This window comes from Pirellulales bacterium, assembly GCA_033762255.1.
In the GTDB taxonomy this organism is placed as follows: domain Bacteria; phylum Planctomycetota; class Planctomycetia; order Pirellulales; family JALHPA01; genus JANRLT01.
Map to the genome: position 1 here is coordinate 1 of JANRLT010000029.1, position 194,850 is coordinate 194,850.

Sequence of the window (194,850 nt, forward strand, 5' to 3'; positions counted from 1 at the left end):
GACATTACGTTATACTTTGCCGATCCGGGTTGTCCGCACCAGCGTGGTACGAACGAAAACACCAACGGATTACTACGTCAATATTTTCCCAAAGGAATGGATTTTAGAAACGTCACTCCGCAAGAGGTCCGCCGGGTCCAAGATCTTATCAACCACAGACCCCGCGAATGCCTGGGCTTCCAAACCGCCCACGAAGTTTTTTACGCTAGCTCCTAAACCCGCGTTGCGTTTGAGTTTGATGTCCGCCATGATTTAGCAAATCCAACACGTATTAGTGTTCTTGGTGGTAACATGTTATTTGAGTCAATTATTTTTTCACGCATGCAGATTATGGACCATATTTTAAAACAACATCCTTCTCAGTTTGCGTTTCTTGATTCATTTTTATGCATTAACCGTGACGATTACCTCTATTCCATGATTAAGGACTCGCGTAACGTGGATATGCTATGGCATTTTATTAGATGCAAGTACATAAACGGTCTCTAGTAAGGCAATCGCATGAAATACATGTAATTTTATAGTGATTATGCGCTTTTCATTTAATCGGTGTGCTAGCTGAAAATGGTAACAATATAACAACTTTTTTACTTTAGCGGCAGTTTGCGAAACGGGACGACCTTTGTTAAAATTATATCGCTTAGTAGTAAAAACACATGATAGTTGTCAAATAGCCCGTATTTTACAGGAAATTATATTCGATTGCACCCCTATTCCCCATCGCCGCGCACCAATGCACAAAGTGCCATTCCCGTGGAATGGGCTTTGTTCCCGTGAGCAACTCCCGCAGTTCCGCCGGTGAGTCGCTATTACAAATGTCCGCTCTGATGTACCGTTCTAGGCCCAGGCGCGACACTTGCTCGTTGAGGATCCGAATCGGCAGATTCCACTCCCGATTCTGGGGCGTTACCGCTTCTATGGCAACCTCATAGCACCGCCACATCAGTTCCGACCCCCGTGAGCAGCGCATGCGCGTAAATTCAGAAGTATGAATGCAGAATGCGCGCCTCGCAGTGATCGGGGGCGGGAATCGTTGGCGCGGGTGGGCCGGTGACTTGCAGGGGTTCGCCGCCCAGGCTTCACGTCCCCCTTGGGGGCGCAAACTTTATGGCTCCAGCGGCCCTCACCCCGTCCCTCTCCCGATAAGACGTAGTCGCAAATGGAAAACCACTGTCGGGAGAGGGAGGTAATACAGAATGAATAAGTAAGAGTTCACGGCGTTGCGGTGATAGGTATTTTACCATAAACCAGCAAATAAAAGCTTAATCGGCGACGGGACGTCGCCGCTACGGGCAGTTCGGCGTGTGGAACTCGCCGCTACGACCGGAAGGGCGAGTGGAACTCGCCGGTACGGCCGGAAGGGCGAGTGGAACTCGCCGGTACGGGCAGTTCGGCGAGTAAAACTCGCCGCTACGGGTCGCGTACACAGGGTGCGCTGCGCGAGCCTGGGCTAAGGTACGTAACCGCTTCGCGGTAGAAAGGGAATTGCAGAAAAGCCAGCAAGTAAAAGCTTAATCGGCGACGGGACGTCGCCGCTACGACCGGAACGGCGAGTGGAACTTGCCGGTACGGCCAGTTCGGCGAGTAAAACTCGCCGCTACGGAGAGAACGGCGAGTGGAACTCGCCGCTACGGGAAGATCGGTGTCCGCGTGCATCGCCAAATGCCCTTGTACCGCCCATGACTCTCGACCTCTGGGGCATTTCTAATACAAAAATCCCGCATTCCCGGCCAAAAATTCTCCTGCCATATTGCTTCCAGCGGGCATAAATTGGTGTAAGACTGTGGTTTTAAGCCCTTTTTAACCCCAATCAGGTTCCGCATGTTCAACCGCTTAACCTTGCTTGCCATCTGTGCTTTTTTGTTATTTGTCGCATTTTTCGGTCCTATCGCTTCCGCTCAGGCTGTCGATCCGACTGCCCAATTTTCATTTCCACGGGATGCCAGCGTGTTGGACGCGCGGCGCGACTTTGGCGCGGTGGGAGATGGCAAAGCCGACGACACCGCCGCACTGCAGGCGGCCATCGACGCCAGTTGCGGCACTGACCCCAAATTTCGCGGGAAAAGCAACTTGCTCTTTGTGCCTAAGGGCACCTACCGCGTGACCAACACGCTGGTCGTCAAAAGCGCCCTAGGCCCCTGGGTGTGGGGGGAATCGCGCGACGGAGTCATTATCAAGCTGGATGATGGCGTAAAAAATGTGAATTCCGTCCTCCGCACCCATCCGAATGAAAAAGGCCCGACCTCCGCGGACTGGTTCATGCGAAATTTGCGAAACTTTACGATTGATGCCGGTAACAATCCGCAAACAGATGGCATCCGTTACTATGCGACCAACAGCGGCTGTTTGCAAAATGTGCGGGTCATTGGCCAGGGAAAAGTAGGGGTCAACGGCGGCTTTTTGGACCAAAGCGGGCCAAATCTAATTCAAGATGTCGAAATCGACGGGTTCGAAACGGGCATCCTCAGCCAATGGATCTGGAGCCAAACGCTCTCGCGCATAAAAATTTCAAATTGCCGCAAAGTCGGGGTGGAGGTTACGGCCAATGTCGTGGCGATCGAGGATTTGACCGTGGAAAATACCCCCTTGGCGATTGATAACAAGGTGCCCAATGATTGGGGGCATTGGGGGGGGATGATCGCGCTGGTGAATGGGAAATTTAGCGGCGGCGACCCCCACGGGCCAGCCATTCGGAACGAATCGGGCCTGTATGCCCGCAATGTCACGGCGACGGGCTTTGGCAAAATGGTGGCCAGCAAAACCGAACGGGGGGATGTCGCGGGGGATCGGATCGACCAGTACATCTCTTATGGAGGAAAGCGGCTGTTTGACGGCACGCCGGAACGCTCGGTCCAGTTGCCCATCCAACCCGAACCGGCCGTCCCGTGGGAGCATGACCACGCCAAATGGCTGTGCGCGGACGAGTATGGCATCAACGCGAACGATCACGAAGATGACACGGCGGCGATTCAGCGGGCGTTTGACGCGGCGGGCAAGGAAGGGAAAACTGTTGTCTATTTTCGCGGATGCGGGGGATCAGAGCCAAACTGGATTAAGCTGTCAAAGCCAATCCGTGTTCCCGCGCCGGTCCGGCTGGTGTTGGGCCTAGGTTGGGGGCGACTCTTGCGGGAGGGAGAAAATGGCGGATTTGTTGTGGATGACGCTTCCGCCCCGCAGGTAAAGTTTCAGAACTTGGACTCATTTGGCGGACCGCCGATTCAGATCACGAATGCTTCGGCCAAAAACACAATGGTTGTCGAGGGATGCGGCGTCACCGTGATTGGACAAGGGAGTGGAGACATCTTTGTGACGGACTGTCCCTCGCATATTCATTTGCGCAAAGCGGGTCAAAACTGCTGGGCGCGCCAGCTCAATCCCGAAGGGAACAGCGACACCGGCGTGGTCCAGAACGATGGCGGCAACCTGTGGTGCCTGGGGGTCAAGCATGAGGGGCGGGGGGTGCGGTTTGCCACGCGCAACGGGGGAAAGACCGAGATTCTGGGCTTGTTTTATTATGGTGGCTTTCCCGACGAAGATGACCAGCGGCCGGTGTTTGACATCGTGGATAGCTCGTTTAGCGTGGCGGGATTGCGCGAGATCGCGTTTGATTCGCACACGGCTACTGTGAAGGTGCGCGAACGCCGCGGCGCCGTAGAGAAAATCCTCGATAAGCAAACCGAAGGTGGCTGGATCGGCTGGACGCTGTTTAGCGGTATGGTGGAGTAGTGGGGGAGTGGGAAGTGGATAGTGGGAGGTGAAAAGAACGTAGGTTGGGACCAGCCGCGTGCGTGCATGGCTATATGAAAAATCGTAATGGGCGCAGTCCCAACAGGGGTAATTTCGATTATAGTGGTGGGACTGCGCAGGCAATGATTAAACAAAAGAGTTAAGCATCTTGGCTGCTGGTCGCTTTCCTACGGCTTCTCTTCCTCTGGCTGACGCAGCTTTTCCGTCGCCGCTTTTAATTCCGCCTGGGCGGCTTGGATTTTCGCCAGGGTCTCTTTCAACGCGTCCTTGTGCTGTGCATCGTTGGCTGTTTGTTGAACAACGGTTTCGGCATGTTTGAGCATCTGCTCCGCCATCCGCAGGCGGATTTCCAGCGCATTTGCGGCAGGAGCCGGAAAACCAGGGGGCACATTCCCCGGCGGGACATTCCCAAAAGGAACATTGCCAAACGGGGCATTCCCCGCCGCAATCGCCCCCCCCACGGCTCCCTGGCCATATTTTTCATACAGCTTGAAACCTTCGGGGTGATTCTTTTTTAATTCATCGAGATTCTTCGCTTTGTACTCGCTCGTTTTGCCATCCTCGATCAAGGCCACGCGGATTTCCTGGGGGTCCTGGTCGATCTCTACCTGGCGGCCGTTTTCGTTCACACGCACTTTGTGCTGGCCATTATTGGCGATCGCTTGGGCTTGAATGGCAATCCGCGCCCCGTTCAGGTTGGGCCGGAAACGGGGTTGCGGGATCAAGTTGCCATTCCGCAGGATTATTCCCCCGCCCGGAGCGATTTGATTTGGATTGGGTGTGCCAAAGGGATCATCGGCGGCGCTTGTGGTGTTCAAGGCCACCGGCGGCGCGGGATTAATAATATCTTTTGCCCGTTGGGCGGCGGTGGCGTCGGTCCCTTTGGCAATCTCGCCCAGGGCCGTGGTCGCCGCTGTTTTTAGTTCGGCATCGTTCCCTTCAAAGAATTTGCGGAGAATGCCTAACCCCTGGGCCATCACTTCGAGTTTTCCGGCTTGAACGGCGGGGACAAGCGCCGGGATGGCGGTCTTACCCGCCGCGGTCAGCCGTGTGGCGGCCAATTGCCGTACCTTAAAGTCATCGTGGTCGAGTTCAGCCACCCATTGGGCCACTTGTTCGGGAGTGGCAGCGATGGCAGGAGTGGGCGAATTTACGTCCGCACTTTTATCATCCACAGCGTTGGATTCCGCCCCCTGGGCAGCGGCACTGTCCGAGTTAGCCGCTGGAGGAGCAAAGCCCTGGGGAAATTCCTCGGCTGGGGTATGGTTTGGCAGTGTGCCCAGTGCCAGTGTAATTCCTACAAAACTGGTTAAGCAGATCGCCCGTCGCGTGTGCGCAATGGTGCTACTGATTGGCAAGCGAGTTTGCATTATTTTTATCCCCCGATTGTGAAAATCGACTTTACGGACGGGAAGTTGAGGCTCCGGCGCTGCTCCAGGCCTTTATGTTACCGCAGCGCGGACGATCTTGCCCGTCAGGTCGTAGGGAATTTCCGACATTTTTTGCAGGAAAAGGGGGGCACCTATCGACCCGGCAGATTTCCTAACCCGCCTAAATTCACCCCATAGGCAGCTAGGGATGATACCGGTAAAATGCAGTGTTCCGCGTGGGGCGACAATTGCCTAGCTTCTGGCTGGCCGTTGCTTGATCAAGTCCGCCAGTACATTCGGTACCTGATTAGGTCTGGCAAATCCCGGGCGGCACAGACGGATTTAATCGCGGGATTTGGTCGCGGGTCGATTCTCTTAAGCCTTTGCCTTTTATGGATTTACGGCATGCCTGCAGCAGAGATTATCATCAAAGGGGCACGCGAGCACAATTTGCGGGGGGTCGATTTGCGGTTGCCCCGCAATCAATTGATCTGCCTCACCGGCGTCAGCGGTTCCGGCAAAAGCTCGCTTGCCTTTGATACGGTCTATGCCGAGGGGCAACGCCGCTATGTGGAAAGCCTGAGCAGCTTTGCCAGACAATTTCTGGGACAAATGCCCAAGCCCGAGGTCGAGGCGATCAGCGGACTTAGCCCCACGATCTCGATTTCGCAAAAATCCAGCGGTCAAAACCCCCGCTCGACCGTCGGCACCATTACCGAGATTTACGATTATCTGCGCGTGTTATTTGCGCGTGTGGGCCAGGGGCATTGCCCGCAGTGCAGCCGACCGATTACCGCGCAAAGCCGCGAGCAAATTATTGAGCGGATTTTGCAGTTTCCCGCGGAGAGCCGGTTGCTTATCTTGGCCCCGGTCGTGCGACGACAAAAAGGGGAGCACCGCGATTTATTTATCGATTTACAAAAGCAGGGGTTTAATCGCGCGCGGGTGGATGGCAAACTGGTCCCCCTCAACGATGCGATCAGCCTGGATCGGCAGATGCGGCACGATATTGAGGTTGTCATCGACCGGATCACCATCGGACCCCAGGTTCGTGGTCGATTGGCGGAGGATGTGGAGCTAGCGCTTAAACTAGGAAGCGGGTCGCTAATCTTGGCCCCGGATGAGGCGACGGCGGGCGGGGGACAGATCACTCGTCCCGAGTATACAGATGAAGAGGAAGAATTTTCCGCCGAACGAGAAGCGGAAACGGGACTCGGGGAAAAGGACTCCCCCCGCAAGGCTAAAAAGAAATCCAAAAGCGTGGTCAAGGGGGGCCAGCCGGGGGATGTGGTCCTGTCCTGTGATTATGCCTGCACGCACTGCGGCATTTCGTTTGATCCTCCCACGCCGCAACTCTTTAGCTTTAATAGCCCGCAAGGGATGTGCCCTCAGTGCGATGGATTGGGAGAGGTCTTTACCTTTGATCCGCGATTGCTGGTGCCGGATGACAGTTTGTCGTTAAAGGATGGGGCGATCGAGCTAGTCGGCAAGTGGAAAGAAATGGGGCGCTGGCGGCGGCATATTTATCAGGGAGTGGCCGACACCCTGGAACGAATCCATAACTGGGACGAAGGAACGCTGCTGGAAAGCCCCTGGCGCGATTTAGATAAGGTCATGCGGGGAATTTGGCTCGCGGGGACCGGCGACACGCATATCACGTTTACCTGGCGGGGAGGGAACGCCCCCCAAAAGTACGGAGGCCACTGGGAAGGCTTTGTCGCGCAGTTCCTCGAACGTTACCGCGGCACCGAAAGCAAGCCCCACCGCGCCGCGCTCGAGAAATACATGACGGTCACGCCTTGCCTAGCCTGCGGCGGCACCCGCCTCAAACCACAGTCCCGTGCTGTCCGGCTGACCACCACCAATCCGCGGTTTCCCGGTTCGCCATCGCTTTCCCTCCCTGAGGTTTGCTCCCTGCCGGTCCAGGACGCCGCGGAATTTTTTCAAGAGTTGGAGCTTGACGCCACCGGACAACTTATTGCCACGGAACTGCAAAAGGAAATCCTTGGCCGGCTTGGCTTTTTGGTCAATGTCGGCCTGGAATATCTGACCCTCGACCGCACGGCCCCCACGCTGTCCGGGGGGGAATCACAGCGAATCCGCCTGGCGGGGCAGATTGGCTGCGGATTGGTCGGCGTGTTATACATCCTGGATGAGCCGTCAATCGGCCTGCATCCTCGCGATAATGACAAACTTATTAACACGCTCAAATCCTTGCGCGACAAGGGAAACACCGTGCTGGTCGTGGAACACGACGAAGACACCATGCGCGCGGCGGATCAGATCGTGGACTTTGGCCCCGGTCCCGGCGTCCGCGGGGGAGAGGTTGTCGCCCAAGGAAACCTGGAAAAGCTGGCCAAATCCAGCAAAAGCCTGACCGGCAAATTCTTGAGCGGACAGGACGGGATTGCCATTCCCGACGCGCGGCGCACGCCCACGGGGAACGTGCTGCGGATCGAAGGAGCGCGGCATAACAATCTGCGGGGTGTCGATGTGGAGATCCCCCTGGGGTGCTTTGTCTGTGTGACGGGGGTCAGCGGTTCGGGTAAAAGTTCGCTCGTGAATGACATTCTGGTGGAGGCCCTCCGTCGCGACTTGAACGGCGGCGAGGGGACCCCCGGCGGGTTCGACCGGATCACGGGCTTGCAGCATTTGGACAAGCTCATCGCCATCGACCAATCGCCGATTGGCCGGACGCCGCGGTCCAATCCCGCGACGTATATTAAGGTCTTTGACGATATTCGGGATCTGTATGTCAAACTGCCCGAGGCGAAGGCCCGCGGCTACAAGGCGGGCCGCTTTAGCTTTAATGTAAGTGGCGGACGGTGCGAGGCTTGCGAGGGGAACGGCAGCCAGCGGCAGGATATGGACTTTTTGGCTGATATTTGGGTCACTTGCACTGTCTGCGAAGGACGCCGTTTTAACCGCGAAACCCTACAGATCAAATTTAAGGGAAAATCCATCTCCGAAGTGCTGGAAATGGATGTCCAAGAAGCCCTCCGCCACTTTGAAAATGTTCCCGATGTCCGGCACAAACTGCAAACCTTGCACGATGTCGGCCTGGATTATCTGAAGCTAGGGCAACCCTCGCCCACACTCAGCGGGGGCGAGGCGCAGCGGATCAAGCTGGCCCGTGAACTGGTAAAGAAAAGCACGGGCCGGACGCTATATCTGCTGGACGAGCCGACCACGGGGCTGCATTTTGCCGATATTAAACTGCTGTTAAAAGTTTTGCACAACTTTGCCGCCGTGGGCAACACCGTGCTGGTCGTGGAGCATAACCTGGATGTTATCAAAACAGCGGATTGGCTGATTGATATGGGGCCGGAAGGAGGCCGCGGGGGGGGGCGGGTCATCGCCGCTGGCACGCCCGAGGCTATAGCCGCCGGGACCGCGTATCTGCCGCAAACCCAGGACGAAAAAGTGGCGGTGGACACTCCCAACGGCGAAGTTGGCGAAAGCCTGTTTTCCTACACCGGCGTGGCCCTGGCCAAGGTTCTAGGCGTGCGGCACCTTCGGGCGGATGGTTCTTATTACAAGGCCCCTCCCGCCACCACACTGGCGGGGGCGGCTCCGGTCAAAGTGGCCGAGTCGAAGGCGATCATTGTCCGCGGGGCACGGCAGCACAACCTGAAAGGGGTCGATGTTACGATCCCCCGCGATCAAATGACCGTCTGCTGCGGGCTGAGCGGATCGGGCAAAAGCTCCCTCGCCATGGATACCATCTATGCCGAGGGACAACGCCGCTATGTCGAAAGCCTCAGCTCCTACGCCCGACAGTTTGTCGGCCAAATGCAAAAACCCCGGCTGGAACATATCGAGGGACTCTCCCCCGCGATTGCCATCGAGCAAAAACACCTGGGCCACACACCCCGCAGTACCGTCGGGACCGTGACCGAAATTTACGATTACCTGCGGATCCTATTTGCCCGACTGGGGCAGCCGTATTGCCCCGGATGCAATCTGCCTATCGGCACGCAAACGTCCGACCAGATCATCGACCAAATCCTGCGCGACCTGCCGGGAGAACGGATCTTGATCTTGGCTCCGCAACTAATCGACGTGGGCGAGAATTACGGCGCATTGTGGGAGGAACTGCGCGGGTTTGGCTATCAACGAGTCCGCGTGGACGGAAAGACGCACCCCCTGGATGATCCGCCGGCCATCGACCGCCGCCGCAAACATAGCGTGCAGGTGGTGATCGACCGGGCCAATGTGCGCGCCGACGCCCGAAGTCGACTGGCCGACAGCGTGGAAAAAGGGCTGGACCTGGGCATGGGTGAAATCCACATCGCCGTGGTCAACGAGGATCAGCCGGAGCCAAAATGGCGGGTCGAAACCTTTAGCCAGCATCTAGCCTGCCACGCCTGCGGTCGCAGCTTTGAACGGCTGGGGCCACACCATTTTTCGTTTAATAGCGCGCTGGGCTGGTGTGGCACCTGCGAAGGGTTGGGGGTGCAGATAGGGGCCAATCCCGCAGCGCTGTTGCGCGATTCTAAATTGACCCTGCGGCAGGGGGCCGTGCTGGTTTGGCCGGATGTGGCACGCCCCTACTTTGGCGGCATGCTGGCGGCACTAGCTCGGCAAACCGGATTGCCGCTGGATACCCCGTTTGACAGCTTTAATAGCCGTCAACGACGACAGGTGATGTACGGCACGGGGGATGAGTGGCTGGCGGTTACCGCGGCCGATGTGGCGCAATATGGACCTAGCCCCGAGACCGCCGCGGCACCAACCAAAAAGCGTGGGAAAGCGACGAAGGAGCTAGCCGCGCGCGCGTTAACAGCGGAAACCACCAGTAAAACAAAAACAACGGACAGCGCCGCTGGCAATCATGTGCTCTTTCGCTTTCAGTATAAAGGGTTGTATCCCGCGCTCGAGGAATCGGCCCGCTTGTCCGTCACGCTGCGCACGCGACTGGATCACTTGGTAACCGAGGTCGAATGCGGTAGTTGCGGCGGCAGCCGTCTGCGCGAGGATGCCGCCGCGATGCAGTTTCAAGGGCGAACAATCCACGACCTGTGTGCGCTCCCCCTGGGACAACTCACCCAGGTGCTGCAGAGTTGGAATCTGACCGGCGAAGAGAAAAAAATCGCCGGCGAACTCCTGCGCGAAATTCGCAACCGCACGCAGTTCCTCGTCGATGTGGGCCTGGAATATTTGTCGCTGGCGCGCCCCGCCCCCACGCTTTCCGGCGGCGAGGCCCAGCGCATTCGCCTGGCGTCGCAGGTGGGCAGCGGCCTATGCGGCGTGCTGTATGTGTTGGACGAGCCGACGATCGGCCTGCATCCCCGCGATAACACGCGGCTGATCAAAGCCCTGCAAAAACTGCGCGACCTGGGGAATACGCTCTTGGTGGTGGAACACGATAAAGAAGTCGTGAGCGCGGCGGATCAGTTGCTGGATTTTGGCCCGGGCGCGGGGGAATTTGGCGGAAATATTGTCGCCCGGGGCACGCCCACGCAGGTGGCAAAAACCGCCGACAGCGTCACCGGGCCGTTTTTGTCTGGAAAAAAGAATATTCCCATTCCGGCCAATCGCCGTTCCGCCGATCCCGCTCAACTCAGTTTATCGACGGAAATCACGGTCTCGCGCAAATTGTCCAAAGCGGGGGGGAATCCGCGGAATGAGGTGGATGACGCCAAGCAAGCGGTAAAGAAAAATTCCCGTTTGGTGAATCCGTTTTCCCGGACGCCACCAACCCAGTTTGGTTATCTGGAGATCGTCGGCGCCCGACATAACAACCTGCGCAATGTCACAGTGCGAATTCCCCTGGGAACATTGACCGCGGTAACCGGTGTCAGCGGATCGGGCAAAAGCTCTTTGCTAGAGGACGTCCTGTATAACGCCCTGGCCAAGACCCTGCATCGGGCGGCGACCATCCCCGGCGCGTATGACGCCATTCGCGGCATCGACCATATCAATAAAGTCATCCGCGTCGATCAGCAGGCGCTGGGAAACACGCCCACGTCCAATCCGGCAACGTACACGGGCGTGTTTGAACTGATCCGGCAGCTCTTTTCGCAATTACCCGATGCCAAGGTTCGCGGCTATACCGCCCGGCGGTTTAGCTTTAACGCCCCCGGTGGACGCTGCGAGGCCTGCGAGGGGAACGGCCAAAAGAAAATCGAAATGCACTTTCTGCCCGATGTCTGGGTCACCTGCGAAACCTGCCAGGGCAAACGCTATAATCCCGAAACCTTGGGCGTCAAATTTCACGGCCACTCCATCGCCGATGTGCTGGAACTCTCGTGCGGGCGGGCACTGGCCTTGTTTAGCAATATCCCCAAAATCCGCCGCATTTTGCAAACCTTGTGCGATGTGGGGCTGGATTATTTGCGCCTGGGGCAGGCGGCCCCCACGCTTTCCGGCGGCGAGGCGCAGCGGGTGAAGCTGGCCGCGGAGCTAGCCCGCCCCGACACCGGACGCACGCTGTACCTACTGGATGAACCGACGACGGGGCTGCACTTTGAGGATATCCATAAACTACTCGAGGTGTTGCAACGATTGGTCGATCTGGGAAATTCCGTTGTGGTGATTGAGCATAATCTGGATGTGATTAAATGCGCGGACTGGTTGATCGAAATGGGGCCGGAGGCGGGGGATGGCGGGGGCCAGGTGATCTATGCCGGGACGCCAGAGGGGCTGGTCGCGGCGGCGGGGGGGACGCCCGGCGGGAAACCGACGAAGGCTAAAAAATCAAAATCCGTGGAAACAAAACCAGTGATCAGCAAGGGTCCCGGCGAATCCGCTAGCGCCGCGGCGGATGAGTCGCGCTACCCCCTGGCCAGCGCCTCCCACACGGCTCTCGCGCTGGCCCCGGTCCTGGCGGCGGGTCCGTATGTAACACGGGAAAAATATGACCCCGCCGCCGTCGAAAAACCACGTCAGGGAGATTTGGACATCGACGATGTCGGCCGCAACGTCCATATGCCCTGGGAGGCGGATGGCGAACGCTGGCACACGCAGGAACGCGTGGGCCGCAACGGCGAGCCCTGCCGCTGGGATGGACGCATTTTGGCCGAAGTCGTCCGCCGCATCGAGGCCGCGGGGGAATTTACCACCAATTGGAACGAACGAACCGTCGTCGAAATCACCGGCGAGAAAAAAAGCGACGGTTGGTTCTTTCACGCGCTGACCGGCGAACAATGGGTGCTCAAGCTCAAATTTCGCTGCGCGCGCTCCACCTTTCAGCGCGAGGAACTACAAGCCCGGCTCAAGCTGCGGCCGTTTAACGAGCTCCCCGAACTCCCCGTTTATGGTAATGAGCCCCGCGTCAAATGCGTCAACCTGGGAGGTCCCTGGCAAGAAGTCCAATTGCAATTGCATGCCTGGGAAGAAATCAACATTCCCGAATTTTGGCAATTTGTGGAAGAGGCGGTGGCGGGATTTGTCAAATTCACGAACAAGGCCGCAATCAATCCCGCCGATGTGATGCCCTGGAAAGTGCTGGGCCAAAAGTGGCATCTGGCCCGCAAGGGCTTTCCCCCCGGCAAAAAGATCGCCTGGGAGACCGAAACCCTGGTCGAATTGTGCGATATTTTGCAGCAAGCCGCCCCCGGCGCGCAGTTCCTGTGGAATAACCAGCAAATCGTCAATGTCATGCTCCCGGGCAAACGCGATCCCTGGGCACAAATTTATTCCAAAAAAACCTCCGCGATCGAATTGGTGCTACGCGGACCAAAAAACAAGTTTGCTTATGGTCAGGTCGTTACCCTCGGCCGCGAGCCGGAACTAGACACTCTCCGCGGCGAGTCCGATATCATCAAGCTCAAACTGATCGAAAGCGCGGATCTAAATAAGGGAGACCTGGCAAAATTCCTCAGCGACCACGCCGCTGCCACGGGGGAAAATGGCTAGCCGCGACACGGACTTTGGTTTTTGGTTGCTGGTTGCTGGTTTTTAGCTTTTGGTTGTTTCCTTCTGCCGCCACGCCGCAAAATCCACGTTCTCCCTACCTTCTGCCTTTACTAAACTTTTCCCATCGTCCCTCATCCGGCTCGCTCCTCGCCACCTTCTCCCAGGGGGAGAAGGGTTATGTTTTCCCCCCTCTCCCGATAGCGACGTTCCCTCATGTATAAGATCTCCATCCGGGAGAGAGCTGGGGTGAAGGAATCTACCGCAACGCGGTTGCGACATGCGGAAATAACCCATTAATACCAGGTGCCTTCACAAATTGTTAGCCGCGCTACGTTTAGCTAGAAAGCGTTAGATAGATTGACTAATTTTGCAATGGCTTTCTGACGCCATTCCCTCTTTAGTCCGCTTCGCGCAGCCAGCGATTGCTCAGCACTCCGGCGATAAAATGCTGCAATAGGATGTAGCAAATCAGCACCAGACTGACCAGCGGGTAGCTGGATAGCGACTGGCCCATGAGTGTCAGCGCGATGCCGTTGTTTTTCATTCCCAGGGCGTAGACCAGGGCGCTTTTTTCCGGTTGATTTAGGCGGTTAAGTCGTGCCAGGGCATAGGCCAGGCCAAAGCAGCCGCCGCACAGAGCCGCCGCCAATAGTAGCGTTGCCGCGACGACTTGCGCGTCGGCATGTCGTCCCAGCGCGGGTAGTGCATCCGACGCGTTGATATAATTAAGTAAGAGCAACAGGCAACAACTGGCCACGCTCAGCAGCGGTCGCAAACGGTCGATCCGTTCCGTCCCAGCGGCGCTGACCGTCAGCCAACCCGCCAGTGAGGGCAGGACCACCCAAATAACCAAAAATCGCGCGGAAAAGACATCATTAAGCGCCGCTTCGGCGGCCAGGGCGTCCACGCCCACGCTTCGCACCACCTGGGGCGTGAGTAGCGGGCTGATTAAGGTCGTGCATAACACGACAGTCAGGCATAACAGGACATTGCCCCGGGCGTTTTGCGTCCACGCGACCGACGACTGCGCTGACGGCACCGCCGCCACAATGACCAACCCCAACCAGACCTGGCTGAACGCCGACAAGGGCAAAAGCCAACTGGCGGGCCAGCGTAATAGCAACAACAGGGCCAAGGGGATCAGCCAGCAACCGGCAATCCCCAACCCCGCCAATAGAGGCTTGGCCGCTAGTACGCGCAAGTGCGCCCTGCGGACGCTCAGGCCCGCGATAAATAGCATCATTGCCAACAAGATCGAGGGGAAATTGATTGCCACCCCCACGGAGGGAAACTCTCCCCAACGATCGCGCAGTCCCTGGCCAGGACCTGGTAAAAAGGCGGCCAGCAAATCAACCGCCAATAATAGCCAGATAAACCAGGCGTGCATCCACCGCGAGATCCCCTGAAACAGGGGAAGAAGCCGGGGGGGAGATGCAAAGCTCATGGAGGCTGCGGAATCCAGCGAAACTCGGGAAGCGGGAGAAACTTCGATGATCGGAGATTGTACAGGCATGTCCTGGCCCTGGCGAGCGGAAAGAAACGCCAAGCGGCGTTCCTGGGCGAATTTCGCGCAAAAAACCGTTGTTTTGGCCAATATTTTGCCAAAAGCGCGCAAAACCAGCCCACGGTAGTTCCCCCTGCACAACAATAAGCGGAAATCGCCGACGGCAGCGGACAGCTTATTGTGTATATTTTAAGAAAATTAGGGAAAATGGGGGGCTTAAGAAAAGGGGCGATTGCAGTCGCAACCGCCCCGGGCCATTACCGTGGCAATCTTACCAGTTGTGAAATGACTTACTTAATAACTTCCACAGGGGGCAATTTCCAGGTACCGTCCAGAATCGAGGGGGCTTTTTCCCGGGGATAGTACAACCGCATCATCAGGCTGAATTCGTCTGCGGGAGCGGGAAGCCAATTTGCCTCTTTGTCCTTGCCCGGCGATTCATGCTGAATGTAAATGTCGAGCGATCCATCGGGATTGTATTTGAGCGCGTTGCGCGGGCTGACCGTGTATTTATTGAGCGGATTGTCCACAAAAAAGTAATTCTTGTCATACATTGTCAGTGACCAAAAGGCATTGACCGGCGGAGCTTGCCCCTTGGCAAACCGCAGCACGTATTTATTCGCTCCGCTATACTTTTTTCCATTCGCGGTTTCGACCGATGTGGGATAAACGGCGTCTTGGGGCCGGTTCGCCCCGAGGCCAATTGCCGTGATAAAAGCGCGTTGCAGATAATCCGTGCCATACAGGCCGGTTCTCGTGGTAAATGTCCAGCCATTCTCTAGGACTCCCGAGTCCTTCATGTGCCCCATGATTTTTTCCTGGGCTAGCTTGGGAACTTCCTGAAGGGCGGTTTGAGCGTCCTTGGAAAGCAGGCTGACATCAAACTTTTTACCCGGGACAATACCCAATTTGGCCAACTTGGCGATGATGGGGGCATCTTCCGCGGCGGGAGGATTGGCTGCCATCAGTTGAGCCAATCGCTGAAAATACTCGTCCGCGGAAAGCGCGTGAACTTGTTCGCGCACGGCTGTTTTTTCATCAACCTTAGGATTGACAGTTCCGTCCGGGGGGGTGTATTTCTTGCCATACGCGCTTAGCGGACGCAGGTCATACTTGTCCATGATCGTGTGGCACTCCTGGTAATCCTCGGGTGTGCCAGTGCAATAGGTCCGGCCCAGGATCCAGACCGAGTCGGTCGGGGATTTGAGCTCTTTGACGCCTGGCGGCAATGTCCCCTTCCAGGAGGGACCGGTGATGGCATACACCTGGGCTTTGTTACCCGTCGTGCGGGTCCCCGGAACGGCGAAGACATCCGTCCAGCCGCTTAGCATCGGCATGAGAAAGTATCGGTCGCCCATGTCCGGCAAACTCAGAATGTAAGGCTCTTGTGATAGATCAATCCATGCCGTGGAGTAAAGCGTGTCCGCGTTGGGAGCGGTAATATCGCGGAATTTGGCCGTGGGGTACTCTCTCATCCGCATGAATTGACCCATGGGAGCGTGGGATCCCTGGGGCTTGACCGTGTTGGTCATCACTTGGCGGGTCAAATCGGTGGTAATTAACGGATAGCCATAGATGTACGCTTCGATGCCTATTTGCCGCGCCTCGTCCGCGGCCAGATCGGCCCCCTTCGCGCTCATAGATTCCGCCATAAACATCGACGCCAGGGCTGCCAAAAATGTTAGTGTCCCCACTACTACCTTGCTCATAGGTTCCCTTTTTTAAAACACCTATAGGACAGAGTCTTACAACACTGGATATTTTTATACAATTTTTTAGCGAGTGTTGCTAGCAATCTCACGGTAATTTAACACGTGTCAGATAGTGTGAATATATGTTCACACTCACGGGGGGCAACTCGTTTTTAGATTCGATTCATCGCAATAACGAGGATTCCTCAAAATGCTCGATCCCCTCGGACTTGGCGATGACGGTAATCCCCCCTTCGCTAATGGTAAAGCCACGCAGCCGGTCCTCCTCCGCGTCATAGCCGATGGACGTTCCCGGCGGGATCTTTACCCCTTTGTCTATGATTGCGCGGCGGATTTGGCAATGCCGGCCAATTTCCACCCCTTCGAATAATATTGAATCCTCCACCAATGAATAGCTATTCACACGGGTGTTGGGGCCTAAAATCGAACGCTCGACCTGGCCGCCGCTGAGGATGCTTCCCTGGCAAACCGTGCTATCGAGCGCGGTGCCGCGACGGGCATTGTCCCCTTCCTCGGCGAACACAAATTTGGGCGGTGGCATATTGGGCTGCAACGTCCGGATCGGCCAGTGATTGTCGTACATATTGAGCAACGGATCCACCGAAATCAGATCCATGTTGGCCTCGTAATAGGCATCCAGCGTCCCCACGTCCCGCCAATACGCGTCCCGCTTGCGATTTTCATCCCGAAAGGGAAACGCAAACACGCGGTTGGTATTGATGATCGACGGGATGATATTATGCCCAAAGTCATGCGCGCTGCCGGGACGGGTGGCATCCAAGCATAATTGTTCAAACAGGAATCGAGCGGAAAAGACATAGATGCCCATGGACGCAAGGCAGTGGTCGGGATCGCCGGGAATGGTGCGGGCTTGCAGCGGTTTTTCATGAAAGCCGATCACCCGCTGGTCGGTGTCAACCTGCATCACGCCAAAATGCCGGCTCTGGCTGGCGGGGACGCGTAACGCGCCAATGGTCAAGTCCGCGTCGCACTGCTCGTGGTATTCGACCATCTTGCGGTAGTTCATCTTATAAATATGATCCCCAGCCAAAATCAGCACAAACTTGGGCCGAAATTTTTCTATCGCATAAATGTTTTGATAAACGGCGTCGGCGGTCCCCTGGTACCAATGCTCGTCAATTCGCTGCTGGGGGGGGAGCACGTCGATAAATTCCCCCAAATCATGAATAAACAGCCGCCGCCAACCCAGATTGATATGCCGGTCCAGGCTCATCGCCTTGTACTGGGTGAGGACCAGGATTTTTTTTAGGCCGCTATTGAGACAATTTGACAAGGCAAAGTCGATAATGCGATACGAACCGCCAAAGGGAACGGCGGGCTTGGCCCGGTCCCGGGTCAATGGCTCCAAACGCGAGCCTTTTCCGCCCGCCAAGACAACAGCCAAGACATTATTTAACAACGGTTCGCTGGCATCCCAGAAAAGCATAGGAGTGGATGGTGGAGAGTGGGTAGTGGATGGTAGTTAGTGATGGATGGGTAGTGATGGATGGTGCGCAATAACCCCCTAAGTTTACCCGCACTCGCAATTCCCCGCCTACATCGATCTGGTCGGCATTTTCGGCACTCTAGCCTAAGATGGGCAATAACTCATTCTGGCTGCCGCTACGAAATCCCGCCGCATCCACGGTCACGTATTTCCAGCCAAAAGCTCGCAGGGCGGCCTCTAGTTCGCCGCGCAGCGGATCAGCGCAAAGCCGCGCGATCTGGGGTGATTCCACCTCGATCCGGGCCAGGTCCCCCGCATGGTACCGAACCCGGGCCACCCGAAATCCCCGCTCCCGCAGCCACGCCTCTCCCTTGTCGATCATTTGCAACCGCTCCGGAGTCACCGCCTGGCCATACGCCACCCGACTAGACAGGCAGGGAGCCGCGGGTTTGTCCCAAATGGGGAGTTGCCAATACTCCGCTATCGCCCGCACACCGGATTTATCGATTTGACATTCGACCAGCGGGCTGCGCACGTGGTAATTTGCCGCGGCTTGCATTCCTGGCCGGTAATCGCCCAAATCATCCACGTTCGCCCCGTTGACGATCACGGCCAAACCCTGGGCCAGGCGAATATGTTCCAACCGCTGATAAAGTTCGGTTTTGCAGTGAAAGCAGCGGTCCGGGGCGTTTTGCACATACGCCGCCTCGTTAAATTCATCCGTGGCTATGATTTGGTGCCTTATGCCAATCCGCGCTGCCAATTCCCGGGCTTGGTCCAATTCGCCCGCGGGAAGGCTGGCACTGGTACCGGTCACGGCCAAAGCCCGTGAACCTAGCGCCCGCTGCGCGGCTGCGGCGACAACCGTGCTATCAACCCCGGCCGAAAACGCCACGACGCAAGATTGATAGCTAGCAAGTGTGGCCAGCAGGCGATTGGCCAGGTCGCTGGTCTTTTTGTAAGGGAGCGTTTCCGCTGGCACAGCGGGGGACGGCGATAAGCAGGGCTGTTGGGACATATCTATATTTTAAGGCACCGCCACAAGACAAGTCCAGAACCAGGGGGGAAGTGCTTTTCTCGCTCCCGCGAGAGGGGAACAAACGCGGGCGGACCGCAATACTCCCGCCTTTCCACGCTGGCTGGATGACAGGCCCGACCTGGCGCGCCTCACGCCGCGGTGGCCGACCAAGGCAGGGCGACATTTAACAAGACATAGCCGCTTCCTAATAGTGCAAACGAAATCCGGTCAAACCACCGCTGAAATGTTTCCGCTTCCAGCTTTTCCAAAATGTATAGGGAGATTGCCGATTGGATCAACGTCAACAGAATCATGAAGATCCCCAGCTCATTAATGAGATCCGCCAGGACCAAAATGCCGCTGTCGGGCAAAAGGGCCGAGGTGATGTAAGAATTTGCCACCGCCGCAAACAGCCCCCCCACGCCTAGGCCAAAGCGGGGATCGACATTGGTGGGTCGGATAAAGAACGCCAGCATGGCAATCGAAACCGAGATATACAGCGGCAAAAACATCTTCAAATAAAAACCCCAGCCGCTGCGGACAATCTCAAAGCCCAGGCGAAATTGCGAAAAGGTCACGTATTTTTGCCCGGCGAGGCGCGGATCGCCAAAGTTTGTTTTATACGTGTGCGCTTTTTCGATGGCCTGGTGGGGCCGCATGGCAAATCCGGTGACTTTGACACGGCTGCTAATATGGGTGTTGTCCTGATCCACCGCAAAAAGCAGTTCCGCGCGGGGACGGATGGGGCTTTCGATATTGATCGTGATCAGGTGCTCATCGCAGGGAAAACGGGCCACGTCAAAAAATTTGGTGATTTTGGCCAGTACTCGGTATTGCACATAATGCTCGTCGCCATTGTCAAATTTGTCGATCACTTCGCGGGAATCGATCGTCCCATTCACCACCTGAAAACTCTCCGCTGGGTCAAAGTCACCCCCCCGCCACCGAAACCAAATGTAAAAATCAACCACCAGCGTGACATCCCTTATCGAAATCTCGGAAATCCGGTCCAGGTAAATTCCCGTGGTGACGACCAGAGGCCGGGCGTTGGCGGGCAGTTCCCACTGAATGGGCGTCAGGCCCTCTTCGTTTTGGCGGGGATCCATGCGCATGCGATGATTTATCGCCGTTTGCTGCCGATTACGCCCTTGCACCCCCATGGCCAACCACCCGGTGAGAGCAAACAACAGGGCAATCCCCGCTCCCCAGAGCCATAAATAACGCCGTTGGGACGGGGTAAGAGGAACCGTGTTGGACAAAACGTCGGTCCCCGCTGCGGGGGCTGCTTTCACGGGGACGGTTGGCGGTGAAATGATCGCCGGTGGTGGGGCTGGATCGGGGCTAGGCGGCGGCTGCGAACCAGAATTGGGAGTTTCCATAGATCATAATTCGTTTGTGGGGCGTCAGTCTTTGGCGGAAGGGCGGGAATTCCCAGTCAGTCAGTGGCAAGATAACAGGAATATGCATATTTGCCCACAAATACCTGTAACTTGTGAGTTGGGAGTCAGCATTTTCTGCAATTTTCCAGGTAAATTGCTCTGGCCCACTCATTGACGCCAGCCACGGTATCCTTTACAAAGGAGGTTTCCCAAATTTTGGGACAGGCCTCCCGCCGGGAGGCGATATTTTTTGCTATATCAGCCCTTGTGTGCGACCATGGCCGTACCGAAACGACGTCAATCCAACTCCCGCACCGGCAACCGTCGGTCACATCATCACAAAAAGCCGCGCCAGTTGACTTTTTGCCCTCAGTGCAGCAAGTCCGTCCCGACGCACGTTGTTTGCCCCAACTGTGGTTATTATATGAATCGCACGGCGGTCGAAACGACCTAGGTGGGATTTATCGGCCCTCTGCGGCTTTTATTCCCCTCCGCTGGTTTTGGTCGGCGGGTGATTATTTTGCAGTGATTGTATCTGTGGCAGTATCATTTCTGAACTGCGTCATTTCTGAACTGCTACGAGTTGGGCACGAGGGGATTCTAAGGGTCCCCAGAATATCGGCTCTCTAAAATTTTTAGCACATCACGCTTCTCGTACTGCGACCATTGAGCACGGCGTTTCTCTTTCCTGGGCAAGGCGCACAAACAGTCGGCATGGGCCGGGCTGATTTTGATTCTTCCCTCGTCGCAAAGGATCTGTTTCAAAAGGCATCCCAAATCTTGGGGTATGACTTGGCGAACTTATGCTTTGAAGGTCCGGCGCAAAAGTTAGACACCACCAGTTTTAGCCAGCCCGCCTTGTATGTGACTAGTTTAGCGGCATTGGCGGTTCTACGTGAAAAACAACCAGATCTGGTGGAAAAAGTGTCGATTACCGCCGGCCTCAGTCTGGGTGAATATCCGGCGCTGGTCTTTGCGGGGGTGATGGATTTTGCCGATGGACTGCGAATCGTTGCCGAACGGGGGGCCGCCATGCAGGCCGCGGCCGACGCTGTTCCCAGCGGCATGGTGAGTATCTTGGGGCTAGATCGTCCCCAGGTGGAGACTATTTGTCACGATGCCGCCGCCGGGTCGGTACTTGCTGTCGCGAATTTGCTCTGCCCCGGAAATATCGTTATTTCCGGCGAAAAAGCCGCACTCGCGCGCGCTTCCGAATTAGCCGCCGAGCGGGGGGCCATGAAAGTGATCCCCCTGGCGGTGGCGGGGGCGTTTCATACCGAATTGATGCAAGGGGCGGTCACCCGTCTGCGGGGAGCCCTCGAAAGTGTGACCCTGCGTCCGCCGCGCATTCCCGTCGTTTCCAACGTCGACGCCCTTCCCCATAGCGACGTTGTTGAAATTCGCAACCTATTGGTAAGGCAGGTTTGCTCCCCCGTCCTCTGGGAAAATTCGCAGCGTTATATTCTTGGGACAGGCGTTACCACCTGCTGGGAAGTCGGTCCAGGCCGCGTCCTACGGGGTTTGCTTAAACGGATCGACCGCAAACTGGAATGCCTGGGAACCAGCGAGTAGGGCGGAATATTTTCGGCCATTTTTGAGTTTCTCCATCCTGGCGGATCACAATCCTCCCTACGCCTGACATCCATTAACGACTAATTTTTTTAGAGACAAAACCAATGGCGGATAATAAACGGATTCAAGTCGATTTAACCGGCCAAGTGGCCATTGTCACCGGGGCGTCTCGCGGTCTGGGCAAGGCCATCGCCCTACGACTGGGCGAGTGCGGGGCCAAGGTCGCCTGCCTGGCCCGTGATCAGGCCAAACTGGCCGAAACCGTGGCAGCCATCACCGCCGCCGGTGGCCAAGCCACGGCATTTGCCGTGGATGTCACCCAATCTGCCAGCGTGACCGAAGTTGTGGACCAGATCGCGACGGACTGGCAGCGTGTGGATATTTTAGTCAATAACGCCGGAATTACCCGCGATACGTTGCTGTTGGCCATGAAGGACGAGCAATGGGATGACGTGTTAAATACCAATCTGCGGGGACCGTTTTTGTTCACGCGGGCCGTCCTGCGCACGATGATGGGCCAGCGTTATGGGCGGATCATCAATATTTCCAGTGTTTCGGGGTTGATGGGAAATCCCGGGCAGGCGAATTACTCCGCGACCAAGGCGGGATTAATTGGCTTTACCGCGACGGTGGCCAAGGAAATGGCCAAGCGCAATATCACAGTCAACGCGGTCGCTCCCGGCTTTATCGAAAGCGAAATGACCGCCGCGCTCGGGCCAGCCCTGGCTGACGAGGTCAAGAAACGAGTTCCGGTACAGCGTCTGGGCCGGGCCGAAGAAGTGGCCGACACAGTCCTATTTTTGGCAGCGCCGGGTAGCGGTTACATTACCGGGATTTGCCTGACAATCGATGGTGGCCTGACCGCCTAAGCGTTTGTTGACGCCAAGCAATTCAGCCCGCAGCGTGAGCAAGGGAGAAACCATCTGAGCCCGCCACGTTAGCCAGGATATGGCATTTAACCCACCGTGCGTGCCAGGGAACAACGTTTGATCTGTGAACAGGGATTCCAGGTCCCCGATCGCGGACTTTATCTCCCTGATTTTTCTTGTTTGTCATGGACCAGAAAGCCGGGAACCTTCTCATTGAGCGTTTTTCCAGCGAGATAGCGCTGGTGATCTTGCTAGCATTGACTTTTTCCGGGTCATTCCCTTCCTCGCGATTTTTTACTTTGTGACACAAGATAAAAATGCGGCAACATACATAATACAAATTTGTCCAGAAAGCAGCTTACCGCATTTTTCAGCCGAATGGCGGGAATTGGGGGGGCAGTCATCTGGACAGGGGGGCTTAAAAGCGGTATACCTTGACCTGGATTGTGAAAATCCTCTATTTTAAAGCATGGTTGACCCAGACGGCCTAAGTTGTTGTCAGGGTTTTCCTGGTTTAACAAACTTGACGATTTTTTAAACATTCCGCGAAAGGGCCCCGTTACCCTGGAGGCAGCTTGGTGCGGCGGAATCGGCAAGTCATTTTGACGATCACCAATCCGTTAGTCATCACGACCGTCGGATGCCTTGGCGTTACTATGGTAGGCGGGCATCACTGTGGTTGACGGTTACGCTGGCTTTCGCGGGCGCGATACTGGCGGAAATGTGCTGCAATAACATTAATCCTACAAAATACAACTAGGAGGGACCCGAAGGTGGCTTCCGTACAAGATCGCGTGTTTGATATTGTGGCTGATCAATTGGGCGTGCAGCGGGATCAATTGACCCGTGAAACCTCATTTATTAATGACCTGGGCGCGGATTCCCTGGATACCGTGGAATTGGTGATGGAGTTGGAAGAAGAATTCGACATCAACATTCCCGAGGAAGAAGCTGAAAAAATTCAAACCGTCGGTCAAGCAATTGACTATATCGAAAAAACCCAGAAGTGAGCCGCGGGAGTTGGCCAACCTCTGATGAAACGCCGAGTGGTTGTCACCGGATTGGGAGCCGTTACCGCGCTCAGTACCAAAGTGGAAGAGCTTTGGGCGCGGATTCTGCGCGGTGAATGCGGCATCCATCCGCTAACCACGCTCGATACCGAAAAGTTTAAAGTTAAATTCGGCGGAGACATTCCCAACTGGGACCCGACCGGCTATATCTCCCCCAAGGATGAAAAGCGAATTGACCGCTTTACCCAGTTTGCGATCGTCGCGGGGATCGACGCTGTTCGCGATTCGGGCCTGGATTTTGCCAAAGAAGACCCCTGGCGCTGCGGTGTCATTGTGGGTTCGGGCATTGGCGGGCTGAACGAGATTCAGGAACAAATCACCCGGCTGACGCTGAAGGGACCTGATCGCGTTTCGGCGTTTTTGATTCCTAAAATGATGGCCAACGCCGCCAGCGGTCACCTGTCAATTCATTTTGGCCTGCGGGGCATTAATACCGCCGTGGCGACCGCTTGCGCCAGCGCGGCCAACGCCATTGGCGACGCGTATCATGCCATTCAACATGGCGTGGCGGATGTCATGCTAACAGGGGGGGCCGAGGCCGCCGTGACCGGCATCGGCATCGCCGGCTTTGCCAACATGCGGGCCTTGTCCGAACGCAACGACAATCCAGCCGCCGCCAGCCGCCCCTTTGACATCGACCGTGACGGCTTTGTCCTGAGCGAGGGGGCGGGCATCTTGGTTTTGGAATCACTAGAACACGCCCAGGCCCGCGGTGCCAGGATCTATGGCGAACTATTGGGCTATGGCACGACCGCCGACGGTAGCCACATCACCCAGCCGGACGAACAAGGTCGCGGCGCGGCCAAGGCGATGGAACTGGCCCTGGCCGACGCGGGCATGACCCCGACCGAGATCGACTACATTAACGCCCACGGTACCAGCACGCCGCTAGGGGACGCGGCGGAGACGCAGGCGATCAAGACGGTCTTTGGCGATCACGCGTATAAAGTCAGTGTGAGCAGCACGAAAAGCCAGTTGGGCCACATGCTGGGGGCCAGCGGCGGGGTGGAGGCGGTGTTTATCACCTTGGCCGTGCGGGATGGTCTGATCCCGCCGACAATCAATCTGGATAATCCCGATCCGGCATGCGATCTGGACTATACGCCCCATCGGGCCAAAGAACGCACCGTCCGCGCGGCGATGAGCAATAGCTTTGGCTTTGGGGGGCATAACGCGGCGGTGATTATCGGGGCGTTGCGCTAAAAATTGCTCCGGCAGGGGGAGCACGCCCACGATACGGGGATATGGCGAGTGGAATTCGTCGCAAAGGGATTAGGCAACGGAGATGCCTCCCCTAGTTCTCCTGTCTCCCGTCCCCCGCCTCCCCTCTCGTTACCGCGGATGTTCATGCACGGCGGGTGTTTTACCCCGGATGCGCAGCAGATGAAAATCCTTGAGATAATTCTGCATTTCCTCTTCGGTGGAAAGTCCCAACGCGACCAGGGTTTCGCTCAGACTGGGGACGCTTTCCGCTTGTAATTCCAAGAGCATCTCCAAATCCTGTTCGGTCATGTAGCCCCCCGCCAAGGCCGCCTGGCCAAACAGCTCGTTGGTTTGGGCTTGCCGCTGCAAGATTTCCAGCACCTGGCTGATCGTTAGCACCCGCGATTGCAACGCCAAATGCCCAATCTTCGGCGTTTGCGCCTTAAGCAGGGACATGGCATTTTGCAGATCAACCGCGGAGACAGCTCCCAGTTCTTCTAGAAATTCGCAAAAAACCTCGGCATCCCGTAGGGCCATTTCGCCGCTGGTTTCCGGCAGCAGCAGGTCGTCAAGATTATCACGATGGGGATCTGCGGATCGCGCAACAGCGGCCGAATTCGCCGACGCACCTGGGCCTGCATGATTGAGTGTGGAATTCGCGCGGGCGTTTTGCCGTTCGGTATGCAGCAGCGACTGAGAAAGATTTCGCCAGTGCTCGCGTTGTTGGATCGCGTCGCGAAGCGCGGCGATCAGGGGCGCAAAATCCATGATCGGCTTAAAAAAGCAGTATTCAGCCCCCAAATAACGGGCTTCCATCACCGTATTTAAGGAAACTTGGCTGGTTAAAATAATTACCGACAAGTATGGGTCAATTTTGCGCACTTTCGCCAAAACTTCTAATCCATTCTCCCCCGGTATATCCAAATCCAGCAGCAAAATATCGTAATGGCCATTGGCTAATTCATTTGGTAATTCATCCGCCTGATGCAACGCCCGGCAGTGAAAACCAGCCTTTTCCAAACACTTACCCACAATACGGGTCAATAAGGGATCATGATCTGCGTGTAAAATCGTGGCGGAGGCTTGCATAACGGGCTAACCACTAACAAGGGGGCTAACAATGATTAATGGAAGAGGACGCCGATGTTGTGCAACATGTTTCCGATCAACAAGTTAGCCCCTGTGATAAATCATACCAATATGTAGGTTAATTTTTGGGCAGAAGCCAAATGACACGGCAATACCAGGCTTTAGCTTGGCTTTTTGCGGAGTTTCCCAATCCGGGACAGGTCTTTTGTCCCCTTTCGTGGTCGATTAAACGATATTGTTGCGATAATCCCCACAATCCTGTTAAAATGACCCGGCTGTTAGGTCATCACCCACGTGTCTTTAGCTTAAAAAAGTAACACCCATGCGCGCTCAATTTCCCTTGTTAAACAGTTGCCTGGCAATCATTTGCGCTTTGACCGTGGCATGGCCCGCGACTGGAGCGGAATCCCCCGGGGTAAAATATGCCGGTAAAACCGGACCGGTAAAAGCGAAGCAGATTGTCCTGGTAAGCGGGGACGAGGAATACCGCAGCGAGGAAATGTTGCCCCAACTGGGTAAAATTTTGGCCGCACACCACGGCTTTGAGTGTACGGTGCTGTTTCCCATTGATACGGCGGACGGCACCATCCATCCCAATGTCAGCAATATTCCGGGTTTGGAAGCGCTCAAGACGGCCGATCTGCTGATTTTGATGACCCGCTTTCGCGATCTACCGGATGACCAAATGCAACACATTGCCGATTACTTGGAATCTGGCAAGCCAATCATCGGCATACGCACCGCCACCCACGCCTTTAATATTCCAGACAATAAAAAATTCGCCAAATTCTCCTTCAATAATAAAGATTGGGATGGCGGCTTTGGCCGACAAGTGCTGGGCGAGACCTGGATCAATCATCACGGCAATCATGGCTCGGAAAGCACGCGCGGAATCATTGCCCCGGATGCCAAGGAACACCCCATCACCCGCGGTTTGCAGGATGGCGATATTTGGGGGCCCACCGATGTCTATGGCGTGCGGTTGCCCCTGCCCAAGGGTTGCCAACCGGTCGTCTTAGGCCAAGTGGTGGACGGGATGTCCGCGAATGATCCGCCGGTCAAAGGGGAAAAGAACGAACCCATGATGCCGATTGCCTGGACGTACCATTACGCCGCCGAAAATGGCAAATTGGCGCGGATTTTTACCAGTACGATGGGTTCGGCCCAGGATTTTGAAAACGAAGGTTACCGACGGCTATTGGTCAACGCGGCGTATTGGGCGTTGAACATGGATGACCAGATCAAACCTGGTGCCAAGGTTGAGATCGTGGGGGAATACCGGCCCAGCAAATTTGCCTTTAATGGCTTTGTAAAAGGAAAAAAGCCGAGCGATCACGAGTGGGAGGGGAAGTGAGTTAAGAATTTCAAACGAGTGGCCGCATCCTAATACGATCATCAGTGATCACCACAAAATGACCTTCCCAATCTGATCGACTTTCGATTGCTGAAATCATTCTCTGGACATCAGCTTGGGGAGATTCTCCAGCAAGTCGAAATAAAATGATCCCTGCTCGAGCGTCGACTTTATTGCGGAATGCCAATTCTCCAAAATCCTTGTCTTGTGTAACGACAAGTCGCAATTCTTGTTGAGCGAGTTTTTAAATTTCCAAGTCGCTAGCACCAGACAATGACTCTTTCACTGATAAAACTTCATGTCCGCGATTTCGCAATTCTCGAATCATGGAGTTCGATAAATTTTCGATCACAATCATTCTTAGCATCATGATGCCTAAATTAGGGTGTCGCGTGATATACGCGCTCTGATTTTAATATCTCACTTGCGTAGTTTAAGCATGCAAGAATGTCCGCGTATTGTAAGTGATCGTACTCTTCCAAAATTTGCTCTTGAGTCCATCCCCGAGCAAGCAAATCGACTATAAATTCCACCGCGATTCTCGTCCCGCGAATGACGGGTTTACCAACTAATACTTGAGGATCAATTACAATTCGATCTCGCCAGTCTGTCATTGTCGCACCTGACTAATTTGAGAGCGTTTAGGATAAAATTGGCGTAAATGGCGTCGGCGAGTCAAGTTGGGCAAGGAGAACAAAGCAAACAAATCCGAAGATTCTTCGATGAACTTCGACGAAGCACAACACAGTCGTAGCCAGCCAGAACGCCACATATAAATACAACGCGCTCTAAATCGCATAACCGCAACCCCAAATTCAATTTATCTTTCCACCCGATCCGAATCCAATACAATTTCGTCCGCTTTTGTTTATTTGCCCCCCACCCATTGCGCTTGGGCGGGGGATTTTTCGGCGTCCAGCAACTCCAGGCTCAGGGGGTCGGAGCGGACATCGGCTTCGATGGCGCAAACCACCGTGTGCCGGCCGACCGGTAGGTCCAAGGTGGCTTCTCCCGCTCCGGCGGCATTCTTAGCCAAGGCTTCTTGCTGGCCGTTCACATAGAGCGCTACGCCGCGTGGATTGGCAATCCGCAGGACCACCAGTCCGGCGGAACTGACCTCTAGCCGCGTCCGCACAAAAGCCACCGCCTGCTGGTTGGCCCCAAATTTTTGCCGCGTCAGCCCATCCAGCGGCAATTCTCCGTTGACGGTGCTATAAACCGAACTCCACGTCAATGGCCCGGACTGGTCCAAGACCACTGGCACCCCAATCCGCCCCAACAGCGTGAATGTGTCCCCCACCGGCGCGGGCGTTTGCCAGGTGCGTGCCAGGCGGCGTTGACCAACGGCATAGGGCCCATCCTTGCCCAATTCCGATAAAAACCGGGTTAAATCCAGCAATTCCTGGCGAGTCAATTCCTCAATCAATCCCACCGGCATCAGCGAAGTCTGCGCTAGTTGGGGTGGATTCAGAGTGGCTTTTTGCAAAACGACTTCCTGATCTTCGCTATTGCGCAAGACCAGTTCCTGATCTGTTTCGCGAATTTTGATTCCACTGTGGGATTTGCCGTCGTGGTCCTCGACCAAGAGCGCGTTGTATCCTTCCTTGATCTTGCCACTGGGGTCGATGAGCGACTGCAAAATATAATCCGCGGGAGCGCTGGCCCCCAGGCTGCGCAGTTCCGGTCCGCCCACGCCGCCGGCGCCGCCGATCGCATGGCATTTTTGGCAATTGAGCTCCGCCCGGCGATAAATCGCTTCTCCCCGCGCGGCGTCTCCCGCTTTGGGCAGGTCAGCCAACATGGCCGAGATTTCCGCGGGAGTAAAGGTCCGCGACTCGCCCAGCCCCCCCGCCAGTTGCCACGCTTGTTCCAAATCTGGATCGCGTTTGGCCAGCCGCCGCGCGGCCCGCAGGCCCAAGCGCGCGGCATCCGCAGAGATATTAACCCCCTGAAGTTGCTTTTTCCACAGCTCCGCCGCGCCGGGGGCTTGCTGCAGTTCCGCGCAGACCCGCGCCAGTTCATCGCTGACGCGCAATTGGATAAGAAGTTGCTTGACGGTAAGTTCGATTGCGGTTGGCAATTCCAGTTGACCCATCGCTATTGCCGCCTCCGCCCGCAAAAAGGGATATTGCTCGGCCGAAGTAAGAAACTTGCGCAGTTCTTCTTTGGCGGTCGCTGTCCCCAGGCCACCCAACGCGCGTATGGCCGCCAGACGTACCGGAACGGGTTCCAGCGGTTCGCTGCTCCACTTGAGGATGGTTTCTTCCAACTGGGGCAATTTCCAGGCCCCGATCAATTGCGCCACGGCGATCCGCGTGGGGGGATCTTGCGCATCGCTCGCTTTCCGCAGGGCCGCTTCCGCCCCCGGCACAGGCTGCGCGTAGCGTGACAAATTTGCCGCCAAGCCAGAAAATACCGCCTGGCGGATGCTCAGGGGCGTGTCGGCCAGGACTCCCCGCGCGAGAGCCCAGCCAGCGTCGTCCGGGCTTCCCTGGGTTAGCACGACCTGGATCAACTGGGCCTGTTGTTCGGGATTGAGCTGGCCTTTTTCCAAGAGCGCCCGCAATGGAGCAGCGCTTTGTCCGCCACCCACCGCCTGCAGGGCAAAGACCAGCGCGTTGACATTCTCGCCAAAGGGGTTTTCCCCCCGTTCGATGCGTGGCAACCATAAGGAGCGCAAGTCGCGAAAGGTTTTCCACTGCGCAAATTCCAAAAAGCGGTCATTGGACGTGAGCGGCGCGGCGGCGACCAGGTTTAAAATTTCTGGTTGGGGAGCACGGATGGCGGCGCGATAGGCCTCTAACCGCACTCGGGGATGGGGGTCCGTCAGGGCGGCGGCAATGACGGGTAAGCCTCCCTGGGAATTCACAAATGTCGCGGAAATATCCTCCGCCCACTCCCCCCAAACCCGTGTCGCCGCCGCGCGCACACGGGGGTCGGTAGCGTGAATTAATTTTGCTATTAAGTGCCGGCGTGGAGACTGCCACGCGCGGTAGAGCCATAAATATTCCAAACCCAGCCGCTCTTGTGCGGCATTTTGGGGAGTAAAGTTTTCCACCAATTTAGCTAATTCAACACCGGAAAATTCCGGTCCCCGTTCTTGCAGCAATTGCCGGGCTTGTTCGCGTTCCCACAGTTCGGGACTATCGAGTTTGGCCAATAATTCCGCGGCCGAAAGCTCGGTCAATGGTTGATACTTGACGAGGGGACGAGCTTTATAAGTGACGCGCCAAATGCGGCCGTGGGTCTTATCGCGGCGCGGATCGCGAAAGTCAACCTCGCCATGTTGAATAATCGGGTTGTACCAATCGGCGATATAAAGCGCGCCGTCGGGGCCCATTTTGACATCGACGGGGCGGAACGCCTGATGTGATGATTTGATCAACTCCGGCATCTCCCGCGCGGCATAGCCCGCGCCATCCTCGCCGAGCACAAACCGGCAGACCCGCTGCGCCCGAAAGTCATTGGTGATCAAATTTCCCTGCCATTCCGGCGGAAAATTGCTAGATTCCACCACCTCCAGGCCACAATGCTTGGGGCTGCCGGGATTTAGCCCCTTGACGATTTTTTCGGACTCGTCGGCCCAGGTCATGATGGAACCAGGGAATACGTAATTAATCCCCTCGTTGCCGGCGCCGTCAGTGGCAAAGCTTTGTCCCCAGCGATCCCAGGCCATCCCCCAGGGATTAACCAGCCCCTTGGCATAAACGCGCAGGTCCTGCGTGCGGGGATGATACTGCCAAAATCCCCCGGCGTTCAACCGCCGGACACCGCGCGGCGTTTCAATATGGCTGTGAATGTACACGGACTGCGCAAAACACAGATCCCCGGCGGGGCTATTACGCAACGTATGAATAATATGATGCGTATCTTCGGTCCCAAAGCCGGATAACACCACCCGCGTATTATCCGCCCGGCCGTCGCCGTTAGTGTCTTTCAAATGCAGTAGCTCGGTGCTGTTGCCGACATACGCTCCGCCATCACCGGGAATAACCGCCGTGGGGATGAGTAGTCCGCCGGCAAACACGGTCGTCTGATCAGCCACGCCATCCCGGTCGAGATCCGCTAGGATAAGGATTTTATCATCGGCGGGGACCCCCGGTTGGATTTGCGGGTAGGTCTCGCTGGTGGCGACCCACAACCGCCCCTGGGCATCCCAGTTCATCTGGATGGGTTTGGCCAGGCGCGGATCGGCGGCAAACAAATTCACCTCAAACCCCGGCGGCAGTTGAAATGTCTTGCGCTCGTCCTCGGGATCGGTCGACGGAATCCCCAGGGCGTTAGGGTCACCAGGCCGCTGGGCGTGCAGATTTGGTAAATTGCTGTGCGCTGCGTTCAAGAGCAGGGTCAATATCAACGGCAAGCGAAAGAGCCGGGAAAGCATGTGAGTGGGAGCTGTGGAGTTTGGAGGTTTGGTTTTTGGTTTTTAGCGAACATAGCCGCTGATGGTATCGGCGGAGGAACAACAACGTCGCTGATGGTATCGGCGGAAAAGGATCGCAGTCGCAAAAAAACTTACAAATACGGCACCGGGACGGTGCTTACTACATTGACTCATACGGCACCGGGACGGTGCCTACTACTTTGACTCATACGGCACCGGGACGATGCTTACTACATTGACTCATACGGCACCGGGACGGTGCCTGCTACAATTCATAAACTACCGATTCAACGCCCAAATTTCCTCTTCCAGTTTGGCGACCAAGGGATCAAACTGGGCGATCTCTTTGGCGTTTTGACCTTGCTCATGCTTGCGAAAACCGAACAGATACGTTTGATTCTGCGGCCGCCAGCGATGAAAAAACAACTCGTTTTTGGCGATGATCTTTTGCCGCAATTCATCACTGGGCTGCGCATCGCGGCCATCCGGGGGGGTAAACAACAGCTTAGCGGCGGAGACGTAACCGGCATCATCAAGATGCAAGCCGTTGTAGGTGAGCGATGAGGCTTCCCCCCGCGCGGCGTCCGAGGGATAAGCCAAAAAGGTCAACTGTTCCATCTGGGCAATTTTTCGTAAAGCGGCGGTGTACGTGGCCAGCGCGGAGTTGTATTTCTCGGGGTTGTTCCCGCTGGCAGCGTGGTACGGCAGCGGTTCCAAGATTGCAATTCGATCCGTCTGCTTTTTTAGATCAGCAATTAACTGAAGGCATTGTTTCTCAAAATCCACCAACCCCGCCTGGCCGGCGTGGGCCTCGTTTCCGCCGTACGACAGGTAAATGACCGTGGGTTTTAATTCGGCCAACAGTTCCAGCGTGCGGCGGTAGCCGTCGGCTGGCTTATCAAAATAGGCCCGCGAGTCGCACCAAACGGTGTCTCCCGACCAGCCCAGGTTGCGAAAGATGATTTTCTTGCCGGGATGGAGGGCCGTCAGCCGCGCTTCCAGGTGGCCATAGCGTCCCTCGCGCTCCAAGAACGTATTCCCCAAAAACACCACCCGGTCACCATCACGCAGATCCAGCCACGTGGCGGGGGAGGAGCTAGCCGGTGGATCAGCCTCCGCGGCACGGACGAGGGATCCGCTACTACCGATCACAACAGAAATACACCAACACAACAGTAGCCCGAGCGCACAGCGGCACATAAGCGGGTTTGCTCCTTCCCAATAAACTGTCAATAAGCGCCAAACCTGCTGACAAGCAGAATGCCAGCGTACAGCTATAATATAAGCCACTTAGGGAGTTGACCGCAATAATTCGGCAATGAGTCGGGGATCAGCGCGAAAACTGGTGGTTTGCAAGGCGGAAATGGCTGTTGACAGGGAGATTAACTTTTGGGACGCAGCCAAATTTAAGACACCGAGGGTTCCTGTCGTCCGCAGTTGAAGTTGATTTGCGGCCTTTCTGCCAATACGTTCATCAATAATCAATAGATTGGCGGATAACTCCAGAGCGAGCGAGATCGCTTCTGATTCCCCCAGATGTAAATGGGGAATACGCAAGGTGTGCAGGGGTTGTTGAACACTTATCCAGTGAGGTAATGGATTTAGCCAGTCACGCACCTTGCTGGGAGTATTTGCATTTTGCAATTCCTGGAAAACGCCTTCAGTGATCAGTAAACTTCCAAAAAGTTTGGCTAATATCTCTGCACTGTCAATGAGTATTAAATAGTGCAGCGGGGATGTATCGGAAACGACGACCATCACAGTTAGCCATCGAGCAGCTTGTGCAATGCCTCGGATTCAGCCTTAAATTCCTCAACAGACTGCAAATCTTCGATCACATGATATTGCTTCAAGAGTGCATCGGTTGCAAACCGGTCCAACCGCAAGACAGTTGATAATTCAACATGCGATAATTTCCCCAGGCGATACAATTCAACCATAGCGGCTTCCTTTGCCAGTAAATCCAAATTCGCCAAATCTTGCCGCAATTGCAATTCCAGTTCCGGTGGTAGATCAAAGGTTACTGACATGGATTATCTCCTGTTAATCGATTTCCGATATTCTATTATATCATCATAAACAATAACAATCGCACTTGTTTTTTCCCCTTAGCATTTCCCTTCCCCGCGTAATTCCACGCCCAATTGATAAATCTCTTCCGCGTCCAGCGTTAAATCATTCGCCGTGAACAGCTTGGCAATCGCCGCTTTGTGGATTTTCATTTTGGTCCCTCCCACGCCTAACGCCCCGTAGGTCGCCACGCCGTCCCGCTCGGTTCCGGCATCCGTGGGCGAGACCCCCGTCAGTCCCACGGGGGGGACAGCATTCAGGTCGATCGCCACCCGCAGGTCAGGGCATTGACGGCGGACGGACTCGGCCAGCATTTCCGCGCCGGGCGCCCCCGCGGCAATGATCCCTTGCGCGCCCGCAAGCGCAGGAAGAAGGTCCTCATGTGCTAGCGTGGCGACTGGCTCAAACTTTCCCCCCGGGACCCGCAATCGCAAATCCGTGCAAGTGCTGCTGGCCCGATTTAGCTGGCGCGACCCAACCCGCACAGTCGCCCCCGCCCCGGCGAGTAATCGCGCGACCCGTTGCCCCACCGGTCCCGTCCCGCCTAATACCAAAAAAACCGCATCCGCCAAATTCATATGCTTTTTTGCCGCTAGGACGGCCGCCGCCGCCGTGGTGTTGGAGCCGTTGGCGTCCAGCATGACCGAGACCCGCATCGGCCCAAAAAACGTCCGCTGCACCTGTCGAAAAAGCTCTTCCGCCGGAGCAACCTGACTGCCGCCAACAAAGATCGCGGTGTGCCGCAGCTTATCACCCCCCCGGGTAAAAATGCAGCCATAGACTAGTTCTGTTACCTGTGCGGGCGTGACCCCGCCATGACGAAACAACTGGGCCACCCCCGCATCCACCGCCACCACCCCATCAAAGACGCTGGGCTGGGGATCAGGATCCAGTTGCAACAGAATTTGGGCAGGACTCATAGGTGATACTGAAAATTTGGCGGTGGCGGCACGCGGCGATGGAAGGCCCAGGTGCGTGACATGTTAATACAGCATGATAAGGCAACAGCCGACGAATTGCCTCGCCGGCTGTGCATAATAACCAGGATTCATGGGACCGCGCTAGTTCATGAGACACTAAAATCCGCGGAAGGGGTGTTTGACGCTGTCTTTGCCAGCAATCATTTCCGCCGCGGTCGGCTTGCCACCCATGGCATTGACGATCGCCATTTTGGTGGCTTCGTAGTTGTAATCGTAGATTTTCTTGTCATCGGCCGCTTGGGGATGGATAAACACGCCACAAACAATGACCAGATCCTCGGCTTTGCTGGCGGGAATCACGTTATCCGCCACCGAATCGGCCACGGCCTTGGCCACGGCGGCCTGTGCGGGGCCAAACATTTGCACGGCTTGCTTCATCCCCTTGATTGTGACCTTAGTAATCATGACCGTGGCGGGTTTGACGGCCAAATTGGGGGTTAAAACCGCCAAGAGGTTGTTGTGGCCTTCGCTTTGGCGGGCCAAAGCATTGGCAAAGGCATTTCCCACCGGGCCATCCTTGCTGCCAATCAATAAGTCGATATGCGCGATCTCGTTTCCGTCGCCAGCCAGGGCTTCGCCCACAAACATGGACATGTTTTGTTACTCCCAAGGGAAAAAAGTCCAAAATAAATTTCGCTCACCCGGCTTATTTTTAGTCGATCTGACGGCAGTCCGATACCCCCCAAAGTTTTAGAAAAATGCCGAAAAATCGCCACGGATATGAGATTCTTATTTTTAAGCCAACCCAAAATCGTAACAAGAAAAAATCCAATTTCAAGGGCAAATGTTTTTTTTATCCTTTTGCGGAATTTCCCGGGTTGCAATGGTCTTTTGACCGGGTAAGGTGATTTCAGAGCTTGACCGGTAAAGTTCCCCCAGGTTGCCCTGATTGTGATTTGTCTCGGACGCGTTGCAAATCACCCCTTACCAAATCGGTGGTCCCTGAGGGAGCGGTGCAATCCGCTCAACAGCCAGTCTTGGTGTTTGATTGACGACGGAAAAATCCACCTCAATCACCCTGGCGGCTGAATGCTGTTGCACGTGGGTTCAGGATTCTTGTTTGGGGATTACAGCCAGCGCGATGACCGGTGATGTGGCATATGTGCATTGCCGTCGCCGTCATTAAACAAATTGTCTGGCCACAAAACTCGGTTGTCGTGCCTCGTCCGCACCTAGATGGCAACTATTTCCAGCAGTTTGTGATCCTCAGGGAATCGCCCAATTTGCAACTCCCTTGCCTAAGGGTTTTGCAGTGATCAGTTTCCTTTTCACTCACGGAGGCTTGTTGAGTATGTTTATGAACAAAGTAAGGTTTTTTTTGGCCAGCTTGGTACTCACACTTACCGTATCGGATGTGATGGCCCAAAACCGCTCTTCGCGGTCCTTTGGCCAGCGGCGTTCGGGCGTTACCTATAATATGCCCAAGGTCACCCGCACCGTGCCGCAATCCCAGGCCACGCCGCGATATTCGATGCCGGTGTATTCGGCTCCGGCGGTCAATACCAACGGGCAACGGGTGGTTTATTCGCAACCACGTCCCGCGACCAGCGTCAGCCAAGTCGTGCCGCATACTGTGGCAAAACCGGTAACCAGCAACCAAGTGATTTACAGCACGCCAAACTATGCAACCGGCACTGTAACATCGCGTCCGGCGACTTATTCCACGCCAATTGTGCTCAATTCCGCTCCCGCGATCCCTAATTATGGCGGCGATTCGGCCTATCAGGTCGTCTCCCTGGTTAATTCCCAGCGGGCCCGCTATGGATTGGCTCCCTTGAATATCGATGCGGGACTTATGAGTACGGCCAACGCCCATGCTAGCTGGATGGCCCGGTCCAACAGCATGCAGCATGGGCGGTATCCTGTGGCGGAGAATATCGCCATGGGCCAGCGTAGCCCCGGCGAGGCGATGAATAGCTGGATGAATAGCAGCGGCCATCGGGCAAATATTTTGGGGCGGTATTCGTCGATTGGCGTGGGCGTGGCGTATTCATCCGGGGGGCAAATGTTTTGGTGCCAGCAGTTTAGATAAATCTGTACGGAGCCAATAGCATTTGGCCGACAGACACACACGATGCGACAGCAATGAGTTATGCCCTCCCCAGACAGACTGGGGAGGGCTTTTTTATATGATGGGAAAGCAAGCAAAATCCCTGGGCGATGATCCACCATATCGCCAAATAACCAAGCGATAGCGGTATCTCTCTTTCTCTGAAAGAGGGCCGGTTGATGGATTCCTAACGCAAAGCGGTTGCGTCAACCGGTAATAACCGATTCATGCTGGGTGACTTTACAAAGTGCCAGCCCCGCAAGAAAGCGGATTAGCCCCGCCTATGGCTGCGACTGCACAAAAAAGGGCTTGCCCGTTTCGTCCTGCAATTCCAACTTGGGCTTACCATTGACGGTATTGAGAAAAATGCGGTTGGTCCCTTTGTCGTCGTTCACGGTGATTCCACAAAAATTAAGCTTGGGTTGCATTCCCAACAGGACTTGCTTTTTATAGGTGTCGTCGGCAAATACTCCGATGCCGGTTCCACCTTCTTTGCCAGCAAAGATCGAGATGCGGTGTTTGCCGTCTTCGTTATTGATAAAAAAGCCGTCACGGGTGATTTCCACGCGGGGGACATTGTTGGCGTCCCGCATGATAAACCCCGCCGCCTCGATCACTGGGGGTTTGGTGTCCCGGGCCGCCCCTAAAAACAGCGCCATTCCGGCAAGAACGGCAATTGACGCACCTCCCAGCTTTAGCCAGCGATTTTGTTGTTCTAGGCGGGCAATCCGGGCTGATAAGAGTGCGAGGGAATCGGGGGAATTGGACATGACGTGCTCCTAAAGAATGAAACGTGTGAAAGAAGTTGAAACAAGACGCTTTCGCCGCTAGAAAGCGAATCTTGGGCTGGTTGCGAGATTTTTTTGCCGAAATTTGAACCGTATGGGGCTAGCCTTCGGTTGCGTAGTCCCATGGGTTAAAGCATTTGTGGAGTTTTGGCATAGCGACTACATGTTAACTCCGGCACATGCTCATCTTCGTATTTTTCTATCAGGATACCAATCACTTCCATGAGGGACGCCAACGGATGGTGTTCGTCATTTCCGACTTCGTCGATGAGTTCGTCAAGCCAGGCGACTAAGCGGTGATATTCCATTGCGGTAAGTGGATAATTAAGCTGCATTGCCATTATTATAGCTTGACAAGACTATACGCGCCGATACTCCCCGCTTCTTCCCCCCGCTTTTTCCAATAACCTGATTTGGCCGATCTCCAGTTCCTTATCCACCGCTTTGCACATGTCATAAATCGTGAGCGCGGCCACGCTAACCGCCGTGAGGGCCTCCATCTCCACGCCCGTCTTGCCCGTGACGGTGACCGTAGCCCGAATTTCGAGTTGAGCAAATTCAGCCCCTCCATTGGTATCCCGCGTGGAATCCACGGTGGCCCGCGTGTCGTCAGCGGCCGCCGCGGCAACGGTCGTTTCCGCGGGTCGCAGCAACGCAAACTCAACCGACACGCTCTCTAGCGGCAAAATATGGCATAACGGGATCAGCCCCGCTGTTTGCTTGGCACCCATGATCCCTGCCAACCGCGCCACGGCCAGCACGTCCCCCTTGGCATGTTCCCCCGTGGCGATCATCCGCCACGTCGTCTCCCGCATCGTCACCACCCCCCCAGCCACCGCCCGCCGAGCGGTGACGGGCTTCTCACCCACGTTCACCATATGGGCGGAGCCAGAACTGTCAAAATGGGTAAGATCGGACATAAGGGCCAAGCATCGTATGAGGGTAAAGGAGAGACGATCCAGGGCGAATTGCATTCGCGTCAATTCGCCGCAATGAATGGTGATTTTTCACTGAGACCGAGTTTTCATTTTATCATCCAGCCACAAGCAATATCAACGTATTTGCTAGCAACATCGACCTCGTCCCAACCGGGCGCAATTGCTATGCTTGGCCTTGTTTTATATGCAAAAGAGACCTGGATTTTTGGGGACAGCCGCTCCTTTAACCGCGCGGCAATCAACGCATGGCCAACAACCGTCCCTGGGCGTTAGTAACCGGCGCGAGCAGCGGATTGGGCGTGGAATTTGCCCGGTTGCTGGTGACAGAAGGATATAACATCATTCTCAGCGCCCGGCGGCGGGAACGATTGCTGCAATTATGCGGCGAATTACAACAACGAGGTCCCTGTGAAGTACGGGTTATACCCGCTGATTTGGCATACGAGGGAGGAAGCCGCCAATTATGCGGCGCTGTCGACGCTTTGCAATTACCCGTGGAATTGTTGATTAACAATGCGGGATTTGGGGTGTTTGGGCCGTTTTTGCAGCAGTCCGCGCAGCAAATAGCCGAGATGATCGCTGTCAATGTAACTAGCGCGACGCAACTAGCCCGACACTTTGCCGAAGGAATGGCTCAGCGTGGATCGGGAGGGATTTTGCAAGTCTGTTCCTACGCCGGAGTGCAGCCGATCCCGCGTTATAGCGTGTATTCCGCATGCAAGGCATACGGCATCGCGCTTACGCAAGGGTTGCGATACGAATTTCGCAAACAAGGAGTGCGGGCCAGCGCGCTAGCGCCCGGATTTATGGATACTGAGTTTCACGAGGTGGCCCAACATGCCAAAACCCGCTGGATGCGGATGTTGACCCTGGATGCAAAGCTGGTCGCGCGCGCGGGCTTAAAGGGGTTGGCCCATAATCAACTGCTGATCACGCCGGGCTGGGCGTATACGCTGAATAACTTTGCGGCGCGGCTGCTGCCGCGCAGTTGGGGGGCGGCCATCTCCGCCCGCGTGGTGAAAAACAGCTAGCCCGCCACGTCAGCAAGGGACAACAGCATCAGCACCAAGTTGAATTCAAATACGATCTGAGATTTCAAATTTGAGATTGGATTTAGCCAAGGATACCTACGGATGTAACACAGATGAAGGACTTCCGTGCAAATCCGTATTACTAACCTTTCAAATCTTTACAACGTGTAAAGATCATTCGTTGATCAAGCATTAGTGGACCAAAGGCGTTTAATTCCCGCGGGCTAAAGGCCCGACCTATCCCAGCCTAGGGCAAGCGCAGCGTCGCCCTAGGTCAATGGAAATAAATGAATGGAAGCGCCAAAGGCCCGATTCAACCGCTGCGACAAACGAATTAAGCTAAAAATATTTTGGGTTTCGGGCTGAAGCCCGCTCCACGTTCCTCCGGTTCACCCAGATTTCCGCATGACCCTTAGCATGGAAGCTCCAGCATGAAAACACTGCTCAATAAACGTTGTTTGTTGACCGGCGCGGCCAGTGGAATCGGCCGGGCCTTTGCCCTGCAATTAGCCGCCAAAGGGGTACGACTGATTTTAGTGGACAAAGACCGGCAGGCGCTGGCGGAAGTCGCCACCGCCTGTCAGGCTACCGGTACAGAGGCGCTGCCGCTGGTTTGCGATTTGACGGATCGCGCGGCAATTTCCCGGCTGGTGACGGATGTGCGGCAACAGTGGGAAACGGTGGACCTGCTGATAAATAATGCCGGCGTGGCCTTTTATGGTCCGACCGAGACGATGTCCCAGGCGCAATGGGATTGGCTTTTGCAAATCAATTTGCTGGCTCCTATTCAAATCACCACGGCCCTGTTGCCGGGGATGCTGACCCTGCCCGAGGCTCATATCCTGAACGTTTGTAGTATTTCAGGCTTGGTGGCGGCGGGACGCTTTGCCGCCTATCACGTCAGCAAATTTGGGCTGGTTGGATATAGCGAAGCCCTGCGGGCCGAATATGTCCGCCGCGGCATCGGCGTCACGGCCCTGTGCCCCGGCCCCGTCACCACCAATTTGTACAATGCCGCCGTCAGTGGCCGCCCCGACCGGGCCGTTCCCAATCCGCCCAACTGGCTGTGTGCTACGCCCGAGACGGTCGCGGCAACCGGCATTCGTGCGATAGAACGTAATCAAGGAATGGTTTTGGTGACGTTGATGGCGCACGCGCTCTGGCGTGCCAAACGCTGGTTTCCCGGCGTGCTGGATTTTCTAAACCGAATCACCCGCAAAAAACATCGCCCATCTCCAACCGCGACCATCCAGACGAGCGCTTCATCGGCAACATTAGCTGGGCCGCATGCGATACCACCGGTCGAGACCACCGCCACATCCTCCCGCGCCGCGTAACGGGCAAATGAACCGCAGAGTGGAATTTACCGCCTCAATCACGGATAAGTACAAGTAATCCACAGCACACGGATCATGGAGATTTAACGAGATGTTCACTGATCTTTAGATATTCCCCTCAAGATCAGTCGTTCGATATTTATCTATAATCCCCTAAGCCCGTCCTTGGCTAAAATTCGCTGCGCCAGGGATAGGCACGGTGAAATAAAAAAACGCAATCAATTAATCCTTCCGTATCTTCCCTGCAAACAACGCCGCGAATATCCTCGCGCACCGCGTCATCGATGTTCCATCGTATTATGTGTGCCCCGTATCGCGGTGAATTCTCTAGCCCTTTGAAAAAATTGGATTTCAAAGGGCCCAAAGCGCATTGGGCATTTTCTAGCCCCCCGGATTCATCTTGGTAAACATTTCGCGTACCATCTTGATGGCGGCGGGGCCGACCAGCACCACAAAAATGCCGGGGAAAATAAAGATCACCAGCGGAAAGATCAGTTTTACCGCTGTTTTTGCCGCTTTTTCTTCGGCCAGTTGGCGGCGGCGGGTCCGCATCGAGTCGCTTTGCACGCGCAGCGCCTGCGCGACGCTAGAACCAAACTTGTCCGCTTGAATCAAGATCGCTGATAGCGCCCGCAGATCATCCACGCCGGTCCGCATCCCCAATTCGTGCAGCACTTCGCTGCGGGCCCGGCCCATTTGCAATTGCAAATTGCACAGTTGCAACTCGCCGCAAATCACGGGGGCGACCTTTTTTAGTTCTTCACTGACGCGGCGCATCCCCTGATCCAGGCCCAACCCCGCTTCCACGCAAACCACCAGCAGGTCCAGCGCGTCCGGCAAGGTCAAAAAGATTTGTTGCTGGCGGCTCCGTTTAATGAACCAGATGCAAATATCGGGCAAATAAAACAGAAAGCCGATGGAAAGCACCGTCGCCGTCAATGCTGTCTGGTCAAACCCCCGGATCAACAGGATCGGCCCCCCGGCAAAAAAGAAACCCGCGATCAAACCGGCAAACTTGAGGCCCAAAAACGTATTGACCGCTCCTTCGTGGCGAAAACCGGCCATCGAGAGCCGCAGCCGCAATTTGCTGGTCTCGAGTTCAGTCTTGGGTTGGAGCGGCGCGGCCAGGGCGTTGGTTTTTTCCAGGACTTTACTGATCGCGTCATTTTTCTTGGTGCGAACTTCTTCGCGCTTGCGGCGCAGCATGGGGTCCTTAAATTCGTCCAGCCGTTCCCCCGCGCGTTTATTATCGCCCGAGAAATATTCGACCGCCCAAAACGCCCCGACGGCAAACAGTCCAAAGACCGCCCAAGGGAGGATGGTGGCAAAATCGATGGTAGAGGCAAAAAGTTCGGTCACGGGTTACACCTGGATATTGACGATTTTACGAATGACCAATGCGCCCAAGAGCTGCATAAAAATGCCGCCGGCCAGCATTTGCTTGCCCAAGGGATCGGTGAACAAGACGTTAAGGTAATCGGGGTTCAGGCGGTACACGGCGACAAATAGCGCCGGGGGGAGAGCCAAGAGGACGATCCCCGACAGGCGGCCTTCGCCGGTAAGGGCCTGGACCTGGCCCCAGATTTGAAAGCGTTCGCGGATTAAGTCGCCGATTTTGTCGAGAATTTCGGCCAAGTCGCCGCCGGTTTGGCGCTGTAAAATCACCGCCGTGGCAAAAAATTTCAGATCCAGGTTGGGGACGCGGGAGGTCATATTGTTGAGGGCCTCTTCCAGCGTGATACCCAGATTTTGTTCCTCAAACACCTTTTTAAATTCACCGGCGATTGGTTCGGACATTTCCTCGGCCACCAGGTTGCATCCCGCGCCGATGCTGTGTCCGGAACGCAGGGCCCGGCCGATCAGTTCGAGCGCGTCGGGAAGTTGCTTGCCAAAGGCGGCAAATCGGCGGCTGCGCATGAACAACACATATAGCAGCGGAAACGTGGCGGAGAGCAGCCCCACCAACAGGGCAATCCCCGCGTGCAGCCGCAGCGTGGTGATCGTCAGCATGCCGGCCCCCGCGCAACCGGCGGTGATCAGCATGAATTTGAGCGGCGTCAAATTTATGGCCGCTTGATCAAACAGCAATTGCAAATTGAGGTAACGGGCGATCGCGTCGGACAGCGAATTTGCTGAAATATCCAGCGGTTGCAGCAAGACGCTTTGCTTGGCCAACAGATCGCCGCGGGGGGCATTTTTGGAGAGGGTCAATTGGGCCAGGCGACTTTCCATGGCCTCTTCGGTCCCGCCGCGCAGCCACAAAGCCAGGCCCCCGACCAGGGCGGCGACGCCAAAAAAAGCGGCAATTGGAATTAAAATGGACATCATGGGCAATGGTATTTCTCTTTTGCGGGCCAAAGGCCCGACCGATCCCAGCCTAGGGCATACGCAGCGTTCCCCTAGGTAAAAAAACGTCACATTATTGGCAGGGCCAACGGCCCGTTCAATCATGTTGACCCTGTTCAACCTGCCTCAAAAAAATCCTGTATTTGTGGGCTCAAGCCCGCACTAGTTTGGGTGACGGAACTTGCTAAAAAGTTCCGGGTGTTTCTTGCGTCCTCGGAATTCTGGCGAATTCCGCTACGAAAGTTTAATCATCACGCAGCATGACGCGTTGGCGGAACGCGCTGGCGGGCAAGCGCACGCCGCTTTGTTCCAGTCGATCCATAAACGTCGGCCGCACGCCGGTGGCTTCGAACCGGCCGATCGCCCGGCCTTGCTCGTCCACGCCTTCCTGGTGGTAATGGTAAATGTCCTGCATGACCACCGTGTCCTGCTCCATCCCGACAATCTCGGTGATGTGGGTGATCCGGCGCTTTCCCCCCTGGATGCGGTTGGCCTGAATGATCAAGTCGACCGCGCTGGCAATTTGTGAACGCATGGCCTTTAACGGCAATTCAAATCCGGCCATGGTGATCATGGTTTCGATACGTGCCACCGCGTCGCGGGGGGTGTTGGCGTGAATCGTGGTCATGGAACCTTCGTGGCCGGTATTCATGGCCTGCAGCATGTCCAGGGTCTCGGCCCCGCGACACTCGCCAATGATGATCCGTTCGGGCCGCATCCGCAGTGCGTTCCGCACCAAGTCGGTGGCGGTGATCGCCCCTTTGCCTTCAATATTTGGCGGGCGGGTTTCCAGCCGAACCACGTGATCCTGTTGCAATTGCAACTCGGCCGCGTCCTCGATCGTAATCACGCGGTCGGTGTGTGGAATAAAGCTAGACAGGGTGTTCAGCAGCGTCGTTTTACCAGAGCCGGTCCCTCCCGCGATAATAATGTTCAGGCGGGCCTTGATCGCCCCTTCCAGCAACATCACCATTTCCGGGGTAAAGGCCTTAAAATTTAGCAAGTCCTCCAGCTTGAGGGGATTCGACCCAAAGCGCCGAATCGACACGCTGGCCCCATCCAACGCCAACGGAGGAATAATCGCGTTCACGCGCGAGCCGTCCGGCAACCGGGCGTCAACCATCGGGCAGACTTCGTCCACACGTCGGCCCACGCGCGAGACGATCCGATCGATAATTTGCAGCAAATGCTGGTTATCGCGGAACTGGACGGGGGATTTTTCCATTTTTCCCCGGCGTTCCACATAAATGTTTTTCGGCCCGTTGATCATAATATCGCTGATGGTGTTGTCCTTGAGGATCAACTCCAGCGGGCCCAGGCCAAATGTTTCGTCCAACACTTCGTCCACGAGCTTGTCGCGTTCGACGCGATTCAGCATGGTGTCTTCGGAATCGCACAAATGCTCCACCACCAGGCGGATCTCGCGCCGCAGGACATCTCCCTCTAAATCGCCAATCTTTGTCAGATCCAGCTTGTCCACCAACTTGGAATGGATTCGCCGTTTTAACAGGTCAAACTCGACAGCACCGCTCTTTTCACCAGGGCGCGTGGGCAGGGGAGATTGTTTAACAGGAGGCATAAGTTACTCGCATCCGGGATAAAAACTCAGCAATCAATCATCGGTGGCAAACTTTCGCCTGGGGCGGGTCGCTGACCCCACCCCCCCAGGCCACTCGCGCGCACATTCCGCGCGCAAGCCGGTTTTTTGCTAAGCAAGTCTAGGTCACGATTTTTGGCAAGTGTGGCAAAAAGCGTACGAATGCCGGGCAGGGAAGAGCTTTTTGAAAAATCGGTGGATTTTTTATTTATCAACCGTGAGAACTCCGGATACTCTTACCGGATCTTATTACCTGCAAAGAACTTAGAACGTTTACAGCATGATGAGTTGCTTAGGAATAACGATCATTTCCATGCAGCTTTCATGCTTAAATAGTCCATTAAGCGTCACGCCAAGTTGCTTCATCGAGGTGTGGTAACGGATTTATTACGTTTATAGGGGCAATAATATTGTCAAGCGACAGTAATGTTTTTAATGTTCACTTCCCCCCTACCCTCCCTTTTTGCCGGCAAACATGGGCAGCCACTTCCCCAGGGTGCTGGTTGGCTTGGCGGCATCGGTGGCGGGCTTTGGCTCTCCCCCTAGTTGCTCGCTCAATTTCACGATACTTTGCGAGAGCGCCGTCCGCGGCGCATGCTCGATGAGCGGCACGCCGTTGTTTCGCACTTCGACCATGGTGCGATAATCGTTGGGTATCTGCCAAAAGATTTCCCGGCCAATAGTTTCTTGGGCTTTTTTCAGGCTGATTTGGCCGTTATCCAACCCCGCGCGGTTGACCACCACGCGCAGTTTGTCCTTAAGTTTGGGATCCTCGTTAAAGGACATCATCAAGCGGACGACATTCCGCAGGCAGGGCAAATCCATTTGCGTGACCAACAGCACATGGTTGGCGGTCTCCATGGCCAGCATATCGATTTCGCTATAGCTCTTGCTCAGGTCCAAGATCATATGCGTAAAAGTGGCCTTGAGCAGGCCAAACACCCGCTGCATGTCATCCAGTCCGATATGCCGCGAATCCTCTAACTGGACGGGCCGGGGCAAAAGATACAAGCCCGATGAATGTTTGGTCAATGAGCGCTTGAGCAGCGCAAAATCCAGCCGAGCCACATTTTGCGAGACGTCGGCCAGGGTATAGTCGGGAATCGTATCTAAAAAGACGTCGGCATCCCCCAGGCACAGGTCCAAATCAACCAGCACCACGCTATTTCTTTGGTCGGAAGCGAGAATACAGCCCAGGTTAACGGCCAGGCTGGTGGTGCCGACTCCGCCGGTGGCACCGGCGACGGCGGTCACGACGCAGCCGGTTCGCTTGGCATCCCCTTTGCCGCCGCGGCGATCGCCGATGCGTTCCAGCGCGTTAATCAGGTCTTCCAGCTTGAGCGGTTTAGTCAGGTACTCTTTTGCTCCGGCCCGCATGGCCCGCAAAATGAGAGCCCCGTCCGAAGAGCTGCTGACCACCAGAATGCTGCATTCGGGAGAGTTCGCGGTGACTTGCTCTAGCAGCTTTAGCGATTTTTCTTGGTCGCTATCCAGTGCCACAATCCCGATGTCCGGGTGGGTTTGGGCGACCACGTCCGCAAAAAATTCATAGCGCGAGCATTCTGCTTCCAGCCAGACTTTATCCAAGCCGAGCAGTGTCGATTTTAGCGAATCGCGGGACGAGTCGCTGGGGTCAACAATCGCAATCCGCTGGACGTTGCTCATGGTTCTTTCGGGGAAACTTCAGGGGAAGCGCAGCGTGTGTTCAACTTTAGCTTGAAAACCGCCTACCCGCTCTGCCACGGTGGATTGCAGGTAACCGCAAACTTCCACTTTCTGCCCCGAAAATCGTTATATTCGCGCTCGCTAGAGATGGGTCGTGATGTGCTTTCGCGGCTTTAAAGCCCATTCCCGATCCTGCCTGCCATCCCTTCATCCTTATCTTCGCTGTTCCACCTGCGGGACTTGATGTGGAACGCAAATATGCCAATGTTTAACGGTTAATTCGCCATTCCCAGCGAATGAGCAGGGGGTCGCGCCCGCTGCGCCACCCCCGCCTCCATCCCGCAAGCCTTACTAGGTCCCCGACCGTGCTATTCGTCATAACCAATAGGACCGATCAAGCCGCCACTATTAGAACCAGGTCGAGTGGTAGGCGCGGCCGAACGACCAGGAACCGCCCGCGTACCGATCAGCTCTCCCCGCGCGGCTTCCGCCGGACGAACCGGACGACTGGCGGTTTGGGGCACTCCGTTGGCTGGTGTCGCGAGGTACGGGGATGATGGCACATTTCCCACGCCCCGGACGGCCGAGCTAGTCCCCGGCGGCAAATCCTCCGCTTTGGTGGAAGGCGCGACTGTCGGCCCGCTGGGCATGCCCGGCAAAATCACCTGATTGGTCGTCGGTTGCAAAAATTGCCCGTCATCACAATTCGAACCAGGAGCGCATGGCCCACAGTTGGGGACTTCCATGTAACCGCGGAAGTAAAAGTCGCAATCAGCCGGACTAGTGCTGCTCATACCGGGACCACAGGGGGGAACTTCGCTGGCGTCCACACCGTTGACAAATTGGGGCGTGACCAAAATCAACAACTCGACCTCGTTGATTTCCTCGGCATTGCGGCGGAACGGCACGCCCAAATAGGGCAGGTCGGCCAGCCAGGGGATCCCGCGACTGTCGGATTCGACGCGGCTTTGGACCAAACCGGCCAGGGCCAGGGTTTGACCCGCTTTCATTTCCACGCCGGTGTCGACTTCGCGGACCCGCAGGCCCGGGACGGTGGTGCCATTGATCGTGACGCTACGGGTGGAGTCGATTTCGCTGATTCGGGGGCGGACTTCCAGGCGGATCGTGCCGTTCCCCAGCACAATCGGGACAAAGTCCACCTGGGTGCCATATTTCTTATACTGGATCGACACCGTCCCCAAGCTTTGCGGTACTAACACGGGAAACTCGCCACCCGCGTTAAAAAATGCGGGGCGACCACTTACCGTGATCAATGTCGGTTCGGCCAGCACCTTGATCAGCTTGTATTGCCGCAAGGCCTGTAAGAAGGCGAAAAAGCTGTTATTTCCATCCACAAAGCCAAACCGGATCGTGTCCCCCGCGGCGGTGGCGGTGCCGGCCTGGGCGGCGGTGGCACTGATCAGCCCGCTCACGCCCGACACCACAAAGTCCGAACCATTGGAAAACGACCAATCCATGCCCAGGGTCCGCAGCTTGGTGCGGCTGACTTCCATAACTTTGACATGGAGGGCGATTTGCTGGACGCCGCCGACGGTGATATTGGGGATGACCTTGGGATAGTAATCCTCGGCGATGCGGATGATCCCGCTCACTTGTTCCTGGCTATCGACAAAGCCGGTCAGGATGACGCTATTGGCGATGGGACGGACGCGAATGCTGGAATTGGGGTACTGCTGGGCGAGAACTTGTTCCAACTCGCGGGCATCGCCGTAAATAATCACATCCAGCGTGGTGATGTTGTTGGATTCGTCCCACAGATTGACCTGGGTCACGCCCGGTTTTTTGGCAAAAATTTGCACTTCGTTCGGCGAGAGCGGGGTCAGATCCAGCAGGTCTTTATTATTGACCTGGGCGCGGGGGATTTTTTGATCCAGCTTGACAATGCGGCTGGTGTTGGCCGTCATTTCCAGCTTTTCGCTGGCGGCGCGAATCTTGTGGACGACATTCGCGGGGGCCGCTTCGCCAAACGAGGGGGGCAGGGCCGCGATTTGCTCTTGCGGGCCGACAGCGCCGGTCGCGCCGGTCAACTGTTGGGCCGGGGCCGATGGACCAACCATCCCGGCTAACGACCAAGCCGCCGCCTGGCAGAGTAAAAACTGAAATTTCCAGGCGCGCAACCGCGCAAAGATGCGAGTGACCATCCGTGGTTCCTTGCGTTAGCTGTTACGGGACAAGCAAACGGCACTATCACTGGCGGGCATCCTCCTGACGCACCGCGTTCCACCGCGTAGCGGAATTCGCTAGAATTCCGACACTACAGGCTCAACGTGCTCAAATCCAGGGTTTTATCCGCACCGTTCGTCGCGGGAGCCGCGGGCGTGTGCGTCGTGACCGGAGAATTCAAGCTGGCGGGCGCGGTCGGGAGGGAGCGCTGAGCTCCCGCTCCGAAACCAGTGCCCGTTTGATTATTTTGCCACTTGGCATTCGGTTCCTTGGCTTTGCTAAACTCCACCGCCCGCTCTTGGGATCCTTCGAGGATCGTCATGCGAAACGTGTCAAATGGCAAGGCCGGCGCGGGGGCGGACGGGTTGTCGTTGCCGTGGGCTTCCTTGGCGGAGTCGCGCAGGGCGCTCAAAAAGGAGCTTCCCACATCGGACAATTTGGACAACGTGTTGGTGGCCATATTTTTCTGCTCGGTCTGTTCGTCATTGGAACGATTGCCGGTTCCGCGCAAAATGTCCTGCAATTTGGCAATGTCAAAGTCCTGCCCGCTGACGGTCTCTTCATTTTCGGGACGGAGCGATAATTTCAACTTGCCCCGTTCCTGGGCAAAGCCCAAAATCGTGGCTTGTTCGGGAGTGACCAGCAAGGACACATTTTTGACGGCGGAGTTGGTTTCGTCGGTTTCATTGCCGTTGTTCCAGACGCCGTTCACCGCAAAGACTTTGACATTGTACAAAATGGTTTTGGCCACGGATTCCTGGTTGGGACCGGTGCTGGAATAATAAAACGTGACATCCACGCGGTTTTCCGCCTCGATCAGGCCCACGCCACTGACATTGTCCGCCATGATGGTAAAGACGCGAAATCCGGAGGGGATTTTGCGGGCGACCATGCGGTCCTCGGACTTAAAGCGATCGGCCAAGAGCACTTCCCCCGGATAGACATTGGACCGGAGGGGCAGGTTGGCCTTGACGATTTCGTCAATCGATTTGTAAGCCCCCTTGGGTATCGTTAACTTGGTGCGCGGTTCCAGTTTGATCTGGTCGGGCTTGATCTTATCGCCAATTTTGATTTCCTTGACCGCGACCACCACCTCCTCGGTCTCCAGGACGGGAACGTCCGGCAGGCGGTTGTTTTGGATGACCTGGCTGATGCCGATGGAGGCAATCAAGCCGCAACCCAAGGCCAAGAGCAAAAGTACGATTGATTTGGTACGCATGGGAAAATTGCCGTCTGAATACTAAGCGGAAAAAATCCGGCTCCATCCTACAAAGTAAAAATCCTAAAACAATTCCGCGGACTGCCCGTTACTGGACGGTCTCGCGGCGCATCACCGCCGACGATGAGAGGGTTTTCCCCCCCAAAAACAACGGCGACGGCAGCCAACTAACCTGGTTAAACGGGATCGACACGGTCACGGTCACGGGAGCACCATAAGCCGCGCTGCTGGGCGGGTTGGGGGTGACGGTGACGGTGGCGGTCGTGATCGAGCCGCTGGCCAGGTAATTGTTAACCGTGGTTTGCACGGCGGCGGTGGTGGCTCCATCCAACACGGCGCGGCGGGCTCCCTCGCGGGAGGCATTGGTGATGAGTTGTTGCACCATCACCATCCGTCCATATTCGATAATGCCAAACACCAACAAAAAGAAGACCGGCGCCACGACGGCGAATTCAACGACGGCGGCCCCCCGTCGATTTCTTCGGCACGAACGGCAGAGCTTCTCCACCTGTATCGGCCCGCGGGGGGCTAAGTCGGCGGAATTTTTTTCTTGCCCGTCCCGCGACACTGGTTGGTTTTTCATGCTAGCAAGCTGGTTCATACTAACATCCCCGCCCAAAAGAAGTACATGATCGAGCCAATAGCGATTGGAATGCCGTACGGCAGCAAAAACATTCGCGGTTTGCGTTCAGCCGCAATCGCGGCCAACTCCCCTGGTTTGCCAATGGTCATGATCTCGTGCAGGATCATAAAAAATTGATTCTTGTGCTTGCCCCAGGCGTGCCGCGATAGCACCATCAGCACGGCCAGCACCCCGCCAATGACCGCCGACCAGCAAAAGGCGTAAAACGTGTGCGTTCCCCCCACCCAGGCCCCGACGCCTGCCAGCAATTTTACATCTCCGGCCCCCATGCCGCCGATGGCATACGCCGGCAACAACAGCCCCAGTCCCACCGCCGTGCCGGTCAGGCTGAGCAATAGGCCCTGGTACCACAGTTGCTCCCCGGATCCCCAGAGCGGCTGCAGCGCGCAATACACCCAGCCGCTGATGATCATGGGAAACGTGATCCAATTTGGCACTCGCAGTTCCTTGCCATCAATCCAGGCAGCGACAATCAACGTGATCGTGACAAACCACACGGGCCAATTGGTAACCAGCGCTGTTCCCAGTGTCTGAAAATCCATGAGTCTCACCTGCTGTCGGATGTAATGCAAAAGGTAATTGTCCCCCGGGCAATCCCGGAGGTTCCCGGAAGGCCTGGCGGTCCGGGGAGGCAACCCCCGTCGGAAAAGCCAGTTTTCCGCCGCCACGCCGACCCGTGCCCGACAACCCTAGCTTACATCCGGCCACAAGAGTCCATTTTTTTGCGAAAATCTTTTTTCGTCGGCGGATCCGCCCGCCGGGCAAAAAAATTTTTCCCTGAGCGCATGGCAAACCTCGCCCGAACGTACGGCATCCTCCGCCTGTGCGGAGAAATCCGTGCGACCGCGCGAGGCAGCGCCGCCCCGAAAAAAACCCGCCCCACCCCAAGATCGCGTCGGGGGGGAACACCACCGACGCGATCTGGCGAGGGCACACCACAACTTAGGACTTAGCTAGCGATCGAGTTCGCCACGTTGGTAAACGTGGTATTCGCGTTCGTACCGATCGAGTTAATCGCCGTCAAGCAGACGATCACGATCAGGGCCAACATCACCGCGTATTCCACGGCGGTCGGGCCATCTTCACTCTTCAAAAATTTCTTCACGTTCAAAAACAGATTCTGCATGTGGTCCTCCCTCGGTGACAACACCGCGGCACACCCGCGACCCTGCCGCCGAAAAACAAAAAATTGCCAAGGTTCATCCGCGGACGCGAGGTCATGCCAGCATGCCTCGTCGGCCTGTGTCGCCGCGAAAAAACCAACATGATTGTGGAACCCCGGCACCATCGCTCGTTGGCCGGATTTTAACCAGTGGCGATTTGCCACCGCTCAAACCCGTTTAGCTCCGGATTAAAAATCCGTCGCCCACCCTTTCGGTAACCCAGCCGCCCGCAAAGGTTGTTCGCGGGCCTTGGGCTTTGCGTCTCCGCCTGACGGCGGATTTGCCTTTATCGAGGATGTCACCCGGCCCCCACAGGCCTAAGTACTTCTTGCGCGACCGGCGATTCGCTACGAAAGACAAGTTCTCGCGATCAACCGGACCCGCTTTACCACAACCCAAAGGTCGTGTTCGGAAGGGGATTTGCATCCGCCGCTCCGTCTCTACCAAACCCTAGGTCGAATTTGTCCGCTGTCAAATTCGGGCAATTAGAAAAACTTGAGGAATTCCCAAAAAAATTCCGAAAAGATAAACCTCCCGGGGAAAGCGGATCGCCATTCCCCATCCCTCCCCCGCATAATCCCTACAATGAGCGCGGGCTGATAAAGCTATGACCCCGGCGCGGGCCGCAGGGGGCTGTCATGTTCCGGTTGTTTTTCCACAAACCTCCCTCCGCCGCGCGTCAAATATCGCACCGGCCACTCCACCCACCACCGCTCTTCGCCGATTCGCAGCGCAAATTCCGTTCGCTGGCCTTGTTGAAACTCTTTGGCCATGCGCTCCTTGCGCAATTGTTCTGTCACGCGATACGTGGGATGGGCCAGTCCCCCCGTCAGCCAAAAACTTCCCACAAAGAATATTGAAAAGCTAACCAGTAACACCCCCGCCTGCGTCCACGCCCAGCCATACGCGCCCGTGCGCGATAAGATGAGCGCAAAGAGCACCGCGATCGGCGCCACCCCCCAGAGGCCGTAGCGTTCATAGCCTGGGGTAAGTGATTCCGGCCCCGCCACAAATAACAGCGACACCCAACCCGCCAGCGTGCCGTGGGCAATCTCTCGAATCCATGGGTCAACGCTATCGGCGGGAGGGATTGTAGGAATTGAATCGCTAGTGTGGCCATTCGCCGTTGCGGAGTTCCTAATTAACACCACATAGCGCCATACAATCACCACCGTAGGCAGCAAAGTTGTCGCCAGGACCGCGCTCAACCAGGGGTAATCCCGCTCATAACTCCACGAGATCGACTCATAAACACTGGCGCCGGAAAAGATTCCCACCACATCGCCCAGAAAAATACCTAGCGAGGGTAGCCCCAAGCGCGATTGGGCAAAAGCTCCCCAATCTGCCGGATAACCGGCCCGCGCCCAACCAAGTACCCAGGCGGCGCACAATCCGCCGCCAAACAGGCCGAATTTAAGCAATGTTTGGGTTTTGTCGGAGACACCCTGCCAGACTAGCGGCCAGCAAAGGCAGATAGCCACCGGCGCTAAAAACAGATTTGTGGGATGCACCCAGAGGGCACAAAAACCCGCGGTCGTCGTGAGCGCTAACGCGTATCTGGGATAAAGTTTTCCCCGCCGCGCGGCCAGCGGGATATATAACACGGGCAAACAAAACAGCACCGACTGGGAGCAATCCCACGCCAAGCGGCTATAAGCCAGCATCACCGGCAAAACCGCTAAAACCAGCGTGGTAATCTCGGCCAATGTTCTTCCTAACGCCCAACGAGCCAGCCAGTAATTGACAACTAGCGTTAATAAGCCACAGATCAGCCCCGGCGCGCGCAATTTGGCAAAGGATGGCTCTCCCCACAACTCCAACAGCACCCGCGGACCCATCCAAAACGGGTTCCACACATTTCCCGTGGGTGTGCGGTATTCCACATCCGGTTGGGGGCTATTTTTTGTAAGGTGCGTGGTGGGGGTGGTTTGGAGATTGTTCCCCGAGGCAATCAAAAGCTGCGCCTGCACGCCGTACCAGGCCTCGTCGGCGTTGATGCCCGGCCACGTATCAAATCGCCAAGTCCGCAGAATAATCGACAGTATCAGTACCACCAGCGCGGCCCAACTGAAATGCCGCGCAATCCGTCCCTGTGCCGGAGAATGCGGCGGCAAGTTCGCGTCATTCGCGCTGGTGGAGTCAACAAAAGTATTCACGGCAAAAGCCAAACGGCGAAAAAATGCGCTTTTCCAGGATCCGGCGGATTATTGACAAAATACGTCGCACACCCGCCACAGGACTTAGAAAAAGCTAGCTTTTTTTAACCCCGGGGTCGGGAGTCTGACGCGGTGAAAGCGCATTTGGCTAGTAGGCTTGCCCTCGGAAGTCTCCCATCCCCCTTGGACTGATAGCCACAAGTGTACTCTTCGTCACGAGCTAAAGTCCGTACTACATGGCTAAAGCCCGCATTATCATTAAATCGCAAGCGCCGTATGGATTGGATCAACACCAGTAGCGAATTTCTGGCTCAGCAAATCCCCTGCGGCTATGAACGAGATAGCCAGCCGCAAACCGAGCCTACCGCCGTCGCGGCGCTCGCGCTACTGGCCCTGGATCAATCAGCAAACCCGCGTCGGTTCACCACCCCCATCCAATCCGCCCGCGCCTGGCTGGCCCAAACGCAAAACACCGATGGCAGCCTAGGCCCAAACCGCGACCACGCTATCCCTGGTTGGCCCACCACCTGGGCGTTAATCGTCGAAGCCGCGGCGACGGAGCTACCCCCCGCCCCATCTTCTCTGGATGTTGGACAGGGGTTGGATTGGCTCTTGGGAACAAAGGGGATGACCATGCCGCGCAGCCAGGGGGGGCATGCGGAGCTTTCCGTATTGCACGATGTGGAGTTAGTCGGCTGGCCCTGGGTGACAGGGACCCATACATGGCTCGAGCCGACTTGCTTAGCCATTTTGGCTTTGAAAGCGCATGGCCTGGGGCGACATCCCCGCGTACGCGAAGGGGTGACGGTCCTCTTTGATCGGATCTTGCCGGCGGGGGGGTGCAATTACGGCAACACGGTCGTGCTGGGGCAGGAGCTGCGGGCGCATGTGCAACCGACGGGATTGTTGCTGTTGGCACTGGCGCATGAAGCGGATTGGCCCCTTGGTCCGTCGGCGATGGGTTCATTCTTATGCCCTGGATATCGTTGCGACGGGGGGGAGATAAAATTGCCCGCACCGGTCGCTGATTCCGCCGCCGCCTATAAACGGCAAACACAACTAAAAAAATCACTTGCCTGGCTCCTTAGCGAGTTGGGAACGGATTCGACCGCCGCCTCACTCAGCTATGGGCTATTGGGGCTTGCCGCGCAAGGCATTCGCCCGCGATATGCCGTGGACTGGTTGGAAAAATCGGCCCAGCGTGTCTGGCAAGGGGACCGATCTCCCTATCGATTGGCATTATTACTGTATGCCGCCGCGCGACTGCGGCAGTTGCCGGTGACGATCCCTCCCACAGCCGAGTCGCCCGCGAATCATGCGGCAAAATCCAATCCGCCCGAACGTGCTGCGCGCGGGTTGGCAATCGTGAATTGGCATGCGGGGAAGCTGGCAACCGTGGGGGGCGCGCCATGACAATCCCTGATTTGTCCAAGCCTCAGGCCATTTCTCCCACCAACGGCACGAATGCGCCAGCATCCGAAAATAATTCTTTTGACCGCCGCACGCTGTTGATGTCCAGTGGCGCGGTCCTGTTGGCCGGCGCTGCCTATTTTGGCGTGAAAGAGTATCTTTCGCCCACGGCACGGGTGTTTATCGCCCGGGGACAGCGGTACGATGGCCCGCTGGTCCAGACCATTGCCGACGGTCTGATCGCCACGGGAATCGATACCGCGTGGCTGCGCGGCAAGAATGTCCTGCTCAAGCCCAATCTGGTCGAACCGACGCGCCGCGCGCCGCATCTCACCACGCATCCCAGCGTGGTGGTCGCCACGGCCGAGGTCTTTACCCGCTGGGGGGCCGTTGTCACCGTGGGCGAGGCTCCTGGACATGTCCGCGATACCGAAATGGCCCTGGCGGAATCGCAACTTGGCCCCGCCTTGGCCTCCGCGAAAATTCCCTTCGCCGACCTGAATTATCAAACGACCGCTTGGCTTCCAAATCACGGTAAAACCTGCAAGCTGGATGGCTTTCACTTTCCCCAAGCCGTGGTCCAGGCCGATCTGATTGTTTCGCTGCCAAAGCTCAAAACGCATCATTGGGCGGGAATAACCGCCGCCATGAAAAACATGTATGGCACGATCCCCGGCATTCGCTATGGCTGGCCCAAGAATGTGCTGCATTACAACGGCATCCCCCAGACCGTGCATGATATCAATGCCAGCCTGCCAAATACCATCACCGTGGTGGATGCGATCACTTGCATGGAGGGGGACGGCCCGATCATGGGCACGCCCAAGCAACTGGGATTGATCCTGGTTGGCACCAATCCCACCGCCGTTGATGCCACCGCGGCGCGGATCATGGGCCTGCGTCCCGAAGGGGTCAGTTACCTGCAACTAGCGGCGGGAAAGTTGGGGCCTATCGCCCAGCGACATATCGAACAGCGCGGGGAATCCTGGCAAGAACTGGTTAGCCCGTTTGAAATCTTAGACGTGCCGCATTTGCGCAGCTTACGGGATAAGCCGGGCGTATTTGTGACGTGAGTGGGTTTTTGGTTGCTGGTTTTTTGTATTTAGGCGACGAAATCAGCCGCAGGGCGCTAGCCCACGGTTCATACGACAACCGGACGCTAGCGCGTCGCGGCTGTGGTTGGTGAACTGTAGGAGGCGACTCCGTCGCCGAAAGTGTGGCGGGGGCCGGATATTGGGAGGAAATGCAAGAGCAGGAGCCACTTTTCTCTGGCTCCTTGCCAAGCAGGGGTGCGAAGGTGCAAGGGTGCCGGGGCGAGGCATATTGCTTTATCCCTTCGCCATAAACAACTCGTAAGAATCCAATTCGTAATTCTTAATTTGTAATTCGTAATTGACATGCAACTCCTCCCCTCACCTTCTGCTCCTTCCCTTCCCGCTCCGGAATGGCACGGTGGCTTAGCGGAGATTCACCCTGCTGTTGAGCAACTGAATGCCACCAAATCACCGGTTCCCACAAGCGCGCCGCAAAAACCTTCCTGGTTCCGCCGCTGGTCGGGGGGAATAGTCCTATCGTGGTTGCTGTTAGTGGTACTAGGGGGTGCGCTGCGTCTGCTGCCATTGCATGATGACCTTTTGGCGTATCATTTTCCCCTCCGGCATTTTTATCAGCAATGTTTAATTAATAACGTTGATTGGCAGTGGTGCCCCGCCCTGTTTGCCGGCTACTATCTGCATGGCGAGGGGCAAATCGGCGGCGATCACCCGCTGCACCAGTTCCTCTATCGGCTGCTCCCCCTGCAATGGGCGTTTAGCGTCGAAATGTGGTGGCCGTATCTGGCCATCGTTTCTGGCACGTATGTTTGGTTGCGGCAACTGCGCTTGGGTGTGCGGGCATCCGCCTGGGGAGCGTTAACACTGGCGGGTTGTGGCTGCTTGACATTGCGCATTGTTCATATGAACGCCACGCAGGTCATCGCGCACTTTCCGTGGCTGTTGGCATGTCAGGCCGCGTGGCTACGGTCATTGCGCAATAGTGCGCGCCCCCTGGCCGCCCCGCCGCGCACTTGGTTATTGAGTCCGCAGGCCTTATTGGCAGCGATAGCTCTCTTGACCGGTTCGCAGTTGCTCTTGGGTTATCCCCAATATGTCATTTATTCGCTAATTGTCGAAGGAATTTCGCTCGTGTGGCTGGGACGGCGATTCGCCAGTGGTTCCAGAATAAAACTGTGGAAAATCTACAGTGCTTACGCCGCGGCCAAGCTGTTGGGCCTGCTGATCGGTGCCGCGCAGGTCCTGCCCACCTTGGATTATTTACTCGCTTCCGAGCGCGCCACCTGGACGGCGGCGGACGCGCTAAATGGTTCGTGGCATCCGCTGAATGTGGTGCAACTGATCGCCCCCTATCTGCTGACCACGCGCGTCGTGGGACAAAACACCCACGAGCTGACCAGTTATCTAGGCGTGATCCCGCTGTTTCTGGCTGTGACGGGAATCTGGTGCGGCGGGACAAATCGTGCGACGCGCGGATTGCGACTGTTGGGTTGGACGTTGGTCGTCACCGGCACCCTGATCGCACTGGGGGAACATGGCCCGCTCCGTTTGGTGCTCCCTTATGTGCCTCTAGTCAATTATCTGCGATTTCCCAGCCGGGCGATGGTGATTGCCATGCTGGGGTTGGTGATTTTTTCGGCCTTGGGCCTGCGCAGACTGTTGCAGGCGGCCTGTGCTGCGCAGCAAGGTTCCGCCAAACCACCAGCATCTGAAACGAGTGTGTCAAATAATGGCCAGTTAAACAATAAAGAGAACACTCCCGCGCAACAGCAGTTATCCTGGGCGGAGTTTTGCGCGGCGGCGGATGCCCCGCCGGTTGTCTCGCCCACCACCCTGCCCAACTCCCTCTGGTGGATCTATGCCGCGTTGGTTGCTGTCAGCTTGGGCTTGATTGTAATGGCCCAAACGGCGTGGTCCACCTGGGCCGCCCCGGTGGAGTATCAGGTCCTGGGGCCAGCCCTGGCGATCTTATCGGTTATTCTGATTGGTAACGCCGCGCAAGGAGCTCCGTTTGCCTTTCGCACGTTGGAACTGGTCATGCTGTGCGATGTGGGCCTGTATGCGGGGCTGCATTACTGGCAAAAATTTCCAGAATCGTCGGCCTTTCATCATCCCCGGCCATTACTATTAACCGACCAAAAAGCTCGCGATCAATGGCTTAGCTATCAGGACGCACACGCTATAGCAAGTGATGGTTTCTTGGTCAACTTGCCGGCAACATGGCATAAGCGAATTAATGTCAAATCCAATGATCCGCAATTGAGCGAATCCAATGTGCGCGGCTATGCGGGCGTGGCTCCGCGCCGCCAGTTGGATTATCAAACGAGCGAATTGGCGGCGCAACTGGCCGGGTATGATCCCCGGAGGTGGCAAATACTAGCAGATACCGTCCCCCCTGCCAATTTGATCGAGCAAGTTTATGTTAGCGATTCAGCGCCGGGGGAGTTGTTAAAGCGCGTGGACTTTGGCAAGGTGGCAATCGTCGATGCGAATGAGTTTGCAAGATTGCTATCAGTTGAGAAATTGAAGTTGTCTCTGGGAGAAATTTTCCCCGTGGATCGCGCGATTGATCGGCTGCGTTTTAAAAGGGAAGCGGTCCGACAGCCGCAAATCAAGCGATTTCTGCCAGCCTACAGGGAATTTATCATCCCTCCAGAGGCAGCCGCCGCGCGCGATCACGATTACTTGCTTGTCACGACTGAGTCCTATCACCCCGGCTGGAGAGGGACGTGCGATGGTCGGCCTGTGCCGGTTGTGCGGGCAAATGGGGACTATCTAGCCTGCGGCGTGCCAGCGGGGGGTCGCCAGGTCACGCTGGAATTTGCCCCCTGGTCCCACACACTCGGCCGCTGGTTGTCGCTTTTTGGCCTAGGCTTGTGTGCGGCACTATTGGTTCTAACCCTTTTTTGTCGCAATTCAGCTTTCCCCGCATTTGTAATTAGTAATTCGTAATTCGTAATTAACATGGCCCAATGCTTGCTCTCCGTCGTTCTGCCGGTCTTTAATGAGGCCGCGGTATTGCCCGAACTGGTCGCCCAGGTGACCGCCGCCCTGGAGCAAACCGGGATGAACTGGGAGGTACTATTTATCAACGACGGCTCGACGGATGACAGTCCGCGTATTTTGGACGAACTGGCCATTGCTCATGCAAATAATATTTCTTCTCTTAAGAAGCGGAATTTACCAAAACACAACACCAAAAGTCATAATTCAATTTCCGCTCCCGCCGATAGCACTGCTGGGCAAGCCAGCGGCGGCACGCAAACCGGCAGTGGCACGGGGGTCATACGCGTTTTGCACCTGAGCCGCAATTTTGGGCATCAGGCTGCGGTGCAGGCGGGACTGGCCCACGCGCGCGGCGACGCGGTAATCCTGATGGATAGCGACCTGCAGGACGAACCGCGGGCGATCGGGACGTTTGTGCAACAGTGGCGGGCGGGTTACGACGTGGTGTACGCCTTGCGGCGCGAGCGCAAAGAAGCCTGGTGGAAACGGGCGTTGTTTGACGGGTTTCATCGCTTATTGGCCCGGTTTGCCACAACCAAAATTCCCGCCGACGCAGGGAACTTTAGCCTGATGGACCGCCGGGTCGTGCGGCAAATCACACAATTGGGCGAGTCGGACCGTTATTTGCCGGGTCTGCGCGCGTGGGTGGGTTTTCGCCAAACCGGCGTGGAGGTCGAGCGCAACGCCCGGTACGACGACACGCCGCGGGTGTCGCTGCGGGGATTGGTGCGGCTGGCCAAGACGGCGATTTTTTCGTTTTCGTCGCTGCCACTCACATTGTTTGCGCGCATTGGTTATGGCGCGACGGTGTTATTTCTTTTGCTGGCGACTTACGCCCTGGGGGCCAAATTGTTTACCAGTAGCGCGCTGCCGGGTTGGACGTCGCATTTGCTGGTGGGGAGCTTTTTTGGGGCCCTCAACGCCCTGGGAATCAGCATGCTGGGGGAATACGCCGTGCGGATCTATGACCAGGTGCGCGGGCGGCCGCTGTTCCTGGTCGCGCGGGAAACCGGGGTGGAGGGGCAATCGGCGATAGAGAGTGCCGCCCAGGCTAAAGTCGATCAAAGCGGTGATAGCGCGCAATTACTTCGCCAGAGCAGAAAGTTGCTTAAATTAAGTATTCGAGGGAAACAATCCACCAAAAAACCAGCAGACAATAGGAAGAAAACAACCCGTACCTCAACGAAATAACAATGCTTGACAGTTCTTTGGAAAAGTCAACATCCTATTCCGGTGGTTCCCCGGAGTCGAGCCATATATGCCACTTCTCCACCGCCGCGCGGCGTTCCTCTAGAGGTGCTTCATGATTTAAGTTGCCCAATCTGTCCCAAAATTTCCGAAACTTAAGGCGGTTTTTGCGCTCATCACCTACCCAACCGTGGTCATCCCTTAAGCCCTGTAAATACGCAATGTTCCTTAATAGGGCCATATTCGCATGCAATCGAGAGAATTCATTATCGCTCAGCATCACTTCCAATAACGGTCTGATTGCGGGGCGACCTAACTTCGCTAGCTCATTCACGGCTGGCGTGTACTCGGGATGCAATCTATCATATTTCTCATCTAAAACCATAATTAACTGCTCCACCCGCCCCGCAGTCGTTTGATGGTAATAGGCAAAGGAAGCGAGCGACACTGTGGCGGAAAAAGTAGTGATGAACACCGCAAGTCCAAAAATTCGCATGGCTAGTTTCATGAAGCTCTACCTCAAATTCATGGCTGTATTATCAGCAGCTAAAAATAGATCGCATAGTGTAGTCAAGAAGGCTGAATCGGGCCGTTGGCCCTTCCTAGCATGCTAATATTGACCTAGGGCGACGCTGCGCTTGCCCTAAGCTGGAATAGGTTGGGCCGTTGGCCCACAAGAACTTTAAATCACGCATTACCATACCGATGGCGCAACTTGCGCTTCATCAGTGTTTCATCCGTGGCTAAACAAGCATTCTATTCAGGGGCAATAACAAGTTTTGCAATTTCTCCGGCTGCTCTGTGAATTCCCCAGCTTTCTCGGCGTCTGAGTGGTTTCATAATTCCGTAGCCTAACGTCTCACCGCGCCAGCTTGGTCTCTTCCATCAGCACGGTGTCCTCGTGTTCGTACGGCGGGGTGCAGCAGCAGAGAAACGTCAGGTCTTCGCTTCCCAGGCCGGTGATCTGGTGTAAGGCCCCGGGCGGGATCGCCACGGCGTCGCCGGGCTGGACCTCACGGTATTCGTGCCCCACGCGCACACGGCCCCGGCCCGAGGTAATGTAATAAATCTCCTCGCTTTTGACATGGTAATGCAGCGTGGTCGTCAACCCCGGGGCCACCCGGGCCGCGGCCAGGCTTTGCAGTTTTATTAGCGAATTGCGATAGGCCAACAGCTCGCGAATCTCCGAGCCATCCTTGGTCGTAAACGCCGGAACGTCATGTAAATTACGAATGTCCATGGGGGTCAATTACAAATGATGAATGACGAATTACAATTGGGCGAAAATTCATTATAGCAATTCGCAGATGGTTTATGGCCATCGGAAAGTGTGGAATCAATTAAGAAATGATGAAATAGGCCTTCTTGACTGGTAAAGTTCGTCGTTCGTTGGTTGAGACAAGCCGCCAAATAGTATTCAATCTGGACTGAAAATCATTGGCGATGTCCCAACAATGTCGGATGGGAGACAATTTTTTCGCGTGGAGAGCCGCGGAGTAGGTGGCGAATGCCAAAAATACAAAAACCCAGGGGACACGGCCCCTGGGTATGTTGTACTAAACGCACAGTGCTTTTTTACCGAGGACTCTCGTACCGCATACCGCCGATGCCAGCGACGGCGATTTTGGATTCGGCGACGGAGTCGCCTCCTACATTTCAATTTGCCCCCTACATAGAGCGACGGCGGAAACCCCACGCCCCCGCGACGGTAGCCAACGCGATCAGACTCCAGGTGCCTGGTTCGGGAACGACGTTGGTTTGAATCCATTCTTCCGCGGCTTCGTGAATTTCCTCGCTCAGTCCGTTGTTATACACGATGTAAATCGGGTCGGAGTTCAATAAGGTGCCATTGGAGTTCACGGTGGGAATCAGCTTTAATTGCATCCCAATGTAATAAATCCCATCGGGCGCGTTGGGGGCGGCGGGATTTGTCCCGTCGGTAAAATGCAACTCCGAATCGAGATGCTCATGCACGCGGCCTGCGGCACCAGTAGGCTGGATCGTGGGCCAGGTGCCGGTTTGATTTCCCGCGCCATCCACAAAGCCCGTGTTGCTGCCGCGGTTAAGACCCAATAGCACATTCGCCGGAGCGGGGCCAAAGTTAACCGAGCCGGTCCCATCCCAGTAAAACAACTGCGTCACCACGTCAAACGCCAATGTGCTAAACGTGGGCAACAGGCCATCATTGGGAAAGACGCCCACGGCAAATCCGCCGTTATTAAAGCCGGGATCGCCAATGATGTAGGGATCGGTGGGATCTTCGCCAAAATCATAGCCGTAGACCAGCTGTTCTAAAACATCGGTACCTAAAACATCATCATGGGAACCAGTGACGATTTTGCCATTCAGTCCATAAGGGATCACATCGGGATGTTGGGCGAAAGCATTTAGCGATCCGGCCAACCAACCGCTGGCTAGCAAACCCACTACCAACAACCATTTTAAACTCTTGCGCATGCTGCACCTCACAGAAAAAAACAGAGAAACCGGAATGAAACTCGTGATCTTTCACTCAGGCACTCCGCAAAATGCCGGCATGCGACTCCTAAAAAGAAACGTGCAAATGGAAGGGGGATTGGATGTGGCGACAGGGCCAAAATTTGGCGGTAGGGTCGCGATCTGGTTCTTCGGCGACATATCGGCCATCGGCGACGGAGTCGCCTCCTACAAATTCGGTCGCCTACTGCGGCAACGCAAAATTCCAAGGCTGATGCGCCCAGGTGTGAATCTGCTCTTCGTTGATTAAATCCACATGCCCGTCGGCATACAGGTAATGGGCGGCACCCAGGTGACGGTCAACCTGGACCTCCGCTTTGATAGCGTCAAACACGATCCCTTTTTTGATATTCGAGACGCGATACCAATTAAAACTGTGCAAGTGGTCGGCGAACAAATCGACCCCTTTTTGCTCGGCGGTCTCAAAAGCGACAATCGTCTTTGATGTCGCCTTTAACTTGCGCACATTCTCAAACTTGGGCTTGGCCTCTGTTGACAAATACCCATTCAGCGAGTAACTGGTCAACTTTTGCCGCAGGCGTTCCTCTCCCAGCAGGTCGCTAGGGCAGATCCGCACCTTGTCGACGCTTTCCATGTAGGGGGCCAGCGTATGAATCCACGCCCGGGTGTACAAACCGGTCACCGGATCGGGTTCGGTCGTGTGGGTGGACGCGGGCCAACGCCCTTTGTGCACATCCAGGTAATTCAACATCGAAATGCCAATCTGTCGCAGGTTGTTACCGCATTGGGTGCGTAAACTGGCCTGCCGCGCTTGTTGCACGGCGGGCAACAGCAGCGCTAATAAAATCCCAATAATTGCAATCACCACCAACAACTCGACCAGCGTAAAGCCAGCCCAGCCACGGCGGGAAATCCAGTTTGGACGGGAAAAGTTCATAATCAGCCTGTAGCGGAATTCGCTAGAATTCCAGACTTTATCTCGTAGCTGAATTCACTAGAATTCCAAACCATCTGCAGCGGAATTCTGCCGCATTCTTGCCAACGATAGCCACAAATTCCAGCCGATTGATCACGTAGCGAAAATTGCAAAATTCCGATGATTCAACGTATTTCACGAGGAACTTTGTGTGAGTTCCACTAAGTGAATACGGAACTTTGTGCAAGTTCCGCTATCTGCACAAGCTTAATCTTAGGAACTTTTCCGTTAGATGCAATAGTTATGCAGAAAGAATAATTGCCTAGCGGAGTGTTGTCAACACCTGCACAAGAAAATTGATTGCAATTATTGTGCATTAATGGCTAATCAGCCAGTTCTGTTTTAAAGCGAGTAGCAGTAAACTGGCCAAAATGAGCCTGTAAATGATAAAAATGGCCACGCTGTTCCGTTTCAGATATTCCAGCAAAAAAGCGATGGCCGCATAACCCACGATGCCGGAAACCACGGTTGCGATGGCGATTTCTGTTAATCCGATCAATCCCGTTGGACCGACGACCCCGGTCTGGCCCAATTCCCAGATGGGGGTCCCCGTTGCCAAGTGGGGCTTTAAAAAGTCTTTGTATCCAGAGTATACCGCCGCTGCAAAAATCGCCGGTAGCGACAGTAAAAAAGAAAAACGGGCCGCCGTTTCCCGCGATAAGCCCAAAAATAGCCCCCCGCTAATCGTCATGCCCGACCGCGACATCCCCGGCATCAGCGCAAGACATTGAAACAAACCCACGCCCAGCGTGTCGAGTAATCCAAGTTGCGGCAGTTCCTTAAATGGAGTCTCCCGCTGGCGGTACCACAGGTGGGCGATTTCCGACAGGCACATAATGATGGAGCCCGCAATTAGCTGAAGGCTAACGGCGGTCAGCGTGCGGAGCGGGGCGGTATGTCCTTGCTCGGGATCGTCGGAGATCAAACTTTTACCAAAATAGCCGCACAGGACGATGGGAATCGTGGCCAGAATGATAAACCAACCTTGCCGCGCAATGACAGTGCCAAACGGACGTAAGGTTACTAATCCCCGCAGCCAACCCACTGCCAATTCAGTAATGTCCCGCCAAAAGTACCACAATACAGCGGCCAGCGTCCCCAGTTGAATAATTGCGGTAAAACCCGCTCCCGGATCGGCAAAGCCGCAGACCGCGGGCGTGACGCGCAGGTGCGCGGTGCTGCTGACCGGCAAAAATTCGGTCAGGCCCTGAACAATGCCCATGATTACAGCTTGCCACCAGGTCATGTCGTGAAGGAATGGATTGAAGGGGAAAGCGGCCGATGCCGGGTGGTTGATGAAATTGGATTACTATTTACACGGGATGAATATTTATGTTTGCCTGAATACTATGCCAGCTAAACAATAGGTCATGGATAGCAAATCTCAACCCATCCGGGCCAAATTCCAGATCATGGGGGGATCAAAATCAAAAAATCATGTTACTCCAGAATCAAATCCAGTTCTATCCACAACTGGCGGATTAATTCCGCGCCTGGCAACCGACGGGGGAATATGTCTGCGGCTTGCGAAACCAACCTTATGACTGTCAGTCGTCGATAACCAGGGCGGATTCTTAAAACGACGGTGGCACATATTTATGGATGAAGGCGACAACGCCACGGTATGCTTGCTCGTGGATTGTCTTATGCATTGCAGTGCCTTTAAACCGACTAAACAAACTTCCCACGAAAGATGGCCGGACGTTTTGCTTGACATAGATAGGGCATGTCTGATTCCATTGTTTCCCAGGCATTCCCTTGTTTCCCACCATCGGGCCAGATAAGATAAGGCCTGCCGGGCTAGCTAGGGTCTTCTACTTTTTTTGGGGGGAGAGCGGAATGATGGATTGCCGTCTACAAATGCGCACCGTGGTTCTCGACAGCCAGACTAAAACAGCTCGTTCACAGCTCGCGGCACATTTCCCGCTGCTCCAACGGTCATTACGCTTCGGTCCGCCCCTGTCCCCTTGGTTGGCAAAGTTTTACCGCGGACTGGCCGTGGCCTGTTGCGGTCTCCTGGGCGTGATGATCCTTACCGCGACCGTGAGTGGGGAGGAGTCCGCAGCTGTTCAATCCGCGGATTCGGGGTATGCCCAGGATCTGTTCAATGGCCGGGATCTGACCGGTTGGCAGGTGACTGGCTGCACGGCCGTGGTCGAGGATGGAGCGATCCTACTCAAGGAAGGGAATGGTTTTGTTCGCTCCGACCTGCAATATGAAGATTTCGTTTTAGAGTTAGACTATAAACCGCTGGCCAAGGAATTTTACGATTCCGGCATTTATATTCGAGCGCCGTTCCCCGCCAAAAATCCCAAGCGCGCCTGGCCGGATCAGTATCAAATCAACCTCAAGACGGGGGATGAGGGGAATTTGCTGGGGATTGATGGCGCCACGACCAAGGGTTTGATCAAACCGGGGGAATGGAACCATTTAAAAATCATGGTAAAAGGGGAATCCGCCGCGCTCGAGGTCAACGGCCAACCCGCCTGGAAAGCGACGGGGTTGAAAATTCCCCGCGGTTACATCGGTCTGCAAGCCGAAGTCCCCAACGGCGGGCAGTTTTTATTCAAAAATATCAAGCTGACCGAACTGGGCTTTGAATCGATTTTTAACGGGCAGGACCTAAGCCAATGGGTGGGGGATACCACGGGTTACACGGTGCGGGATGGGAAAATCGTCTGCGACCCGGGCAAAGGGGGAAATCTTTACACCAAGGACGAGTATCAGGACTTTGTGTTGCGGTTTGATTTTTGGCTGTCACCAGGCGCAAATAACGGGTTGGGAATACGCGCCCCGTTGAGCGGGGATTCGGCGTATACCGGCATGGAACTGCAAATCCTGGATGATAGCCACCCCCAGTACCAGGGGATCAAGGATTGGCAGTCACATGGGTCGGTATATGGCGTGGCCGCGGCTAAACGAGGGGCGCTGCGCCCCGCCGGCGAATGGAACACCCAGGAAGTTCGCGTTCAGGGACGCGATATCACGGTGACCCTCAATGGGACGGTTATCAATCAAGTCAACCTGGACGAAGTCGCTCCGAATGGAAAAACAATCGACGGCAACGCGCATCCCGGCTTGCAAAATAAGCAAGGTCATATTGGCTTTTTAGGCCACGGCGCTCATGTGGAATTTCGCAATTTGCGGGTAAAGCCCCTGACGAATCCGGCAAAATCCATTCAGCCATAAGCCGGCCGTGGGTATCACCCGGTAGTTACGGGCCACGTGAATTGCTAAATGATGAAGAATATCAGTTAACCCTGGCCGACGCGGCGGGTGAAACAACAGTTCCGTTCTCTTGACGTTTTTGCTGTTAATAGCAGCCACCCCAGTTGGGATGGCGCTGGATTTGATTATATCTATTTGAAGGTACAAAGGTGGCAAGTCCCAAGCTGCTATTCTGAGCATCCCTGCACCTCCGCACCCCTGCACGAGAATCCCTGGCTCACACGGCGGGCTGAATGAGTGGTCCCTGGTTCATGCGGCGGGCTAAGTAGGCGGCGGGGTGAAACACTGTTGTTAGCAATTTCCCCCTAACGCCCAACTGGCCAGGACGATCGCCGCGGTTTCCACCCGCAACATCTGGGGACAGAGGTCCATCAGCCGCCAGCCGGAAAGCGCGGCTGGGCGGACTTCCGCCAACGTGAAGCCCCCTTCTGGTCCGACCAGGACGGTTCGCCGCGACCAAGCTTCCGCGACTTGAAAAACTGCCGCTGGCAACCAGATTTGCTCTAGCGGCGGCAGCGTCTGGCCCGTGGGTGTAGCGGCCCAGGCCGCCAGTTCCTCTGACTCGGGCGCGCTTTGTGGTTGGGCCATACAAAACAAGGCCCGGCTATCCACGGATTGCTCTTTTACCGCTAAAAATTCGCTGACGGTTTGGGGAGGAGCGATTTGCATCAGCCATGATCGCCCGCATTGTTTGGTCGCCTCTAGCACTTGGCGGCGAAGCCGTTCCACCGCGGAATCGACCGGCTGGGCGACTCCCCGTTCGGTGATCAGGGGAACGAACTCCCGCACGCCCAATTCGACTAGCTTTTCGATGAGCCATTTTTGGCGGTCCCCCTTGGGCAGGGCGACGGCGATAGTCAGGGGGACGCGCGGCTCGGGCAAGGGTGGGAGCGGCCGCAATAATTCGACCGTGGCCCGCTGTTTATGACAGTGGATCACACGGGCCTGCCAGTCATGCCCCTGGCCGTCAAAAACCACGACTTCATCCCCCACCCCTCCGCGCAGTACCTGCCCCAGGTGGTGCGCTTCTTCCGCGGGCAATTCAACTTCGCCGTGGTTCGTGGCAAGTGACACGGCGGAATAAAAACGCTCGGGCATGGGGAATGGGGCGGGTGGTGGAGTAGTGGAGTAGTGGAGTAGTGGAGAAGAAGATGTGTCAATTTGTAATTTGTAATTTGTAATTACCCGGGCGGTTTTCCTTTCCCGTCTTGGATGTATTGTGCCCGCAGGAGCGCGTGAGTGGCGGCATCGGGTTCAGCGAATAGGGTTGAACTTGCTTCCCCCGCGGCGGCGGTGATTTGATGGGTGGCGGCTTCCCACTCGTCCAGATTCAGGGGGGGTGGATTGACCTGAAAGTCTTCCCACATCTTTTGCAGCATGGTCCGGCACCAACCGCAGCCGGTCCCCGCGCCATGGCATTCGCTGAGTTGGCTGGGGACGCGGGGGCGCTCGACCCGCAGATAATGCAGCACTTTACGCTTGGTCACATGAAAGCACAAACAGAGTTCGTCATCCAGCCGCATCGCATGATCCTTATTCCTCGCTGACGGTGGCCAGCCGCAATGCCAGGCGGCAGGCGGTTTCAAAATCCTCCAGGTCCAGAGTTTCGCCCGTGGTGTGAATCTGCCGCTGGCCACAACCTAGGGTGACGGTGGGAATTCCCCGCGCTGAAAGCCAGTTGGCGTCCAACCCCCCGTTACCCACATGCCCGACGGGAGTCAGGCCCAATCCCGCGATCGCGTACGCCGCGGCCTGGACCGGGGGGGACTCTTCGACCAGTAAAAATGATTCATAATCCAACCGCGACTCCACCGCCACTCGGCCGCGCTGGCCAGTGGCGGAGGTTAGTTCGCGGGCCGCATTATTAAACGCGCGGGTAATTTCCCGGACCAGCCTTTCGCGAAAAACCGGGTCATGACTGCGGGCCTCGGCCCGAATCCGCACACAGTCGCAGACGACATTCGTTGCTTCCCCTCCGTGGATCACACCCACATTGGTGGTGCCGCGTTTGCGGCCCTTGACCACCAGTCCGTGCCAGCCGTTGCGTGTCAAGTCGGCGATCGCCAGAGAGGCAATGGCAATAGCGCTCACGCCCGCTTCGGGGGCGACGCCGGCGTGGCTGGCCAGTCCAGTCACGGTAATTTCCAACCGATACGCGCCCGTCGCCCCAATGGTCAGCCGCGCTGGCGGGCCGCCATCCCAGTTGAACGCCAGCTTGGGCTGGGACAGTAATTTGAGATCGGCAAAACGGGCCCCGTACAGGCCCACCTCTTCTTGGACCGTCCACAGAAATGTCAACGGCGGATGGGGGAGGCGGCGGGTCAGGATTTCCACCGCGGCGGTCAGCAAGACCGCCACGCCCGCGCGGTTGTCGGCCCCCAGGCCGGTGGCGGGATTGGCGGAGCGGATGATGTGTCCCTCGCGCGCGGGGCGCGTCCCGACACAAATAGGAACCGTGTCTAAATGGGCGACCAGCATCCGGCGGGGGCTTTTATGCGTGCCCGCCAGCTTAAAAATGAGGTTGCCGCAGGCACCCCCGTGCGGGCTATGTTGGTCTGTTTTATCAAAGTGGATCGCGGCTGGATCGGCTCCCGCCGCGAGCAGTTCCTGCTTGACCGCTGCGGCGATGGCGGACTCTTCACCGCTTTTGCCGGGAATCGCCAGCAGGCCCAACACGCGGGAGACCGCCGCGACCAAGTCGGGTTCATACCCCCCTTGTTCCACGGGAAAGTTCCCCGGCATCGGCACGAGTCCCGGAGCCAGGGGGGACCGCGCGGCCGAGGCTGGCGGCACAGAGGTTGCCCTAGCGGCGCGGGAAGGGCGCGCGGCCTTGGTCGTGTTAGCCGTGGTGGCGGCGCGGCGTGCCGCGCTCTTGGTTTTCCGGGCCGAGACGTGCATACTACAGATATGGGTAAAATAAGGATCATCACGGAGCCGCGCACCCGCGCGACTCTGCCATTCCATGTGCGATCTTAATCCGTTCCGGGGCGGGACGTCAAACTCCCGTCCGGTTTGACGCGGTTTTATCGGTCTGAACGCTCTCGCAACGACTTGTTTTTTAGATCAGCCGTAGGGCTTTTGCCCACGGTCGCAGCGACAAAAAACCGTAGGTTACCCCCGGCGGCTAATCGGTAACAACTCGAATTGATGGCTTTGACAAAACACTAGCCACACCCCGCATGCTCCATTTGCCGCAACTAACCGAGAAAGAACTCATAGACTGGTTGCGCGGTCAGGGGCAACCGGCGTTTCGCGCTGGCCAGATACGGAAGTGGCTGTTTGCCAGCCGTTGCCGTTCTTTTGAGGAAATGACCGACCTGCCCCGCGCGCTGCGCGACAGCTTGGCCGCGGAATTTGAACTGTGGACACTACGCCCCCTGCACGCGCACCAGGCAGCGGACGGAACCGAAAAACTCGTCCTGCAGACCCATGACCGCGAACGCATCGAATGCGTTTTATTGCGCGACGGGACGCGCCGCACCATCTGCATTAGCAGCCAGGTAGGCTGCGCCATGGGATGTGTGTTTTGCGCCAGTGGTCTGGATGGCGTCATTCGCAACCTGACCACCGGCGAAATTGTCGAACAAATGCTGCATCTGCAGCGCCTTTTGCCTCCGGAAGAACGGCTGAGCCACATTGTGGTCATGGGCATGGGGGAACCGTTGGCAAATCTGGCCAATTTACTCCCCGCGCTGGATGTGGCGGCTAGCCCCGCAGGTCTGGGAATTAGCCATCGGCGGATCACCATTAGCACGGTCGGCCTCCCCCCGGCGCTGCGTAAGTTGGCCGCGACCGAGCCGCGCTACCAATTGGCCGTGTCGTTGCACGCCCCCAATGACACCTTGCGCGATCAATTAGTGCCAGTGAATAAGAATATCGGGCTGGCCGAGATTTTATCCGCGGCGGATGAATACTTTGAAGCATCCGGTCGCCGGCTGACCTTTGAATATGTGCTGCTGGGGGGACTTAACGACCAGCCCGAACATGCGCGCGAACTGGCGGAACTGTTGTCGGGGCGGCTGGCGCTGTTAAATGTTATCCCTTATAACCGCGTCGCGGGATTGCCCTACTTGGAACCAACCGCGCGGGCCAAGCGGGACTTTATGGATATCCTGACCTCCGCCGGGATCAATGTGCAAATCCGCGAACGCAAAGGGGACGAAATCAACGCCGCCTGCGGGCAGTTGCGGCGCGTCGTGCCTTCTTCGGCGGAAGTACCGGGCTCACCCATGTTGCCGATTTTGGCGGATCGCTAGCTTTGCGGGACCAGCAACAATTCCAGATAACTGCGCCGCTCGGAATGCACTAATTCCAGGGTTTGGGCCAATTCCCCCAGGATGGCCTTGGCGGTGGAAAGCTCCCCATCGGTGGCCATCAGTTCGATTTCTAAAAAATTCCCCAGGCCCACGACTTCATCCCAGGCCAGGGTAATTTTTTTGTCTTGAAAGAGTAATTCGCCGGGTGTGCGTCGTTTGCGGACTTCTAGCACGGGACAAAAGCCAAGCGCTTCGAGCAATTCGTGGTAGCGATCAGGCAGGTGGACGCCGGGGGCCAGCGGCAGTTCGATTTCGCGGCGGGTTTTGGTGGTGGCGTCCAGCTTTGGTCCCTTATACGTCACCCAGTTTTCGGTATCGACGCTGCGGAGGCGGAGCGCCTCGTCTGTCACGGCAAAATCCCGTGCGGGATGATTAAAATAGCGGTCCACCTGCTCAAGGGAATGACCCCATTCCGCCCCTAGTCGTGACAGGCGATTGCGCAGGGCCAAAGGATCTTGGATTGGAAACTTTTGTTCGACTTCCCAGAGAATCATGAGGCACCCCTAGAAAACTGGTGGAAGCATAAAAAATCGCGAGTTAGACCCCGCTACTCCCCCCACGGCCTGGATTATACCGGATTTTACGGGGGAGAGCGCGTACCGCTTCACAAGAGTCCCGTGAGCAAGTCCCCGGGGTGGCGTGCCAACCGCCAAAGCTGGTCAGATTGCCGAAATTGCGCAAACCAAACAATCCGCTTAATCCAGAAAAATCGGACAAACCGCAAAGATTCTCGCAAACCTATCTTTTTTCTAACTGTTCTACTTTGCCAAATCGTTATTCCGATGCAAAAGTTTGTCGTGGCAATGCGCAATTGATGCCCCTCCCCCCGCCAAACCCCTGATTCTTTGCCCGAGGTTCTTACCGTGGCCAAAACCAAGAAAAGCTCCGCGAATTTGGTAACCCTGGACCGTCGCACCACCAAGACCCGCCGCCAGGATGCCGTCCCCGCGAAATCCAAAACCAGCACCAAACCGGCCGCCACGTCCAAGGAAGTCCCCCCGCCGCTGGAACGCCGGGCCAAGGTAAACCGCCGCCGCCAAATCGATCCCACCACCTGCGAACGCGAATACACCGATGACGAGGTGGAATTCATGCAGGCCCTGGACCTCTATAAACGTAAAAGCGGCCGGATGTTTCCCACGTGCAGCGAAGTGCTGGAAGTGATCCGGAACCTGGGTTATGTCAAATTGCCCCCCAGCGCAGCGGCCGTCCAGGAAACATGGGGAACTCCCGTCATTAGCCAGGCGGCCCTCGCCGCACCGTACATCTCGACGGGACTGGAAGGGGCCTTTGCCGTCACGGAAGATGACGACGAGTAACCCGCCTCGACACTCAGCCCGCAGCGTGAGCCAGGGATCTTAGCCCGCCGCGTCAGCCAGGGATTCTCGTGCAGGGGTGCTCAGAATAGCAGGTTGGGATTTGCCACCTTTGTATCTTTAAATAGATATAATCAAATCCAGCGCCATCCCAACTGGGGTGGCTGCTATTAACAGGAAAACGCGGAGGGAACTGTTGTTTCACCCCCCGCGTGAGCCAAGGAATAGACCTACTCGATGCGGTAGAGGGTAAATCATGGATGCTAATATTATCCCTTACGGCACATAAAGGTATTCCTTCATGTTGATCACGGCATGGCACAGGTCATTCCAGGCCTGGATTTGCGGTTTTTCCGTTTTTGCCTCTTGGTAAACCGCGACTTGTCGTGCGAGAAACTCTTGTGCCAGGGTCACCTCCGGGGCTGTCGCCGGGCGACCAAAAATTTCGGCAAACATTCGCTGGATGCGGGCCTCTTCATTTTCAGGCAGCCGCTGCGTCAGCCGCAACGCCCAGCGCTCGGCCTGCTGCTTGACAAAGGGATCATTCATCAGGATCAGGGCTTGCGCCGGAACATTTGAGATATTTCGCCGACCCACGGTGCTAAATGGGACCGGGGTGTCAAAGGCTAAATTGAGGGGTGATAAAAAGTTTCGCCGGATGGCGACGTAGATGGAACGCCGTCCCTTGGCATCCAGGGGGCCGGATTCTCCCGGGCGCCCCCGGCCTGTCATAAATTCCGTCAAATGCACCGGCATCGGGGGGCCATATTCGGCGGTCGATAAATACCCCGACAACTGCAAGAGCGTGTCATGGATGACTTCCCCCGCCAGGCGCCGTGGCCGCTGCGCGTGTAAATACGTGTTTTGGGGATCGGCGGCCTGGGCCGCGGCCACCGGGACGGAACCGCGCTGATACGCCTGGGTCAGCATGATGCGCCGTATCAGCCGCTTGCGCGAGTAGCCATCTTGGGCAAAATCACGGGCCAACACATCTAACAATTCCGGGTGCGTGGGGGGCTGGCCCAAGACCCCGGCATTATCCACCGTGGGAAAAATTCCGATCACAAAGAGCTGCTGCCATATGCGATTCACCGCCGTCCGGGAAAAGAGGGGATTGGCGGGGTCAATGGTCGCCTGGGCGAGTTCCAACCGGCCGCAATGGGCGGGAGACCAGTGGGGATCTGCTTCGCCAGCCAGGGCGGCCAAAAAGCGACGGGGGACGGTCTCGCCCGTTGTTTTGGGATTTCCCCGTAACAAGATTCGATCCGCGCGCCCTGGAGCGTCGATCGCCGCATGCACGGTGTACGTGGGAGGGACATCGCGCAGGACCTCTTCGACACGCAGGCGCTGGCGCTGGAACTGCTCGAGCAAATCTTTGTCGGTCAATAGTTCCCCAGGGAGCAACCGCGCGGATTGTAACGTAATAAAGAGTTCGGCCAACGCCGCCTGGCCAGAGAGGCGATTTTCCCGCGCGGCCGCAACCAGGCTGCGCAGGACACGCTGGTAACGCGTTTGCCAGCCAGCGATTGTTTTGAGTTCCGCCGGTTCCACATTGGCCGAAAAGAGCGAACGCAATTCCGCCCGCTTTGCCCAGTTCTCGGGCGTGACGCGGATCTCGTCCACCGCCAGCCAGCCATCTCCCGGATCGACCAGTTCCAGATAGCCCGTCATTCCGACATACTTGTTCAGGTCCCCCGCGATTGTCACGGTGTGCCAGTTTTCGTTATTGATATTTTGAATCAGTCCCCGAAAAAGCAATGACTGATGGGCATCCATGCGATAATTCTGCACAACCAGGCGTATCTGGGCGTTTTTTCCCGCGGCGCGCACAAAAATCTGACTGCCAGTAATGGGAAAACTGGCGGAGCGTAATATCCCCTGAAAGCGCGGATGCAATCGCCGCGAATCGGCCACTCCCGGAAGAAACGCCAGAAGCAATGATCCTTCGGTGGCGGAAGGAGGGGAAATTTTTTCCGTGGGGATAGGCTGTGTTAGCCAATGTTCTCCCAGATTTGTCGGCCCCTGGCCAAATGCCTGGCCCAGCACGCGCCACTGGCCAAAGTCCGCGTGGGAAAAATCTTCCCAAGGTTGTAACGGTGTCTCCGCGGGAGGAAGTTCTGGCGGGGGGGGAGCCTGTTTATGCAAATAAATCTGCCGCGCAAACCAAAGTGGATGCTCTGGATCCTCCGTCAAGGGAGATTTGAACGCCCCTACCCAAGCCGCGACCAGGGAAGGCTCAACCTTTGCCGCCAGGGCGGCTTGATCGATAGCCTCGGTCGTGGCATCGGGAGCCAGAGTCCAGGCCACGCCGAGCGCGTCGGCCAGTTTGGCGGCATGATTTTCCTCCAGGCGGGTCCAATGCTGTAGGGAAGTCTTGCGCGCCAATTGTTGGTGTTGTTCGATCATGGCGGCGGCGCGGGTGTTTGCGTTATGGGGGTCCTGAATGGCCAGCCCCTCTTGCGTGCTGCGCATAATTCCCGTCAGCGCGGTATAGTCCCGCGCGCTGATCGCGTCAAATTTGTGGTCATGGCACCGCGCGCAGGCCACGGTCAGGCCGAGGAATGTCTTGCTATACACATCCAACATATTGTCGATGCGGTCCGCCTCGTGCTGGCGGACATCGACCGGGGCGTGCGTTTGTTCGTGCAAAAACCAGAAAGCGGTGGCCAGAATTGACTCGTTTGTCCCTTCCGTCGGATGCAGTCGGGGCTGTTCCAGCAAATCCCCCGCGATGTGCTCGCGCGCAAATTGATCATAAGGCACATCGGCATTGATGGCCCGGATCAGATAATCGCGGTAGCGCCACGGCTGATGAATATCAAAGTCAAATTCGTGGCCGTACGTCTCGGCATAGCGGACCAAATCTTGCCAGTGCCGGGCCCACCGTTCGCCAAAGCGGGGGGAGTCCAGCAGCTCATCGAGCAGCTTGGGCCAGGCGGCGGGGTCGGTATCGGCCACAAACGCCTCCACCCGTTCGGGGGGCGGTAACAATCCATGCAAGTCATAATATGCCCGGCGAATCAGTGTCCGGCGATCCGCCAGTGCCGCGGGTGCGAGGCCCCGCTCTTGCAATTTGGCCATGATCCATAAATCAATTGGGTCGGTTTCTTCGCTAGCTCCGGGAATGGTCGGCGGGGGGGGCGTGGAGAGCGGCTGCCAGCACCAGTGCGCCTCTTTACGTGCCTGCAAGTCAAACACCGGGGCGTTGGGTACGGTCGGCGCGCTTTCTTCCGGCCAGGCCGCCCCGTCGGCAATCCATTTGGTCAAAATGGCGATCTCCTCCGCAGGCAGTTTGTTCTTGGGGGGCATCTGATAAATTTCGCCATAATTGATGACATCAATCAACAGGCTTTTGGCCGGGTCTCCCGGGACAATCGCCGGGCCGGTGTCCCCCCCCTTTAGTAATCCCGCCCGCGAATCAACCACCAAACCCGCCTCTGGCTCCGCCAGCTTGTGGCTGTGGCATTCGCCGCAATGCTTGATCAACAGGGGGCGGACCGATGTTTCAAAAAACTCCAGTTGTGCCTCGGTAAATCGCGGGGCTTCCGGCTGTGGGGCGGGGGAAGCAGGCGACGGCGATGTCATGCCAGGCTCCGCGGCTCGAATGACCGTTGCCAAGATGAACATCCAAATCAGGCAAGTCCCCCTCTCTAGTCGGCAATGTTGAAAAAAACCAGCGGCCCAGCGCGAATTTGGGGGGAGTAAACTTTTCATAAGGTTTGCTTTGGTAATAATTAACAGCAGGGGAAAGACGCCGACGCGGATGGTCGGTAATAATGGCGGGAATCGGCTCGCAAAGGGGCTATAGCTATTTTAAAGCAACTTTTGCCGCCAAGCACTAGAAAAATGCGCTAAATGCCAGTCAATTGGCGTTTGTTTCCTTTCCCCCGCCCCCGGATTGTATGTCGCGAATTTATTTGGATCACGCCGCCACCTCTTTTCCCAAACCACCACAGGTCTATGCCGCGGTGAACATGGCCCTGCGCGAATGGGGAGTCGCCGCCGGACGGGGCACCACCCGCGAAGCCGTGGAAATCAACCGTATGCTCAGCCAAACTAGGCAACGGCTGGCTGAACTGTTAAATGCGACGGATCCCTGTGGCGTGGTATTTACTCAAAATGGGACCGCCGCGCTTAATCAGGCCCTGCATGGTTGGCTGCGTCCCGGAGACCATGTCATTTGCACCGCCGCCGATCATAATTCGGTCTTGCGCCCCTTGGCTTGGATGGCGGAGCAGACGGGTGTCTCGGTCACTTGCCTGCCGTGCTCCAGGAGCGGCTGGGTCGATCCAGATGATTTTTCCCGGCATTGGCATTCAAATACCCGACTGGTCACGATTTCTCACGCCAGTAATGTTACCGGCGTGGTCCAAGATGCCGCGGCGATAGGAAAGCTGGCGCAGGCTCGAAACACGGTCTTTTTGCTGGATGCGGCGCAAACACTGGGTTGTGTGCCGATCGATGTGCACGGTTGGGGAGTGGACCTGTTGGCGGCTCCCGGACATAAGGGATTATTTGGCCCCCTGGGAACGGGAATATTGTATGCCAGCCCTCGCTGCCAGGCGGAGTTACGCCCACTGCTTCAGGGTGGGACGGGCACCGTCAGCGAAAGCGAACAACAACCCGCCGACTGGCCGGAACGAATGGAGTCCGGTAATTTGAACGTTCCGGGAATCGCGGGACTGCTGGCGGGGGTAAATTGGGTGTTGGAGACGGGAGTCGCACGAATTCACGCCGACCAGCAACAACGGCGGCGGGATTTTGTGGATTTATTGCGTTCAGCCATAGGAGAACGGGTCAGCCTGTTTGGCTGCCAGTCATTGTCAGAATCGGTGGGGATTGTTAGCCTGAACGCGACGGACTGGGAACCCCAGGATCTGGCCGTGGTCCTGGATCAGCAATCTCCCCGCGTACAAATTCGCGCTGGCTTGCACTGTGCCCCGCGGATGCATGCCACCCTGGGAACAATTTCCCGGGGAGGAACCGCCCGCTTTAGTTGGGGACCGCTGAACACCTGGGAAGAATTGTCGCTAACGGGCCACCTGCTGCAACGACTTTTGACTTCGTGATCAATTTAATTTGTTAATTGTGATGAGCAAACAACCCTGGTATGCCGAGACGGGATTGCGTTTTACCTGCACGCAATGCGGCGATTGCTGCACGGGGACGCCGGGTTTTGTTTGGCTTAACGCCGCCGAGAGTGCCGCTATGGCCCAGCGGCTCAATCTTTCCTTGGCCGAGTTTCACGAAACCTACACCAAAAAAGTAGGTGCTCGCCGCTCCCTGATCGAGCGGGAAAATGGCGACTGCATTCTGCTCGACCCGGTTACTCGTGGTTGCACTGTCTACGAGGACCGGCCCCGCCAGTGCAAAACCTGGCCCTTTTGGGATTCCAATATCGAGTCCCCCCAAGCCTGGGCCGAGACCTGTTCCGCCTGCCCCGGTTGCAACCACGGCCGGTTGTATACTGTTAGCGAAATTCAAACCCAAGCGGCGGTGATCAAGCTTTAGACCTCTTGCCAGCCGGGACTTTGCCATGGCCCTTTTTACATGACAATGCCTCTTCATGAATTAAAAATCCAACTAAACAACGCCAGTCACCCAAATTGCCCCTTCTCTCTGGTTTTCTAGTTTTTCCCTGTTTTATCGGTTGTTGGGTTGATGACCTGGAATTTATGAGTTTCCACGGATAAAACGCCTAAAAATTGCCTGCGGTTACCCGCAATGCGCTGTTTAACAGTGGCTATACCCCCGATTTTTGACGGGGTCGGCAAGTAAATTGCGTACAATCGGCAGATATGGTTACGTTCGCTGGGTCCCTAATTTGCTTGACACTAATGCTTATGCCACCTACACTTGTAGCATCCCGCTGATTTTGCAAATGACGTTAAGTTGCATAGTTAAGGGAGTTTTTGGGACATCTCAGGCCTATTGCAGGCTTGTCACAGCATGCCGGGAAAAGTGCTTTACCATGACCAAGAAAGACATTGTCAAAACGATTGCCGACCATAGCGAGCTAACACAACTCAAAACCAAAGAAGTTGTGCAAAAGACGTTTAACGAGATCGTCAATATCCTGGTGGCGGATCGGCGGATTGAATTGCGTAATTTTGGCGTTTTTGAGGTCAAAAAGCGGGCGGCACGCAAAGCCCGGAACCCCCGCACCGGCGATAAAGTCTTTGTGGATGAAAAGTTTGTGGTGACGTTTAAGCCCGGAAAAGAGATGGAAGAACGCGTGCGTGAACTAGAACGAATGGAAGCCGCCAAGAAAGCAGCCGCCAAGGTCGCCACCGAGCATAACCATGCGGAACCTCCCCCTTCCGTCCCCGAAACTCCCTAATTTATCATCTTTTATTCATCACTTGCCTGTCGGGGTGGTGCCTTCGAGTCCTTACTCTTTGGCTCTTCACCGCTTGGTATAAATTCTAAGTCGCTATCTGGTCATGATTTAGCACTGGGCCAGGGGCTGATCGCCACAGTTCAATGACATTTCTCGTAGCGCTTTCCTGCTAGCGCGCTTTGGCAATCTGACGCGCCATACCAAAAGAGTTTTTTGTCTCTTTTAAGATAAAAATACGCCTTGTTTTAAGTCTATAAATGCCAAGTGGTTATCGACACAGGCTAAAAATTCTGGGAAATCCGCAAAATCGATTTAATCCCTACGATCGGATCATCCGATAATTATTGCGACATCAGTTCCCCAACACATGGGGGACGGGTTGATTTGGAAGAGTGATCAGGCGTCATTTTTCACTGGATCAGCCCCGGGAAGCGAAATTCGGACGGGACGACCGAACAAAGCACAACGACGGCGGATTCGCCACTTTGTTGGGCAGCGTCAGAATTCATGAAGGACCACACCATGCATAAAATGATTTTAGCAGTGTTGTTGGGAGCCACCCTGGTTGCAAACACGGGTTGTATCATCCCAATTTACTCTGGCGATCCTATGCGTCGTGCGGGGCAATTGCTGAATACCTCTGAAGATCTGCGTCAAATTGAGGACGATTGGGAACGGATTTGGTTCCTGGATCAGCCGTCGCACATGTCGCTTATGCGGACGCATGGCGGTATTCTATAGGTTGACTCCGTTGGCAATAAATCATCCTCGGCTGGCGTAATTTGCGCTAGCCGGCCAGCAATCTCCAAACTTCCGTCCCGGCGATCTGCCGTGCGGCGACCATAGCCAGCCACACGCCCAAAAGCGCGCTCCCCAGTCGCCGCGCGCTGCGGACGGTCGCGTCATTGAGGGAATTCCCCCCAAAGGCCAACTCAAATAACCCCGGCAAAACCGCGAAACTTCCCAGCGCCCCCGCCACCAGCAGGCACGCCGCGAGCGGGGATTCTCCCAAGTAAAGGTTTTGCCAGTTTGTGGGCAGCAAGAGTAAATTAGTCAGCCCCGTCAATATTTGTAACAGAATCGCCGCCAGGGCCAGTTGACTTCCGCTGCGCAGCGCTCTCAAGGCGGCCATCTCGCCGGTTGGTCCAGCGGTCGCCAGCCTTTGCGGCATATGTAACAACGTTACCCCGACAGATAATAGCATCGCCCCCCAGTGATGAATCACACGGCCCCAGACATCGGCGCGGCCCAGCAATGTACGATAAAGATCGCGGGTGAGGGGATCGTTTGCCAGATTTGCCGTGGTGATCAACGTGGAAAACATGACAAACAGCAGGGGAAAGTGATAGGTGGTATTGGCCCCCGCCAATAGATTTAAGACGGCGGACCCCCAGCCGGGGAATGACATCTCTTCTTTATGGCGTCGCGCATCCAGCCACAATGCCAAAAGTTGACACGCTAGTGAGAATCCCAGCGTTCCCAGCATGGATGCCCAGCGCGTGCCCCAAAGTCGCGTCATCGCCGCGGAAACAGATAAGTCTGGATCGCTCGCGAATGCCGCATGCACACCCCACAGCAAAAATCCCAATCCCACGCCTAAACTCAGCGCTGCAAGGCTAACCCCAGCCAGACGCCGGATGACCAACAGCCGCGCGGTTGCCTCCGCCGGCGCTAATTTGCGAAAAAATGCCACAAGTTCCCAGATTCCCGCGACCAACGGTCCCACGCTTCCCACGCCCACCAGGACCAGGTGCAAAGTCAAAACAGGGATGATCAACCAGATCATGGGCGAGCAGAAATTGGTTAAAAAAGCGATTAAATGAACGCCGTAGGACGTAATTTTGAACGTTGTGTTATCCGGCTAGCAATTTGCCAAAAAGGGACGTAAACTAATTTTAGTTCAGCAAGGGCTGATTGTCATGCGGGCAGTGTGTGGCAGAGGCAAAATTGGCAGTAAGAGCAAAGATAGCAGTCGTGTGTAGATTGCAGGGAGCAAGTTGATTACAGAGGGCAAAAAGCTGAACTTTCATTCTGCATTCATACTTCTAAATTTGACTTCGGGCGGTTAGCTCAGTTGGTTAGAGCGACTGGTTTACACCCAGTAGGTCGCGGGTTCGAATCCCCCACCGCCCATTGGATATGTTTGCCGTTCCCGGGAATCTGCAAATTCCCCACGATTTTCGCATATCGGGTTTCTTGAATACCCCCCAGTTCCCCCTAGTTCCGCAACTGTTTGCCGTTCTATTGCCGTTTTTTTCGGGGCAGTCAATTTTTCTTTTGAGTATTCACCCCGCACCGCTTTAGCGTGCTCATCACCTTTGGCCCGCAAGTAGTGCTTGGCCATCACTTCCACGGAATGACCGAGCCATTCCGCCGCCTTGGGAATAGGCACCCCGGCTTCGATGAGGTCCGTTTCGAATGATCCCCGCATGGCGTGCCATGCCTTGGGCCATGCTGGCAATCCGGCTTTGGTCCGAATGTCCATCAAAGTTGACCGCAGGTTCGTATGACGCCAGTCGCCGTTGCAATCGGCTTGGCTTCGATGTTTGGAAATAACGAATACCGCCCCCTCTGGGGCCATATCCCAACATTCCTGCAAATATTGCCGTATCTCGGGGAATATGGGGATTGTCCGCGTTTGCTTGGTCTTGGGGCTGTGGAACATGATTTCTTCCCGTTCCCAGTTCACGCTTTGCCATTTCAAGGTTAGGGCTTCGCAGGGCACCCGGAATCCAGCAAACCGCGATAGTGCCACCAGCAACCGCCATTCGGCATTAGGGCAATGCTCGATGAGTCGCCGGGCCTGTTCCGCTTCTACGTACACATTGCGGGAGTCATCAACGGTGGCTTTAATTGAAACTTTGTGGAATGGATTTTTGCGAATCACTTTAGGGGTCAAATCGGCGAATATCGTCTTGATGAGTCGCAATCGCTTATGGGCCGTGCTCGGGGCGAGGGTCCGCTTCTGTCCCTTTTGTTTGACCAACTTTTCCGACAAGAGCCAATTCTTAAAAGCTTGGGCGTGCTCGTGGTGAATCTCATTCACTTTTTTATCCGCCCCAAAAAATTGGATGAGTGAATCGGTTGATTGTTTCCAAATGGCTTTGGTGGCCGCCGCTCCCGCGTGCGAATCGACATATCTTTGTGCCGCCTGGGCCACGGTGGGAATTACCTTGGCCTGGGGGCATAGTCCGCCATCGGCCAACTTTTTGTAAAACTTGGGTGTTAGACCCCGCAACCAGAGCTTGGCTTCCTGGGGCATCCCCGCGTTTTTATCGCGGGCGGATTCCAAGAGTTCGACAAAATATTCCACGCGTTTGGCTTCGGCTCGTTTCATCACCCCCAGGCTGACCGCTTTGCGTTTGCCATCGGCATCAAAGAATTGCACGTGCCACCGTCCGGCTTTGGTACTGTAAAGGTTGGCCATGTTATTTGTTTCCTGGGGGTTGTTCTGTCACAATTACCCGCAACCGCAGCACCCGGGCCACGCGGTCCAGGTTATCAAGGCTAAGCCCTGCTTGCTTGTGCACAAATCGATGTAAACACTCGGCGGGTACTTTGGACAACTGGGCCAAGCGATAGCGGCTCATGCCGCAATTCAAAATCGCTTGACGGATGCCATCGGTAAAGGTTTCTCTTTTTGCCATATACACAAGTATATCGGCATGTTGATTTACAGTCAATTAGGTTGATTCTCAAATTTGCCATTAGCGGGCCGGTTGGTCGGTTGGTATCCAAGGTCGCATTCATGGTCAAATCGCTTTGTAATGCAATCCTGTGCGGTCGGTTTTTCGCCACCGCTGCATCGGGAGTGCTTGGCTTGGCAAGTAGGTACAAAGTAGTAGGTTCAAAATTGGAATAATTACAATTTTGAAAACGCACAGCCACGTTTACAAACCGCGTAGCCGACAATCGCTTCCTCAACCGCTGCATCGGGGGTGGAGGGCGCGGCCAGGAGGTATAGGGTGGATTAGTCAAAAAACGACAATTTGTCGGATTTGAATCTGCCTGCCACCTGCATCATTCTCTGTGCGTTGCGCTCACTCCAGCCAAACTCTTTCTCCAGCCACTTGCCGAATTCGCCGTGAGGTAGGTTGGTCAAAATGGCAAATCAAGCGGATTAGGTTCCCGGTTGGCATACAACTTGGCCTCCGCCAAAAACGCCCTGATGCCTGCCCGCTCTTGGTCGGTCTCTGGCCCCCTGACCTGGGGTAGGTCAAACGTCACTTCCGCCACCTGCCGGACGTTCAATTCCACGGGCCATAACTCCCCTTGCCGGTCTACCGTTTGTCCCCGCCCCCGTCGTTTTTTGGTTTTTGCTGGCATCCGTGCCCCCTGTTAAATTGGGTAATCTGCAAACCGTTTCAAAGTGTGCCAAGTTTCAAAGAGTGCCATATACATTTTCTGTTGGCACACTTTAAATCCAGACGGGAAAATACGGGTCCAAATCAAAGTGTGCCAACTCATCGGGTACATGGCACACTTTAAAAGTGATACGCTTTAAAAATCCACATTGGGGAGTTTCCAGGTCCACTTGCCATGCCGCCCCCCCTGCCGCTCACTAAGGATATTTAGCTCCCCCTTGGCCCGCCATAACGTCCGCCTGGGGATGCCTTGGGCCTGGGCCATTCTCTCTAGCTCGCCGCTCTCTTTTGGTCCAAACTCCAGGGCCGATTGCAAAAACGCTATGGCACCGTCCAAGCTTTCCGCTTTCCGGTCGCCGCCGCCGGGCTTATGGTTCAAAGCTTCGTCGGCGGATATTTCCACGGGGTCCGCACCCCATGCCACTTGGGAATCCACAATTTGGAATGACAATCCAAACACGTCCGGGGCGATATTGCTTTTGGTTGGAAGTAGCAACCGCGTCGCTGGGTCATCGGGGCTTTTGCTAATTGTCCATGCCGTCCGCACCATGCCGACAATCGAGATAGACCCGCTTGTACGATAAATGGCATTGCCGCCGCCGCTCTTGTTTAAGTGGGCAATCAGTACAATCGCGGCCCCCGTACGCTGGGCGAGTCCTTTGAGTGGGTCCAATGCCTGCCTGATTTCGCCCGAGTCATTCTGTTTGACGCCGGCCAAGTAGCTGCTAATCGGGTCGATTATGATAAGCTTGCAATCTTCGATGCCGCTCGCCGCCTGTTCCAAAATGTCCAGGTCATGCCGCAAGCAAAATTGCCGCTCTTGGTCGCCTGTTCTTATGGCATCCAAAAGGTAAATATGGCCCACGTCGGCACCCATGCAGTCCAGGCGGGGCCGGATTGTGTCCGCCGCGTCATCCTCCGCATTTAAGATGAGCACACTTCCCCGAGGGGCCGAACAACTCGGGGCATCGGGCCACGGGCTGCCCAATGATACCCGCGTTGCCAAATCTAAGGATATGAAACTTTTGCCTAGTCCGGGGTCGCCCGATATGAGGGTCACTTTGCCGCAAGCGATACGCTGGGGCCAGAGCCAAGTTATTTCTTCGGGTTGAACGTCATTCATGCAAATGAGCCTTGGGGTTGTGGTGGTGGATATTTCGCCATCGGCTTTGCGGGCCGCGTCCTGGGCCAGGGCAATCAGCCATCTACCGTCCAGGGTTGTACCGTCCTGTTCATGGCATCTTGCATCTATGGCCAAACTGGCTAGGCAAGCTTGCTCCACAAATGCCATGCGTTCTTTGGCCGCGTCCAGGTCGATAACATCCGAAAATACGGACTGGCCATTCTCAATAATCTCAAATTTGCGTTTGCCAATTTTCGATAGCGGTCCCGCTTTGACTTCGATATTCATGCTCGCACCCGCCGCCGCGTTGCGGTCTGTTTGGGTACGCTTCCCAATTGAATAGCCTGGGGTTCCGCTGTCGTTTCCGGCTCTTTGATTGCGATAATGGCCCGGGCCAGACCCTGGGCGAATTGGGGCATCATCCGCCGCTCGGGCAGGGGGAATTCACTCAATAGCAACTCCACCGCCGCCAGTTCTTCCCGTGCGGTTCCCACGCAATAGCGGGGCCGGACTGGCCCACGCTGACCACGCTGGCGGGCCAAATCCTGGGCCACTTCCCGCAAAATAAATCGGGCATCAAACTCTGTAAAATCCGTGTCATGCATGATAAAATTTCCTTGTGCTATGCGGCCTGGGCTGCCACCCGTCGCCGCGTGATGTTGGGGGTTAAGCTATGGGGCCGGGCGGGTCAAACCGTCCGGCTCTTGTTTTTCATAATCCTCTGTGTTGCCAGGGTCTTGGCCGCTTTGCGTAATAGCTGCCGCACTGGAATAAGCAGTGTTTGCAGCTTGTCCTGCTCGGCACTTGGTGCACGTGTTTTTCTCAACCAAGCCCCGAGAGACTTCAGGCGATATTTAGCACTTCTAAAAATCTCGTCTGTCTTGGCTTTTAGGTCGCCCGGTTCGTCGCCATCAACGTCCGGGTCGGAATCGAGCAATTCAACTCGCTTGGGCTTTTGAGGAATTGCATCTTTGAGTTTCAATGCTCCCGATGCCACCTGCTGCAATGTTCCCTCTGGCACATGTCCAGCCGCTTCAGCCTTGGCTAGTGCCACCGCTTGACGGGCTTTGTGCATCGACGTTCCCGCCCGGGCCGCCACTTTGCCAACCGTGCTGTTTGCGTCTTTTGCTTTGGTATCGCGTTTATCAGGTGGAGACGATTTCGTCTCCGCCTGCTCCTTGGCCTTGCCTGTCGGATTACCGCTCTTACCCTTCTCAAATTGCGTTGCCTTTTGCTTCGCTTCGTTCTCCGCTTCGATAAGTGGAACAATACAAGCGGACGCCGCCACGCGTTGATCTTCGGTTAAATGACGCCGCGTTGCGTTCGTTTCGTATATCCACTGTGACAACGTGTTCTTACACTGTGGCTCCCATTCAGTACGCGGAATATCATCACGCCACTTACCAAGCGATTTCAAATGCTCGATTGCCCGTAGGCGGTTGCGTCCATCGACCAGCACGCCATCAAAAAAGACGATTGGTTCAAGCAAGCCAAATCGCTCAATTGAATAAACCAAGTTTTCAAATTCTTCCCCTTCCACAAGAGGAAAGATTGATGCCGCTGGATGCACCTTGTAACCGCAGATTGTTTCTTGTGGTTCGCTCATATGGCACCCCCATTAACTGGTTGGGCTTGCAAGCCATCGAGCCACGCGTTTAACTGCTTTGGGCGATAGAGCACCCGCCGCCCAAGTTTGACCGCTGGAATCTCCCCCTCTCGGGTCTTTTTGCGTAACGTCTTTAAGCAAATCGAGAGTAGCTTCGCCGCCTGTTTGGCGTTGACCAAAATAGGCTTGGTTGGCTTAGGTTGGGGTTGGCGGTAGATACTCATCGAGCACCCCCTTGGTCCGCCTGGGCGTGCTTTAAGAGTGCCCGGATTGTTCGCCACTGAAAGCGAATCTCCCCATCGGGCAAAATAACATGCGGGAGTTTCCCCCGCTTGGCCAATCGTTCGGCTTTGCCTAGCGGCCAGCCTAGTCGCCGGTCAATGTCGGCTGTGAGCAATAATCGCGGCATCATAGATAATGGCTCCTGAGTTAAGGGGCTTGCGATATGCTTCCCCTAAACTCAGTCCCACCAACACGCCGCCAAGAGCTTTAGTTACCTTTTGGCACCTTTTGGCACCTTTCGTTTTCTAATCGAGCCACCAATAACCGGGGCCACTTTTCCAGTCCGGCCATAACAATAGGTTTCCTCTCCAACTGCCTGTAGGCTCGCGGGCTTGTGTTCGCTTTTGGTAAACTCAACTTCGAGATTATCCCACCATTCCAAGAGCCGGGCCTTGTCACACTTCGGGGGCTGTCCCTTTTGGCCAAAAATAATAGGGCCGTTGTAGGAGGTGTTTAATTGCTTTATCCGCCGTTGATTCTCGGGGTTGGCTTTCATCCCCACCGCGTCCAAAATCTCGGCGAAATTAAAAAGCCATTGTTTAGGGGGCTTGTCGCTCGCCCGTCGATTGTCCGGGGCCGGTTCGCTATCGAGGGGCCGCATCGTCGCCGCCGCTGCCCGCAGTTTGCCCGCCGCGTCATCCGTTGGCTTTCCGGTCATCATCTGCCCCAGCACCACCAGGGCCGCATTTATAGCGTGCCTGAGCGATAGCGTGCTCTCGTCGCCCGCCCGCTGTAGCTCGGTGTAAATCACCTGGGCCGGTCGATGCCCATTAGAGATTGCATAACCGCTCGGGCGAGTATCGAGGTAACGTCCGATAAGTCGCCGCATCAATGGGCTGTTGCCAGCTTCGAGGGCCTGGGCAATTGTCTCTAGCTGTTCCGCGTGCCAATGTAGTTCCCCTGCCATGATCGCATCCTTGCCATAAGAGGTTGCGGGCGTTGACTGGCAAGAGCCTAGCTTTGTTGGCAAGGATAGACGGTCCCTTGCCAGCCAACTGATTACAATTCGCCGCGTTGCAACACGCCGAATCCACCGCTTCATAAAGTATATGCAAGTTCAGTGTGCAAAGTAACACCCCCCGCCAGTACCCCCCAACACCGCACCGCAAAGAATCTCAATTTGGAAGTGGAAAGTCGCGAAACAAAGAGCGATTTTTATCGACCGCATCGCTATAATGGCCAGAAAGTACCTTGATTAGGGGGGCACCCCCCCCCGTCATCGTAGGTTCTCCTTACCAAACGCCTTAAATGCGGTCGCCAAGCATCCTACCCCCCGAACCAAAATACTTTCTTTCCAAAAATACTTGACACGCCTGGGGGGCTTGGGGGGCGGTCTGTCCTAAACAAAAAACCCCGCCACTGAGAGAAACAGTAGCGGGGTCGCACTTGGCTTTACCCCATCACAAAGCTTCGAACAACCAAACGGGGCTTCGTGAATCGAAACCAAGCAAGCTTGCGGGGGATGTTCCCCGCCGTTTTATCGTCGGCTTGGCGGGGTCTTTAGCTCCCGCACCAATTTCTTAAGGGCGTCGATTCTGGACATGCCAGACTGTTCCAATTCCGCCACCTTGCGGGCCGTCACATTTTCAGCCGGTCGCCGCGAAAAGGGCGGCGGGTTCGGTCGATGCCATGTGGCCTGTGGCGTCGGCATGTGTCGGGGTTCTCGGTAGTCATTCACTTGTCACCCCCTGATCCACAAAACGGACGCTACCTAACGCGTTGTGTCCCGCTGGCAGTTGGTCGCCGATACGGGCCGAATCCGCATCACAAACGACGGCAAACCCACGATCACTTTCGGGGTCAATTTGCGGTTGAATAACCTGGGTCCGGCTCCGTGTGGGATCGCACAACAACCACACCCGTGCCGCCTGTTCCGTGACGTTGGCAATCGGCGGTATGGCGTGCTGTTGCATCGTTCGCAAGCTTGAAACAGTCGCGTAACACGCAATCAAAACCGCCGCACCGTTGGCCGCCAGACGCTGGGCCAACTCCAGGGTTTCATGGCCGCGGGTTGTGTTTGGCGGCAACCATAAAACGCAATACTGGAATTGGTCGGCGAAACATTCCAAATCATCGCTGGTGAGCGAGGAAACATGATACAGCCGCCGTAGGTCCAGTCCGTTCGCGGTCGCGGCATCCGCCAGTTTGGCGGGGTCCAATGGTCCCGCGAATAACAGGTTTTCATCGATGAGGTTGATTAGCTGCATCGTCACCGGGAGCAAGCTAGTTTGCTGCTTGTTCGGCACACAAACCAATGCGGAAACTTCACCAGGGGTGAATAACCGCCGCAGACTGGCTAACCGTTCCCGGCCAATGCTGGCCAAGCAAACGGCACGGGGTTTTTCTAAAAACGTTGTCATGGAAAATCTCCTAAATTGGGGGTTGATTCAAAAATTGTGGGGCCGCTGGCCAAAGTGGCGGGCAAGCCCCTGGGTTATCACTTGCTGTTCACGTATGCCATTGCTTTTGTGGCGTTGCCGCCATTACCCTCTGCCAGCATCAAGGCATGAAGCTTTGAATCGTTCTTAACTAGCCAACTGGTTGCCTTGGCACGGTCGCCGTTAAAACGGCTCTTGGCTAATTCGGTAACCTTGTCATTCCACTGGGCCAGATAACTGCTCATTGAAAAATCTCCTAAATCGGGGGGGTCAAAATAAAAATCCAGAAAACTGAAATCTCTATTGCTTGGTGTTCACCCCCTTGCCAGAAGTGGCACTTGTATCGCTGTCATGGCCCGCTTGGGCCAGTTTGAGAATCTTTTTTCGGATGCCTGGGGGCAGGGTCGGCCATACTTTAATGACCGCGTCCAGGTCGGAATCGAGAGATAGATTTTCGGGCTTTGCCGTTTCTGTGCCGTTATTTTCTGGCGATTGCAGAATTTCCCGGGTATTATGCGAATCTTCGAATCCCCCACCGCCCAGTTTCTTATGTTGCTATCCCGGGCTAGCGCGTCATTTTCGGGAAATTCACGGCGAGTAAAACTCGCCGGTACGGAAACGCGTCGCGGCGAAGTGCACTCCCCTCCTGAAAACTCCACTGCTCCATCCCCCCTCTTACTCCACGCGAATTTGGCGGCGAGTCAGGCGGCGGGTCAGGCGGGCGCGGGTCGTGTCCAGCAGCACCGCCGCAAAGATCAACCCCGCGCGGGCGACGGGGTAGGCGTAGGGGTCGGCCCGCAATTGCACCAGCCCGGTTTCGATCGTTTGAAATAAAATCGCCCCGCACAAGGTTCCCGGAAGCAGTTTCCCTCGACCGCCAAACAAGCTGGTTCCCCCCAACACGGCGGCGGCGATGGCGATGAATTCTTTTTCTTCGCCAAAGTTGGGGCTGACCGCGCCGGTTTGCATGAGCAACACACATCCTGAAAGGGCCGCGCACCCGCCGGACAGCACATAAACCAGCAGTTGCAATCGCGTGACCCGCACACCGGCCTTTTGTGCGGCGAGGGGATCGCTTCCCAGGGCGTAGATTTGTCGGCCCGCCGCCGTAAAAGAAAGCCACCATTGCCCCCCGCACGCCACCAATCCAAATAGCAATATCGGCAAAGGGACCCATCCCCACCGCGCCGCGGCCAACTCGGTCACGGCGGATGGCATGTTGAGCGCGCGGGTCTGGGTGAGCCACAAACCGAGCCCCCGCAGGATAAACAGCATGGCCAACGTGGCAATAAACGGCAGCACCCGTAACCGCGTGATCAGCAGGCCATTGATTGCCCCTCCCGCCAGGCCCACAACCACGCCGCAAGCCAGCGACAGCCAGATGGGTTGACCGGCGGCGATCATTTTTCCGCTGACGGCCATTGCCACAAACATCAAGCTGCCGATGCTTAGATCCACGCCACCCGTCAGTAGCACCAGCGTCATGCCGACGGCGGCGATACCGGTGCCGCTGGAATGTTCCAAGATATTCAGCAAATTTTGCCCCGCGAGCATTTGCGGCGCGAACGCGGCAAAAACCAAGAGCACCAACCCGCATAGTAACACGGGTGATTGATCCAATAGCCATACTAGCAGCGTGACGGGTTTCATGCGGTGTCGCCTGGCTGGATCCCGGGTTGCAAAGCTACCACTGATTTCGCGGGACTGGAATGTGCCGGCGTGTCGGCCCGCAAGGCCGCGGATAAAATCCGCTCCCGCTCAAACTCCGACCGATCAAATTCCGCCACGACCTCCCCCTGGCACAGAACCAGCAACCGATCACACAGGCCGAGGAGTTCTTCAATTTCCGAAGAGATTAGCAGAACGCTCGACCCGGCGGCGGCCAATTGCTGAATCAAGCAATAAATTTCATATTTGGCCCCGACATCGATCCCGCGGGTTGGTTCGTCCAGAATAAACACCCGCGGCTGATTGAGCAGCCATTTTCCCAGGACGACTTTTTGCTGATTGCCGCCACTGAGTGTCCCCACCGGTTGGAAAGATTGGGCCTGGGGAGTCAATTTAACCGCTTGCCGCATTGCCTGGCTGGCGGCGCGCAGCTTAGCTCCATGCAACATACCGGTAAAGCGGCCGGAGTACCGCTTGGCGGCGACCAGCTCTAGGTTTTCGGCGATCGATGCCGCCAGACACAGCCCATCGTCACGGCGGTTTTCCGTCAAAAACGCCATCCCCGCGGAAATCCGCGCCGGGGTGGACCAATGGGTGATGTCTTGTCCCGCCAGGGTCACGGCTCCAGACCGGAGCGCATCCAGCCCAAATAAGATCCTGGCCAGTTCGGTGCGCCCGCTTCCCATGAGACCGGCCACGCCCAGGATTTCGCCCGATTTCAGGGAAAAACTGATGTCGCGGATGCTACCGGGCAGTGTCAGGCGGTTAGCGCGGAGTAGTTCCGTCCCCAGGGGATTGGAGTGGCGGGGGGGAAACAACTGATCGGTGGTACGCCCCACCATGCAGGAAACGATTTTTGGAGTGTCAAATTCCGCGACCGGTCCGGCGGCCACGACCTGGCCGTCGCGCATGATGACCAAATCCTGGCACAGTTGCCGCACATCGGCCAGCGCGTGGGAGATATACACAATGGCCGCCCCGTTTGCCCGTAAGCGTCGCAATAGGCCGAACAAGCGTTCGATTTCGGGTGCGGTGAGGGAAGTGGTCGGCTCGTCCAGGATGATCAAGCGGGCCTGCCGGGCCAGGGCCTTGGCAATTTCCACCAGTTGTCGCTCTCCGGCGGAGAGTCGTTCAACTAGCGTGGCGGGGGAAATCTCCAAGCCCACTTGCTTTAGTAATGATGCCGCGGTCTGTTGGGCGGTCTTAAAATCGATTCCCCACCAAGCGCGGGGAAAGCGCGTGAGCCACAGATTTTCGGCAATGCTTAGATTGTGAAATAGGTTTAGCTCTTGGTGGATAAATGCCACGCCGGCTTGATCGGCATCACGGGGGGAAGAGGGGGCATACGGTTTTCCGGCCAGCCGCATGGCACCGCCGTCGGGGGGTGTCACGCCGCCCAAGATATTCATGAGTGTTGATTTGCCTGCGCCGTTTTCGCCGACTAGGCCCAGGATTCGCCCGGAAAAGAGTTCCCAACTGACATCCCGGAGGACGGGATTTCCCGCGTAGGCTTTGCGGATGTTGTGAAACATAAAAAAGGGTTCGGGCTGTTCATGCCAGGTTGTCATGCGGCCGCTCCCCGTGTGCGCCAGACATCCACGAGCGCCGCCAAAAGGATGACCCCCCCCTTGATGATCATAATCATAAAATACGACAGGTTGAGCAAGTTGAGGCTATTGTCGATCAAGGCCAAGAGCAACACTCCGCTAAACGTCCACGCAATACTCCCCCGTCCGCCAAACAGGCTAGTCCCGCCGATGACGGTGGCGCCGATGACATCGAGCAGATTTTCCTTCCACTGCACGGGAGAACCGGTTTCCAACTGGGCGGTAATCAAGATCGCCCCAACCGCCGCGCACAGGCCGCTCGCCGCATAGGCCAGAATGATCGTCCCTTCCACGGGCACACCCGATACCCGGGCCGTGGCGGCGTTATATCCCACGGCCCGCAGTCGTCGTCCCCACAATGTGCGAGTCAGCATGAATTGTGTGCCCAGGCAGACCGCGCCGGCGATCGCCGCGGCGACGTACAAATTTTGGCCCAAGATTAGAAAGCCGGGCGGCAAACCGGCGATTGATTTGCTGTGCGTCAGCCAGATCGTCAGTCCGCTCCAAAACATCATGCTGGTGAGGGTGACCATGAACGCGGGCATTTGCAGAATGGCCACGCACAAGCCATTGAGCAGACCGAGCGAGGCTCCCAGGATCAGCATGACCATGATGGCCGCGGGGATGCCTCCGGAGTAATTGGTCCAAGGCCCCTGGTCTGCGGTGAGGAGCCCGGCCCCCGCGACGCTCACCACGGCGATGATCGATGTGACGGACAGATCAATCCCCCCCGTGATGAGCACCAGCGTCTGTCCGGCCGCCACGACCAAGAGTGGCAAAAGCGCGCTTGCGATATTGGCGGCGTTTTCCGGGCTGCCAAATCCCGGGACGGCAATCGCCATCCCCAACGCATAGCTAGCGCACAAGGCCAACGTGAAAAACTGGGATTGAAGGAGCCGCCGAGACATTTCTGGGTCTCACAGATTTGCGATAGCATTGGTAAAAGGGGGACGGGAGTCTTCCGCGAACAAGTCGAATTGCCAAAAGCGATTTCACTGCGTCAGACTCACGACCCCCAGGTAATCACTGCGCCGGCTTCACATTTGCCCCCCACATGCGGGGCTTTAACTCCGCCATGTTTCCCTGGTGAATCACAAAGCCCGGATCCTTAATCAGCGGCGGCACGGTTTTTCCCGCGATTAAGTCCAAGAGCGCCTGCACCGATTGCTCCGCCTCAAAATAGACATCTTGCACGCCAGTGGCGTCCAGATAACCGTCCCGCAACATTTGATACGCGGTGGCGTCGCCGTCAAATCCACCTAGGATGACATGCCCCGGCTCGCCAATTTTGTGATACTTGTCCGCCCCCTTGAGCGCCGAGACGATCGCCGGCAGCAAAAAATCCGATGAGGTAAAAATCAGCCCAATCTCGGGATCGGCCTGCAGGGCATTGACCACACCCGCTTGAGCTTTCTCCAGACTCCATTCCGACGGGACCTGCGCGACCACCTCCACGGCGTCCTCGTTACCCATGATGGCGGCGTTAAACCCGTCCCGGCGGCCAATGGCGTTGATATCTCCCAGGTCTCCCAGGATGACCATCGCTTTTTGCTTTTTGCCGGTTTTTTTCGCTTGTTCGACCAGGAACGCCACGGTTTGTCTGGTGATTTCCTGATTATCGGCCTGCACCGCCACGCTCACGGCATCCCCGGCCGCGGCGGGTCGGTTAAACAGGACAATGGGAATTTTAGCAGCGTTGGCCGCGCGGATCGCCGGAATGCATGATTGGGCATCCTTGGGCACCATAATGATGCCATCCACCTTGCGGGTGATAAAATTTTTGACCTGTTGCAGTTGACGGTTGGGGTCGCTATCGGCGATCGCCTCGAGCACGTTGATGTTGCGCTTGGCCAGCTCGGCCTTGATGGCCTCAAAACCAGCCACCCAATACTCGGTCTGGAGCGTTTCAAACGCGACACCGACGGTGAGCTGGGGCTTGCCGGTGGGGTTGGTGTTTGGCGGGGAAGATCCACACCCTGTTGCCAGTATGGTACAAGCCACTAAAAGCAGGGTAAAAAGCGTACGCGTGAACATAGGGATGACCGTGGGGAGGAATTGGATTTGGAAAGTCATGAAAACCGCGATTATCCATGGCTGTTTTCTGTCTTAGCCACGGATTGGCACAGTTGGAGTGCTGATTTCAAATTTCATATGTCAAATTTCAGATGTCAGATGTCAGACATGATCCTCCGCCAAGCCAGGTTGCTTTAATCATCGACCCGGCCGCTGACGATCATGCGCGTCTGGGCGAGCACGCTTTCCGGCTCAAATAGTTTCAGCCAGTCGGGTTGCAAAATCCGCGTTTGGCCATAACTGGAAATGAGTTGCGCCCCGTCGCTAAAGGGGAACGGCGCCCGCCCAAAGGCGATTCCCAGCTCGACTTTGATATGGCCATACATAAAATCCTCGGCGGCGGCGCGGGGAACCCCCCGGCGGACGGTTTCTTCGAGCGCTTCGCGCAAGGCCCGGACCAGCGCGATGCCGCAGGTCTCGGCCATGGTCGGCTCCAGGATCGCCATTTGCTCCACGGTGATCCGGTGGCTACGGGTGACCGGGCCGTAAAATTGCTTGGCCAGTTCCTCACCGAGGGTGTAATGTTCCTCGGGCCCCTGCAACAGCGCGCAGACAATCGCCTGGCGGGCATCGACGCCCCCAAAGAAATCGTCCCGTTCGCGCGCGGTTTCAAAATGGTCAAACACATCCGGGTGGCAGGGATGTGTCACAAAGTAGGTAATATCCCCCCGCGCGGGCAACTCCCCCGCGTGCGCCGCGGCGGGATCAAGCGTCATCACAATCGTCCCCGCGCGCAGCCGGGGGATGATCTGGGCGGCAATTTTGCCTAGGATTTTATCCGGCAAGGCCAAGATCGCCACCTCCGCCCGCTCGCAAGCAACATCCGCCTCTGTCACGGTCATGCCCCGCTGGGCCACGCGGTCCTGACCGGCGGGATGATTTTCGACTAGCAATAGCTGATGCGGCGGATCGATTTTGAGCAAGTTGTCGGTCAGGCGGCAACCCATTTTGCCCCCCGCGCCAAATATTGCGATACGTGTCATGTATGGTTTCCTGATTTTGATGGGTTGTGAGACATGTTTAGTATTGTAAAAAACGGCGTACAAAGAGGTTTTGTTTCTTGAATTCTGTGCTGGGTTGTGGAACGGTTTATGATCCTTTGGTCGGAATGCCAACCAGATTGTTATAAGAAATAATGTTGCTACGCCGCGAGTGTCCCCCGGAGCAATGTCCCCCACACGTTGTCCTTGCCCACTTGGCCTCCTTTAAAGATTACTTCCAGGCCATCGAGCGCGTTGCAGGTGGTCGCCCGGCAAAGGGGGGAGCCAGGAGCCACGGGGGCCAGCGCCTCCAGCGCGGTGATCCCCAACTGGCGGGCCACATAGCCCGAAGTGTCCCCCCCCGCCACGCCGATGCGCGGCAAAGGATGCGCGGCTAAGACCTCGACTAGGATCCGGCCCAGACAGGGACCTAACACTCGGCCGCTATGCAGTTTGATCTGCATATCGGTAAAGTCCCGCCTACGCAGAGCCTTAATCGTCGCCGCCACGCGGGGGTCCGTCGGGCCCCGACTAGTATGTAAAATCACGTTTTTGCCAGCCCTCAGGTGATGCAGCGCAAGTTGACAAACACGCGCGACTTCGGCGCCACAGAGCGACTCTTCCGCCAGTTTGCAAGGTTCGATAGCTACCGTTTCAAAGCCTTGTTCCTCCGCCCAAGCGATCTGGCGGGCATTGACTGGCGAGCAGCTCCCCGTCAGCACCAACAGTTGCTCCGTGGGCGCAAATCCCGGCGGGGCCATCTCTGACCGCGCGCCTAAACTTTCTAACAAACCCGCGTTCCGCCAATATTCCGCCAGGGCGTATTCCACCCCCGACGACCCAATCACCAATAGCGGCTCCCCGCGCTGGGCCAATTCCCACAGCAACCCGCCAATCCGCCGCAGGTCGTCCGTCGTGCAGGCATCACATAAAATTGCTCCCCCACGCTGGGCGGTCTCCGCAAATTCCGCCGCGTTAAGGCTGGCAAGGCGCGGTAAATCGACCAGGCTGATCGGCAGATCGGTTTGTTTCCCCAGATGCAGCCGGAGATCGGCCTCGGTCATGGGCGTAATCGGATGTTGCCGCATCGTGGGGTGCCGATCCAGACGGGTGACTTCACTATCCAAACCCGAACGGGCAAACAGGTTGCCAAAAGCCTGATACCGCCCCAGGGGCGGCGCGGCAATAAGCACCGGCACGGGCTGTTCGCCAAACACCACCCGGCCCAATTCTAGCGCGCGGCCGATGCTGCCAATCGTGGCGGAGGAATCCCCGGTGGAGCAAACCTTGTAATGGATGATTTTGGCCCCGGAAGCGCGCAATCCCGCAAAGATCGGGGGGAGTTCGGCGTTCATTTCCTCTGGTGACATCGTCCGGCTATGACCGGCGACGCCATACGCCCGCAAACCGGCATAGCGTGCTAATTCTGTCGTGGTGGGGGGCTGTAAAAATAGCACCGTGCGCAGGCCCGCCCATTGCATGACCTCCATGACATCGGCGGATCCGGTAAAGTCATCGCCATAATAGGCCACCAGGGGCAAAGCGGCTGTCGTCATGCGCGCCCTCCAAACTTGGCCAGTGTGGCGTGTAGTTCGGGATGTTCCCGCGCATAGTCCTGAAGCGGAATTCCCAGGGCCGCGGCTTCCCAGGCTTGTTGGATTGCGCGCAAGCCAGCCGCCGGACCGGCGGGATGGGCCATGATCCCCCCGCCCGCCACATACAGCACATCGCGGGTCCCGGTGCGGCGGAGTGTTTCGGGGGCTTGGCCCCCCCATTGGCCAGAGGAAATCACCGGCATGGCAAAGTACCCCCCCCACAGCGGTGCTTGCAGGGACTGAATGGACCGCACCACCGAATCGTCCGTTTCCCAAAATTTGTTGGCCAGGCCATTCACATGTAGATGATCCACGCCAATCGCCCGCCAAATTTTTTGGTACGCGGAAAATTCAATCCCCAACAGCGGATGCCGGGTAAGCATGCCCCAGCCATTGCGATGGCCGTGGATCGGCAATTGACAATGCCGCCGCAGCGCGCTGACTCCCGCGTGTCCCACATGATTCAAACTAACCATCACACACGTGCCGCCGTGCCGCACGACACAATCGTGGTGCCGCAGCATGGCGTCCACCTCGTCGCTGATGTTAACGGCGTACATGATTTTGCGGCCGGTCCGGTCCGCCAGGCGATTGATCACCTCCATCACGCAGCGCACACGCTCCGCTAGCGGGGAATGGGGTGGATCGGCCATCAGTTCATCATCTTTCACAAAGTCGATCCCCGCCTCGCCCAGCTCTTGCACCAACTCCGCCGTCTGCGCGGGGGAAAGTCCGACACTGGGCTTGATAATCGTCCCGATAATGGGCCGTTTATACACGCCCGTCAGCCGCCTCGTTCCGTCCACTCCAAACTGGGGACCGGGGTAGCGCGTGGCAAATTCGGCGGGCAAATCCAAATCTAACAGCTTGCAGCCGGAGTGCTCGGCCAATTCATACAAGTTGCCGCAAACCGTGGCCAGCAGCGTGGGGATGTTGCACCCCATATTGTCAAACGGAAATGAGATTTGCACTTTTGCCCGCTGAAACAGGGGTTTTCCCTGGTTAGCGCTGGGAACCTTCGCTCCGCGCAATGAAGGCATTTCGACGGTTTCCAGCCGTTCAATACCGACCACCCGGGCCCGGGCGCGGGCCTTGAGTTCCTCGGTCTCGCCGGGGACGGGCAAAAACGTCCCCGAGCTTTGTTCACCGGCGATCATTTCCGCCGCTTGCTCGACCGGCAGGGCTGTTTCGATGAGGTAGGTGGCGAGGAGGGGCATATGAATTACGAATTAAAAATGAATAATTAATAATGAAGCGGATGATGAAACATGCGCGCTTTAGCGTGAGGCAGTGAGCAAAAAAAATTCGTGGACATCCGTGCTAATCCGTGGCAAAAAAGTTGTGTCTGATCGCACTGATAGCACTCCTTAAATCAATGCCACCGGAATGACGCATGCATTTTCCGCGCTGGCGTAAGCCGCATCCACCAGTGTCAGCGTTCGCAAGTTGTCCTCCGCCGTCGTTTCCGCAGGCCCCTCGCCCAACAGCGCCCCCAGTAAATTCCTTTGACAATCGACGATGCTCGATTGCACGAGCGCGTATTGCGGGTCCGCCCAGGGGTAATCTGGCGGCGGGGCCAATTCGCGCTGGACGCCATCCGGCCCAAATATCCGCAGTTCATAGTCCAAACCCAAGGACACCCCCCCGGCGGTCCCCTCGACCGCAATGAGAGTCTGGGGAAAGCGGTCCAATTCCCACCGGCTGGCATAACTCAGGTTGCAGGTCACGCCCAAGCCGCCGGCAGCTTCCTCGTTGTCCTGCATCAGGACGACGGTGGCCAGGTCTTCTCCCGCGATATCGGGCCGGATTCGCCGCATATGACAAAAGACGGTTGCTGGCTCGCCAAATAAAAACCGCGCCACGTCCAAAATGTGCGTCCCGATATCGGTCAAAATGAACCGCCTTAAGTCCTTTAAAAATGGTTGATTGTCAAACACCGGAAAACTGTGGGCGTAATCGATCCGTGCCCGGACTAACTCTCCGCAGACGCCGCTAGTCAGGATTTCCTTAAGCCGCCGGATGGGTCGCTGCCAACGCCAATTTTCATGGACGAGCAAAGGCAAGCCCGCCGCGCCGGCTTGTTCGGTTAATGCGCGGGCCTCGCGCAGCAAGGGGGCCAGTGGTTTTTGGCAAATTACCGGCAAGCCCCGAGAAAGTGCCATTTGGGTAAATTGCACATGCGTGCCGACATCGGTCACTATATCCACAAAGTCCAGCTCTTCACGGCGCAACAATTCCTCTGGCTGGTCGTACACGGCGGAAATGCCAAACTCGTCGGCAAGTCTTTCCGCCTTGGCACGGGTACGATTGTACAAAGCGACGCACTTTGCCTGGGGCAATTCCCGCCACGCCGCCAGTTGATAACGTGCCCAAAAGCCTGTTCCAAAGAGCGCAAACCTCAGTTCCCTCATGCCAGGTCCTCCTGTTGGAGGATTTGCACACTATCCGGCGGGAGCCGCCATTCCCTGGTCCGCGCGGGCGCATGCGGGGAGGGCCAGCTTTCTTGCCGCAGACGAACGATCTGAACCTCATCCGTCAAATTTGCCAGCAGCAGGCGCCGCTGGTCGTTGTTGGTCTGGAGGGCGAGGGGGGTGATCGCCAGTGGCTGCGAACTGGATGCCGGGCAACTGGCGTAACAGTCACGCAAAGCGGCAAAAACCCGAGCCACGGGATATTCCCGCCCCATAGCATCCATGATTCCTCCCAGTCCATGCGTCTCGTACATGGTCACGCTGTGGAGTGCGGGCTGGGCTGTCAATTCCCCCAGTGCGGCCACGGTCCAGGCGGCGGCAAAGTCCGTCTGTTGACGGGGATCGGGCCGCGTGATGGGTGTGATCGCAGCCTGTGCCTCACGCGGCGGAAAAAAGCGGGGGCACAGCGTGAGGGGCGAAATGACGACCGGACAATCTCCTGCCATCCGGGCTGATTCAATCAGCCAACGATACGACTGCACGCTTTCACAAATCGAGCGGCGGTCGGTTGCGTGCACCTGCGGATGCAGCGAAAAACAGACCATTCCTCCATAGGGAACCAGCGGCCGCTGGCGGTTGAATTCGGCAAAATAGGCGTTCGTCCCCACGACCAGCCGCGCGGCAAACTCCCCCGCCAAATCCCGCTCGGCCGTCTGGACCAACCATTCCGGCGTGCAGACTTCGTTGGCGGAATAGAGCAAGATTCTCGCAATCCATTGTTGGTGCCCCGAAAGTTCGTGACACACGGCCCCCCAGGCGGCTTCCGCCCCCTGTGCCGCCACCAATGCGACTTCCAGTTGAGTCGCGCTCCGCTGGGTCAGCCGTAGTGCCGCTTGAAGATGTTCTGGCCAGTGGGGATTTGCAAGATTGAGCTCACACCGCAGATGATCAGACTTATATTTGTCCAACGCACTGGCCAATACCTCTGCACGTGATTCATCCACCATGTCCAGGGAATTAGCGGGAAGGGCCAAGCCTATGCGCGGCAACCGCCGGGCCATCCGCCAATCCACCTCCACGGTGATGGCGGTTGAGGTAGTCTGAGGGTCTGACGATACGACCGGGGAGGAACTGATTTCCGGGAATAGCTCTAGGGCCACACTTTGCTGCACCCGTGTCCCCGCCGCCACGCGCACCGGAAAAGGGAGCGCTAACGGCGTGCTATAGGTTTTATAGCTGGCATCGGACCAATTACGCTGATCCTCCATTTCAAACGTGTCGCCCCAGAAACTCACCCGCGCTTGGATTTCTGGCTGCTCCGGGGTGGCAAGCGCGACCGTATGGCTGATCTGGCGAATATCTAGAAATGGCTGGTGGGGCGCAATCCACAGGGGAAACGTCCCCGTTTCATGGGTTCCATCGCCGTGCCAGACCTCGCAGGGCTTCCCCGCGCACTCGGTCAGGGGATGCAACACGCACAAGCCTACGCGGTTTTTATAAAAATCGATCTGGGCGGTGCCGCTCACTTCATACCGCACTTGGCCCAGCTCCGTTCCGCGAATGACGCCCCGCCATTCCCAGCCGATCTCTTCCCCCGTCGGCCCGGCTGGTCGGTGGACGACATGGATAAATTTGATCGTAAAATCGCGCTCTCCCGCGCGTATATCCTGCCAGGTCAATGCTGGCGGTATCGTATTCCAGTGGCGGTCCCGCACCGCGGGAAAAATTCCCCGCAGGACCTCGTGCTGGCCAAAATAAATCTCCCGTATAAATCCATTTTCTGGCTCATAGCGCAGCACCAAAGGCCCGGCCCGCAAAATCCGTGGAGCGAGTGTGGGTAGCGCGGTGGTGGCCGTGGCGGGGGACATGAATAGGGAACAGGGGGTAGGGGTTAGGGAAAGTGATGAGTGGATAGCGAATAGTTTGATGGAGTGGCTCGTGAGCAAACTATTTCAATTGGCCGATGCAAAACAGATGCCCCTCCGTGCGAATAAACAACTGCCCATGCGCGACTGCGGGGGAGGCCTGGACCTTCTCGCCTAACGGGTTTCTGGCCAGTTCGGCAAATTCCTTCTTGGCGGCCAAGACCACCGTCTCCCCCTCGTCACCGACAAAGTACAGTCGATCCCCCACCGCCACCGGCGAAGCCGAAAAATTCCCCCCAATCCGTTTTTGCCAGACAATTTTCCCCGTTTGTTCATCAAAGCAACTTGCCACCCCCTCGTCCGTCATCGCATACAGATACGGCGCGACAAAAATCATGGACGGAACCTTGGGCATTCCTTTGGCCTGTTCCCAGACCAGATTTTGCTCTTTTAACTCACCCATTCCCCCCAGCTTAAACGCTTTGATCGTTTCCTTTCCCCCCCAGCCGCCAGCGGTAAAAACCAGGCCGGCGCCGATGATCGTGGAGGGGACTTTCCCTTCGCCGATGACTTCGCTACTCCAGAGCCGTTTGCCGGTTTTTAGGTCAAAGCCCTGCACCACGTCGCCGGCCTCGCTAATAAGCTGCGTTCCGGCGGGGGACTTCCACAAGCAGGGAGCGCCGTGCGAGATGCGGGACTGGCCGCGCGCGGCTTTCCATTTTTCCCGGCCGGTCGCGGCATCCAAAGCGATAATGTACGCCCCGTCCCACGGTGTTTGCCAACCTACTTTTTTATCCTCGCCTTCACTGCTGCCGTCGCGGGGCATTATCAGTAGCCCCTCATGCAGGATGGGGGACGTCCCCAGGCCATGCTGACTATAAAATTTGTAATCGCGATTGGTCCACACGATCTCCCCCTGAAAATCGACCGCCGCGAAACTCCCATCGCCAAAACAGGCATACACCCGCTGGCCATCGGTCGCGGGGGTCGGCGTGGCATACGTGTTGCGCCCCTCTTTACGAAGCAGTTCCTGTGTGAACACTTCTTTATTCCACAAAATTTCTCCCGATTTGCGGTCGAGCGCGAGGAGGCGGCACGACTTGCCCCCGTCCGCGGCGGTGGTGACAAACACGCGATCCTCCCACACAATCGGCGACGACCAGCCCTCACCAGGGATGGCGGTTTTCCAAGCAATGTTGTCCTTAGCGGACCATTTTAGGGGAGCCGTCGTGCTGGTCGCGTGCCCCTGATTATCCGGACCGCGAAATTGCGGCCAGTTATCGCCGTAGGCCAGCCAAGGGGCACAAAGCAGCAGTAGCGAACAGAACAGCCCCGCGTGATAAACTTGGCGATCAATTTGCATAAATAGACTCCCAGTACGATTTGTGGGACAATGGCAATTGGATCTTTGCGGGCCCTAGGCCCAACCCATCCCAGCCCAGGGCAAGCGCAGCGTCGCCCTAGGTTACTCTTGTAGTACGTATTCATGAGTGTACGGGCTAAAGTCCGCATAACGAGAATTCCTTTATTATCATAATCGCCAATCCGTTTACTATTGCTTTTGTCCTGGTGGTGAATATTTTTTGGCCGCATCATCCAGGACCAACACCCAATCGACCATCTCTCCCGGCTGTGGCGGTGTAAATTCCCGTTCTCCCCGATTCTCAAACAAGCCGATTTCCTTTGCCTGGCCATCAAGCGGGTTAAACCACCATGCCTGGACCTGCTTGCCGGTGATCCCGTCCATGCGCACCTTGAACGGTCGGCCTATCGGGGCGTACACAAACGCATAACTTCCCCCCTGGTCTCCGGTCGCCACAAAGCGATACCGTCCCGCGCCGGGTACGCTGGTCGGCACGCGATCCGTGACGATCAGCTTATCCAGGGGGATCCTATCGCCGTGGGGACGCGACTCCAGCAGGGCCCGCCCATGACGCATTTGATCGGCGCCGGGCTGCAATATCGCTTGATCCCAGGGCAAGAGCGGATTATTGATGGGGTCGCGCCCGGGGGACCACATTTGCCAGACCGAATGATGCCCATAGGTATGCCCACAGGCGCCGGTGAATAAATTCCAGTACAACGGTCGGCGAACGTCGCCGCTGATGGAGTGTCCCTGTTCGTCGGCTTTGAAAGAAACCGGGTGGTCTTCGTAGATCGGCTCGCCGTCCAGGACCGGTTTTACCGGCTGACGATCGTAATCGACGCGGGTTTGATCGTAACGCTTGGTAAAGCCCGGCTCGTGGCCGTTTTGCCGCATATTAAAATCGAGCCACTCGTCCTGATGAAATTCTTGTGCTGAGCCATTCCCCCCCGTCGGGTGAAATGTCCTCAAGTGCGCGCCGCCGTCTCCCTGGTGCAAGCCCGCCGCCATTCGGCGGATGATCTCGCGGTGGAGGTCGCTTTCCACCGGCCGGTCCCCTCCCAGGATCCAAATGACCGCGGCATCCTTGTATCGCTGGCCTAACCACTGGCCATACTGTTCGGCATTTTCAGGGGTAAAAATTTCCGGTCCAACCCCCCATTTTTTATTCCATTTATCTCCCCAGGTCGGCAGCAACCCCACCACCAGGCCGACGGAGTTCGCCTTTTTAACAATGTAATCCACGTGATCCCAGTAATCATTTTCCGGGCCGTCCGTTACCGCCGGTTTGGTCGGATCATTATCCACCAGCGGCTTATGCCCATAAGCGTTGGGCGTGTTAAGTCCATCCAACTCGGCCAGGGCGACCGCCTGAATCACGGTGTAGCCTTGCTTGGCCCGCAGTTCCAGATATTTGTCGGCTTCCTCCCGATTGAGCCGGTGAAACAACTCCCAGGCGGTATCCCCCAGGTAAAAAAATGGTTGGCCTTTTTCCCCCTGGACCAGATAACGGTGGTTATCGCTGACCCGCAGCTTAACCGGGGCGGGTGAATCGGCGGCAGCTTGTTGCCATGCAAACCAAACCAGACTAGCCAGTGCAAAGAGCACTCTTCCGGTGGCGACTCTCCGTGCGGGGACGTAATTTTGACAAGCATTCATGAATAAAATCTCCCTTAAGACCAACGAGAAGCGACTAAATACTGTTTGCCATAATCCAAATGCTGCCGGAGCAACTTGACCGCCAGCGGCGATTTTCCGGCGGAAATCGCGGCAAAAATCCCTTCGTGTTCCGCCACCGCGGCCGTCAAACGCCCCGGCGCCTGGGACATGACTTGAAAGATCACCCGCTGCATCCGCTCTCGATGGGTCAGCAGACAATCCAACATCGCCTGATTGCCAAAGACCCGAAAGAGCAGCAAGTGGAACTCCGCGTCTAATTCGACCAGACGGGCGACGGCCCCCTTAGCCGCTGCCTGAACTTGTTGGCGCAGATTACGCTCAATCTCGGCGGTTTGCCGGGAAGAGAGATTTCCGGTAATCGCCGCGACCACGTAAGATTCGAGGGCCTTGCGCAGTTCAAAATGATCCGCGATTTCCTGAATGGAAAGCTCGCGGACCAAAATCCCCTGTTGGGGCGAAATCGTGACAAAACCCTCTTGTTCTAGCCGCTCGAGCGCGGCCTTGATGGGCGTTTTGCTCATGCCCAGCAGTGTTTCCAACTGCCGTTCCGAAAGGAGCGTGCCGGCGGGAAAGCGCGCGTCCTGCAACCGCGACTTGATCGCGTCATAGGCGCGGTCCTTTAGTAGCGCGCGTGATCCAGGCACGGCGCGCGATTCAGACGGGATGTGGTCCTTGGGCACCGCGCGGGGTATGGGCAACGCGGGGGACTCCCCGGCGGTTCCTGGCCGCTGCTTGCCGACTTTTCGCTGTTGCGGCCGCGCCGCGCGCAATCCACCGGACATACTACCGCTCTCCCTTTTGCGATTAACGAAAAGCCCACCGTCCGTTGATGAGCGGGCTATGGCCCCCCGCCTCGTGACGGCACGCGGCGAATTCTTCCCCCAGACGGCGGCAACCGGCCTCCCGGACTGGTTGCTCGTTTTGTTTGTGGAGTATAACTGAGATTTCAGTGAATGCAAGGAATTAATTTTGGTAATGCCGTGGAAAATGGCAACAGCTTTTGCCGAATCCCCGTACGGGCAATGTCCCGTCGCCGCTTCAAAGGATGGGCGAGTACAACTCGCTGCTACGGGCAGAATAGCGAGTACAACTCGCCGCTACGGGCAGATTGGCGACGGGAGGTCGCCGGTATAGGCCAGTGAATAACTTTCCCGTGGTATTGCTGTGCTCCACCACCGGCTACGAGCTTTTACCCTACGGGATGAAGGCGGAACAATTAGAAATTAAGCGGCGTGAAAAAAAAGGGAGTTGCGAAACGGACTCGCACCAAAGCGGGAACGTCTTAAGAAACGCAACCTCGTGAAGTGGTATGGCTATTCCTTTGGTCCCCGCTGTTGTTTTTTACGCCAGGCTCCGGGGTTGGTTCCCAACATTTTTTGAAAGACCGTGCTCAGGTATTCCGCATGGCCAAAGCCCGCTCGTTCCGCCACGGCGGCTAACGTCAACGAGGTCTCCGCCAACAACTGCTTTGCCCGCTCCAGCCGAAAATGCACCAAAAAATCATGCGGTGTTTTGCCCGTGGCGTTGCGAAACCGGTTCTCTAATACCCGACGCGACAAATCCCCCACGGCCACCACATCGTTCACTTTGGCCCCCGCGCAGGCATGTTCGCGAATAAATCGCAACGCCCGCGCGACCACCGGATCGGCAATGGCAATAATATCCGTCGAGTCCCGCTTGGCCACGCCCAAGGGGGGGATCAAATGCGCCTCCGCGGCGGGGCGGTTTCCTTGCAGCCATTCGTCCAGCAGCCGCGCAGCTTCGTAACCGGTTTTTTCAGGATCCAAATTCACACTGGACAGGGGCGGGTCACAGGCATTACAGATCAGTTCGTCATTATCCACGCCTAGCACCGCCACTTCCTCCGGAACGGCTAGGTCTAAATCGCGACAAACATCCAAAATTTGCTGGGCCAAGATATCATAACAGGCGAAAATTCCCACGGGTTTGGGAAGTTGCCGCAACCATTCGGCCAGACGCTCCCGTTCGGTGGTCCAGTCATACCCAACTTCTTGGCGGTGCAGCATTTGCAGCAATTGCGTGGAACTGGCATGCTCCGCCGCCTGGGCCAAAAAATGCTCCGCCCGCCACCGGGACCAATTAAAATACGGCACCGAGCAGCAGGCCAGGATGCGAAAATTCCGCTCAAGAAAATGATCCACGGCCAGTTGCGCGACCCGCTCATCGTCTGATTCCACCCAGGGAATTTCGGTCCAGTGCCGGCCGGCGCTCAGATCAATGGCCGGCAAGCCTGTCTGGCGGATCGCCGCGGCAATTGTGGGGGTTTCGATACGGGCCAGGATGCCATCCCCCGCCCAAGTAGCCAGCCAAGGGGGAGGGTCGGCACCCCGGTCCTGCTCTGGCAGATACAACGACCAAGAGTCATGGTGCCGCACATAATTCAAAACGCCCGCCAACAACCCCCGCGCGTAGCCGTTGGAGGTTTCGATCAACAAGGCGATGGCACGGCGGCGGTACATAACACAAAGGAATTGCTGTACGGGGAGTAGCAGGACGGGTCATCCTGGCAGCCACAAAGCCTATCTCAACTATAGTACAAAAACATAACGAAAATCATGTTTTCTGACATCGGCAAATTCAATTTTACAAATATTTTTCACCGAATGGTAGAAAACTCTTGGAGGTCCATATTTGAATTGCTAGAGTGAAATGACTTGTTGTAATTATGCCACACCGAGCGATAACTATAGGATTTTCCGCTGTTCCATGAAGCTGCACATGGCGGAACACTCTTTTTCGTACGGCTGGGGGGAGCAACAACTTACTTGATCCGGTATGTCGAGGGAGCAACTTGACGCTTGTCATGATGCGCCACAGGACAGGGGCATGTGGTAAAAAAACATCATTGAGGCGCCACGCGCGGGATTTCCGCGCCCACCGATATCGCACGCCCAACATTTGTCCAATCGCACTCTTTTAGGAATGATTTATGCGCCTCCCCTACCCGACGCCAGTTGTGAGGTTGTTGCGGAATTGTTTGCTATTGTTGGCGAGCTTTACTGTGATGGGTGGGGCAGCGCTGGCGGTTGAACCACTCCAAGATACCCGTTCTCCCTCCACCGCTGCAAATCTTGTTCCCGCGATTCCCCCGGCAGGGCAGCCTGCTCCGCTACGCGTGTTGTTTTTGGGGGACGACGGCCATCATCGGCCGGAGATGTTGTACAAACAGTTGCAGGGTCCGTTGGGCCGGCGAGAAATCGCGCTCACGTATACCAAGAACCTGGCCGATCTGAATTTGCCGCTGCTTAATCAGTACGATGCACTCGTGATTTATGCCAATCACGATAAATTGGATGCCGCCGCCGAAGAGGCTTTGTTGCAGTATGTCGAATCGGGCAAGGGCCTGGTGGCGTTGCACTGTGCCAGTTTCTGTTTTTTGAACTCCGAGAAATACATTGCGCTGGTGGGAGGTCAATTTTCGCGGCATGGAACGGGAACTTTTCGTGTGGAGCCCGTTCAACCTCCCCAAGATCCGCTAGTGGGGTATGAGGGATTTGAAAGCTGGGACGAAACTTACGTCCATACAAAACATAATGACCGCGACCGTGTGATCCTGGAATATCGCTATGGCGCGGACCAAGCCAATAGTCCCGCCAAAAAGCCTGGTTCCTCCACTCAAGATGGCCAAAAGGGGGAGCCGTGGACTTGGATTCGCACCCAGGAAAAAGGGCGCGTATTTTACACAGCGTGGGGGCATGATGAACGAACCTGGACTAATCCCGGATTTACCAATTTGGTTGAACGCGGGATCCGCTGGGTATGTCGACAAGACCCCTCCCTGGTTCCGGCGTTTCGGGATCCTGCGTATTTCCCGGTACCAAAATTAACGGCCCCGCGTACAGATTTGACCCAGCCAACCTATCAAGATGTCGGCCCCAAGATCCCCAATTACCGCGCCGATGCCAAACGCTGGGGCGAATTGGGTCAGGCTCTTAACTTGATGCAGGATCCCCTGCCGCCGGCGGAATCCCTCCTGCGATATCAAACCCCGGTCGGCTTTGAATTAAAGCTCTACGCCAGCGAGGAAAACTTTTTAAATAAACCGATCGCCATGAATTGGGACGAGCGGGGGAGGTTGTGGATTTGCGAAACGCTGGATTATCCCAATGAGCTACAAAAACCTGGACAGGGGCGGGACCGGATCCGCATTTGCGAAGACACCAATCAAGATGGCATCGCCGACAAGTTTACTGTCTTTGCCGAGGGGTTAAGCATACCCACGGCGATTTTACCCGTGCGCGGCGGCGCCTTGGTCCAGAATGCCACCGAGACGCTATTTCTGCGGGATACCACCGGAGACGACGTGGCGGACGAGCGTAAAACGCTGATCACTGGTTGGAATGCCGGCGATACGCATGGCGGCGTGAGCAACTTTGTCTATGGACCGGACAACTGGATTTACGCCATGCAGGGATACAATGACTCGCATCCGGTGCTTACTCGTGAAAACGGCCAAAAACCTGTTGCCACGCCCGGCTTTCGGATGGGCTTTTTTCGGTTCAAGCTGTCCCCTGGCGATTCCCCGGAGGTGGCCGAAATTGAATTTCTCCGTTCGACGGATAACAACACCTGGGGGATCGGCTTTTCCGAAGAAGGGTATCTGTTTGGCTCCACCGCCAATCGCAATCCGAGTGTTTACCTACCCATTCCCAATCGTTATTACGAGGCGGTGCGCGGCTGGACGCCGGACTTGATGAGTCCACGGATGGCGGACACGCATTTGTTTGTCACCACGGGTAGCGACAAAATCCGCCAAGTCGACCAGCACGGGGGTTATACCGCCGGCGCGGGGCACGCGCTTTACACCGCGCGCAACTATCCCGCCTCCTGGTGGAATCGGACCGCTTTTGTGTGCGAGCCCACGGGCAAGTTAGTCGGTGGCTTTGTCATCACTCCGCGCGGCGCGGGCTTTACCAGCAAAAACCTATTCAACCTAGTCCAAAGCAACGACGAATGGGCGGCCCCGATCATGGCCGAGGTCGGTCCCGATGGGAACGTGTGGATTTTAGACTGGTACAACTTTGTTGTGCAGCACAATCCCACCCCGGCGGGCTTTAAAACCGGCAAGGGAAACGCCTATGAAAGCGATTTGCGCGACAAACGGCATGGGCGGATTTATCGGCTGGTGTATCAAGCCGGGGACCAAGAGAAAGCCTCGCCGAACAAGCCGGACTTGAATTTGCACAATGCCACACCGGGGGAATTACTGGCCGCGCTGGCGAACGACAATTTATTTTGGCGGAGGCAGGCGCAGCGATTGATTTTAGAGCGTAATCTGCAAGATTTACGCCCCCAATTACGCGAACTGGCCTTGCGGGGGGACTTGGACGCCATTGGACTAAATGCCGGCGCGCTGCACGCGGTTTGGACGCTGGCGGGATTAGGCGAATGGGCGAATGACACCCCGTGGGACGCGGCATTTGTGCAAAAATTGCTGGCCCACCCCTGCGCGGCGGTCCGTCGGGCGATCTTGCAAGTTTTGCCCTCCGCGGAACGTGCCGTGGAACTGATTTTAGCGGCGAATGTCTTGACTGATGAACATCCACAGGTCCGTTTGGCGGCATTATTGGCCCTGGCCGATCAACCCGAGTCCCAAGCCGCGGGTGACGCCTTGGCCAAACTATTGGCGGATGCTCCGCTGTTGGCGGATCGCTGGCTGAGCGAGGCCTTTACCTGTGCCGCGGCGCGGCAGGCCGCGCCATTCTTGCAGGCCGTAGCCGCTCGGTCCGCGGTACAAAAAGAACCCTCCGTCGCGGCAAATAAATTGCCCAACCCGGAATTGATTCAAATCGTCGCCGAACACTGGGCCAAGGGAAAGCCCGACGCCGCGGCCCTGGCACAAATGGTCAAATCCCTGGCGGGTAAAGACTCCGCCGCGCAAGAAGCCCTCCTTACGGGAATATGCCGGGGCTGGCCCCGGGACTATACCCTTAGTTTCCCGGCGGACTTGGAACAAACTTTGTTGGATTTGCTGCCGCAACTTTCAGCGGAAGGACAATCCCAACTGATTCGCTGGGGGGTGCGCCAGGGGAGCGTGCGTTTTGCCGGTTTTACGCGGCAGTTGGCTGATTCGTGGGGAAAAATATTGTCTGATCCGACAAAGGAAAATTCCCAACGCGTGGCCGCCGCCCAAGAACTTTTGAATTTGCAGCCGACCGATGAGGCAACGCTGGATCAAGTGCTGCGCTGGATCGAGCCGCAACATCCGCCCGAATTGGCGCAGGGACTGCTGGGCATCTTGTCCACATCCACGCAGGACAGCCTGGGTGGAAAAATTGTCGCTCGTTTGCCCCGTTTACCGCCGCAAACCAAAGCGGCCGCGATGCGACTATTATTAAAGCGGGGAGCCACGGCCGGAGCGTTGCTCACGGCACTCGAGGAGCGATCCGTGCTCGTCAGCGATTTATCACTGGATCAACAACAGGCGCTGGCCAACCATCCCGACAAAGCGTTGGGCGCGCGGGCCAAGAAGCTGCTGGCCAGCGGTGGGGGCCTGCCTAATCCCGATCGCGAGGTGGTCATCCGGGCCTATCATGCCAGTTCGGAATTAACGGGGGATGCAGCGCGGGGGCAAAAACTGTTTAAGGAAATTTGCGCCAAGTGTCATCGCCATAGCGGTGAAGGGGCCAATATTGGCCCTGATTTAACCGGCATGGCCGTGCATCCCAAGCATGAACTATTGACGCAAATTCTGGACCCCAGCCGCAGCGTGGAGGCCAACTTTCGCCAATACACGGTCGAAACCACCGGCGGGCTGGTGTATACCGGCCTGCTGGCGGCGGAGTCGCAAAGTTCGATCCAAATCATCGACACCGAGGCCAAGCCTCTGGCGATTCCCCGGGACGAGATCGATTCGTTAACCGCGACAAATAAGTCCCTGATGCCGGAGGGGTTTGAAAAGCAGCTTTCCGTTGAACAAATGACGGATTTACTGGAATTTCTCACAACCCGCGGCAAGTATCTCCCTTTGCCGCTTAACCGCGTGGCCAACGCGGTCAGTACTCGCAGTCTGTTTTTTGACCAAGAGGGGGCCGGGGATACGATTGTTTTGCCGGCCTGGGGAAACGTAAAGGTGGAAGGGGTGGACTTTAGCCTGATTGATCCGCAAGGGGACCGCGTGAAAAATGTGGTCATGCTGCGGGGTAGCGAAGGGATGATTCCTCCCGCCATGCCACAGAGCGTAAGCATTCCCTGCAATAGCCCCGCCCGGGCGATCCACCTGCTGAGCGGCGTAAGTGGTTGGGGATATCCTTATGTCCAGGAAAAATCAGTTGCGATGAGCGTGCGCATCAAATACGCTGATGGAAAAACAGAGGACCATCCCTTGCAGAATGGCGTGCACTTTGCCGATTATATCCGCCGCGTCGATGTGTCGGGGTCAAAATTTGCCCTGGACGCCGAGGGAAAGCAAATCCGGTATTTGCGGATCGAGCCGAAACGCGCGGAACGTATCGAATCGCTAGAGTTTAATAAGGAATCCCGCGAAACCGCCCCGCTGATCTTTGCCGTTACCGTGGAAGGCCCCTAAGGGCGGGGAGTGATTAGGAGGGGGGCTGGCAGGCGAAGGAATTCATCGCGCTCGTCCACTAACCACTCTCCGCTAATCACTCTCCACTCCACACAATCCACTAACCACTCTCCACACTACACTAACCACTCATACTCTCATGGCAAAAACTGTCCGCGTCGCCCTGGTTGGCTTGGGTTTTGGGTCGGAATTTATCCCAATCTACCAGGCCCATCCCGAGGCCGAAATTGCCGCCATTTGCCAGCGCAACAGCGAAAAGCTGAAGCAGGTCGGAGACCGTTTTGGCATATCCACGCGCTACACCCAGTATGAGGATGTGTTGCGGGATCCACATGTGGATTTTGTGCATATTAATTCGCCGATCCCTGATCATGCTCCGATGTCGATCGCGGCGTTACGCGCGGGTAAGCACGTAATGTGCACCGTCCCCATGGCGACCACCATAGAAGAATGCCAAGAAATTTGCGACCTGGTCAGGTCCACGGGCTTAAAGTACATGATGGCCGAGACGGTCGTGTACAGCCGCGAATTTTTGTTTATCAAGGATCTGTATGAACGGGGGGAATTGGGCAAGATCCAGCATCTGGCGGCGTCGCATCCGCAGGACATGGATGGTTGGCCCGATTATTGGGAGCGCATGATCCCCATGCACTATGCCACGCATGTCGTCAGCCCGTGCCTGGGGCTGATGAATTCGCGGGCGGAATATGTTAGCTGCTTTGGCAGCGGGACCGTGCGGGATGACATTGCCCGAAAGTCCGGCAATAAATTCGCCGTCGAGACCTGCCACATCAAATTGCTGGATAGCGACGTTACCGCCCATATCTGGCGGTTTTTGTATGATGTGGCGCGGCAATACCGGGAGAGCTTTGACGTGTACGGCACCAAACAAAGCTTTGAATGGACGCTCATCGAGCATGAGCCGCACGTGCTGCACACGGCAAAAAAGCCCGAACCGGAAATTCCCGCCAAAATTTCCGTTCCCGACTTTGCGCATTTACTTCCCGAACCGATTCGCAAGTTCACGCTCCCTAGCGAAATTCACGATGCCGGGCATCTGAGCTTTATCCAGGGAGGGGGTCACGGCGGTTCGCATCCGCACCTGGTCAATGAGATGATTCGGGCCTTAATCGACAATCGCGACCCCCGGCCCAACGCCACCACCTCGGCCAACTGGACCTGCGTGGGGATTTGCGCGCATCAATCAGCGCTCGAAGGGGGAAAAATCGTTCCCCTGCCGGAGTTTACGCTGCGGTAGGTTATACACCGGTTTTAGCTCAATTAACTCAACCACAATCCCAAAATGCAAGAACCATCCTGGCGGATCAATGCCAGGATGGTTTTTTTACTTAAAATTAGTCCTCGTCGGGCGGATAAAAAATCACGCTAGCCAAATCGTAGCACTCCTTCACACTAGAGTTGATGGCCGCTTTTGTCTTTGCCTTGCCATTCTTACCCGATTCATGCTCGTCCTCGCCCAAACGCTCTTGCCAATGCCGCCAGATCGCTTTGCCCTCCGGCCAGCGCAGTTTAAGTACCTTGGCGATCATTTCAAAATGCTGGTAAACCCGAGCACGGGTCATCCCCAGACGGGTGGCGATTTGCACCACCGGGGTTGCGGCGCACTTCCAACCAATCCGCTCGCATAAAATACTGTGTGTTAACGGGGGCACATCTAGCGCCAATTGATCCAGTAGTGGCTCCAGCAAATGCATGGTGATCCATTCGTGAGTCGGCTTTTTACCCCGCCGCTCTTCGCGCTCCGCCCATTCTTCCAATTTGAGAAATTCAGGCAAGCGAAATCGCGTTAATTTTTTGCCGTTTTGCTGGGCGAGGGTCAGCATTTGCTCGGCGGCCTGAATCGCCACCGAGATGGAGCTGATTCGCTTATGACCATGCGTGCGCAATTGGCTCAATTCGGTCAGGGAGACTTGGCAGTATTCCGCCAGCGGCGTCGTCCAGATGACCGTGGGAATTTGATTTAACTGGGGGACGACATGCACGACCGGTTCGTCAGCCAAACCAGAGGCCATCACCCGTTCTCCCCAGGCCTGCCACTGCATATCGGACACTTTTTGCCAATCCACAAAGCCCCCCGCCGCGCCTCCCCGGCCCGACCGCGAGCGGGCCCCGCTAGCCGCTTTACGCGGGGCCAGGGAACGTGGCAACACCTGCCCCTGGTCCGAGGCAATCCGGCGCAATACCCCCATCAGGATGGTCAGTTTTTTTGGTCCCAAACTAGGGATAGCCAACAATTCCTCGACCGAGGAATGCAAAATGTCGTTGAGGGAGCGCTGCAGCAAGGGACGCAGCATGTTGCGCTCCGGCCAGAGAACCCAATTACCCAGGGGCAAATTGAGATCCAATTGGGAGATTTGTTGCAACTGTTTGACTTGGGCGGCGAAATCCCGTTGCAGGGAAGTGCGGCGCGTGGTGATGGCGGATACTTTTCTCATCCGAGGTAATGATTCCGGCTAAAATGGAGGTAAAGTTCGCCAACTGCCGACAACACAATTGGCAAATAAATAATCAAAATAAACTGCTCTCTTTTTTCATACACCGCCAGCAACAAGGGGACAGACTCATTTTCCGGCAAGAACCGAAAAAATCATCAATTTTTTTCCGAACCGGTGGTCCAACCGCACGGATGCGTTTGATTCTCGTCTGGCATCTGCTGCCACACGAAAAATTGAGAATTGACGGTACTGGGCGTATCATGGACCCCGCTACCAGGGAATAACCCAAACTACCGCCAGAAATCACGCGTCCGCTGAGCGTGTGTGGGACACAAGTGATATCTGCTTGATGCAATATAGTATTTTCCTAAATAATAAATCAGTCAAGGCTAAAAATATAAGAATTATGTTAAAAAAATCAAATTGACTTGTATTTGCGCTATTCCGCAATAAATGACAGGTTTTTGCCGTTTAACAGACGATTTACCTATACAAAAAGTAATATCTTCAATCAAATTAGTTCATAGTTATTCTATCGAATAAGAATAAATAAGATGCCTGCGAAAGTTGTTCTAACAAGGGATGGCAAAAGAGGTCATCCTCCACTTTTGCCAAGGCATCCCCATTTGCGCCCGGAGAGAGTCCTGGGATAACTACGATATTGCCCAGATTGCCTCGTGCTTCAGGTTTTATGTCTTTGTCCCCCCCTCCCTCGCCCCCCACCCCTCCCCGCTATGCCGTTATTGGCGCAGGCCCTTCTGGCTTGTCGGCATTAAGAAATTTGCTGGGGGCGGATATTTCGGCGGTGGCTTTTGAGGCCGCGGCGGATTTGGGGGGGGTCTGGAATTATGCCTCGCCCTCGGGACGGGTCGCCCTGAACACCCATCTGATCTCTTCCCAGCGACTCACTGAATTTGCCGATTTTCCCCTGGATAGAGAGTTGCCCCCTTATTTGCATCATTCCCAGGCACTGACTTATTTTAGGGATTATGCTCGGCATTTTGGCCTATTGCCGCATATTCGCTACGGTCAAGCAGTCAGCCAAGTCGAGCGGCGGGAAGGCTCCCGACCGTGGCGGGTCTGGCTGCATGGGGGTGAATGTCATGATTTTGAGGGCGTCGTGGTGGCCAGCGGCCATCATCAAATTCCCCAGTGGCCTGAGATTCCGGGCAAATTTGAGGGGGAATGGCTGCATTCGGCGCAATATAAATGCCCCGCGCAATTACATGATCGGCGGGTGTTGATCATCGGAGCGGGAAATTCCGCCTGTGATATCGCCGTGGATGCGGCGCAACACGCGCGCCATTGCTGGCTCAGTTGGCGGCGGGGTTATCATTTCCTGCCCAAATTCATCCGCGGCATTCCCGCGGATGTCTGGGGAGAATGGCTCTTGCGGTGGCGGGTCCCCCTCGGGATCAGGCGACTGATCAGCCAATCGATTTCCCGCATTGCGCTGGGCACGCCCGCCAGCTTTGGTTTTCCACCCCCCGATCACCGACCTTGGGAATGCCATCCCCTGGTCAACTCGCAGTTGCTTTATCAGGTGGGGCATGGGCATATTACCCCGTGCGGTCCCGTGCGGGAATTTACAGCCACGGGGGTGGTATTTGCCAATGGCCAGGAATTGCCCGTGGACATGGTCATCTGCGCAACGGGTTATCAAGCGGTGTTTCCATTTATTGAACCCGCCCGCTTGAATATGCGGGATGGCCTGCCACGCCTGTATTTGCACGCTTTTCATCCCACGGATGACAGCTTATACATGGCCGGCATGATCCAACCGGACAGCGGCCAATGGGGACTAACCGACTTGCAAATGAAAATTATGGCCCGCTATTTACAGTTGCGCGACCAAGCCCCCCGGCGCGTGGCTTGGTTCGCTGACTTAAAGATTAGGAATCTGTCCGATCTGGGAAATGGGATCCGTTATTTGGATACCCCCCGTCATCGCCTGGAGGTGGAGCATTTTTCCTATCGGCGCACGCTCACAAAAATTTTAGATCGTTTGCACGGTTAAAACCCGCCCAGGGGGCTCTTGCCCCGGATTCTCTCCCGCCGGTTGCAGTAAATCATTTAATACCCGTAAAAAACTTTCCCGGTGAATCGGTTTGGTAACATAATCGTCGCAACCGGCTTCCAGGCATTCCTCGCGATTGCCAATCATGGCATGGGCGGTAAGGGCGACAATGGGACAAGTAAATCCTAGCGAGCGCAGTCGCCGGACGGCGGTGTAGCCATCCATCAGGGGCATTTGCATGTCAGAGATAATCAAATCATACGACATGCCCATATCGCGCGCGACCACGGCGGCCTGCACGGCTTGCAATCCATTGTCGGTCAGGGTGATATCCGCCCCCGCTTTTTTCAAAATCAACGAAATGAGGCGCTGATTATCGGGACCATCCTCCGCCACCAGAATCTTGCTTCCGGCTAAGGCGGGAAAGGGAGTCGCTGGAGTTGCGATAGAGGAACCCAGCAAGGGATTTAACTGCGCGGAGGGGTTGGAAGGGTCGGCCAGGCATAGCATTTGGCTATCGTCCACCGGACCAATGGGCAAATAAACCGTAAAGACGCTCCCTTTGCCAGCGGAACTGGATACATGGATTTTTCCGCCCAACAATTCGACCAGCCGCCGGGTAATGGTCAGGCCCAGGCCCGTTCCGCCATAGAGGCGCGTCATTGAATTACCAGCCTGGACAAAGGGCTCAAACAATTTGGCTTGCTCGGCCAATGTAATGCCTATGCCATTATCGCTGACGTTAATGCGTAGAGTCCCCTGGTTGGCAAAATCCCGTTCGCAAGAAATTTCAACCTTGACCTCGCCAGTCTCGGTAAATTTGATCCCATTGCCGATTAAGTTAATGAGAATTTGACGCACGCGCAGCGGATCTGTTTGCAAAACCCCTGGCACTTTTCCTTGATAGGCCAATTGCAGCGACAGATTTTTTTCTTCGGCCCGCACCCGCACCAAGGCCAGCGTCTCCGCAAAAAAAGCTGCGGTCGCGGTCGGAATCAACTCTACTTCCATCCGTCCCGCTTCGATTTTTGACAAATCCAAAATGTCGTTAATGATTCTGAGCAAATGTTCGCCATTTTTTTTAATCGTGGCCAGCCATTCCCGCTGCTCTATCGATAGTTGACTGTCTGCTTCCACCAAGAACATATCCGAATAACCCAAGATGGCGGTCATGGGCGTGCGAATTTCGTGGCTCATGTTGGCCAGAAACAGACTTTTGGCCTGATTGGCGGATTCCGCGGATTCTTTGGCCGCCAGCAACACTCGCTGACGGTTTTCTAGCTCAGCGGTCCGCTCGCGTACCCGCGACTCCAGTTTTTCCAGGGAATCTGACAGGTCGCGTCGCGGATCGTCATTGTGCCGTGGATGGGGTTTTGCGAACTTGTGGAAAAAGCCCACGCCTGATTTCCACTTGTGTACGATATACCCCCACCCCACCCCGCTCACCAATGCCAACATCACCACGCCGCTGGCGGTCAAATAATATTTGGTCATCCGGCCCGACAACTCGTTGCCATTCGCCCGCAGATAGAGGTAACCCGCCGTTTGGCCCGCTAGTGTGATTGTATGATTGTATTCCAGCGGACTTTTAATATGCGACTGGGCCGTTTGGCTTGTGTTCCCTACCGGCTTTGGTCCACTTTGGTGATAGCTGGCCAACAATGCTCCGTTAGCATCATAGAGCGCCGCGGCGGCTATTGCCGGATGATCTTTAAGCGATTGGAAGACTTTTTCCCCTGCCCGGGGATCCGCTTGCTGGAGAATTGCCTCTGAAGTTGCCCCCAGCAGTTTCGCTTGGGTTTGCAATTGTTGCTGTTGAGCCAGGGACAATAAGACCCGGTCGGTCAGAATAAATCCCGCACAAGCAACGGCCAGGGCCATCCAAGCCCCCCCGCCAGTGGGGTTGGGGTAGTTTTGTTTAAGCGAACGTAGAAACCCAAAAATCATGCAGTTAAAACACGGGCTGGTTCAAATTTGCTCACTACAAGACGTGTGTCAATAACTGTAGGTTGTAATTACCTCAGAGCAGGGCGATTGCGTTTATTTTGCGGATTGTAGGGTTTTAAAGGGATTTTTTTTATTGTTGTAATAATCAATGTGTCGTTAGGAGGTATTTTCACACTATTGATTACCTGTGGCGGTAAGGCCGAATTAGCAAATCATCTTTTTTTATTTACATCCCGAGGGTTTACTCCCCTTTTGACGATTAAAATAGCGACATTTGATCCTCAAAAGATCGCGCAAGTAGAATGAGGACATCCTGAATAAATATCCGCAAACCTTCGTTTAGTAAAGTTATTTAAAATAAAAAAGTCGTTAACCACTGTCGGCCCGCTCGCCAGGAATTGCTACCAATTTTCTGGCCGCCACGGGGATGGTGATTGGCAAGATTGACCCCCCTTTACGCAATTTCCAAATTCTAGGATAATCGCGGTTTTACCTATTATCCCGACCAGCCACCCGCCGGATTATATAAATATACACAAAAAACTTTAAACGTAGTTTTCAACTTTACCTTTTCTGGACCTGACGCTATGCCGAGCGGCGAACTTGACCAAGAAACGCTACCGTCAGCCTTGAATGGCACTCATGATCTGGCTCCGTCGAATGGCCGGACCAGTGGCGATGGCGAAGACCCCCAACCTGGCATCGCCGCCGTGGCGGAGGACGCCACCGAATCGCTGGAAGGGGAAATTGACGCCGCCACCGAGGCCCTAGAAGCCGAAGAGGCGGCCGAGGAAGATTCTTTGCCTGTCGGGGACCTGGACCCCCTGGAAACCGAGGAATGGCTAGAATCCCTGCATTACGTGCTGCAAAGCAAAGGGCCTGAACGCGTCCAGTTTTTACTGGAAAAACTGGAAGAAGCGGCCCTCCGCCTGGGCGTGGAAGTGCCGTTTACGCCCAACACACCGTATATCAACACGATTCCCGCGCATAAACAGCCGATTTATCCGGGCAATCGCGAGTTAGAGCGCCGGATCAAAAGCATTATTCGCTGGAACGCCATGGCCATGGTCGTGCGGGCCAATCGGGAAGATGGCTCGGTCGGGGGGCATATTAGCACGTTTGCCAGTTCCGCCACCTTGTACGAAGTCGCGCTGAATCACTTTATTCGAGGTCGGGGGGATGATTACTCCGGCGATCAGGTTTATTACCAGGGGCACGCCGCGCCGGGAATGTATTCCCGCGCGTTCCTCGAAGGCCGTCTGACCGAGGAACACCTGCTGAATTTTCGCCGCGAGCTGCGCGGCGGACCGGGAAAAGGGCTCAGCTCTTATCCCCACCCCTGGCTCATGCCCGAATTTTGGGAGTATCCCACGGTATCAATGGGCCTAGGGCCGATCATGTCGATCTATCAGGCCCGCTTTAATAAGTATCTGCAGGACCGCGGGATTAAGGACACCAGCCAGCAAAAAGTGTGGTGTTTTATTGGGGACGGCGAATGTGACGAGCCCGAAACCCTGGGGGCGATTACCCTGGCCGCCCGCGAAGAACTGGACAACCTGATCTTTGTGATCAATTGCAACCTGCAGCGGTTGGACGGACCGGTCCGCGGCAATGGTAAAATCATCCAAGAGCTAGAGGGAGCCTTTCGCGGCGCGGGTTGGAACGTCATCAAGGTCATCTGGGGAGACCACTGGGATCCGTTGTTGGCGGCGGACGAGTCCGGCCTGCTGGTCCAGCGCATGGGGGAGGTCATCGATGGCGAATATCAAAACTACATCGTCAAAAGCGGCGCTTACATTCGCGAGCACTTTTTTGGCAAATATCCCGAATTGCTGGAACTCGTCGGTAATTTGAGCGATGAAAAACTCAAGAAGCTGAATCGTGGCGGCCATGATCCAGAAAAAGTCTATGCCGCCTACGACGCCGCCGTGCATACCGTGGGCAAACCCACCGTTATCCTGGCCAAAACGATCAAGGGTTACGGTCTGGGAGAGGCGGGCGAAGGCCGCAACATGACCCACCAAAAGAAAAAGTACAACGAAGAGGAACTGCGCGAATTTCGCACGCGGTTTTCGATTCCCATTAGCGATGAGGATGTGGCGAAGACGCCCTTCTATAAACCGGCCGAGGACTCCGCCGAAATGCGCTACCTGCGCGAGCGCCGGGCCGCCCTGGGGGGGCCTTCGCCATCCCGTCCCGCGCGCGAGAAACTTCCCACGCTGATCACGCCTGCCTTTGAAACCTACAAATCCTTTGTTGATAAATTTGCCGGCACCAACAACGCCACGACATTTGGGGCGGTTCGGTTAATGCGGGAATTGATGAAGGACAAAACCATTGGCAAGCATATCGTACCGATCGTCCCGGACGAGTCACGCACCTTTGGCATGGATTCGCTCTTTCGCGAGGTCGGAATTTACGCCCACACGGGCCAATTGTACGAACCGGTGGATTCTGACCAGATCGCCTATTATCGCGAGGCGGTGGATGGGCAGATTTTGGAGGAAGGGATCACCGAGGCGGGGTCGATGGCCAGCTTTATCGCGGCCGGAACCAGCTATTCGGCCCATGGTGTGCCGATGATCCCGATGTTTATTTATTACAGCATGTTTGGGTTTCAACGGATTGGCGATCTGGTATGGTGCGCGCTCGATGCCCGGACCCGCGGCTTTATGCTGGGTGGGACGGCGGGGCGCACAACGCTGGCGGGGGAGGGCCTGCAACACCAGGATGGCAACAGCCACCTCTTTGCCATCGCCTATCCCAATGTGCGCAGCTACGATCCGGCGTTCATTTATGAGTTGGCGGTGATTATCCTCGACGGTATGAAAAAGATGTACCAACTGGGCGAGGACGCCATTTACTACATCACGATCGGCAACGAGGAATACGAGCAGCCCCCCATGCCCGCCGGTTGCGAGGAAGGGATTATTAAGGGGATTTACAAATTCCGCACGGTCGCACCCCCTGGGGGAGAGGGTCGGGGTGAGGGACAACCCCTGCAAGCGCAGCTCTTTGGCAGCGGCGCGATCATGAACGAAGTCCTACGGGCGCAAAAAATCCTAGCCGAGAAATACAACGTCGCCAGTACCGCCTGGAGCGTCACCAGCTATAAGGAACTGCGCCGCGACGCGCACGCCACGCGCCGCTGGAACATGTTTCACCCGGACCAGCCACCGCGGCAGTCCTATTTTGAACAAGCCATCGCCGGGGCCACGGGAGTATTCATCGCCGCCAGCGACAATGTCCGCGGCGTGCCGGAACAACTCGACCCCTGGGTTCCGGGGGGATTATTTACCCTGGGAACGGACGGCTTTGGCCGCAGCGAGACCCGCGCCCCTTTGCGTCGGCACTTTGAAGTCGATGCCGAAAGTATCGCCGTGGCCACGCTGTACCGCCTGGCCCAAAATGGCCAGTTTAGTACCGCGGAAGTTGCCGCGGCGATCCGCGATCTGGGCATTGATCCAGAAAAGGCGGACCCGTTTTTTGCGTGAGGCTCACGACAATTTGGCATGTTGAAATACTGATAAGACAGGATCACGGAGTCACGGAGAAAAATTCAGAGGTGCACGGAGCAGACAGAATACCTAGAAAAACGAATAATTTTAATGTTTTGATTGAGTGATTGTCGTTTTTAGATTATCCGTGCATATCCGTGGCTCATAATATCTTTGCCAGGATGGACACGGATTTTCGCAGATGAATCTACTCCATATACATCGGTATTCCACTCCGTGCCTCCGTGCTAAAATATTTGTAGCTTTCAGGACACAATCTCAGCCCTCCCTTCCCTTATTTGACACCAACCCGCGACATGGAATTCAAACTTCCCAACTTGGGCGAAAATATCGACTCTGGCGACATCACCGGCGTGCTGGTAAACGTGGGGGATATCGTGGCCCCCAATCAGGATGTGCTTGAGGTCGAGACCGGCAAAGCGGTTGTGGCCGTGCCGCTCAAAGAGGGGGGCAAAATCACCAAAATATTGGTCAAGGCGGGTGACACCGTAAATATCGGCGCTCCGGTGTTCGAGTATGAACCCGCCGCCGCGAGCGCGTCCAAACCCGCCGCCAAACCCGCGGCCGCGGCCAAGCCCGCCACTGCCGCCAAGCCCGCCGCAAAACCGGCTCCCGTGGCCACGGCGACCGCTCCCCGTCCCGCTCCGCCAAAACCCGCTCCGGTAGCGCCCCCCCCTGCCCCACCTCCACCAACACCGGCTCCGGCAACCGCGGTGGCCAGCAATGGCCAATCCAGCACGGCCCTTGCCGCACCAGCCGGTCCCGAAGTACGCCGCCTGGCGCGAGAGCTGGGCGTGGACCTCTCCCGCGTGGCGGGTTCCGGCGCGGATGGCCGCATCCTGCGCGAGGATGTCATCGCCGCGGTTCGACATGCCAATCTCTCCGGTGTGGGCCTGTCAACGGCGACTCCCGGCTATAACGAACGTGACGGCTTTGGGCCCATCTTGCGCGAGCCACTCTCGCGCATGCGCAAGACCATCGCCGCCAACATGGTCTACAGCGTACAGACCATTCCGCAACTTACCAACTTTGACGACGCCGACGTGACCGAGCTGGAACGCATCCGCAAGGCCAGCGCCGACCATTACAAGGCTAGCGGCCAGCCGATCAAGCTGACCGCGCTGGCGTTTGTGATCAAGGCGGTCGCCCTCTCGCTTAAAACACATAAGACGATCAACGCCAGCCTGGATATGGAGTCGGGCCAGATCATTTACAAAGGCTACGTCAACGTGGGCGTGGCGGTCGATACCGAGCATGGCCTGATGGTGCCGGTCATCCGGGATGTGGATCGGCTGTCCATTCCCCAACTGGCGCAGGCGATCACGGGCATTGCCGAGCGGGCCAAAAAGCGCGAAATCAAACCGGAGGAAATGACCGGCGGCACGTTTACCATCAGCAATCTAGGGGCCATAGGGGGGACGTACAGTACGCCCATTATTAATCCGCCGGAGGTGGCGATCCTGCTGGTGGGCCGCTCGCGCAAGTTGCCCATTGTGACCGACGATGGGAAAATCGAGCCGCGGCTGATGATGCCGCTCAGTCTGACGTATGACCACCGCCTGGTGGACGGCGCGGCCGCCGCGCGGTTCTTGACGGACGTCATCGGCTATTTGCAAAGCCCCGGTCCACTCTTGCTGGCGCAGTGACCCGGTGCAGTGGGCAACGCAGCTTTATAGAAGACGACAACCATTGTCGAACTGCGTTTATTATATTATGCGACTCCTCGCCGCCGTATTACCAAGCAACAGATTTTTAAACAGGAGGCAGCGGAGAGAGCAGAGCATGGAGATAGGGTTTTACCTCTGCTACCTCCTGTTCAAGCAAGAATTTTAGCCACGGATGAGCGCGGATTTTCATGGAAAAGTCCCCGCTGCCATTCGTAGCATTGTAACAAGCATTTTATGAGGAAACCGGATGCTGGACCGCGTGTTCACTCTCTGCTGTATAGGCTGTGCGTTAATTGTCTGCTACACGTGGCGACCAGCCGCCAGCGCCGAAACGGCCAAACCCGCACCCGCCAAGCCCGCATCGCCCCCCCTGGCAAAATCGCCGCGGGCCGGGGAATTTGCCGCAAAGTCCGTGGTCGTGGGAAAGCAAACCCGCGAATATCGCCTTGTTATTCCCGATAGCGTCGATTTAACCCAGCCAGCGCCGTTGGTCGTGGCCCTGCACGGCATGGCCATCGATAGCAAGGACCTGATGCCGCGCTATTCCAAGCTCAACGACACGGCCCGAAAGCACAAATTTCTCATCGCTTATCCCAACGCCCTGGAAAAACATTGGGGTATCAAGCCGACCAAGGTCGCCGCCGACCTCGCTTTTTTTGACGAGCTTGTCGCCCAGATCTCGACCAATTATGCCGTGGATTCGCGGCGGATTTATGTGCTGGGAATTTCCAACGGCGGCTACTTTGCCCACCTCATTGGCAAAGAGCGTTCCACCACGGTGGCCGCCGTGGTCAGCCATTCCGGGGTGTTGGGCCTGCAAACCCTGGGGGGAATCAAGGCCGAGCGTAAATTTCCCGTGATGATTGTGCATGGGGACCGTGACCCGATCTTTCCCGTGGCCTTTGCCCGAGAAAATCGCGATAAATACCAGCGTGAAGGGCATCCTGTCACGTATCAAGAAATCGCCGGCGGCGGCCACCTCTGGACCGACAAAGTCGATATCAATGAGGAAATCTGGAAATTTCTCAAGGATCAGGCCCTGCCCGAGAAGTGAGTGGTCCCATTTTGGGATAGAATAACGTTCCGCTGGCCATCTCTCGTCTCCCATCTCTCGCCTCTCGCCTCCCCCATGTCCCATTACCTGCGCGTCTTTGGCACGTTTGCCCGGAATTCGCTAGTGCGGGATTTGACGTTTCGCGGCAACTTCCTGGTGCAGTGCGTCTCTTCGCTGGCCTGGGTGCTCATGAATTTCGGCTACTTCTGGCTGATCTTTCAGTATGTTGATTCCATCGGCCGGGCGACCGGCTGGGGAAAAATGGAATACTTTGTGTTTCTGGCGACGTCGCTCTTGGTCAATAGCCTGGTCGAGGTCGTGTTCATGCCCAATACCCAGGAATTTAGCGAACTGGTGCGGACGGGTGGGTTGGATTTTGCCCTGACCAAGCCGATCGACACGCAGTTTTTGGTCAGCTTTGCCAAGTGGGACTGGTCGAGCGCGGTCAATTTTGTATTTGGCATCGGCCTGTTGGCGTTCGCGGTGCCGCGGTTGTCCGTGGGAGTCCCCGCGCTGGCGTGGCTGCTGTATCCGGTATACATCCTCTGCGGGGTGGCGCTCTTGTACAGTTTGACCATTGTGCTGGCGGCCAGCAGCGTCTGGCTGGGGCGTAATCAAAACTTATACGATTTTTGGTTTTATATCACCAACTTTTCGCGCTATCCCATGGAGATTTACGCCGGCCCCCTGGGTGGTCCCCTGCGCGTGGTGTTTACCTACCTGATCCCGGTGCTCATTGTAATCAACGTCCCCGCCCGGCTAGTCGCTTTGCCCCTGGCCCCGGAGAATGCCTGGCTGGCGGGATTTGCCCTGTTGGCGGTCGTGGCCAGCCTGGCCGTGTCCCGGTGGGTCTTTTTGCGGGCGTTAATTAGCTACCGCAGCGCGAGTAGTTGACAGGAGTAGATGGCGGGGAGGGGAATTGCAATCACCCATGCATTTATCAGGGAGAAGCCGAGGGAAGACCGAGTTGCACGGAGAAGACTGTGCCAAACAAATTACGAATTACGGAATTACCAATTACGATCTGATGCGGGGTATCATCAGCAGAACCGCGCTAGCGGCGGTTGGAAACTTGATTGAACATAGCATGATGCGGCTAATATGAGAATTCGGTTAAGGCAAGAACCACGTCAGCAAAAGCCAAAAATTCATTGCGGTAAAGTTTTCAGCAGCTAAAATACGTAGCGTCCTAATAAACAACGTCTTGTAGTCTCTGATTTTCAACTTGCAAACAGGGGTACGCTCATGAGTTGGCAAAAATTGTCGTTGGTTTGCGGTCTATTGGCCGCGGGTCTCTGTTTCCACCCCACCGATGCACAGGCGATCTTGACGTATGATCTGCGTTTCGCCGATGGAACCCGCACCAAGCCAGCCCAAGTCGGGACATATCTCACCAATCTGTACGCGGTGATTGATCAAGGGGGTGATGATACCTTCGAGAATGAGTCGATCTCATCGGGCGTTCTGTCAATCTATAGTACCAATACCGGGGGAGGGGCGATTCTTCCTGGCACTGGCAGCGGAGTGACCAGTCGCGCTCCTGTTAATAGAATTAATTCGACTCCTGGTTTTCCAAACCCGCTGCGCGTGGCAACCGACAATGACACTACCGGTGATTTGCAGCGGGATAATAATGGCGTGGCGGCCCCCAACAGCTCTCTACCTGGCGTTGTATACAATACTGATGGGATCTTGGACTGGGGCGCGGATGAGCGGTATATAATTTCCGGAGGGGGCGCAAATGTGGCATTTCCATCCCTGGCCAATTATTTTGTGGGTGGCGTTCATATTGCAGGAATGACTCGCGCGTATAATTGGCGTTTTATACAACCATATTCTTTGGACAATTTATCTCCAAATGATTACTCGCGACCGTCGCAGGTGCGCCCCAATTCCTGGGAAGTGTTGATTGGTCAATTTACCATCACTATCAATGGCGTCACGCCTGGCGGAACCACGGCTTTCACCCCTTTTGCCTATCATCGCAATCGGTTAACAAGCACATCTCCTACGCCCGCACCTGGAGTAACTTATTCCCAGGATGGAAATTTACCAACTCATAATCCAGGCGGCGTCAATGTCCCGTTTCTACCCGGTTCGTTCACGGGCGTGGAATTTATTCCCGAACCTTCGGCATATTTCTGTGGTGGATTGGCATTAGCCCTGGGCTGGTTATTCCGCAAGTCACGCAAATAATGTTGATTTCAAACGGCCGCCCCATGACCAACAACCCATATGAAGCGCCGCAAACGATTCTGAGCGGCGAAAATAAAACAGCTGATGCTCACGCGCGCTGGCAAGTGATCGTGCAGAGCATGAAGGAAGGGGCGCGAGTCGGGGCATTCTTGCCCGGAGGGATTGTGGCGGCTGTGGGGTTTTTGCTCTTGGGTATCAGCCTATCAAAAGGAAACGTTGCGGAACTACCTGCAGCGTTGGGTATCTGGCTGGTCGTATTTGGATTCACCTGTCTGGCCGGCGGGATCCTTGGCGGCGCAATTGGGCTATTCGCCGGTTTGGTGGTTCTGGCTTTGGGTTTTCCCAAAGTGATTGACACCTCGGTTGAAAAGAATTCCCCGGATAATTTAACGTAATGTCTGCTTAAGGCCCTCAAATCGCGAACATCTTTCCCGCAAAAAGTCCATCGCCGCCGCCGCCACGGTCGGGGCGCGGTGGCTGTCGCGACTTAGTTCCACATAGACGCCGTTGCTGTAGTTCATCTCGCGCAGGGCCGCCAACACCGGGCCAAAGTCGATTTCACCTTCGCCAAAGGGCAAGTGCTCATGCACGCCGGCCCGCATATCCTCCAAATGCACATTGACCAGTTCGGTTTGCCATTGCCGAACGTGATCGGCGATCGGCACCTCTCCCAGGCAGTGCAAATGGCCAATGTCCAATGTCAATTTTAACAGGGGATGCGGCAAACGCCGTTTTAGCTCCTCAAACTGGAGCATGGACTCCACAAACATTCCCGGTTCCGGCTCAAAGCCAATCGGCATCCCGTATCGCTCCGCCGTGGTAAGAACTTTTTCTAAACCATCTACTAACCTCGCTGAAATGAGTTCATCATCGCCTGCGGATTCCCGCAGTACGCCGGACCAGAGGGAGACGCAGTCGCTGTTTAGTTCGGTGGCGATGTGAATGGCCCGCTCATAAAAGTTGATCCGTAACTGCCGTGCCGCGGCATCAGTGCTGACCAGCGTGGGTTCGTGTTTTTCCCGGGAATTGAGCAAAAAACGGGCACCGGTCTCGATGACAGTGCGAAACTGATATTTTTGCACCCAGGTTTGCCACTGACGCAGATCACTGGCAAAGTATTCGCTATAAGGATTCAGCCAGCCATGGTCCAGGGTGATGCCAACCGCCTGATAACCCAAATCCGCCAAGAGCGCCAGGGCGTCCGCGGGATGATGATGCGCTAACCCGTTGGTGTTGTAGCCCAGGAGCATGGTCGTGGCGGGTAACAATAACAAAAAACTAATCTGGGTAATCTGGCGAAAAAATTGACTTGGCCAAGTTGTTCTGCTACTCTCCTAGTATTCCAAATAACAGCCCTGTTATCCAGTTCCCCGGCTTGCGGCTAAGCATTTTTCAGGATGCGAGCCGCGGTTGCACAAACTCTATTTCATCCTTGCTAATGGTTTGCGGGCCGTCAGGCGGCTAGAACATTGAATTTTCACTTTGCGGGGGCGAGTGATAATTCCCAGGAATATCTCTTTTTTATCGGCTCGATCTCACTGTCGGATTCGGGGATACATCCCGCCGCTCGCTGGCACCAGATGTGCACCGATGCCCACAGCTTGAACTTCGCCACAATTGATGCCCATCCCGCGCATTGATTCCCAATTTGCGGACCGACATGCGTCCAAGGTGGAGTCCCAACGCGCACCTTGACCAAATCACCACACTTTACCCATCATTCATCACCCAGGAAGCGCATTTTATGATTTTTGAATTTAGCCGAAACCTCCGTTGGTCCCTGCTGTTTTTGGCTGTCTGGGCGTTATGTGCTCCGGCCTATGCGCAATTGTCCGCCACGCGCGTGGCCAGCGGATTATCTAATCCTCTGTTTGCCACGCATGCGCCGGGTCAGCCGAATACGCTGTACATTGTGCAAAAAGGGGGGGCCATTCGCACCCTCAATTTGCAAAACAATACTCTCAACGCGGGTAATTTTTTGAATATCCCCACGGTGGATAACACATTTTTGAGCGCCGGCGGTGAGCAAGGTCTGCTGGGTTTGGCCTTTCATCCCAACTTTCAGACCAATGGCCACTTTTATGTCAACTACACCTATGGCACGGGGAGCGGCGATACCCGTGTTGAGCGCTACACCTATAACCACGCCACCCAAACGGTCAACACCGCCAGCCGCCAGACGGTCATGCAATTTGACCAGCCCTTTGACAACCATAACGGCGGCTGGATGGGCTTTGGCCCGGACGGATTTTTGTATATCGCCAGTGGAGACGGCGGGAGCGCTAATGATCCACAAAATAACGGCCAAAACCGCAACACCCTCTTGGGCAAAATGCTCCGCGTCGATGTCAATAACGACGCCTTTCCCGGCAGCGCCACGCAGAACTATGCTATCCCCGCCAACAATCCATTTGTGGGCGTGGCCAACACCCGGCCCGAAGTTTGGGCTTATGGCCTGCGCAACCCCTGGCGCAATAGCTTTGACCGGCAGACCGGGGATTTGTGGATTGCCGATGTCGGCCAGGGAGCATTTGAAGAGGTAAATTTTCAGGCGGCCAATGCCCTGGGGGGGGCAAACTACGGTTGGCGTCTGCGCGAGGGCTTGATTGCGACCCCCGCGACTGGAGTGGGGGGCAATCGCCCCACTGCCAATGTCGATCCCATTGCCGTTTATGACCGCAACACGGGTATTTCCATCACTGGCGGCTACGTGTATCGCGGGGGGGATATTCTGGACATGGGGCAAAATCTGGACGGCACCTACTTTTTTGCGGATTTTGCTTTTAGCAAGATTTTTACCCTGCGATACTCTGGAAGCGGTACCCCGACCAACAGGCAAGAGCGGACGATCACTTCGACCAACGGCGGATCGATTAACTCGATCGCTTCCTTTGGCGAAGATAGCCAGGGAAGACTGTACATCGTGGATTACGGCGGCGAAGTGTTTCGCATTCAAGGTCCCGCCATCCCAGAGCCGGGGATGTGGGTAGCGGGGCTGGCGGCTTTGGGCCTGGTGTGGCACTGGCGCAGGCGTCAATCGGACCCCGCGCAGTTGTCGTAACCTTACTGCGATTCACGGTATTTTAGGCCGTGTGGGCCGCTTTCGATTTTTTACCGGGCAGGGTAAGCTAGGGGAACCGCCACGATCGGCGGTTCCCCTTTTTTATTATTAGTTGCCCATGCCGCTGGAAGTCATCCAATACCCCCACCCCGCGCTGCGCCATGTCAGCAAACCGGTCAAAAAACTGGATGCCGAGCTGCGCGGCTGGGTCGAGGAAATGTTCTCGCTGATGTACGCGCATAAGGGGATCGGCCTGGCGGCCAATCAGGTCAATCTGCCCTATCGACTGTTTGTCATTAATGAGCAAGGCGATCCCCATAAAGGGGAGGAATTTGCCATCATTAACCCAGTGCTTTCGCGGCCCAAGGGGCTGGCGGAAGCCGAAGAAGGGTGCCTGAGTTTGCCGGGACTATATGCCGAAGTCCGCCGCCCCGCGACGATTGTGCTGGATGGTTATGACTTGCGCGGCAAACCCCTGCACTGGGAACTGGATGGTTTACTGGCCCGCGTGGTTCAGCACGAAACCGACCACCTGGATGGCCGCTTGTTTGTGGACCGGCTGAATAGCACGGGCCAACTGCGGGTTCAGCCATTTTTACAGGAATTTGAAATCCAGTACGCCCAACGGACCAAGGAAGGGGCCATTCCCCCCGCGACGGAGATCGCCACCCGGCTGGCGGAACTACAAAACGCGCGGTGCTAAATCATCCCCGTGAAGGCTAACGAATCCCAATAAATCCACTACCCAGACAGGTCAGCGATTCCGGGATTATTTCTTTTTGGCTTTTTTCTTGGCCGGGGCGGGTTTGGCCATTTTCCCGGCGGGTTTTTTAACAGCCGCTTTTTTAGCCGCCGCTGACTTTAACGCTGCCGACTTTACCGCGGAACCTTGCGCGGGAGCCGCTTTCTTGGCCGCGACTTTAGAGGGGACCTTGGTGGCGGCGGGCTTTTTGACAGCCGCGGGTTTGCTCAATTTCTTGGCCCCCTTTTTGGCTGGTTTGGCCACTTTAGCCGCCGCATGCGGTTTGACTGGCCCTTTTTTGGCGGTCGTCGGGGAACTGGGTTTGGCGGCGGGTTGGCTATTTTTATTAGCCGCTGGCTTTGAACTGCCCGCCGTGCCAGGGACCGGCGGAATCAACCGCGTGGTCAAGGGTGACGCCGTGGCCGCCACCCCTGGCGTGGGTATGGGCAAGGCTACCCCCGGTAGCTGAACATTAAGATTGGGGGTACCGGGTAAAACAGGCGAAACCGGGGATTTTCCAGGTTTCTTCGCAGGCACAGAGTCCATAAGTCGAATCCTAAAGACGCTAACCGGATTGGTTTGCGGCGCGACTCACGCGGGCTTCCTTGCATGGCAATGACCCGGGAAGGCAAATTTCTCCCAAGTCGTAGCGAGCCACACCCGTAACTGGCCCTAGTTTTATATTTGAAATTTCACCTAGACAACTGTTATTCTCATGGAAAACTCAAAAAAACCTAAAATATTTTGGCCTTCCACCCTTCTTTACCGCTGATAGGCTGTACGAGCGGGAAGCCCCGGCGTGGGACGCGTGGCGGCCGACCGGGATTTCCACGCCGGCGCGGCTCCCGGCGCGACGGACTGGTTGGACGCAGCCGCGCGCGACTGTCGCGGCTGCCATGTCGGCGCTGATTCCGTTGTTGCCGATGTTCCCTCGTCCACGGGTTCTAGGGCCGAGGTCGGCTGAACCGCCGCGTCCCGGTAACCCGGCCGGTGGGCCGGTCGCGGAGCATTGATTCGGGCGCTAATGCTGGGAATGGCCCGCGCGGGGGGGGCATTACCAGCGGTTTCATCGGTATTGTATTCATCGGACTTTTCCAACAATTCCATGGCGGTTTCGACCGCTTGGGTTTGTTTGACACTAGGAATTGGCTCTGGCAGGGTGTGCTCTCCCCCATCTTCGTAGGTTTCATAGGGCATTCCCTCGACCGGCGTGGGCTGCGGAGTGGTCAGTTCCTCCGTCTGCTGCTCCACCGGTCCCCGGCTGATCACATCGGGACGGGTAAAGCCATAGTTAAGGTACATCCCGGCGTCCCGCTCGCGGGCGTGGCGTTTGGCGTCAAAGTACGCCTTGCCCGGCCAGGGGCCTTCCGCCAGGAGCACGTTGTTGTATTCCAACAAAGAGTTCTTGCGGTAATGGACCTGGGCGATGGAGCGATTGTAATCCGACAAGGCCCGGTAATACGCGCTTTCAGCATCGGCCTGGCGGCGTTGGGCGTCCAAAAGCAAGTCAAAGGTCGCGGTTCCCGCGTTGTAGGCGGCTTCCACCGATTTTACTTGACGTTCGGCGGCCAAGCGGCGATTAAACAACGTCTGCACCAATACATGGTTGGTATCAAGGATCCGCACCGCCTCCGCCAGGGCGTGGGAAACTTCCAATTCTTGATCCTGCAGCACGCTCCGTTCACGGGCTAACAGCAATTGTTGCTGGCGGACCGTGGCCAGGCCGCGGCGATTTCCTATATCCCAGCTAAACGACAGCCCGACTTCGCTTTCGGCAAAATTGCCATCCGTCAAACCAGCCAGAGCGTTGGTGTTTTCGATGCTGTTAAAGCCGGTATAGGCATTCCCCTGCGAATCCCACCAGCGGTCCCCCACGCCCACCCAGCGGTAACGGGCGGTAGCGTCGAGCCGCGGTAAGAGCAGGTTCTTGCTGGCCATTAGTTCCAGTTCGCGTTGTTTAATGCGCCATTTTTGTTGGCGAAGTTCCACGCTGCGCATCAGGGCTTCGCAGTGGATTTCATTCCAGTCAAACAGCACTTTGGCGGTGGTGGGGTCGGTTACCGGAACGATCAACCGGCCATCCGTCGCCGCCAGGCCCATGATAAATCGCAGGCGGCTTTCGGCTCGATATAGATCGGAAAGGGAGCTTTCGACCAGCGAGCGGAAAAAGAAGTATTGTTCGCGGGCCTGGGCTTCTTTGTCAGCTTCGCCCCCCTTGGATTGTTCGGCGTACAGGGCATAAACCCGCTGCCAGGTGGCCAGGGCGCTGTCCCGGCCCACCTTGAGGGCCTCCAGGTTACGATAGGCAAAGTATAAATCCCAATAGGCGTTCTCCACTTCGTTAACTAGATCGCGGACGCCCGCCTCAAAGTCCGCCAGGCTGATATCGTGGCGAATGCGGGCCAGGACCACGCCGTCAAATTGAGCGCTGCCGGTCCCGCTAAAGGGATCAAAGGGTCCGGCGATCCGGTTGTAAAACATCCCCGCCCCTTGCAGCAACGGCTGGCGGGCAAAGATATCGACGGTTTGCGTCGTGTCGCCGGGAACTTCGCGGATGGGGCTATTGTTGTAATCGCCAATGGTTTGGGTGGACAACCCGACCAAGGTCCCCGCGGAGAGCCGTTTTTGCAGGCTGTTATTCCAGGTGGCCAGGTCTTGCTGGCGGATCCGATTAAAGATGAACGACCCGCTGCTGTTGAAGTTTTGGGGGCGGTCGGACTTGGCGTAGGTCAGACTGCTTTGGATTTGCGTGTCAAAGTTGGCCAACGCCCCTTCCACGCCAAAGTTGGGATCGGCCTCGGTGATGGCCGGATCATAAACGGTGGTGACTTGGCCGGGGACGCGTTGCAGCGAATCGGGGGCTTCGTCGGTCTGCGGACGCTGGCCAAAGTTGATCCGCCGACCACCGATGGTCCGCATGACTTTGCCGTTTTCCAGGGCATAATGGACGGCGTCTTCCAGTTGCAATTCCCATAATTGCTGAAAATTAGGACTACTCAGCGTTAGCGGGGCAGGGACAGAGGTCACCTCGGCCAAACTTTGGGTATCGACGTCCGGATGCTCGATTTGCGTGGCTTTGCCGATCCAATGCGACATGTCGCCATCTTCGAACAGAAAATGGGGCTGGCGAGGGGCGCAGCCCGTGATCGAGATTGCGGTACACATCAAGAGTGCCACAGCCGCGCGTAAGTTCCGTCGCATGGATGGTCTCGTCCTGAAATGGCTTTCGGTCTGACCCTGGCTCTGAGAACACCCCTATGGTGTTTTCAGGGAGCCAGCCGATTTGCCGTAAGTTGAATCTTCGCAGTGGTTTATGGGCAATTATGGATTTGGCAAAAGTTGGTCTTACCCTTGCCATCCCCACCCGGCTGAACCGGGGCAAGCAGGGACACGCTGCGCGCGGATCACTTGCGGCAAATCACTTATCGTCGCCACAGACGGTAAAGCTTGAATAATCGGTAGAGTTTTTCTGATTGTTAAAGTCTTCCTATCTTTGCTAGTCTAGCTAGATCGCGGTTTGCGACTTTGGTGTTGAAATATTGCTAGCTCTTCCATTCCGCAATTTTTGGTATAAGTCAATTTAACCCTCTCTCACCGCTAGCCCCTGTCCCTCTCCTCTGACCCCTTCCCCCCACCCCTTCTCCAGCACCCATGCCTCATTTTGACCTCCCCGCCATTCAATCCGCGCTCGCCCAATTTGACCTGGATGCCTGGCTGTTGGCCGATTTTCGCGGATCAAACCCCTTGGCCGCAACCGTGCTGGGTCTGGATCCCGCCGCCCATCGCACGCGGCGCTGGTTGTATGTTATTCCCCGCCAGGGAACTCCTAAAAAGCTGGTTCACCGGATTGAACCGGCGGCGTTGGCCGGTTTGCCCGGCGACGAACGGATTTATCTGACCTGGCAGGATTTTCAGGCGGGCGTCGCCTGGACGTTGGTCGATCTGCCCAGCGATCTGGGCCAGCCCCGTGTTGCCCTGGAATATTCCCCCCGCAACATGATTCCCTATATTTCGCGGATCGATGGCGGGTTGTTGGAACTAGTGCGCGACTGCGGGGTCGAACCAGTCTCTAGCGGAAATCTGTTGCAAGAGTTTGAAGCCACCTGGACACCGGAACAATGGCAACTGCATCTGCAAGCCGCCCAAGGGACCAACGCCGCTTATGACCGTGTCTGGCGGTTTTTGCGGGAGGCGGCCGCCAGCGGCCATGAACCGCGCGAAACCGACGTGCAGGACCTCATCATGAACCACTTTGCCGAACATGGACTAATCACCGACCATCCCCCCATTGTCGGCGTCGGACCCCATGCCGGCGATCCCCACTATGCCCCCATGCGCGGGGCCGATAGCGCCATCCGCGCGGGCGATCTGGTCCTGGTCGATCTGTGGGCGAAGGTCGATCACCCGCGCGGCGTCTATAGCGACCTGACGCGCATGGGTTATATGGGCCAGCAGGTACCGGAAAAATACGCCGCCGTGTTTGCCATTGTGGCCGCTGCCCGGGATGCGGCCATCGCCCTGGTTACAACGCGTTTTGACACCGGTCAACAATTGGCGGGATGGGAAGTGGACCAGGCCGCGCGGCAGGTGATTGTGGATGCGGGTTATGGAGCCGCTTTTGTGCATCGGACGGGTCATAATATCGGGACCTCGACGCATGGCAACGGCGCGAACATGGATAATCTGGAAACGCGGGACGAACGGCGGGTCCTGCGGCGAACCTGCTTTTCGGTCGAACCGGGGATCTACCTGCCCGAGTTTGGCATTCGCAGCGAAGTCAATGTATATGTTGACAAGGATGGCCAAGTCCATGTGACCGGCGGCGACTTGCAGCGGCAAATTGTGCCAATTTTGGCGTGAGCATGCCAGGCACCAAGAGCTACATCAGACATGCTCGGCACCAGCCACGGAGGAAGTTCAGAGAAGCACGAGAAGACAGGGAATAGCCATATGAAATCTGAGATTTGAAATTTGAAATCGTCGATCCGTGGCTAAGAATTCTTTTGTCACGATTCTTTTTGTCACGGATTTTCACTGATGGAACGTTAATTTTATTATATCGTCCGTGACACGGGCTTTGGCTCGTAACTGCCCCAACGGCCCGATTCATCCCCTGTAAAACGAATTAATCAAAAAATTCCTGGGTTTCTCACATTAACCCAAACTACAGGCTTCCAGCCCACCCAACTCTCTGGGAAAACTATGTTTCGCCTGTTAAATTAGATAGAGTTTGCCGGGAATACTTTTCAGTTTTTCAAAGAACGTCCGCAGTTGTAGTTCACCTCCGTACTCCACCTCCTCTTGTTCACTCTCCACTAACCACTAACCGCCCATGCCACTGCTCGTTGTCGGATCGGTAGCCTTGGATTCCATCGAAACTCCCCGCGCGACACGGAATAATGTCTTAGGGGGGTCGGCTGTTTTTTTTTCCACGGCCGCCAGTCACTTTACGCCGGTCAAGTTGGTGGGTGTCGTGGGCGAGGATTGGCCTGGCGAACATACGGCCATGCTGCGTGCCCGGGGGATCGACACCGCGGGGTTGCAGACCGTAGCGGGAGGAAAGACCTTTCGCTGGCGGGGTAAATACCAGCCGAACATGAATGACCGGGAGACGCTGGAGGTGCATTTGAACGTGTTAGAGCAGTTTCAGCCGATCTTGCCGGACAACTTTCGCCAGTCGCATTATGTGTTTTTGGGGAATGACTCTCCCCGGAACCAAATGCAGGTGTTGGAGCAGGCGTCGGGGCGCAAGCTGGTCGTGGCGGATACGATGGATTTGTGGATCAATATCCAGAATGACGAGTTAAAGGCGTTACTAAAGCGGTTGGACGGGCTGTTGATCAATGATAGCGAGGCCAAGCTTTTGACCGATGAGGAGAATCTGGTCCAGGCGGGGCACAAGGTGCTAGAGCTGGGCCCAAAATTTGTCGTGGTCAAAAAAGGCGAACATGGGGCGATGTTTTTTAGTCAGGAAGAAACCTACGTGATGCCCGCCTATCCCACGTCCAGAGTGATCGACCCTACCGGAGCGGGGGACAGTTTTGCGGGCGGGATGATGGGTTATCTGGCCGAAAAGCGGAGTTTTGACGCCCGCACGCTCAAGGAGGCTTTGGCGTATGGGGTGGTGACGGCCAGCTTTACCGTGGAGGATTTTTCGCTGGACCGGCTCAAGGCGATCACCCGCGCCGACCTGGACCAGCGCTGGCGGGAATACCGCCAAATGCTGAGCTTTTAGGCAATTTACAGTGAACAATTAAAAATTAAGAATGATTTTCCTTATTAATTCTTCATTTGAATCTCCCGCCCCCATAGCTCAATGGCCCCCATAGCTCAATGGATAGAGCAGCTGCCTTCTAAGCAGTTGATCGAGGTTCGATTCCTCGTGGGGGTATGGATACATTTGTGCAGTATGCCGCAGGTTGTGGGGCTTCGTCTATATCTTCTTGATGCGATTGGACTAAAGTCAATTCCATGCAACTCTGTTCAGGCGAGTGCAGTGCCACTGAAAGTGCTACGGAATCATGAATAGTGCCACGGGTAGTGCTATGCACGACTTCGTTCTCCGTGGACCTGCTTAGCTCGGCTATGGCCTTTTGGAAGTGGTGCTCCGTGGTCTTGAGATAATGCCGCTCGGCCACCGCTGGCGAATTCCCTAGCCAATTCGCGACGACGTGCGCGGGGAATTGATCCGCAAGTTCGATCTGGCGTGATGCTCGCAAGTTGTGGAAACATCGCTCCCAGGGCACAAGGCCAGCTTTCCGAATGATCCGCAATCGGCATTGTTCTGGGGTGGGAACATGCTCGCTTATCGAGTGCAAATATCCTATGATATTCCAGGACTATCAGCAACCAGCAGCGCATTCCGTAAGCGATGTAGAAATGATATTTAGCGAACGTGTTCCGGAACTTCGGCACGCACATGGGTTAAGCCTGAAGGCGCTGGCTGAGCAGGTTGACGTCGGCTTCACTTACATGAGCCGGGTTTAGTACGGGGCGGCTCCTTTTCGGCGATTACCCAAGCGATGCCTTGATTTACCGCTTAGCGGAGGCGCTGGAAACGGATGAGGAATAACTCCTAATTCTGGCGAAACGGGCGCCAGAAAGTGTTCGGAAACGTTCCCTTGAACGACGGGATGTGTTCGGGACGCTAGCCAATTGCGATGACAACACATTCGACAAAGTGATGGGAACGATTGGCGGTAATGCTACGAGAAAGAAAAATGTGAAGGGCTGATGCCCAGAAGTTCACTGTGAACTATTGTGTACTTCATCAGGGACCAATGCAGATGAGCGAGACGCTATTCAAGAAGGTTGACTACTCCCTGTCTAAGCTGGTGGACGATATTGAAATGGGCAGCATCGGCCTACCGGACATACAACGTCCATTCGTTTGGAAGAACTCCAAAGTCCGTGACCTCTTCGATTCGATGTACCGTGGATAACCCCGCCACAGTCACCAGCCCACGTTCACTCTGGTACAGTAGTACCCACTTCCCACCGACCAGCAGGCCGCGCGCGGCATCAGCAATATCTTTCACCTAGACGCCTATCGTATCGCCAGCCCCGAGGAATTTTGGGAACTTGGCATCGAAGAAATGTTCGCCAGCGAAAACTGGACAATCATCGAATGGGCCAACCGCGTGCGGGTCTGCCTGCCGCGGGATTACCTGGGCGTAGAGATCGAAATTATCGACACGCAAGCACGAGCCGCAAAACTTACCCCAAGGGGAAAGTGTTGGGAGAATGCTCTCGTTGGGCTAGAACCTGTGACGAAATCAGCCGCCGGGCGCTAGCCCACGGTTGCCGTGCCCTAAGCTGGTAAACAGTTACAAACATGCTTAATTTCTAGTCACATGCTCGCGCAGGGCAAATGCCATTTTCTGCCGGGCTGATTGCCAATAACGCTTCAGCTGCCGTTCAGATACCCGCATGACCTCCGCGGCCGCTGCTTGTGTCAGCTCTTGATACCAGATCAATTCAAAAGCCTGCCTTTCCGCGGTGGGCAGATTGTCGATCGTAGCATGCACATCCTGCCAAAAGCCATCCTGCAATTCGGCGTCGCGGGTGCCAAGTTGGTTATATATAGTATTTTGACCGTCCGTTTCCGCGCCAACCGCTATCGCCCGCACTTCACGTCGGCCAGCCCCCTCTTGGCCAAAGTAATGCCGCATCTGATCTAGCAATTCTCTCCGAATTTGTAGGATCACCAGCCCACAATACTCCGCGACGGTCCGGGGCATAATCTCCTCCAGGGCATGTAGCAGCCGTAGTGTCGCTTGCTGGGCGATGTCGTCCGCCTCCGCATGCGCCTGAAGCGCCGGAAACTGCCACAGTAGACGCTGAGCCATGCGCTGCAGCCATGTAAAAGATACCTCGACAAGTTCCACTCTGGTGGCGGAATCATGGGTCGTCAGGCGTGTGCAAAGCACTTGACATAATTCGGGATGATCTATTGTCGGAAATTGCATAATTCGCCCCAGAATTGCAATTAATGGTGAATTTCATGTCGATTAGATACCAGCCGTGTGCAAAGGCAACTTCTTCTCTGGCAGTTCCAGCTTTCTTTGGGAGAGTTCTGAATACCAATCATGCGTTCTGCTATCGCATCCTCTATCACAACAGGCACGGAAATTTGAAAAAAGGGACGCACATTCTGGAAATTTTACATGAATTAAATATTTTTCTTTTGTGAGCAGGGTAAAAAATGGACTAGGTCGTATTGGTTTCTGCTCAATTACCACATCAGATCTTACCGCAGCATAAGCAAATCTGTGCGCAAATTCTTTGTAAGCACTTTTTACAACTCGTTGATCCGCAAGTAATTCACTGCAAATCGCCCGCAATCATGGGCTACTAGAGAATTCTGGGGACTTCGGCAATTTTTTAACGGCCCGATTGGGGGTGGCGTTACGCTTTTAGGCACAACGCACTATTGCGTGTAGCTTTTCAGCACCGACGCCAAATCGTTCTCATCCGAGTTGATTTTCCCTCCTCAGTTCCACGACTGGCGGCAGTTTCGCGGCCATCCAACAAAAGAGACACACCCATGCTCCACTCGCTCCATCGCCGTGTCCGTCAACTGGCCCAACGTTTTGAATTGAGCAACATGTTGGGTTTGGGGGGGAGTGGGGCTGGGAGTACAAGCAGTAGGACTGCATGCAATTCGCGGAGCCGCGCGCGTCTGTCCCGCGGCGGAAGGATGTTTGCGGAGAGGTTGGAGGAGCGGATCACGCCAGTGCTGGGGGCATTTGATGTACCACCTGCAATAGGTACGGGTGGAATTTTCGATGGAGTGGTAAATATAAATGGATGTACCGCCAGTTTACTTAGCGATGGAAGACATATATTGACTGCTGCCCACTGTGTGGATAGCCCTACAGTCGATATTGACGGTGATGGTATAGCTGACATTGGGGATGGTATTGTCGATGTACGCACCTACACAGTAACGTTTGATCTTCCTAGTGGAAGTAAAACATTCACTATCGCACACACCGCGGCAGCACCTACTGTATTCGCACATCCGAATTGGAACGGAAATGTAAATAATGGGTTCGATGTCGCTATTATACATCTACCTTCATTGGCTCCACTTGGAAATGGGCCGAATCGACTTGGGTACGATCTGTTCACAAATGCCGCAGTGGATGCTACCTCAGCATTTACTTTTGTGGGATATGGACTTTCTGGCACAGGTACAAGTGGCAGAAATAACAACAACACGGAAATGCAACGTATTACAATCAATGCCACTGCTGGTCAATTTCAACTCGGACTAAATGGCGGTACTGTAAATGTTAACTTCAACACTACAGCAGCTGCACTTCAAACAGCTATCGCGTCACTTCCGGGTGGCTTGGGAAATGTGCGGGTTGTACAAGTCAACTCTGCTGGAAATCCCAATAATGGAAGCTTTGAGGTGGAATTTCGTGGCGCCGCCATTGCCAATGGTGGTTTTGCGGCAGTTGCGGTGAATCAGTTAACTGCAACCCCTTTACCTGGTTTTGTGGGAACTGTGACAGTGAATACTATGGTACAGGCCAACGAGCCCGCCACAAAGCGGCAAGCAAATAATGTTTTCAATTCGACTCAGCCAAACGGTATTCTAAGGGCAACATTTAATTCCATAGCCGGTGAAGGTAATTTAGGGCAAGGTGATTCTGGAGGTCCCGCATTTATAGGTACTCAAATTGCTGGAATCGCATCATTCAACTTTCCAGACGCGGAATTTGGAACAGACGGTGGATGGGCACGAGTGAGCAGCTTTGTGCCCTTTATTAATGGTATAATAAATACAACACCCTACGCGCTTCTCCTGGACATGTTATTACAACCAGGCTGTAATGATGGCATCGAAGACTCTATAATAGTTCGGCGGAATGGGTTGAATTTAGAGATCTTGGTTGGTGCGTTGGGCGCTGAAACACTTTATTTTAGTGACTTATTTACAGATATAACTTCACTTGTCATAGACGGTTCTTTAGATGCGGATCGACTCACTATTGATTATTCGGGTGGCGACCCTGCGGCACTTCCTGGTGGCCTAACATTTGATGGACTTTTCGGATCTGCAAAGGATAGTATTGTAGTCTCTCAGAACGCAAACTTTACACTTACAGATGCTTTGTTGCAAATTTCTGGTCGAACTAGTATCACACTCTCCGATGTCGAAAATGCATTACTGACCGGCGGCTCTAGCCAGAACTCGTTCACCGTCAGCGGTTGGACGGGCATGGGGATGATTAATGGCGGAGGTTCGGAAATTGACACGATTATTGCATCAAAAAACCGGAATTTCACGCTGGCGGATAACATGTTGTCAGCGAGCGATGGGATGATGCTGAATCTCGCAAATATCGATTACGCCAGCCTTACCGGCGGCTCTAGCCAGAACTCGTTCACCGTTAGTGGCTGGACGGGTCGCGGTGAAATTCATGGCGCGGGACCAGAAAAGGACACCATTATTGCCGAAAAAGACCTCAGCTTCACGCTAACCAATACTCAATTAACCTCGACCGACGGAATGATTCTGGCATTGTCCTCTATTGAAAATGCCAACCTTAAAGGTGGAGCGAGTCCTAATTCCTTCGGCGTGAGCGAGTGGACTGGAATGGGTTCTCTCGATGGCAATGGGACCACGGAAGTCGATACTGTCATTGCGGAAAAAAATGCGGACTTCATTTTGACGAATTCCAATCTGAGTACCACGGATGGGATGATGATGAGCTTGATAAAGATCACAGGTGCGGTGTTAATTGGCGGCGCGGCGGATAACACGTTCAATCTTAACGGCTGGACGGGAATCGCGACTATTGATGGCAAGGGAATGACCGATAAACTCATCGGCAACAATCTCCATAATAACTGGACGATTGATGGTTCTGATCAAGGGAACATCGATAATCGGGTTTTCTTTACCTCCATCGGTAACCTCGACGGTGGCTTCCAAAATCAAGTGGTGAATTCCGTCCTCGGTGCCAAAGCCGGAACTATCAATAATAACGAATCCTCCACCCTGGAAATCACGCAAACCGTCGGGGACGGAAATGTTTCCTTTGATCGAGTTGTCTCCTCGGAATTCAACTTTGATTTCCTCCGTTTCTTTATCAACGGGGTGCAGCAAGCCGCTTGGTCGGGGAATGTGCCACTGTCGAATGTCACGTTTCCCGTCTCGGCGGGCACGCATACATTCCGTTGGACGTACAGTAAAGATGCAACCGATAGTTTTGGCGACGACACCGCCTGGATAGATAACGTCATTTTCCCCGCCGTGCCCCATGACATTTCCGATAACTTTGAAACCGGCGGGTTTAACACACTCCCCTGGACCACATTTGGCAACAGCAATTGGAACGTCAAAGCGGGCGATCAATTTATCTTTACCCCCGCTGGCAGTGTCAGCGGATCCATTGATGGGCAGGGTGGGGCGGACGCCGTCAACTTTAGCCAACTCGCAAGCCAGGATGTCACCTTGCTCGCGCTGGGTGCGATTGACGGTTTTAACGGCTTCACTCTGCCTAACACAACAATTGCCGGCTTGTTTAATAACATCGATGGCATCATCGGCAGCGCATCCGCAACCAATGACCGATTGACCGGTTTAAACACCAATAGCACTTGGACGCACCACGGCATCGGCGGCGACTACGAAGACAACAACAGTGGCACAATCCTATCTTACAGCCAGTTTGAAATCCTCAATGGCGGATCGGACGTCGATCAATTCGACATTCTCAAAGTCACGGGCAACCCACTCTTTGCCAACGGCAACACTGGCGCCGACCTCTTCAATGTCGGCTCCACGCTAGCCAATAACGACGGCAATCTGGACCGGATCAAACAGCCGCTTACCATTTCCGGGGGCGATGGCGACGACCAGCTCTACATCAACGACTTTGCCAATCGCGATCCCGCGGGCAACCTCGTCCGGTCGAATTTTCTGGTCACGGCGAATACCGTAATTGACCTCCCCCCGGCGATCTTGACCAAGCCGGAATTCGCCACGCCCCCGCGAACGCTCTTTGCTGGCATCAACTACGACGGCACGACCGAAACCCTGTCGCTCGACACTAACGACGCTCCCAACTTTGTCAGCGCGATCCCCTCCGTCGATACCACGTACAAACTTAACGCCCACGATCCTAAATTTGGCGATCTGACCGGCATGGACTGCCTGGTGGTGGACTTTACCGGCGTGATTGGCCAAAAGTTTAGCTACACGGGAATCGACGACAACAGCGGCAAGTGGACATTTAAGAACCGCAAACCGATTGAGTTTAAGAATTTTGAGTGCTTTAACTTTGGCGGGAATGTGGACATTGAACAAAAGCATGGACTGCTGTACCTGACGGGCGATAACGCGCACAACGGGATTTCCCTTTCGCGGGGACCAAACGGGACGGTAAGCGTGGTGGGCCTAGGGACTAAGCTGAACAACGGAAACGCCAATCCCTTGTTCTTTACCGGCGTGACCGGGGTCATTGCCAAATTTCATGACGGCGACGACTTCTTGCACTTTAATAAAATCGACCTGGAAGAAGTCTTGTACTTTGGCGGCAACGATAACGATCAACTGCAGGTCGGTTCCGGCCAATTTCCCGACATTACCACCATGGCCGGGGTCAACACCGCAATTTTGGCCGGGTCGGTCGGGCTAAGCAAAACGATCCATTTTGACGGCGGCAAAGGGGCGGACTGCGCGGACTTTATTCGCACGTTTGGCGACGCCATTTGGGACTTTAACCTGGGCGATGGCGATGACATGATCACCACCTATTGGTCCAGTTCCGGGGCGATCAGCGCCGTAACTGATAGCGGAAACGACACGATCAACTTTGGCTATCACACGGCCCAGCGGGAAGTCACGTTTGACGGCGTTAAGGGAAACGACTTTATCAATATCTTTATCAGCAGCTTCCAGGGAGAGGCGGTCTTCTTTGGCGGTTCCGGCACTGACACCATCGCCATCGACACCAACAACTTTGCCAAGAGCGTGCTGATCGACACTGGCGCGGATCATGACTTCTTTCTCTTTGCCGCCAATGTGGTCGGGCATCACTTGACCATTGTCACTGGCCACGGCTATGACAGCGGCTTCTTGGGTCGGCATATCGACGGCAGTTCCGGCGGCAACATTGCCAAAAAGCTGGTTCTGGATGGCGGCAGCGAGACGGACAAAATCCGCATTGGCAATAACGCCTTTGAGGATTTCTTTGCAGTGCTCGGCTCCGGCGATGATGAAGTCACCATCGACGACTATCTGTACGTCAAGAATCGCGGAACGCTGGACGGCGGTAGTGGCAAGAACAAACTGACCAAGATCGGCACGCCAAACTTGAAGTTTATCAGCATTTAACCACACGCCAGACCTTATAAGGAGTAGCTGATGCGACATTATCAATGTGTATTGATTGCAGCGATTGTTTTGGCTTTTTTAGAATGTGGGCAGCAGCTCGTTTGTGGTGGACCAAGCGCGACGGTAGCAATGCGGCTCGATTCTGTTGCGCCTTGTGTAAAAAATAGTGCAACCCAAAAATGACGAAATCGTAGCTGGCAAAGCGTAAGTCTGACGAGGTGGGAACGCCGTTACTCGCTACCGACCCATGAAGAATTTGTAACCATTCCGCCGCACACGAGCGCCGAAGCACAGATTTCCCCGTTAGGCACGTGCGGGGTACGCAGCTATTCTTCGCCATGAAGAGCGTCGCGCCTGTTGCCATCAGCGTTCGTCACGCCGCCAGGCGACTATAACTCTAGCAAATGCAACATTGGTAAAAGCAGCACTGGCAAAAGTATCACTGGCAAAAGTATCACTGGCAATGACAAAAGGGTGCCTGCAAATATTTCCCCCCACTACAAACCAGCTTTCCCAGTTTAACACTCTTTTTCCCATCTCCCGCCAGTTGCTAGTGTGACTCTCCGCGTTATTTTTCACCGGGGGTCCGGGGTAAAAAAATGGCCTTTCAGAAATGCTTATCGCCAAATACCTGTAAGCAAAAATAAAAAATCGCCATGTTGTCGCCCCAGCGGTTTTCTTGGCGGTCGCGCCGTTCTCTTCTTGCCCGGGGGGGAGTGCTGCTGCTAATCCCTACCGTTAGCTTGGGTTACACCGTTCCCTGATCATCTTTCAGTTACCCGCTTCCCTTGCTGGTCATTACGCAACGAATTCGGCACCAAGCCAATTCCCCTACAATGCCATAAATTCCCCGGGACTTTTTCGGCGTAAAAAATTGGCGGATGGAATGGAATAGATTATTCAAGGGCGCGGGGAGTCTCCCCCTACCACCTCCCCGCCTCCCCAGCATTGCCGCCTAGCGAGTTTGAATTCACCTTCACATACGTTATTTAACGGTCCCAGCTTCCAGCCTGGGTGCCAGGGGTTGAAATGACACAACCCCCATAACTACCGCGTTTTGTGGAGTACTGTCATTTGTCACCGTGCAATAACTTCTGAAATTCACTTCCGCTAGGCTGTACAGTCAATGCCTCCAACACTAGATATTTAACCTGCTCTCGGGTTTTGAAAGCGAGCTTAGACCAGAGCGATACCAAATCAGCCAGCTCAGCTTTAATTTCGTCAGAAAATGCACCTAATGCATGGGCTATTTGACATAAATGCTTACCACAAAAGAGAATTAGAATTTCTTCGTTTACCCCCTGAAGTGGTACATGTACGTATGCATAAACTCCGATAGTTTTCAATGCCCACACATTTTTTTTGTGTCTCTTGTTTCGTGTGGATTACATTGGATACTAGAGGTGAGCCAGAAAGTAAGCCAAAAACGGAGCCAGACTTTTGCTTGTTCAGTCCACTCTGTTCCAGGTAGTCGGCATCCGTAATCGTACGGTAAACTGGCTCCTTTACGCCACACACCTGGACCGCACCGTTTGCGGTCTAAATCCTGAATCATGTGGTACGTGCAGCCTGCAATTGTTCCGGTGCTTACCGAGGAGAACTTATCCCATGCGATTGATTCTCTCGCCTGCTTTTTCGATGCTCATGGTTGTGGTGATGATTGCAGCTTGCGGTTCTGCCGCGGCTCAAGTTCTCGACAAGCAGAAACAACTTGACAACCAGACCTTTTGGGATAACCGCGATTGGGATTGGTATGTCGAGCACATTCCTTTCTTCGAATGCCCAGATGCGGACATTACGACGACATATTATTACCGATGGGAACTACTGACGAAGCATCTGACATATGGGTCGCCAAACAGTGGCTACTCGTTCACTGAGTTCATCGACCGGCCGTTTTGGTCGGGGGCTTACGGAGCGATCAGTTGTCCGGCGGGACATCAGCTTTATGAAGCTCGGTGGCTGCGGCAGCCGCGGATCGCTCGCGACTATTTGAAGTACTGGTTCCGTACGCCGGGGGCTCAGCCGCGAAACTATTCGACGTGGCTGGCGGATTCCGCATGGGCCGTGAATCAGGTGCATCGCAACGATGCGTTCGTAGTCGACCTGCTGCCGGATCTCGTCCGAAACTACGAAGGCTGGGAGCAGCGGCATTTCGTCCCTGAAGTTGGCCTCTTCTGGCAGACCGGCCATGACGACGGCATGGAATTCAACATCAACAGCCGCCAGACCAAGGACATCCTCCGCGGAGCTCCTAGTTATCGGCCGTCGTTTAACGCTTACATGTGGGCGGATGCGGTAGCGATTGCAAAACTCGCGAGGCTGGCAGGTAAGTACGACGTGGCCGAGCGCTTCGATAAGAAGGCCGAGTCGCTCAAGACCACGATGTTGAAACTACTGTGGGACGACAAGCGGCAATTCTTCTTTCCGGTCTATAAGAACGACGAGGAACGAGACGGGTACAAGATCAAGGCGCTGACGAAAACTTACGAAAGCGGCCAATTCTCCGGTGACTCGCACGGACGCGAGTTGATCGGCTATGTGCCGTGGCAGTTCAATATGCTCAAACGGGACAAGGGTTATGAAGCCGCCTGGGCGAAACTGATGGACCGCGACGGATTCTTCTCGGACTTCGGACCCTCGACGGTCGAAAGAAATGATCCGCTCTTTCTGCTCCAGAAGTCGTGCTGCTGGTGGAGCGGCCAGTCGTGGCCGTATGCAACGACACAGACGCTGAAGGCATTGGGAAATGTTTTGCAACAAGACGTAGCCGAGTTACGCCGTGACTCGGATTTGACGTCACGGAGTGCCGCCGCGACGAAAGCCGATTACCTCAAACTGTTGCAAATCTATGCGCGCTCGCACCGCAAGAACGGCAAGCCGTATCTCGCCGAGGCTCTGCATCCCGATACCGGTTCGTTCGAAGGACACGACGGCTACAATCACTCGGAGCATTATTTCCATTCGGGATTCTGCGATCTGGTTATCACGGGATTGGTCGGGCTGGTTCCGCGCGACGATGAGACGCTCGAAGTGAATCCGCTCGCGCCGGCCGATTGGGATTACTTTGCCCTCGACGATGTGCCGTATCGCGGTCATCGCGTCAGCGTCGTGTGGGATAAGACCGGCGAGCGATACAAACTAGGCGCAGGAATGCATGTGATCGTTGACCGCCAGCAGGCCGCGTCCTCGGCAAGTCTCGAGCGTATCGCGATCAAGCTTGGTGCCTCAAATCCGCGAACAACCTCAGTTCATGACCTGCATCTGACGGCGACGAACTTTGCCGTTAACAACGACGGCACGTACTATCCGCGACTGACCTCGTCGTACTCTTCGCCCAAAACGTCGATTAGCAAGCTGCACGACGGCAACTTCTGGTACATCCCGCATCCGCCCAATCGCTGGACGTGCGAAGGCTCGCCCAACGAAAGCGATTGGGTCGTCATCGACTTCGGAGTCAAGCGGACTATTCACACCGTGAAGCTCTATCCCCTCGACGACAGCGGCGAGAAGGATGTGGTCGTGCGTGCTCCGCAGCGGATCGAGTTGGAAGCCTGGATCGACAACGAGTGGCGTCCGATCAAGCCGCAAAGCGATGTGCTCGACAAACCGCAAGGGCACCGCGCCAACGTCGTGAAGTTCAATCCGATCAAAGTTGCTAAGCTGCGAGTCACTCTGCATCATCGTCCGGACGGAAAGTCCGGTCTCTCCGAGATCGAAGCTTGGGGCGACGTTTCGTTGCCGCTGGAGCCACCGCCGCCGCCAACCGGCAATCTGGCCTACAACCCGAAACCCGACGGTTTACCCAAAGCATCGGCCTCATTCTCGGATCGCTTCGGAGGCAAGCCTTCCAGCGCCATCGACGGCAAGACGGTGTTCCTGCCCTCGCCGATGAATCGCTGGACCAGCTTTGAATCGAAGTCGGAGACCGATTGGTTGGAGATCGACTTCGGCCGTGTGGTCGAATTCCGTCGAGTGGAGCTAGCCATCTACGACGACCGCGGCGGCGTTCAGCCTCCAACCTCGTATCTTATCCAGCACTGGACCGGCACCGAATGGCGTGATGTAGCTAACGCCCAGAACTCTCCCGAGCAACCAGTTGGTAGCGAATGGAACCAAGCTCGTTTTGATCCAGTGAAATCTTCGAAAGCCCGCATCGTCTTCACGCATCGCGGCAATTCACGCAGCGGTGTTTCGGAAGTGATGGTATGGAATGATTGATTCGTCGCAACATCGGGGAGGGTGGTGACAAAATGTTTCTGACAAAGCGGTGAAGACTATGAAGGTGTAGCACTTCGCGTCCGAGCGGCGCCCTGTGCCAAAATGAGTGTGCGCTAAAAAGACGCAATCGAGTCTGACAAATCGTCAAACCGGCGAGGTGGGAACGCCGATACTCACTGCCGACCCATGAAGAATTTGTAACCATTAGGATCGGGTCGCCCTCCTCGTGGCGGATGCAAATGGTTAAATGCTTGCGGTGTTGATCGATTCCCAGGTACAAGATAATCGGGTGCTCCTGGCCAAAAGGGAATAATTGACGCACCACGGCGTTGACATCGGGTTATACTCCATTGTCCAGACCTTCATTCTTTCAGAAAATCAAGTAGAACCCTGTCAGACTTGGGCTAGCTAAGTGACTATCGAACTGAATCATGCAATCCGCTAGCCCTCCTCGTGGCGTACCAAGGCCATAACTTCGCCGCGAACTTTAGCCGACAACCCGGGCCAAGCCTGGATCAATTTCAAGAGTTCTGGATCATCGTTCCCAGTTCTCGCTAATGGTGCTTCAAGGCCAGTAGTGCGCGTGGCAGTGCCACGGCGTGCAGAACCAGTATTTTTTCCCGCGTTTGGCACTAGTGTTACTACCCCTCGTGGGGTATCGGCTGCCGCAATAAATAAGTTGTGTGATGATCGCGAACAGCACATATAAATGCACTTAATGTTGATGATGTATATGAATATTCCTTAAAGATAACTGGTTACTTTGTCTCGGCGTATTTTTCCATACACCCGCACAACATTTTCTTCTGCTGAAAGAACGTCGAACCCCCCAATCTCGTTTATCCCGCGCCGTACTAAAAATATCGCGCCTGATTGCAACTTAAGCTAACTCAAGTAAAATATATGCACACACCGCATGGCCTGTCGATTGCCCCTCCCAATCGATTTCTGATTTCAATATTCTTGGCCCAGGAAAGACACGAATCATTATGCCTATCGATGGAACCCTGTACGAGCGCCTGGGGGGCGATGCGGGAATTAAAAAGTTGATTGTAAAATTCTATGGGCGTGTGCTGGCCGACCCGTATTTGATGCCATTTTTTGCAAATGTCTCGGTGGAAAAGCTCATTCGCATGCAGCGGGAGTTTTTTGGAGCCGCCTTTGATGGTCCGATAACCTACAGCGGGCTATCACTGAGCCACGCCCATGCCAACCGGGGGATCAATTCGGAACATTTTGGCATGTTTGCCCAGCATTTATTAACAACACTGGAAGAAAACGGCGTGTCGGAGGAGGATATACGCGACGTGATTCACCGCATCGCCGCCTATAAAAACGATATCACGGGGGAAGCGTATTAAACTCCCCCGCACTGGTTTTCCGCCGGGAAACACCAGGCCGTGGAAAATCTTGTCTTCGCAGAAATTTCGCTATGATTCAGCAAATTCCGGCTTCTCGTACTCAATTTTACTTTTAGAACCGCCATATCGGCGCAAGTGGCTACCCGAAGGCACCGAGGACGCGGGCTTTATGGTCAAGCTTTCCGCCTCGACCGGTTCGATGGAAATAGTCAGTTCGCAGATGGCCAGCGTTACGCCCACGATCATCAATATAACACTGACAACAAAAGTTGATAAAATCAACGATGTCACCCAAGGCAATTCGTGCGATAACCCTAGTAACAGCGTAATGACCAGCATGCCCACGACGGATAACAGCAGCATGATTAGCGAATTTCGCACCAGCTTGGCCCGGCGAAGGACCAATTGGCATTGTTGATCCACGGTATCCAATCGCTGGCGCAGGCGGATCGCCAGTTCGGGATGTTGCGGGTCGCTGGTGGATTGCACCGTGACTAAACGGACATCCAGATCAAAACGCTCTCGAAAAAACAGCCGCAGTCGGGTGGTAATGGCGGCTAAGCGATTATAAAGCGCCAAACAGATCAACCCATTGGCCGAAATCATGACCACCGGAATCGCTAGCTCCCGGATTGTTTCAGCGGCTTGCATAAAAATTTACCGCAAAAATAAAATTAGCAAATTCGCAATATTTGCGGTTGAAAAAGGAGCGCGGGGGTCTCCCAGTGACAAATTGAAAACCGCAAACCCCACTCTTAAAACCGGCATCCCGTGGCCATGTTCACCCAGCATTCGCAATCGCCTCTTTTGTCGGCTCAATAGCCAAGCAGCCAAATAGCACTGCCCAACCGGTAAAATCAGCACCATTGATCCCGGGCGTACGTTCGTTATCGCCGACAGAGGGACGGAACTTTAGCATAAGCCGCTAACACCCGCTGCTACCGCCGCCAACCACCCCGGTGCACCCGCGAACAGCCTAGCCGCGAAAATTTCTAAACTATGTAAACTGCAATTGCCATACCAAACCTGGAATATCTGTAAAAATGCTGAATAGGCACCATAAGACTCCTATTATTGTGGCAAAGAGGTGCAATGTTGCTTAGGCAGCGCGCAGCTATCGCAGGGAGGCCCGCGTATACTAGTGACGGCAAGCGCACAAGGAGGGAGACCGGACAGCCCCCCTTTGCATTTGCCTCACTGGGGAAGGTGTAAGAATAAAATAAAATTATTTCCAAAATGAGAGCAATCAGTTAATGTTTGATTTACCTGAAGATAAGCCATTTCAGCCGCCACGAATACATCGGGGACGAGAAAAGCCGAATAATGAGGGGGAGTTGGCGGCGAAACGAGGCGGCGAAAGCCAACCGGCGACAAAATGTCGTCGCTACGGCAGGGCGACCCGACGTCGCCGCTCCGGGGAGACACGTTAAATCTCATGCATTTCGGTGTGGTTAATAATTATTCGCACAAAATAATAGCCAAAAAATGGCAACGCCAGACCAACAGTCAACACGCTAAGCACAAACCAGATTAACGTTTGCGCCACGATGCTCCAAATATTAATCGTACAGACAAAACGGTAACGCTTGTTCATGGGAGACCAGGGGAGGATGGAGAAATGGAGTTTGGGGATTGGTTTTTGGTTACTGATATTTGGTTAATTAATGGTATTCCGTGGTAACTACGGCGGAGGTCGTACAACCCCCGAATGGAGGTCCGCAAAAGTTCGACTATTCCAAATCACCTCGCTTGATTGACGAATTCTGTGCGGGCATTCTGAATTCATCAGTCATACTTCAAACTTTGATTTAGGTTCAACCACCGCCACTCGCTCCGCGGATAACTCTTTCTCTTTTCGCCAGTACACGCAAAATCTTGCCCAAAACTTGCCCCGGACTATCGCTTCTCTTTTGCCGCAGGCCGGCAAAAACGCTAAAATACCAGCGTAGGGTGGATGGCCGCAATAACACCAAAATACAACCATTTAATTAAAAATTCTCCATGGCCGCTCCCGCGATTCGGTATCTGGCGTTTGATGTCGAAAGTGTCGCCGACGGCGCGCTGGTCAGCCGCCTGCGCTATCCCGGCGAAAAACTTTCTCCTTCCGAAGCGATCCAAAAGTACCGCGCGGAACTGCTGGCCAAATTTGACAGCGATTTTATTCCCCACACCTTTCAAATCCCCCTGTGTATCGCCATTGCCAAAATCTACGCCGATTTCTCCTTGTGCGATTTGGTCGTGCTGGACGAACCCCACTACCGCCCCCATGTCCAAACCGAGCATTTTTGGCGCGGCTGGGAAAAATACAAACAACCCACGCTGGTCACGTTTAATGGGCGGGGCTTTGACGTGCCGCTGTTAGAACTGGCGGCGTTTCGTTATGGCATTTCACTGCCTATCTGGTTTGGCGGAGTGAAAAGTTTTGAACAGCCGCGCAATCGCTATAACAACCAGGCGCATTTGGATTTGCAAGAAGTCCTGACAAACTACGGCAGCGCTAAATTTAACGGCGGCCTGAACCTGGCGGCCAATATCCTGGGCAAGCCGGGAAAAATGGACGTACAGGGAGATATGGTGCAGGATCTTTATCAAGCGGGCAAATTGGCCGAGATAGCCGGATATTGCCGTTGCGACGTGCTGGATACGTATTTTGTGTTCTTGCGGACACGGGTGCTAGTGGGGGAAATTAGCCTGACCCAGGAGCAGCGATTGGTCCAGGACGCCCAGGCGTGGCTGGAAGAGCGTCAAGAGGCGCAGCCAGCGTATCGGCGCTATTTACAAAATTGGGGAGATTGGCCGAATCCTTGGGCGAAGTAGCGGAGCAGTGTTTAATTGATCTTGGTTAAAAGTAGGTTGGGACCAGCCGTCAAATTCTTACTTTAAAATTGTATAACACTTATCGGCCTTGCTTAACACTTATGGGTTTTGTCCCAGCATGGGAAAACCTTATCTGGTGGGACAGCGCTGGCAATCCACCACAAAAATTGATACCCCTTTGGCTGGTTGTCCATACCCTACATTTTACGCGCTAGGGCCGTCGGGGACGGAATTCATCAGCCAGGGTAGGCCCGCTAAAGCCCGCTTCAAACGCGTGCAGGCCAAAGCGTTCGCTCAGTTCCCGGCAGACCTGGACGCCGCGGACGCTATTCCCTTTTTCGTCAAGCGGTGGCGAAAATACGCCAATCCCAAATTTGCCCGGGACGACCGCCACAATCCCGCCCCCTACGCCGCTTTTGGCGGGAAGGCCCACGCGAAACGCCCATTCCCCCGCGTAATCATACATGCCGCACGAGAGCATGATACTGAGGACATCCTTGACATATTCGGCGGGGAGGGCACGCTCGCCGGTGACGGGGTTAACGCCCCCATTGGCCAAGGTGGCCCCCATGACGGCCAGATCATGGCAGGTGACCAGCAGGGAACATTGCTGAAAGTACAGTTCCAACGTTTCCTCCACCCGGTCGCGAATCATCCCAAAGTTGAGCATGAGATGGGCGATGGCGCGGTTGCGATGTCCGGTGGTCCGTTCGGACATAAAAATGGAGTTGTCCACATAAACTTGGCGGCCAAAGTACCGGCCGAACATGGCCAGCATGCGCGAGATCCGTTCGGAATAATCGACCCCCTCGATTAAATCGGCGGTGGCAATGGCGCCGGCATTCACCAGGGGATTAAACGGGCGGTTGGTGGCCTCGTCCAGGACGATGGAGTTAAAAGCTTCGCCGGTGGGTTCGACGTTGACCTTGGACAGGACGTGTTCACGCCCATGATCCTGCAGTGCCAGGCCGAACATAAACGGCTTGGAGACGGACTGCAGGCTAAACAGTTGTTGGCAATCGCCGGTCTCCACGCATTGGCCGTCGCAACTGACGACACTCACGCCAAACCATTCGGGTTGGGCCTTGGCCAATTCGGGAATATAGTCCGCCACCTTGCCGGTGCTAACGGGCTGATATTTGGCGTGCAGCCGGGCCAGGGTCTCGCGAAAGGGAGCGGCCGCCGATTTCATTTTGGAAACCAGCGAATCCAGATAATTGACGTCTGTGGACAATGGGGGGGACCTCCCGGCTATCCGAAAAAATCAACGATAAAACCGCGGCGAAAGGATTACTCCGCCAGGCGCGCGGCGATGCGCCGCAATTCGAGGGAAAAGGGATGGTTGGGATAAACCGTGGTAAAGATGCCGCTACTGGCCAGACTGGCCATCTCCGTATTGAGCGGCAGCATCCCGATGACCGGAGCGCGGTAGGTGGACTCGATTTGCGTTTTGAGGGCATCGCGGTCCAGTCCCTGCGGGACTTTGTTGATGATCAGCAGGATTTCCCGCACTTCCAGCCGATGGGCTAGTTCCACGGTGACGGCCGTCCCCTGAAAATCCTGATTGTCCGGCCGCATGATCAGCAAGAATTTGTCGCTGATGGCGATGGATAGCAGCGTTTCCTCGTTGACGCCCGGATGCGTGTCGATGAACAAATAATCCAATTCCAGTTCCGTCACCAGTTGCTGGATGCCGTCGTTGAGCTTGCCCACGTCGTACCCTTCGCGCAACACGCGGGCGATTTCGCCCGAGCGCACACTAGAGGGGATGAGGTAAATCTTGGCCCGGGGGGAAAGTTCGGCACCGGGCGGGACCGCCACGGCCGTCACGTCGTAGGCCGCTTCCTGGATGCGGCATTTGCCCCACAAAAAGTCGTTGAGCGCAAAGCGTATTTTATCCGCGGATAAGCCAAAGATGACATGAATTCCCGGCGATTGAATATCGGTGTCGATGATCCCCACGCGTTTGCCGGTCTGCGCGATCAGGGCCGCCAGATTAGCCGTGGTGTTGGATTTGCCGGTGCCGCCGCGAAAAGAATGAATAGCCACAACTACTGACACAATATATCCTTCAAGAAATGACACCCAACATCAAAAACCATAAACAAACCACCGGCGTTGGAATTAACTAGCTCCAGGTGTCTTCCATGATCCGCTTGCCCCGCAAGGCGTTGGCCGCTTGCTTTAATTGCAAAAAGTAGTCACCCTGTGCGATTTGTTCCACTTCCCGCGAGACTTGCGCGGCGTCCAACTGCAACGCCGGCACCACCACCGGATCAAAGGTGATCGTGCTATGATTATTCTCCGCGGAATCGCAAGTCATGAATCGCAACGAACAGCCATGCGGGCCCAGCCGAAAAACCACCCCGTCATGCAAATCATATTCATCCACGGCAACACCCTTGATCATCAACCGTTGCCGACTGATCGATGACACCCGCCAACCCAGCGAATCATGCGTGAGATGCGCGTGGGCCCGCGAGACATACGGATCGGCAATCACCACGTCGTTATCCTCGGCCCGACCAAGGGTGATGGATTCGCGATCGGTAAACTGCCAAGTTTGCAAGGGACGCGTTTGGTCCGAATCCAAGAGTTGTAACTGAATATTTAGCACGCCAAGCTCCGCCTAAGTTTGGCAAGAATAAGCCACACAAAAGAACTTCACTATAAACGCATATTCCATGCCGAGACCTGGAAGAGTAGGTTATTTGCGTAATTTGACCCGAAAAACATCTATTTCTTGCTAGCAACGCAGGCATTTATTGCTTATTTATTGTGCTGATAGCATTAACTAGTAAAACTCTGGGCATTCTCCGCTGCCAGAATTTACCTAATCCAAAAAGTCCATTTCTTCCTCAAGATCGCTAGTTGGGCGTTCGATATTAATGCGCAAGTGCAAAATCCCGTCATGATTCTTGCGCGACTTATCCGCCTGCAATCGTGCCGCTAGCAAAACTGGTTCTGGCGCGGACTGGCCCCCGGGAGATTGCCTGATATGGCAGCCTTGCGACCCCGAATTCGACCCAAACTGCGCGGTTCCGCCACGCCCCAGCCCGGGCTTGTGTTGGATGCCGGAAAGAGTCCCGCTCCAGTCCCCTCCGCCACAGCGCTGGATGAATTCACGGGGCTATTGCCGGAGGAGACCTTTCCTCCTGTCTTGGCCACGATCCCTTGTGTCCTGCGACAGATTTTTGACCCATCAGCGGAAATCCTTCCCCTAAAAAATAACCAGGAAGTCACCGCGCGGTCCAACCGGGAAGATTTTCCCGCGCTTGCCGTTACCATGTCCTCCTCTTCGACCGACATCCTCCACGACCAGCTTCCCATGGTCGCCGCCACGGATCAACCCGACTCTTCAAACGGTGCGGTCCGGTTGGCCAAGCTATTAGGTCCCTTGACCGCCGCAGCGATTACCGCGGAAACGAGCGCGCACGTCGACCCTAGTGAACAGCCTTCGCCCTCTGTGGATCCCACGCCATTCACGGGAAAATATTGGCCCCGGCGCGTATTGGCCTCGCGCTGGCTATGGACAACTTGTGCCATGGTATTGTGCCTGGGGCTAACCAGCTTGGCTCTCAAGTATCGGTTTCAACCTCGAACAGGGGGGGGAACGGTGTTACCCGCCGAACCGGTCAATACAGCGGTCAAGCCGCAAGCTCCCGCGGCGCAAGTCCCCCGCACAGCCGCGCGGCTCAATTCTTGTTTTGTTCCTCAAACGGAAACCAGCCCCCCCACCGCTGGTCTGTTTCCCGCGCATTCGCTTCCTTTAGCCAAAGATTCCGCGGTTAACACCCCTGCCACACCTTCACCAGGACCGGCGTTAATACCCCCAGGCGCAACCGGGACGAACTCCGGTGTTAACCCTATTCCCGCAACGACGCCCCCAGCGGACGCGGCCATCCCTGCCCTGGATCAGGTGCCACACTTTGAGGCTAAAGTACCCGATCGATTTCGCACCGCCCAGGTCGAGCCATCTTCCGTTCCGTCGTCTTCAGAAACAAGCGGCGACGTGGCAAATGTTTCCCCTGCGGCCAATTCAGCCCCTGTGAATTTTCCGGCAATCAATTCCCCAGCAATGAATTCCCCCGTAGAAGCCACTCAGCCGCTGATGGCAATTTCGCCGCAAGCCAACATGGTTGTGAATCCTCATTTTCAACCAGCTACCCCGGCAAACGGCATGGCGGCCAATAACACGGCACAAGTTCCAGCGACCATTGGCCAGGGTCAAATGATTGTTCCACCGTATCAACCCTCTGGTAGTCTCCCTGCGGATTTTGCCTCCCGGCCAATCACGCCCCCTGGCGTCAACAATGTGACGGGGGGGCCGCTGCCATTTCCTCCGGCAACCAGTCAATTCCCTCCATTCCAACCGCCGTTAGAACCAGTTTCAACAGGCCCCGCGCCGATTTATTCCGCTTCGGGACAAAATCTGTCCGCGGGCGAACCCCGGTTGGATGGAACCATCAACGCCCTACCGATCCGTCGATAATCATGAGCCAATTGGACCAAGCGTTTATTAAAGCGTTTTCCACCGGATCGGGACGGCTTACGTCCGCGCCTCAGGAAACTTTGGCAGCCGAGGCGGCGCAAACCCCGGCCGCTGATCCTATCCTTCAGCCCACAGCGCGTTTTATGCAACAGTACGCCGGTGTGATCGAAGTGACAAGTCAAGGCCCGCAAAGCTATGAACCTGTTTTCGCAGCGCAGGTATCCCCGAACGCGGGAACATCTGCGGCGGTCTCCGCAAGCTCCAGCCAATTGCCCGGCACCTCCGCAAAACAGCAATCCCTTCCCCGTCCCCATGCCAAGTTTTCGCCCGGAACTGTCCCGGCGACAACCAGTGCCACAGTCACGCCCATCTCGGCCCGGCAAATCTCGCTTCCCGCCGCGTCCGGGGATACACGGCGTTCCTTACCCGCGACGGCAAAACCCGCGCCTCCGGTGGAACGGCATTGGCATCGCCATGACTCACACCAAATTGGCGGTGAAGCTCAAGGTATCTCCCCCCGCGGCGAGGGGACGCCGCTGATTGTGGAGGAAGCCACCCCCCCGACCTTGATTGCTGGCGCGTTGCCCCGCGCAACTCCCCCGGTGGAAGCCGAACCCACGGCGCGTCCCCTGCCCCAGCCCAGCCCTCCGGCGGATTTTGAGCCGATCGCGGGACGCATCACCGCGGGTAACCGGCCGTCGCTGGTGGAAAGCCACATTCCCCCCCAAACCACGGTCGAAACTCCGTTTCGCGCCGCGTACGAGGTCGAACAATTTGCCTGGCTTCCCGTTATCGAAAACTTATGTCGCGACCAAAGCGCTGGCCTTGCCCAGGTGGTCCGCGAACTGGCCACCGAGTCCGCCCGGGGAAAGCAGGTCTTTGCCCTGACTAGCGTGCAGCGGGGCGAGGGTCGCACCACCATGACTCAGTGCCTGGCACGCAGCGCCGCCCTGCAAGGACTGCGCACATGCGTGGTCGATTTTGACACCGACAAACCCCGCCTGGCCGAGCAGCTAGGCGTGGCGCTGGACGCCGGCTGGGAAAGCCTGATCGAAAGTCCCCGCCCCCTGGCGGAATTGTTGATTGAATCATTGCAAGATCGCTTGAGCGCGTTGTTGCTAAAGGGGGTGTTGCCGCCGGAACAGTGGCCCGCCCAGGCGTCGCTGTGTCAAACGTGGTTTAACCAATTGCGGCGGGAATTTGATGTGATCCTGGTCGATACCGCGCCGGTTGGATTACCACAGGAACAAATCCCGGGAGAAGTGGGAACGGGCGCGCGCGATCAATTGTTGGCGGGCCTGGAAGTGGCCGATGGTCCGATTGACCGTTGGATCGTGGTGCGGGATGTCAGCCAAACCAGCCTGCCCGAACTGGCCCGCTGGCAGCGGAGGATGCATGCCTTGCATTTGCCGCTATTGGGCATCTTGGAAAACCGCGCCGAAGCGCGTCTGACCACCGCGGCCAGTGGTTAAGTTCAGCGGCGGATAGAGTCAAACGACGGCGGGGCGATTTTTTGCGGTCAGGGATGCTTATGTATGAAAATTATTGGGAACTCACGTGCCAGCCCTTTGCCGAACGGAACGGGTTGGACCTGTATTTTCCCGCCGAATCCCACCAGGGAGCGTTGCTCAAACTGCGTTATGCCATCCAACAAGGGGCGGGAGGGACGGCGTTGGTCGGTCCCCCGGGCGTTGGCAAAAGCCTGTTAATCGAGCTACTCAAAGCGCATTTAGAGGCGGATAACCAGCCGGTCGCACAAGTGAGCTTTCCCCTGCTGCCCGCCGCCGACTTATTAGCGTATCTGGCGGAGGAATTGAGCGGGACGCGGTTTTTACAGACGCCCGGCCCCCGCGCTAGTTTGCGCCGGATCGAGGATGCCGTTGGGCGCTATGCCGCTTTGCGGCAACGTCCACTGTTGATTTTTGATGAAGCCCAACTGCTGCATGACGCCGAGCTGCTGGACATGCTGCCGCTGTTATTAAATCTGCTTCCCGGCGCCAGCGGTTATCCCGTGGCGCTGTTATTTGTGGGTGAGGGACAACTGCTACGAACGATATCCCGCAATGCGACATTGAACAGTCGCGTTTCGGTGCGTTGTCAGTTGCGGGCCTTGACGCAATCAGAGACGGAGCAATACGTTGGCCAACGACTGCAAGCGGCGGGATGTCCGCGGCAAATTTTTACCCGCGCGGCCTGGCCGATACTGTGGCAATTGAGTGGCGGCATTCCCCGCCGGATCAATCGGCTCTGCGACTTGGCGCTGCTGATTGGCTATGCGGAAAGCCATGACCAGATCACGCCCGAATTGCTGGACAATGTCCAAGCGGAACTACTCCCCCTGGCGGCTTAAACAGTCTGATCCGCCTCACTCCCGATTCACCGTCGTGGCGAGTTCTACTCGCCGCTCTCCGTCGTGGCGAGTTTTACTCGCCTCTCTGGTTTTTGGATGCTGGTTTTTGGTTCGATTTTTGGGCTAAAGCATCGCCACGCAGTCCAGCTTTCCAGGCTGGTTGGGGACGGATCGCGACATAGATTCCCCAGACACGCCGCCAACAATACGGCCATCAACGGGGCAAGGCAAGCGTAACCAAGCAGAAGATCTAGCTAATTTAGCAACCACGGCCCTCAAACAACCACCCCGCCGTAGCTTGTACCATCGATTCTTCGTGAATCAATTGCACTTAGTACCGCGGTGGAGGAGCTTGATCACCACGGGGCAACGGACGTAAAGCCTGGATTGCTTCGGGTGTCGAGCCATAACCTGGCAGCAACCCCGGCTCTTCCTGATAACTGACCATTTTTACCCGGTCATCACGCCGTTGCGTGGACGTGCCATCTTGTTGCGATAGCGGAAACATCGGCGGTTGTTCCATGCTTGCTCCCAATCCCCGATACGCTGACGGAGCCTGTCCGTTGGTCCCCGCCGGAGGGCTGATCGTCCCCGGCTGCACATACCCCGGCTGCGTGGCGCCCGGCTGTTGAGTCGCGGGATAAACCACATTGCCACTCGTGTTCGGCGAGCCCCCGTAGGTCGAGGGATAACTGGTCACCGGCGTGTATTGCGGCTGCTGGGCCGTATATTGCGGCTGCTGGGCCGTGTATTCCGGTCCCCGGGTCGTGGGCGTGGCGGCCCAGGATTGCGCGGGAGGAGTCATGGATTGGCCATTTGCCGCTGGAAAGTACGGGGGAACGCCATAGGGACTGGCGGCTACCGCGGGGGGCTGATTTTGGGGAATGTTGGCCTGCATTGGCTGACCCGGCTGTCCCGCGACGGGGGCATGCTCTTGCAACCAGTTCCGGGCGGCTACCATTTGCGGATCAATCTGCACCGCCTGCGCCATCGCCTGGGTAGCGGCCGCGGTTTGATTATTCTTATGCAGTAAGATCGCCAAGTTGTATTGCGCCACCGCCGGAGAGTGCGCCTTGGTCAGTTGATTTAACGCGTCCTGGGGTCGATTTTGGGCGGCGTAAACCGTGGCCAGGTTATTGCGGTACAACACCTTGCCAGGTTGCAAATCCACCGCTTTTTCCAGCTTGACGGTCGCTTCGCTCAATTTCCCTTGGCGGGCCAGGCACAGGCCCAAATCATTGTACGCCCGCGCTTCCTTGGGCTTTTTGGCAATGGCTTGTTCGTACAGCTTGATGGCCTTGGCCGGGTTGCCGGCCCGTTCCTCGAAGTGGGCGTATTTGACGAGAATTTGGGTATCCTGGGGGTTGGCCTTTTGGGCTTGTTCATATTTTGCTCGAGCGGCGTCGGAATCCCCTTTTTTCTCTAATATTTCGGCCATGACCAGATACGGTTCGGGGCCGGGCTTGTTGTTATATTTGAGGGCCAAGGTGTCCAAATCGGCGGGCGTTTGGACATCATAGGAGATTTCGCTTTTGGCGGGGGGAGGCGCGGTGGATGACCAGTTCCACCAGCTTTTGGTGGTGGCGGTGTCCGTCGAAGAGGCCGTTTTGGCCGGGGTGCTACAGCCGCCCAGGCAGCTTGCGCCTAGTAGCAAAACAGCAAATGAAAGCCAAGATCTGCGCATGACAAACCTCCTTGTCGCGGGCGGTGATCATCCTTGATCGCCGGAACACCAGCCATGGCTGGCAACACATTTCTACAACAGCGCGAGGGAACGGGTAAAAAGGGGTTCCCATCCTGGCCCGCCGTCCGCGGAATACCCCGTCTACGCAAGGTCCGCTTTTTTCCTCATCGGCAGAACGCCCCGCCCGCCTAAAATCCAAATTCACGGCAAATTCCACCCAACCGGCGCCGCTAGCAGCGTTTTACCGTATGATGGCGGTGATCCAGGCTTACGGCTGGCCGGTTATTGACCGCTACCGCTATCGCTTTCACCACTGGTTGATTCCGGCAACCGCGGCACCGGCATGCTGGCGTATAACTTGCGATTAACCGCGTCCACGTATTCCGCCGACCATCCTTCGCTAGGCATGTTCGAAACAACCACCTCGGGCAGCGGTCCATCCGTCACCATGCCCGCCACCGCGGTCTGCACGGCATCAACGCGGGTTTTGGTGAGGGCTTCGCTGGCGTTGCGCTCCACAAAGACCGTGCGATATTGCGGCGGGGTCTGGGTAAGGATATAGCGGACTTTCATCTGGCCTGTGGTGGAGAGCTTTTGATTGTTATCAAAATGCTGATCCCCCAGCAGGCATTGTCGTTCCCAGCCAGCGTTGGCAAAGACCTGCAGGTTTTGCGGTACGGTCTGCCGATCCGCCGCGGCAAAGGGCTGCGGCCAGTAGTTATTGCGGTGCCAACTGGTTTTTACATCGCCAAAAAAGCTATAACCACTAGGCCAGGCGGCAAAGCCAATACTGGCGGACGACAATAAGGCCCCGACCAACAAGCCGCGACAAAGTAAACGGGTCATGGTCAGTTCCTTTTTGGAGGGGGAAGGGGGATCGTCCGTGGATTAAGCACAATTACGGCCAGGATGCCAAACCACCCACGCCCTGACTGCTAGCTTGACAGGATACAGGACAGTGGGCGGTTAGACCCGGCACGCTATTCCCGCTGGCCACAAATGCGCGACGGGGAATAGCGGATGTTGCGTATCACAACTATCATCGGCCTGGATTTTAGCCCATCTGTGGCCCCTCCACCCCGTGCGGCGCAGTTGATACAACCGGCACACCTTGCCACAATGTCGATGTTGTCCCTGATTGCGGGCGGGCCACACTAATCTACCTGAGTGTAGCAGTCTGTTGAAAAGCAAATGAATTACCCATCCACACTGCTAACTGTTAAATTCCTCGTGTTGTTCGCAGAGTTTTCATAACTCAAACAAATGTGGGCCAAAGGCGCGACCTATCCCAGCCTAGGGCCAGCGCAGCGTCGCCCTAGGTAAAAGGAAAGAATTAAATGGAAGGGCCAAAGGCCCGATTTATGATTCGGATTGCAAGTAGCCCAGGGGTCGGGAGTGGCTGGAGCTAACGGCTTTCAATCGCCACTCACCATCCCACGCCAGGCACTCCCGTCCCCTTCAATATGGCGCAGGGGGACGGGAGTCTTCCGCGAACAGCCTCGTTTGCTAAATGCGCTCTCACCGCGTCAGAATCCCGACCCCGTGGTCATACAAACACCTTGGGTTTAGGACTGAAGCCCAAACGACGTCCATCAGTGCTCATCCGTGGCTAAGAATTTGCTCAGTATAACACGCATATAAACCTTTCGTCTTGCGAATCTTTGTCCCAAACTTGCGATCTGTTGTTAAGACTTGATTCCCCGGCTGTCGCTTGTCACATTGTCTATTCAGGGAACGAGCTTTCTAACCACACCTGATCGGGGGTTTTATGCGTTTTAGTTGCTGGACTGGGAAATACTTTAATCACAGCAGTACCCTATTAGCGGTTGCGATGACCACCGCGGTCCTGTATTCCATGCAGGCGCACGCCGTCGATTGGCATCCGGCCAAAGGACCACTTATGACACGCTGGGCGGAGCAGGTCTCCGCAAAGGCGCCGCTGCCCGAATATCCCCGCCCCCAGTTGGTGCGCGAGCGCTGGCAAAACCTGAACGGCCTGTGGGAGTACGCCATCCTCCCCCGCGCGGCGGTAATCAATGCCGAGCAATTTCCCAAAGCGTATGCCGGGCAAATCCTCGTTCCGTTTCCCATCGAGTCCGCGCTCAGCGGCGTCATGAAAAGCGTACAACCGGATCAGTCGTTATGGTACCGCCGCTCATTTACTATCCCTGAGAAATGGCGAACCGATAATCAGCGATTGCTCTTGCATTTTGGCGCGGTGGACTGGCATGCGGTCATTTTTGTAAATGGCCACCAGGCGGGGGAGCATCGGGGCGGTTTCAATAGCTTTTCTTTTGATATTACGCCATTACTAAAGCCCACTGGCGAAAACGAACTGGTGGTTGTCGTGACCGACCCCACCGATTCGACCTGGATTCCCCGGGGCAAACAAGTCCTCAAGCCTGGCGGCATCTTTTACACCGCGGTTACCGGCATTTGGCAAACGGTCTGGCTGGAGCCAGTCCCTCCCCACGCGTTGGATAAACTGGTCCTCACTCCGGATATCGATGCCGGGACGCTAGAGATCCGCACGCTCGGCAGTACGCCTTTTGAAAATAAACAGACACGGGTTAAGGTGTATGCCGGTAATCAACTCGCTGGTACCGCGACCGCCAAGAATGGCGAGCCGCTACTGGTAAAAATCGCCAATCCCCAATTATGGTCACCCGACCAACCATTTTTGTACGATGTGGTGGTGACCCTGCATGATGCCGCCACTGGCCAGCAACTAGACGAGGTCCGCTCTTATGCCGGCATGCGTAAAGTCCACGTCGCTCCCGACCAGCATGGGATCAACCGCATTTTCCTTAACAACACGCCCCTCTTTCAATACGGTCCCCTGGATCAAGGCTGGTGGCCGGACGGACTATACACCGCCCCAACCGACGAGGCTCTCAAATATGACATCGAAATCACCAAAAAGTACGCCATGAACATGTGCCGCAAGCATGTCAAGGTCGAACCGGCCCGCTGGTATTATTGGTGTGACAAGCTGGGCCTGTTGGTCTGGCAGGATATGCCCAGCGGCGATAAATCGATCGGCCCGAATGATCCCGATATCGAACGTTCGGTCGAGTCAGAGCAAAACTTCCGCCAGGAATGGTCCGGGATTATCGACCAACTGCGCAACCACCCCAGCATTGTGGTCTGGGTCCCCTTTAACGAAGGATGGGGCCAGTTCAAAACTAACGAACTACTAGCCTGGACCAAATCGTTCGATCCCACCCGGCTGGTCGACGGACCCAGCGGCTGGACCGACCGCGGCGCGGGGGACCTGCACGATATGCATAATTACCCCGGCCCCGGCATGTTCCCCATTAGCAAAAATCGTGTCTCGGTCCTGGGTGAATTTGGCGGACTAGGCCTCCCCCTCGAAAACCACGTCTGGGTGAATGATAAAGCGAATTGGGGCTACCGCAACTTTCAAACAAAAGAGGAATTAAACGCCGCGTATGAGCAACTGATCCTCAAACTACGGCCACTGGTGGCCGCCGGCCTGTCCGCCGCGGTGTACACCCAAACGACCGATGTCGAGGTGGAGGTGAACGGATTGATGACCTATGATCGGGCGGTGCTCAAGATTTCTCCCGAGCACGCGCGCTTACACAAACTGTTGTACGCCGATCCGGGGCAAACACGCACGGTCATTCCCACCAGCGAGCAAGCTCCTCAAACCTGGCGGTACACATTCACGCCACCGGCCGAGGGCTGGGAAACAGCAAAGTTTGACGACCAGCAATGGGCCAGTGGCCCCGGAGGATTTGGCACGCAGGAAACGCCCGGCGCGGTGGTCAAGACCGAATGGAATGGCAAACAGATTTGGCTGCGGCGCGAGATAAAACTTGGCCCCGAGCCGCTTTCCGACTTATACCTGGCGATTCATCACGACGAGGACGCCACGGTGTATTGGAACGGCCAAAAAATATGGCACGGTACTGGCTGGACCACGGGTTATACACTGGTGCCGCTAAGCGCCGAAATTGCCAAACAGTTTCAACCCGGACAAACTGGCGTGTTGGCGGTAACTTGCCAGCAAACCACGGGGGGGCAATATATCGACGTGGGCCTAGTCCAACTGCAACCGGCGAAGTAACGAGTAGCCGTGTAGAGCGGAACGCATTCCGCCATGTTGGATTGCATTTTATCACGGAGCCACGGAGGGAATTACCGAGGGGCACGGAGAAGAATCATTGATCTGCAACCTCAGATTTGCAATCTCAAATCCGTGAAAATCCGTGGCCAAGAATCTCTTGGCCACAAATTTCTTTTTTTTGCCACGGATTATCACTGATCGAACACGGAAAACGTAGTTGGCATCCCAACATCTCTGTATTACTTACCTTACAATTCATCGAAGGGTGCAAAGATTTTCGTTGGTGAATTTCTTGCGGGACATAGGCGTTTAATTCTTGCGGGCCAAAGGCCCGACCTATCCCAGCCTAGGGCAAGCGCAGCGTCGCCCTAGGTTTATGGGATGAAATTTAGGGAAGGGCCAACGGCCCAATTCATCCGCTTCGACCAAAGATTCAACAGTCTCTTGGGTAACGGGCTGAAGCCCGAACTAAGAATATCTCTGTGAATACTGCCGTCTCTCCGCGACTGCGTGGCTATTAAAAAAATAGACGAGGGCAAAAGCCAGTTTTGCCCCCGTCAGCTCTCTTTTCACTTTTCACTACCCACTAAATACTTTCCACCACCTACTAGCCGCTCACCACCTTCATGGCCACCGGTTCCCACAGCTTGCTAAACTGCTTGGCTTGGCGGTTTTTCCAGGCCCCTTGGTGGTAGGCATAGCCTGCCAGCAGCGGCAGGGCCAGGGTCGCTTCGCTATAGATCATCTGTTCGTAGGTGGTGTCCACCTTGCCCCAACTACTCGCTTCCTTCAGCGTGCTGCTGGACAAAGCGCCGTCCCGCACGTCCGCCACGGTGATCTGCACCGCGTATTTGTGCATGTCGGCCTGCTCGCCTAGAATGTCCGCCGCCACCACGATATCCTGGGTGTAATTCTTGGGCACGCCGCCACCCAGCATGAGGATGCCGGTGGTGGGACATTTGATTTTAATTTGGGTCAGTTCATAAAAATCCTGGGCGGCGTCGATGGAAATGCGGGGCTGGTTGCCGCGACCCTGAATATGCGCGACCAAGCCAAACCCGGCCGAGCAGTCGGCAAAGGCGGGGCAAAAGATCGGCACTTCGTTTTCGTAAGCGGCCAGGACGATCGATTCACGGCTTTTGGCGTGATCCTCCAGGTAGGAACCCATCGCCTGAATAAACTCGCGGCTGGAATAGGGCCGCGGGGGGAGTTCGTCGGCGATAATCCGCGTGGTGTCGTCGCAGATGCGCAGTTCGTCCTCGTCAATGAACGTGTCATAGATCCGGTCGATATGCAGATCGCGCAGGTGGTGGTCGTCCAGGCCCGCCTTGAACCGATCCTCGGCAATGTAATGCCGAAAGCCGAGCGCTTCAAAAAAGTCCTGATCGACGATATTGGCGCCAGTACTGACAATGGCGTCCACCATGCGGTTGCGGACCAGATCGACAAAGACTTGCTTTAGTCCCGCGCTGACCAGCGATCCCGCCAGACATAGGATAATGCCGCAGTCCCGGTCGCGCAGCATCATGTCGTAAATCTCGGCCCCGCGGGCCAGATCACGGGCACTATAGGCCATTTGCTTCATCGCCGTGACCAGGGGGACGACATTGTGCTGTTTAATGTCGACATGTTCGATCGTCTGGGAAAGCAATTGTTCCTTGGAATATGGTGATGTCATCGCGGGGGCCTCCTGGCTGGCGGTGGGGGGGACGGGTGATTTTTTTGGTGGACGGGGGGGAATGGGATAGGGAAGCTGCGCGGCGGGAATGGCTGTTTCGGTGATGATACCGCCAAAATGGACTTGCCCGGGTACTAAACCGTTTGCAACTGGTTCCATGGTTACAACTTGTTGGTGATTGTAACAAAATTGTACTACTTTTCGAGTCGCTCTCGCCAGTTAACATTTCTGACACAGGTTCACTAACTAAAAAGCCCTCGGCCAATGCCCGGAGAGCGTGCGTTGCCAACCACACGCTGTCCGGGTCATCCGCCGTGGCAAACGGTAATTTTTTCTAATTGTCACGAACATTGAATACGTCCATCAAGCGAGTTCGTTCGCGCGTGCCAAAGATTTGGCAAAATTTTTAGCCGGGGGATTGACAAAGTCGTCCAATTAGTGTACATTTGTATAATTCCGCCGCATCTGCCACGTTTTTTAGCCATTGTCACCGCACGATGAGTGATGCCACCGTTCCCGCCGCGCCGGACTTTGCCACCAACCTGCGGCGGTTGATGACCCGCCAGGGCTGGTCGCTGGCGGAATTGATCCTGGCCTCGGGCCTGAACGAGCGAACCATTCGCGGCATCCTGAACGGCAGTAATAAACCGCACCACCGCACGCTACAACGCCTGGCGGAGACGCTGGGCGTCCCCAGTGACGAGCTATACCAGCACCCAGCGGTGGTGGCGCACCGGTTGTTTGACCGCCGTAGCAACCCCGTGGTAGAGGAGGTGGTGGGTGCCCGGCCCGATCTCTTTGCCAATTGGACAGAAGGGGATTTTGATAATCTTTATAGCCGCTTTGGGGCGGGGGGCGCGCTCACGCGGGAGGGGACGCTCGCCGCCGCCGCCGCCATCAACCGCCAACGGGGCATTCTGGACCAGGTGGCCCTCATTTTAGAAACGCGCGAGGCGGACGTGCTGATCCCGTTGGTGCGCATTTTGTACCAGCGCGTCTGCGTGGTGGCGGAGGAGGCGGGGGCGGAAGTCGGCGGAGAAAGTAGTATGGACTTTAGTCCGTAACTGCGGGTTTGGGATAGCGAGTGGCGAGACGGGACGCGGAAGAGAAGAGTCGGGGAAGAGGTTGCAAAAAAGTAAGGTATAGTTTATTAAAGTAGTTGATATTGGTCATTCTAGACACTAAAATATTGACGCAGTCGTGATTTGAATACTAACTTTTCATTGAGTTTGAAGCCATGTTACAACAATCTTATTTTCTGTTCCTTTTCATACGAATTTCGATCACAGTCAAATTATTACTGTCTCTACAGGTTGCTGCATGGACTCAGGACATAGAACCGCCTTTACTTGCTTCCATCGTGGTTGAACCAGCGACAATCGATATCACAAATTCCAACCAAGCAGTTGCTTTTATATGGCAACTTACTGATAACTTATCTGGATTGCCAGGCCCTTTCAATTCAAGTCCCACACAAATAAGGCTTAGAAGCCCATCGGGCAATCAGTTTGTTACCTCGGTTCTAAGTCCAAGTGAATTGATATCCGGTACCCTATTGGACGGTACGTTTCGTGATACGGTGAACTTTCCTCGCTACAGTGAAAGTGGTGTGTGGCAACCAGAATATGTTCTTTTAGTGGATAACGTTGGCAATAGCAAGAATTTTAACAAAAGTGAGCTTGCAGTTTTAGGCATTAATCCAAGTGTAGTCGTGAGTGGCCTCTCTGATTTGATCCCGCCAACTCTTACGGCGATAACTAGAGATCAAATCACCATAGACATAACAGAATCTAGCCGCGCAGTAACTTTTACATGGAAAGTTTTTGATGATCTTTCTGGATTACCTGGACCTTCTGGTTCAAGTCCAACTCAGATGCGACTACGAAGCCCATCAGGGAATCAATTTGTGACTTCGGTTCTTAGTCAAAACGACTTAGGGTCACACGATAAATAAGTTCCAGGAATGGATGAGAGTTGCTAAACTGTAAGCTGTAGGGAGTTTAGCACTTTTTGGTGGGGGAACAAACATGATTTCTTATCCTGCGCGAGTTTGCGCGAAGATGAAGCTGTTTTACGAATCGCTGTCGGAGAAGGACCGTCGCCGTTATGCCGCGGTGGAAGCGGAGAAATTGGACCACGGCGGCGTTGAGTACATTGCGTCCGTGTTGGGCTGCGACCCCAAGACCATTTGGCAAGGCCAACGCGACGTGGCGGAACTGCCCAGCGACGAGGCTGCGGGCCGTGTCCGAAAAAAAGGGGGGTCGCAAACAAGCTAGCTTAAGTATTCCGGGGTTGGAGGACAATTTCGTCGCGATCGTTTCCCAGCACACGGCTGGCGATCCGATGCAAGAAGATGTGATTTGGACGTCGTTGAGCACCGCCGAAATCGCCCGTCGGTTGGCCGAGTTGGGCACGCCCGTCTGTCCGGAGACGGTCGGCACGCTGTTGAAGGAGTATCATTTGGGGAAGCGGCAACTGGAAAAAAGCCGCGTGATGGACGAAGACCCCGACCGCAACGAACAGTTTGAACAGATCGCCGAACTCCGCCAGGAATACGAGGATTCGCCCAACCCGATCATCAGCATGGACACTAAAAAGAAGGAATTCTTGGGGGATTTCCACCGTCCCGGCCGGGCCTATGGCAACGGCGCCAACCGCGTGTTTGATCACGATTTCAGCACGTTCGCCAAGGGGTTGGTCATTCCCCACGGCCTGTATGACCTGAAACGGAATGTCGGGCATGTGACCTTGGGCAACAGTCACGACACCAGTCAGTTCGCCACCGCCAGTTTCGCTCTGTGGTGGGGACGGCACGGCGCGGCCGCCTATCCCGACGCCGCCTCGATCCTGCTATTATGCGACGGTGGCGGGAGCAACAATTCCCGACACCATATTTTCAAAGAGGATTTGCAACGGCTGGTCAATCGGATCGGCATTCCGATTCGCGTGGCCCATTACCCGCCGTACTGCTCGAAGTACAACCCCATCGAGCATCGATTTTTTCCGCATGTCACCAGAACCTGGGCCGGCTTGGCGTTTCGCACGCTGGACATCGTCACCGCCGGATTGCGGCGGGTGCGAACCGAAACCGGCTTAACCGCCACCTATGCCATACTCAATCGGGAATACGCGCTGCAGCGAACAGCCAGCGCGAGCTTCCGGGAAAAATCACCCATCCTGTTCGCCAAAAGACTGCCCAACTGGAATTACACTGTCATCCCGACAACAACTTGAATACGGGAAGTTATTCTTCGAGCGATCCTTAGTATCCGGTAATCTGCTTGATGGCACTTTTCGTGATACAGTGACCTTCCCACGCTTCAGTGAAACAGGTGTTTGGCAACCCGAATCTGTATTATTGATAGATAGCATTGGCAATACATCACACTTGACTGCAAGTGATTTGTTATTGATGGGAATAGATACTAGAATCACAGTTACTGGTATATCGGACCTAACTCCGCCTAACTTGACAAATATTACTATTGATCGTGATACTATAAACACTTTTTCCTCATCGCAAACAGTCGCATTTACTTGGCATCTATCTGATGACCTATCTGGTTTGCCGGGCCCTTCAAACTCAAGCCCTACGCAAATGCGACTAAGAAGCCCATCGGGTAATCAATTTGTGACTTCGGTTCTTAGTCAAAACGACTTAGTATCCGGTAATCTGCTTGATGGCACTTTTCGTGACACAGTGACATTCCCACGCTTCAGTGAAACTGGAGTTTGGCACCTTGAATACTTATTTTTAATCGATAATAATGGAAACTCGCGTACACTTTATCTCAATGAGTTGAATGAAATTGGGATAGACATTGAAATTTTAGTGGTTCCTGAACCGCGCTCAATTTCAATATTTATTGCTACAGCTATATGTCTTTACATAAGCATAATTCAATTACAACGAAAATGTACAGGTTAAAGTAAATTAGATACATCATTTACGATTTCACTAAAGTTTCCTTCCTTCATCTTTAGCTTGAGCTAAGAAATCCAGGATATTCGAACCACGCAAAATGTTGTTGTCTACAAATCTTATGAGGTAGTCCTCCGACAATTTATGACTTTCGAGAATACGTTTACGTATGAATTCACGAACTTCGCTTTGATCCCAAAGTGAGTGAGTTTCGTCCCAGACAGCAAGCACGAAGCGATGGAAAAACTCCAGATCGGCTGGATGGTTTGGCTTACGCCAGTCAGGACCAATCCATGCGTCTAAAACTTGTAGGGTTTTGTCATTCCACATATTTGTACCCTGTAAACTGTTAATCTAATCAAGTTTGTAAATGTTATTGTGTCGCAATGACTCAGCCTTGTCTAGATGATTGCAGTATTATTTTGGTCTATCAGTGTCTACAGAGGCTGCACCCATCCTTGGGTGAGGGGGTATCTTTGAACCAGACAGATTCATCAGGGTATCATCAAGCAAATAGTTGCTATTTGGGAATTCTCTCAATAAGAATATTGCAGTGGAATATGGGGGGGTTCTGCCTTAGACTGAGCCAGCCATCTTCGCTCGCCAAGACTTTGGGGATCAATCAGTGGCGGTAACTGCTTTTGTTGGTGAATTTAAAGGGAAGCAACAAACATGCTTTACGGCGCCGACCCACTATGAACTCGGATAGACTATATTACTCGCCTACCCAACTCCCAGCACTTCCCTGATGCGCGGATCGGCAAGGCTGTCCGCGATGAATGCCGCACCCGTAAAGTCGTGCCGCAGACTGTGACCCCCCGGCACCGCCACCGCGTACGCACCCGCCGCCACCGCCGCGCGGCAACCAGTTTGGCTATCCTCCAGCACCAGCATCTGGGCCGGTGGCACCTGCAATCGTCGCGCCGCTGCCAGATAAATTTCCGGATCGGGCTTGCCATGGGTCACATCCTCCGCAGTTAGCAAAAATTCAAACCGAGGTTCCAGCTCAAACTTGCCGAGGCATTTTTGCACAAACCGCCGCCCACTGCTGGTACCGACGGCTTTGGGAATTTGACGTGCTTCCAGCAATTCCAGCAGTTCCAGCAGACCGGGCATGGTTTGCAGTTGATCGTCCAGGATTCCGGTAAAGATTTCGGTTGATTCGCGGGCTAGTTGTTCCGGCGTATCCGTTAGGCCGTGATAATTGATCATCAACGGAAAAGAAACCTGCGGGGGGCGGCCCATGATTTGGTCCAGCAGTTCCAGGTCAAACGTTTTACCCCGTCGGGCGAGGAGTTGCGTCCCCACTTGCTGGTACAATTCTTCGGTATTAAAGATGAGGCCGTCATGGTCAAAGACCACGGCGAGGATCGGTTCGGAAGGGAGTCGCATACAGTTGATCGTTGGTGGCCATGCAAGGTCGATTTAAGAAAGCATTATCTTACCGGATTTGCCGCGGAGAGGCCACTCGGGGATAGGCTTTAATCCGCAAGCCAATAACCCAGGGACTGTTGAATCGTTGGTTAAAGCGGATGAATCGGGCCGTTGGCCCTTCCTAATTTCATATCCCATTTACCTAGGGAGACGCTGCGCTTGCCCTAGGCTGGGATAGATTGTGCCTTTGGCCCTCAAATGCTTGGTCAACGAATAATCTTCGGACGTCGCGAAGATTTGATTGGATAGTAATACAGAGTAAATGCTGTTTTCTCAAATCTCATATTCTAGATTTCAAATCAGTGCAAATTTGTTTCATCCGCGTCATCAGTGTGCTGTTTGCACGAATTCTCCGTGTGCTGAAAATGCTCCCTGGCTAACGCGGCGGGCTGGATGATTACGCGTGTTAATGCTCCCTGGCTATCGCGGCGAGCTAAATGATGCTACGGGCTGGGGAACAGTTATCTGGGGTTGATCCGCTTCCTCGCCAGAATTTACTGGTTGAACACAATTTTTGCCACGCAAAAGCGTTGTTAATCTCCCCGTCCAATCTTTCATCCGCGGTGCCAGTGTCGTCGCCGCCCTTAACAGCGCGTCTCCCCCCCAGCGGCCCGTGCTCACGATCAACCGATGGATCGGGTAACTGCCGGTGATCCACTTGGCCGTGGCATCCGCCAAAGGACCCAGAAAATCAAACACCCGGCGCTCTGGCTCGTTAAAAAATCGCTCCAAGAGGTGATAGCGAATCAATTGCCCCGGCGATAAATGTTGAAACGCTTCATCGTAGGCCACCTTGGGCGTGTAATAGACCCCTTTGCAGGTATATGCGTATTCAAAGGCAATCGTCCTCCCTTGATGCTCCAGAAATGCCAGTTCCAATTGACCGGCCATGGCCAATAACGCCGCTTGATCCTGGTAATAACGTAGCTTGGCCGGATGACGCAAGATCGACGTCCCGGCCGCGCCTTTCCAGCCGCTATCCTCAATTAATAGTCCCCGCTGCAATTCCGCCAGGGCTTCTTCTCGCGAGTGCGGCCGAATCAAGTTTAACTCAACGCCCCCTAGCTCGTCGGCGCGGCGATTCGTCTTGCGCATTTGCCGGCGAAAGTTGCCCGACCAAGCGGCTTGATAGGCGGCAAAGTTGGCGGGGGCGTCCAGTCCATGAATATTGATGGTGCCGATGTCAAATCGGTGCGAATTATGAAAATAAATCTCTCTTCGAGCGAGCGCGGCGATAAACTGCTGCCAAGCGGGATTATTCAACGGCACCGCGTCAAACCAAACCCAAGGACGATTGAGCGACCGCAGGCCCAGCACCAGTTGATCCATGACGGCGGGCAAATCCGCCGCCGCCCAGTCAAGCAGTAGTTCTCCGGCCCACCCCCATTCATTCCAGGGAAGTCGCCAGACGGGGAGGACGCGTTTTTGCCAGGCGGCCACCAACGGTAGCGCGGCCCGCCAGTCGTCCTTCTCGCGCACAATCAAGCCGATGAGCGGCGCGCGCGGCGCAAAGTGCCTTTGCCAATTGAGCAAATGCGCTGCCTGGGCGGTAGGCAGGGTGCACGCACTGCGCGCAAATAGTTCATCCCACTGCGCGCGACCTTCCTCCGTGGCGAACAATCGCGCTAAATCCACGCATTCCACTTGGGGCCAAGCCATGTTCCGTCCTTAGTATCCGCATTTGTCGCGGTGAAGAGTGCCTACGCTGCCACGGACAACCCAATTCCGCTTTTTGAAGATTGATATTGCCACTTTTAACTATGGCACGCGGGGGGCGGTAATCAGGCGAAAATACCGCTTCTTCGCGATTTCTTTTTGGTTTGCGGCGCGCCGCGCCTCGATTGGCCACATTTCGCCGAAACTTACTTCATCCGCATAATCGCCACATCCCGCGCAAAGCGCACACTCGCCACGGCTTTTGCCAAAAAACCAGGCTTTACCAGCGGAAAACTCTCGCCAATCCTCCTGGTCCAATTAACGTGAATTCTATGGCCCGTGGTACAGGTTCGTATGGCCACGATGAGTGGCGGATCAACGATTGGTCAAGCGCGGCTCGGTAACAAATGACGAGCGGATTGTGGCTAGCAATATTTTTTCCAGAGATTACACCATGTTTAGCTGGCGATTTTTTTCACTATCAACAGCGATCCAGTGCGGCGTACTTTGCTGTGTACTAACGGGTATGGGAAATTCCGCCGCGACGGCGGCCCCGATAATTTTGTTTAATTCCACCACGGGAGACACGCCCACGGATGATCCCTGGCGCTGGTTGTATGGCGGCGATGGCGGCTCGATTGGCGCGGCCTCCTCATCCGTGATGAATTACAACTTGACCGGCGGAGTGATGCTGCTTGACACCGCCGATCCGCACACGGATCGAGGGGGCTATTTTATGACCAGCGGAGAAATTGCCTCCACGGGGGTCAACCTGAACCGGCAACAGGGGTTTGCCTTGAGTTTTAATTTGCAAATCTTGAATGAGTTGCACGCGGACTCAAACAGCGCGGGTTTTGGCATCACGCTCTTGACCAGCGATAATTGGGGGATCGAGCTGAATTTTTGGAACGACCTGATCTTTGCCGACAATGCCGACTTTACCCACGGGGAACAGGTGGCCTTTGACACCACGGCCAACATTGTCAATTACACCTTATCCGTTTTTGACGACCATTACTGCCTCTTTGCGCCGGGAATGGATAGCCCGCTCGTGGGGAGTTTGCGGCAATATGCCCCTTCCGCCAATTCGCTGATTCCCTATGGCCAAAGCAACTATTTGTTCTTTGGCGACAATAGCGGCAATGCTTCGGCGCAGGTGCTCTTTAGCCAGGTCGGCTATACCGAAGTTCCCCCCGGCACCCACGGCATCCCCGAACCATCACATTATGTCATGCTGGGAATCGCGGTGGTGGTCGTGGCCTGGCGCGTCGGGCGCAAACTTTGGACGTGACGCCGCTTCCCGCCGCCGGAATGCAAGATACCTCAGCACGGAGAGGGAATTAATAAAACGCAGATGCCGCGGATGAACAAGATTTGCACAGATCGGCAAATTTAATGCTGCAGCATCGTCCGCATCATCCGTGTGCCATCAGTGCTCATCCGTGGCAAAAAGAATATGCAAAAAAATCCGTGGCTAAAAGAATTCTTAGCCACGGATCGTCACGAAACTTCACGGATCAGAAATTTCAAATTGCAAAATCGCGGATTTGAAATTTCAGTTCGTAGTAGATCGTAGGAACGGACCAGCCAGGTAACGCTCCGCAAGCAGAGCCATGTGTGCCGGCTTAGTCCCACCTATAAATAATTACATATGATAAGTTGGCTACAATATGCCAGCTTAGTTCAAAATCTTGCTGGTGTCGGCGATGATGCTCTTAATGGCTTCATCGTTAAGACCATCGGCCGTGACCGCATGATTGGCGGCGACCACGCCCCCTTTATAAATCAGCACGGTGACGGCGGCTTCCGGGGCGATCTTGTACTCGGCGGGACCGTTTTGTTGATCGTCAGGGACCACCACGGCAATGTGATTCACTTTGCCATCGGTCAGCATTTTGGACATGGCGGTTTTGTTCTTTTCCACATCATCGCCAATCAGATTCACAAACGACGCCAGCTTCTTTTCAGTGTTTTCAGCGACAACCTTGTCCAATTGGGTCAGCAGTTTGCCAACCTTGGCGTCGGCCTGGCGGGAAAAAATCATCACGACGGGGCGATTTCCCATTTTGCAGCGGTAGCACAGTTTGTCCCCTTCGCTCACCCCGTCATCGCTGTTGCCCGCGCACTTTGTCACTTCGTAGGCGCCGACTTCTTCGCCCACTTGCGGGCCGCTTTTTAGCTCGGCGGCATTCAGACTGCTCACGCCCAGGGCCACGACCAACGCCAACATGCTAGAAAACAATTTCATCACGAAACTCCTTAAAAATAGAAACAGAAACAGAGGTAAGGGCTGTGAAAACACAGCCAGCAACACGCCAGGCTGAAATCAATACAGCCAAGAAATTGGGCAATCATACAAATGGCCGAACCACGAGATCGCGGGTCGAGCCAACAACATGACTCAGGATAAAATGAGAGGATGGGCGGGACCGGTAAAATACTCCCTTTGGATGCCGGCAACTCCTCTTGAGTTACAATCATGGTACGCATTTGGGTCGGGAAAGCAAACAAAATCACCCCTCCCGGAAGAAGTTTTTTCAGGGATTGTGAGCCAACTCACATTTTTGTCCACAATGCCCCTCTTTTTCCCGCGATATCGAGGGGGGTGGCCACCCTTGCGACTGACCGCATCCTGCTTCACAATAAGGTTTTTAACCTTTTGCTAGCAATCAGCGCTCACGGGCTTTGATTGTTCAAGCACTTTGCGGGGTACATGAGGGGATGTTAGCCAAGCTCAGCACTTTTTCCCTGCTCGGCATCGAGGCCCTCCCCGTCGAGGTGGAAGTTGACATCTCCGCCGCCGCCCTGCCCAAGACCGTGCTTGTGGGCCTGCCCGAGGCCGCCGTGCGCGAGTCCATCCATCGCATCGAACGGGCCATTGTCAACTCCGGCTTTATCAAGCCCGAGGATCGATTGGTCATTAACCTAGCGCCGGCGGAATTGCCCAAACAAGCCGCGTCGTTCGATCTGCCCCTCTCGCTAGGCATCTTGGCCGCCAGCGGACAGTTGCAAAGCGATAAGTTTTCGCATTACGCCGTTGTGGGCGAGCTTTCCCTCGATGGCCTGACCCGCCCGGTCAAGGGCGCGCTCTCGATGGCCATGAGCGCCGCGCGCGATCCCACGCTTAAAGGAATCGTCGTGCCCGAAGGGAGCGCCACTGAGGCCGCCGTGGTCGAAGGGATTGAGGTCATCCCCGTGGGCAGTCTGGCCCAGGCGGTCGGTTGGTTCGCGGGGCAGATCGACATTGATCCCACGCCGCCGCGGGTGGACGAATGGTTCGCCCAGTATGCCAAGTACGAAGTGGACTTTGCCGATGTGCGCGGCCAAGAAATGGCCAAGCGCGCGTTAACCATCGCGGCGGCGGGTTCGCATAATTTGCTCATGCTGGGGCCGCCCGGTTCGGGCAAAACCATGCTGGCCAAACGCGTGCCGACCATCCTGCCGGATTTAACCAGCAGCGAATCAATCGAAACCACGCGCATTTATAGCGTCATGGGCCTGTTACAGCCTGGCCAGCCGATGTTGGCCGTGCGGCCGTTTCGCTCCCCCCATCATACGATCAGCAATCCCGGCCTGGTTGGCGGCGGCAGCACGCCGACTCCCGGCGAAATCAGCATGTCGCATAATGGCGTGCTGTTTCTGGACGAATTGCCCGAGTTCAACCGCGCCACGCTAGAGGTGCTGCGGCAACCGCTGGAGGATGGCGTGGTCACCATTTCCCGCGCGCTCAATAGCTCCACCTTTCCGGCCAATTTTATGCTGATCGCCGCGCTCAACCCCTGCCCCTGCGGGTATCGCGGCGATCCCCGGCGGGATTGCCATTGCACCATGATTCAGGTGGAAAAATACATGGGCAAGATCAGCGGACCGCTGCTGGACCGGATTGATATTCACATCGAAGTCCCCGCCGTGCCGTTTCAGGAACTTTCTAGCGGTAGTCCGGGCACCAGCAGCGCTGACATGCGGCAGCACGTCAAGCAAGCTCGGCAGTTGCAGCAAGAGCGGTTTAACGGCACCCGCACCCGCAATAACGCCCACATGAATAGCCGCCAGATACGCCAGCATTGCAAATTGGACACCGCGGGACACAACCTGCTGCAGGCGACAATGGCCGAGTTGGGGCTTTCCGCCCGTGCGCATGACAAGGTGCTGCGGGTGGCCCGGACCATAGCCGATTTGGAAGGTTCCGCGGCAATCCAAGTACATCACCTGAGCGAAGCGGTCAATTACCGGATGCTTGATCGCAATTTGTGGAAGTAAGCCGCGCGACCGCTTTGCGCTACGATTAGGCAGCAAAGGTTACTCCCCGCCCGTGGGCATGCCCAACTGCTTCATTTTGCGATACAGGTTGGAGCGATGCAGCCCCAACAGTTCGGCGGCGGCGGACATATTGCCGCGGGTTTTTTCCAGGGCCTGGTTAATGTACTGAACCTGAAATTGCCAAGTGGCGTCGGTCAGGGGGACTTCGCCGACTTGTGGCGTTGCGCCGGTGCGTGGGGGGGAAAGGATAAACGCCACGTCCTCGGGGGCGATTTTTTCTCCCGTGGCTAAAAACGCCAGGCGCTCCATCAGGTTGCGCAGTTCGCGCACGTTGCCCGGCCAGGGGTGCTGTTCCAGGCGTTGCCGCGCGGCGGGTAGAAAGCGCGGAGTTTTTCGTCCGGCGCGGCGGCAAAATTCTTGTAAAAAATGCTCAGCCAGCAAGTGAATATCCTCGCCCCGTTCGCGCAGCGGCGGTAATTCCAGGCTGACCACATTGAGCCGATAATACAGATCCTCGCGAAATCGCTTTTGCCGGACCAGGTCGGCCAGATTTTGATTTGTCGCGGCGATGACCCGCACATCGGTCGTAATGGGGCGGCTTCCGCCGACGCGGACCACCAGTTTTTCCTCGAGCACGCGCAACAGTTTAGCTTGCCCCCCTTTACTGAGTTCCGCTATTTCGTCTAAAAACAGCGTCCCGCCGTTGGCCAATTCAAATTTGCCCGGGCGAGATTCGACGGCGTCGGTAAATGCCCCTTTTTCATGGCCAAACAATTCGCTCTCAAGCAAAGTCTCGGTCAGGGCCGCGCAATTCACCGCCACCCAGGGGTGGTTGCGGCGGCGGCTTTGGTAGTGAATCGCGCGGCTGGCGACTTCCTTGCCGGTGCCGTTTTCCCCGGTCAACAGCACCACCAATTCCGTGGGCGCCACCCGCTGCAGGGTCCCTTGCAACGCGAGAATCGCCGGAGAATTCCCCAGCAATCGCACATTCTCGGCCGCTTGCTCCACCAAAAACTGACTCGTGGAAAGCGCGGCCTCCAGTTGCTGAGTGTTTGTCAGGGCCGCGGCGGCCTGCCCCGCCAATTCGACCAGCGTCCCTTCGTCCTCGTCATCAAAATCACCGACAAGCTTGTTGATGACCTCAAACACGCCCAAGAGATCGCCATTGGCCGCGCGTAGCGGCACCGCCACCAGCGAATGGGTTTGATAGTTAAGCTGCCGATCGACGTCGCGGTGAATTTCGGCGGCGGATTCTTGCCGCGACACCCGCTGCGGCCGTCCCGTGCGCAAGGTCTTGCCCACGATCCCCACCTCATCGGGAATTCGCAATTCCCCCCCCGGCACGCCCAACGCCGGCCGCGCGACCAGTTGTCCCGCCCCCCGATCCCACAAAAAAATGCTCGCCCGGTCCGCCTGCAGTAACCGGGTGGAAGCCTCGGCCATGTGCACCAGCAACGGCTGCACCTGCGCCACGCTCGCCCATTCTTGGGCCAATTGCAGCATAGTCAGAAGTCGTTCCGCACGTCGGCTGGCAGCCCGGCGTTCGCGAATCAGGCCCAGCCCCGCCGCCAGGGCCGCGGCGATCCCCCGGACGTATTGGGTGGCGGGGGCGGGTTTGGTGGGAAGGTCGTGCCGTTCACCCAACCGCAAGCAGAGGACGGAGTTGGCTTCGCCATAAGGATTAAGCCCCACCAGCACCCAGGGACTGCGCCAGACCGGTTGGTCGTGGTCCAGGGCCTCGCTGAGCAGTTCGCGGGGCAGGTGGGCGCGTTGTCCCGCTTCGGCGATGATTTGCCATTGGCCCTGGCGGTTTTTCCACAAGGAGGAAAAATTTCCGCCAAACGGAGCTAGCAGGCGAACCAGGGCCAGGTTTAAAAAGGCCGTGGTGTCGATTGCCGCGCGGGCCCCCCAAAGTAATTCGATAATAGCGGGAGCGGCGGCCGCCGAGCCGGTTAACGACGGCAACAAGGAGCCGACCGGGGAAAATCCTGCGGGAGAAAGGGGATCCATGGGCGTGTCGAAATGTATTCGGAAGGCAAACGACTGTCGTCATCTTTATACAATAGCGGACGCTGGGTGTAATCAGGACGATACAGCTAGGAAAAAGTGCCGGACTAGGCTCGAACTCAATCAGAAATTGTTGTAAGTTATTACGCAGAATGATATTGGAGCATCTTTCACATTTAGTGGCCATTCTATTCAAGGGTCATTTCCATGCCGCCCCTGTTTGCCGGAAAAAAAGGCCTGATCCTGGGGATCGCCAACGACTACTCCATTGCCTGGCACATCGCCAGCCAGATCCTCGAGCAGGGGGGAATCTGCGGTTTTTCCCACCTGCCCGATAAACCCGAGGACGAACGCAAAAAAAACCGTGGCCGCGTCGCCAAAATTGTCGAGGGATTGCCGGGCTGCAAGTTCTTGCATCCCCTGGACGTGAGCCGCGACGCGGATATCGCGGAATTTGTCGAAAAAGCCAAAAGCGAACTAGGAACCCTGGATTTTGTGCTGCATTCCATCGCGTATGCCTCCTTGGACGACCTCAAGCGGGAAACCATCGCCACCAGCCGTGAAGGCTTTAAACTGGCGATGGATATCAGTTGTTACAGTCTCTTGGCGGTGGCCAACGCCTGCCGTCCCCTGCTCAATCCCAATGCCGCCCTGCTGACACTCACGTACTTTGGCGGTGAAAAAGTCATGCCCGGCTACAACGTCATGGGTATTTGCAAAGCGGCCCTGGACGCCGCCATGAAATACCTGGCCTATGACCTGGGTCCCCAGCAAGTCCGGGTCAACGCCCTGAGCGCCGGCCCGCTCAAAACGCTTGCCTCCTCCGCCGTCGGCGCCAAGGATATGGGTGAACTGTATAAGGAAATGGCCCCCCTGGGCCGCAATATCACCCATGAAGAGGTGGGCCGAGTCGGGGCGTTTTTGCTTTCCGAGATGTCCGCTGGGATCACCGGCGAAATCCTGCATGTGGACGCCGGGTACAACATCATGGGTAGCCCGGGCCGGTTGCTGGATAAGCTAAAGGGCTGATAGAAAAAAGCTGGTTGTTCTCTTCGTGCAAGACGAGATTCCGCCGCGAAACCGCGGAGAGGGGGAATGGAGTTTTGCTAACGGGAAAGTTGGTATTCGGATAGTTATCAATTCAACAGGGAGCGTTTCTATTGGGGGGTGGAGCATATTTTTTCTCCGCCTCCCTGTGCCTTCCCATGTCTCATAAAGCCGAAATCCAGACAAACGGTTGGCCGTTTTCATCTAGCCGGACTTCGTGTTTGCATTTGACGTTGGAGAGGACTTCCCGCAGCAATTTTTGGTAATAAGTTTTGCCCGCCGCGACTTGCACCGGTTTTTTAAAGTCAATTTTGGCCAAGAGCAAACTCTGGTGATCGTACAAAAATGGCAGTTCCACGCGGGCTTGCACGGCGGCCAGGGCCTCAGCCGCGCTCACGCCGTTAATATCCGCGTTCAGCGTGTCCATCATCTTCGGCGCTAGGCGGGGAAGTTGCTCGTCGCTGGTCCAGCCCACGGGCCACAGTTCGGGGCTGTTATCGGCGGAGGTGATCCATAGTTCGACCTCTCGGCCGGGTGGTTTGCGCGGGACCAAAATTGCCCCGACTGGCCGCATCAGCGCTGCCAGGGCCGTCCCGCGGCTGAGGCCTTTTAGCTCGTCCCGCACGGGGTCATCCGCCGCCAGCGCGGCTTGCACGTCGCGATCAATTGTTATCCGTAGCGTTCCCCGGCTGAGCAATTTGAGGATGTCCGTTCCTTTTTTTCCCTGGGTGTTGTCCTCCAACTTGGCGGCCAGATCCTCCTGCACGGCGGCCAGTTGATCCGCGGTCAGGCCAAATGCCAATTTTTGTTCGATGACGCCCGACGCGCCATGATCACCTAGCGTCTGCATCCATTTTAATAATCCCGCCTGGTCGCGCAGTCCAAATTTTCCCCCGGGGACATGCAACACCCCGCCAGCGTCCAGCATGCCCACAACCAAAAAAGATTCGCGCGGGGGTTTGCCCGTGGTTTTGATTTCTGGCTGGTCGGCGGCTTGACCCGCGCGAATTTGCAAACCGCCAACATTCAATTTGGTAAGTGCTTGCAACCAGTCCTGCTGACTGCGGGGATCGACCCGTCCCGTGGTGTAGATTTCAAATTGAACCCGTTTGGCTGGCTCTTCTTCCGCCCGGAGAGAGATCGTGAAAGTATCGCTAAAAAAAACGGCCCACAGACAAGTGGCCCATACATAAATTGCCCCTAGATAAATATCCCAGAAATCGCGCGCATAGCCGCGTTGCGGCAATGATAGCAAAGCATGGCGGCTGATAAACATATTGGCTGGTTGCGTGGACTGCATATAAATCCCCGGTCCCTCGGAATGAGATGAAAAGGGAGGAAATGACCGGCCCGGGAGTGCCGACAAATCTATTTTCCCCCCCGCAGGCCAAAATTCAAACAGATTCATGTGAAATTATCGTAATGGTACCCTGGTTTGCGCCGTTGATCTGCCGATTTTGGCGATCGCGGGGGATAAATCCCACGAAAGCGCTAACGGCATTTGGTGAGGGAGGGGCGAACCTGTATGGCACGTTAATTGTCAGCTTTCCCTCATTCCGAGGCCAAGAATATCAATTACAAGTGTAAAGGGGGGGCCGGCACGAACTTTGTTAGCTTTGTTCCCTTTTGTAACGTCTGGTATTGTTAATTGAGCAAAAATTAGCCGAAAAGCAGAGGGGTTGGCATGTGCCGTATCTCCGCTACCTCCTGTTAAAAAAGGCTTTCGCAGATAAACTTTTGTCATGCCGCATTTGCCAACTCAGGTTATTATTTGACATATCCTCGGCAGACTAACCGCTGTTGATCTGTTCCCAAATTTGAGAATTCTTCATGCTTGCCATTTCCACCCGCAATCTCGTCAAGACCTATCCCTCTAAGCCGCCGGTGGAAGCGGTCCGCGGCCTGGATCTGGCCGTGGAGCGGGGCGAATGTTTTGGTTTGCTCGGGCCAAACGGCGCGGGCAAAACCACCACCATTGAAATCCTCGAAGGACTTTTGCCCGCCACCAGTGGCGATGTCGAAATCCTGGGTCTGCGCTGGGGGCGGGACGATGACGCCATCCGCCAGCAAGTCGGCATCTCCCTGCAAGAGACCAAACTCTCTGAAAAATTGACCGTCCTGGAAACAATCACCCTCTTTCGTAGCTTTTATCGCCAAGGAATGGACCCCCTGGAGGCCCTCAACCGCGTCTCCCTGCAGGAAAAAGCCCAGGCCCGCGTGGGCAAGCTTTCCGGCGGCCAAAAGCAGCGACTGGCGGTCGCGTGCGCGATTGCCGGCGATCCGCAACTGCTATTCCTAGATGAGCCCACCACTGGACTGGATCCCGCCTCGCGGCGGGAACTATGGGAAATCATTCGCGGATTTCGCGCCGCGGGACGAACAATTTTGCTCACCACCCATTACATGGACGAGGCAGAAAAACTGTGCGACCGGATCGCCATTGTCGATCATGGCCGGGTCATCGCCCTGGGGACGCCGCGGGAACTCATCGCTAGCTTGGGGGGAGAGCATATCATCGAGTTTCATTTGCTGGGCCAACATGGCGAAGCATCTTTGCCGCGCGAACGATTGGCGGCATTGCAACCGCTCTTGTCCCGCCTGCCCAGCGTCAGTCAGGCGACAGTGGGGGACGCGGGCGTACGACTGTCGGCGGCGGAATTTCATCGCGTATTGCCAGCGCTGGTGAACACGCTAGCCAGCGAGGGTTATGAATTGGCCAATCTCAGCACGCATCATGCCAGTCTGGAGGATGTGTTTATTTCCCTGGCGGGTCGCAAACTGGCGGAAGAATAAGGCACTTGTTGCCAGCCGCGACGTGGTTCAACATATTCCGGCGGCGGCTATAAATTTTGCAATTAACCCACACTCAGTCCGATGGGGAGTTCCTCGCCAAAGAGGGTCGTTTGTTCGGCGGCGGCTAGTTCGCCCCCGACCGTGACCAGGCGGATGTAACTTTCAGGAGCTTCGCGGCCGCGCAGCCATTCATCCGCCATTTGCCGCGTCGTGGAAGAAAGATCTCGATAACGGTCGTCGGTGCGGCGGGCTAGTTGCATGATGACCCAGGAAACTTGCGGATCGTCGGCTTTTTGTCGTTTCAAATCGGCCAACCAGTCCGCCACGACATCACTTCCCAGGACAATGTTAAGCGGGCCATAAGCGGGGACTCGGGCACCCAGTCGCCCCAGCATCCATAACAGCGCGGGGCGCAGGGCGAGTAGTTTTTTGCGTGGAAGCAAATCCAGGATGATGCGGCCTAGTTCTATTTTTAGGGGGGCGGACAAGAGTTCCAGGGAACCGAGCAAGCGCCATACTTCCAACGATTCGGTGGTGGCTAGGGTCAAATCGCCCGCCCCCCCCTGGCCTGTTGTCAGGCGTTTGTGCAATCCCCGCAAACCCGGCAGCAGCGGATTGGCCAGTGCCGCTTGTTGGCCGGCAGTCAGCCCCCCCGCGATTCGTCGCCAGAGGATCCAGCCTTCGTTTTGCACATTGGCCTGATGGTGCGCTAATTTTCCAAAAAGCATTTTCCAGGTTTCCGCGACGCGCCAATCGTCCAGCGCCAGGCCAAAGCCAGGCCGCAGCGCATAGCCCAGCAGATTGAGCCAGCGGGCTTCGGCGGCGGGGGATTGCCGCCGGCCGTTTTCTAATTCGACCAAGGTTTGCCAGATGCGCCGTAATAAGGAAGGAGGCCAAGCGGCGCGGGGGCGTTGGATGGCCTCGGTCAGGCGGGCATTGAGGGTGTTCAGAGGCGCGCCTCCCCCGGGACCAAATGTCGCGGTCAATTGATCCAGCGCCGCGGTCGCGGCCGTTTCATCCAAAAAGCCCGCTTGTTCCGCCGTTCCCCGATGAGCCGTCCGGTCGGTTTGCGTGGCGCTCCGCACGTCAAACTGCATTTGCCAACGGCGATGACCCGCGGATTCAGCGCACCATAATTCCAGCGTGCCAATCTCGCTCAGGCGCGCTTGCACCTGGACCGGCACGGTCGCCGCGCTTTGTCCGCCACGCGCTTGCATCACCGTGCGAATCGGCGCTAATGGGCGAAATTGTTCTGTTTCCACCGGCATCACCGCCCCCACCGGATCGGTCAACCGCGTGCTAGAAACATACAGGGGAAATTCTATCGGTTGGGCGATGCGCAATTCCAGTTCGCGCGGACAGGTGTGTTGCTCTCCCGGTTCGGCGGTGGCGGGCACCACGCATAACGCCCAGCGGGTGGAAGCCGCTTGATCAACCGTCTCTGTTTCGGCTGACACATGATCGCGATCTTGGTCTGACGGGGAGGCATGCTGTGAGACCTGGCGCGACACGCCTAGATAATAGGTGCGGGCCAGGTCGGCGGCGATGCGCACGCCATGGCCGCGCAGCACCATTCCATAATACGCCGCGCCGCGGGCCACGGCCAAATCCAGCCGCTCATTAGCTAGCACGCGCGGCCGCCAAGCGGACCCCGGAGCAGATCCAACGCCATTGAACCAATTTTCTAAAACTTCCAAGAGACGCGTTTGCAATAATGGCGAATGAAAAAATCCGCCGTTAAATAGCACCAAATCCGGTCGACAGGGGTCGCTGGCATTTTTGTCGGGGGAGTCCTCCTCTAGCGTGGCTAATGTCTGGCGATGCGCGCTAAGGAATGCCGCCAGATGCCGCGTCATTGCGGGATCGGCGGCATAAGGGAGGCCAAACTCTTGAAAACCGCTGCGCCGCGCGCGGGGGGAATCGCCAAGCTGGCAATAGGGCAAAAATCCTTCACATAATAGCTGGCGAACTTCTTCCCGTTCGGCGGATATTTGCACCGCATTCGCTAGCAACCGGCTCCCTCCCCCCGCGAGGGAAATGGTAGCCTCCGGGGGCGCGTGATTGGCAAGTAGCGTTTCCTTGACCCTGCGGCAAGCTCGAACGAGCGTGTCCCATTGGCGGACGGATAGTTCGGCTTGACCTGTGGCGGTAACTGCCCGCTGTTCTAAATGCTTGGCCAACGCCAAATCCAAATTATCCCCCCCCAGAATCAAATGCTCTCCCACAGCGATACGCTGAAACTGGACCGTACCGCCGGATGTCCCCCGCGCGCGGATCAGGGTAAAATCGCTGGTCCCCCCCCCTATATCGCAAACCAATATCAACTGTCCGGGCCGCACATGGGTTTCCCAAGTATCTCGATGCAAATTTAGCCACGCATAAAAGGCGGCCTGTGGCTCCTCAATCAAGACCACCCGGGGAAGGCCTGCCCGGGCGGCGGCCGCAATCGTCAACTCCCGTGCGACTTCATCAAATGAAGCTGGCAACGTCAGCACAAAATCCTGCTCGGCTAGCGGATATTCCGCATAGCGCGCGTCCCAGGCCGCGCGGACGTGCCCCAGGTACCTGGCCGAAACCTCGACCGGTGACAGCCGCGACACATCCGGCGCGGCATGCCAGGGAAGCAACTCCGCCGTGCGATTAACTCCCGTATGGCAGAGCCAGGATTTGGCCGACAAGATTTGCCGACCAGGATTCATTCCACCAAAATCGCGAGCCATGACCCCCACGCAAAAGTCGTGTTCCCCGGACGACCAAGGAAGCTTTAGCGCGCCTGGGGCAAATTCTCCCGCTTGTGGCTGATAATGAAACGAGGGAAGCGTCTCACGACTTTCAATCGTCGCGGGAGCCACTAGTTGCGGAATAGAAAAGTTCTCTACTTGCCATTCCATTTCCCAAGTGTCCACAAAGGAAACCGCCGAATTGGTGGTCCCCAAATCCATGCCCACCACATAACGGCTGGCGGGTCGGTCAGAAGCACGGCTCGACATGGGTGTGGTACAAATTATAAGAAAATATCAAAATAAGTCTTTATTCACTTATGGAAAGCCAAGGATCACCAGAAAGCAATTAAACCAAAACCATCTCCCTTTTTAACAGGCTGAGGTAAAAAAACAGGCGGAGCAAAACGCTCCGCCTGGGATTTTTTGTACATCAACCGTGCAATAACCGCAATTAATCGCGGGGGCGCACCACACCCGTCAAGCCGCTGTAGTCGTTGCGGTCTTCGGGGTGCCACAGGGGCATGCCCATTTCCACCCGGGCAGCGAGCACGTCGATTTTTTCGCGTGAACCGGCGGCCGCATTGGTGGGAGAGAAATCTTCCCCCGCATACGGGACAAAGTCCTCATCATGGCCATATTTGAGGATTGTTTCAAAAACGTTGGTAACTTTTCGCATCGCTGTACCCTTACAAAAATCCGTCATGGAAAAAAGTTATCCAACACGTCCCCCCCCAATAGAGGTCCGCGTGACAAGCATTTTCCAAGACATGGTAAAAATGTCGTACAATTACCCGGCGTAACCAACATTCCGTGCCACATAGCCGGAAAAACCACTAGTTGCATCTCCCACGTGCCAGATAGTTTTATCTAGCGAAGGGATCATCAACACTGGCGTCGTTTGTTTCCGCGGGGTTCGCGACCCTAGTGGTCCTCGAGCGGAAAACCCAGTACGCAACGTACTCCGTTAGGGTTCGACTCACATCCTGTGAGAAGGCAAAGCACGTCGAAAAAGCGAATTTTCCGTGCGAATCGCCGCGTATGACGAATTTTCCCCATTAACTGGGGTAAAAAATCAGGCCGTATGCTCTTAGATGTCAGGAACAGACGGGCGTCGCATGTGCATTGCGTTAGTAATGAATTATTTCCAGAATTACCAGAGAGTCAAGCGTTTTGTGAAATATTTCACTAATTTAAATTTCCGTTATGATAACTTGCTGTAATTTTAATGCTAGCATGGACTTACGGATGATTATTTTACGAATTATTTTACCCAAGCCGTATAAATTACGATAAATAGCAAGGAGACTTAGCTTTTTAGAGAAAAGTACGTTTTTCTATAAGGAAATTGACTTCCAGGTCTACTTCTCGATTGACCGGAGTCAACCAGAACACAATAATTCACGTAGATTTAATGTAGATAATAACCATGCACTCGACCGCACACCGATTACTGGGTTTGATTTTAACAGTCGGCATGTTTTGCTCGACTTTGAACGCCCGGATGCTGTGCGCTTGTAATGCTGCTTGTGGAGAGTCATTAGTCTCCAACATCCGGTCAAAGTCGGAATCTCAAGATTGTTGCAATCCCCCTGGCAAGTCTTGCTGCCTGACAAGTGGCCGTCTTAGTACAAGTAAAAACTGCTGCTGCCAGCCCACTGCGGCGGGTTGCGTTTCTTGTTCAGGTAAAGAAACTGCAAGCCAGCGATTGGCCACAAAGAATCAGCCCTCTTTGTCGTTGAGCAAAAAAACTTGCTGCCAATCAAATGTTACTAATAGTGGTCATTCTGCCCATATCTTTGCGCAAGTTGCACTTGACGCTCCTGGCACACCTCCTAGTTGCCCAGCTACTGCAGGGTATCAAGAGGGTGGCTGCAGATGTGAAATGCAGTTGCCTCAACGTCCCCATCCTTTGAATGCTCCGGAAAACAGCAATTTAGAAACCAAATCGCAACTGGTTACCACTTTTGCGTTACCCAGCCTGTGCTTTGTTCCCGCCCCCCCTTCGCACTTATTGCCTGGGGAATACACACAACTCTTGCCCTATGCGGGCCGGGATCTGCGGATTTGGATCTGTAGCTGGACAACCTGAGCCGTTGACGGGAGCAACCTCTCTCCCCGTCTTTCTAGATATGGCTATCCAGTTTGACGCTGGATGAATTATCCATAGATTTCCTAGCTTTTGCAAGGACGTTCGTCTCTTGCCAGGGCGAAATGAGCCTTGGCGTGCAAAGTTTGGGAAATCCCCCTCTTTTTCCTTTGGGAAAAAGATTAAATGCCGAATCCATTCGCTTTTCTAATTGGAGAATTTTATCATGTTTACCAAACGTACTTTTTTGGGTTTGTTGACAGCCGCTGTTGTGGCCGGTTCCGGGATCACTTATGCTCTGAGTGTTCCCTCCACCACGGCTCAAGCCGGGGGTTGCTCTTGCTGCGTGGCCGCGGGTTGTGAGACCAGCCTGTGCAGCTGTGCCTGCGGTAGCGAGTGTCCAGACGGATGCACGGTGGAACAATGTTGTGGCAGCGGTTGTGCGGGGTGCGGTGAAACGACCGCTACCAGCTCGACCGCGGCAACCGGATGCGCCACCAGTTGCTGCGCTAAGTAAGCCCACTGTTTATTGGATTTGTGCCCAGATCAGCGGCAAGATTTAACTTGTCGCCGCTCTGGCCCCATCAAGTGCAACGCTGCCGCAAAGGAGCGATCTTTTGCGGCGGCACTTATTTTTGCGATTTGTCGGAGTTCCTTTTTTTCGGAGAATGATTATGTGGAAGTCGCTGTTGATGGTTGGCTGTATGGCCTTGGGCATGGTGGGTTATGCTGTCTTTGCTGATAAGGCTGAAAAGCCCAAGGATCCCCTGGCCGCGGCCAAATGCCCCGCGTCAAATGAAGGGGTGAGCGCGGATCAAGCCGTGGAATTTGAAGGTGGGATGGTTTATTTTTGCTGCGAAAAATGCAAGGCCGCATTTGAAAAAGATAGCGCCAAGATGGCCGCCAAGAGTCGCCATCAAATGGTCGTGACCGGCCAGTTTGAGCAAAAGGCCTGCCCGCTGTCGGGTGGTCCCACCAAGGCGGAAACCGCGATTGACGTGGCTGGCACCAAGGTCGCGTTCTGCTGCGAAAATTGCCAAGGCAAAGCCAAGAAGGCGGGTGATGACGTGGCCGAAGTCCTCTTTGGCGACAAGGAAAAATTCGCCAAGGCTTTTGCCAAGGTCGAAAAGAAAGCCGAAAAGTAGTCGTCGATTAAAACGGGGTAGTTCCCCGCTGATCAGGCTCCCCCAACAACTCGCCGGCAGGTTCGCCGGCGAGTTGTTTTTTTGCGCTGAGTGGGACTGTGTCCGGGGCTTGGTCGTGGAACTTATGCGGGAATATGCTAGCAAAAGATTTTCCCCATGTTTCGCCGGTTAGGGCGCGCTTTGTCTTGACCAAAAATATCACGGGCTGCTACAGTCCATCACTGGGAATTGATTCACTAGTTGAGGGGAAAGGAAGCCTGCCATGCTCAACACTTTGGCCGTAGTCCAGATTCGTGCCGAACGCCTGCCGCCGCGCTGGTCCACCTGGAGGGGGCTGGGGGGGAAATCCCTGGTCGAATGGGTGGTCCGCCGCGTGGCCGATTGTGCCCGCATGGATGGCATTTTGGTCGCGTGCGCCGCCGCCGAATTTGAGCGCGTTTCGCCGCTAGTCCCCCCCGATGTCCCCTGCTTTGCCAGCCAGCGTCCCGACGCCCTGGGACAATTTACCGACACCCTATTGCATGTCCCCTGCTTGCAGGCGGTTCGGGTTTGCCTGGAGCACCCGTTTGTCGACCCCGAGTTAATGGATCGGTTGGTGACACAAGCGGCGCTGCAGCCGCACTTGGATTATATTGGCTATGGCACCAGCGCGGGCCAACCCGCGGTAGAATCCCCCATTGGCTGCTTTGCGGAACTTTGCAAAACCAAAGCCCTGCGCATCGCCGATCGAGACGCCACGCTCCCCGCCGATCGCGCGGGAGTGACCCGCTATCTGTACACCCACCCTGAACGCTTTGCCGCGCAGTGGCTTCCCATGCCCACCGAGCTGGACCGCGCGGATGTGCGCCTGGCCCTGTGGGGGGATGATGACCGCGAACATTGCGAGGATTTGTACGAAGCGCTGGATGGCGCGGTCGATTATCAAACCGTGACCCGCTTTTTACACGCGCAACCGCATTTGCGCCGCCGCATGGCCGCCATGAACCAGCAAGAAGCGGTTTAAAATACCGTGCGGTGGGAAAGTAGCGTATCATTTCTATAAATTTTAAAGCGGCTGACACTTTTTGCGGGGCAGCGGGGTCTTATGCTGCGCGGTGGTTGGGTTAAGTCGGCGGGGATGAATTTGTCATCGATCTGACATTCCCGCGGGCCACGCTGCAAACCGAAAGAGCCACGCGTCTATTTTTTCGCCATTCCTTTTCCGCGCGAGATCGCCATGAACTCACTCTGTCGCCAATTCCTAGCTGGAATATCGCTATTCATTCTCGCCACGGCTTTTACGGCGGAGAAATCATACGCCGACATATCCCCCACAGTTGTGCAAAAGCATCTGCAGAGCGGGGATTTGGCTGGCGGCGTGGCCGCGCTGCAGGGAGTGCTGCTCAAGGATCCGCAAGACGACACGGCACGCTTTGGGTTGGGAATATTACAGGTGCTGCGCGGAGCGGAGGCCTGGTCCCAAGGCCTGTACAAGCATGGGATTACCATGCGACATACAGGAAATATTCCGTTTTTACGTTTGCCCCTTCCAGAAAATCCCCACCCCGAGCGCCTGACCTATGAGAAATTTCGCGAAATGCTGATCGACTTTCAGGGAGCCCTCTCCCAGGCGGAGGCCACCCTGGCGGGTGTGCAAGACCAGGAGTTGCAACTGCCGCTGCGCCTCTTAGAGGCTCGGCTGGATATCGATGGCGATGGTCAGATCACTTATCTCAATAAGGAAAAAACCGAATCCAACGAACAATTAAATCTTATTCTGCGGCGATTTGTGCCCGGCATGGAGGCGGAGAATACAATCGATTTTGATTACGCCGATGTGCTGTGGCTGCGCGGTTATTGCCATTTATTGCTGGGTCTGAGCGAGATAATATTGGCGTATGATGGCCAAGAGCTATTCAATGTCAGCGCGCATCTGTTTTTTGCCGATCCGGTGACGCCATATCCGTTTTTAGAAATGCAGTCAAACGATGGCTGGTTTACGGATATTACGGATCTGATTGCGCTGGTGCACATGATCCGGCTGCCGGTCAGTGAGCCACAACGACTTAAAAACACGCTGGCCCATTGGGAGCAAATGTGCTCCCTGTCGCGCCTGATGGTTGGGGAAATCCAACAAGAAACCGACAAGCGAGCGGAATGGATCCCGGGCCCTAATCAAAAAAGCTGGAACGGCATCGAAGTCTCCCAGGTCATGCTGACGGACTGGCTGGACTTTGTCACGGAGCTGGAGGCGATCTTGGCGGGCAAGAAACTGCTACCGTTTTGGCGCACCAGCCAAAAAACCGCGCAAAAAATCCAGGGTGTCAACTTCCGCAAGGTGTTTATTGAACCGCGCACGCTGGATGTGGTGCTCTGGATCCAAGGCACGGCCGCGGCACCCTACCTGGAAGAGGGGGAGCTGGTCGATCCCCAACTCTTCAATCGCTTGCAACAAACATTCAGGGGCAACTTTTTGGGATTTGCCATCTGGATGAATTGAGGGCTTTATCCATGGAATGGTTACAAGAGAATTCGCGGAGACAACATCGGATTGGAACAGAAGTTAGCGAAGATCACAGAGAGGGAAATGCACCGTGTATCAACAAGGTAAATCCGTGGCTAAATTTACTTCCGAGCCTCGGAGCGACTGGTTCTGAAAAGTTAAAATGCGGTACAACGCAGATTAGCTGATGAGACTGATTTTCACAGATCAGGGGGTTACAGAATCTAAGCGGGATGAATCGGGCCGTTGGCCCTGCCATTCGTCACTAGCCATTGACCTAGGGCGACGCTGCGCTTGCCCTAGGCTGGGATAGGCTGGGCCTTTGGCCCACAAAATAACACAGGCCTTTGGCCCACAAAGTCCCTTGCTGACACTGCGGGCTGAGAATCCTCACATCCCGTCTCTCGCCTCCCAGTCCCTTGCTGACGCTGCGGGCAGAGAATCCTCGTCTCTCGCCTCCGGTCTCTCGCCTCCCAGTCCCTGGCTCACGCGGCGGGCTACTTGGTCAGCAGTTCCCCGAATGCCCGTACCAACATTTGCTGATCGCTCCAAAATAGCCACACCGGCCAAGCCCCCAAGGACAACCCCCCTAAAAGCCACAGCGGACTCCAACTGTTGGGCGTCACGGCAATCTTACCCAATGCGGAGTGCAGTTCCCGGCGCAAATGGTCCCAGCCTTGCAAATTTTGGCGGCTACCCTGCGACTGTAACACCACCGCTTGAAAAATAGGCTGTCCTTCGCAGCGCAGTTGCATGCCAACTTGCGGCAGGTTTACGCATTCCCCCGCCCAGGAACATAAGGGGTCCATTTTACCCACGATCTCCGCCACGAGCGGCCGCAAAACTTCGCTGCTGATATTGGTCACAATGAGGGAAGGGGGAGCCAACAGCATCGCCAGGATTGTGACTAACACGTACAAGGCCAAAACTAGCACCCACACGTAAGGACCAAAACGGGTGATCGTGTTAGCCGGTAAAAAAAGGGGCAAAGGGCCGCATAACAGCAGGCCCAACACCGCGGTGGCCACAAGCGCAAGATTGGTGCTGCCGCGCATGAGTAGCGGCCGGCGCGACAGCCCCCGCAGGCCGATCCACATCAGATACAGCGCCAGGGGAAAAAGGGCAATCGCGAGATGCGTCAGTTCCATTACAGTTTCCCAAACTTGGCGAAATATCCCCTTGTTATCTTACCCTGGCGCGGGGGGGTATAAGCGCATCCCCCTCCACCGCACCCTGGCTATCCCAACCACGCCAGATAAGACCCACGGAGAACCCGACAGGTTACGGCAACACCCCTTATTTTCCCGGCTCTTTTGTGGCAGCCGGGGCCTCAGCAGGTACCGCCTCCGCGGGCTGCGCGGCAACAATCTTGCCAAACATCAACCCGCCATGGTCTCCTCCGCCGTCCCACATTCCCGCATAGCTGTTATTAAAGATCATGACCCGGCTGGTAAATGTTCCCACTCCCGGAATCAGCATTTTATCCAAGGAAATAATGGGCGTGTCTTCCGCCCAAACGACCCGCAGGGTCAGGGGAACGGTAACATCGGTTTTGCCGTATTGGATGCGGGTTTCAAAGCGCCAGAGGTCCCCTTTGACATGGGAGACCTTGCCCAGGGTGTATTTGTCAGCCTGGGGGGCCTGGCCGGGCTGATCGCGCGAAGTAAAGCTTCCCTCGAGAGTGGCACCGGACATCAGTTTGGCAAAATTCGCTTCGCGTTGGGCTTGGAGGGCGTGATTTTTTTCCTCGTTTTTAGCGGTTTTGGCATCAGGATCGAGGGCGGCTTTGGCCGCGTCCAAGGCTTCGCGCGCTTTTTCACGGGCGGCGGCTTCGGCTTGGCGGGCGGCTTTTTCAGCTTCGCTGGCCGCGTCATTGAGAACTTCACGGGCGGCTTCGGCAGCCTCGCGCGCGGCTTCCTGGGCGGCTGCTACGGCATCCTCCGCGGCGGCGGCAGCTTCCTTTTGGGCTTGTTCGGCTAATTCTTTTGCCGCGGCGGCGGCTTCCCGCGCGGCGGCCTCCAACTCCGCTTGTTTCTCTTGGAATTTGGCCCGCGCGGCAGCGACCCCATCCGCTGATGAGGGAGCGGAGGAAACCTGGGCGGATACTAACCGCTCAAAATTCAAAATGGCGCTGATTCCTAGCAAGATCAACAACAGCCCCGACCGGCGAAACTGACAAAGCTGGCTGGACATGGTTACCTCTGATGGCTAAAGAACAAGCAAGCTTGGAAAATGGGTACTTCGTCACCAGACTTGGATTATTGGCAGCGGAAATTTTTTGCCGCAGCCGGTCCGTCAGGCGATAACCTTTAGGATAAGGCCGCCGACCCAGCGCTGGCAAGGAGTTCCCCCGCTTGTCAAATAAATAAAGAAATCACTGCGCGCTCATCCGTAACCCGCCATCCAGGCGAATCACACAGCCGTTAAGCAACGCATTTTCCACAATGTGCCGGGCCAACGCGGCAAACTCCGCCGGTTGACCCAAACGACGGGGAAAGGGCACCTGCG

General features: G+C 55.7%; 148 protein-coding genes, 2 tRNA genes, 1 pseudogene and 1 riboswitch. Of the genes and pseudogenes, 63 read left to right on the forward strand and 88 right to left on the reverse strand.

Annotation, left to right across the window (positions count from 1 at the left end):
• Nucleotides 1-216, forward strand: a 216-nt coding sequence (locus tag SFX18_08380) for an IS30 family transposase (protein MDX1963156.1), incomplete at its 5' end; no start/stop codon positions are given.
• A 466-nt stretch (nucleotides 217-682) separates the two neighbouring features.
• Here the strand turns inward: SFX18_08380 and SFX18_08385 are convergent.
• Nucleotides 683-970: a hypothetical protein gene (locus SFX18_08385; protein MDX1963157.1), complete on the reverse strand. Its 288-nt coding sequence runs from the start codon at nucleotides 968-970 to the stop codon at nucleotides 683-685.
• A gap of 851 nt (nucleotides 971-1,821) precedes the next feature.
• On the opposite strand from SFX18_08385, the gene SFX18_08390 reads away from it, so the two are divergent.
• Nucleotides 1,822-3,726, forward strand: coding sequence for a glycoside hydrolase family 55 protein (locus tag SFX18_08390; protein MDX1963158.1), 1,905 nt, complete (start codon nucleotides 1,822-1,824; stop codon nucleotides 3,724-3,726).
• A gap of 188 nt (nucleotides 3,727-3,914) precedes the next feature.
• Here the strand turns inward: SFX18_08390 and SFX18_08395 are convergent, their stop codons facing one another.
• Complete coding sequence (locus SFX18_08395) at nucleotides 3,915-5,117, reverse strand: hypothetical protein (GenBank protein ID MDX1963159.1); 1,203 nt, start codon at nucleotides 5,115-5,117, stop codon at nucleotides 3,915-3,917.
• Between the two features lie 405 nt (nucleotides 5,118-5,522).
• On the opposite strand from SFX18_08395, the gene uvrA reads away from it, so the two are divergent.
• Nucleotides 5,523-12,977, forward strand: a complete 7,455-nt coding sequence (gene uvrA, locus SFX18_08400; GenBank protein ID MDX1963160.1) for an excinuclease ABC subunit UvrA — start codon at nucleotides 5,523-5,525, stop codon at nucleotides 12,975-12,977.
• A gap of 397 nt (nucleotides 12,978-13,374) precedes the next feature.
• Here the strand turns inward: uvrA and SFX18_08405 are convergent, their stop codons facing one another.
• The 5 genes from SFX18_08405 to SFX18_08425 all read right to left on the reverse strand — a co-directional run bounded on the left by SFX18_08405 (nucleotide 13,375) and on the right by SFX18_08425 (nucleotide 20,037).
• A complete protein-coding gene (locus SFX18_08405; GenBank protein MDX1963161.1) occupies nucleotides 13,375-14,490 on the reverse strand; it encodes a bile acid:sodium symporter in 1,116 nt (371 codons plus the stop codon).
• A gap of 281 nt (nucleotides 14,491-14,771) precedes the next feature.
• Nucleotides 14,772-16,190: a DUF1254 domain-containing protein gene (locus SFX18_08410; GenBank protein ID MDX1963162.1), complete on the reverse strand. Its 1,419-nt coding sequence runs from the start codon at nucleotides 16,188-16,190 to the stop codon at nucleotides 14,772-14,774.
• A gap of 166 nt (nucleotides 16,191-16,356) precedes the next feature.
• On the reverse strand, nucleotides 16,357-17,640 hold the full coding sequence (gene glgC, locus SFX18_08415) for a glucose-1-phosphate adenylyltransferase (GenBank protein ID MDX1963163.1): 1,284 nt from the start codon (nucleotides 17,638-17,640) through the stop codon (nucleotides 16,357-16,359).
• Between the two features lie 139 nt (nucleotides 17,641-17,779).
• Entirely contained in the window at nucleotides 17,780-18,658 is an 879-nt protein-coding gene (larE, locus tag SFX18_08420) for an ATP-dependent sacrificial sulfur transferase LarE (protein MDX1963164.1), read from the reverse strand.
• A 149-nt stretch (nucleotides 18,659-18,807) separates the two neighbouring features.
• The gene (locus SFX18_08425; protein MDX1963165.1) at nucleotides 18,808-20,037 is read right to left on the reverse strand and encodes a hypothetical protein; all 1,230 of its coding nucleotides are present in this window, start codon (nucleotides 20,035-20,037) and stop codon (nucleotides 18,808-18,810) included.
• A gap of 277 nt (nucleotides 20,038-20,314) precedes the next feature.
• Here SFX18_08425 and rpmF point away from each other — a divergent pair, with 277 nt between their 5' ends.
• The 5 genes from rpmF to fabF all read left to right on the forward strand — a co-directional run bounded on the left by rpmF (nucleotide 20,315) and on the right by fabF (nucleotide 24,751).
• Nucleotides 20,315-20,491 (forward strand): 50S ribosomal protein L32, encoded by a 177-nt coding sequence (rpmF, locus tag SFX18_08430; protein MDX1963166.1) that lies wholly within the window; start codon nucleotides 20,315-20,317, stop codon nucleotides 20,489-20,491.
• A 212-nt stretch (nucleotides 20,492-20,703) separates the two neighbouring features.
• Entirely contained in the window at nucleotides 20,704-21,609 is a 906-nt protein-coding gene (gene fabD, locus SFX18_08435) for an ACP S-malonyltransferase (protein MDX1963167.1), read from the forward strand.
• A 104-nt stretch (nucleotides 21,610-21,713) separates the two neighbouring features.
• Complete coding sequence (gene fabG / locus SFX18_08440; GenBank protein MDX1963168.1) at nucleotides 21,714-22,478, forward strand: 3-oxoacyl-[acyl-carrier-protein] reductase; 765 nt, start codon at nucleotides 21,714-21,716, stop codon at nucleotides 22,476-22,478.
• 773 nt (nucleotides 22,479-23,251) lie between these two features.
• Complete coding sequence (acpP, locus tag SFX18_08445; GenBank protein MDX1963169.1) at nucleotides 23,252-23,488, forward strand: acyl carrier protein; 237 nt, start codon at nucleotides 23,252-23,254, stop codon at nucleotides 23,486-23,488.
• Between the two features lie 24 nt (nucleotides 23,489-23,512).
• A complete protein-coding gene (gene fabF / locus SFX18_08450; GenBank protein ID MDX1963170.1) occupies nucleotides 23,513-24,751 on the forward strand; it encodes a beta-ketoacyl-ACP synthase II in 1,239 nt (412 codons plus the stop codon).
• 129 nt (nucleotides 24,752-24,880) lie between these two features.
• On the opposite strand, the gene SFX18_08455 is transcribed toward fabF, so the two are convergent.
• Nucleotides 24,881-25,840 carry a response regulator gene (locus tag SFX18_08455; GenBank protein MDX1963171.1) on the reverse strand — a complete coding sequence of 320 codons (960 nt, stop codon included), beginning with the start codon at nucleotides 25,838-25,840 and terminating at the stop codon, nucleotides 24,881-24,883.
• 322 nt (nucleotides 25,841-26,162) lie between these two features.
• Here SFX18_08455 and SFX18_08460 point away from each other — a divergent pair, with 322 nt between their 5' ends.
• Nucleotides 26,163-27,194, forward strand: coding sequence for a ThuA domain-containing protein (locus tag SFX18_08460; GenBank protein ID MDX1963172.1), 1,032 nt, complete (start codon nucleotides 26,163-26,165; stop codon nucleotides 27,192-27,194).
• Between the two features lie 868 nt (nucleotides 27,195-28,062).
• On the opposite strand, the gene SFX18_08465 is transcribed toward SFX18_08460, so the two are convergent.
• The 6 genes from SFX18_08465 to fae all read right to left on the reverse strand — a co-directional run bounded on the left by SFX18_08465 (nucleotide 28,063) and on the right by fae (nucleotide 35,222).
• A complete protein-coding gene (locus tag SFX18_08465; GenBank protein ID MDX1963173.1) occupies nucleotides 28,063-31,578 on the reverse strand; it encodes a HEAT repeat domain-containing protein in 3,516 nt (1,171 codons plus the stop codon).
• Between the two features lie 279 nt (nucleotides 31,579-31,857).
• Nucleotides 31,858-32,730, reverse strand: a complete 873-nt coding sequence (locus tag SFX18_08470) for an SGNH/GDSL hydrolase family protein (GenBank protein MDX1963174.1) — start codon at nucleotides 32,728-32,730, stop codon at nucleotides 31,858-31,860.
• A 138-nt stretch (nucleotides 32,731-32,868) separates the two neighbouring features.
• A complete protein-coding gene (locus SFX18_08475) occupies nucleotides 32,869-33,336 on the reverse strand; it encodes a DUF3368 domain-containing protein (protein ID MDX1963175.1) in 468 nt (155 codons plus the stop codon).
• 5 nt (nucleotides 33,337-33,341) lie between these two features.
• Nucleotides 33,342-33,608 carry a UPF0175 family protein gene (locus tag SFX18_08480; protein ID MDX1963176.1) on the reverse strand — a complete coding sequence of 89 codons (267 nt, stop codon included), beginning with the start codon at nucleotides 33,606-33,608 and terminating at the stop codon, nucleotides 33,342-33,344.
• 78 nt (nucleotides 33,609-33,686) lie between these two features.
• Complete coding sequence (locus SFX18_08485) at nucleotides 33,687-34,568, reverse strand: NADP-dependent methylenetetrahydromethanopterin/methylenetetrahydrofolate dehydrogenase (GenBank protein ID MDX1963177.1); 882 nt, start codon at nucleotides 34,566-34,568, stop codon at nucleotides 33,687-33,689.
• A 156-nt stretch (nucleotides 34,569-34,724) separates the two neighbouring features.
• Nucleotides 34,725-35,222 (reverse strand): formaldehyde-activating enzyme, encoded by a 498-nt coding sequence (gene fae, locus SFX18_08490; GenBank protein MDX1963178.1) that lies wholly within the window; start codon nucleotides 35,220-35,222, stop codon nucleotides 34,725-34,727.
• A 763-nt stretch (nucleotides 35,223-35,985) separates the two neighbouring features.
• Between fae and SFX18_08495 the strand changes: the two genes are divergently transcribed.
• Entirely contained in the window at nucleotides 35,986-36,660 is a 675-nt protein-coding gene (locus tag SFX18_08495) for a CAP domain-containing protein (protein ID MDX1963179.1), read from the forward strand.
• 299 nt (nucleotides 36,661-36,959) lie between these two features.
• On the opposite strand, the gene SFX18_08500 is transcribed toward SFX18_08495, so the two are convergent.
• The 3 genes from SFX18_08500 to moaC all read right to left on the reverse strand — a co-directional run bounded on the left by SFX18_08500 (nucleotide 36,960) and on the right by moaC (nucleotide 38,386).
• The gene (locus SFX18_08500; protein ID MDX1963180.1) at nucleotides 36,960-37,448 is read right to left on the reverse strand and encodes a hypothetical protein; all 489 of its coding nucleotides are present in this window, start codon (nucleotides 37,446-37,448) and stop codon (nucleotides 36,960-36,962) included.
• Between the two features lie 146 nt (nucleotides 37,449-37,594).
• Nucleotides 37,595-37,807, reverse strand: coding sequence for a hypothetical protein (locus SFX18_08505; protein MDX1963181.1), 213 nt, complete (start codon nucleotides 37,805-37,807; stop codon nucleotides 37,595-37,597).
• 18 nt (nucleotides 37,808-37,825) lie between these two features.
• A complete protein-coding gene (gene moaC / locus SFX18_08510) occupies nucleotides 37,826-38,386 on the reverse strand; it encodes a cyclic pyranopterin monophosphate synthase MoaC (GenBank protein ID MDX1963182.1) in 561 nt (186 codons plus the stop codon).
• Nucleotides 38,387-38,649: 263 nt separating this feature from the next.
• Here moaC and SFX18_08515 point away from each other — a divergent pair, with 263 nt between their 5' ends.
• Together SFX18_08515 and SFX18_08520 are read left to right on the forward strand one after the other, a co-directional pair.
• A complete protein-coding gene (locus SFX18_08515; protein MDX1963183.1) occupies nucleotides 38,650-39,435 on the forward strand; it encodes an SDR family oxidoreductase in 786 nt (261 codons plus the stop codon).
• A gap of 431 nt (nucleotides 39,436-39,866) precedes the next feature.
• On the forward strand, nucleotides 39,867-40,772 hold the full coding sequence (locus SFX18_08520) for an SDR family oxidoreductase (GenBank protein MDX1963184.1): 906 nt from the start codon (nucleotides 39,867-39,869) through the stop codon (nucleotides 40,770-40,772).
• Between the two features lie 381 nt (nucleotides 40,773-41,153).
• On the opposite strand, the gene SFX18_08525 is transcribed toward SFX18_08520, so the two are convergent.
• The 10 genes from SFX18_08525 to SFX18_08570 form a co-directional block, all read right to left on the reverse strand.
• Nucleotides 41,154-42,131 (reverse strand): type II secretion system F family protein, encoded by a 978-nt coding sequence (locus tag SFX18_08525; protein ID MDX1963185.1) that lies wholly within the window; start codon nucleotides 42,129-42,131, stop codon nucleotides 41,154-41,156.
• A gap of 3 nt (nucleotides 42,132-42,134) precedes the next feature.
• Complete coding sequence (locus SFX18_08530) at nucleotides 42,135-43,097, reverse strand: type II secretion system F family protein (protein ID MDX1963186.1); 963 nt, start codon at nucleotides 43,095-43,097, stop codon at nucleotides 42,135-42,137.
• A 265-nt stretch (nucleotides 43,098-43,362) separates the two neighbouring features.
• Nucleotides 43,363-44,697 carry a CpaF family protein gene (locus SFX18_08535; GenBank protein MDX1963187.1) on the reverse strand — a complete coding sequence of 445 codons (1,335 nt, stop codon included), beginning with the start codon at nucleotides 44,695-44,697 and terminating at the stop codon, nucleotides 43,363-43,365.
• A 468-nt stretch (nucleotides 44,698-45,165) separates the two neighbouring features.
• Entirely contained in the window at nucleotides 45,166-46,380 is a 1,215-nt protein-coding gene (locus SFX18_08540) for a response regulator (GenBank protein MDX1963188.1), read from the reverse strand.
• A gap of 368 nt (nucleotides 46,381-46,748) precedes the next feature.
• A complete protein-coding gene (locus SFX18_08545; GenBank protein MDX1963189.1) occupies nucleotides 46,749-48,542 on the reverse strand; it encodes a pilus assembly protein N-terminal domain-containing protein in 1,794 nt (597 codons plus the stop codon).
• A gap of 113 nt (nucleotides 48,543-48,655) precedes the next feature.
• Nucleotides 48,656-49,783, reverse strand: coding sequence for a Flp pilus assembly protein CpaB (gene cpaB, locus SFX18_08550; GenBank protein MDX1963190.1), 1,128 nt, complete (start codon nucleotides 49,781-49,783; stop codon nucleotides 48,656-48,658).
• Between the two features lie 88 nt (nucleotides 49,784-49,871).
• Nucleotides 49,872-50,384, reverse strand: coding sequence for a TadE/TadG family type IV pilus assembly protein (locus SFX18_08555; GenBank protein MDX1963191.1), 513 nt, complete (start codon nucleotides 50,382-50,384; stop codon nucleotides 49,872-49,874).
• Nucleotides 50,381-50,968, reverse strand: a complete 588-nt coding sequence (locus SFX18_08560; GenBank protein MDX1963192.1) for an A24 family peptidase — start codon at nucleotides 50,966-50,968, stop codon at nucleotides 50,381-50,383. The genes SFX18_08555 and SFX18_08560 overlap by 4 nt, the downstream gene beginning before the upstream one ends.
• A 407-nt stretch (nucleotides 50,969-51,375) precedes the next feature.
• The gene (locus SFX18_08565) at nucleotides 51,376-51,552 is read right to left on the reverse strand and encodes a Flp family type IVb pilin (GenBank protein MDX1963193.1); all 177 of its coding nucleotides are present in this window, start codon (nucleotides 51,550-51,552) and stop codon (nucleotides 51,376-51,378) included.
• 247 nt (nucleotides 51,553-51,799) lie between these two features.
• A riboswitch (cyclic di-GMP riboswitch) is annotated at nucleotides 51,800-51,884 on the reverse strand.
• Between the two features lie 310 nt (nucleotides 51,885-52,194).
• Nucleotides 52,195-53,745: a hypothetical protein gene (locus tag SFX18_08570; protein ID MDX1963194.1), complete on the reverse strand. Its 1,551-nt coding sequence runs from the start codon at nucleotides 53,743-53,745 to the stop codon at nucleotides 52,195-52,197.
• A gap of 276 nt (nucleotides 53,746-54,021) precedes the next feature.
• On the opposite strand from SFX18_08570, the gene SFX18_08575 reads away from it, so the two are divergent.
• The 4 genes from SFX18_08575 (at nucleotide 54,022) to SFX18_08590 (ending at nucleotide 60,404) form a co-directional block, all read left to right on the forward strand.
• On the forward strand, nucleotides 54,022-55,158 hold the full coding sequence (locus SFX18_08575; GenBank protein MDX1963195.1) for a hypothetical protein: 1,137 nt from the start codon (nucleotides 54,022-54,024) through the stop codon (nucleotides 55,156-55,158).
• Nucleotides 55,155-56,228: a DUF362 domain-containing protein gene (locus SFX18_08580; GenBank protein ID MDX1963196.1), complete on the forward strand. Its 1,074-nt coding sequence runs from the start codon at nucleotides 55,155-55,157 to the stop codon at nucleotides 56,226-56,228. The genes SFX18_08575 and SFX18_08580 overlap by 4 nt, the downstream gene beginning before the upstream one ends.
• Nucleotides 56,229-56,552: 324 nt before the next feature.
• Nucleotides 56,553-59,159, forward strand: coding sequence for a hypothetical protein (locus SFX18_08585; GenBank protein ID MDX1963197.1), 2,607 nt, complete (start codon nucleotides 56,553-56,555; stop codon nucleotides 59,157-59,159).
• Between the two features lie 12 nt (nucleotides 59,160-59,171).
• Nucleotides 59,172-60,404, forward strand: a complete 1,233-nt coding sequence (locus SFX18_08590; protein MDX1963198.1) for a glycosyltransferase family 2 protein — start codon at nucleotides 59,172-59,174, stop codon at nucleotides 60,402-60,404.
• 34 nt (nucleotides 60,405-60,438) lie between these two features.
• Here the strand turns inward: SFX18_08590 and SFX18_08595 are convergent, their stop codons facing one another.
• From SFX18_08595 to uppP, 6 genes and pseudogenes are all read right to left on the reverse strand, one after another.
• A complete protein-coding gene (locus SFX18_08595; GenBank protein MDX1963199.1) occupies nucleotides 60,439-60,909 on the reverse strand; it encodes a hypothetical protein in 471 nt (156 codons plus the stop codon).
• Nucleotides 60,910-61,260: 351 nt separating this feature from the next.
• Nucleotides 61,261-61,641 carry a cupin domain-containing protein gene (locus tag SFX18_08600; protein ID MDX1963200.1) on the reverse strand — a complete coding sequence of 127 codons (381 nt, stop codon included), beginning with the start codon at nucleotides 61,639-61,641 and terminating at the stop codon, nucleotides 61,261-61,263.
• 428 nt (nucleotides 61,642-62,069) lie between these two features.
• Nucleotides 62,070-62,858 (reverse strand): PEP-CTERM sorting domain-containing protein, encoded by a 789-nt coding sequence (locus SFX18_08605; protein MDX1963201.1) that lies wholly within the window; start codon nucleotides 62,856-62,858, stop codon nucleotides 62,070-62,072.
• Between the two features lie 223 nt (nucleotides 62,859-63,081).
• Nucleotides 63,082-63,492, reverse strand: coding sequence for a hypothetical protein (locus SFX18_08610; GenBank protein ID MDX1963202.1), 411 nt, complete (start codon nucleotides 63,490-63,492; stop codon nucleotides 63,082-63,084).
• A 3-nt stretch (nucleotides 63,493-63,495) separates the two neighbouring features.
• A pseudogene (locus SFX18_08615) lies at nucleotides 63,496-63,795 on the reverse strand (DUF1559 domain-containing protein).
• 355 nt (nucleotides 63,796-64,150) lie between these two features.
• Entirely contained in the window at nucleotides 64,151-65,080 is a 930-nt protein-coding gene (gene uppP / locus SFX18_08620) for an undecaprenyl-diphosphatase UppP (protein ID MDX1963203.1), read from the reverse strand.
• 596 nt (nucleotides 65,081-65,676) lie between these two features.
• Between uppP and SFX18_08625 the strand changes: the two genes are divergently transcribed.
• A complete protein-coding gene (locus SFX18_08625; protein ID MDX1963204.1) occupies nucleotides 65,677-67,023 on the forward strand; it encodes a DUF1080 domain-containing protein in 1,347 nt (448 codons plus the stop codon).
• 330 nt (nucleotides 67,024-67,353) lie between these two features.
• Here SFX18_08625 and SFX18_08630 read toward each other — a convergent pair whose 3' ends face one another.
• The 3 genes from SFX18_08630 to SFX18_08640 all read right to left on the reverse strand — a co-directional run bounded on the left by SFX18_08630 (nucleotide 67,354) and on the right by SFX18_08640 (nucleotide 70,026).
• The gene (locus tag SFX18_08630; GenBank protein MDX1963205.1) at nucleotides 67,354-68,160 is read right to left on the reverse strand and encodes an RsmE family RNA methyltransferase; all 807 of its coding nucleotides are present in this window, start codon (nucleotides 68,158-68,160) and stop codon (nucleotides 67,354-67,356) included.
• 83 nt (nucleotides 68,161-68,243) lie between these two features.
• Nucleotides 68,244-68,585 (reverse strand): (2Fe-2S)-binding protein, encoded by a 342-nt coding sequence (locus SFX18_08635; GenBank protein ID MDX1963206.1) that lies wholly within the window; start codon nucleotides 68,583-68,585, stop codon nucleotides 68,244-68,246.
• Between the two features lie 10 nt (nucleotides 68,586-68,595).
• A complete protein-coding gene (locus SFX18_08640; GenBank protein MDX1963207.1) occupies nucleotides 68,596-70,026 on the reverse strand; it encodes a M20/M25/M40 family metallo-hydrolase in 1,431 nt (476 codons plus the stop codon).
• A 215-nt stretch (nucleotides 70,027-70,241) separates the two neighbouring features.
• Here SFX18_08640 and rlmN point away from each other — a divergent pair, with 215 nt between their 5' ends.
• The gene (gene rlmN / locus SFX18_08645; GenBank protein MDX1963208.1) at nucleotides 70,242-71,318 is read left to right on the forward strand and encodes a 23S rRNA (adenine(2503)-C(2))-methyltransferase RlmN; all 1,077 of its coding nucleotides are present in this window, start codon (nucleotides 70,242-70,244) and stop codon (nucleotides 71,316-71,318) included.
• On the opposite strand, the gene cyaB is transcribed toward rlmN, so the two are convergent.
• Entirely contained in the window at nucleotides 71,315-71,872 is a 558-nt protein-coding gene (gene cyaB / locus SFX18_08650) for a class IV adenylate cyclase (GenBank protein ID MDX1963209.1), read from the reverse strand. The genes rlmN and cyaB overlap by 4 nt on opposite strands.
• A gap of 369 nt (nucleotides 71,873-72,241) precedes the next feature.
• Between cyaB and SFX18_08655 the strand changes: the two genes are divergently transcribed.
• The gene (locus SFX18_08655) at nucleotides 72,242-72,697 is read left to right on the forward strand and encodes a hypothetical protein (protein MDX1963210.1); all 456 of its coding nucleotides are present in this window, start codon (nucleotides 72,242-72,244) and stop codon (nucleotides 72,695-72,697) included.
• Between the two features lie 273 nt (nucleotides 72,698-72,970).
• On the opposite strand, the gene SFX18_08660 is transcribed toward SFX18_08655, so the two are convergent.
• Complete coding sequence (locus SFX18_08660; GenBank protein MDX1963211.1) at nucleotides 72,971-76,408, reverse strand: PSD1 and planctomycete cytochrome C domain-containing protein; 3,438 nt, start codon at nucleotides 76,406-76,408, stop codon at nucleotides 72,971-72,973.
• Between the two features lie 188 nt (nucleotides 76,409-76,596).
• Between SFX18_08660 and SFX18_08665 the strand changes: the two genes are divergently transcribed.
• The 4 genes from SFX18_08665 (at nucleotide 76,597) to SFX18_08680 (ending at nucleotide 79,775) form a co-directional block, all read left to right on the forward strand.
• Nucleotides 76,597-77,763, forward strand: a complete 1,167-nt coding sequence (locus SFX18_08665; protein MDX1963212.1) for an aminotransferase class V-fold PLP-dependent enzyme — start codon at nucleotides 76,597-76,599, stop codon at nucleotides 77,761-77,763.
• Nucleotides 77,764-77,785: 22 nt separating this feature from the next.
• Nucleotides 77,786-78,205, forward strand: coding sequence for a YkgJ family cysteine cluster protein (locus tag SFX18_08670; GenBank protein ID MDX1963213.1), 420 nt, complete (start codon nucleotides 77,786-77,788; stop codon nucleotides 78,203-78,205).
• Nucleotides 78,206-78,665: 460 nt separating this feature from the next.
• Entirely contained in the window at nucleotides 78,666-79,034 is a 369-nt protein-coding gene (locus SFX18_08675; GenBank protein MDX1963214.1) for an HU family DNA-binding protein, read from the forward strand.
• 522 nt (nucleotides 79,035-79,556) lie between these two features.
• On the forward strand, nucleotides 79,557-79,775 hold the full coding sequence (locus SFX18_08680; GenBank protein ID MDX1963215.1) for a hypothetical protein: 219 nt from the start codon (nucleotides 79,557-79,559) through the stop codon (nucleotides 79,773-79,775).
• Between the two features lie 46 nt (nucleotides 79,776-79,821).
• Here the strand turns inward: SFX18_08680 and SFX18_08685 are convergent, their stop codons facing one another.
• A complete protein-coding gene (locus tag SFX18_08685; GenBank protein ID MDX1963216.1) occupies nucleotides 79,822-80,820 on the reverse strand; it encodes a hypothetical protein in 999 nt (332 codons plus the stop codon).
• Between the two features lie 273 nt (nucleotides 80,821-81,093).
• On the opposite strand from SFX18_08685, the gene SFX18_08690 reads away from it, so the two are divergent.
• The 3 genes from SFX18_08690 to SFX18_08700 all read left to right on the forward strand — a co-directional run bounded on the left by SFX18_08690 (nucleotide 81,094) and on the right by SFX18_08700 (nucleotide 82,249).
• A tRNA-Val gene (locus tag SFX18_08690) sits at nucleotides 81,094-81,167 on the forward strand.
• A gap of 373 nt (nucleotides 81,168-81,540) precedes the next feature.
• Nucleotides 81,541-81,744: a hypothetical protein gene (locus SFX18_08695; GenBank protein MDX1963217.1), complete on the forward strand. Its 204-nt coding sequence runs from the start codon at nucleotides 81,541-81,543 to the stop codon at nucleotides 81,742-81,744.
• A 361-nt stretch (nucleotides 81,745-82,105) separates the two neighbouring features.
• Nucleotides 82,106-82,249, forward strand: coding sequence for a hypothetical protein (locus SFX18_08700; GenBank protein MDX1963218.1), 144 nt, complete (start codon nucleotides 82,106-82,108; stop codon nucleotides 82,247-82,249).
• 213 nt (nucleotides 82,250-82,462) lie between these two features.
• Here the strand turns inward: SFX18_08700 and SFX18_08705 are convergent, their stop codons facing one another.
• The 24 genes from SFX18_08705 to SFX18_08820 form a co-directional block, all read right to left on the reverse strand.
• On the reverse strand, nucleotides 82,463-82,681 hold the full coding sequence (locus tag SFX18_08705) for a helix-turn-helix domain-containing protein (protein MDX1963219.1): 219 nt from the start codon (nucleotides 82,679-82,681) through the stop codon (nucleotides 82,463-82,465).
• A gap of 451 nt (nucleotides 82,682-83,132) precedes the next feature.
• The gene (locus SFX18_08710) at nucleotides 83,133-83,360 is read right to left on the reverse strand and encodes a hypothetical protein (GenBank protein ID MDX1963220.1); all 228 of its coding nucleotides are present in this window, start codon (nucleotides 83,358-83,360) and stop codon (nucleotides 83,133-83,135) included.
• 174 nt (nucleotides 83,361-83,534) lie between these two features.
• Nucleotides 83,535-84,809 (reverse strand): AAA family ATPase, encoded by a 1,275-nt coding sequence (locus SFX18_08715; protein ID MDX1963221.1) that lies wholly within the window; start codon nucleotides 84,807-84,809, stop codon nucleotides 83,535-83,537.
• Nucleotides 84,806-85,126: a hypothetical protein gene (locus SFX18_08720; protein MDX1963222.1), complete on the reverse strand. Its 321-nt coding sequence runs from the start codon at nucleotides 85,124-85,126 to the stop codon at nucleotides 84,806-84,808. Before SFX18_08720 ends, SFX18_08715 begins: the two co-directional genes overlap by 4 nt.
• An 83-nt stretch (nucleotides 85,127-85,209) precedes the next feature.
• A complete protein-coding gene (locus tag SFX18_08725) occupies nucleotides 85,210-86,127 on the reverse strand; it encodes a hypothetical protein (GenBank protein ID MDX1963223.1) in 918 nt (305 codons plus the stop codon).
• Nucleotides 86,124-86,351, reverse strand: coding sequence for a helix-turn-helix domain-containing protein (locus SFX18_08730; GenBank protein ID MDX1963224.1), 228 nt, complete (start codon nucleotides 86,349-86,351; stop codon nucleotides 86,124-86,126). The genes SFX18_08725 and SFX18_08730 overlap by 4 nt, the downstream gene beginning before the upstream one ends.
• The gene (locus SFX18_08735; GenBank protein ID MDX1963225.1) at nucleotides 86,348-86,539 is read right to left on the reverse strand and encodes a hypothetical protein; all 192 of its coding nucleotides are present in this window, start codon (nucleotides 86,537-86,539) and stop codon (nucleotides 86,348-86,350) included. Before SFX18_08735 ends, SFX18_08730 begins: the two co-directional genes overlap by 4 nt.
• A gap of 81 nt (nucleotides 86,540-86,620) precedes the next feature.
• Entirely contained in the window at nucleotides 86,621-87,379 is a 759-nt protein-coding gene (locus SFX18_08740) for a hypothetical protein (protein ID MDX1963226.1), read from the reverse strand.
• Between the two features lie 507 nt (nucleotides 87,380-87,886).
• Nucleotides 87,887-88,060, reverse strand: a complete 174-nt coding sequence (locus SFX18_08745; protein MDX1963227.1) for a hypothetical protein — start codon at nucleotides 88,058-88,060, stop codon at nucleotides 87,887-87,889.
• Nucleotides 88,061-88,079: 19 nt separating this feature from the next.
• Nucleotides 88,080-88,769, reverse strand: coding sequence for a hypothetical protein (locus SFX18_08750; GenBank protein MDX1963228.1), 690 nt, complete (start codon nucleotides 88,767-88,769; stop codon nucleotides 88,080-88,082).
• A 77-nt stretch (nucleotides 88,770-88,846) separates the two neighbouring features.
• Nucleotides 88,847-89,032: a hypothetical protein gene (locus SFX18_08755; GenBank protein ID MDX1963229.1), complete on the reverse strand. Its 186-nt coding sequence runs from the start codon at nucleotides 89,030-89,032 to the stop codon at nucleotides 88,847-88,849.
• A gap of 430 nt (nucleotides 89,033-89,462) precedes the next feature.
• Nucleotides 89,463-90,437, reverse strand: coding sequence for an ABC transporter permease (locus SFX18_08760; GenBank protein ID MDX1963230.1), 975 nt, complete (start codon nucleotides 90,435-90,437; stop codon nucleotides 89,463-89,465).
• Nucleotides 90,434-92,023, reverse strand: a complete 1,590-nt coding sequence (locus SFX18_08765; GenBank protein MDX1963231.1) for a sugar ABC transporter ATP-binding protein — start codon at nucleotides 92,021-92,023, stop codon at nucleotides 90,434-90,436. The genes SFX18_08760 and SFX18_08765 overlap by 4 nt, the downstream gene beginning before the upstream one ends.
• Complete coding sequence (locus SFX18_08770) at nucleotides 92,020-92,970, reverse strand: ABC transporter permease (GenBank protein ID MDX1963232.1); 951 nt, start codon at nucleotides 92,968-92,970, stop codon at nucleotides 92,020-92,022. The genes SFX18_08765 and SFX18_08770 overlap by 4 nt, the downstream gene beginning before the upstream one ends.
• A 115-nt stretch (nucleotides 92,971-93,085) precedes the next feature.
• Nucleotides 93,086-94,096, reverse strand: coding sequence for a sugar ABC transporter substrate-binding protein (locus SFX18_08775; GenBank protein MDX1963233.1), 1,011 nt, complete (start codon nucleotides 94,094-94,096; stop codon nucleotides 93,086-93,088).
• 173 nt (nucleotides 94,097-94,269) lie between these two features.
• Nucleotides 94,270-95,118, reverse strand: coding sequence for a phosphogluconate dehydrogenase C-terminal domain-containing protein (locus tag SFX18_08780; GenBank protein MDX1963234.1), 849 nt, complete (start codon nucleotides 95,116-95,118; stop codon nucleotides 94,270-94,272).
• Between the two features lie 158 nt (nucleotides 95,119-95,276).
• Complete coding sequence (locus SFX18_08785; protein MDX1963235.1) at nucleotides 95,277-96,671, reverse strand: four-carbon acid sugar kinase family protein; 1,395 nt, start codon at nucleotides 96,669-96,671, stop codon at nucleotides 95,277-95,279.
• A complete protein-coding gene (locus tag SFX18_08790; GenBank protein MDX1963236.1) occupies nucleotides 96,668-97,927 on the reverse strand; it encodes a ribulose-bisphosphate carboxylase large subunit family protein in 1,260 nt (419 codons plus the stop codon). Before SFX18_08790 ends, SFX18_08785 begins: the two co-directional genes overlap by 4 nt.
• 150 nt (nucleotides 97,928-98,077) lie before the next feature.
• Entirely contained in the window at nucleotides 98,078-99,121 is a 1,044-nt protein-coding gene (locus SFX18_08795; protein MDX1963237.1) for a Gfo/Idh/MocA family oxidoreductase, read from the reverse strand.
• On the reverse strand, nucleotides 99,118-100,989 hold the full coding sequence (locus tag SFX18_08800) for a hypothetical protein (GenBank protein ID MDX1963238.1): 1,872 nt from the start codon (nucleotides 100,987-100,989) through the stop codon (nucleotides 99,118-99,120). The genes SFX18_08795 and SFX18_08800 overlap by 4 nt, the downstream gene beginning before the upstream one ends.
• Nucleotides 100,990-101,068: 79 nt before the next feature.
• Nucleotides 101,069-102,349, reverse strand: coding sequence for a PQQ-binding-like beta-propeller repeat protein (locus SFX18_08805; GenBank protein MDX1963239.1), 1,281 nt, complete (start codon nucleotides 102,347-102,349; stop codon nucleotides 101,069-101,071).
• Nucleotides 102,350-102,538: 189 nt separating this feature from the next.
• Nucleotides 102,539-104,008 (reverse strand): glycoside hydrolase family 140 protein, encoded by a 1,470-nt coding sequence (locus SFX18_08810; protein ID MDX1963240.1) that lies wholly within the window; start codon nucleotides 104,006-104,008, stop codon nucleotides 102,539-102,541.
• A gap of 14 nt (nucleotides 104,009-104,022) precedes the next feature.
• Nucleotides 104,023-104,811, reverse strand: a complete 789-nt coding sequence (locus SFX18_08815) for a GntR family transcriptional regulator (protein MDX1963241.1) — start codon at nucleotides 104,809-104,811, stop codon at nucleotides 104,023-104,025.
• A 531-nt stretch (nucleotides 104,812-105,342) separates the two neighbouring features.
• Nucleotides 105,343-106,509, reverse strand: a complete 1,167-nt coding sequence (locus SFX18_08820) for a DNA-binding transcriptional regulator (GenBank protein ID MDX1963242.1) — start codon at nucleotides 106,507-106,509, stop codon at nucleotides 105,343-105,345.
• 470 nt (nucleotides 106,510-106,979) lie between these two features.
• Here SFX18_08820 and SFX18_08825 point away from each other — a divergent pair, with 470 nt between their 5' ends.
• Both SFX18_08825 and SFX18_08830 read left to right on the forward strand, forming a co-directional pair.
• Nucleotides 106,980-111,578 (forward strand): ThuA domain-containing protein, encoded by a 4,599-nt coding sequence (locus SFX18_08825; GenBank protein ID MDX1963243.1) that lies wholly within the window; start codon nucleotides 106,980-106,982, stop codon nucleotides 111,576-111,578.
• A 139-nt stretch (nucleotides 111,579-111,717) separates the two neighbouring features.
• Nucleotides 111,718-112,836, forward strand: coding sequence for a Gfo/Idh/MocA family oxidoreductase (locus tag SFX18_08830; GenBank protein MDX1963244.1), 1,119 nt, complete (start codon nucleotides 111,718-111,720; stop codon nucleotides 112,834-112,836).
• A gap of 97 nt (nucleotides 112,837-112,933) precedes the next feature.
• Here the strand turns inward: SFX18_08830 and SFX18_08835 are convergent, their stop codons facing one another.
• Nucleotides 112,934-114,034, reverse strand: a complete 1,101-nt coding sequence (locus SFX18_08835) for a hypothetical protein (protein MDX1963245.1) — start codon at nucleotides 114,032-114,034, stop codon at nucleotides 112,934-112,936.
• A 691-nt stretch (nucleotides 114,035-114,725) separates the two neighbouring features.
• Between SFX18_08835 and SFX18_08840 the strand changes: the two genes are divergently transcribed.
• The gene (locus SFX18_08840) at nucleotides 114,726-116,051 is read left to right on the forward strand and encodes an NAD(P)-binding domain-containing protein (protein MDX1963246.1); all 1,326 of its coding nucleotides are present in this window, start codon (nucleotides 114,726-114,728) and stop codon (nucleotides 116,049-116,051) included.
• Here the strand turns inward: SFX18_08840 and SFX18_08845 are convergent.
• Complete coding sequence (locus tag SFX18_08845) at nucleotides 116,031-117,998, reverse strand: ATP-binding protein (protein ID MDX1963247.1); 1,968 nt, start codon at nucleotides 117,996-117,998, stop codon at nucleotides 116,031-116,033. The two genes, SFX18_08840 and SFX18_08845, sit on opposite strands and share 21 nt — an antisense overlap.
• A gap of 587 nt (nucleotides 117,999-118,585) precedes the next feature.
• Here SFX18_08845 and aceE point away from each other — a divergent pair.
• The 6 genes from aceE to SFX18_08875 all read left to right on the forward strand — a co-directional run bounded on the left by aceE (nucleotide 118,586) and on the right by SFX18_08875 (nucleotide 126,828).
• Nucleotides 118,586-121,492 (forward strand): pyruvate dehydrogenase (acetyl-transferring), homodimeric type, encoded by a 2,907-nt coding sequence (gene aceE, locus SFX18_08850; GenBank protein ID MDX1963248.1) that lies wholly within the window; start codon nucleotides 118,586-118,588, stop codon nucleotides 121,490-121,492.
• 320 nt (nucleotides 121,493-121,812) lie between these two features.
• Nucleotides 121,813-123,162: a 2-oxo acid dehydrogenase subunit E2 gene (locus SFX18_08855; GenBank protein ID MDX1963249.1), complete on the forward strand. Its 1,350-nt coding sequence runs from the start codon at nucleotides 121,813-121,815 to the stop codon at nucleotides 123,160-123,162.
• Between the two features lie 268 nt (nucleotides 123,163-123,430).
• Nucleotides 123,431-124,237 carry a PHB depolymerase family esterase gene (locus SFX18_08860; protein ID MDX1963250.1) on the forward strand — a complete coding sequence of 269 codons (807 nt, stop codon included), beginning with the start codon at nucleotides 123,431-123,433 and terminating at the stop codon, nucleotides 124,235-124,237.
• A 75-nt stretch (nucleotides 124,238-124,312) separates the two neighbouring features.
• Nucleotides 124,313-125,131, forward strand: a complete 819-nt coding sequence (locus tag SFX18_08865; GenBank protein ID MDX1963251.1) for an ABC-2 family transporter protein — start codon at nucleotides 124,313-124,315, stop codon at nucleotides 125,129-125,131.
• A 351-nt stretch (nucleotides 125,132-125,482) separates the two neighbouring features.
• Nucleotides 125,483-126,433 (forward strand): hypothetical protein, encoded by a 951-nt coding sequence (locus SFX18_08870; protein MDX1963252.1) that lies wholly within the window; start codon nucleotides 125,483-125,485, stop codon nucleotides 126,431-126,433.
• A gap of 23 nt (nucleotides 126,434-126,456) precedes the next feature.
• Nucleotides 126,457-126,828, forward strand: a complete 372-nt coding sequence (locus tag SFX18_08875) for a hypothetical protein (protein MDX1963253.1) — start codon at nucleotides 126,457-126,459, stop codon at nucleotides 126,826-126,828.
• On the opposite strand, the gene SFX18_08880 is transcribed toward SFX18_08875, so the two are convergent.
• A complete protein-coding gene (locus tag SFX18_08880; GenBank protein MDX1963254.1) occupies nucleotides 126,820-127,707 on the reverse strand; it encodes a sugar phosphate isomerase/epimerase family protein in 888 nt (295 codons plus the stop codon). The two genes, SFX18_08875 and SFX18_08880, sit on opposite strands and share 9 nt — an antisense overlap.
• A 470-nt stretch (nucleotides 127,708-128,177) precedes the next feature.
• Here SFX18_08880 and SFX18_08885 point away from each other — a divergent pair, with 470 nt between their 5' ends.
• From SFX18_08885 to SFX18_08895, 3 genes are all read left to right on the forward strand, one after another.
• On the forward strand, nucleotides 128,178-129,494 hold the full coding sequence (locus SFX18_08885) for a PQQ-dependent sugar dehydrogenase (GenBank protein MDX1963255.1): 1,317 nt from the start codon (nucleotides 128,178-128,180) through the stop codon (nucleotides 129,492-129,494).
• 118 nt (nucleotides 129,495-129,612) lie between these two features.
• The gene (gene def, locus SFX18_08890) at nucleotides 129,613-130,197 is read left to right on the forward strand and encodes a peptide deformylase (protein ID MDX1963256.1); all 585 of its coding nucleotides are present in this window, start codon (nucleotides 129,613-129,615) and stop codon (nucleotides 130,195-130,197) included.
• A gap of 76 nt (nucleotides 130,198-130,273) precedes the next feature.
• Nucleotides 130,274-130,705 (forward strand): hypothetical protein, encoded by a 432-nt coding sequence (locus tag SFX18_08895; protein ID MDX1963257.1) that lies wholly within the window; start codon nucleotides 130,274-130,276, stop codon nucleotides 130,703-130,705.
• Nucleotides 130,706-130,998: 293 nt separating this feature from the next.
• On the opposite strand, the gene SFX18_08900 is transcribed toward SFX18_08895, so the two are convergent.
• On the reverse strand, nucleotides 130,999-133,437 hold the full coding sequence (locus tag SFX18_08900; protein MDX1963258.1) for a TolC family protein: 2,439 nt from the start codon (nucleotides 133,435-133,437) through the stop codon (nucleotides 130,999-131,001).
• 450 nt (nucleotides 133,438-133,887) lie between these two features.
• Here SFX18_08900 and SFX18_08905 point away from each other — a divergent pair, with 450 nt between their 5' ends.
• From SFX18_08905 to SFX18_08920, 4 genes are all read left to right on the forward strand, one after another.
• Nucleotides 133,888-135,096, forward strand: coding sequence for a M24 family metallopeptidase (locus tag SFX18_08905; GenBank protein MDX1963259.1), 1,209 nt, complete (start codon nucleotides 133,888-133,890; stop codon nucleotides 135,094-135,096).
• Between the two features lie 472 nt (nucleotides 135,097-135,568).
• Nucleotides 135,569-136,471 (forward strand): PfkB family carbohydrate kinase, encoded by a 903-nt coding sequence (locus SFX18_08910; protein ID MDX1963260.1) that lies wholly within the window; start codon nucleotides 135,569-135,571, stop codon nucleotides 136,469-136,471.
• Nucleotides 136,472-136,555: 84 nt separating this feature from the next.
• Nucleotides 136,556-136,627 (forward strand) — tRNA-Arg (locus SFX18_08915).
• A gap of 1,138 nt (nucleotides 136,628-137,765) precedes the next feature.
• On the forward strand, nucleotides 137,766-138,029 hold the full coding sequence (locus tag SFX18_08920; protein ID MDX1963261.1) for a tRNA (adenosine(37)-N6)-threonylcarbamoyltransferase complex ATPase subunit type 1 TsaE: 264 nt from the start codon (nucleotides 137,766-137,768) through the stop codon (nucleotides 138,027-138,029).
• 45 nt (nucleotides 138,030-138,074) lie between these two features.
• On the opposite strand, the gene SFX18_08925 is transcribed toward SFX18_08920, so the two are convergent.
• Complete coding sequence (locus SFX18_08925) at nucleotides 138,075-138,584, reverse strand: sigma-70 family RNA polymerase sigma factor (protein MDX1963262.1); 510 nt, start codon at nucleotides 138,582-138,584, stop codon at nucleotides 138,075-138,077.
• A 2,276-nt stretch (nucleotides 138,585-140,860) separates the two neighbouring features.
• On the opposite strand from SFX18_08925, the gene SFX18_08930 reads away from it, so the two are divergent.
• Together SFX18_08930 and SFX18_08935 are read left to right on the forward strand one after the other, a co-directional pair.
• A complete protein-coding gene (locus SFX18_08930; protein MDX1963263.1) occupies nucleotides 140,861-144,091 on the forward strand; it encodes a hypothetical protein in 3,231 nt (1,076 codons plus the stop codon).
• Between the two features lie 30 nt (nucleotides 144,092-144,121).
• Nucleotides 144,122-144,274: a hypothetical protein gene (locus tag SFX18_08935; protein ID MDX1963264.1), complete on the forward strand. Its 153-nt coding sequence runs from the start codon at nucleotides 144,122-144,124 to the stop codon at nucleotides 144,272-144,274.
• A gap of 180 nt (nucleotides 144,275-144,454) precedes the next feature.
• Here the strand turns inward: SFX18_08935 and SFX18_08940 are convergent, their stop codons facing one another.
• Nucleotides 144,455-144,670, reverse strand: a complete 216-nt coding sequence (locus tag SFX18_08940; protein ID MDX1963265.1) for a hypothetical protein — start codon at nucleotides 144,668-144,670, stop codon at nucleotides 144,455-144,457.
• A 1,029-nt stretch (nucleotides 144,671-145,699) separates the two neighbouring features.
• On the opposite strand from SFX18_08940, the gene SFX18_08945 reads away from it, so the two are divergent.
• Together SFX18_08945 and SFX18_08950 are read left to right on the forward strand one after the other, a co-directional pair.
• Nucleotides 145,700-148,312: a discoidin domain-containing protein gene (locus tag SFX18_08945; GenBank protein ID MDX1963266.1), complete on the forward strand. Its 2,613-nt coding sequence runs from the start codon at nucleotides 145,700-145,702 to the stop codon at nucleotides 148,310-148,312.
• Nucleotides 148,313-149,301: 989 nt separating this feature from the next.
• The gene (locus SFX18_08950; protein ID MDX1963267.1) at nucleotides 149,302-149,673 is read left to right on the forward strand and encodes a group 1 truncated hemoglobin; all 372 of its coding nucleotides are present in this window, start codon (nucleotides 149,302-149,304) and stop codon (nucleotides 149,671-149,673) included.
• 69 nt (nucleotides 149,674-149,742) lie between these two features.
• On the opposite strand, the gene SFX18_08955 is transcribed toward SFX18_08950, so the two are convergent.
• Nucleotides 149,743-150,324 (reverse strand): DUF2721 domain-containing protein, encoded by a 582-nt coding sequence (locus SFX18_08955; GenBank protein MDX1963268.1) that lies wholly within the window; start codon nucleotides 150,322-150,324, stop codon nucleotides 149,743-149,745.
• A 775-nt stretch (nucleotides 150,325-151,099) separates the two neighbouring features.
• Nucleotides 151,100-151,267, reverse strand: coding sequence for a DUF6693 family protein (locus SFX18_08960; GenBank protein MDX1963269.1), 168 nt, complete (start codon nucleotides 151,265-151,267; stop codon nucleotides 151,100-151,102).
• A 407-nt stretch (nucleotides 151,268-151,674) separates the two neighbouring features.
• On the opposite strand from SFX18_08960, the gene SFX18_08965 reads away from it, so the two are divergent.
• Nucleotides 151,675-152,490: a 3'-5' exonuclease gene (locus tag SFX18_08965; GenBank protein MDX1963270.1), complete on the forward strand. Its 816-nt coding sequence runs from the start codon at nucleotides 151,675-151,677 to the stop codon at nucleotides 152,488-152,490.
• Nucleotides 152,491-152,701: 211 nt separating this feature from the next.
• Here the strand turns inward: SFX18_08965 and glsA are convergent, their stop codons facing one another.
• From glsA to SFX18_08985, 4 genes are all read right to left on the reverse strand, one after another.
• Nucleotides 152,702-153,724, reverse strand: a complete 1,023-nt coding sequence (glsA, locus tag SFX18_08970; GenBank protein ID MDX1963271.1) for a glutaminase A — start codon at nucleotides 153,722-153,724, stop codon at nucleotides 152,702-152,704.
• Between the two features lie 56 nt (nucleotides 153,725-153,780).
• Complete coding sequence (locus SFX18_08975) at nucleotides 153,781-154,551, reverse strand: MinD/ParA family protein (GenBank protein MDX1963272.1); 771 nt, start codon at nucleotides 154,549-154,551, stop codon at nucleotides 153,781-153,783.
• A 67-nt stretch (nucleotides 154,552-154,618) separates the two neighbouring features.
• Complete coding sequence (locus SFX18_08980) at nucleotides 154,619-155,107, reverse strand: FHA domain-containing protein (GenBank protein MDX1963273.1); 489 nt, start codon at nucleotides 155,105-155,107, stop codon at nucleotides 154,619-154,621.
• Nucleotides 155,108-155,323: 216 nt separating this feature from the next.
• Complete coding sequence (locus SFX18_08985; protein MDX1963274.1) at nucleotides 155,324-155,446, reverse strand: hypothetical protein; 123 nt, start codon at nucleotides 155,444-155,446, stop codon at nucleotides 155,324-155,326.
• Nucleotides 155,447-155,488: 42 nt separating this feature from the next.
• On the opposite strand from SFX18_08985, the gene SFX18_08990 reads away from it, so the two are divergent.
• From SFX18_08990 to SFX18_09000, 3 genes are all read left to right on the forward strand, one after another.
• Entirely contained in the window at nucleotides 155,489-156,982 is a 1,494-nt protein-coding gene (locus tag SFX18_08990; GenBank protein MDX1963275.1) for a hypothetical protein, read from the forward strand.
• Nucleotides 156,983-157,125: 143 nt separating this feature from the next.
• Nucleotides 157,126-158,454: a hypothetical protein gene (locus tag SFX18_08995; protein MDX1963276.1), complete on the forward strand. Its 1,329-nt coding sequence runs from the start codon at nucleotides 157,126-157,128 to the stop codon at nucleotides 158,452-158,454.
• Nucleotides 158,455-158,513: 59 nt separating this feature from the next.
• Nucleotides 158,514-159,332: an AAA family ATPase gene (locus SFX18_09000; GenBank protein ID MDX1963277.1), complete on the forward strand. Its 819-nt coding sequence runs from the start codon at nucleotides 158,514-158,516 to the stop codon at nucleotides 159,330-159,332.
• Between the two features lie 331 nt (nucleotides 159,333-159,663).
• Here the strand turns inward: SFX18_09000 and SFX18_09005 are convergent, their stop codons facing one another.
• Both SFX18_09005 and SFX18_09010 read right to left on the reverse strand, forming a co-directional pair.
• Complete coding sequence (locus SFX18_09005; GenBank protein ID MDX1963278.1) at nucleotides 159,664-161,016, reverse strand: tetratricopeptide repeat protein; 1,353 nt, start codon at nucleotides 161,014-161,016, stop codon at nucleotides 159,664-159,666.
• 282 nt (nucleotides 161,017-161,298) lie between these two features.
• Nucleotides 161,299-161,862, reverse strand: a complete 564-nt coding sequence (locus tag SFX18_09010; GenBank protein ID MDX1963279.1) for a hypothetical protein — start codon at nucleotides 161,860-161,862, stop codon at nucleotides 161,299-161,301.
• Between the two features lie 985 nt (nucleotides 161,863-162,847).
• On the opposite strand from SFX18_09010, the gene SFX18_09015 reads away from it, so the two are divergent.
• Nucleotides 162,848-165,109 (forward strand): glycoside hydrolase family 2 TIM barrel-domain containing protein, encoded by a 2,262-nt coding sequence (locus SFX18_09015; protein ID MDX1963280.1) that lies wholly within the window; start codon nucleotides 162,848-162,850, stop codon nucleotides 165,107-165,109.
• Nucleotides 165,110-165,716: 607 nt separating this feature from the next.
• On the opposite strand, the gene SFX18_09020 is transcribed toward SFX18_09015, so the two are convergent.
• Nucleotides 165,717-166,946, reverse strand: coding sequence for a deoxyhypusine synthase (locus tag SFX18_09020; protein MDX1963281.1), 1,230 nt, complete (start codon nucleotides 166,944-166,946; stop codon nucleotides 165,717-165,719).
• Between the two features lie 338 nt (nucleotides 166,947-167,284).
• Here SFX18_09020 and SFX18_09025 point away from each other — a divergent pair, with 338 nt between their 5' ends.
• The 5 genes from SFX18_09025 (at nucleotide 167,285) to SFX18_09045 (ending at nucleotide 170,715) form a co-directional block, all read left to right on the forward strand.
• The gene (locus tag SFX18_09025) at nucleotides 167,285-167,851 is read left to right on the forward strand and encodes a helix-turn-helix transcriptional regulator (protein ID MDX1963282.1); all 567 of its coding nucleotides are present in this window, start codon (nucleotides 167,285-167,287) and stop codon (nucleotides 167,849-167,851) included.
• A 173-nt stretch (nucleotides 167,852-168,024) separates the two neighbouring features.
• A complete protein-coding gene (locus SFX18_09030) occupies nucleotides 168,025-168,741 on the forward strand; it encodes a hypothetical protein (GenBank protein ID MDX1963283.1) in 717 nt (238 codons plus the stop codon).
• A gap of 73 nt (nucleotides 168,742-168,814) precedes the next feature.
• Nucleotides 168,815-169,063 (forward strand): hypothetical protein, encoded by a 249-nt coding sequence (locus SFX18_09035; GenBank protein MDX1963284.1) that lies wholly within the window; start codon nucleotides 168,815-168,817, stop codon nucleotides 169,061-169,063.
• A complete protein-coding gene (locus tag SFX18_09040; GenBank protein ID MDX1963285.1) occupies nucleotides 169,029-170,021 on the forward strand; it encodes an ISAzo13 family transposase in 993 nt (330 codons plus the stop codon). The genes SFX18_09035 and SFX18_09040 overlap by 35 nt, the downstream gene beginning before the upstream one ends.
• A gap of 70 nt (nucleotides 170,022-170,091) precedes the next feature.
• Complete coding sequence (locus tag SFX18_09045; protein ID MDX1963286.1) at nucleotides 170,092-170,715, forward strand: hypothetical protein; 624 nt, start codon at nucleotides 170,092-170,094, stop codon at nucleotides 170,713-170,715.
• A 30-nt stretch (nucleotides 170,716-170,745) separates the two neighbouring features.
• On the opposite strand, the gene SFX18_09050 is transcribed toward SFX18_09045, so the two are convergent.
• From SFX18_09050 to SFX18_09060, 3 genes are all read right to left on the reverse strand, one after another.
• On the reverse strand, nucleotides 170,746-171,039 hold the full coding sequence (locus tag SFX18_09050) for a hypothetical protein (protein MDX1963287.1): 294 nt from the start codon (nucleotides 171,037-171,039) through the stop codon (nucleotides 170,746-170,748).
• 393 nt (nucleotides 171,040-171,432) lie between these two features.
• Nucleotides 171,433-172,101, reverse strand: a complete 669-nt coding sequence (locus SFX18_09055) for an HAD family phosphatase (GenBank protein MDX1963288.1) — start codon at nucleotides 172,099-172,101, stop codon at nucleotides 171,433-171,435.
• A 462-nt stretch (nucleotides 172,102-172,563) separates the two neighbouring features.
• The gene (locus tag SFX18_09060) at nucleotides 172,564-173,802 is read right to left on the reverse strand and encodes a GNAT family N-acetyltransferase (protein ID MDX1963289.1); all 1,239 of its coding nucleotides are present in this window, start codon (nucleotides 173,800-173,802) and stop codon (nucleotides 172,564-172,566) included.
• Between the two features lie 451 nt (nucleotides 173,803-174,253).
• Between SFX18_09060 and SFX18_09065 the strand changes: the two genes are divergently transcribed.
• Nucleotides 174,254-175,090 (forward strand): hypothetical protein, encoded by an 837-nt coding sequence (locus SFX18_09065; GenBank protein ID MDX1963290.1) that lies wholly within the window; start codon nucleotides 174,254-174,256, stop codon nucleotides 175,088-175,090.
• Between the two features lie 387 nt (nucleotides 175,091-175,477).
• Here the strand turns inward: SFX18_09065 and SFX18_09070 are convergent, their stop codons facing one another.
• The gene (locus SFX18_09070) at nucleotides 175,478-176,047 is read right to left on the reverse strand and encodes a hypothetical protein (protein MDX1963291.1); all 570 of its coding nucleotides are present in this window, start codon (nucleotides 176,045-176,047) and stop codon (nucleotides 175,478-175,480) included.
• Between the two features lie 473 nt (nucleotides 176,048-176,520).
• On the opposite strand from SFX18_09070, the gene SFX18_09075 reads away from it, so the two are divergent.
• Nucleotides 176,521-178,059, forward strand: coding sequence for a YifB family Mg chelatase-like AAA ATPase (locus tag SFX18_09075; protein MDX1963292.1), 1,539 nt, complete (start codon nucleotides 176,521-176,523; stop codon nucleotides 178,057-178,059).
• Between the two features lie 39 nt (nucleotides 178,060-178,098).
• Here SFX18_09075 and SFX18_09080 read toward each other — a convergent pair whose 3' ends face one another.
• Nucleotides 178,099-180,069 (reverse strand): sigma-54-dependent Fis family transcriptional regulator, encoded by a 1,971-nt coding sequence (locus tag SFX18_09080; GenBank protein MDX1963293.1) that lies wholly within the window; start codon nucleotides 180,067-180,069, stop codon nucleotides 178,099-178,101.
• Nucleotides 180,070-180,273: 204 nt separating this feature from the next.
• On the opposite strand from SFX18_09080, the gene SFX18_09085 reads away from it, so the two are divergent.
• The gene (locus SFX18_09085; protein MDX1963294.1) at nucleotides 180,274-181,095 is read left to right on the forward strand and encodes an enoyl-ACP reductase; all 822 of its coding nucleotides are present in this window, start codon (nucleotides 180,274-180,276) and stop codon (nucleotides 181,093-181,095) included.
• Between the two features lie 181 nt (nucleotides 181,096-181,276).
• Here the strand turns inward: SFX18_09085 and SFX18_09090 are convergent, their stop codons facing one another.
• Nucleotides 181,277-182,413, reverse strand: a complete 1,137-nt coding sequence (locus tag SFX18_09090; protein MDX1963295.1) for a hypothetical protein — start codon at nucleotides 182,411-182,413, stop codon at nucleotides 181,277-181,279.
• Between the two features lie 530 nt (nucleotides 182,414-182,943).
• Between SFX18_09090 and SFX18_09095 the strand changes: the two genes are divergently transcribed.
• Nucleotides 182,944-183,906: an ABC transporter ATP-binding protein gene (locus SFX18_09095; protein MDX1963296.1), complete on the forward strand. Its 963-nt coding sequence runs from the start codon at nucleotides 182,944-182,946 to the stop codon at nucleotides 183,904-183,906.
• A 62-nt stretch (nucleotides 183,907-183,968) separates the two neighbouring features.
• On the opposite strand, the gene SFX18_09100 is transcribed toward SFX18_09095, so the two are convergent.
• Together SFX18_09100 and SFX18_09105 are read right to left on the reverse strand one after the other, a co-directional pair.
• Complete coding sequence (locus SFX18_09100) at nucleotides 183,969-186,896, reverse strand: Hsp70 family protein (GenBank protein MDX1963297.1); 2,928 nt, start codon at nucleotides 186,894-186,896, stop codon at nucleotides 183,969-183,971.
• Between the two features lie 184 nt (nucleotides 186,897-187,080).
• Nucleotides 187,081-187,305: a hypothetical protein gene (locus tag SFX18_09105; GenBank protein ID MDX1963298.1), complete on the reverse strand. Its 225-nt coding sequence runs from the start codon at nucleotides 187,303-187,305 to the stop codon at nucleotides 187,081-187,083.
• 2,084 nt (nucleotides 187,306-189,389) lie between these two features.
• On the opposite strand from SFX18_09105, the gene SFX18_09110 reads away from it, so the two are divergent.
• From SFX18_09110 to SFX18_09120, 3 genes are all read left to right on the forward strand, one after another.
• Nucleotides 189,390-189,860 carry a hypothetical protein gene (locus SFX18_09110; protein ID MDX1963299.1) on the forward strand — a complete coding sequence of 157 codons (471 nt, stop codon included), beginning with the start codon at nucleotides 189,390-189,392 and terminating at the stop codon, nucleotides 189,858-189,860.
• A 262-nt stretch (nucleotides 189,861-190,122) separates the two neighbouring features.
• Nucleotides 190,123-190,863, forward strand: coding sequence for a hypothetical protein (locus SFX18_09115; GenBank protein ID MDX1963300.1), 741 nt, complete (start codon nucleotides 190,123-190,125; stop codon nucleotides 190,861-190,863).
• A 213-nt stretch (nucleotides 190,864-191,076) separates the two neighbouring features.
• Nucleotides 191,077-192,339 carry a hypothetical protein gene (locus SFX18_09120; GenBank protein MDX1963301.1) on the forward strand — a complete coding sequence of 421 codons (1,263 nt, stop codon included), beginning with the start codon at nucleotides 191,077-191,079 and terminating at the stop codon, nucleotides 192,337-192,339.
• 500 nt (nucleotides 192,340-192,839) lie between these two features.
• On the opposite strand, the gene SFX18_09125 is transcribed toward SFX18_09120, so the two are convergent.
• Nucleotides 192,840-193,490 (reverse strand): hypothetical protein, encoded by a 651-nt coding sequence (locus SFX18_09125; GenBank protein MDX1963302.1) that lies wholly within the window; start codon nucleotides 193,488-193,490, stop codon nucleotides 192,840-192,842.
• 148 nt (nucleotides 193,491-193,638) lie between these two features.
• Nucleotides 193,639-194,535 carry a hypothetical protein gene (locus tag SFX18_09130; GenBank protein ID MDX1963303.1) on the reverse strand — a complete coding sequence of 299 codons (897 nt, stop codon included), beginning with the start codon at nucleotides 194,533-194,535 and terminating at the stop codon, nucleotides 193,639-193,641.
• Nucleotides 194,536-194,850 lie beyond the last annotated feature (315 nt).

Coding starts and splice junctions, on each gene's coding strand:
- SFX18_08385 (MDX1963157.1), bottom strand. CDS start 970: ATGCGCTGCTCACGGGGGTCGGAACTGATGTGGCGGTGCTATGAGGTT.
- SFX18_08390 (MDX1963158.1), top strand. CDS start 1,822: ATGTTCAACCGCTTAACCTTGCTTGCCATCTGTGCTTTTTTGTTATTT.
- SFX18_08395 (MDX1963159.1), bottom strand. CDS start 5,117: ATGCAAACTCGCTTGCCAATCAGTAGCACCATTGCGCACACGCGACGG.
- uvrA (MDX1963160.1), top strand. CDS start 5,523: ATGCCTGCAGCAGAGATTATCATCAAAGGGGCACGCGAGCACAATTTG.
- SFX18_08405 (MDX1963161.1), bottom strand. CDS start 14,490: ATGCCTGTACAATCTCCGATCATCGAAGTTTCTCCCGCTTCCCGAGTT.
- SFX18_08410 (MDX1963162.1), bottom strand. CDS start 16,190: ATGAGCAAGGTAGTAGTGGGGACACTAACATTTTTGGCAGCCCTGGCG.
- glgC (MDX1963163.1), bottom strand. CDS start 17,640: ATGCTTTTCTGGGATGCCAGCGAACCGTTGTTAAATAATGTCTTGGCT.
- larE (MDX1963164.1), bottom strand. CDS start 18,658: ATGTCCCAACAGCCCTGCTTATCGCCGTCCCCCGCTGTGCCAGCGGAA.
- SFX18_08425 (MDX1963165.1), bottom strand. CDS start 20,037: ATGGAAACTCCCAATTCTGGTTCGCAGCCGCCGCCTAGCCCCGATCCA.
- rpmF (MDX1963166.1), top strand. CDS start 20,315: ATGGCCGTACCGAAACGACGTCAATCCAACTCCCGCACCGGCAACCGT.
- fabG (MDX1963168.1), top strand. CDS start 21,714: ATGGCGGATAATAAACGGATTCAAGTCGATTTAACCGGCCAAGTGGCC.
- fabF (MDX1963170.1), top strand. CDS start 23,513: ATGAAACGCCGAGTGGTTGTCACCGGATTGGGAGCCGTTACCGCGCTC.
- SFX18_08455 (MDX1963171.1), bottom strand. CDS start 25,840: ATGCAAGCCTCCGCCACGATTTTACACGCAGATCATGATCCCTTATTG.
- SFX18_08460 (MDX1963172.1), top strand. CDS start 26,163: ATGCGCGCTCAATTTCCCTTGTTAAACAGTTGCCTGGCAATCATTTGC.
- SFX18_08465 (MDX1963173.1), bottom strand. CDS start 31,578: ATGCTTTCCCGGCTCTTTCGCTTGCCGTTGATATTGACCCTGCTCTTG.
- SFX18_08475 (MDX1963175.1), bottom strand. CDS start 33,336: ATGGTCGTCGTTTCCGATACATCCCCGCTGCACTATTTAATACTCATT.
- SFX18_08480 (MDX1963176.1), bottom strand. CDS start 33,608: ATGTCAGTAACCTTTGATCTACCACCGGAACTGGAATTGCAATTGCGG.
- SFX18_08485 (MDX1963177.1), bottom strand. CDS start 34,568: ATGAGTCCTGCCCAAATTCTGTTGCAACTGGATCCTGATCCCCAGCCC.
- fae (MDX1963178.1), bottom strand. CDS start 35,222: ATGTCCATGTTTGTGGGCGAAGCCCTGGCTGGCGACGGAAACGAGATC.
- SFX18_08495 (MDX1963179.1), top strand. CDS start 35,986: ATGGCCCAAAACCGCTCTTCGCGGTCCTTTGGCCAGCGGCGTTCGGGC.
- SFX18_08500 (MDX1963180.1), bottom strand. CDS start 37,448: ATGTCCAATTCCCCCGATTCCCTCGCACTCTTATCAGCCCGGATTGCC.
- SFX18_08505 (MDX1963181.1), bottom strand. CDS start 37,807: ATGGCAATGCAGCTTAATTATCCACTTACCGCAATGGAATATCACCGC.
- moaC (MDX1963182.1), bottom strand. CDS start 38,386: ATGTCCGATCTTACCCATTTTGACAGTTCTGGCTCCGCCCATATGGTG.
- SFX18_08515 (MDX1963183.1), top strand. CDS start 38,650: ATGGCCAACAACCGTCCCTGGGCGTTAGTAACCGGCGCGAGCAGCGGA.
- SFX18_08520 (MDX1963184.1), top strand. CDS start 39,867: ATGAAAACACTGCTCAATAAACGTTGTTTGTTGACCGGCGCGGCCAGT.
- SFX18_08530 (MDX1963186.1), bottom strand. CDS start 43,097: ATGTCCATTTTAATTCCAATTGCCGCTTTTTTTGGCGTCGCCGCCCTG.
- SFX18_08535 (MDX1963187.1), bottom strand. CDS start 44,697: ATGCCTCCTGTTAAACAATCTCCCCTGCCCACGCGCCCTGGTGAAAAG.
- SFX18_08540 (MDX1963188.1), bottom strand. CDS start 46,380: ATGAGCAACGTCCAGCGGATTGCGATTGTTGACCCCAGCGACTCGTCC.
- SFX18_08545 (MDX1963189.1), bottom strand. CDS start 48,542: ATGGTCACTCGCATCTTTGCGCGGTTGCGCGCCTGGAAATTTCAGTTT.
- cpaB (MDX1963190.1), bottom strand. CDS start 49,783: ATGCGTACCAAATCAATCGTACTTTTGCTCTTGGCCTTGGGTTGCGGC.
- SFX18_08555 (MDX1963191.1), bottom strand. CDS start 50,384: ATGAACCAGCTTGCTAGCATGAAAAACCAACCAGTGTCGCGGGACGGG.
- SFX18_08560 (MDX1963192.1), bottom strand. CDS start 50,968: ATGGATTTTCAGACACTGGGAACAGCGCTGGTTACCAATTGGCCCGTG.
- SFX18_08565 (MDX1963193.1), bottom strand. CDS start 51,552: ATGCAGAATCTGTTTTTGAACGTGAAGAAATTTTTGAAGAGTGAAGAT.
- SFX18_08575 (MDX1963195.1), top strand. CDS start 54,022: ATGGATTGGATCAACACCAGTAGCGAATTTCTGGCTCAGCAAATCCCC.
- SFX18_08580 (MDX1963196.1), top strand. CDS start 55,155: ATGACAATCCCTGATTTGTCCAAGCCTCAGGCCATTTCTCCCACCAAC.
- SFX18_08585 (MDX1963197.1), top strand. CDS start 56,553: ATGCAACTCCTCCCCTCACCTTCTGCTCCTTCCCTTCCCGCTCCGGAA.
- SFX18_08590 (MDX1963198.1), top strand. CDS start 59,172: ATGGCCCAATGCTTGCTCTCCGTCGTTCTGCCGGTCTTTAATGAGGCC.
- SFX18_08595 (MDX1963199.1), bottom strand. CDS start 60,909: ATGAAACTAGCCATGCGAATTTTTGGACTTGCGGTGTTCATCACTACT.
- SFX18_08600 (MDX1963200.1), bottom strand. CDS start 61,641: ATGGACATTCGTAATTTACATGACGTTCCGGCGTTTACGACCAAGGAT.
- SFX18_08605 (MDX1963201.1), bottom strand. CDS start 62,858: ATGCGCAAGAGTTTAAAATGGTTGTTGGTAGTGGGTTTGCTAGCCAGC.
- SFX18_08610 (MDX1963202.1), bottom strand. CDS start 63,492: ATGGAAAGCGTCGACAAGGTGCGGATCTGCCCTAGCGACCTGCTGGGA.
- uppP (MDX1963203.1), bottom strand. CDS start 65,080: ATGACCTGGTGGCAAGCTGTAATCATGGGCATTGTTCAGGGCCTGACC.
- SFX18_08625 (MDX1963204.1), top strand. CDS start 65,677: ATGGATTGCCGTCTACAAATGCGCACCGTGGTTCTCGACAGCCAGACT.
- SFX18_08630 (MDX1963205.1), bottom strand. CDS start 68,160: ATGCCCGAGCGTTTTTATTCCGCCGTGTCACTTGCCACGAACCACGGC.
- SFX18_08635 (MDX1963206.1), bottom strand. CDS start 68,585: ATGCGGCTGGATGACGAACTCTGTTTGTGCTTTCATGTGACCAAGCGT.
- SFX18_08640 (MDX1963207.1), bottom strand. CDS start 70,026: ATGGAATGGCAGAGTCGCGCGGGTGCGCGGCTCCGTGATGATCCTTAT.
- rlmN (MDX1963208.1), top strand. CDS start 70,242: ATGCTCCATTTGCCGCAACTAACCGAGAAAGAACTCATAGACTGGTTG.
- cyaB (MDX1963209.1), bottom strand. CDS start 71,872: ATGATTCTCTGGGAAGTCGAACAAAAGTTTCCAATCCAAGATCCTTTG.
- SFX18_08660 (MDX1963211.1), bottom strand. CDS start 76,408: ATGAAAAGTTTACTCCCCCCAAATTCGCGCTGGGCCGCTGGTTTTTTT.
- SFX18_08665 (MDX1963212.1), top strand. CDS start 76,597: ATGTCGCGAATTTATTTGGATCACGCCGCCACCTCTTTTCCCAAACCA.
- SFX18_08670 (MDX1963213.1), top strand. CDS start 77,786: ATGAGCAAACAACCCTGGTATGCCGAGACGGGATTGCGTTTTACCTGC.
- SFX18_08675 (MDX1963214.1), top strand. CDS start 78,666: ATGACCAAGAAAGACATTGTCAAAACGATTGCCGACCATAGCGAGCTA.
- SFX18_08680 (MDX1963215.1), top strand. CDS start 79,557: ATGCATAAAATGATTTTAGCAGTGTTGTTGGGAGCCACCCTGGTTGCA.
- SFX18_08685 (MDX1963216.1), bottom strand. CDS start 80,820: ATGATCTGGTTGATCATCCCTGTTTTGACTTTGCACCTGGTCCTGGTG.
- SFX18_08695 (MDX1963217.1), top strand. CDS start 81,541: ATGACGCCAGTCGCCGTTGCAATCGGCTTGGCTTCGATGTTTGGAAAT.
- SFX18_08700 (MDX1963218.1), top strand. CDS start 82,106: ATGAGTGAATCGGTTGATTGTTTCCAAATGGCTTTGGTGGCCGCCGCT.
- SFX18_08705 (MDX1963219.1), bottom strand. CDS start 82,681: ATGGCAAAAAGAGAAACCTTTACCGATGGCATCCGTCAAGCGATTTTG.
- SFX18_08710 (MDX1963220.1), bottom strand. CDS start 83,360: ATGCCAGCAAAAACCAAAAAACGACGGGGGCGGGGACAAACGGTAGAC.
- SFX18_08715 (MDX1963221.1), bottom strand. CDS start 84,809: ATGAATATCGAAGTCAAAGCGGGACCGCTATCGAAAATTGGCAAACGC.
- SFX18_08720 (MDX1963222.1), bottom strand. CDS start 85,126: ATGCATGACACGGATTTTACAGAGTTTGATGCCCGATTTATTTTGCGG.
- SFX18_08725 (MDX1963223.1), bottom strand. CDS start 86,127: ATGAGCGAACCACAAGAAACAATCTGCGGTTACAAGGTGCATCCAGCG.
- SFX18_08730 (MDX1963224.1), bottom strand. CDS start 86,351: ATGAGTATCTACCGCCAACCCCAACCTAAGCCAACCAAGCCTATTTTG.
- SFX18_08735 (MDX1963225.1), bottom strand. CDS start 86,539: ATGATGCCGCGATTATTGCTCACAGCCGACATTGACCGGCGACTAGGC.
- SFX18_08745 (MDX1963227.1), bottom strand. CDS start 88,060: ATGCCGACGCCACAGGCCACATGGCATCGACCGAACCCGCCGCCCTTT.
- SFX18_08750 (MDX1963228.1), bottom strand. CDS start 88,769: ATGACAACGTTTTTAGAAAAACCCCGTGCCGTTTGCTTGGCCAGCATT.
- SFX18_08755 (MDX1963229.1), bottom strand. CDS start 89,032: ATGAGCAGTTATCTGGCCCAGTGGAATGACAAGGTTACCGAATTAGCC.
- SFX18_08760 (MDX1963230.1), bottom strand. CDS start 90,437: ATGAAACCCGTCACGCTGCTAGTATGGCTATTGGATCAATCACCCGTG.
- SFX18_08765 (MDX1963231.1), bottom strand. CDS start 92,023: ATGACAACCTGGCATGAACAGCCCGAACCCTTTTTTATGTTTCACAAC.
- SFX18_08770 (MDX1963232.1), bottom strand. CDS start 92,970: ATGTCTCGGCGGCTCCTTCAATCCCAGTTTTTCACGTTGGCCTTGTGC.
- SFX18_08775 (MDX1963233.1), bottom strand. CDS start 94,096: ATGTTCACGCGTACGCTTTTTACCCTGCTTTTAGTGGCTTGTACCATA.
- SFX18_08780 (MDX1963234.1), bottom strand. CDS start 95,118: ATGACACGTATCGCAATATTTGGCGCGGGGGGCAAAATGGGTTGCCGC.
- SFX18_08785 (MDX1963235.1), bottom strand. CDS start 96,671: ATGACGACAGCCGCTTTGCCCCTGGTGGCCTATTATGGCGATGACTTT.
- SFX18_08790 (MDX1963236.1), bottom strand. CDS start 97,927: ATGCCCCTCCTCGCCACCTACCTCATCGAAACAGCCCTGCCGGTCGAG.
- SFX18_08795 (MDX1963237.1), bottom strand. CDS start 99,121: ATGAGGGAACTGAGGTTTGCGCTCTTTGGAACAGGCTTTTGGGCACGT.
- SFX18_08800 (MDX1963238.1), bottom strand. CDS start 100,989: ATGTCCCCCGCCACGGCCACCACCGCGCTACCCACACTCGCTCCACGG.
- SFX18_08805 (MDX1963239.1), bottom strand. CDS start 102,349: ATGCAAATTGATCGCCAAGTTTATCACGCGGGGCTGTTCTGTTCGCTA.
- SFX18_08810 (MDX1963240.1), bottom strand. CDS start 104,008: ATGAATGCTTGTCAAAATTACGTCCCCGCACGGAGAGTCGCCACCGGA.
- SFX18_08815 (MDX1963241.1), bottom strand. CDS start 104,811: ATGTCCGGTGGATTGCGCGCGGCGCGGCCGCAACAGCGAAAAGTCGGC.
- SFX18_08820 (MDX1963242.1), bottom strand. CDS start 106,509: ATGTACCGCCGCCGTGCCATCGCCTTGTTGATCGAAACCTCCAACGGC.
- SFX18_08825 (MDX1963243.1), top strand. CDS start 106,980: ATGCGCCTCCCCTACCCGACGCCAGTTGTGAGGTTGTTGCGGAATTGT.
- SFX18_08830 (MDX1963244.1), top strand. CDS start 111,718: ATGGCAAAAACTGTCCGCGTCGCCCTGGTTGGCTTGGGTTTTGGGTCG.
- SFX18_08835 (MDX1963245.1), bottom strand. CDS start 114,034: ATGAGAAAAGTATCCGCCATCACCACGCGCCGCACTTCCCTGCAACGG.
- SFX18_08840 (MDX1963246.1), top strand. CDS start 114,726: ATGTCTTTGTCCCCCCCTCCCTCGCCCCCCACCCCTCCCCGCTATGCC.
- SFX18_08845 (MDX1963247.1), bottom strand. CDS start 117,998: ATGATTTTTGGGTTTCTACGTTCGCTTAAACAAAACTACCCCAACCCC.
- aceE (MDX1963248.1), top strand. CDS start 118,586: ATGCCGAGCGGCGAACTTGACCAAGAAACGCTACCGTCAGCCTTGAAT.
- SFX18_08855 (MDX1963249.1), top strand. CDS start 121,813: ATGGAATTCAAACTTCCCAACTTGGGCGAAAATATCGACTCTGGCGAC.
- SFX18_08860 (MDX1963250.1), top strand. CDS start 123,431: ATGCTGGACCGCGTGTTCACTCTCTGCTGTATAGGCTGTGCGTTAATT.
- SFX18_08865 (MDX1963251.1), top strand. CDS start 124,313: ATGTCCCATTACCTGCGCGTCTTTGGCACGTTTGCCCGGAATTCGCTA.
- SFX18_08870 (MDX1963252.1), top strand. CDS start 125,483: ATGAGTTGGCAAAAATTGTCGTTGGTTTGCGGTCTATTGGCCGCGGGT.
- SFX18_08875 (MDX1963253.1), top strand. CDS start 126,457: ATGACCAACAACCCATATGAAGCGCCGCAAACGATTCTGAGCGGCGAA.
- SFX18_08885 (MDX1963255.1), top strand. CDS start 128,178: ATGATTTTTGAATTTAGCCGAAACCTCCGTTGGTCCCTGCTGTTTTTG.
- def (MDX1963256.1), top strand. CDS start 129,613: ATGCCGCTGGAAGTCATCCAATACCCCCACCCCGCGCTGCGCCATGTC.
- SFX18_08900 (MDX1963258.1), bottom strand. CDS start 133,437: ATGCGACGGAACTTACGCGCGGCTGTGGCACTCTTGATGTGTACCGCA.
- SFX18_08905 (MDX1963259.1), top strand. CDS start 133,888: ATGCCTCATTTTGACCTCCCCGCCATTCAATCCGCGCTCGCCCAATTT.
- SFX18_08910 (MDX1963260.1), top strand. CDS start 135,569: ATGCCACTGCTCGTTGTCGGATCGGTAGCCTTGGATTCCATCGAAACT.
- SFX18_08925 (MDX1963262.1), bottom strand. CDS start 138,584: ATGGCTCAGCGTCTACTGTGGCAGTTTCCGGCGCTTCAGGCGCATGCG.
- SFX18_08935 (MDX1963264.1), top strand. CDS start 144,122: ATGCGACATTATCAATGTGTATTGATTGCAGCGATTGTTTTGGCTTTT.
- SFX18_08945 (MDX1963266.1), top strand. CDS start 145,700: ATGCGATTGATTCTCTCGCCTGCTTTTTCGATGCTCATGGTTGTGGTG.
- SFX18_08950 (MDX1963267.1), top strand. CDS start 149,302: ATGCCTATCGATGGAACCCTGTACGAGCGCCTGGGGGGCGATGCGGGA.
- SFX18_08955 (MDX1963268.1), bottom strand. CDS start 150,324: ATGCAAGCCGCTGAAACAATCCGGGAGCTAGCGATTCCGGTGGTCATG.
- SFX18_08960 (MDX1963269.1), bottom strand. CDS start 151,267: ATGAACAAGCGTTACCGTTTTGTCTGTACGATTAATATTTGGAGCATC.
- SFX18_08965 (MDX1963270.1), top strand. CDS start 151,675: ATGGCCGCTCCCGCGATTCGGTATCTGGCGTTTGATGTCGAAAGTGTC.
- SFX18_08990 (MDX1963275.1), top strand. CDS start 155,489: ATGGCAGCCTTGCGACCCCGAATTCGACCCAAACTGCGCGGTTCCGCC.
- SFX18_08995 (MDX1963276.1), top strand. CDS start 157,126: ATGCAACAGTACGCCGGTGTGATCGAAGTGACAAGTCAAGGCCCGCAA.
- SFX18_09000 (MDX1963277.1), top strand. CDS start 158,514: ATGTATGAAAATTATTGGGAACTCACGTGCCAGCCCTTTGCCGAACGG.
- SFX18_09005 (MDX1963278.1), bottom strand. CDS start 161,016: ATGCGCAGATCTTGGCTTTCATTTGCTGTTTTGCTACTAGGCGCAAGC.
- SFX18_09010 (MDX1963279.1), bottom strand. CDS start 161,862: ATGACCCGTTTACTTTGTCGCGGCTTGTTGGTCGGGGCCTTATTGTCG.
- SFX18_09015 (MDX1963280.1), top strand. CDS start 162,848: ATGACCACCGCGGTCCTGTATTCCATGCAGGCGCACGCCGTCGATTGG.
- SFX18_09020 (MDX1963281.1), bottom strand. CDS start 166,946: ATGGAACCAGTTGCAAACGGTTTAGTACCCGGGCAAGTCCATTTTGGC.
- SFX18_09025 (MDX1963282.1), top strand. CDS start 167,285: ATGAGTGATGCCACCGTTCCCGCCGCGCCGGACTTTGCCACCAACCTG.
- SFX18_09030 (MDX1963283.1), top strand. CDS start 168,025: ATGTTACAACAATCTTATTTTCTGTTCCTTTTCATACGAATTTCGATC.
- SFX18_09035 (MDX1963284.1), top strand. CDS start 168,815: ATGATTTCTTATCCTGCGCGAGTTTGCGCGAAGATGAAGCTGTTTTAC.
- SFX18_09050 (MDX1963287.1), bottom strand. CDS start 171,039: ATGTGGAATGACAAAACCCTACAAGTTTTAGACGCATGGATTGGTCCT.
- SFX18_09055 (MDX1963288.1), bottom strand. CDS start 172,101: ATGCGACTCCCTTCCGAACCGATCCTCGCCGTGGTCTTTGACCATGAC.
- SFX18_09060 (MDX1963289.1), bottom strand. CDS start 173,802: ATGGCTTGGCCCCAAGTGGAATGCGTGGATTTAGCGCGATTGTTCGCC.
- SFX18_09065 (MDX1963290.1), top strand. CDS start 174,254: ATGTTTAGCTGGCGATTTTTTTCACTATCAACAGCGATCCAGTGCGGC.
- SFX18_09070 (MDX1963291.1), bottom strand. CDS start 176,047: ATGAAATTGTTTTCTAGCATGTTGGCGTTGGTCGTGGCCCTGGGCGTG.
- SFX18_09075 (MDX1963292.1), top strand. CDS start 176,521: ATGTTAGCCAAGCTCAGCACTTTTTCCCTGCTCGGCATCGAGGCCCTC.
- SFX18_09080 (MDX1963293.1), bottom strand. CDS start 180,069: ATGGATCCCCTTTCTCCCGCAGGATTTTCCCCGGTCGGCTCCTTGTTG.
- SFX18_09085 (MDX1963294.1), top strand. CDS start 180,274: ATGCCGCCCCTGTTTGCCGGAAAAAAAGGCCTGATCCTGGGGATCGCC.
- SFX18_09090 (MDX1963295.1), bottom strand. CDS start 182,413: ATGCAGTCCACGCAACCAGCCAATATGTTTATCAGCCGCCATGCTTTG.
- SFX18_09095 (MDX1963296.1), top strand. CDS start 182,944: ATGCTTGCCATTTCCACCCGCAATCTCGTCAAGACCTATCCCTCTAAG.
- SFX18_09100 (MDX1963297.1), bottom strand. CDS start 186,896: ATGTCGAGCCGTGCTTCTGACCGACCCGCCAGCCGTTATGTGGTGGGC.
- SFX18_09105 (MDX1963298.1), bottom strand. CDS start 187,305: ATGCGAAAAGTTACCAACGTTTTTGAAACAATCCTCAAATATGGCCAT.
- SFX18_09110 (MDX1963299.1), top strand. CDS start 189,390: ATGTGGAAGTCGCTGTTGATGGTTGGCTGTATGGCCTTGGGCATGGTG.
- SFX18_09115 (MDX1963300.1), top strand. CDS start 190,123: ATGCTCAACACTTTGGCCGTAGTCCAGATTCGTGCCGAACGCCTGCCG.
- SFX18_09120 (MDX1963301.1), top strand. CDS start 191,077: ATGAACTCACTCTGTCGCCAATTCCTAGCTGGAATATCGCTATTCATT.
- SFX18_09125 (MDX1963302.1), bottom strand. CDS start 193,490: ATGGAACTGACGCATCTCGCGATTGCCCTTTTTCCCCTGGCGCTGTAT.
- SFX18_09130 (MDX1963303.1), bottom strand. CDS start 194,535: ATGTCCAGCCAGCTTTGTCAGTTTCGCCGGTCGGGGCTGTTGTTGATC.